169 protein-coding genes (1 of these 169 cut by a window edge) are annotated in these 230,686 nt (G+C 74.5%); 89 read left to right on the top strand and 80 right to left on the bottom strand.

What is annotated here, in order from left to right; genetic code table 11:
• Positions 1–255: 255 nt before the first annotated feature.
• Both ACZ3KJ_RS25490 and ACZ3KJ_RS25495 read right to left on the bottom strand, forming a co-directional pair.
• Positions 256–1,440: an IS701 family transposase gene (locus ACZ3KJ_RS25490; RefSeq protein ID WP_467530311.1), complete on the bottom strand. Its 1,185-nt coding sequence runs from the start codon at positions 1,438–1,440 to the stop codon at positions 256–258.
• Between the two features lie 255 nt (positions 1,441–1,695).
• Positions 1,696–2,970: an MFS transporter gene (locus tag ACZ3KJ_RS25495; RefSeq protein WP_467530596.1), complete on the bottom strand. Its 1,275-nt coding sequence runs from the start codon at positions 2,968–2,970 to the stop codon at positions 1,696–1,698.
• A gap of 296 nt (positions 2,971–3,266) precedes the next feature.
• On the opposite strand from ACZ3KJ_RS25495, the gene ACZ3KJ_RS25500 reads away from it, so the two are divergent.
• Complete coding sequence (locus ACZ3KJ_RS25500) at positions 3,267–3,662, top strand: nitroreductase/quinone reductase family protein (RefSeq protein ID WP_467530313.1); 396 nt, start codon at positions 3,267–3,269, stop codon at positions 3,660–3,662.
• A 143-nt stretch (positions 3,663–3,805) separates the two neighbouring features.
• Here the strand turns inward: ACZ3KJ_RS25500 and ACZ3KJ_RS25505 are convergent, their stop codons facing one another.
• Both ACZ3KJ_RS25505 and ACZ3KJ_RS25510 read right to left on the bottom strand, forming a co-directional pair.
• Positions 3,806–7,534 (bottom strand): S8 family serine peptidase, encoded by a 3,729-nt coding sequence (locus ACZ3KJ_RS25505; RefSeq protein WP_467530314.1) that lies wholly within the window; start codon positions 7,532–7,534, stop codon positions 3,806–3,808.
• Between the two features lie 187 nt (positions 7,535–7,721).
• A complete protein-coding gene (locus tag ACZ3KJ_RS25510; protein WP_467530316.1) occupies positions 7,722–10,730 on the bottom strand; it encodes an NACHT domain-containing protein in 3,009 nt (1,002 codons plus the stop codon).
• Between the two features lie 367 nt (positions 10,731–11,097).
• Here ACZ3KJ_RS25510 and ACZ3KJ_RS25515 point away from each other — a divergent pair, with 367 nt between their 5' ends.
• From ACZ3KJ_RS25515 to ACZ3KJ_RS25525, 3 genes are all read left to right on the top strand, one after another.
• Positions 11,098–11,652, top strand: coding sequence for an NUDIX hydrolase (locus tag ACZ3KJ_RS25515; RefSeq protein WP_467530317.1), 555 nt, complete (start codon positions 11,098–11,100; stop codon positions 11,650–11,652).
• A gap of 141 nt (positions 11,653–11,793) precedes the next feature.
• Positions 11,794–13,023 (top strand): PP2C family protein-serine/threonine phosphatase, encoded by a 1,230-nt coding sequence (locus ACZ3KJ_RS25520; RefSeq protein WP_467530319.1) that lies wholly within the window; start codon positions 11,794–11,796, stop codon positions 13,021–13,023.
• A 162-nt stretch (positions 13,024–13,185) separates the two neighbouring features.
• Positions 13,186–14,073, top strand: coding sequence for a class I SAM-dependent methyltransferase (locus ACZ3KJ_RS25525; RefSeq protein WP_467530320.1), 888 nt, complete (start codon positions 13,186–13,188; stop codon positions 14,071–14,073).
• Positions 14,074–14,303: 230 nt separating this feature from the next.
• Here ACZ3KJ_RS25525 and ACZ3KJ_RS25530 read toward each other — a convergent pair whose 3' ends face one another.
• The gene (locus ACZ3KJ_RS25530) at positions 14,304–14,708 is read right to left on the bottom strand and encodes an SH3 domain-containing protein (RefSeq protein WP_467530321.1); all 405 of its coding nucleotides are present in this window, start codon (positions 14,706–14,708) and stop codon (positions 14,304–14,306) included.
• 179 nt (positions 14,709–14,887) lie between these two features.
• Between ACZ3KJ_RS25530 and ACZ3KJ_RS25535 the strand changes: the two genes are divergently transcribed.
• From ACZ3KJ_RS25535 to ACZ3KJ_RS25555, 5 genes are all read left to right on the top strand, one after another.
• Entirely contained in the window at positions 14,888–18,085 is a 3,198-nt protein-coding gene (locus tag ACZ3KJ_RS25535; protein WP_467530323.1) for an AfsR/SARP family transcriptional regulator, read from the top strand.
• Positions 18,086–18,319: 234 nt separating this feature from the next.
• Entirely contained in the window at positions 18,320–18,973 is a 654-nt protein-coding gene (locus ACZ3KJ_RS25540) for a M15 family metallopeptidase (RefSeq protein ID WP_467530324.1), read from the top strand.
• Between the two features lie 52 nt (positions 18,974–19,025).
• On the top strand, positions 19,026–19,865 hold the full coding sequence (locus tag ACZ3KJ_RS25545; RefSeq protein WP_467530326.1) for an RNA polymerase sigma factor: 840 nt from the start codon (positions 19,026–19,028) through the stop codon (positions 19,863–19,865).
• Positions 19,853–20,746, top strand: coding sequence for a C40 family peptidase (locus tag ACZ3KJ_RS25550; protein WP_467530327.1), 894 nt, complete (start codon positions 19,853–19,855; stop codon positions 20,744–20,746). Before ACZ3KJ_RS25545 ends, ACZ3KJ_RS25550 begins: the two co-directional genes overlap by 13 nt.
• Positions 20,747–20,824: 78 nt before the next feature.
• Positions 20,825–21,661: a M23 family metallopeptidase gene (locus ACZ3KJ_RS25555; RefSeq protein WP_467530329.1), complete on the top strand. Its 837-nt coding sequence runs from the start codon at positions 20,825–20,827 to the stop codon at positions 21,659–21,661.
• A gap of 67 nt (positions 21,662–21,728) precedes the next feature.
• Here the strand turns inward: ACZ3KJ_RS25555 and ACZ3KJ_RS25560 are convergent, their stop codons facing one another.
• Together ACZ3KJ_RS25560 and ACZ3KJ_RS25565 are read right to left on the bottom strand one after the other, a co-directional pair.
• Positions 21,729–22,139: a hypothetical protein gene (locus tag ACZ3KJ_RS25560; RefSeq protein WP_467530330.1), complete on the bottom strand. Its 411-nt coding sequence runs from the start codon at positions 22,137–22,139 to the stop codon at positions 21,729–21,731.
• 102 nt (positions 22,140–22,241) lie between these two features.
• Positions 22,242–22,634 carry a hypothetical protein gene (locus tag ACZ3KJ_RS25565; protein WP_467530332.1) on the bottom strand — a complete coding sequence of 131 codons (393 nt, stop codon included), beginning with the start codon at positions 22,632–22,634 and terminating at the stop codon, positions 22,242–22,244.
• A gap of 218 nt (positions 22,635–22,852) precedes the next feature.
• Between ACZ3KJ_RS25565 and ACZ3KJ_RS25570 the strand changes: the two genes are divergently transcribed.
• Both ACZ3KJ_RS25570 and ACZ3KJ_RS25575 read left to right on the top strand, forming a co-directional pair.
• On the top strand, positions 22,853–23,563 hold the full coding sequence (locus ACZ3KJ_RS25570; protein WP_467530334.1) for a PH domain-containing protein: 711 nt from the start codon (positions 22,853–22,855) through the stop codon (positions 23,561–23,563).
• 70 nt (positions 23,564–23,633) lie between these two features.
• Complete coding sequence (locus ACZ3KJ_RS25575; protein ID WP_467530336.1) at positions 23,634–24,383, top strand: hypothetical protein; 750 nt, start codon at positions 23,634–23,636, stop codon at positions 24,381–24,383.
• A gap of 58 nt (positions 24,384–24,441) precedes the next feature.
• Here the strand turns inward: ACZ3KJ_RS25575 and ACZ3KJ_RS25580 are convergent, their stop codons facing one another.
• From ACZ3KJ_RS25580 to ACZ3KJ_RS25595, 4 genes are all read right to left on the bottom strand, one after another.
• Positions 24,442–25,257 (bottom strand): ABC transporter permease, encoded by an 816-nt coding sequence (locus ACZ3KJ_RS25580; RefSeq protein ID WP_467530338.1) that lies wholly within the window; start codon positions 25,255–25,257, stop codon positions 24,442–24,444.
• An 11-nt stretch (positions 25,258–25,268) separates the two neighbouring features.
• Entirely contained in the window at positions 25,269–26,159 is an 891-nt protein-coding gene (locus tag ACZ3KJ_RS25585; RefSeq protein WP_467530598.1) for an ABC transporter permease, read from the bottom strand.
• 5 nt (positions 26,160–26,164) lie between these two features.
• Positions 26,165–27,394, bottom strand: coding sequence for an ABC transporter substrate-binding protein (locus ACZ3KJ_RS25590; protein ID WP_467530600.1), 1,230 nt, complete (start codon positions 27,392–27,394; stop codon positions 26,165–26,167).
• A gap of 185 nt (positions 27,395–27,579) precedes the next feature.
• Positions 27,580–28,617 (bottom strand): ABC transporter ATP-binding protein, encoded by a 1,038-nt coding sequence (locus ACZ3KJ_RS25595; protein ID WP_467530340.1) that lies wholly within the window; start codon positions 28,615–28,617, stop codon positions 27,580–27,582.
• A gap of 122 nt (positions 28,618–28,739) precedes the next feature.
• On the opposite strand from ACZ3KJ_RS25595, the gene ACZ3KJ_RS25600 reads away from it, so the two are divergent.
• Both ACZ3KJ_RS25600 and ACZ3KJ_RS25605 read left to right on the top strand, forming a co-directional pair.
• Positions 28,740–29,477: a FadR/GntR family transcriptional regulator gene (locus ACZ3KJ_RS25600; RefSeq protein ID WP_467530342.1), complete on the top strand. Its 738-nt coding sequence runs from the start codon at positions 28,740–28,742 to the stop codon at positions 29,475–29,477.
• Positions 29,478–29,511: 34 nt separating this feature from the next.
• The gene (locus ACZ3KJ_RS25605; RefSeq protein ID WP_467530344.1) at positions 29,512–30,297 is read left to right on the top strand and encodes a cache domain-containing protein; all 786 of its coding nucleotides are present in this window, start codon (positions 29,512–29,514) and stop codon (positions 30,295–30,297) included.
• 11 nt (positions 30,298–30,308) lie between these two features.
• Here ACZ3KJ_RS25605 and ACZ3KJ_RS25610 read toward each other — a convergent pair whose 3' ends face one another.
• Positions 30,309–30,845, bottom strand: a complete 537-nt coding sequence (locus ACZ3KJ_RS25610; protein WP_467530346.1) for a GNAT family N-acetyltransferase — start codon at positions 30,843–30,845, stop codon at positions 30,309–30,311.
• A gap of 353 nt (positions 30,846–31,198) precedes the next feature.
• Here ACZ3KJ_RS25610 and ACZ3KJ_RS25615 point away from each other — a divergent pair, with 353 nt between their 5' ends.
• Positions 31,199–31,321 (top strand): tectonin domain-containing protein, encoded by a 123-nt coding sequence (locus tag ACZ3KJ_RS25615; protein ID WP_467530348.1) that lies wholly within the window; start codon positions 31,199–31,201, stop codon positions 31,319–31,321.
• On the opposite strand, the gene ACZ3KJ_RS25620 is transcribed toward ACZ3KJ_RS25615, so the two are convergent.
• Positions 31,297–31,962, bottom strand: a complete 666-nt coding sequence (locus tag ACZ3KJ_RS25620; protein WP_467530602.1) for an ATP-binding protein — start codon at positions 31,960–31,962, stop codon at positions 31,297–31,299. The two genes, ACZ3KJ_RS25615 and ACZ3KJ_RS25620, sit on opposite strands and share 25 nt — an antisense overlap.
• A gap of 249 nt (positions 31,963–32,211) precedes the next feature.
• On the opposite strand from ACZ3KJ_RS25620, the gene ACZ3KJ_RS25625 reads away from it, so the two are divergent.
• Both ACZ3KJ_RS25625 and ACZ3KJ_RS25630 read left to right on the top strand, forming a co-directional pair.
• Positions 32,212–33,180, top strand: a complete 969-nt coding sequence (locus ACZ3KJ_RS25625) for a pectate lyase family protein (protein ID WP_389518690.1) — start codon at positions 32,212–32,214, stop codon at positions 33,178–33,180.
• A gap of 203 nt (positions 33,181–33,383) precedes the next feature.
• Complete coding sequence (locus ACZ3KJ_RS25630; RefSeq protein WP_467530351.1) at positions 33,384–36,959, top strand: substrate-binding domain-containing protein; 3,576 nt, start codon at positions 33,384–33,386, stop codon at positions 36,957–36,959.
• A 233-nt stretch (positions 36,960–37,192) separates the two neighbouring features.
• On the opposite strand, the gene ACZ3KJ_RS25635 is transcribed toward ACZ3KJ_RS25630, so the two are convergent.
• From ACZ3KJ_RS25635 to ACZ3KJ_RS25645, 3 genes are all read right to left on the bottom strand, one after another.
• Positions 37,193–38,428 (bottom strand): metal-dependent hydrolase family protein, encoded by a 1,236-nt coding sequence (locus ACZ3KJ_RS25635; RefSeq protein ID WP_467530352.1) that lies wholly within the window; start codon positions 38,426–38,428, stop codon positions 37,193–37,195.
• Positions 38,429–38,577: 149 nt separating this feature from the next.
• Positions 38,578–39,051: a GAF domain-containing protein gene (locus ACZ3KJ_RS25640; protein ID WP_467530354.1), complete on the bottom strand. Its 474-nt coding sequence runs from the start codon at positions 39,049–39,051 to the stop codon at positions 38,578–38,580.
• The gene (locus ACZ3KJ_RS25645; RefSeq protein ID WP_467530356.1) at positions 39,048–40,457 is read right to left on the bottom strand and encodes an MFS transporter; all 1,410 of its coding nucleotides are present in this window, start codon (positions 40,455–40,457) and stop codon (positions 39,048–39,050) included. The genes ACZ3KJ_RS25640 and ACZ3KJ_RS25645 overlap by 4 nt, the downstream gene beginning before the upstream one ends.
• A 139-nt stretch (positions 40,458–40,596) precedes the next feature.
• On the opposite strand from ACZ3KJ_RS25645, the gene ACZ3KJ_RS25650 reads away from it, so the two are divergent.
• On the top strand, positions 40,597–41,559 hold the full coding sequence (locus ACZ3KJ_RS25650; protein WP_467530357.1) for a MurR/RpiR family transcriptional regulator: 963 nt from the start codon (positions 40,597–40,599) through the stop codon (positions 41,557–41,559).
• Positions 41,560–41,576: 17 nt separating this feature from the next.
• Here the strand turns inward: ACZ3KJ_RS25650 and ACZ3KJ_RS25655 are convergent, their stop codons facing one another.
• Complete coding sequence (locus ACZ3KJ_RS25655; protein WP_467530359.1) at positions 41,577–42,080, bottom strand: MerR family transcriptional regulator; 504 nt, start codon at positions 42,078–42,080, stop codon at positions 41,577–41,579.
• A gap of 339 nt (positions 42,081–42,419) precedes the next feature.
• Between ACZ3KJ_RS25655 and ACZ3KJ_RS25660 the strand changes: the two genes are divergently transcribed.
• The gene (locus ACZ3KJ_RS25660) at positions 42,420–43,448 is read left to right on the top strand and encodes an MFS transporter (protein ID WP_467530361.1); all 1,029 of its coding nucleotides are present in this window, start codon (positions 42,420–42,422) and stop codon (positions 43,446–43,448) included.
• A gap of 395 nt (positions 43,449–43,843) precedes the next feature.
• Positions 43,844–45,184 carry a dicarboxylate/amino acid:cation symporter gene (locus ACZ3KJ_RS25665; protein WP_467530362.1) on the top strand — a complete coding sequence of 447 codons (1,341 nt, stop codon included), beginning with the start codon at positions 43,844–43,846 and terminating at the stop codon, positions 45,182–45,184.
• A gap of 177 nt (positions 45,185–45,361) precedes the next feature.
• On the opposite strand, the gene ACZ3KJ_RS25670 is transcribed toward ACZ3KJ_RS25665, so the two are convergent.
• Complete coding sequence (locus ACZ3KJ_RS25670; RefSeq protein WP_467530363.1) at positions 45,362–45,976, bottom strand: TetR/AcrR family transcriptional regulator; 615 nt, start codon at positions 45,974–45,976, stop codon at positions 45,362–45,364.
• A gap of 151 nt (positions 45,977–46,127) precedes the next feature.
• Positions 46,128–46,739 carry a TetR/AcrR family transcriptional regulator C-terminal domain-containing protein gene (locus ACZ3KJ_RS25675; RefSeq protein ID WP_467530365.1) on the bottom strand — a complete coding sequence of 204 codons (612 nt, stop codon included), beginning with the start codon at positions 46,737–46,739 and terminating at the stop codon, positions 46,128–46,130.
• Positions 46,740–46,795: 56 nt separating this feature from the next.
• On the opposite strand from ACZ3KJ_RS25675, the gene ACZ3KJ_RS25680 reads away from it, so the two are divergent.
• Entirely contained in the window at positions 46,796–48,346 is a 1,551-nt protein-coding gene (locus ACZ3KJ_RS25680) for an FAD-dependent monooxygenase (protein ID WP_467530367.1), read from the top strand.
• On the opposite strand, the gene ACZ3KJ_RS25685 is transcribed toward ACZ3KJ_RS25680, so the two are convergent.
• The 8 genes from ACZ3KJ_RS25685 to pip all read right to left on the bottom strand — a co-directional run bounded on the left by ACZ3KJ_RS25685 (position 48,282) and on the right by pip (position 56,744).
• A complete protein-coding gene (locus tag ACZ3KJ_RS25685) occupies positions 48,282–49,136 on the bottom strand; it encodes a class II fructose-bisphosphate aldolase (RefSeq protein ID WP_467530369.1) in 855 nt (284 codons plus the stop codon). The two genes, ACZ3KJ_RS25680 and ACZ3KJ_RS25685, sit on opposite strands and share 65 nt — an antisense overlap.
• A 94-nt stretch (positions 49,137–49,230) precedes the next feature.
• Positions 49,231–50,154 (bottom strand): 1-phosphofructokinase family hexose kinase, encoded by a 924-nt coding sequence (locus ACZ3KJ_RS25690; RefSeq protein ID WP_467530370.1) that lies wholly within the window; start codon positions 50,152–50,154, stop codon positions 49,231–49,233.
• Positions 50,151–51,215 (bottom strand): ROK family protein, encoded by a 1,065-nt coding sequence (locus ACZ3KJ_RS25695; protein WP_467530372.1) that lies wholly within the window; start codon positions 51,213–51,215, stop codon positions 50,151–50,153. The genes ACZ3KJ_RS25690 and ACZ3KJ_RS25695 overlap by 4 nt, the downstream gene beginning before the upstream one ends.
• Before the next feature lie 292 nt (positions 51,216–51,507).
• A complete protein-coding gene (locus ACZ3KJ_RS25700; RefSeq protein WP_467530374.1) occupies positions 51,508–52,395 on the bottom strand; it encodes an SIS domain-containing protein in 888 nt (295 codons plus the stop codon).
• Between the two features lie 95 nt (positions 52,396–52,490).
• On the bottom strand, positions 52,491–53,507 hold the full coding sequence (locus ACZ3KJ_RS25705) for a Gfo/Idh/MocA family protein (protein ID WP_467530376.1): 1,017 nt from the start codon (positions 53,505–53,507) through the stop codon (positions 52,491–52,493).
• On the bottom strand, positions 53,504–54,616 hold the full coding sequence (locus ACZ3KJ_RS25710) for a LacI family DNA-binding transcriptional regulator (RefSeq protein ID WP_467530378.1): 1,113 nt from the start codon (positions 54,614–54,616) through the stop codon (positions 53,504–53,506). Before ACZ3KJ_RS25710 ends, ACZ3KJ_RS25705 begins: the two co-directional genes overlap by 4 nt.
• 517 nt (positions 54,617–55,133) lie before the next feature.
• Positions 55,134–55,628 carry a lamin tail domain-containing protein gene (locus ACZ3KJ_RS25715; protein WP_467530379.1) on the bottom strand — a complete coding sequence of 165 codons (495 nt, stop codon included), beginning with the start codon at positions 55,626–55,628 and terminating at the stop codon, positions 55,134–55,136.
• A 144-nt stretch (positions 55,629–55,772) separates the two neighbouring features.
• A complete protein-coding gene (gene pip, locus ACZ3KJ_RS25720) occupies positions 55,773–56,744 on the bottom strand; it encodes a prolyl aminopeptidase (RefSeq protein WP_467530381.1) in 972 nt (323 codons plus the stop codon).
• A gap of 46 nt (positions 56,745–56,790) precedes the next feature.
• Here pip and ACZ3KJ_RS25725 point away from each other — a divergent pair, with 46 nt between their 5' ends.
• From ACZ3KJ_RS25725 to ACZ3KJ_RS25735, 3 genes are all read left to right on the top strand, one after another.
• On the top strand, positions 56,791–57,267 hold the full coding sequence (locus ACZ3KJ_RS25725) for a MarR family winged helix-turn-helix transcriptional regulator (protein WP_467530383.1): 477 nt from the start codon (positions 56,791–56,793) through the stop codon (positions 57,265–57,267).
• Positions 57,268–57,616: 349 nt separating this feature from the next.
• Positions 57,617–57,802 (top strand): hypothetical protein, encoded by a 186-nt coding sequence (locus tag ACZ3KJ_RS25730; RefSeq protein ID WP_467530385.1) that lies wholly within the window; start codon positions 57,617–57,619, stop codon positions 57,800–57,802.
• A 128-nt stretch (positions 57,803–57,930) separates the two neighbouring features.
• Positions 57,931–59,100 (top strand): type III polyketide synthase, encoded by a 1,170-nt coding sequence (locus tag ACZ3KJ_RS25735; RefSeq protein WP_467530387.1) that lies wholly within the window; start codon positions 57,931–57,933, stop codon positions 59,098–59,100.
• A gap of 212 nt (positions 59,101–59,312) precedes the next feature.
• Here ACZ3KJ_RS25735 and ACZ3KJ_RS25740 read toward each other — a convergent pair whose 3' ends face one another.
• Entirely contained in the window at positions 59,313–59,969 is a 657-nt protein-coding gene (locus tag ACZ3KJ_RS25740) for a TetR/AcrR family transcriptional regulator (protein ID WP_467530388.1), read from the bottom strand.
• A 360-nt stretch (positions 59,970–60,329) separates the two neighbouring features.
• Between ACZ3KJ_RS25740 and ACZ3KJ_RS25745 the strand changes: the two genes are divergently transcribed.
• Together ACZ3KJ_RS25745 and ACZ3KJ_RS25750 are read left to right on the top strand one after the other, a co-directional pair.
• Positions 60,330–60,764 (top strand): hypothetical protein, encoded by a 435-nt coding sequence (locus ACZ3KJ_RS25745; RefSeq protein ID WP_467530390.1) that lies wholly within the window; start codon positions 60,330–60,332, stop codon positions 60,762–60,764.
• A 513-nt stretch (positions 60,765–61,277) separates the two neighbouring features.
• Complete coding sequence (locus ACZ3KJ_RS25750) at positions 61,278–61,970, top strand: CAP domain-containing protein (protein WP_467530391.1); 693 nt, start codon at positions 61,278–61,280, stop codon at positions 61,968–61,970.
• A 108-nt stretch (positions 61,971–62,078) separates the two neighbouring features.
• Here ACZ3KJ_RS25750 and ACZ3KJ_RS25755 read toward each other — a convergent pair whose 3' ends face one another.
• The 3 genes from ACZ3KJ_RS25755 to mhpA all read right to left on the bottom strand — a co-directional run bounded on the left by ACZ3KJ_RS25755 (position 62,079) and on the right by mhpA (position 65,952).
• Positions 62,079–62,861 (bottom strand): enoyl-CoA hydratase/isomerase family protein, encoded by a 783-nt coding sequence (locus ACZ3KJ_RS25755; protein ID WP_467530392.1) that lies wholly within the window; start codon positions 62,859–62,861, stop codon positions 62,079–62,081.
• Complete coding sequence (locus ACZ3KJ_RS25760; protein ID WP_467530394.1) at positions 62,858–64,282, bottom strand: CaiB/BaiF CoA transferase family protein; 1,425 nt, start codon at positions 64,280–64,282, stop codon at positions 62,858–62,860. The genes ACZ3KJ_RS25755 and ACZ3KJ_RS25760 overlap by 4 nt, the downstream gene beginning before the upstream one ends.
• A 74-nt stretch (positions 64,283–64,356) precedes the next feature.
• Positions 64,357–65,952 carry a bifunctional 3-(3-hydroxy-phenyl)propionate/3-hydroxycinnamic acid hydroxylase MhpA gene (mhpA, locus tag ACZ3KJ_RS25765; RefSeq protein WP_467530396.1) on the bottom strand — a complete coding sequence of 532 codons (1,596 nt, stop codon included), beginning with the start codon at positions 65,950–65,952 and terminating at the stop codon, positions 64,357–64,359.
• Positions 65,953–66,494: 542 nt separating this feature from the next.
• Between mhpA and ACZ3KJ_RS25770 the strand changes: the two genes are divergently transcribed.
• A complete protein-coding gene (locus ACZ3KJ_RS25770; RefSeq protein WP_467530397.1) occupies positions 66,495–67,718 on the top strand; it encodes an MFS transporter in 1,224 nt (407 codons plus the stop codon).
• Between the two features lie 77 nt (positions 67,719–67,795).
• On the opposite strand, the gene ACZ3KJ_RS25775 is transcribed toward ACZ3KJ_RS25770, so the two are convergent.
• From ACZ3KJ_RS25775 to ACZ3KJ_RS25790, 4 genes are all read right to left on the bottom strand, one after another.
• Positions 67,796–68,542, bottom strand: coding sequence for an IclR family transcriptional regulator (locus ACZ3KJ_RS25775; RefSeq protein WP_467530399.1), 747 nt, complete (start codon positions 68,540–68,542; stop codon positions 67,796–67,798).
• Positions 68,539–68,952, bottom strand: coding sequence for a nuclear transport factor 2 family protein (locus ACZ3KJ_RS25780; RefSeq protein WP_467530400.1), 414 nt, complete (start codon positions 68,950–68,952; stop codon positions 68,539–68,541). Before ACZ3KJ_RS25780 ends, ACZ3KJ_RS25775 begins: the two co-directional genes overlap by 4 nt.
• Positions 68,949–70,199: a DUF3500 domain-containing protein gene (locus ACZ3KJ_RS25785; protein WP_467530402.1), complete on the bottom strand. Its 1,251-nt coding sequence runs from the start codon at positions 70,197–70,199 to the stop codon at positions 68,949–68,951. Before ACZ3KJ_RS25785 ends, ACZ3KJ_RS25780 begins: the two co-directional genes overlap by 4 nt.
• 154 nt (positions 70,200–70,353) lie before the next feature.
• Entirely contained in the window at positions 70,354–71,079 is a 726-nt protein-coding gene (locus ACZ3KJ_RS25790; protein WP_467530403.1) for a FadR/GntR family transcriptional regulator, read from the bottom strand.
• An 89-nt stretch (positions 71,080–71,168) separates the two neighbouring features.
• Here ACZ3KJ_RS25790 and ACZ3KJ_RS25795 point away from each other — a divergent pair, with 89 nt between their 5' ends.
• From ACZ3KJ_RS25795 to ACZ3KJ_RS25815, 5 genes are all read left to right on the top strand, one after another.
• A complete protein-coding gene (locus ACZ3KJ_RS25795; RefSeq protein WP_467530404.1) occupies positions 71,169–72,068 on the top strand; it encodes a fumarylacetoacetate hydrolase family protein in 900 nt (299 codons plus the stop codon).
• Between the two features lie 281 nt (positions 72,069–72,349).
• Positions 72,350–73,702, top strand: a complete 1,353-nt coding sequence (locus tag ACZ3KJ_RS25800; protein WP_467530406.1) for an MFS transporter — start codon at positions 72,350–72,352, stop codon at positions 73,700–73,702.
• A 100-nt stretch (positions 73,703–73,802) separates the two neighbouring features.
• The gene (locus ACZ3KJ_RS25805; RefSeq protein ID WP_467530407.1) at positions 73,803–74,762 is read left to right on the top strand and encodes an amidohydrolase family protein; all 960 of its coding nucleotides are present in this window, start codon (positions 73,803–73,805) and stop codon (positions 74,760–74,762) included.
• Positions 74,763–74,921: 159 nt separating this feature from the next.
• Complete coding sequence (locus ACZ3KJ_RS25810) at positions 74,922–75,695, top strand: class I SAM-dependent methyltransferase (RefSeq protein WP_467530409.1); 774 nt, start codon at positions 74,922–74,924, stop codon at positions 75,693–75,695.
• A 725-nt stretch (positions 75,696–76,420) separates the two neighbouring features.
• Entirely contained in the window at positions 76,421–78,202 is a 1,782-nt protein-coding gene (locus ACZ3KJ_RS25815) for a PucR family transcriptional regulator (RefSeq protein WP_467530411.1), read from the top strand.
• Between the two features lie 673 nt (positions 78,203–78,875).
• On the opposite strand, the gene ACZ3KJ_RS25820 is transcribed toward ACZ3KJ_RS25815, so the two are convergent.
• Both ACZ3KJ_RS25820 and ACZ3KJ_RS25825 read right to left on the bottom strand, forming a co-directional pair.
• Positions 78,876–79,238 carry a DUF2267 domain-containing protein gene (locus ACZ3KJ_RS25820; RefSeq protein WP_467530412.1) on the bottom strand — a complete coding sequence of 121 codons (363 nt, stop codon included), beginning with the start codon at positions 79,236–79,238 and terminating at the stop codon, positions 78,876–78,878.
• A gap of 104 nt (positions 79,239–79,342) precedes the next feature.
• Positions 79,343–79,477: a hypothetical protein gene (locus ACZ3KJ_RS25825; protein ID WP_467530413.1), complete on the bottom strand. Its 135-nt coding sequence runs from the start codon at positions 79,475–79,477 to the stop codon at positions 79,343–79,345.
• Between the two features lie 786 nt (positions 79,478–80,263).
• Here ACZ3KJ_RS25825 and ACZ3KJ_RS25830 point away from each other — a divergent pair.
• On the top strand, positions 80,264–80,584 hold the full coding sequence (locus ACZ3KJ_RS25830) for a DUF2795 domain-containing protein (RefSeq protein ID WP_467530415.1): 321 nt from the start codon (positions 80,264–80,266) through the stop codon (positions 80,582–80,584).
• Positions 80,585–80,688: 104 nt separating this feature from the next.
• On the opposite strand, the gene ACZ3KJ_RS25835 is transcribed toward ACZ3KJ_RS25830, so the two are convergent.
• Together ACZ3KJ_RS25835 and ACZ3KJ_RS25840 are read right to left on the bottom strand one after the other, a co-directional pair.
• Positions 80,689–81,006, bottom strand: a complete 318-nt coding sequence (locus ACZ3KJ_RS25835) for an aldehyde dehydrogenase family protein (protein WP_467530603.1) — start codon at positions 81,004–81,006, stop codon at positions 80,689–80,691.
• Between the two features lie 87 nt (positions 81,007–81,093).
• Positions 81,094–81,471, bottom strand: a complete 378-nt coding sequence (locus ACZ3KJ_RS25840; RefSeq protein ID WP_467530417.1) for a DUF2267 domain-containing protein — start codon at positions 81,469–81,471, stop codon at positions 81,094–81,096.
• Between the two features lie 557 nt (positions 81,472–82,028).
• On the opposite strand from ACZ3KJ_RS25840, the gene ACZ3KJ_RS25845 reads away from it, so the two are divergent.
• From ACZ3KJ_RS25845 to ACZ3KJ_RS25895, 11 genes are all read left to right on the top strand, one after another.
• Complete coding sequence (locus tag ACZ3KJ_RS25845) at positions 82,029–82,478, top strand: DUF1931 family protein (RefSeq protein ID WP_467530419.1); 450 nt, start codon at positions 82,029–82,031, stop codon at positions 82,476–82,478.
• A 112-nt stretch (positions 82,479–82,590) separates the two neighbouring features.
• A complete protein-coding gene (locus tag ACZ3KJ_RS25850; protein ID WP_467530420.1) occupies positions 82,591–83,157 on the top strand; it encodes a type 1 glutamine amidotransferase domain-containing protein in 567 nt (188 codons plus the stop codon).
• Positions 83,158–83,851: 694 nt separating this feature from the next.
• Positions 83,852–84,379 carry a YflT domain-containing protein gene (locus ACZ3KJ_RS25855; protein ID WP_467530421.1) on the top strand — a complete coding sequence of 176 codons (528 nt, stop codon included), beginning with the start codon at positions 83,852–83,854 and terminating at the stop codon, positions 84,377–84,379.
• 81 nt (positions 84,380–84,460) lie between these two features.
• Positions 84,461–86,365 carry a molecular chaperone DnaK gene (gene dnaK, locus ACZ3KJ_RS25860; protein ID WP_467530422.1) on the top strand — a complete coding sequence of 635 codons (1,905 nt, stop codon included), beginning with the start codon at positions 84,461–84,463 and terminating at the stop codon, positions 86,363–86,365.
• Positions 86,366–86,375: 10 nt separating this feature from the next.
• Positions 86,376–86,960 (top strand): nucleotide exchange factor GrpE, encoded by a 585-nt coding sequence (locus ACZ3KJ_RS25865; RefSeq protein ID WP_467530424.1) that lies wholly within the window; start codon positions 86,376–86,378, stop codon positions 86,958–86,960.
• Positions 86,961–86,966: 6 nt separating this feature from the next.
• Positions 86,967–87,905, top strand: coding sequence for a DnaJ C-terminal domain-containing protein (locus tag ACZ3KJ_RS25870; RefSeq protein ID WP_467530426.1), 939 nt, complete (start codon positions 86,967–86,969; stop codon positions 87,903–87,905).
• Positions 87,902–88,276, top strand: a complete 375-nt coding sequence (locus ACZ3KJ_RS25875; protein ID WP_467530427.1) for a chaperone modulator CbpM — start codon at positions 87,902–87,904, stop codon at positions 88,274–88,276. The genes ACZ3KJ_RS25870 and ACZ3KJ_RS25875 overlap by 4 nt, the downstream gene beginning before the upstream one ends.
• Complete coding sequence (gene clpB, locus ACZ3KJ_RS25880) at positions 88,267–90,906, top strand: ATP-dependent chaperone ClpB (RefSeq protein WP_467530428.1); 2,640 nt, start codon at positions 88,267–88,269, stop codon at positions 90,904–90,906. The genes ACZ3KJ_RS25875 and clpB overlap by 10 nt, the downstream gene beginning before the upstream one ends.
• On the top strand, positions 90,903–91,349 hold the full coding sequence (trxA, locus tag ACZ3KJ_RS25885) for a thioredoxin (RefSeq protein ID WP_467530430.1): 447 nt from the start codon (positions 90,903–90,905) through the stop codon (positions 91,347–91,349). Before clpB ends, trxA begins: the two co-directional genes overlap by 4 nt.
• Before the next feature lie 5 nt (positions 91,350–91,354).
• Positions 91,355–91,618 carry a UBP-type zinc finger domain-containing protein gene (locus ACZ3KJ_RS25890; protein WP_467530431.1) on the top strand — a complete coding sequence of 88 codons (264 nt, stop codon included), beginning with the start codon at positions 91,355–91,357 and terminating at the stop codon, positions 91,616–91,618.
• Positions 91,618–93,432, top strand: coding sequence for an FAD-dependent oxidoreductase (locus ACZ3KJ_RS25895; protein ID WP_467530433.1), 1,815 nt, complete (start codon positions 91,618–91,620; stop codon positions 93,430–93,432). The genes ACZ3KJ_RS25890 and ACZ3KJ_RS25895 overlap by 1 nt, the downstream gene beginning before the upstream one ends.
• Before the next feature lie 236 nt (positions 93,433–93,668).
• On the opposite strand, the gene ACZ3KJ_RS25900 is transcribed toward ACZ3KJ_RS25895, so the two are convergent.
• On the bottom strand, positions 93,669–94,928 hold the full coding sequence (locus ACZ3KJ_RS25900) for a transposase (protein ID WP_467530434.1): 1,260 nt from the start codon (positions 94,926–94,928) through the stop codon (positions 93,669–93,671).
• A 327-nt stretch (positions 94,929–95,255) separates the two neighbouring features.
• Here ACZ3KJ_RS25900 and ACZ3KJ_RS25905 point away from each other — a divergent pair, with 327 nt between their 5' ends.
• A complete protein-coding gene (locus ACZ3KJ_RS25905) occupies positions 95,256–96,101 on the top strand; it encodes an SDR family oxidoreductase (RefSeq protein WP_467530435.1) in 846 nt (281 codons plus the stop codon).
• Between the two features lie 233 nt (positions 96,102–96,334).
• Here the strand turns inward: ACZ3KJ_RS25905 and ACZ3KJ_RS25910 are convergent, their stop codons facing one another.
• The 3 genes from ACZ3KJ_RS25910 to ccrA all read right to left on the bottom strand — a co-directional run bounded on the left by ACZ3KJ_RS25910 (position 96,335) and on the right by ccrA (position 100,783).
• Positions 96,335–97,351 carry a beta-ketoacyl-ACP synthase III gene (locus ACZ3KJ_RS25910; RefSeq protein ID WP_467530437.1) on the bottom strand — a complete coding sequence of 339 codons (1,017 nt, stop codon included), beginning with the start codon at positions 97,349–97,351 and terminating at the stop codon, positions 96,335–96,337.
• 47 nt (positions 97,352–97,398) lie between these two features.
• The gene (locus tag ACZ3KJ_RS25915; RefSeq protein ID WP_467530438.1) at positions 97,399–99,252 is read right to left on the bottom strand and encodes a fatty acyl-AMP ligase; all 1,854 of its coding nucleotides are present in this window, start codon (positions 99,250–99,252) and stop codon (positions 97,399–97,401) included.
• A 181-nt stretch (positions 99,253–99,433) separates the two neighbouring features.
• Entirely contained in the window at positions 99,434–100,783 is a 1,350-nt protein-coding gene (ccrA, locus tag ACZ3KJ_RS25920) for a crotonyl-CoA carboxylase/reductase (RefSeq protein ID WP_467530439.1), read from the bottom strand.
• 352 nt (positions 100,784–101,135) lie between these two features.
• On the opposite strand from ccrA, the gene ACZ3KJ_RS25925 reads away from it, so the two are divergent.
• The 4 genes from ACZ3KJ_RS25925 (at position 101,136) to ACZ3KJ_RS25940 (ending at position 124,408) form a co-directional block, all read left to right on the top strand.
• A complete protein-coding gene (locus ACZ3KJ_RS25925; RefSeq protein ID WP_467530440.1) occupies positions 101,136–109,901 on the top strand; it encodes a type I polyketide synthase in 8,766 nt (2,921 codons plus the stop codon).
• A gap of 130 nt (positions 109,902–110,031) precedes the next feature.
• Positions 110,032–118,935: a type I polyketide synthase gene (locus tag ACZ3KJ_RS25930; protein WP_467530442.1), complete on the top strand. Its 8,904-nt coding sequence runs from the start codon at positions 110,032–110,034 to the stop codon at positions 118,933–118,935.
• A gap of 36 nt (positions 118,936–118,971) precedes the next feature.
• Entirely contained in the window at positions 118,972–123,126 is a 4,155-nt protein-coding gene (locus ACZ3KJ_RS25935) for a type I polyketide synthase (protein WP_467530443.1), read from the top strand.
• 121 nt (positions 123,127–123,247) lie between these two features.
• A complete protein-coding gene (locus ACZ3KJ_RS25940; protein WP_467530444.1) occupies positions 123,248–124,408 on the top strand; it encodes an LLM class flavin-dependent oxidoreductase in 1,161 nt (386 codons plus the stop codon).
• Here the strand turns inward: ACZ3KJ_RS25940 and ACZ3KJ_RS25945 are convergent.
• The 7 genes from ACZ3KJ_RS25945 to ACZ3KJ_RS25975 all read right to left on the bottom strand — a co-directional run bounded on the left by ACZ3KJ_RS25945 (position 124,382) and on the right by ACZ3KJ_RS25975 (position 134,824).
• Positions 124,382–127,306 (bottom strand): helix-turn-helix transcriptional regulator, encoded by a 2,925-nt coding sequence (locus tag ACZ3KJ_RS25945; RefSeq protein WP_467530445.1) that lies wholly within the window; start codon positions 127,304–127,306, stop codon positions 124,382–124,384. The two genes, ACZ3KJ_RS25940 and ACZ3KJ_RS25945, sit on opposite strands and share 27 nt — an antisense overlap.
• 98 nt (positions 127,307–127,404) lie before the next feature.
• Positions 127,405–128,181 (bottom strand): thioesterase II family protein, encoded by a 777-nt coding sequence (locus ACZ3KJ_RS25950; RefSeq protein WP_467530447.1) that lies wholly within the window; start codon positions 128,179–128,181, stop codon positions 127,405–127,407.
• Positions 128,178–130,019, bottom strand: a complete 1,842-nt coding sequence (locus ACZ3KJ_RS25955; RefSeq protein ID WP_467530448.1) for a dipeptide ABC transporter ATP-binding protein — start codon at positions 130,017–130,019, stop codon at positions 128,178–128,180. The genes ACZ3KJ_RS25950 and ACZ3KJ_RS25955 overlap by 4 nt, the downstream gene beginning before the upstream one ends.
• Positions 130,016–130,912, bottom strand: a complete 897-nt coding sequence (locus ACZ3KJ_RS25960; RefSeq protein WP_467530449.1) for an ABC transporter permease — start codon at positions 130,910–130,912, stop codon at positions 130,016–130,018. Before ACZ3KJ_RS25960 ends, ACZ3KJ_RS25955 begins: the two co-directional genes overlap by 4 nt.
• A gap of 3 nt (positions 130,913–130,915) precedes the next feature.
• Entirely contained in the window at positions 130,916–131,863 is a 948-nt protein-coding gene (locus ACZ3KJ_RS25965) for an ABC transporter permease (protein ID WP_467530451.1), read from the bottom strand.
• Entirely contained in the window at positions 131,860–133,515 is a 1,656-nt protein-coding gene (locus ACZ3KJ_RS25970) for an ABC transporter substrate-binding protein (RefSeq protein WP_467530453.1), read from the bottom strand. The genes ACZ3KJ_RS25965 and ACZ3KJ_RS25970 overlap by 4 nt, the downstream gene beginning before the upstream one ends.
• A 136-nt stretch (positions 133,516–133,651) precedes the next feature.
• Positions 133,652–134,824 carry an acyl-CoA dehydrogenase family protein gene (locus ACZ3KJ_RS25975; protein WP_467530454.1) on the bottom strand — a complete coding sequence of 391 codons (1,173 nt, stop codon included), beginning with the start codon at positions 134,822–134,824 and terminating at the stop codon, positions 133,652–133,654.
• 967 nt (positions 134,825–135,791) lie between these two features.
• On the opposite strand from ACZ3KJ_RS25975, the gene ACZ3KJ_RS25980 reads away from it, so the two are divergent.
• From ACZ3KJ_RS25980 to ACZ3KJ_RS26000, 5 genes are all read left to right on the top strand, one after another.
• Positions 135,792–135,923, top strand: coding sequence for a putative leader peptide (locus ACZ3KJ_RS25980; protein WP_389518636.1), 132 nt, complete (start codon positions 135,792–135,794; stop codon positions 135,921–135,923).
• A gap of 134 nt (positions 135,924–136,057) precedes the next feature.
• The gene (locus ACZ3KJ_RS25985; protein WP_389518635.1) at positions 136,058–137,260 is read left to right on the top strand and encodes an LLM class flavin-dependent oxidoreductase; all 1,203 of its coding nucleotides are present in this window, start codon (positions 136,058–136,060) and stop codon (positions 137,258–137,260) included.
• Positions 137,261–137,278: 18 nt separating this feature from the next.
• Positions 137,279–138,655: an NtaA/DmoA family FMN-dependent monooxygenase gene (locus tag ACZ3KJ_RS25990; RefSeq protein WP_467530457.1), complete on the top strand. Its 1,377-nt coding sequence runs from the start codon at positions 137,279–137,281 to the stop codon at positions 138,653–138,655.
• On the top strand, positions 138,652–139,725 hold the full coding sequence (locus tag ACZ3KJ_RS25995) for an LLM class flavin-dependent oxidoreductase (protein WP_467530458.1): 1,074 nt from the start codon (positions 138,652–138,654) through the stop codon (positions 139,723–139,725). Before ACZ3KJ_RS25990 ends, ACZ3KJ_RS25995 begins: the two co-directional genes overlap by 4 nt.
• Positions 139,718–140,863: an LLM class flavin-dependent oxidoreductase gene (locus tag ACZ3KJ_RS26000; protein WP_467530460.1), complete on the top strand. Its 1,146-nt coding sequence runs from the start codon at positions 139,718–139,720 to the stop codon at positions 140,861–140,863. Before ACZ3KJ_RS25995 ends, ACZ3KJ_RS26000 begins: the two co-directional genes overlap by 8 nt.
• A gap of 98 nt (positions 140,864–140,961) precedes the next feature.
• Here ACZ3KJ_RS26000 and ACZ3KJ_RS26005 read toward each other — a convergent pair whose 3' ends face one another.
• From ACZ3KJ_RS26005 to ACZ3KJ_RS26015, 3 genes are all read right to left on the bottom strand, one after another.
• Entirely contained in the window at positions 140,962–141,393 is a 432-nt protein-coding gene (locus tag ACZ3KJ_RS26005) for a MerR family transcriptional regulator (protein ID WP_467530462.1), read from the bottom strand.
• A 34-nt stretch (positions 141,394–141,427) separates the two neighbouring features.
• The gene (locus ACZ3KJ_RS26010) at positions 141,428–142,504 is read right to left on the bottom strand and encodes an MDR family NADP-dependent oxidoreductase (protein ID WP_467530464.1); all 1,077 of its coding nucleotides are present in this window, start codon (positions 142,502–142,504) and stop codon (positions 141,428–141,430) included.
• A gap of 227 nt (positions 142,505–142,731) precedes the next feature.
• Complete coding sequence (locus ACZ3KJ_RS26015; protein WP_467530466.1) at positions 142,732–143,379, bottom strand: MarR family winged helix-turn-helix transcriptional regulator; 648 nt, start codon at positions 143,377–143,379, stop codon at positions 142,732–142,734.
• Positions 143,380–143,424: 45 nt separating this feature from the next.
• Here ACZ3KJ_RS26015 and ACZ3KJ_RS26020 point away from each other — a divergent pair, with 45 nt between their 5' ends.
• The 6 genes from ACZ3KJ_RS26020 (at position 143,425) to ACZ3KJ_RS26045 (ending at position 150,778) form a co-directional block, all read left to right on the top strand.
• Positions 143,425–144,570 carry a DMT family transporter gene (locus tag ACZ3KJ_RS26020; protein ID WP_467530468.1) on the top strand — a complete coding sequence of 382 codons (1,146 nt, stop codon included), beginning with the start codon at positions 143,425–143,427 and terminating at the stop codon, positions 144,568–144,570.
• 120 nt (positions 144,571–144,690) lie between these two features.
• Positions 144,691–145,341 (top strand): hypothetical protein, encoded by a 651-nt coding sequence (locus ACZ3KJ_RS26025; protein WP_467530470.1) that lies wholly within the window; start codon positions 144,691–144,693, stop codon positions 145,339–145,341.
• Positions 145,342–145,750: 409 nt separating this feature from the next.
• Positions 145,751–146,452: a poly(ethylene terephthalate) hydrolase family protein gene (locus tag ACZ3KJ_RS26030; protein ID WP_467530472.1), complete on the top strand. Its 702-nt coding sequence runs from the start codon at positions 145,751–145,753 to the stop codon at positions 146,450–146,452.
• A gap of 111 nt (positions 146,453–146,563) precedes the next feature.
• The gene (locus ACZ3KJ_RS26035) at positions 146,564–148,033 is read left to right on the top strand and encodes an MFS transporter (protein ID WP_467530474.1); all 1,470 of its coding nucleotides are present in this window, start codon (positions 146,564–146,566) and stop codon (positions 148,031–148,033) included.
• A 238-nt stretch (positions 148,034–148,271) separates the two neighbouring features.
• Positions 148,272–149,867, top strand: a complete 1,596-nt coding sequence (locus ACZ3KJ_RS26040; RefSeq protein WP_467530475.1) for a class I adenylate-forming enzyme family protein — start codon at positions 148,272–148,274, stop codon at positions 149,865–149,867.
• A gap of 68 nt (positions 149,868–149,935) precedes the next feature.
• Entirely contained in the window at positions 149,936–150,778 is an 843-nt protein-coding gene (locus tag ACZ3KJ_RS26045; protein ID WP_467530477.1) for a DUF4437 domain-containing protein, read from the top strand.
• A 136-nt stretch (positions 150,779–150,914) separates the two neighbouring features.
• Here ACZ3KJ_RS26045 and ACZ3KJ_RS26050 read toward each other — a convergent pair whose 3' ends face one another.
• Positions 150,915–152,363: a dihydroorotase gene (locus ACZ3KJ_RS26050; protein WP_467530478.1), complete on the bottom strand. Its 1,449-nt coding sequence runs from the start codon at positions 152,361–152,363 to the stop codon at positions 150,915–150,917.
• A 138-nt stretch (positions 152,364–152,501) separates the two neighbouring features.
• Between ACZ3KJ_RS26050 and ACZ3KJ_RS26055 the strand changes: the two genes are divergently transcribed.
• The 3 genes from ACZ3KJ_RS26055 to ACZ3KJ_RS26065 all read left to right on the top strand — a co-directional run bounded on the left by ACZ3KJ_RS26055 (position 152,502) and on the right by ACZ3KJ_RS26065 (position 156,197).
• On the top strand, positions 152,502–153,764 hold the full coding sequence (locus ACZ3KJ_RS26055; RefSeq protein ID WP_467530480.1) for a CaiB/BaiF CoA transferase family protein: 1,263 nt from the start codon (positions 152,502–152,504) through the stop codon (positions 153,762–153,764).
• A 106-nt stretch (positions 153,765–153,870) separates the two neighbouring features.
• On the top strand, positions 153,871–154,719 hold the full coding sequence (locus ACZ3KJ_RS26060; protein ID WP_467530482.1) for a cyclase family protein: 849 nt from the start codon (positions 153,871–153,873) through the stop codon (positions 154,717–154,719).
• Positions 154,716–156,197 carry an MmgE/PrpD family protein gene (locus ACZ3KJ_RS26065; RefSeq protein ID WP_467530483.1) on the top strand — a complete coding sequence of 494 codons (1,482 nt, stop codon included), beginning with the start codon at positions 154,716–154,718 and terminating at the stop codon, positions 156,195–156,197. Before ACZ3KJ_RS26060 ends, ACZ3KJ_RS26065 begins: the two co-directional genes overlap by 4 nt.
• A gap of 366 nt (positions 156,198–156,563) precedes the next feature.
• Here ACZ3KJ_RS26065 and ACZ3KJ_RS26070 read toward each other — a convergent pair whose 3' ends face one another.
• From ACZ3KJ_RS26070 to ACZ3KJ_RS26120, 11 genes are all read right to left on the bottom strand, one after another.
• Positions 156,564–157,418 (bottom strand): HpcH/HpaI aldolase/citrate lyase family protein, encoded by an 855-nt coding sequence (locus ACZ3KJ_RS26070; RefSeq protein WP_467530485.1) that lies wholly within the window; start codon positions 157,416–157,418, stop codon positions 156,564–156,566.
• Between the two features lie 4 nt (positions 157,419–157,422).
• Entirely contained in the window at positions 157,423–158,586 is a 1,164-nt protein-coding gene (locus tag ACZ3KJ_RS26075; RefSeq protein ID WP_467530486.1) for an acyl-CoA dehydrogenase family protein, read from the bottom strand.
• 3 nt (positions 158,587–158,589) lie between these two features.
• Positions 158,590–159,054, bottom strand: coding sequence for a Zn-ribbon domain-containing OB-fold protein (locus tag ACZ3KJ_RS26080; RefSeq protein WP_467530487.1), 465 nt, complete (start codon positions 159,052–159,054; stop codon positions 158,590–158,592).
• The gene (locus tag ACZ3KJ_RS26085; RefSeq protein ID WP_467530489.1) at positions 159,051–160,199 is read right to left on the bottom strand and encodes an acetyl-CoA acetyltransferase; all 1,149 of its coding nucleotides are present in this window, start codon (positions 160,197–160,199) and stop codon (positions 159,051–159,053) included. The genes ACZ3KJ_RS26080 and ACZ3KJ_RS26085 overlap by 4 nt, the downstream gene beginning before the upstream one ends.
• Positions 160,196–160,639, bottom strand: a complete 444-nt coding sequence (locus ACZ3KJ_RS26090) for a MaoC/PaaZ C-terminal domain-containing protein (protein WP_467530490.1) — start codon at positions 160,637–160,639, stop codon at positions 160,196–160,198. Before ACZ3KJ_RS26090 ends, ACZ3KJ_RS26085 begins: the two co-directional genes overlap by 4 nt.
• A complete protein-coding gene (locus tag ACZ3KJ_RS26095; protein ID WP_467530491.1) occupies positions 160,636–161,397 on the bottom strand; it encodes an FAS1-like dehydratase domain-containing protein in 762 nt (253 codons plus the stop codon). The genes ACZ3KJ_RS26090 and ACZ3KJ_RS26095 overlap by 4 nt, the downstream gene beginning before the upstream one ends.
• Complete coding sequence (locus tag ACZ3KJ_RS26100) at positions 161,394–162,491, bottom strand: RidA family protein (RefSeq protein WP_467530492.1); 1,098 nt, start codon at positions 162,489–162,491, stop codon at positions 161,394–161,396. The genes ACZ3KJ_RS26095 and ACZ3KJ_RS26100 overlap by 4 nt, the downstream gene beginning before the upstream one ends.
• A gap of 79 nt (positions 162,492–162,570) precedes the next feature.
• On the bottom strand, positions 162,571–164,277 hold the full coding sequence (locus ACZ3KJ_RS26105) for an MmgE/PrpD family protein (protein WP_467530494.1): 1,707 nt from the start codon (positions 164,275–164,277) through the stop codon (positions 162,571–162,573).
• The gene (locus tag ACZ3KJ_RS26110; RefSeq protein WP_467530495.1) at positions 164,270–165,517 is read right to left on the bottom strand and encodes a CaiB/BaiF CoA transferase family protein; all 1,248 of its coding nucleotides are present in this window, start codon (positions 165,515–165,517) and stop codon (positions 164,270–164,272) included. Before ACZ3KJ_RS26110 ends, ACZ3KJ_RS26105 begins: the two co-directional genes overlap by 8 nt.
• A complete protein-coding gene (locus tag ACZ3KJ_RS26115; protein WP_467530496.1) occupies positions 165,514–166,554 on the bottom strand; it encodes an LLM class flavin-dependent oxidoreductase in 1,041 nt (346 codons plus the stop codon). Before ACZ3KJ_RS26115 ends, ACZ3KJ_RS26110 begins: the two co-directional genes overlap by 4 nt.
• Positions 166,551–167,309, bottom strand: coding sequence for a MaoC family dehydratase (locus ACZ3KJ_RS26120; protein WP_467530498.1), 759 nt, complete (start codon positions 167,307–167,309; stop codon positions 166,551–166,553). Before ACZ3KJ_RS26120 ends, ACZ3KJ_RS26115 begins: the two co-directional genes overlap by 4 nt.
• Before the next feature lie 481 nt (positions 167,310–167,790).
• On the opposite strand from ACZ3KJ_RS26120, the gene ACZ3KJ_RS26125 reads away from it, so the two are divergent.
• From ACZ3KJ_RS26125 to ACZ3KJ_RS26150, 6 genes are read left to right on the top strand one after another with little or no spacing between them, the layout of a single operon-like run.
• Positions 167,791–169,410: a hypothetical protein gene (locus ACZ3KJ_RS26125; protein ID WP_467530499.1), complete on the top strand. Its 1,620-nt coding sequence runs from the start codon at positions 167,791–167,793 to the stop codon at positions 169,408–169,410.
• A 16-nt stretch (positions 169,411–169,426) separates the two neighbouring features.
• A complete protein-coding gene (locus ACZ3KJ_RS26130) occupies positions 169,427–170,461 on the top strand; it encodes a hypothetical protein (RefSeq protein ID WP_467530500.1) in 1,035 nt (344 codons plus the stop codon).
• Positions 170,458–171,651, top strand: a complete 1,194-nt coding sequence (locus tag ACZ3KJ_RS26135) for a hypothetical protein (protein WP_467530502.1) — start codon at positions 170,458–170,460, stop codon at positions 171,649–171,651. Before ACZ3KJ_RS26130 ends, ACZ3KJ_RS26135 begins: the two co-directional genes overlap by 4 nt.
• Positions 171,648–173,906 carry a hypothetical protein gene (locus ACZ3KJ_RS26140; protein WP_467530503.1) on the top strand — a complete coding sequence of 753 codons (2,259 nt, stop codon included), beginning with the start codon at positions 171,648–171,650 and terminating at the stop codon, positions 173,904–173,906. Before ACZ3KJ_RS26135 ends, ACZ3KJ_RS26140 begins: the two co-directional genes overlap by 4 nt.
• Positions 173,903–174,601 carry a neocarzinostatin apoprotein domain-containing protein gene (locus ACZ3KJ_RS26145; RefSeq protein WP_467530505.1) on the top strand — a complete coding sequence of 233 codons (699 nt, stop codon included), beginning with the start codon at positions 173,903–173,905 and terminating at the stop codon, positions 174,599–174,601. The genes ACZ3KJ_RS26140 and ACZ3KJ_RS26145 overlap by 4 nt, the downstream gene beginning before the upstream one ends.
• Positions 174,601–175,323 carry a neocarzinostatin apoprotein domain-containing protein gene (locus ACZ3KJ_RS26150; RefSeq protein ID WP_467530507.1) on the top strand — a complete coding sequence of 241 codons (723 nt, stop codon included), beginning with the start codon at positions 174,601–174,603 and terminating at the stop codon, positions 175,321–175,323. The genes ACZ3KJ_RS26145 and ACZ3KJ_RS26150 overlap by 1 nt, the downstream gene beginning before the upstream one ends.
• Before the next feature lie 119 nt (positions 175,324–175,442).
• On the opposite strand, the gene ACZ3KJ_RS26155 is transcribed toward ACZ3KJ_RS26150, so the two are convergent.
• Together ACZ3KJ_RS26155 and ACZ3KJ_RS26160 are read right to left on the bottom strand one after the other, a co-directional pair.
• The gene (locus tag ACZ3KJ_RS26155; RefSeq protein WP_467530509.1) at positions 175,443–176,096 is read right to left on the bottom strand and encodes an isochorismatase family protein; all 654 of its coding nucleotides are present in this window, start codon (positions 176,094–176,096) and stop codon (positions 175,443–175,445) included.
• A 1-nt stretch (position 176,097) separates the two neighbouring features.
• A complete protein-coding gene (locus ACZ3KJ_RS26160; protein ID WP_467530511.1) occupies positions 176,098–177,291 on the bottom strand; it encodes a CaiB/BaiF CoA transferase family protein in 1,194 nt (397 codons plus the stop codon).
• A gap of 64 nt (positions 177,292–177,355) precedes the next feature.
• On the opposite strand from ACZ3KJ_RS26160, the gene ACZ3KJ_RS26165 reads away from it, so the two are divergent.
• Complete coding sequence (locus ACZ3KJ_RS26165) at positions 177,356–178,510, top strand: hydroxymethylglutaryl-CoA lyase (RefSeq protein WP_467530513.1); 1,155 nt, start codon at positions 177,356–177,358, stop codon at positions 178,508–178,510.
• 9 nt (positions 178,511–178,519) lie between these two features.
• Positions 178,520–179,212 (top strand): hypothetical protein, encoded by a 693-nt coding sequence (locus tag ACZ3KJ_RS26170; protein ID WP_467530515.1) that lies wholly within the window; start codon positions 178,520–178,522, stop codon positions 179,210–179,212.
• Positions 179,213–179,333: 121 nt separating this feature from the next.
• On the opposite strand, the gene ACZ3KJ_RS26175 is transcribed toward ACZ3KJ_RS26170, so the two are convergent.
• Entirely contained in the window at positions 179,334–180,119 is a 786-nt protein-coding gene (locus tag ACZ3KJ_RS26175; RefSeq protein WP_467530516.1) for an IclR family transcriptional regulator, read from the bottom strand.
• A 266-nt stretch (positions 180,120–180,385) separates the two neighbouring features.
• On the opposite strand from ACZ3KJ_RS26175, the gene ACZ3KJ_RS26180 reads away from it, so the two are divergent.
• The 5 genes from ACZ3KJ_RS26180 to ACZ3KJ_RS26200 all read left to right on the top strand — a co-directional run bounded on the left by ACZ3KJ_RS26180 (position 180,386) and on the right by ACZ3KJ_RS26200 (position 187,796).
• Positions 180,386–181,909, top strand: coding sequence for a flavin reductase (locus ACZ3KJ_RS26180; RefSeq protein ID WP_467530517.1), 1,524 nt, complete (start codon positions 180,386–180,388; stop codon positions 181,907–181,909).
• Between the two features lie 179 nt (positions 181,910–182,088).
• Positions 182,089–183,372, top strand: coding sequence for an acyl-CoA dehydrogenase family protein (locus ACZ3KJ_RS26185; RefSeq protein WP_467530518.1), 1,284 nt, complete (start codon positions 182,089–182,091; stop codon positions 183,370–183,372).
• A gap of 215 nt (positions 183,373–183,587) precedes the next feature.
• A complete protein-coding gene (locus ACZ3KJ_RS26190) occupies positions 183,588–185,063 on the top strand; it encodes an aldehyde dehydrogenase family protein (RefSeq protein WP_467530520.1) in 1,476 nt (491 codons plus the stop codon).
• Complete coding sequence (locus ACZ3KJ_RS26195) at positions 185,060–186,277, top strand: FAD-dependent oxidoreductase (RefSeq protein WP_467530522.1); 1,218 nt, start codon at positions 185,060–185,062, stop codon at positions 186,275–186,277. Before ACZ3KJ_RS26190 ends, ACZ3KJ_RS26195 begins: the two co-directional genes overlap by 4 nt.
• 31 nt (positions 186,278–186,308) lie before the next feature.
• Complete coding sequence (locus tag ACZ3KJ_RS26200; RefSeq protein ID WP_467530523.1) at positions 186,309–187,796, top strand: aldehyde dehydrogenase family protein; 1,488 nt, start codon at positions 186,309–186,311, stop codon at positions 187,794–187,796.
• 155 nt (positions 187,797–187,951) lie between these two features.
• Here the strand turns inward: ACZ3KJ_RS26200 and ACZ3KJ_RS26205 are convergent, their stop codons facing one another.
• The gene (locus ACZ3KJ_RS26205; RefSeq protein ID WP_467530525.1) at positions 187,952–188,872 is read right to left on the bottom strand and encodes an alpha/beta hydrolase family protein; all 921 of its coding nucleotides are present in this window, start codon (positions 188,870–188,872) and stop codon (positions 187,952–187,954) included.
• Between the two features lie 269 nt (positions 188,873–189,141).
• Between ACZ3KJ_RS26205 and ACZ3KJ_RS26210 the strand changes: the two genes are divergently transcribed.
• Positions 189,142–190,131 carry a hypothetical protein gene (locus ACZ3KJ_RS26210; RefSeq protein WP_467530527.1) on the top strand — a complete coding sequence of 330 codons (990 nt, stop codon included), beginning with the start codon at positions 189,142–189,144 and terminating at the stop codon, positions 190,129–190,131.
• 57 nt (positions 190,132–190,188) lie between these two features.
• On the opposite strand, the gene ACZ3KJ_RS26215 is transcribed toward ACZ3KJ_RS26210, so the two are convergent.
• Positions 190,189–190,482 (bottom strand): Dabb family protein, encoded by a 294-nt coding sequence (locus tag ACZ3KJ_RS26215; RefSeq protein ID WP_467530528.1) that lies wholly within the window; start codon positions 190,480–190,482, stop codon positions 190,189–190,191.
• 114 nt (positions 190,483–190,596) lie between these two features.
• Here ACZ3KJ_RS26215 and ACZ3KJ_RS26220 point away from each other — a divergent pair, with 114 nt between their 5' ends.
• The 9 genes from ACZ3KJ_RS26220 (at position 190,597) to ACZ3KJ_RS26260 (ending at position 199,940) form a co-directional block, all read left to right on the top strand.
• On the top strand, positions 190,597–192,402 hold the full coding sequence (locus ACZ3KJ_RS26220; protein WP_467530529.1) for a nitrilase-related carbon-nitrogen hydrolase: 1,806 nt from the start codon (positions 190,597–190,599) through the stop codon (positions 192,400–192,402).
• A gap of 66 nt (positions 192,403–192,468) precedes the next feature.
• Complete coding sequence (locus ACZ3KJ_RS26225; RefSeq protein ID WP_467530531.1) at positions 192,469–193,275, top strand: hypothetical protein; 807 nt, start codon at positions 192,469–192,471, stop codon at positions 193,273–193,275.
• Complete coding sequence (locus tag ACZ3KJ_RS26230) at positions 193,272–194,360, top strand: alpha/beta hydrolase (protein ID WP_467530532.1); 1,089 nt, start codon at positions 193,272–193,274, stop codon at positions 194,358–194,360. Before ACZ3KJ_RS26225 ends, ACZ3KJ_RS26230 begins: the two co-directional genes overlap by 4 nt.
• Positions 194,361–194,398: 38 nt before the next feature.
• Positions 194,399–195,589, top strand: a complete 1,191-nt coding sequence (locus tag ACZ3KJ_RS26235) for an aromatic ring-hydroxylating dioxygenase subunit alpha (protein WP_467530534.1) — start codon at positions 194,399–194,401, stop codon at positions 195,587–195,589.
• 5 nt (positions 195,590–195,594) lie between these two features.
• Positions 195,595–196,359 (top strand): hypothetical protein, encoded by a 765-nt coding sequence (locus ACZ3KJ_RS26240; protein ID WP_467530535.1) that lies wholly within the window; start codon positions 195,595–195,597, stop codon positions 196,357–196,359.
• Positions 196,356–197,330: a hypothetical protein gene (locus tag ACZ3KJ_RS26245; protein ID WP_467530536.1), complete on the top strand. Its 975-nt coding sequence runs from the start codon at positions 196,356–196,358 to the stop codon at positions 197,328–197,330. Before ACZ3KJ_RS26240 ends, ACZ3KJ_RS26245 begins: the two co-directional genes overlap by 4 nt.
• A gap of 227 nt (positions 197,331–197,557) precedes the next feature.
• Entirely contained in the window at positions 197,558–198,445 is an 888-nt protein-coding gene (locus ACZ3KJ_RS26250; protein WP_467530537.1) for an SDR family oxidoreductase, read from the top strand.
• A complete protein-coding gene (locus tag ACZ3KJ_RS26255) occupies positions 198,442–199,197 on the top strand; it encodes a hypothetical protein (RefSeq protein ID WP_467530539.1) in 756 nt (251 codons plus the stop codon). Before ACZ3KJ_RS26250 ends, ACZ3KJ_RS26255 begins: the two co-directional genes overlap by 4 nt.
• Entirely contained in the window at positions 199,194–199,940 is a 747-nt protein-coding gene (locus ACZ3KJ_RS26260; RefSeq protein ID WP_401686472.1) for a maleate cis-trans isomerase family protein, read from the top strand. The genes ACZ3KJ_RS26255 and ACZ3KJ_RS26260 overlap by 4 nt, the downstream gene beginning before the upstream one ends.
• 17 nt (positions 199,941–199,957) lie before the next feature.
• Here ACZ3KJ_RS26260 and ACZ3KJ_RS26265 read toward each other — a convergent pair whose 3' ends face one another.
• Complete coding sequence (locus ACZ3KJ_RS26265; RefSeq protein WP_467530541.1) at positions 199,958–200,290, bottom strand: hypothetical protein; 333 nt, start codon at positions 200,288–200,290, stop codon at positions 199,958–199,960.
• 143 nt (positions 200,291–200,433) lie between these two features.
• On the opposite strand from ACZ3KJ_RS26265, the gene ACZ3KJ_RS26270 reads away from it, so the two are divergent.
• Together ACZ3KJ_RS26270 and ACZ3KJ_RS26275 are read left to right on the top strand one after the other, a co-directional pair.
• Positions 200,434–200,556: a hypothetical protein gene (locus tag ACZ3KJ_RS26270; protein WP_467530543.1), complete on the top strand. Its 123-nt coding sequence runs from the start codon at positions 200,434–200,436 to the stop codon at positions 200,554–200,556.
• A 660-nt stretch (positions 200,557–201,216) separates the two neighbouring features.
• On the top strand, positions 201,217–204,402 hold the full coding sequence (locus ACZ3KJ_RS26275; protein ID WP_467530545.1) for a DEAD/DEAH box helicase: 3,186 nt from the start codon (positions 201,217–201,219) through the stop codon (positions 204,400–204,402).
• A gap of 10 nt (positions 204,403–204,412) precedes the next feature.
• Here ACZ3KJ_RS26275 and sbnA read toward each other — a convergent pair whose 3' ends face one another.
• From sbnA to ACZ3KJ_RS26300, 5 genes are all read right to left on the bottom strand, one after another.
• Complete coding sequence (gene sbnA / locus ACZ3KJ_RS26280) at positions 204,413–205,483, bottom strand: 2,3-diaminopropionate biosynthesis protein SbnA (protein ID WP_467530546.1); 1,071 nt, start codon at positions 205,481–205,483, stop codon at positions 204,413–204,415.
• A 139-nt stretch (positions 205,484–205,622) separates the two neighbouring features.
• On the bottom strand, positions 205,623–206,708 hold the full coding sequence (sbnB, locus tag ACZ3KJ_RS26285; protein ID WP_467530548.1) for a 2,3-diaminopropionate biosynthesis protein SbnB: 1,086 nt from the start codon (positions 206,706–206,708) through the stop codon (positions 205,623–205,625).
• Positions 206,705–207,712 (bottom strand): TauD/TfdA family dioxygenase, encoded by a 1,008-nt coding sequence (locus tag ACZ3KJ_RS26290; RefSeq protein WP_467530549.1) that lies wholly within the window; start codon positions 207,710–207,712, stop codon positions 206,705–206,707. Before ACZ3KJ_RS26290 ends, sbnB begins: the two co-directional genes overlap by 4 nt.
• Positions 207,713–207,755: 43 nt before the next feature.
• Positions 207,756–211,043: a non-ribosomal peptide synthetase gene (locus ACZ3KJ_RS26295; protein WP_467530550.1), complete on the bottom strand. Its 3,288-nt coding sequence runs from the start codon at positions 211,041–211,043 to the stop codon at positions 207,756–207,758.
• A gap of 55 nt (positions 211,044–211,098) precedes the next feature.
• Positions 211,099–213,708 carry a Pls/PosA family non-ribosomal peptide synthetase gene (locus ACZ3KJ_RS26300; RefSeq protein ID WP_467530552.1) on the bottom strand — a complete coding sequence of 870 codons (2,610 nt, stop codon included), beginning with the start codon at positions 213,706–213,708 and terminating at the stop codon, positions 211,099–211,101.
• A 425-nt stretch (positions 213,709–214,133) separates the two neighbouring features.
• Here ACZ3KJ_RS26300 and ACZ3KJ_RS26305 point away from each other — a divergent pair, with 425 nt between their 5' ends.
• On the top strand, positions 214,134–214,928 hold the full coding sequence (locus ACZ3KJ_RS26305; protein WP_467530554.1) for an MBL fold metallo-hydrolase: 795 nt from the start codon (positions 214,134–214,136) through the stop codon (positions 214,926–214,928).
• 32 nt (positions 214,929–214,960) lie between these two features.
• Here ACZ3KJ_RS26305 and ACZ3KJ_RS26310 read toward each other — a convergent pair whose 3' ends face one another.
• Complete coding sequence (locus tag ACZ3KJ_RS26310) at positions 214,961–215,611, bottom strand: TetR/AcrR family transcriptional regulator (RefSeq protein ID WP_467530555.1); 651 nt, start codon at positions 215,609–215,611, stop codon at positions 214,961–214,963.
• 53 nt (positions 215,612–215,664) lie between these two features.
• Between ACZ3KJ_RS26310 and ACZ3KJ_RS26315 the strand changes: the two genes are divergently transcribed.
• Entirely contained in the window at positions 215,665–216,948 is a 1,284-nt protein-coding gene (locus ACZ3KJ_RS26315; RefSeq protein ID WP_467530557.1) for an oxygenase MpaB family protein, read from the top strand.
• Here the strand turns inward: ACZ3KJ_RS26315 and ACZ3KJ_RS26320 are convergent.
• The 3 genes from ACZ3KJ_RS26320 to ACZ3KJ_RS26330 form a co-directional block, all read right to left on the bottom strand.
• Positions 216,945–218,357 (bottom strand): amino acid permease, encoded by a 1,413-nt coding sequence (locus ACZ3KJ_RS26320; protein ID WP_467530559.1) that lies wholly within the window; start codon positions 218,355–218,357, stop codon positions 216,945–216,947. The genes ACZ3KJ_RS26315 and ACZ3KJ_RS26320 overlap by 4 nt on opposite strands.
• A gap of 165 nt (positions 218,358–218,522) precedes the next feature.
• A complete protein-coding gene (locus ACZ3KJ_RS26325; RefSeq protein ID WP_467530560.1) occupies positions 218,523–226,223 on the bottom strand; it encodes a SpvB/TcaC N-terminal domain-containing protein in 7,701 nt (2,566 codons plus the stop codon).
• Positions 226,220–230,686, bottom strand: partial view of a Tc toxin subunit A-related protein gene (locus ACZ3KJ_RS26330; RefSeq protein ID WP_467530561.1) — the final stretch only. Its footprint extends 5,874 nt past the window's final position; only the last 4,467 of its 10,341 coding nucleotides appear in the window; its start codon lies off the right edge, out of view; it ends in the stop codon at positions 226,220–226,222. Before ACZ3KJ_RS26330 ends, ACZ3KJ_RS26325 begins: the two co-directional genes overlap by 4 nt.

The raw sequence follows: 230,686 nt of genomic DNA on the forward strand, positions 1-230,686 counted from the left end.
GCCACCCGCTACGACAAGACCGCCGAGTCCTACCAGGCAGCCGTCACCCTCGCATCGCTCCTGATGTGGGCGTGACATTCGAAGACAACTCCTAGTACTGCAACGGTGCTTGTGATGATTGCTGACCAGTTCAGGGACTGTGTCCGCGTCGCTTGTAGTGACTGATGCGGGCTTGGTGCTGGCGTCGTCGTCGCCATGTCGACCAGTGCAGGATGTGGTCGACGGGTGCGGGCCGGCGGTCGGTGAGTCGGGTGATCAGGCGTCTGATCTCGGCGAGGCTGAGGTGGATGAGCTGGGAGGATCCGTTTCTGCTTTGTCCGCGTCCAGCTGTCGGGCCCGCAGGACGGTCAGGCAGGCGTGGGCGGCCATGGCCAGGGTCATGTGGCGGTGCCAGCCGGGATAGCGGCGGACCTGGTAGTCGTCCAGGCCGCATTCCTGCTTGGCGGTCTGGAAGCATTCCTCGACCGCCCAGCGGCTGCCCGCGATGCGGATCAGCTCGTCCAGCGTGGTGCCGGCGGGGCAGTAGGCGATGTAGTAGGAGATCTCCTCGGGCCTGCTGACGCTGCGGCGGGCGAGAACCCAGTGCCGGCGGTCCTCGCGGTGCCAGGGCCGCACTTCGACACGGGCCCAGTCGTAGATCCGCCGGCCGTGGGCCCCTTCACCGCAGGAACGGCGTTTCCACTTCTGCCTCGGCAGGCCGGGAAACAGGTCGTGGACGGGGTGGTCGAGTGCCCATCGGGTGACGACGGTGTCGTGCCGGGTGGTGGCCATGACGTGGAAGACGTCCGCCTGCTCGAGTTCGTAGCGCCAGCCCTTGCTGAAGCCGTAGGCGGCGTCCGCTGTCACCCAGCCGAACGGGATCTTCTCGGCGATGGCCCGGCGGACCATCGCTTTGGCCATGGCCACCTTCGTGGCGAAGCCGACCGTGTCGTCGATGCCCGCCCGACGGCAGCGGTCCCGGTCGTCCGTCCAGGAGGTGGGCAGATACAACCTGCGGTCGATCAGGGTGCGTCCGCGGCTGGTGGCGTAGGCGAGGAACACGCCGATCTGGCTGTTCTCGGTGCGTCCGGCGGTGCCGGAGTACTGCCGCTGGACGCCGGCCGAGCGGATGCCCTTCTTCAGGAACCCGGTGTCATCGACAATCAGGACGGCATCTGGGTCTCCGAGGTGTTCCACGATGTAGTCGCGCACGTCGTCCAGGACCTCGTCGGCGTCCCACTCGATCCGGTTCAGCAGCCGCTGGATGCGGTCGGGACCCGCATGCCCGGCCTCTTCCGCAAGCGTCCAGCCGTTCTTCCGCTCCAGCGGCGCGATCAGCCCTCGCATGTACGCCAGAGCAGATTGCCGCGGCTCCTCCCGGTTGAACCGGTGCACGAACCGCTCATGCAAAGCGTTCAGTTCACCCGCCCACAGCCTGACATCAGCAAGGTCCCCACCCATGACTACACCAACGAACAAGCTGGCCAACAGTCACGGCAAGCACCGTTGCAGTACTAGGGCCTGTTGTGAAAGTCCCGCCTGCCTGGCGACGCCATGCACGCACTCTCGCCGCACCGACCCCTGACCCAAGTACATCCAGTACGAGGGCCAGGGGCCGGCACTCCCCCAGCCTTCGGCCGGGGGGACCCCCAGAGCACGCACCTGACGCCGCCAGGCCCGCCCTCCGGGCGGACGACGGGACTTTCACAACAGGCCCTAGGCCGTGACCTCGGCCGTCCGGGGTGCGGGCCGCCCGGTCCCGGAGCCGGCCCCGGTGAACGACACGTCCTTCGTCTCCCGCATGGTGAGGTACACGACCAGCGAGACCGCCGCGCACGCCGTCACGTACCAGGAGAAGCCCGACTCCATCCCGGCGTCCTTGAACCACAGCGCCACGTACTCCGCGGTGCCGCCGAACAGGGCGTTGGCGAGGGCGTAGGGCAGGGCGACGCCCAGCGCGCGGATGCGGGCGGGGAACAGCTCGGTCTTCACCAGGGCGCTCATCGAGGTGTAGCCGGTGATGATCAGCAGCCCCGCCACCATCAGCAGCAGCGCGCTGCCGAACGTCGAGACGTGCCCCAGCGCCGTCATCAGCGGGACGGTGAACAGCATCGCGCCGACACCGAAGGTGATCAGCAGCGGGCGGCGGCCGATCCGGTCCGACAGCGCGCCGGCCAGGGGCTGCACGCAGATGAAGACCAGGATCGCGACGAAACTGACGAGCGTGGCGTCGGTCTTGCTCAGCCCGGCGGTGTTGGACAGGTACTTGGTCATGTACGTCGAGTACGTGTAGTCGGCCAGCGTGCCGCCCATGCTGAAGCCGACGACGAGGGCCACGGTGCGCCGGTACTGCCACAGGCCGCGCAGGGTGCCGCGCTCCTTCTCCCGCGCCGCCTCCTCGACGGCCTTCTCGTACGCCTCGGTCTCGACCAGACTGCGGCGCAGGTAGAACACGACCGCGCACCCCAGGGCACCGACGATGAACGGGACGCGCCAGCCCCAGGAGGACAGCGTCTCCTCCGACATGGTCCGCTGGAGCAGGATCTGGAGGCTGAGCCCGATCAGCTGGCCGACCTTCATCGACACCATCTGGAAGCTGCAGAAGAAGCCGCGCCGGCCGGGCGGCGCCGCCTCGCTCAGGTACGTCGCACTGGCCGCGTACTCGCCTCCCACCGACATGCCCTGCAACATGCGCGCCAGCAGCAGCACGACCGCCCCCCAGTAGCCGACCTGCGCGTGGGTGGGCGCGGCGGCGATGAGGAACGCGCTGAGCGACATCAGCATGACGGTGACGTTGAGGGCGGTCTTGCGGCCCTTGCGGTCGCCGAGCCGGCCCAGCAGCCAGCCGCCGACGGGCCGCATGAAGAAGCCGACCGCGAAGATGCCCGCGGTGTGCAGGAGCTGGGACGTGGCGTCGCCGTCGGGGAAGAAGGCCGAGGCGAAATAGACGGAGAAGGTGGAGTAGACGAACCAGTCGTACCACTCGATCATGTTGCCGACCGAGCCGCCGATGATCGCCTTCCATGGGCTGCGCGCGGCGGCCCGTGCATCCGTCGTGGACACGGGTGTCTCCTGTCTGTCCGAGGTGTCTGTGCGAGGGCGTTTCCGCGGCGATCCCGCATCACCGCAGGTCGCAGCAGCGTGACCGATCACCGGGGGGACAGCCAGGGGGGTGTGGCCAGATCTAACGTCCGCTTAAGACTTTCGGAGCCCAGGCGCCCAGGAGCCCAGGCGCCCGTCGGGGACCATGGAGCCACCAGTGCCCCGAGTGAAGGAGCCCACGGACGATGCCCCGCCCCGACGACCTCCGCTTCCGCGCGACCACCGCCTTCCAGCGGTACGTCGCCAACCCGCTCACGCGCCGCATGCCGTTCCACACGGTCCTGGAGACCACCGGCCGCGTCTCCGGCCTGCCCCGCCGCACGCCGCTGGGCGGCCGGCGCGTCGGCGACTCCTTCTGGCTGGTGTCGGAGTTCGGGGAGCGCTCGCAGTACGTCCGCAACATCGCGGCCGATCCACGGGTACGCGTGCGCATCCGCGGGCGCTGGCACACCGGCACGGCGTACCTGATGCCCGACGACGACCCGGTCGCCCGTCTGCGCACCCTGCCCCGGTTCAACAGCGCGGCGGTACGGGCGCTGGGGACGGGGCTGCTCACGGTCCGGGTGGACCTGACCGGCTGACGTGCGAAGCGCCGGTGGCCGGGCGGTTGTGCCGGCCCGCGCGGGCGTGGCGACCCGCGCGGGCGTGGGCTGCCGGGTTCCGTCGGGCAGCCGCCCGGCGGCCGTCGAGGGACCGCCGGGCGGCTGCCGTCACGCCACCAGGATCATCCGGCGATTCCCGTAGCGCGTACGACGGTCTGCGTCACGGTGTTGCCGCGACTGTCACCGGCGTGCACGCGCAGGGTGAGGAACTGGGCCGAGGCGGGGGCGTGCAGGCGCACGCTCACCCTGCCGTCGCCCCTGCCCGTGAGGCGTGCCGTCGTCCAGGTGGCACCGTCGTTGTAGGACAGCTCCACCTGGCGGGTGCGCAGCGCCGCGTCCGGGCCGCCCTCCAGGTGCACCGGCGTGACGAGCAGCGCCGCGTCCGCGGCCGCCTCGCCGTCGGCGGACGTCGGCAGGGTGTAGTCGACCTGCACGAGCGGGAGTTGCTCGCCGGCGTCCGCGGTGCGGGGCGTCGCCGAGGTGAAGGTCCACTCGGTGCGGGTGGCGGTCGAGTAGGGGAAGGCGGCCGTGGCGGTACGGGTCGCCTCGTGCACCAGGCGGTAGGCGCCCTTCTTCGCGGGCACGGCCGCGGTCACCCCGGCGCCGCCCTCGGCGACCAGGGAGCCGTCCCGGTACAGCGAGGTCTTCTGGGTGGTGGACGTGCTGCCGAACGCCGCGTAGTTGACGTGGTCGCCGCCGGAGTCGCCCCACGACGGCAGGGTCACGGCGATCTCGTCACCGGTCCGCACGGGCGCCGCCGCACCGCCGTTGAGGCGGGGCCGCACCACGGGCCCGAACCACTCCACGTCCGTGGTCCGGCCGGCCGGGTACCTGACGGCTCCGGAGGCGCTGTAGGACAGGGACTGGAGCTCGCCCTCCTCGGTCCAGGTGAAGGAGTCGTCGGTGCTGACGTAGTCGGTGCGGTGCGCGCCGGCCGTGCTGAGCCGGTTGGTGCCGACCCGGTAGGCGGTCCAGGGGTGGACGTCGTAGCGGTTCTCGTAGACCTCGCGGCCGGTGGGGTTGCGGAACGAGGTCTCCACGCGGGCCAGTTGCCGGGTGCCGGGCGCGTAGACGAGGTCCGCCGGTATGCGGTCCTTCCAGGTGCGGACCAGGTCGTACAGGTAGTCGGTGTCGGGCCGGGACACGGCCCGCAGGGGCACGCTGCCGGTGGCGCTCGCGTCCACGCGGGCGAGGAGCTTCTCGCCCTCGGTGCGGGACAGGCCCGCCACCTCGATGGACGACTTGATGATCGCCTCGCGCAGCCGCCCGTCCAGGTCGTTGACGAACAGCAGCAGCTTCACGCCGGCCTTCTGCGCGGCCCTGATCTGGTCGTCCGCGGTGTCCTCGTCGTCGGAGTCCCAGGGCACGACGGCGGCCTTGCCGGCGGCGTCGACGCCCTCGTAGTCCTCCGCGAGGCCGTCACCGGGGTGGATCAGGTCGAGGTCGTAGTCGTCCTCGGGGAGCTTCGCCGAGCCGGGCATGATCCACAGGTCGTCGAACTCCTGCCCGCCGGAGGTCACCGTCAGCAGCGGCTCCTGGTTGCGCCAGCGGGCGGTCAGGTACTGCTCGCCGTCGCCGGGCTTCTTCGCCGGCGCCGTCCACATGCTGTCCCAGCCGTCCCCGATCAGGGTGCTGTCGACGACCGAGGAGCCGTCGTCGAACGCGCGGTAGTAGTCCAGGCGCCGGGAGAAGTTCTCGGTCTTCTGCGGAGTGACCGCGGAGATCTCCCGCAGCGTCGTGCCGTCGAACACCAGGTCGGTGGTGCCGGTGATCTCCACCTGCGGCAGGACCAGGCGCGCGTAACCGGCCGAGGCCGCGCCGTGGTCGCCCTCCACCCGGAAGTCCGCGTAGACGGTGTAGCGGCCGGGCGGCAGCATCTCGTCGGACAGGCCGTCCCCGAAGATGTAGGTGCCGGCGTACTCGTCGCCCTTGCGGTAGAAGGTGAGGGAGCCGTAGGTGGGCTCGCCGGAGCGGCCGGTGACCGTGCTGCGGACGTGGAAGAGCTGCTGCCGGGTGCTGACGCCGAGCAGGGTCCGGGTGAGCACGGTGCCGTCGGCGGACGCCGTCAGCCGGCCCGTCCGGCGCTGGAGTGCGCCCGCCTTGTCCGGGTCGGTGGTGACGGTGACGCTCGCGGTGCCGTGCGCGGGGACCTCCAGACGGTCCTCGGACACGGTGAAGACGCCGGCGGGCACGCCGGGCGCGTCCACGGCGAGGTCGACGGTGACGGCCCGGTCGCCGGTGTTGGTCCAGGTCGCCGTCTTCTCCACGGTGCCCCCGGCCTCGCCGGGGGAGTGGATGCCGGCGTCCACCGTGCCGGTGGCGGTGAGGGAGGCCGTCGCGGCCGCCGCGGCGTCCACCCGGCCGTTGCCGCCGTCGTCCGCCGGGATGTCCGGCGTGGCCTTCACGGTGCTGACCAGGGCGTCCTTGATACGGCTGCCGGTCCAGTCGGGGTGGGCGGCGGCGACGAGCGCCGCCACGCCGGCCACGTGCGGGGTCGCCATGGAGGTGCCGCTGAGGCTAATGTAGGAGCCGGAGCCCTCGCTGAAGTACTGCGAGCGCGCGGCCAGGACGCCGACGCCGGGCGCGGTGATCTCGGGCTTGAGGGCGTCGTCGCCGTAGCGGGGGCCGCGGCTGGAGAAGTCGGCGAGGGCGTCGGAGGAGTCGACCGCGCCGACGGTCAGCGCCGCGTCCGCGGTGCCGGGCGATCGGACGGTCCGGTCGCCGGGGCCGTCGTTGCCGGCGGCGATGGTGAACAGGGCGCCGGTCTCGGCGCTGAGCTCGTCCACCGCCCGGGCGAGGACGGTCTCGCCGTCGGCGTTCACCCCGCTGCCCAGGCTCATGCTGATGACCCGGGCGTGGACGTCGCGGGCCGCCCACTCCATGCCGGCGAGGATCCAGGAGTCGTAGCCGTACCCCTCGTCGGACAGGACCTTGCCGACGTGCAGGTCGACGCCGGGGGCCACGCCCTTCTCCTTGCCGTCGGAGGCGGCGCCGCTGCCCGCGATGGTGGAGGCGACGTGCGTGCCGTGGCCGTTGCGGTCGGTGACGTCCTCGCCGGGAACGAAGCTGTCGCTGTCCTCGACCGCGTCCTTCAGGTCGGGGTGGTCCTGGTCGTAGCCGGTGTCCAGGACGGCCACGTCGACGCCTTCGCCGGTGTCGCCGCCCTCCCACACCTCGGGCGCGCCGATCTGGGCGACCGAGTCGCTGAGGGTGGCCTCGGCCCGGCCGTCGAGCCACACCTTGGCGACACCGCCGTCGAAGGCCGCGTCCCCGTCCGGTACGTCCTCGGTGACCTCGGTGCCGGAGGGCGTTCCGGTGAGCTCGGTCCACAGCGCGCCGGTGTCCTCGCGGTCGGTGGCGAGGGCCACGCCGTTGACACTCGTGAGGGGGCGGACGCCCGTGACGTCGCCGGGCAGGGCGACGGCGCGCTTGCGCAGGGTGGACGCGGAGGCGTCCTTGCCGCCGTACGTGACGATGAGCGGCAGGTGCGCGAGCGAGGCGTCGTCGTAGCCGTCGGCCACGAGCCGGGTGACGTTGAACAACTGGTCGTCCAGGGCGCCGGACGCCATGTAGGGGCGGGCCGAGTCGGGATAGACGTAGGTGTCGCCCCCCACGGTCAGCACACGGGCCGCGGCGGGCTCACCGTCGGGCCCCTGCACCGTGAGGGTGCCGGGGCCGCCGCCCGCGGCCGGGACGATGGTGACCTTGTCGCCGGTGATCAGGGTGACGACCGAGGTGGCAACGTTGTCAGCGGCGCGTGCCGTGCCGGCCGTGCCACGGGATGGCGAGGTGTCTGCGGAGGCGGCCACGTGCGGGGTCGCCGCGGTGACCAGGAGGGCGGCCGCGAGCACGAGCAGGCGGCGCCTTCTTCCGGACGGATGAAGTGTCAAAGGATTCCCTCGACTTGAATGGGTGTTCAGGCCGACGGGAATCTATGCCGACGAAGACGATCTAGGGAAGGGGCTGCGGGTATTGGCATCCCATTGGCAACAGCTGTGAAACAAGGGTGAGTCGAGTGAGAGGAGGGTGTGCGTCCGGTCAGGTGCCGACTTGGCTGCTCGCGCCGTCCAGAGAGGCACCCGGCGCCGACGACGGCGCGCCCGGACTCGCCTCGCGCCCCTCGCCCGCGAGGTGCGACTGGAGCCGTACGTGGCGGAACTCGAAGGACGCGCCGGACTGCCGCAGCACACCGCGGCGGTGGGCGTCCTCCAGGAACGCCATCAGCCGCCACGGCATCCGCCCGGTCGCCGCGAGCCAGAACCGGGCGACGGTGAAGCGCCCCCAGGCGCTCAGCGCGAGCGCCGCCGCGCCCAGCGGCAGCCACAACTGGGTGCCGATGTGCACCAGCCCGCCCCGGTCACCCGGCAGCGCCAGCACCGGCACGCACACGAACGCCACGAGCAGCGCGACGACCGCCCCCCGGGTGGACGACGCCGTCCGGTCGGTGCGCAGCGAGGAGCCGGGGCTCGTGGCCCGCATGACGTCCGAGGGCACGCTCAGGGCCCGGTAGACCCCGCACACGCACCCGCCCACCACACCGACCAGCACCCCGGCGGCCACGAAGGTCGGCAGGAACCGCGTGAGGAGACCCGTGGCCGTGCCCGCGGTGAGCCAGGCCCGGGCCCGTTCCGGCAGCACCGACCGCAGGTTGGCCGCGTAGGCCACCGTCGTCGTGGCGCCCTCCGGCGTCCGTGTGCCCGTCGTCGTTCGTCCGGCGGTCCGCGGGTCCCCCGTCCGCGTGTCCGCCGTCGCCGGCCCGTCGACGCGCGGGCCCGCCAGGGTGAGACGTACGGCGACCGCGCCGTCCCGGGACGCGAAGACCGTGTGGCGGGACACGAACGCGACGCACCGGCGGTTCCGCAGCAGCGGCACCTCGCAGTCCGGCGGCTTCGTCCCCTCGGGATAGGCCACCGGACGTGCCCCGCCGCCGGGAAACAGCACCGTGCCCCGCACCGGCCGCCGGGTGGCCGCCGTGCGGACGCCGTGCCGCTCGGCGTAGCTCCAGCCGTCGGCGCCGGCGGCGGGGACGGTGGTCGGACCGGCGGACTTCAGCAGGGTCACGCCCGCCGCGGTGAGCCCCGCCGCCGTGCAGGTGGTGACGCCGATCAGCAGGGCGGCGACGGTGCCCCGGACCGCGCCCGCCGCGAAGCGGCCCGCGACCCGCCCGGCCCACGGCGGCCGTCCGCCCTCCTCCCCGGCGCGGCGGCCACCGCTCACCAGCAGGACCGCGCCCGCACCCGCGCACGTGATGCCGACCAGCAGGGCCCAGGGGCCGCCGGACCGGCCGAGCAGCGCGGCGCCGGCCGTCGCGGTCCCGCCCAGCAGCAGGGCCGACCCGCACACCCGGGCCGCCGCCCGCCCCGCCGCACCGCTCCAGGGCAGCCCGAGCGGCACCGGCCGCCGCGACAGCCCCGCGATGCCGAAGAACAGGGTGAACAGCAGCGAGAACAGACAGCCGCCGAGGAGGTCGGGCAGCCAGCCGTCGGTCACCCCGCCGAACCGGAACCCGAACCGCAGGTCGTCGGCGGCCGCGAAGCCCGCCCACAGCAAGGCGCTCACCGACGCCGTCACCAGCGTCTGCCGGACCAGGAACCGCCGGGCCGGCCGGCCCCCGCCGGACGGCAGCAGGAACATCACCCCGAACGCGAACCCCAGTGTCTGCCCCACCAGCGCGGCGGCCAGCGACACGGTGTCCTCGACGCCCGACAGGTCGCGGGTGGCCCGGGCCAGGGCGACGGGCAGGGCCAACGCCGACAGCAGCCCCATCGACAGCAGCCCCGGCGCATACACCCGCAGGGCGCGCGGCAGCAGCGACTCCAGTTCCCACCACGCCAGCCGGGTCGTGCCACGCCGGTGCAGCTCGCCCGCCAGCAGGGTGAGCCGGCGCACCGCCTCCGACCTCGCGCGCGGTCCCGCGTCCGCGAACGCGGCGGGCAGGAACGCGCCGAGCAGATGGCGCTCGATCGCGTCGGCGGTGGGGAAGCGCCCCGGGTCGAGCAGCTCCGAGGGGTCCCGGCAGGTGTCGCCGTAGACCGCGCGGGCCAGCGCCACCATCAGCGGGGTGGCGAGCACCCGCGCCAGGGGGTGCCCGGGCCGGCGCGCGAGGTCCCGCAGGACCGGCGTCCAGACCGTGCCGGGCTCGCCGTCCGCCGGGTGCAGGGGACGGGCGGTCCGCTCCAGATGGGCCGTCGCCTGTCCGAGGCCCAGGGGGAGGAGCTGGACCACCTCGGCGGCGGTGAGCACGTCGCCCTCGGCCACCGCGGCCGCCCAGGCGTCGCCGCGGCTGGTGAGGAGCAGCGGCAGATCGTCGTCCAGTTCGGCGTTGATGCGCCGCACGGCCTCCCCGTAGGAGTGCCGGGACAGTTCGTCGAAGCCGTCGAGGACCGGCTGGACGAGGCCCGCGTCGAGCAGGGCGCGGGCCAGGGTGCGCCGGTCGTCGGCCGGCCCGGCCAGCGGCCGGTAGTCGGCGGCGAGCCGCTGCGCCAGCCAGTCGCGCAGTCCGCTGCCCCGGGGGTCCCAGCCGGCCAGCGGGAAGATCACCGGCACCGGTCCGCCCGGCCGGCGCGCCGCCAGCCGGTCGAGGACGAACCGCACCGCGAGCACGCTCTTGCCCGACCCGGGACCGCCGAGCACCACCAGGCGCCGGCCGGACAGCGCGGCGAACGAACCGGCGACGTCCACGTCCGCGTCCCCGCACTCGCGCGGCGCGGGCAGCCGGGGCGCGCGGACGTTCTCCGGGTGGTCGGCGAGCCGTCGGTCCGCGGCCGCCCACCGCACGTCGAGCGGCACCGGGTCCTGGAGCCGGCGCAGCCGCGCCTCGGCCGCCCACTGCTCCCGTACCGCCTCGGCCAGGGCGTCGGCGGCCCGGCGGCGGGCCCGTTCGGGCGAGCGGACGGGCGGGTCGGCGTCCCCGCGCAGCACGTCGGCCACGAGCGCCGCCACCGACACGAACGCGCCGATCGCCGAGGTCAGGACCCCCGCGGTGGCGGCGTCGTCCCACCAGAACCGCAGCACGCCGGCCAGGGCCGCGAGCGCGGCCGCGCACACGGCGAACCCCAGACGCCTCCGCGTGCGCGCACTGTGCCGTCCGCCGTGCCCGCCGTGCATATGACCGCCCCCGTGGCAGCGTGTTGCGCGCCGCCGTGTCGCCGTACCTCAGTGACCGTTCTAACGGCCCGGCACGGCAACGAACGCCCTGTTCGACCCACGTGTGAGGGAGCGTGCGGAAGCGTTCACGGGGCGTGCGGAGCCGAGTACGCCCGTTGCGTGCATGGGACACGGGCAAGCGCGGTGGGCACGCGCGCACTGCCGGCGCGTTCCGCCGGCGTCCGCACATGGTTGTTACGGCGAGGTGTTCGGCGGTCGTGGCGTTGTGCTCGGCCGTTGTGGCGAGGTGTTCGGCCATCATGGGGAGGTGCTCGGCCGTCGTGGCGAGGTGTTCGGCCATCATGGCGAGGTGCTCGACCCCACGGTTCCTCCGCTCGCCGTCGACGACCGCGGCAACACCCTCGTCGTGTTCCTCCGCGGGGCCGAGGGCGCGCCGCCCGGTGACGCGCCGCTGCCGGCGGCGCTGGTCGCCCTCTGGCACGCCGACCGCGTCCTCATGGTCTTCGACCGGTTCCGCCAGGGCTGGGAGCTGCCCGGCGGGCGTGTCGAGGAGGGCGAGACACCGCGTCGGGCGGCCCTGCGCGAGCTGCTGGAGGAGAGCGGCCAGGAGCCGGACGGGCCGTTGCGGTTCGTCGGCTACGCCGGCTTCGTCCTCGCGCCCGACCGGCGGGCCGAGTACGCGGCGCTGTTCGCGGGACGCACCACCCGCCCCCGGGACTTCCGGGCCACCGAGGAGATCGCGGCCGTCCGCTGGTGGGACCTCCGGGAAGCCCTCCCGGCGCGGGTCCAGCCCCTGGACGCCCACCTCGCCCGGCTCACGCGCGAGCCGCCCTCCGGTCCCTCCCGCCGTCCGCGGGGCTGAGCAGCCGGTACGGTGTCCGGCCGGGACCACGCACGCCCGCTGCCGGCGGACGGCTGTCCGGGTGCCGTGTCCGGCGTGCGGACGTGCCGGCTCCTATCGTGGAACCTCACACGTGAGACCGGACGCCGAGGCAGGCAGGACATGCGGGAAGCGCGGATCGACTATGCGGCGGTCTTCCAGGCCCTGCCCGGCATGGTGGCGCTGCTCACCCCCGACCTGGTCTACGCCGACGCCAACGACGACTTCCTGCGGCTGGCCGGCCGGAGCCGTGAACAACTGCTGGGCCGCTACATCTTCGACGTCTTCCCCGAGAACCCCCACGACCCGGCCGCGGCCGGCATGAGGGAGACCCGGGAGTCGATGCTGCGCGTCGTGGCCACCGGCGAACGCGACACCATGGCGCTGCTGCGCTACGACATCGAGGACCCGATGCGGCCGGGCCGCTGGCAGGAGCACTACTGGAGCCCGATCAACGCCCCCGTCCTCGGCCCCGACGGACGGGTCGCGCTCATCGTGCACCGGGTGGAGGAGGTCACCGAACTCATCCGCGCCCGCGGCGGCCGGGGCGGTGACGGCCGGACCGGCGTGCTGGAGGCCGAGCTGTACACCCGCGCCCGGGAACTCCAGGAGATCAACGAGCGGCTGCGCCGGGCGCATGCCCGCGAACGCGAGGTCGCCCTGGCCCTGCAAGCGGCGATGCTGCCCGCCCCCGGCCCGGCCGGCCCGCGGGGCGCGGCCGTGCGCTACCGGCCCGCCGTCGGCGCGCTGAACGTCTGCGGTGACTGGTACGACCTGGTCGACCTGCCGGGCGGGAACCTCGCGATCGCCGTCGGCGACGTCGTCGGCCACGGCCTGGCCGCCGCCTGCGTCATGGGCCAGCTGCGCAGCGCGCTGAGCGCCGCCTGCCGCGTCACCGACGGCCCCGCCCAGGCCCTGGAGGCCCTCGGCCTGTACGCAGGCTCCGTCGAGGGCGCCGAGGCGACCACCGTCGTGACCACCTTCGTCGACCGGGACCGGCACACCATCACCTACAGCTGCGCCGGCCATCCGCCGCCCGCCCTGCTCGACCCCGACGGCACGGTCACCTTCCTCGACCGGGCCACCGACCCCCCGCTCGCCGCCCGCCCCGAGCACGCGGCCCGCCCCCAGGCCGACGTCCGCTTCTCCGACGGCGCCACGCTGGTCCTGTACACGGACGGTCTGATCGAACGCCGCAGCGAGGACATCGACGCCGGTCTGGCCCGTCTCGCCCACTCCCTCACCCGCCACCGGGACGCCGCCCCGGAACCCATGGCCGACGCCCTGCTGGCGGACCTCCTCCCCCCGTCCGGCAACACCGACGACACCGCCCTGGTGGTCGTCCGGCTGTGACGACGGTCCGCCGGTGCGCACCGCACGCTCCGCGCCGGCCCGCCCGGTGCCGGCGGACCCGCCGCGGCCGCCGGCCGGCGCTCACCGTGCCCGTCACGGGCGCCGGTCGCGGCCTCCCGGCGACGGATCTAGCGTGGACGCAGGCATCCAGGAGGTCCGGCCATGACGGGTTCGCACGTTCCGGGCGGGGCACAGGCCGGCGCCGGCCGGTACGGGAGGGACCTGTTCGAACCGCAGGACCCGCACGAGGCCGGGCGGATCGACGCCGGTGCGCTGGTCTACGACCCCGTCACCACACGCCGTCTGCGGGCGCTGGGCGCAGGACCGGGCTGGCGCTGCCTGGAGGTGGGCGCCGGGACCGGGACGGTGGCGCGCTGGCTGCTGGAGGAGGCGGGTGCGGGGGAGGTGGTCGCCCTGGACCGGGACACCGGCGCGCTGGCCGCCCTCGCGAGCCCCCGACTGCGGGTGCTCACCGCCGATCTGACGGACGAGAGCCTGCGGCCGGGCGGCTTCGACCTGGTCCACGCCCGGTTCGTCCTGATGCACCTGCCCGAGCGCCGCCGGCTGGTCTCGCGGCTCGCCGGATGGCTGAACCCCGGTGGCTGGCTGGTCCTCGGCGATGCCGTGGAACTGCCCGACGTGCTCGACACCTCCTCCGCCTACCGGCGGACCATGGACGCCATGTGGCAGGCGCTCAGGACGACGATCGGCACCGACACCTCCTCCGTGCCGGCGTACCCGCGCTTCCTGAGGGAGGAAGGCCTGCGGAACGTCGCGGCCGAACTGGTCTGCCCGCCCCTGGTCGCGGGCAGTCCCCTGGCCCGCTTCTGGTCGCAGACCTGGCGCCGGATGCGGTCCGAGCTGGAGGCGACCGGACACGTCGACGCCGAAGCCGTCGACGAGGCCCTGGCGTACCTGGACTCACCGCGACTCGCCGAACTCGGCCCGGGCATGGCGATGGCATGGGGGCAGCGTCACCGAGGTGGCCGGGGCCGCCCGAGACGGGGCAGGCCGGTAGCGGGGACGGCCGGAAGCAGGGGCAGCCGGTAGCGGGGACGGCCGGGGCCGGCCGGAAGTCGGGCCGGTCGGACATCGGGTCGGCCGGACACCAGGCCCGCCTGGACACCGGACGGGTCGGACACCGGGCCGGCCGGACTTCGGGCGGGCCGGACACCAGGCTCGCCTGGACACCGGACGGGTCGGACACCGAGCCGGTCGGACTTCGGGCGGGCCGGACACCGGGTCGGCCCGGGCACCGGGCCGGTCGGACGCCCGCCTGGTCAGAAGCAGTCCTCGAAGTCCTGGGAGACGCCGGGGATCGGCTGCATGTCCCTGCCGCCCCGGACGTACACCGCGCTGATCCAGCCGCGCGGGCCGCCCGCGTCCACCTGCACCCACCAGTCGTTGACGTAACCGGAGTCCCGCACCACGTCGCCCTGGCTCTGGCAGTACGCGGTGACGTGCATCCGGCTGATCCGCACGCGGTCGTACGGCTCGCACTCGAAGCCGGCGCAGTTCCGCATGTTCACGTTCGTGGCCCACACGTACACCTGGGTCGTGTCCGGTGCGGCCTGCGCCGGGACGGCGGTGAGCATGAGCAGGGACAGGGCGGCCCCCGTCGCCGCCGCGCCGGCCAGGACGGCCCGGCGCAGCCGGGCCCGGGAGGAGGGGCTGGTGATCGTCATGACGTTCCTCGGCTTTCCGTGCGGGGGGAACGGTGTCGCGCGGAGGACGGCGACGGCGGCGCTCCCGTATGAGCGGGCAGGAGGCGCGGGCGGGGGAAGGAGTCCGTCCGGTTTTCTCCGTGCCTGTCCCACCCCGCCGGTAGGGTGGCCCCGTCGCTGACCTGTCAGGACGGGAAATCATGCTGGACGTGCGCCTTCTCGGTCCGGCCGAGGTGTGGTTCGAGGACCGGCGCCTCCCCCTGGGCGGCCCCAAACCGACCGCCATCCTCGCCGCGCTCGTCACCCATCCGGGTGAAGTCGTCTCCACCGAGCGATTGGTGGACCTCGTGTGGGAGGAGCACGCGCCCGCGACCGCCGGCGCCCTCGTGGCCTCGCACATCGCCGCCCTGCGCAGGGCCCTCACCCCGGTGGGTGCCGCCCGCGCGATCCAGACCCGTTCACCGGGCTACCTGGCCGCCTTCGCCGCCGAGCGGATCGACGCGCGTCGCTTCGAGGCCGGTCTCGCGCTGGGGCGCCGTACGGCCGCGGAGGGCCGCACCGCCGAGGCGGCGGACATCCTGCGGCAGGCGCTGGGACTGTGGCGCGGCCGGGACGCGCTGGAAGGGCTCGGGCAGTTCTTCGCGCGCACCGAGGCGTCCCGGCTCGTGGAACTGCGGCTCGTCGCCCGGGAGGAGACGTACGCCCTCGACCTGGCGCTGAACCGCGCCGACGACGTCATCCCGGAGCTGCTCGCGCACGTCCGCGCCCACCCGCTGCGCGAACGGCCGCGCGGACAGCTGATGACCGCGCTGTTCCGCGCCGGACGCCTCCCGGACGCCCTCCGCGTCTTCCGGGAGGGGCGCGAGCTCCTCCGCACCGAACTGGGCATCGACCCGGGGCCCGAGCTGCGCGCCCTGCACCAGGCGCTGCTGACCGGTGACACCGAGGTGCTCGGCCCCCCACCGCCCACGCCCGCCGCCACCCGCCCGCCCCGCCCCGCCGCAGCCGCGTCCGCCACCGGCCCCGCTTCCGCCACCGGCCCCGCGTCCGCGTCCCCGACCGCTCCCGCGTCCGCCGCCGTGCCCGTGCCCGCCGACGCGCCCCGCGCCGCCGGTCCGCCCCCGCGCATCCCCTCCCAACTTCCGCCCGACGTGGCCGACTTCGTCGGGCGTGAGGAGCAGATCGCCTGGACGGTCGCCGTCCTGGCCGGCAGCGGCACCCCGGAGCGGACCGCCCCGCCGATCGGCGTCATCACCGGCCGCTCGGGCACCGGCAAGACGGCCCTCGCCGTGCACGCGGGCCACCGGATGGCCGACCGGTTCCCCGACGGACGGCTCTTCCTCGACCTGAGGGCCGCCGACTCCGCGCCGCTGCGCACCACCGACGCGCTGGCCCGGCTGCTGCGCGCCGTCGGCGTCGACCCCGACGCCCTGCCCGCCGACGCCGAGGACCTGGTCGCCCTCTACCGCACGCACCTCACCGACCGCCGGATCCTGATCGTCCTGGACAACGCCGCCGGCGAGGCACAACTGCGGCCCCTGCTGCCGCCCGGACCCGGCTCCGGCGTCCTCATCACCAGCCGCCGCCGGCTCGTCGCCCTGGAGGGCGCGGTCCGCCTGAACCTGACGGAGCTCGCCGAGGAGGAGGCGATGGCGCTGTTCGGCCGGGTCGCCGGAGTCGAACGCACCGAAGCCGAGCCCGACACGGTCGCCGAGATCGTCCGGCTGTGCGGACGGCTGCCGCTCGCCGTGCGGATCGCCGGCGCCCGGCTCGCCGCCCGCCCGCACTGGGCGCCCGCCCGGCTCGCCGCCCGGCTGCGCGACGGACGCCGCCGGCTCGACGAACTCCGGGCCGGCGACCTCGAGCTGCGCACCAGCCTGGAACTCGGCTACGCCGAACTGGGCCCGCAGGAACGGCGGGCGCTGCGCCGGCTCGCCCTCATGGAGCTGCCCGACTTCGCCGCCTGGATCGCCGCCCCGCTGCTGGACGTGAGCGTGGAGGACGCGGAGGACGCCGTCGAACGGCTGGTGGACTGCCACCTCATCGAACTCGTCGGCGTCGACGGCGTCGGCCAGATCCGCTACCGCATCCACGACCTGGCCCGCGAACACGCCCGCGAACGCTGCCTGGCCGAGGAGACCCCCGAGGAGCGCGAGGCCGCCGTGGCACGGCTGGTCGCCTGCTGGCTGTCGCTGGCCCGCGGGGCCGCCGCCCGCGCCCCCGGCGGCGCCTCCCGCCTCGTCCCCGAGCCGCACGCCGAACGGCCGCTCGACGCCGCCGTCGAGGAGGCGCTGCTCGCCCGCCCCGCCGACTGGTTCGCCTCCGAGCAGGCCTGTCTGACCGCCGGCGTGGTGCACTGCGCCGCCCACGGCCGGACACGGGCCGCCCGGGACCTGGCCGGCGTGTTGATAGCGAGTTCGGCTGCCCTCTACAACCGGTTCGACGCCTGGTCCCGCTCCCACACCGTCGCCCTGGAGGCCGTACGCCGCTCCGGGGACACCGAGGACGAGGCCTGGCTGCTGAACGGACTGGGTCAACTCCGTTACGAACAGGACCGGTTCGACGACTCGTACGCGTACTTCGGTGACGCGCTGCGGCTGTTCGAGCGGATCGCCCCCGATCCGGACGGTGCCGGCGCGGCCCGTGGACGGGCCGCCGCGCTCGCCGGCATGGGCTCCGCCCGCCGTGAACAGGCCCGCTACGCCGAGGCACTGGAACTGCTGCGGCCCGCGCTCGCCGCGTACGAGCGGCTCGGCGACCAGGTCGCCTGCGCCCACGTCCTCTACGGCATCGGCTACGTCCACCGCGAGCAGGGCCGGCACGACGAGGCGTGGCGGGAACTCACCCGCGCCCTGGAGCTGTACCGGAAGGCCGCGGACCGGCACGGCGAGGCACTCACCCTGCGCTCGCTCGGCCTGTGCCACCGGGCACTGGGCCGGCTCGCCCAGGCGGAGGACCTCTTCACACAGGCACTGCGCCGTTTCGAGGAGGACGACGACGTGTTCGGCGCGATGTACGCCGGGCAGTCGCTGGCCAAGGCGCACATCCGTCAGGGGCGGCTCGCCGAGGCCCGGGAGCGGCTCGCCGCCTGCCTGGAGGTCACCCGGCAACAGCAGGACACCTTCGGGGAGGCACTCGTGCTGCGCACCCTGGGCGAGTGCCGGCTGGCCGCCGGTGACCTCGACGCCGCCGAGGAGGCGCTGCGCCGGGCGCTCGTGCTGTGGGACGGGCTCGGCCTCCCGCTGTGGCGGGCCCGTACCCTGCGCGACCTGGCCACCGTCGCCCGCGGCCGCGGCGACGACGCGTCCGCCGAGGCGGCCCGCGCCGAGGCCCGAGAGGTCTTCCGCCGCCTGGGCAGCCGGGAGGCGGCGGAGGCCGGCCGGCCCGGCGAGGGCTGACCCCGACGACCGGCCCACGACGACGGACCGGCCCACGACGACGGACCGGCCCGCGACGACGGACCGGCGCACGACGAGGACCGGCCCATGACAGCAGACCGGTCCACGACAGCAGACCGGTCCACGACGGCCGGCCGATCCACGACGGCCGGCCGGCCCGCGACAATCTGCCTGCACAGGGCTCTGCAGAAGATGTGCATCACTTATGCAGGCCCCTCGGCCACCGTTGACGGCATGACAGACATCATCCTGCTCTCGGACCCCCGGGTGGCGCGCACTCCCGTCGAGGAGTGCGGTGAACCCCTGGCCGACCTGCGCGCGGACGGCCGGCTGCGCATGGACGCACGGCAGGCCGACGGCGACGGCTCCTACGCCCATCTGCGCACCGGCGTGCTGGAGCGCCTGCTCCAGGCACAGCGCCGGCTGCCCGACGGCGTCCGCTTCCTGGTGGTGGAGGGTTTCCGGCCGCCCGGACTGCAACGCCGCTACTACGAGGAGTACGAGGCCGTCATGCGGACCGCTCACCCGGACGCCTCGGAGGCGCGGATACGCGAGGTCACCAGCGCGTACATCGCGCCGCCCGACGTGGCACCGCACGTCAGCGGGGGAGCGGTGGACCTGACCCTGTGCACCGACGACGGCACCGAACTGCCGCTCGGCACCGAGGTCAACGCCACCCCCGAGGAGAGCGCGGGCGCCTGCCGCACGGCGGCGCCCGGCATCGACGCCGAGGCCCGTGCCCACCGGGCACTGATGGACCGGGCCCTCACCGGGGCCGGGTTCGTCAATTACCCGACCGAGTGGTGGCACTGGTCGTTCGGCGACCGTTACTGGGCCCTAGTCACCGGGCGGCCGGCCGCCCGGTACGGGCCCACCGACCTGGGTTGACCGACCCACGGACGCCTGCGCGGAGTGACCGCCCGCGCAGACGGGGGATCCCATGAACAGCACGCACACCGACATCAGCACGCGCGCCGCCGACCCGGACGGCGCGGACGGCGAGGCACCGGCCCCCGGCGACTGGATGACACCGGAGGAGTTCGACACGGCGTTCACCGCCGCCATGCCGCGGCTGCGGCGCCGGCTGCTCGCCCTGACCGGCGACCCGCACGACGCCGACGACCTGCTCCAGGACACCTATCTGCGGCTCGCCCGGCGGGCGCACGCCCGCAGACTCGCCCGCCAGCGGCACGCCTACGCCTACACCTGCGTCGCCGCGCTCAACCTGCTGCGCGACTCCTGGCAGCAGGCCTCCCGCCGCGAAGTGTGCTGCGAACGGCTGCCCGACCGGGGCTGGGACGGCGGTCTCGCCCTGCGCGAGGCGGAGTCGGCCGTCGTCGACCTGCTGCGCGGCCTGTCCGCCAAGGAGGCGGCGGCCGTCATCCTCGTCGACATCGAAGGGCTCAGCCACGACACCGCCGGGGACCGGCTCGGCACGCACCGCGGCACCGTCCAGCGCAACCGGCAACGAGCACTGGCCAAGATCCGTGCCGCACTCCAGGCATACGGACCGCTCCCGGACACCGTCTCGTCCACGAAGGCCCGCCGCGACCCGGACCAGGCCGACCCGGACCAGGGCGACCGGAACCAGGCCGCCGCGGACCCGGCGGCGGTGCCGGACCGGACCACCCACCCGGCCCGCCCACACCCCTCACCCGAACCCCACTCACCCGCACCCCACCCACCCACACACCGACCACCCGCACCCCACCCGCTCACACCCGACTCATCCGCACACCGAGAGCAAAGGAAACCGGGGGACAGCACATGCGCAGCATGAACCGGACGATGACCGCGGCAGGCGGCATCCTGCTCGCCGCGATGCTCGGCACGACGAGCGCGACGACCGCCACCGCGGCACCGGCCGCACCGGCCGCACCGCAGCGCCCGGCGGCGGCGGCCGACTGCCGGCCGCTCGCCGAGGCCTCCGCGCAGGCCCGGGCCGTCGTCGACGCCGCGTGCAGCCAACTGGGAGTCCCGTACTCCTGGGGCGGCGGCTCCATCCACGGGCCCACGTACGGGAAGGACTACCCGGGCGGCGGTCCCGGATCGCACGACAGCCAGGTGAAGGGCTTCGACTGCTCGCACCTGGTGCAGTACGCGGCCTGGCAGGGCGCGGGCATCCTGCTGCCCGAGGGCTCCTGGAACCAGGCGCAGTGGCAGGGCGCCACCGCCCGCTTCGGCCGCGGCCAGGGCACCGCCCCGCTCCAGCCGGGCGACCTGGTCTTCTGGGCGAAGAACCCCGGCAACCTGGGCACCGTGCACCACATCGCCGTCTACCTGGGCGGCGGCAAGATGGTCGAGGCCCGCGAGTCCGGGACGCGCGTGATGGTCAGCACCGTCCGCCTCAACGCGGAGTACGCGGGCGCCATCCGCATCACCGGCGGCGGCGGACAGCCGGCCCCGGGCACCAAGCGGTACGTCACGTGGGGCACGGGCGTCAACCTGCGGGCCCAGCCCAGCACACGGGCCGAGGTCAAGGCCCGGCTGAACGGGCCCACGCCGGTCGACGTGCAGTGCCAGAAGCACGCCGAGCCGGTGGAGGCCGAGGGGCACCGCAACGACGCCTGGTCGTACCTGCCGGCGTACGGCGCCTGGATCTCCAACATCTTCATCGACGACCCGAAGGCGTGGCTCGACGTCCCGACCTGCGACTTCTGACCGACCCTCGGTCGCCCGGCCCCCCCACACACGCACACGTCCACCGGTTCGTGTGCCCGCACGAAGGACACCACTTCCATGTCGACGACACGTTCGCCCCAGTCACCGTCCCGGCCTCGGCCCCGTCCCGAGTTCACGGCGCGCATCGCGGCCGCGCTGGCCGCCGTCGCGTCGGCCGCCGCGCTGATCCCGCTGTCCGCGGCCGGTGCCGGCGCCGCACCCGCCGCGCCCGCTCCCACGGCCGTCGCCGCCTACAGCGGTTCGTGCCCCGCCGCCGGACGGGTCACCCAGGGCTACCACTCCGGCCACGACGGCGTGGACATCGCCAACAACCGGGGCACGCCGATCTACGCGACCGGCCCCGGCACCGTCATCGCCTCGGGCCCCGCGAGCGGCTACGGCCAGTGGATCCGCATCCGCCACGACGACGGCACCGTCACCGAGTACGGCCACATGTACGAGCGGCTGGTCTCGGTCAACCAGCGGGTCAACGGCGGCCAGCACATCGCCCGGATGGGCTCCGAGGGCCAGTCCACCGGCCCCCACCTGCACTTCGAGGCGCACACCTCGACGTCCAGCACCCGGGGCACGGACCCGATCGCCTACCTCGGCGCGCGCGGGGTGAGCCTGCCCTGCACGCCGGGCGGCGGCGGTGGGAACCCCGGCACGAACTTCACCACCTGGGGCTCCGGCGTCCGGGTCCGCGAGGACGTCCGGCTGAACTCCCCCGTCGTCACCACGCTGTCCGGGCCGACGCCGGTGTACGTCGACTGCCAGAAGCGCGGTGACATGGTGGAGGCCGAGGGCCTCCGCAACGACGCCTGGGCCCATGTCCCGGCTCTCGGCGGCTACCTGTCCAACATCTACATCGACCACAGGGACGCCTGGCTGCCGGGCGTGCCCGAGTGCCGCTGACCCGCGCACACGACTGTGCCCCGGGCCCTCCGACGAGGGCCCGGGGCACAGTCGTGTGCGCGGGGGTTCAGCAGTGGGGAAGGCCGCCGATCACGACGTTGCCGGCCCAGGCCCAGACCTCGTAGTACTGGACGCCGCCGAAGTCGACGTTCAGCAGGTACCACTCGTTGCTGCCCCAGCCGCCGGACGAGACGTACTCGCCGCGGACGAAGCAATGGGCCACGCCACTGCCCCACTCGGAGCCGGTGTTCGCCACGATCCGGTACGACCTGCCGGGCCCGGTACGGACATTGCTGTGCGGCTGGAGGATCCTGTCGCTCGCTGCGATGCGCTCGGACGACACGGACGACGTGGACGACACGGACGACGTGGTCGGCCGGGCGGCGTCCGCGGCCTCGGCCGGTACGGCGGCCCCGAACAGGGCGACGACCGCGCCGGCCACCACGGCGGTGGAGAGACGGAAGCTGCGCTGGGACATGGTGAACTCCTTCGGAGACGGACTGGGTGGAACGGTGACGAGCGGCGTGGAGTGGGCGGGACGTGCGGGACGGTCCCTCGGTGTCGGTCGGTCCCGTCCCGGTCAGCAGGGGCGGACGGAGTCGGCGGGGTCCCGGCCGATGTCGACGTTGCCGCCCCACACCCACACGTTGTTGTACGGGCCCACGGTGAGGTCGACGCTGTCGTGGACGCTGCCGTGGTACCAGACGTCGGTGCCGTAGCCGCCGGACTTGATGTACTGGCCACGCGTGTAGCAGACACCGTCCAGGTAGAACCGTTCCTCGATCGAACCGGTGTTGACGACGACACCGCCGCCGGTGTTCGGCGCGGAGCGGACATTGCTGTAGGTCTGCAACGAGACGTAGAAATGGGCGTGTGCGGTGCCCGCCGCGCAGAGGACGGCGAGGGCGGCGCCGGCCGCGACGCCGACGGCGGCCGTCCGGCCGCGCCCCCTGGCCGGCGTGGTGGTGGTCATGCGTGCTCCTTCGGCTTCGGTCGCGGTGCAGGACGGGAGTGGTGAACGCCTGCGCGCTGCTGGGACGGGACACGCGGCCCCGGCGTATGAGTGCGGGCGGGGCGCGGGCCTGCGGCACGGCACGGTGGGGAAGCCGGGCTCCTTCACAGGGGCCGCCTATAGCATCCCCCCGGCCCTCACGCGGATTCCGTGCGGGCCCGGAGAGCGGGGGAGTGGCGATGGACGACGGGATCGAGCGCGCGTACCGCAGACGGCGGGGGGTGCCCTCGGCGCAGCTCGCCCTGGCGGCGGTGGCGGTGCTGGTCGCCGTCAACGCGCTGAACTGGATGACAGTGTCAGGGCCGACGTCCGGGGACGTGCTAACCGTGGCGGTCTGGCTGTGCCTCGGCGGCGGGGTGGCGCTGGAGCAGTGGCGGGCGCGGACGTCCGTCTCGGCCGACGGGGTCACCGTACGAGGGCCGCTGCGCACCCGCACCGTGGCCTGGTCGGACGTCTACGGCATCCGCGTCGAGGACAGCAGGCAGCGCAGCCCGCGCTGGCAGGCGTACCTGTACCGCACCGACGGGCGCCGGGTCCGCCTTCCCCACGTGGACGATCTTCAGCTGACCGACCCGGTCGCCGAGGTCGCCTGCCTGTGCGCCACCGCCGTACGTCTCGAACTCACGACCTTCGAGGCGCGGCCGGAGCCGGAGGAGCGCATCCGCCGTGGGGCGAGGCGGCGCACGGCGTGGCGGCGGGCGGGGATCGGCGGCCTGGTCGTCGCGGCCGCCCTGTTCGCCGTCGACGTCTGGGCGATCCTCACCGACCGGCCGTCGCACGCGTCCCTGCTGCTCGTGGGCGTGCCCCTGCTCTGCGTCCCCTTCTTCTTCCTCCTCCTGGACCGCCTCGGCGAGGCACTCGCCGCCCGGCGCCCGACCGGTCCCGCCTGATACGGCGTTCCGCCGGTGCCGAGCCGCCGTTCCTGTGCAACTGTCGGGCGGTCTCGGCGGTCACATGATCATGTCGCAGATTCTCAACGGCCGAGGCGTCTCCGCGAGGTTCGACCCCGACGGCGTTCACATCACCCGTTCCGGCCGGCAGGTCGACATCCCGCTCGCGGCGGTCCGGGAGGTCCGGGCCGCCGAGGCGCGGGCCGTCGAGATCGTGCTCACCGACGGTACGGCCCACCGGGTCGAGGGCGGCAACCCGACGGCCACCGCCGCCTTCGCCGCCGCCCTGACCGCCGTACTCCCCGAGGAACGCGACCCGGCGGGCGGCGCCGTGGTGACCGACACGCGGACACCGCGCGACTGGGGCCTCTACGCGATCCTGGCCCTGGGCGCCGCTTTGGCGCTCGCCTACGTCGGATACGCCGTGTGGGTGACCCTGACACATGGCGCGCGCGTCCTCGGGGTGATCGTCGGCGTCGTGCCGCTCCTGGCCGGCGTCGTCATGCTCGCCTCGGGCCTCGCGGAGGCCGTACGCCGGATCGTGCTGAGCCGGCGCGGCATCACCGTCCTCGCCGAAGCCGTCGGCAAGGACGGCAAGAAGACGGTGTACGGCTACTCGGACGCCGACGGCGGAGTCCACCGCTACACCTGCAAGCGCACCCTCCAGCGCATCCAGCTCGCCTACGACCCGGAGCGACGGGTGGGGGCCGCCCACGCGGACTGGCTGCCCTTCGTGGTGGGCAGACTGGTCGTGAAGATCGTCGGGGCGCCGTTCTGGCTGTTCGTCGGCGGGGTGATGGTCTTCGGGGTGCTGTGGTGACCGAAGTCCCGGGCCGTCCGGCTCCGGTCGTGAGCGCCACGGCCAGTCCGCGCCCCCCTCACACCCTGCCGCCGGTCGCGCTGCCGGCGGACAGCCGCTGGGCGACGTAGATCGGGACGACGGACAGCAGGACGAGCACCGCCGCCACCACGCTCACCACCGGCGCCTGCTGAGGGCGCGTCATGTTCTCGTAGATCCACAGGGGCAGGGTCTCCACGCCCGGACCGGCGGTGAAGGTCGTCACCACGATCTCGTCGAAGGAGAGCGCGAACGCGAGCAGTCCGCCCGCCAGCAGCGCCGAGCGTATCGCCGGGAAGGTGACGTCGGCGAAGACGCGCACGCCGTGCGCGCCGAGGTCCGCCGCCGCCTCCTCGGAGGAGCCGGAGGAGCGCCGGAGCCGGGCGACGACGTTGTTGAAGACGATGACGATGCAGAAGGTGGCGTGCCCCACGACCACGGTGAACAGCCCCAGACCGACACCGAGCGGTTCCAGCACGGCATCGAACGCCGAGTTGAGCGCGATGCCCGTGACGATGCCGGGCAGGGCGATCGGCAGGACGACCACGAAGGAGAGGGCGTCCCGTCCGAAGAAGCGGTGCCGGGCGACGGCGAAGGCGATCAGCGTGCCCAGGACCAGCGCCACGGCCGTGGCACCGAGGCCGGCCTTGACCGACACCCACAGCGCCTGCCGGGCACCGGAGCTGTGCCAGGCGGCCGACCACCAGTGGAGGGTGAGGCCGGACGGCGGCCAGCCCGCGCTGCGGTCCGGGTTCAGGGAGTTGACGAGGACGAGCAGGAGCGGACCGTAGATCACCGCGAAGCCGAGCCCGGCGGCGGCACGCAGCGCGATGCGCGCGGAGCGGGAGAGTTGCATGACACACGTCCCTAGAGGTTGCTCAGGGCGCCGGTGCGGCGCATCGCCAGCAGATACAGCACGACGACGGCCACGGGGACCGTGCCGAGCGCGGCCGCCATGGGCAGGTCGAGCTCGAAGTGGGAGTAGACGAGGTTGCCGATCAGCTGGCTCTTGCCGCCGACGATCTGCACGGTGATGTAGTCGCCCAGGCTGAGCGAGAAGGTGAAGACCGACCCCGCGGCGACCGAGGGCAGCACCATGGGCAGGACGACCGAACGGAAGGTGCGCCCGGCCCGCGCGCCCAGGTCCGCCGACGCGTCGAGCAGGGCGTCGGGCAGTTGCTCCAGCGCGGTGTGGACCGGCAGGATCATGTACGGCAGCCAGAGGTACGTCAGCGTCAGGACCGTGGCGGGGAGCCCGTACCCCGGTCCGTCGAGGCCGAACGGCCGCAGCATCCAGTCGGCGAGCCCGCCCTCGGACAGGATCAGCCGCCAGGCGTACACCTTGACCAGGTAACTGGCCCACAGCGGGGTGAGGACGGCGACCACGAGCAGCGGGCGCCACCGGGGCTTCGCGACCCGGGCGGTGTAGAAGGCGAGGGGGAAGGCGATCACCGCGCACAGGACGGTGACCGCCAGCGCCACACCGATGCTGCGCAGGACCACCTGCCGGTAGACCGGCGTGGTGAACAGCGCCCGGAAGTTGTCCGTGGACCAGACCCGTACGACCTCGGAGGTGAACGAGTCGGTCGTCCAGAACGCGGAGACGAACAGCACGCCCAGCGAGCCGAGGTAGAGCACGGCCAGCCACAGCAGGGGGGCGGCCAGCAGCAGGGACAGACGGAGCCGGGGACGGCGGTGCAGCGCCCCGGCGAGCCGCCGGACGGGGGAGCGCCCGGCGGTCCGCACGGCGGTGGCCATCGCGGTCAGCCCTTGATCTCGGTCCACGCCCGGACCCACTCGGCGTACGGCACGCACCGGACGTCCGTGCGGCCGTCCAGGCACTGCTCGATGGGCGTGTTCCAGAACGCGATCTTCTTCCAGTAACTCTCGTCGGCGGCGTGGTAGGTGTCGCACCACGTCGGGTCGCCGGTCTCGTCGCACGCCTTCGCGTTGGCCGGTGCCTCGCCGAAGTACTCGGCGACCTGGGCGTTGACCTCCGGGGAGACGATCCAGTCCAGCCACCGGTAGGCGCAGTTGGGGTGCTCGGCCTCGGCCGACAGCATCCAGGTGTCGGACCAGCCGGTGGACCCCTCCTCGGGCACGACGGCCTCGACCGGGCCTCCCTCGGCGCGGGTCAGGTTGGTGATGACCTGCCAGGTGGTGCCGATGACGGAGTCCCCGCTCTTGAACGCGGAGATCTCCTTCAGATAGTCGCTCCAGTACTCGCCGATGTTCGCGTTCTGCCGCTTCAGCAGGTCCACGGCGGCGTCGAACTGCTCCTGGTCGAGGGCGTAGGGGTCCTCGATCTTCAGCTCGGGCCGGGTGGCCTTCAGGTACAGGGCCGCGTCGGCGATGTAGATCGGCGAGTCGTACGCCGTCACCTTGCCCCGGTACCTCGCGGCGTCGTCGAACACCGCGGACCAGGAGGTCGGGGCGGGCTCGACCACCTCCGTGTTGTACATCAGCAGGTTGGCGCCGCGCCCGTGCGGGATGCCGTAGGCCACGCCGTCCACGGAGTTCCACTCCTGGTTCTTCAGGCCGGCGAAGACGTCCTGGTAGTTCGGTACGAGGTCGGTGTTGACCGGGGCCGCGTCACCGGAGGCGATCAGGCGCAGGGAGGCGTCTCCGGAGGCGGAGACGGCGTCGTACCGGCCGGTCTTCATCAGCTTGACCATCTCGTCCGAGCTGGCGGCGGTCTTGGCGTTGACCTGACAGCCGGTTCGCTTCTCGAAGTCGCTGACCCAGTCGGTGTTCGGGTCGTTGGAGCCGTCCTCGACGTATCCGGCCCAGGCGATGAGGTTCACCTCGCCCTCGCCCTTGCCGAGTGCGGACCGCGCTTTCAGGTCGGGCGGGTCGAATCCGGCGGCGGAGGAGGAACCGCCGGAGTCGGAGCACCCGCAGGCGACGGCCGCGAGGAGCGCCGCCGCCACCGCGGCCGTGAGGACGCGACGGGGACGCGCGACGCGTGTGCGGTGGGGGCGGACGGCCGACATGAGGCCGGGGCGGACGGCGGGCATGCGGTCGGGGCGGACGGCGGACGTGCGGTCGGGATGTACGGCGGGCATGCGGTCGGGGCGTACGGCGGGCATGCGGGCGGGGCGCATGACGAGTAGGCGGTGAAGGCGCACGACTTCTCCCTGCGTGAAGGGACCGAGCGGGGCGGGGCCAGAGCTTCGGATCAGTGCGTGTCCGGGACCCGGACGGCGTGGCGGCGGTGCCACTGGAGGCGGACGCGGCTGCCGCGGTAGGCGGCGACGTCCTCGGAGGAGGTCTCCAGGTTCTGCTGGAGCGCGGTGAGACGGCCACCGGCGTCGAGGTCGACCAGGAAGCGGGTCGCGTCCCCCAGGTAGACGACCTCGGCGACGGTGCCGGTGACGGTGGAGTGCTCGGCGTCGTCGGCGACGGCGGACTCCGCCAGGACCCGGATCCTCTCGGGCCTGACGCTGTAGGTGCCCGCGGCGCCGGCCACCCGCCGGGCCGTCTCGCCCTCGAGCAGGTTCGAGGCGCCGACGAAGGAGGCGACGAACCGGGTGGCCGGGCGTTCGTAGATCTCGGCGGGGGTGCCGACCTGTTCGATGCGGCCCCGGTGGAAGACCGCGATGCGGTCGCTCATCGTCAGGGCCTCCTGCTGGTCGTGGGTGACGAAGACGAAGGTGATGCCGACCTCGCGCTGAAGGGCCTTGAGCTCGACCTGCATCCGCTCGCGCAGCTTCAGGTCGAGGGCGCCGAGCGGTTCGTCGAGCAGCAGGACGCGCGGGCGGCCGACGAGGGCGCGGGCGAGGGCGACCCGCTGGCGCTGGCCTCCGGAGAGCTGGGCGGGCCGCCGGTCGCCGAGCCCTTCGAGGCGGACGCCGGCCAGCGCCCGGCGTGCCTGCGCCAGACGCTCGGCCTTGGGGACCCGCCGGACCTTCAGGCCGTAGGCCACGTTCTGCTCGACCGTCATGTGGGGGAACAGCGCGTAGTCCTGGAACACGGTGTGCACGTCCCGCTCGTAGGGCGCGAGCCGGGTGACGTCACGTCCCGCGAGCTCGACGAGACCGCCGGTGGGCACCTCGAAGCCGGCGATCAGGCGCAGGACCGTGGTCTTGCCCGAGCCCGAGGGGCCCAGCATCGAGAAGAACTCTCCGTCCGGGATCTCCAGGTCGACTCCACGGACGGCCTCCGTCCTGCCGAAGGTCTTGCGGAGGCCCTGGAGCCGGATGGCGCTTCCTCCCATACGGAACCTTTCTGAGCGGTCGTCCGTTGGTCGTCCGTCGGACATGAAAGATATGAAGTCATAGTTCAAATCTCAAGATCCAGGTAGGGTAAAGCCTCGACAAAGAAGGAGGGGTCCGACCCGTGAACCTTGAAGCGCACGCGGCTCGCCGGGCCGTCTTCGTGCCCGTCGAGTCCGCGGCGCGGGTGGACGTCGTCGTACGCCGCCTGACCAACGCGATCGAACTGGGGCTGCTGGAGGACGGGGAGCAGCTGCCCGGCGAACTCGAACTGGCCTCCCTGCTCGGCGTCTCCACCGTCACCCTGCGGGAGGCGCTGGTCACCCTCAGGGCCCGGGGGCTGGTCGCCACCCGCAGGGGACGCGGCGGCGGCAGCTTCGTGACCCTGCCGGCCACGCCCGCCACCGAGCGGCTGCACGCGCAGCTGGCGGAGTGGAGCACCGAGGGACTGCGCGACCTGGGCGACCACTGGGCCGCCGTGTCGGGAGCCGCCGGCCGCCTGGCGGCGCAGCGCACCGAGCCCGAGGACCTCACCCCGCTGGAGCGTTCGGCGGCGGAGCTGGAGCGGGCCCGGCAGCCGTCGGAACGGGCGCGGGTCTACGGCAGGTTCCACGTGGAGACGGCCGCCGCGGCACAGTCGGCGCGCCTGACCCGGTCCGCGATCTCCCTCCAGGCCGAGGCCGGCGCCCTGGTGTGCCTCGCCCTCGCCGACGATTCCCACGCCCGGGATGTCGTTCACCGTCATCGTGCCGTAATCTCCGCGCTGCACGATGGTGCGGGCGACGTGGCGGGGACGGTGCTGGAGGAGTGCGTCCGGGCCACCGTGGCGCATCTGGTGCGGATCCGCCTCCGGTTGCTCTGAGCGAGACGAGGCGCGGCTTGTGAGGAGGGCTCCCATGGCCACCGGTCTTCCCGCCACGCCCCCGGGTCCGGGCGCGGTCGACTCCGCCGCGGTGGCGGCCCTCTCCGACGCGGTCCAGGACGTCGTCGAGCGGGTCTTCGGCACGGTCGAACGGACCGCGGCCGCCTGCACGGCCCGGCTGAGCGCGGTCGCCTCCGAGAGCCGTCGCCCCCTCTCCGCGGACCTCGCGGTCCTCAGGCCGGACCTGCACCGCCGCCTGGTCGGTGACGACCTGGTGTCGGGCCTCGGGTTCGTCGCGGCCCCCGGCCTCCTGTCCGACACGGCCACCTGCCTGGAGTGGTGGCAGACCACCGGCGACGGGACCGTACGGCCCCTCCTCCTCGACCTGGACGGCGTCCACTCGTCCTTCGTCGACTACACCCACTGGGACTGGTACGCCCGGCCCCGCGACACCGGCGGACGCGTCATCGCGGGGCCCTACGTCGACTACCTCTGCTCCGAGGAGTACAGCCTGACGTTCTCCCTCCCCGTCACCGTGGAGGGCCGCTTCGCCGGGGTCGCCGCGGCGGACGTGTACCTGCGCCACTTCGAGGCGACGATCGCCCCGCTGCTGCGACGTCTGCCCGTCCCGGCCCGACTGGTCAACGCACGGGGCAGGGTGGCGGTGTCCACCGACCCCCACCACCTGGTGGGCTCCCTCACCAAGGGCCTCGACTTCACCGCGCCCCCGGCCCAGCCGTCCCGTCCGGCGGTGCGGGGCGGACTCGCCCTGTTCCCCTGCGAAGGAACCTCACTCGCCCTGGTCACACCGGCCGGCTGAACCGCAGGGGGTCACATGGGGAGGGAGAACAGCCGCACCGGTTCCGTGGGCCGGTGCGCGTCGTCGCGCAGAGGCGTCACCATGGTCCGCAGCGGCATGGTCACCACGCGGTTCCCGGGCTGTTCGACGCGTACGTCCTGGTCGAGCGGGTGCCATCCGAGACGCCGGTAGAGCGGTACGAGGGGAGGCCGGCAGAACAGGAGCGCGTGCCGCGGACCCATCGTGCGAGCGTGGTCGAGTGCCGCCGCGACCACCAGCCGGGCCAGCCCCCGGCCCCGCATCCCGGGTGCGACGGCCACTCCGCCGACGCCCACCACCTCTGTCCTGGCGTCACCGATCGCGACGGGCAGCCGGAGCAGGCCGGCGTGTGCCACGAGCCGCCCGCCCTCTCTGACGGCGAAGTGCTCTTCTTTGGGCAGCCAGGTGAGACCGGCCGCGGCGACGCCGAAGGGATCGTCGCCGTCACCGAGGATCTCGTCCTGATCCGCTCGCGTGTAGTGGGGGAGCCGTATCACCGCCGGTGCCACGGCGGGCTGGTTGTCGGACATCCCTCCATGATGGTTCCTCCGGGGGCCCGGAGCCGGCTCACACCCACTGATGTTCGGTCAACTCGACGGTCTGCACGGCACTGCGACGACCCGGTCCGCGCGCGCGGCACCGTCGGTGCCCGGCGACGTAGGTCAACGCGGCATCCGCGCGTCACCCACACCAGCGACGACAGTTCGCGTCGTCCGGCCGGCCGGCGGGCCGGCATCCGCCCAGCTCCGAGGGGCGGCCCCGTCCGCAAACGTGCCTTGACGGCCAATACATCAGATCGTCCTTCACATTCACCCATGAGGTGAATCGTTCCGCTTGGGGAGCGTCACCGTGCACCACTTCCGAGCGGAGAGGAGTCGGCAGCATGGCCGACTGGAAGCAGATCAGCGGGGCGCTGGTCCGGATCGACGCGGGATCCCGGACCAACGTGTGGGGTGTCAACTCCGCCGGCAACATCTACCGCTACACCGGCGACCTGCCCGGCTGACCCGGCCCGCTCACACCGCCACGCGTGCGCCGCGCAGCGCCGTCAGCGCACCGCGGCGCACGCTCCGTTCCGGCGGACGGCCGGCTGTCGGAGGGTGACCCGGTGGCCGTGTCCGCGACGTCGGCAGACCGCCGGCCGGTTCGGGGTGCGGGGTCGTGAGCCGGCCGGTCAGGCGTCGCCCGACGGGCGACGCCGTCGCGGCTCGGGCGGCAAGGCAGGGTCACGGTGACGGCGAGCCCTCCGCCGGGACGGGGCCGGGCGTCCACGCGTGCCTGATGCGCGTCGGCGACGGCGGCGACGATGGACAGTCCGAGGCCCGCGCCCTGCGCGGGCCCGGTCCGCGGCGCGTGCAGACGGCGGAACGGCTCGAAGAGCTCGGGCGGCGGGGACGCGAGGGCCGGTGTTGCGGCCGCGCCGCGGTGCTGGTCGGCGACCTCGTGCGCGAGATCGCGGAGGTCCACCGGTTCGCGCCGTTCGGGACCGTGCCGGCCCTCGGCCAGCGCCAGCAGCCCCTCGATGAGCCGCTCGGTCCGCACGTTCGACCTGAGGAGTTCCGCACGCGTCCGGGCCAACTGGGCGGGCGTGGGGTCGTCCAGGCCGATCTCGATGGCGGCGCGCTGGATCGCCAGCGGGGTGCGCAGCTCGTGGGAGGCGTTGGCCGCGAACCGCCGCTGGCTGTCGGCGGCCCGAGCCGGCCGAACCGCTGATCAGGACGCGTATCCGGAACCGCCGCTCCGTCTTTCCACGGCAGAAGGACGCGATCGTCCACCCACGGCACGTCATTGTCCACAACCGTCGCACTAATCTCACAGCGAGCCGACCGCGCGGCCCCGGTGGTGCACCCCCCCACAGCACGACACCTCTCCCCAACCCCACGGACGGAGATCCACATGCGCAGGACGAGCGCACGGTTCACCCTGGCCGGAGCCACCGCGGCGAGCGCCGCGGCGCTGGCCCTGATCGGAGCCACCACCGCCAGCGGGTCCACCGCGGCCGAGGAGCCGACGGCGATCGCGGCCGCCGGACCCGTCGGCTTCGGCGCCGCCACCACGGGCGGGGCCGGCGGCAGCACGGTGACCGTCACCACGGCCTCCGCCTTCATCTCGGCGGTGCAGAGCAGCACCACCCAGACCGTTCGGGTCAACGGCACCATCGCGTTGACGTCGATGACGAAGGTCGCCTCGAACAAGACCATCGTCGGCGTCGGCACCGCCGGCAAGATCACGGGCAGCGGACTCAACGTCGCCAGCGTGAGCAACGTGATCATCCAGAACCTGACGTTCACGGGCTCCAACGACGACGCCATCAACGTCCAGTACTCGACCAACGTCTGGATCGACCACAACGACATCTCGGACGCGTACGACGGAGCCGTCGACATCAAGCGCGCCTCGACCAACATCACGGTGTCCTGGAACCGCACCCACGACCAGGACAAGAACATGCTGCTCGGCCACTCCGACGACAACTCCAGCGAGGACACCGGCAAGCTGAAGGTGACCTACGACCACAACTGGTTCGACGGCACCACCCAGCGCAACCCGCGCGTCCGCTTCGGCAACCCGGTCCACGTGCTGAACAACTACTTCAGCGACATCGGCTCCTACGGAGTGGCCTCGACCGAGAGCGCGGGCGTCCTCGTGGAGGGCAACTACTTCGAGAACACCGACGACACCTACCACCTCGGTGAGGGCGACTCCGACGAGGGCTCGCTCGTGGCGAAGAACAACTGCTTCGTCAACTCGACCGCCGGACAGACCGGCGGGTCCGTGGCGTCGATCCCGTACAGCTACACCGCGGAGTCGGCGTGCAACGTCAAGGCGACGGTGACCGCGGGCGCCGGTGTGGGCAAGATCTGAGCCGCACCACCGCACCTGAGCCGCACCACCGCACCTGACGACCCGCACCACGCAATCCGACCCGTACCACCGCACGAGGGCAGGACCGGTGACCGCCGTGTCACCGGTCTTGCCCCATGGCACCTCCTCCTCTAGGTTCCCCCGTGCCCCGTCGGCGCCGGCGCCGCGGGGGACCCCGGTGGAGGGCGAGCGAAGGGGCGCGGATGGCCGCAGACCTGTGCGCCGCCGACCCGCCGCGCGGACCGGACCGGCCGCTCACCGTGGGACTGCTCACCGCCAACATCCACCTGGGCGTCGGCGCCACCCTGTGGTCCGGCGTCTGCGCGGCGGCCCGGCGCAACCACGTCAACCTGGTCTGCTTCCCCGGCGGGAACCTGCTCCACGGGGACGTGGACCGCAGCGAACTCTACGAACTGGCCGGACCCGCCCGGCTCGACGGCGTCGTGTGCTGGAGCTCCACCCTGGGCCTGCCCTCCGGCGGCCCCCGGGCCCGCGGTCTGCTGCGGCGACTGGCCCACCTGCCGCTGATCAGCCTCAACCAGCCGCTCAGCGACCAGACCGACGTGCTGTCCATCGACTCCCACGCGGGCATGCGCAAACTGGTCGGACACCTCGTCGTACGGCACGGCCGCCGACGGCCGGCCTGCATCCGCGGCCCGCTCGCCCACCCCGTCTCCGAAGAGCGCTACCGCGCCTACGTCGACGCCCTGCGCCACCACGGCATCCGGCACGAGCACACCCTCGTGGGCACCGCCGCCGACTTCGCCGCGTCGGCGGGAGCCTCGGCGATGCGGGCACTGATCGAGGCGCGCGGGCTGGTGCCGGGCTCCGACTTCGACGTGGTGCTGGCGTGCAGCGACGTCCTCGCCGCGGGAGCGCTGCGCTACCTGACCGACCGCGGGGTGCGGGTGCCGGAGGACGTCGCGGTGGTCGGCTTCAACGACTCCCCCGAGGCCCGGCTCGGCGACCCGCCCCTCACCTCGGTCGCCCTGCCCTTCGCGGAACTGGGCGCGCTGGCGGTGGACACCCTCGTCGCCCGGTTGCGCGGCACCCGGCCGCCCGACCGCACGACCATCCCGGCCACCCTGGTACCGCGCCGTTCCTGCGGCTGCCCCTACTCCTCGGCGTACGGCACCTCACCACCGGTTCCCGCGGCAGCGTCCCCGGCGCCGTCGTCCCCGCACGCGGGGGCACCGCACGTCGGCTGGGCGGCCCTCGACTCGCTGTTGCCGTCCGCGGGCGCCCGGCTCGCCTCGGCCTTCCACGCCGAACTCCCCTTCCACGCCGAACCCCCCTGCGCCGGGGAACGCGCCTGCGCCGGGGAACTCCCCTACGACGGGGGCGAGTCGGTCCCGGCCGCCGAAGCGCCGGCCGACCGTGCGGCCGCGAGCGGGGAGGCGGACCCCGGTGACCGGCCCGGCGCCTTCCTGACGCTCGTGGAGCAGTTGCTGCGCGGGCACGCCGGCACCCAGGCCGAGGTCGACCGCTGGCACCAGGCGCTGGAAGGCGCCCGCCGCGACGTGGTGGACGCGCTGCCCCGGCCGCACCGCAGGGCCGGTGAGCTCCTGTTCGGACGTGCCCGCCTCCTCGCGGCCGAGCGGTCACGCGCCCTGCTGGAGTACGAACGCTGGTCCCAGACCCGACGCGCCCGCAGACTACGGCAGTTCGGCACCGCCCTGACCACGGTGGTGGACCTGGAAGGGCTGGCCGACGTCCTGGAACGGCACCTCACCGAACCCGGCGTCCCCCACTGCCGGATCGTCCTGTACGAGCGGGCCCACGACTCCGCCGACCCGGCCGTGCGCGGCATGGCGCGGACGGTCCTGAACCGTGCGGGGGAGCGGACCCCCGCGGTCTCCGGCGCGCTCGGCGAACCCGCGTTCCCGGCCGGCCTGCTGCTGCCCGACGCGCTGTTGCCGCGCGAGGACCGGTACACACTCGTCCTGGAACCCCTGCACATCGGTGACGAACACCTCGGTGTGGCCGTGTTCGACGCGACCCGCACGGAGGCCGTGGACCACGACGGCGCCCTCTACCGGGAACTGGGCGACCAGATCAGCGCAGCCCTGAAGGCGATCGGCCTCTTCGACGAGGTGCGCCGGGCCCGCGACGCGGCCGAGCAGGCCAGCCGCTTTCAGGCACGGCTGCTGACCCACGTGACGGACGAGGTGCGCACCCCGGTGGAGGCCATGCTCCAGCACGGCGGCGATCCGGGGACGGCGCTCACCGGCGTCCGCCAGGAGGCGGCCCGGCTGCTGTACCTCATCGAGAACCTGCTGGACCTGGCCCGCTCGGAGGCCGGTGACCTCGTGCTGTCCCGGCGGCTGCTGGACCCGCTGCCCGTACTGGCGCGGGCCTGTACGACGGCGGCGGGCGCGCGGCCGGCGGCCTCCCGCTGGCGGCTCGACCTGCCGCGGCGGCTGCCGTCGGTGTGGGTGGACGAGACACGGCTGCGGCAGATCCTGCACAACGTCCTGTCCGCCGCCGCGGACCGGGCCGGCGCGCGCCCGCCCGAGGTCACCGCCGTCCTGACCCCCCGCGGCATACGGATCACCGTGGCCGTCCCCGACGCCCGCGCACCGTGCCCGCGCCCCGGTCAGCCGTCCGACGTCGGGGTGACCACGGCCCGCCGGCTGGCCATGATGCACGGCGGGGCACTGACCCTCTCCGGCACCGACAGCCGCCCGGAGTACGTCCTGCACCTGCCCCTGCCGGCACCGGACGGGCAGGCGCACCTGACCGGCGGCGGTGCCGCGCCGCTCCTCGTCCTCACGCCCGGCCCGCTCGCCCCGGACGTGGCGGAACTCGTGGCCCGGCACGGACTGGAGGAGTCCCGGCCGGACTCCCTGCCCGACCTCATCCGCTCGGTCGAACACCGTACCCCCGCGGCCGTCGTGTGGGACGCGCTGCCCGACCGCCCGCAGGAGTGGCGGGCGGTGCAGCGACTGCACGACCATCCCGCGCTGCGGCACACGCCGTTCCTGCTGTTCGGCGCCCACGGCACCGATCTGGGGCAGGTCCTGCGCGCCCTGCGGCCAGAGGGGTTCGCGGCGCCCGTGATCGTCGCCGGCGGCTCGCGGGAGTCCCGGGAGACGATGCGCCGGCTGGCGGAGGCCGCGCTGCCCGACCACCCCACGCGGGTGGTCGCCGACGCGACGGCCGTCCTGGCCCTGGTCGCCGAGGAGCGGCCGCGGCTGGTGGTGCTGGAGCGCGCCCTGCCCGATCTGCGGGGGCTGGACGTCGTGGACCGTCTGTACGACGGTGCGGGCCGCGCCCTGTGCCCGGTCGTCGTCGCCGGGCACGAAGGGCTGACGGCGGAGGACGCGCGGCGGAGCCGCCCGCACCCGGCGCTGCTCATGCTCGACCTCGACGTGTTCGCACCGCACGAGGCGGCGGCGCTCGTCCGCGACCTGGCCGGGCAGGGCGGCCTGCCGCCGTCCCGGTCCCGGGACGTCCTCGACGAGGCCCTGGTCTTCCTCTACGAGCACTGGCGCCGGCAGATCTCCCGCTGGCAGGTGGCGCAGGCCGCCGGAGTCAGCCCCGACCACCTCGGCAAGCTCTTCCAGCAGCGCTACGGCCTCACGGTGTGGGAGTACCTGACCCGGGTGCGCATCGGCCGGGCCGCGCAGCGCCTGCGGCTGAGCGACGACAGCGTGCAGAGCGTGGCCCGCGCGGTGGGCTTCCGCGACCGCGCGTACTTCAGCCGGGTGTTCCGCAAGGTGACCGGAGTGGCCCCGCGCCTCTACCGCGAGGAGTCGGCCGGCGGCCCGGGACCGTGACGCGGACCTGGCGGCCACGGCCTGGCGGCCACGGCCTGACGGTGACGGGCTGGCGGCCTGACGGCCTGACGGCCGGGCCGGCCGGAACGAGGCCTGCGAGGGGGGCGGTGGCCGGCCCGGAACGAGGTTCGTGCAGGAGCCCCCTGGCCGGCCCGGAACCGGGCCCGCGAGGGGTTCCGGGCCCGCTCGCGGGCCGTGCCGAGGCTCCGGACGCCCTCGCGCGGGGCGGGCGGTCAGGCGGTGAACGGCGACTCCGCGCCGGCCGCGACGACGGCGCCGCCCTGGACGACACCGGCCACGTTCCGGGGGTCGGCCAGGAAGCCGATGTCGGTCAGCGGGTCGCCGCGCAGGACGACGAGGTCGGCGCAGGCACCCGGCGCCGTCGTCCCGATCTCCCCCTCCCGGCACAGCAGCCGGGCGGCGGTGCTGGTGGCGGAGCGGATCACGTCCAGGGGGCTCTGCACCTCGGCGCGCAGCCGGAACTCCTCGTTCTGGTGGTGGTGCATGCCGCCCAGCAGGTCGCTGCCGTAGACCGTGCGGACCCCGCCGCGAGCGGCCCGTTCGAGAGCGGCGAGCCCCTCGCCGAGCACCTCGTCCACCTTGCGGTGGCTGTCCGCGGGCAGCCCGTGCTCCGGCCCCTCCTGCTTCAGCGCCCAGTAGGTGACGAGCGTGGGCACGAGGAACGCGTCGTGGTGGGCGAACAGCCGGACGCTCTCGTCGTCGAGCAGGTTGCCGTGCTCGATCGAGCGGATGCCCGCATCGAGGGCGCGGTTGACGGCGCGGGCGGTGTAGGCGTGGGCGGCGACGTACCGGTTGGCCGCGGTGGCCTCCTCCACGATCGCGCGCAGCTCGTCCATGGAGTACTGCGTGGAGTCGATGCGGTCGGTGGGCGAGGCGACCCCGCCGGACGCCATGACCTTCAGGTGGTGGGCGCCCTTGCGCAGTTCGTCGCGGGCGGCGGCGCGGACCGCGTCCACCCCGTCCGCGACGCGGCCGAGGCCGGCGCAGCACGGGTGGTCGTCGCTGACCAGGGTGCCGCGTCCGCGGGTGTCGCCGTGGCCTCCGGTCTGGCTCAGGGCCCGGCCGCAGAACAGCAGCCGGGGGCCGCGGACGAGGCCTTCGGCCTGGGCGTCGCTGAGACCGTAGTCGGCCCCGGAGGCGTCGCGGACCGTGGTGAAGCCCCGGTCGAGCATGCCGCCCATGATGCGGGCGCTGTGCGCGGCGATGTAGCTGGGGGAGGAGTGGGGCAGCGCACCGAGGTCCGCGGTGGCGGCGGTGACGTGGACGTGCGCGTCGATCAGGCCGGGCAGGACGGGCGCTCCGGCGAGGTCGACGACGCGGACGCCGTCCGGGGCGGTGAGCCGCGACCCGGTCTCGGCGATGCGCCCGTCGGCGCAGCGCACGTCGCGTTCCTCGTAGGTGCCGGATTCCACGTCGAGCAGGAGGGCGTTGCGCAGCAGCAGGGACAAGGGGGTACTCCTCGGTACGGCGGCGGGAGGCCGCGCGCGGGTCGCGGCACGCGGGTCGCGGTGGGCGGGCGGTGGTGTACGGCGGTGGTGCCGCGGCCGGCCGGCGACCACGGCACCGGGGCGGACCGGTCCGGTCCGCCCCGGTGATGTCAGCCGGGCGGCAGCGCGCCCCGGGTGAGGGCGCGCAGGGCGGGTACGGCACGGTCGGCCAGGGCGGCGACCGTGCGCAGGGCCGCCTCGTCGTAGCTGCCCTCCGCGTCCAGGGCGTTGAGGACGCCCAGAACCCGTCCGGCGTCGACGACGGGTGTGTTGACGACGGCGCCGCAGCCGAGCGCGTCGATGACGCGGTGGTCGGCGAAGACCTCCCGTACCGCGGCCCGGTCGGGGCCGAGGTAGGGCAGCTGCCGGCTGATGCAGTGCTCCAGCCAGCCGCCGGAGACCTCCACGGACTTCTCGCCGCCGACCGGGTACTGCTCCGGGTGGCTGGAGTGGACCCGCCGCAGGGTGGTGCGCTCGGGCAGCCAGGCCAGCACGGTGAACAGGCGCACTCCCACGGTGGCGCGCACCTCCTCCTCCAGTGCGGCGAGCGTCGCGGCCGCGTCGGACACGGGGGGAACGGTCATCGCCCGGCCACCTCCTGCCGCGCGGGCCCCTCGGCGGGGGCGGGGACGGCCGGCTCGGTGAGGTCCTCCAAGGAGCGGCCCGCGGTGCTGACGCCGAACAGGACGGTGCACAGCACGCCGACCGCGAGGACGGCAGTGGTCAGGCCGAACACCCCGGCGAAGCCGTAGCCGGCGGCCGAGACGCCGATGATGATCGGGGCGAGGATGGAGCCGACGCGGCCGAAGGCGCTGGACAGGCCGGTGCCGGTGGCCCTGATCCAGGTCGGGAAGACCTCGGGGGTGTAGGAGTAGACGCCGGCGTAGGTGCCGTTGAGGAAGAACGACAGGACCGCGCCCGCCAGGGTGATCGACACGGGCGTGGACGTCTGGCTGAGCCAGAAGGCGCTGACGGCGGAGCCGCTGAGGTAGAGGGCGATGACGTTCTTGCGGTCGAGCCGCTCCGACAGCCAGGCCGCCGAGAAGTAACCGGGGATCTGCGCCAGGTAGATGATGATCGAGAACTCGAAGCTCTTGGTCACCGTGATGCCGCGCTGGACCAGCAGGGTCGGGATCCAGGAGAAGAAGCCGTAGTACGAGAACGTGATCACGAACCAGATGAGCCAGGTGATCGCCGTACGCCGGGCCATCGGGCCGGTCCACAGGTAGCGCAGCGCGGTCGGCAGGCTCGGTGTGGAGCGGACCGGTGCGATCGCGGCGGCGTCCTGGGCCGGTACGGGCGGCAGGGGCTCGCCGGTCGCCGCCCGCACCCGGTCTTCGAGGTCGGCGACGATCTGTTCGGCCTCCTGGTGGCGGCCGCGGGCCATCAGGTAGCGCGGGGACTCGGGCAGCGTCCGGCGCCACCACAGCAGCATGACCACCGGAAGCGCGGTGATGACCTGGGCGACGCGCCAGCCCTCGGGCACGGTGGGCACGACGAACCGGCCGATGAGGGCAGCGGCGACGAAACCGAAGGAGAAGAAGCCGGCGAGCGCTCCGACGAACCAGCCGCGGCGGGCGGCGGGCACGAACTCCGAGAGGAACGGGGCGATGATCGCGCTCTCGGCCCCCGCGCCGGCACCGGCCAGGACCCGGGCGCCGAGGAAGACCTCGTAGTTCGGCGCGACGGCGGCCACCAGGGAGAAGAAGGCGTAGAAGGCGAGCGCCCACATCATGACCTTGCGGCGGCCGATGCGGTCGCCGAGAATGCCCGCGAGCGCGGCGCCGAAGAGGAAGCCGAACGGCGAGGCGGAGCCGATCAGGCCGAGCGCGCCGTTGCCGAGGTCCCATGCCTCCTGGGCGCTGGGCATGAGGAAGGCGACGACCGCCGAGTCCATGCCGTCGAACGTGTAGCCCAGCCCGCCGATCAGCAACAACGCGTAGTGAGGTCTGCTCAGGGGCAGACGGTCCAATCTTGCCGTCAGGGACATGGCCCGCACCTCCGTGGATCGAGATGCGAGCAACGTATTCTGCACTTCCTTCCATCTGCAATAGCTGTTGCAGATTTTTCTGTTCGTTACGCCGGTAGCCTGACCCCGTAACACGCAGCGGGAGACTGGAGGGGGCTCGGTGACTTCGACGGACGCGGACGCCGACGCGGGGACCGGCGCCGGACGCGCCCAGGACCACGCCACGGGCGACGACGCGGGTGACGGCTTCGAGGCCTGGCTGCGCGGCCGGCTGCCCGCACGCGGGCTGCGGACCAAGGGCGCGGCGGTCCTCGACGTCCTGCTCACCCAGCCGCGCCGGGCGTCCTTCGCCTCCACGGCGGAGCTGGCGGCCCTGGCCGCCGTGAACACCGCGACCGTCACCCGCACCGCACAGGCCCTCGGGTTCGCCGGCTGGCCCGCGCTCCAGCAGGAACTGCGCGCCCGCTACCTGTCCGCGCTGAGCGCCCCCGACGTCGCCGCCGAGCGCCACGCCACCGACGCCGCCGGTGAGGCGTCGCTGCGCCGGGACCTGGACAGTCTCGCCCTGCTCACCCGCCGGCTGGACGCGGACGCGGTCCGCCGGGTCGCCGAGGCCGTCGCCGCCTCCCGGCACACCGTCGTCGTCGCGGACGGCAGTTACGCGGCCACCGGCATCTCCTTCGCCCACAACGCCCGCCTGGCCGGCTACGCCGTCACCGCCGTCACCGGCGGCGACGCCCAGCTCGCCAACGTCGTCTCCGCCATGACCGGCGAGGACACGCTGATCGCCATCAGCTTCTGGCGGCTGTACGCCAGTACGGTGCTGGCCGCCGGGGAGGCGCACCGCCGCGGCGCCAAGGTCTACGCCCTCACCGACGCGGCGAGCCCCGCCCTGGCCGAGGCCGCGGACGAGGTCCTGCTGGTCCCGGCCGAGGGCGTCTCCTTCTTCCCCTCCCTCACCGCCGGCACCGCCCTGGTGCAGGCGATCGTGGCCGAACTGGCCACCGTGGACGCCGGACGCACCCGTCGCTCCATCGAGGCCGCGGAGGCCCAGTGGGACCGCTTCGGCCTCCTGCACCGCCGCCCCCGCCCGCGCCCCGAACCCGGCACCCACCAGGCCTGACAAGGCCCCGAGCCGATTCAGCGCGGCGGTGCCTCACGCGCCGTTACCTCATCCGGTACGGGGCGCAAGGCGACCTCGTCCGGTGCGGGGCGGAACGGGACCTCCGGAGGGTCCTCGCCGGCGAGGGTGGCGTCGACGCGGGAGCGGATGTACGCGCCGGTCACCGGGCAGCTCAGCGGATGGTCGGCCGGGCAGTCCAGCATGTGCCGCAGCATGGCGGCGGCCTGGAGGAGCCGGTCGATCCGCTCCTGCATCGCGGCGTGCTGGGAGGTGATCACGGCGTGACGCTCCCGGGCGTTCGCGCTGTTCATCACGGTGGCGGTGTCGGCGAGGGGCATCAGCCCGTCCTGGTGCCACAACTGGGCGTACACGAGCCGCTCCAGCGCCGCGCGGTCGTACTGGCGCACCCGGCCGCGCCGGGCGCTCGGCCGGATCAGTCCGCGCTCCTCGTAGTAGCGCAGCGCCGGCACCGAGACGCCGAAGGCGCGGGCGACCTCGCTGATCGAGTACAGCTGCTCCATCGGCTCCTCCGCGCGGGGACGGCTTGCGCTCAAGCGGACTTGAGCGCGCAGGGTTGGCACGAGCCTGACCACCCTGCTCCGGAGGATCTCCCGTGACGCCGTCCCCGTCCCCGTGCCCGCCGCCGTCGCCGACGGCGGCCGTCCCCGCCCGCCGTGACCGCGCCGACCGTGGCGCACCACCGCCCGGCCGAGGCGCGGGCGCGCTGCTGGTCGTCGGCTTCGTGCTGCTGAGCCTGAACACCCGGGTCCCGTTCGGGCAGGTCGGGCCGCTGGCTCCCGTCGCGGGTCTCGGTTCCGCCACCGTCTCCCTGCTCGGGCTGCTGCCGCCGCTGTGCATGGGTGCCTTCGCCCCGCTCGGGGCCGTGCTCGGGCGACGGCTCGGGGAGGAGCGCGCCCTGTGGGGAGGAGCGCGCCCTGTGGTGGGCGAGCCTCGTGCTGGTGGCCGGCGCGGTGCTGCGCGTCCTCGGACTGCCGGGCCTGCTCGGGGGAACGGTCGTCGTCGGCGCCGCCACCGCCGTCGTCAACGTGCTCATACCGGTTCTGGTACGCAAACGGTTCCCGCACGAACGCGTCGGCACCATGATGGGCGTCTACGCCCTGTCGATGGGCGCCGGCTCGGCGCTGGTCGCCGCCCTGGTCGTCCCGGTCGCCCGGGCCACCGGGGCCTGGCAGTGGGCCGTCGGCCTGGCCGTCGTCCCCGCCGTCCTCGCGGCGGCCGGCACGACCCCGCAACTGCGCCACCGGGCCCCCCGCCCCGCTCCGGCCGCCGGGACCGCGCGGGCCGGGCGACCCCACGTGGCCCGGACCGCGGTCGCCTGGAGCCTCACCGCCTTCTTCGGGGTGCAGACCCTCGCGTTCTACACCACGCTCGCCTGGCTGCCGTCCGTCCTCGTCCAGGCCGGGCTCGGCAGCGGCGCCGCCGGCACCGGACAGGCCCTCCTCATCTGCGGCGTCGCCGTCGGCGGCTTCGCCGCCCCCGTCCTCGCCGCCCGCCACGCCGACCAGCGCCCCCACATCCTGGTGACCGCCCTGGTCTGCGCGCTCGGGCTCGGCGGGCTCCTGCTCGCCCCGACCGGCACCTCGATGGTGTGGGTCGTCGTCCTGGGCGTGGGCCTGGGCGCCGGACAGGCACTGCCCGGCGTGCTCCACGCCCGCCGGGGCCGCGACCACGAGCACGTCACCGCCCTGTCCACCATGGCGCAGACCTGCGGGTTCCTCCTCGCCGCCACCGGCCCGGCCGTCGCCGCCGCCCTGCACACCGCCACCGGCGCCTGGACCGCACCGCTCACCATGCTCTCCGTCACACTGCTCCTGGGCGCGGCGGCGAGCATGCGCGCCGGCCACGACGCCGGGGGACTCCGGCGGTGACCGGCCGCCCGTAGCCCTCGCCGCCCCTCCGTCCCCTGCCCGGGAGCGCCGAGCGGGGCGGGGACGCGGGCGCTCGACGGAGGGCCTCCAAAGAACGACTTTGATGTTCTCAAAGTGCAAGTGTTAATTTCTCTGGGTGAAGACAGAAGCCGCCCACCACGCAGCCGCCGCCCGACGCGCCGGCCGCTCGGTCGTGAGCGTGCCGCTCGTGGCTCGTCTGCACATCGACCTCTGCCGCCGCATGTCGGCGGCCTGTCGCCCCTGACCGGCGGTCTCTCGCCGAGATCCGGGGCGGCGTCGTCGACGCGTCCGCGCGATCTCCGCCCCGCGCCTGCCTTCCTCTCGCTCGTCCCCCTTCCCCGTTCATCCCCGCGCGTCCTCACTGGAGTGTGTCCGTGTCCGCGAACACCGCCGATCCGAAGCCCGCGAAGCCCGGCTTCCGGATACCCCTGCCGTTCTGGGCCCAGGTCCTGCTCGGCCTCGTCGTCGGCCTGGTGCTCGGTTACGTCGCCCGCACCTACGACGTGTCCTGGCTCGCCACCACCCTCGACAAGGTGGGCGGCATCTTCGTGCAGCTGCTGAAGCTGGCCGTGGCCCCGCTGGTCTTCTTCGCGATCACGGTGTCCATCACCAACCTGCGCAAGGTCAACAACGCGGCCCGGCTGGCCGGCCGCACCCTGCTCTGGTTCATGGCCACCTCGCTGATCGCGGTGGGCATCGGCCTCGCCATCGGCCTGGTCTCCAACCCGGGCTCCGGCTCCGACCTGACCCCGGCCGACGGCGCCGAGCCCGACCACGCCGGCAGCTGGCTGGACTTCCTGACCGGCATCGTCCCCACGGACGTGATCACACCGTTCACGGAGCTCAACGTCCTCCAGATCGTCTTCATGGCGGTCGTGGCCGGCATCGCCATCCTCAAGATCGGCCCGAAGGCCCAGCCCGTGCTGGCCCTCTCCGAGTCCGTCCTGGAACTGCTCCAGAAGGCCCTGTGGTGGGTGATCCTGCTGGCCCCGATCGGCTCCGCGGGCCTCATCGGACGCGCGATCGTCCAGTACGGCTGGGACCTGATCGGCAACTACGCGACCTTCACCGCCGACATCTACATCGGCTGCGCGCTGGTGCTGTTCGGCGTCTACCCGCTGCTGCTCGCCTTCGTCGCCAGGCTCAGCCCGCTGCAGTTCTTCAAGGGCGCCTGGCCCGCCATCCAGCTGGCGTTCGTCTCCCGCTCCTCGGTCGGCACCATGCCGGTCACCCAGCAGTCGGTGATCCGCCTCGGCGTCCCGAAGGACTACGCCTCCTTCGCCGTGCCGTTCGGCGCGACGACCAAGATGGACGGCTGCGCGGCGATCTACCCGGCCATCTCCGCGATCTTCGTGGCCGAGATCTTCGGCGTCGAGCTCGGTATCAGGGAGTACCTGCTCATCGCGTTCGTCTCGGTGATCGGCTCGGCGGCGACCGCGGGCCTGACGGGCGCGACCGTCATGCTCACGCTGACCCTGTCCACTCTCGGCCTGCCGATGGAGGGCGTGGGCCTGCTGCTCGCGATCGACCCGATCCTGGACATGATGCGCACCGCCACCAACGTCGCGGGCCAGGCCCTCGTCCCGGTCCTCGTCTCCGCCCGCGAGAAGATCCTCGACCGGACGAAGTACGACACGGCGACGGCTTCCCCCGTCGACGACGTGGAGAGCGTCTACGCCGAGCCGCGGCCCGCCGCCGCTCCGGCGGCCGGCTGACGCCCCGGCCCGCCGCCCCCGTCCCGCCGCGTCCGGGGCGCGGACGCGACACCTGACTCCGCCCCGCCGGCCACAGCCGGCGGGGCGGAGTGCTGTCCGGCGTCGGGCGGGCAGGGCGGCCGCCCGACGCCGCGGCGAGGCCGGCCGGAGGCGGTGGCCGAAGCCGCTCGGCCACCGCTACCGAGGTTTCCTGATCAGTGACATGAACGCCTCCAGGTGGGCAGCCATGTCGATCGTCTCGTCGTGCAGCCACGCGACCTGGATGCCCTCGATCAGCGCGGTGATCTGGCGGGCCAGGACGGACAGGTCGAGGTCCGGCCTGAGACGGCCGGCGTCCTGTTCGCGTTCGAGCTCGGTGCGGACCGAGTCGACGAAGTCCGCGTCCCTGCGCCGGATGAACTCGTGTGCCGGGTGCTCCGGCCGGTCGGCCTCGGCGCGCAGCGTCACGTCGAGCCGGATGACACCCCGGATCTCCGCGTTGTTCCGCATGACCTCCGGCACGGTGTCGAGCAGGCCCCGGTCCTCCATGAGCGCCAGGCGCCACGGCCCCTCGATCTCCTCGCGGCGCGCGAGCACGGCCTCCAGGAGCGCGGCCTTGGACCCGAAGTGGTGCAGCAGCAGCGTGTGGCTCGTGCCGATCGCTTCGGCGATCTGGCGGACGGAGAGCCGCTCGAAGCCGTTCTCGGCGAACACCCGGAAGGCCGCGCCCACGAGTTCGGCGCGCTTGCGCTCCCCGTTGGCGTACCGCGCCCGCGTGCCGCTCCGGACGGAGGTGCGCGTCGACCCTGTCATCCTCTGCCTCTTCCCCCGCGGATACGTCCTCCCCCGGGCGAGGTTATCGCACGGTGATCATCGCCGCCCCGGCCGAGGCCACCCGGGCCGAGGACGGCCGACACCACCCCCGGCCGTCCTCGGCCTCGCCGCGGCCGGGCGCCCGCCCTGCTCACCGCCGGGCGAGGATCGAGGCCAGGCCGAACTCGAAGCGCTCGTCGAAGGCGGTGGGGGCGAGGTGGCCGAGCGCGCGGTGGAGGGCCGGGTGGCTCGCCCGTGAGACCGCGTCCGCCAGGCGGTCGCCCAGCGGCTGCCGCCCGGCCGCCTGTTCCTCCTGGGTGAGGCCGAGGGTGAAGTACATGATCGTCCACGTGGTCCAGGCGGCCTCGCGCTCGTTCCGTCCGTCGTCCAGGAGCGCGGCGACGAGGGTGTCGGCGAGACGGAGGGTGTGCGGCTCGGCGGCGAAGGTGCCGACGACGAGCGCGGCGCCGTCGCGGTGGGCGAGCAGGGCGCGCCGGTAGCGGCGGGCCAGTTCACGGGCGCGCCGGTCCGGTGCGGCCGGCAGGTCGTCGAGCGGGATCTCGCCGACGACCGCGTCCGCCATGAGCTCCAGCATCCGGGCCTTGGTCTTCATGTGCCACAGCACGGTGTTCATCCGTACACCGAGCCGTTGGGCGACCGCCCGTGTGGACAGCGCGTCCAGGCCTTTCTCGTCCAGCAGTTCCAGCGCGGCACGGATCACGGTGCCGGGTTCGAGACGGTCTCCCGTTTGCCTATTGGTCACTGACCTAGTTTACTGCGGATCCAGGTTATTGGTCACCGACCAAGAAAGTGGGTTTCATGGACAGGCACCACGTCGTCATCGCCGGAGGCGGCCCCGTCGGCCTCTGGCTCGCCGCCGAACTGCGGCTGGGCGGGATCTCCGTCACCGTCGTCGAGGAGCGGGGGGAGATCGACGAGCGCTCCAAGGCGCTCACCGTCCACCCGCGCACCATCGAGGTCCTGGCCACACGGGGGGCGCACCGGCCGTTCCTCGCCGAGGGCCTGCCGATCCCGACGGGCCACTTCGCCGTGCTCGACGACCGGCTCGACTTCGGCGCACTGGACACCCCGTTCCCGTACACCCTCGCCCTGCCCCAGTCCCGCACCGAGGAACTGCTCCAGGAGCACGCGCTCGGGCTGGGCGCCACCATCGAGCGCGGGCATCGCGTCACCGGGTTCACCGAGCACGCGAAGTCGGTCACCGTGCAGGTGGCGGGGCCGGAGGGACCGTACGAGATCGAGGCGGCGTACGTCGTCGGCTGCGACGGCACCCGCAGCACCGTCCGCACCACCGCCGGTGTCGACTTCCCCGGCACGCCCTCCACCGTCCTCGGCTGGCTCGGCGACGTCACCCTCGACAACCCGCCGCAGCCCGGCTTCAGCGCCTTCACCCTCCAGGGCGGGGTGATGGTCGCACCGCTGCCCGGCGGGCGGTTCCGCATCGTGGGAGTCAGCCCCGACAGCCTCACCACCGAGTGGCCGGGCGACCTCACCCTGGAGGAGCTGCGGCGGAAGACCGTCGCCGCCGCCGGCGACGACTTCGGCATGCGCGACCCGTCGTGGCTGTCCCGCTTCGGCAACGCCACCCGGGTGGCCGCCGCGTACCGACGCGGCCGCGTCCTGCTGGCGGGCGACGCCGCCCACCAGCACTTCCCCGCCGGGGGAGTCGGGATGAACGTCGGCATCCAGGACGCGCACAACCTCGGCTGGAAGCTGGCCGCGACCCTGAACGGCTGGGCCCCGGACGGCCTGCTGGACACCTACCACGCCGAACGCCACCCGGTCGGCGTCCAGCTGGCGGAACACAGCCGCGCCCAGACCGCCCTGATGTCCACCTTCACACCCGAGGGCCTCGCCCTGCGCTCCCTGCTCAGCGGGATGGTCGCCGACCAGCCGGCGTTCAGCCGCGCCCTGTCCGAACGGCTCACCGCGCTCGCCGTCCGCTACCCCTCCGCGGACCCGACAGCCCACCCCCTCACGGGCACCCGCGCCCCCGACCTCTCCTTCACCGGTACGCACAGGAGCCTGTTCACCCTGCTGCGCCCGGACGCGTACCTCCTGCTCGACCTCACGGCCGACGGCGCACTCGGCGACCGGGCGCTGCCGGGGCTCGCCGTCCACACCGGTACGCTCGACCGTCCCCCGGCCGCCTGGAGCACCGTGCGCGCCGCCCTGATCCGCCCCGACGGCCATGTCGCCTGGGCCGGGACCGACCCGGACGACACCGCACTGTCCGCGGCCGTGGACCGTGTCGCCGCCGGCCGGGGGGAAGGGCAGGAGGACGTCAGGAGCGGGCGGGCACGGGGGTGCGGCGCAGCAGGCGCAGCAGGCGCTCGGTCTCGGCCGTGACGGCCTCGCGGCCCGCGCTCAGATAGCGGCGCGGATCCACGGACTCCGGGCGGGCGTCCAGGTCGGCCCGTACGGCGTGGGTGAAACGGGCGTTGAGATGTGTCGAGACGTTGACCTTCGTCATGCCGCACGCCACCGCCTCGACCAGGCCCGCGTCCCCGACCCCGGACGAGCCGTGCAGGACCAGCGGGACGGGGACGGCCGCGCGCAGCGCGCGGATCAGCGCGAAGTCGAGCACGGCGTCCCGCGCGAGCATCGCGTGGGAGCTGCCGACCGCGACCGCGAGGCCGTCGACGCCGGTGGCGGCGGCGAACGCGGCCGCCTCGCCGGGGTCGGTGCGCACCCCCGGGGCGTGGGCGCCGTCCTTGCCGCCGATCTCGCCGAGTTCGGCCTCCACCCACACCCCGTGCCGGTGGCACCGCTCCACCAGGGCGGCGGTCGCGGCGACGTTCTCCGCGTACGGCAGAGCCGCGGCGTCGAACATCACCGACGGCAGGCCGAGCGCGACGGCCTCCGCCACCAGGTCGGGCGAGGTGGCGTGGTCCAGGTGGACCGAGACCGGCACCCGCGCGCCCTCGGCGGCGGACAGGGCGGCGTTCGCCAGGGGGCGCAGGGAGCCGTGGTAGCGGACGGTGTTCTCGCTGATCTGGAGCACGACCGGCGCGTCCGCCGCCTCCGCCGCCGCGACGATCGCGGTGACGTGTTCGAGCTGGATGACGTTGAAGGCGCCGAGGCCGCGGCCTTCGGCGACGGCCGCTTCGGCGAGCGGTCCGGTGCTCACGAGGGGCATGGACGAGATCTCCTTCGGAGTGCGGGGACGCGGGCGTGCCGCCGCGCCGGGGCAGGGAGGAAGAGGAAGCGCGGGGGAGGGGAGGAGGATGACCTCATTCCAGGGGCGCGGGCGTGACGGTGGTCCGGGGCAGGAGCTCGCCGTAGACGGAGGCGTCGAACTCCCCGGCGAGCGGGGCCGCCACGGCGGCGGCGGACAGTGCCACGGCCGTGCGGACGCGTTCCGGCCACGGCCGGCCGTGCCGCAGGCCGGCGCTGAGCGCGGCGACCGCCGCGTCACCGGCGCCCGTCGGATTGCCGGCCAACCGGCGCGGCGGCCTCGCCCGCCAGGCCCCGTCGGGGGTGACCGCGAGCAGGCCGTCGGCGCCCAGGGACACCGCCACGGACCGCGCCCCGGCCCGGCGCAGCGCGTCGGCTCCCGCCCGGACGTCCTCGGTGCCGAGGGTCTCGCACAGTTCCCGGGCGTTGGGCTTGACCAGGGCGGGACCGGCCTCCAGCGCGGCCAGCAGGGGCGGGCCGGAGGTGTCGAGGACGGCCGGGACGTCCGACCGGCGGGCCAGTGCGACGAGTTCGGCGTAGGCGTCGTCCGGCAGTCCGCCGGGCAGGCTGCCGGACAGCACCACCACGGCCGACGTCCCGAGCAGCCGACGGTAGTGCGTCCTGAACTCCAGCCATTCCGCCGCGCTCACCCGGGGCCCGGGCTCCAGGAAGACGGCGGCGTCGCCGACCGCCTCCTCCACCACGGTCACCGTCTGCCGGGTGGTCCCGGCGATCGTCAGCAGCGCGTCGCGCATCCCGGAGGCGGCCACGTCCCGGCGCACCGACTCGCCGGGCGGCCCGCCCACCAGCCCGGTGACCACGGTGGTGTGCCCCAGGGCCGTCAGGACCCGGGCCACGTTCACCCCCTTGCCGCCCGCCCGGTGCCGGGCGGCGGCGAGCCGGTGGCTGCCGCCCGTGCGGATGCGGTCCACCGTGTACGTGACGTCGACGGCGGCGTTCAGCGTGACGGTGGTGATCACGGACGGACCGCCTCCTCCCGGGCGGCCCCGCCGCTGCGTCCGGCGGCCCGCTCCCCGGCCAGGTCCAGGGCGAGCAGGGCGGCGCCCCGGCAGCCCGCGCGGTCGCCGAGTTCGGCGAGCAGCAGCTCGGGCGGCCGGTGGAAGGCCAGCCGGTCCGCCAGGGCCCGGCGCAGCGGATCGGCCAGGTCCGCGCCCGCGCGTGCCAGACCTCCGCCGAGCACGACCGCGCCGGGTTCGCAGAGCACGGTGTACGCGGCGAGACCGTCGGCCAGGGCGTGCACGGCGGACGCCCAGATCCGCGCGGCCACCCGCTCGCCCGCGCCGGCGCGTTCACGGATCTGCTCGGCCGTGACACCGCCGTCCGGTCCGGTCCCGTTTCCGCCCTCAGGCCCGTTCTCGCAGCGGGACCCGTCCGCTCCGGGGGACCCGTTCAGGGCGCCGGTCGCCCGGGCGTACCGGCGGGCGATCGCGGACGCGGAGGCGACCGTCTCCAGACAGCCCCGCCGCCCGCAGCCGCACCGCGGCCCGCCCCGCCGGACGGTGAGATGGCCGAGTTCGCCCGCCCCGCCGCGGACGCCCTCCCGCACCCGGCCGTGGTGCACATGGGCCGCGGCGATGCCCGTGCCGAGGGCGACGAACAGGAAGTCGTCGTGGCCGCGCCCCGCGCCCATCCTGCCCTCGGCCACCGCTCCGGCCCGTACGTCGTGGCCCAGGGCCACGGGCAGCGCCAGCCGTTCGGAGAGAACGGCGCGCAGCGGCACGTCGCGCCAGCCGAGGTTGGCGGAGTAGCGGGCCACCCCCCGGGCCGTGTCGACCAGGCCGGGCACGGCCACCCCGACGGCGAGCGGTGCCCGCCCGGTCAGGGCCCTGCTCTCGGCGGCGAGGGCGGCGGCGGTGTCGGCCACCGCGTCCACGACGGCGCGCGGGCCCCGCTCCCGGTGCGTGGCCCGGTGCACGGAGCGGACGACGTCGCCGTCACCGGTCACCAGCGCGGCCTTGATGCCGGTGCCGCCGAGGTCGACCGCGACCACCTGGCCGGGCGGCGGACTGCTGCTTGTCATCGGGGGCGTCCTTCCGGGGAGGCGGTCAGGTGGGTGGCGGTCAGGTGGGTGGCGGTCAGGCGGGTGAGGCGGGGGAGGGAGCCGCATGCGGAAGCGGCCGCCGGGGGCGGGGCCGGATGCGGGGTCGGATGCGGCCGCCGGGGGCGGGGCCGGATGCGGGTCGGGCGGGTGTGTGGCGGTGGCCGGGGTGTCTCCGGCCGGGGCCGGGCGGGTGTGTGCTGCCAGCGGGGTCGTTTTCCGCCGGGGCCGGGAGGCTGTGTGCCGGTGGCCGGAGGTCTCCGGCCGGGTGCGGTCAGCTGAGCACGACGGAGCGGGTGAGGTTGCGCGGCCGGTCCGGGTCCAGGCCGGCGGCCTCGGCGCGGGCCACGGCCAGCCGCTGGGCGCGGATCAGGTCGGCGAGCGGGTCGAGGTCCGTGTGCACGAGCGTGGCTCCGGTGCGGGCGATGTCGTCGGCCAGCCCGGCGGGCACCCAGCCGAAGACCCACACGGCCCGACCGGGGGCGGCGATGCTGATCGGACCGTGCCGGTACTCCATGGCCGGGTAGCTTTCCGTCCACGCCCCGGCCGCCTCCCGCATCTTCAGCGCGGCCTCGTCGGCCAGCCCGCAGGTCCAGCCGCTGCCGAGGAACGTCACCTGCCCCGCCTCGACCAGCCCGGGGTCCACGGGGGCGAGGAGGGCGCGGCGCGCGTCCGCGACGGCGGCCGTCAGGTCCTCCCCGAGGTGGGCCCGCAGCAGCGCCAGGGCGGTGGTGGCGAACCGGGTCTGCACCACGGACCGCTCGTCCGCGAAGGGCAGCGCCACGACCCGGCCGGCCGCCGCGGCGACGGGCGTCGCCGGGTCCGCGGTGATCGCGGTGATCCGCTCGGCGGGCGTGTCCGGGACGGCGCCCCTGACCAGGTCGAGGACCTCGGTGGTGGTGCCCGACCGGGTCAGGGCGACGATCCGGTCGTAGCGGCGGCCGGTCGGGAACTGCGAGGCGGCGAAGGCGTCCGTGCGGCCGTGGCCGGCGCTCTCGCGCAGGACGGCGTAGGAGCGGGCGATGTACAGCGAGGTGCCGCAGCCGACCACGGCGACCTCCTCGCCGGCCGAGGGCAGCGCGTCACCGAGTCCGGCGGCGGTCTCGGCGGCGCGCAGCCAGCTCTCCGGCTGGGTGGCGATCTCGTCCTGGGTGAACGACACGTGAGGTCCTCTCTTCTCGGCTCTTCTCGGCTCTTCGCGGCGTGCGACGTGCGGGCGTCCGTGACCGTGCCGGCGTCGGCACGGGCGTACGCGGGTCAGCCGACGGGCACCTCGGCTGCGTCGGACAGCAGGTGCCGTTCGCCCGTGGCGCAGGCGGCGTAGACGCCCGCGACGGCGGTCACGACCTGCCGTCCGTGGGCGGCCGGGACCGCGCAGGGCCGTTCGCCCCGCACGGCGGCGGCGAACGCGGCGAGCTGGTCGCGGAAGGCGGCCGGCACGTCGTCGTCGGACTCCCCGGCCAGCAGGACCGGGTCGGTGCCGTCGTCGGGGTGGAGCCGCGCACCGGTGCCGCGGGACACGCGGAGCGAACCGCGTGACCCGATGACGGTCAGTTCGTCACGGGCGGGCAGCAGGGCGCTGGTGACCGTGATGTGGCCGACGGCTCCGCCCTCCAGCTCCAGCCGGGCCAGTACGTCGGTCTCCACCGGCAGGTCACCACGGTGGGCCGCCGTCGCGGTGACCGCCGTCGGGCGCCGTCCGGTGATCCACAGCAGCCGGTCCACGCAGTGGGTGCCGATGTTGATGAAGACGCCGCCGCCGGAGACCGCCGGGTCGAAGAACCAGGAGGGCCGGCTGCCGGGGCGGTAGTCGGTGCCCCGCCAGTCGTGGACGGCGAGGACGTCCCCGACGGCTCCGGCGTCCACGGCGGCCTTCGCGGCGGCCATCGGCGGCAGGAAGTGCTGGATGTGCCCCACGAAGAGGGTCACGCCGGCCTGCTCGCAGGCGCGTTCCACGGTGAGGCAGTCCCGCACGGTGGTGGCCATCGGCTTCTCGACCAGGACGTGCAGACCGGCTTGCGCGGCGTCGACGACGATGTCGGTGTGCAGGGCGTGCGGGGTGTTGACGACGACGGCGTCGACCAGGCCGGAGGCGATGAGGTCGCGGTGGCCGGCGAAGACCTCGGCGCCCGCCGGTCCGGCCACGCGGTGCGCGGCCGCGGCGACGAGGTCGCAGACGGCGGTCACCCGGACGCCGGGGGTGACGCGGGCGGCCTCTGCGTGCAGGGCCCCGACGGCGCCGGCGCCGATCAGGCCGAGCCGGATGTCGGTCACGGGGTGTTCTCCTCGCATGTCGTGGATCCGGCGGGCACGGACGTCGCTCCGCAGGACTGCCGGACGGTGATGGTGGGACGCAGCAGGATCCGGCCGCGCGGTACGGCGGGGTCGTCGAGCCGCTGGAGCAGCGTCCGCGCGGCGATCCGGCCGAGCTGGTGCTTGGGCGGCGCGACCGCGGTGAGCGGGATGTCGGCGAGGTCGGCGATCTCGTCGTCGTAGGCGACCAGGGCCAGGTCGCCGGGGACGGAGAGTCCGGCCCGGCGGGCCGCGCCGAGCAGCAGGGCGGCCTGCCGGTCGCCGAAGCACACGGCGGCGGTGGCGCCGGCGGCGGTCAGCGCGGCCAGGCAGCGGTCGGCCGCGGCGGGGGACCACTCCTCCCGGTCGGCGCGGAACTCCACGTGCCGCGCGCCCAGTTCGGACACCGCCTGGTGGAAGCCGTCGGTGACCGGAGCGGTGGTCGGGCTCTGGTCACGCAGGACCAGGCCGATCGCGTGGTGGCCGAGGCCGGCGAGATGGCGGACCGCGTCGTAGGCGCCGGCCTCGTGGTGGGTGCACACGGAGGTGTTGGTGGCGGCGAGGGAGGGGTCGCGCCGCTCGACCAGGACGGTCGGCACGGGCAGCGACGCCAGCCGGGCCAGGACCGTCGGGGCGGGCTCCGGTCCGAGCAGCGTGGGGACGACGAGCAGGCCGTCGACGCCCGCGTCCAGCATGTCCCGCAGCTCCTTCGCCTCGCGGACCTGGTCGTAGCCGGAGCAGGCGAGCAGCAGCCGGGCGCCGGCGGCGGACAGGGTCTCCTCGATGCCCTGGAGGACCTTCGGGTAGTAGAACGCGGTGTCGGGCACGAGGACGCCGACCAGCGCCCGCCCGGGAGCGGGTGCGCTCGGCGGCACGACGAAGGTGCCCGAGCCCTGCCGGCGCACGACCAGTCGCTCGGCGACCAGTTCGTCCACGGCGCGGCGGACCGTGCTCACCGAGGTGCCGCTGGCCTCGGCGAGCGCCTTCTCGGTGGGCAGCCGTCCGCCGGCCGGCCAGACCCCTTGGAGCACCTGCTGCCGCAATTCGGCGGCGAGTTGACGGAACTTCAGGTCGCGGGCGCCGGTGTTCATCGTCGTTCCCCCTGTCGTGTGGCTCACTTGACGGAGCCGACGGTCATACCCTCGATGATCCGGGCGCGAACACGGTCTCCCCCAGTGCTGGATGAGGTCGAGTCGAGGATCAGTACGGTGACCCGGTGGCCGTCGGTGCTCTGGCTGAGAACATGCGTGCGCTCCTGTGGTGATGGCCCGGCCGGCCGGGATCGGGAGGTGAGGGGGAGAGGAAGTAGCCAAATGATTGAGCGCCCTTCATAGGGGAGTCAACGGCCCTTTGACGTAATGAATCACGTATGACTCGACGTTCGTCCGCAGTATGTCCCGCTGGTTACGCGACCCTTGAGTGATTCATCTGCCAGTCATGGGGCGTGAGCCGTTGACTTGGCGGGGTGCTCGCCTCAATGATGCGGAGCGTCGACGTGACCGGATCCCCACCCCGCATCCCCGGTGTGCCCGCACATGGCAGCGGCGCCCCCGTTCCCTGGGGGAACGGAAGCGCCGCTGTCGTGTCTCTCGAGCCGGCCCGCGATGGTCAGCCGTGGTAGTTGATGTAGCCGTTGCCGTCCGGGTCGTCGGCGCGCTTGGTGTAGGAGTGGACGTCCGCGCGGGCGCCGGTGGGCTTGAGGAGGTAGATGGTGTCCTTGTCGTTGTTCCAGATGAAGTTGCAGTTCTGGCGGTAGACGACGTTGCCGGCGTCGGAGTCGGTGCCCTTGCCGCCGCGCAGCTTGACGTAGTCGCCGGGCTCCAGGGTGTGGCCGGCGGTGAAGGTGAACCTGTTGCCCGCGGCGTCCTTGACGACGTAGCCCTTGAGGTTGACCGTCTTGGTGCGCGAGTAGTTCTTGATGGTCAGGTACTCGTTCTTGGTGTTGCCGCCGGAGCAGCGGTTGGAGTCGCTGCCCGGGGCGTCGTACTGCACGCCCTTGACCTTCAGCGCGGACGAGTACTCGGCGGCCTGGGCCGGGCCGGCGGTGACGGCGGTGATGGTGCCCGCCGCGGCGATCGCGGTCAGCGCAAGGCGTATACGCATGAGGAAATCCCCCCTCAGTGGTGCGAATGGAGCGCCTGGAGCATATACCGAATGTGAACTCCATATGTTCATACCGTGTGCTTGATGTGGCCGGGCGAGGTCGTGGCCGACCGGGCCCTGCGCGCGGCCGCGCTGACGGAGGTGTCAGGACGTCCCGCCGGGTGGCCGGAAACGGTCGGTGGCCGCCAACACGGCCTGTGTCGTGGCGTCCCCCGACAGCCCGTGTCCCTCCTCGTCGATCAGTACGAGCTCCGCGTCCGGCCACACCTGGGCCAGCCGCCAAGCGACGTCCGGGGGCCCGCTGATGTCCATCCGGCCGTGGACCATCACGCCGGGGATGCCGGCGAGCTTCCCGGCGTCGCGCAGGAGGGCCCCGTCCTCCAGGAAGCCGGCGTGCCGCCAGTAGTGCGTGACGAGGCGGGCGAAGCGCATCCGGAAGCGCGGGTCCTCGAAGCGGGGATCGGGCCGGTGTCCCCGGTGGGTGGACACGTGCACGTCCTCCCACCGGCACCACTCCCGCGCCGCTCGCTCCCGTACGGCCGGATCCGGGTCGGCGAGCATCCGGGCGTACGCCTCCACCAGGCTGCCGTGGCGCTCCCGCTCCGGTGCGGTGTCGCGGAACCGCGCCCATTCCTCAGGGAAGATCCGCCCCATGTCCCGGGTGACCCACTCGACCTCGCGGCGGGTGGTGTTGGTGACGCTGAACAGCACCAGCTCGGTCACGCGCCCGGGGTGCTGCTGGGCGTAGGCCAGCGCGAGGGTCACGCCCCAGGAGCCGCCGAGCACCAGCCACCCCTCGATGCCGAGGTGCTCGCGCAGCAGTTCGATGTCGGCGATCAGGTGCGGTGTGGTGTTGGCGGCGAGCGGGGTGCGCGGATCGGCGGCGTCGGGCGTGCTCCGCCCGCACCCGCGCTGGTCGAGGAGCACGATGCGGTACGCGGCGGGGTCGAACAGCCGGCGCCAGAACGGGCCCGCGCCGGACCCCGGTCCGCCGTGCAGGACGAGGGCGGGCTTGCCCGCGGGATTCCCGCAGGTCTCCCAGTGCACGCGGTTGCCGTCGCCGACGTCCAGCATGCCGTCGTCGTACGGCTCGACGAGGGGGTGGAGCTCGGTCATGTGAAACGGACCCTCCGAGATATGACAGTGCTGTTAGATTAGCGCCATGAGGAACCAGCCGGACCCGGCCGCCGTGGGGACCCTGCTCCGCCACGTCCTCGAGCTGCTCGACGGTGACGTGGCCCGGGTCTACGAGGAGCAGGGCGTCGCCGACTACCGGCCCCGCTACTCCCCGGTCGTACGGGCGCTCCTGGCCGAAGGCCCGCTCCCGGTCCGTGACCTGGCCGCGGCAGTCGGTGTCACGCACTCGGCCGCGAGCCAGACGGCGGCCCAGATGGCCCGCGCGGGCCTGGTCACCCACACCCCCGACCCGCGGGACGCCCGCCGCCGTCTGATCGGGCTCACGCCCAAGGCCCACGCCCTGCTGCCCCGGATCGAGGCGGAGTGGGACGCGACGGCGGCAGCCATGGCGGAGCTGGACTCGGAACTCTCGATGCCGCTGGCGGAGCTGCTGACGGAGGTCGCGGACGCACTGCGCCGGGATCCGTTCCGGGCCCGGATCGCGGCGGCGTACCGGCCCTGACCACGGGACGGCCCGCCCTGGGACCGCGTGCGCCGGATGCCGCGGGTGCCGGCCGCAGGCGCGCCGGCCCTCGCCGTTGCTCACGCCGGTGGCGGGGCCGGGCCTGCGCGACCTCGGCGGGCTGGGGGGTGTGCGGGCGAACCATCGCCCGGGTTCGGCGCGGGCGCCACCGGTGGGCGGGAAAGACCGCCGCCGGACCCCGGGTTCACCCGATCGGGCCATCCCGGTTCACCCCCGCAGGGTGAAGGGGCTTTCACTCGTAGGGAGGTACGAGGCCCACCAGGGCATCGCCTCGCATGCCGACGCTCAGCAGGAGACAGCACCCGACGCCTCGGCGAAGGAGTCGTTCATGGACGTGAGGCTCAAGCTGATCGTTTCCGCCGCGCTGAGCTGCGCGCCGACCGCCCCGACCACCCCGACCGCCACGATCGGGAACGCCGCCTCCGCGGCGGCCTTCCCACGGCACGGCCGCCGCGGAGGAGACGTGCGGAGGCGGCCCGGTCACCGTCACGTGGCCGCCGGCGGCTCCTGCTGATCCCCGGCCTCCCCCGAGGAAGCCGGTCCGTGCGCGCGTCTCGCAGCGCCGTCGGCCACGCAGAGGTCCGCCGACCGGGGAGACCGGTCCATCGCGTTCCTGTCCGGCAGAGTGAAAGGTTCCGTCCCATGCCCGTTCTGTGCCGTCCCGCCGTCAACGTCCCCGAGCACATCATCACCGCGGAGCAGACGCTCGCCCTGGCGGAGCGTCAGCACGCCGGCCACGATCAGCTCGCCCTCGTGCTGAGGCTCATCCGCAACACCGGGGTCAGCAAGCGCCACATCATCCAGCCCATCGAGGAGACCCTGCGCCACCCCGGTTTCGAAGAACGCAACCACATCTACGAGGTGCAGGCCAAACAGCGGGTGCCCGACGTCGTGCGGCGCGCCCTGGACCACGCCGAGCTGGAGCCGGACGAGATCGACGCCATCATCTACGTCTCCTGCACCGGCTTCATGATGCCGTCGCTGACCGCCTGGCTCATCAACCGCATGGGCTTCCGTCCGGACACCCGGCAACTGCCCATCGCCCAGCTGGGCTGTGCGGCCGGCGGCGCGGCGATCAACCGGGCCCACGACTTCTGCGTCGCCCACCCCGGCAAGAACGTCCTCATCGTGTCCTGCGAGTTCTGCTCGCTGTGCTACCAGCCGACCGACCTGGACGTCGGATCGCTGCTGTCCGACGGGCTGTTCGGCGACGCGGTCGCGGCGGCTGTCGTACGCGGCCACGGCGGCCGGGGGCTGGACCTGGAGCGCAACGCGTCCTACCTGATCCCCCACACCGAGAAGTGGATCTCCTACGCCGTCAAGCCGACCGGGTTCCACTTCCGGCTCGACAAGCGCGTACCGACCACGATGGAGCCCCTCGCCCCGGTCCTGCGCGATCTCGCCGCCGCACACGGCTGGGACGCCTCACGCCTCGGCTTCTACATCATCCACGCGGGCGGCCCCCGCATCCTCGACGACCTGTGCCGCTTCCTGGACGTCGAACCGGAGGCCTTCCGCCACAGCAGGGCCACGCTCACCCAGTACGGGAACATCGCCAGCGCCGTCGTCCTGGACGCCCTCGGCCGTCTGTTCGAGGAAGGCGGAGCCCCGGACGGAGCGCCCGGCATCATCGCCGGCTTCGGCCCCGGCATCACCGCGGAGATGGCCGTGGGCCGGTGGGTCGACGCACCGGTGCCGGACCTCGCGACCCGCTACGCGACCGGGCGGCGCAGCGCCGCGATGCCGGCGGCCAGGCGCGTCGGTCCGAGGGCACCGCAGACGGCCGGCCGCTGGCCCGTGCCCCAGGCCTGACGTGGTGCCGGCGGTGATCCGCGCGCCGTCGCCCTTCCGGCCGGGCGGCCGGTACCGGCACCCCGAGGCCGGTGGATCACCGTAGAAGCGGCCCGTCCGCGTGGCGTCCTCACCACGACGCCACGCGGACGGGCCGCTGTCCGCGTGGTGCCGTGGTGAGGACGCCACCACCCGGCCCGGCGGCATCGCGCCGGCCCGGCCCGCGTTCCGCCCTAACCGTCGAGTGCCCGATCGGCGCGCATCCGGCCCGTGGGCAGCGGGCCGCCGGGCAGGAGGTCGGCCCGCGGCGCGGGAAGGCCGTACAAGGCGTAAAGGCGGCGGCGTATCGGCTCGGCCGGGTACTGGTCGCCGTAGACGGCGGTCTTGAAGATCACGCCCTCCAAAACGCTGCGCAGCAGCACCTCCTCGACCGCCGGGTCCTCGGCCCCGCGGGCCGCGAACAGCGCGCGCAGCCCGTCCTCCAGGGCCACCACCCGTTCCTCCTTGCGGGACTCGGCCGCCGCGAACAGGGGATGCGTCGCCGGGTTGATCACCAGGCTGAGCGTGATCCGCTGGACGGGAACCGTGGCGACCGCCAGGGCCATGACCCCGTCGATGATCGCGGCCAGACGCTCGTCGGGCGTGCCGGTCACCTCCACGAGCGCGGAGACCCCGTCCAGGTAGCGGTCGAGCAGCTCGTCCACCAGGTTCTGCTTGCCGGGGAAGTAGTAGGTGAGCAGACCGCGGGAGACGCCGGCCCGCGCGGTGATCTCCGAGATGGTGGCGTCGTGGTACCCCTTCTCGGCGAAGACCTCCAGGGCCGCCGCGAGGATCCTCTCCCGCGACTGCGCCCGCAGTTCCTCGTTGGCCTCCGCCGACCGTGGCGACACGTGCCACCCCACTCCCGCTCGTTCCTGGTCCCGTGCCGGGCTGGTCCACCCCGGCACGACCATTGTCGCCGTCCCGCCCCGGAACCCCGTCACCGGTCCGGGCCCCGGTCCCCGTGACCCGCGCGCACGGCCGTACGGCCGCTGGTCCGCGGATCGGGCGGGGCGGTCGAACTCCGCCTGTCGGCAGGGCACTTGGGATTGGGTCTTTTGGTTGGCTAGCTGTACAGTCAACGCGGGTTCAGCCGCCTCGCGGTCAGCGCGGGCCGTGCTGCCCACGGCTGCCCGGTGCCGTGCTGGTGTCGGCACCGGGCTGCCGTCTTTCGGTTCACGAGGAGTTCACGAGGAGGAGTGCACACAGTGGTGAGCAAGGAACAGCTCAAGGCGGACATCCACGCGGCCTTCGACGCCGCCGTGCCCGACGGTGCGGGCTACACCAAGGTCTACGCCTCGGACATGAAGGAGCGGAACTTCATCGTCTACCGCAGCACCACGGTCTACAACTACGCCGTGGGCTTCAGACCGGGCAGCACCGAACTCGTCATAGTCCCGGTCGACGAGGGCAACGGCCGGGTCTCGGCGGGCACGCCGGTCGTCATCACCGACGCGAACCGCGGTGCCGTGAAGAAGCGCGACCTCCAGGGCCGTTTCCACATCTCGACGACGGACGGCCAGAAGTTCCGCCTGTCCGTCATCCCGTCGGTTCCGAAGATCACCGCCGGCTTCTACCAGCTGCCGGTGGACCAGAAGGCCGAGTACGACGCCTTCCAGGAGGTCAAGAACCTCATCTGCGCCTGACGGCGGGCCCGTGCGGCGTGCGGCCGCAGGCGGTTCTCGTGCCTCGGCGCGTACGCCGGCCGGCGCTGTACCCGTGAACGTGCCCGACCGGGAATGGTTGCAGTGATGTGCAGTGACATCCGTCACGTGGCGTTCTCGTATCAACGTTGCCCGGTAGTACATGGCGCGTGGGCGACATAGGCGGATGTGGACTGCCGAAACAGACATACGGCGCACAGGGTGCGGTGCCGGGGGTCCGACCCGGATGCCGCGCGCCGCCCGCCCGACAGGGGCGGTCTGGTGGCGGAGCGTCAGGCCGCGGCGCCGTTCCGGTGGGGATGGGTCAGCACACCCGCGCGCCGGATTCAAGGGGTTCCGGGAGCTACGAAGGCAGGTAGTAGCGACCTTCGTTGCCGCTCGCTCACACAGGTTCAACAATGACGGCCCCAGGCGGCGTCACCGCAGGTCAGGCACAGCGTCCATGCAGTGCCGGGTCTGCCGGGGGCGCCTGGAGACGACCGAGCGAGGGACCGTATGAGCAAGCACCGCAGGAAGACGCGCCACCGCCACATAGCCATCGCTGCCGTCGCACTCAGCGCGTTGGCAGTACCGACCGCCGCCATGGCGTGTCTGGGTGACCAGAGCGCCGAGGCCACCGAGAGCGCCGCGTCCTCCGGACAGTGGACGAACGGGACGAACGCGTCCTGGAACCAGCGGTGGACGTCCGACGACCCGACCGCACAGCCGTCGGCTTCCGCGGCGGCCACCGCGCCGGCCTCGACGACGGCCGCCGACCCCGCCGCGACCGCCACCGCGTCCGCGGACACCTCCGACGCGGCGGCCACGGCGTCCGACGCGGTGACGCGCGTCGTGGCCCTGGTCAACAGCGAGCGCAGCAAGGCTGGTTGCTCCGCGCTCACCCTGAACGCGAAGCTCACGAAGGCGGCCCAGGACCACAGCGCGGACATGGCGCTCCACAGCAACATGTCGCACACGGGCTCCGACGGCTCCGACCCCGCGGAGCGCCTCACGCGCGCCGGCTACAGCTGGAGCTCCTACGGCGAGAACGTCGCCTACGGCTACTCCAGCCCCGAAGAGGTCATGGCGGGCTGGATGTCCAGCCCCGGTCACAAGCGCAACATCCTGAACTGCGATTTCAAGGAGATCGGCGTCGGACTCGCGCAGCCCGGCAACTACTGGACGCAGGACTTCGGTTCGGCCGGCTGACCGCTCGGCCCCCGACTGCTCGGCCCGCCGACCGCTCGTGGATGACCTCCTGTCCGCCGACGGCTCCTGAGCGACCGCCCGTGGGTGACCGCTCGTGCGTGCCCCTCGTCACCGCTGCCCGTCGCCGTCGGCTCCCGCCATGCGGGACAGGAACAGCGAGAGACCCGACTGCATGCTGGCGTAGTCGGCGCTCGGACCGGCCGGGATCTTGAACACATGGTCGCGTACCGGTTCGAGCAGTTGGTCCAGGGAGCGCTTGGCGGCACGGATCGCGGCGGGAGGATGCTCCGTGATCGCCGCGAGCAGGCGGTCGGTGGCGGTGCGCAGTTCCGCCGAGGGCACGCTGAGCGTGGCCAGCCCCATGCCGACCGCCTCCGCACCGCCCACCAGACGTCCGGTGTAGAGGAGGTCCCGCGCCCGGGCCGGACCGGTCAGGAGCGCCAGCCGTGCCGCGAAGGCAGGGGGCACCAGGATGCCCCAGCGCGCGACGGGCATGCCGATGCGCGCCTCGTCCGCGACGACGCGGAGGTCGCACGCACAGGCCAGTTGGCAGCCGGCGCCGACGGCCGCCCCGGACACCCGCGCGATGGCGGGCACGGGCAGGCGCTCCACGGCGCGCAGGGCCTCCTCCATGGCGGCGAAGGCGTCGTCGATCCGCTCGGGATCGGCGCCGAGCCACTCGCGCATGTCGGATCCGGCGCTGAAGGTCGCCGTCCCGCCCCCGGTGACCACCACCGCGCCGAGGGAAGGGTCCTGGCCGAGGCCGTCGAGGAGCTGGGTGAGGGCCCGCCAGTCGCCGACGCCCAGCGCGTTGGCACGCCGGCCGTTGCCCACCCTGATGGTCGCCACGGGCCCTTCGCGCCGCAGGCCGACGCTCGCGGTGCCGGTCATCGGACGGCCCCGGCGGCGCGCAGCGCGGCGATCTCGGCAGGGGCGTATCCGTTCTCGGCGAGCACGTCGTCGGTGTGCTGGCCCAGCAGCGGCGCGGCGGTCCGCAGGCGGACCGGGGTCTCACTGAGCTTGAGGGGTGAGCCGACCGTGCGGAGCCGGCCGAGGGTGGGGTGGTCCAGCTCGGTCACCATCGAGCGGGCCTGTGCCTGCGGGCCGGTCAGCGCCTCGGCGACGGTGGCGATCGGGGCGCAGGGCACGCCCGCCGCCTCCAGCAGCTTGGCCCACTCCTCCCGGCCGCGCCGCCGGAGGGCGGCCTCGAGCAGCGGGACGAGCTGGTCCCGGTTGCGGACCCGGTCGGGATTGGTGGCGAACCGCGGGTCGTCGGCCAGGTCGGCGCACCCCACCGTCTCGGCGAACAGCCGCCACAGCTTGTCGTTGCCCGCGGCCACCATGAGGTGTCCGTCGGCGGTGGGCAGCGCCTGGTAGGGCACGATCGTGGGGTGGGCCGAGCCGTGCGGGCGGGGCGGCTGCCCGGTGGCGAACCAGCCTTGCGCGACGTAGGTGAGCCAGGAGAGCTGCCCGTCCAGCAGCGAGACGTCCACGAGCTGTCCCTGCCCGGTGTGCCGACGCGCCTGGAGCGCCGCGAGGATGCCGATGACGGCCCACATGCCCGCGCCGATGTCCGCGGTGGCCATACCCGGCCGGACCGGCGGCTGTCCCGGCTCGCCGGTGATGCTCATCATGCCGCTCTGCGCCTGGGCGATGGCGTCGTAGCCGGGCTGCGACGCCCACGGCCCGGTCTGGCCGTAGCCGGAGATCGACGCGTACACCAGGCGCGGGTTGCGCGCGGCCAGCTCCCGGTAGCCGAGGCCGAGGCGTTCGGCGGTGCCGGGGCGGAAGTTCTCGACCAGCACGTCCGCCCGGTCGGCCAGACGGCGTGCCACCGCCAGGCCTTCGGGGGACTTGAGGTCCAGGGCGATCCCGCGCTTGTTCCGGTTGGCGGAGAGGAAGTAGGCGGCCTGGTCGCCCTGGAAGGGCGGACCCCACTGGCGGGTGTCGTCACCGGTCCGGGTGTTCTCGACCTTGATCACTTCGGCTCCGAGGTCGGCCAGGACCATGGTGGCCAGCGGACCCGACAGGATGCGCGACAGGTCGAGCACCCGGATGCCGCGCAGCGCGCCGGACCCCGGCGTGCCGTCGCGGTCGTCGTGCGGTGACATCCCGCCGTCGGGCTGCGAGATGCCGTCGTCGTGCCGGGCCGTGTCGTCTTCGGGCTGCGACATGCCGTCGTAGTGCCGGACCGTGTCGCCGTCGGGCTGCGACATGTCGCCGTCGTACCGGACCGTGCCGTCGTCGTGCCGGTTCATGTCGTCGTCGTGCCGCGTCAGGTCGTTGTCGTGCGAGGGGGCGGAGGAGGACATGGTGGAGGAGCCCTTCGTGCGCGTGCTGGTGATGCGGTACGTGCCGTGCGGAGCCGGGGAGGGCCGGCGGACGGTCAGTGGGCGGGCAGCGGCTGGGGCGCGGCCAGGCGGTCGACGAAGCCGGCGGCGAGTTCCGCCGCCCGGCCGGCGGCGCCGGTGCCGTAGACGTGGAAGTCGGGCCGGATGAGGACCACGTCGGCCGCCAGGTCGTCGAGCCAGGAGGCGTAGGTGCCGTCCACGTCCTCCACCACGCTCACGTCGGCGTCCCCGACGCCGTGGAGGGCGACGCGGCTGACGCCGAGCCGGTCGAGGCGGCGGTGCAGGTCCTGGGGGAGCGCGGTGAGCGACGCGGCGTGACGCGCGACGACGGCCGCCGGCCCGTCGAAGGCGTCGTCGAACAGCACCGGGTCTCCGGAGCCCCGCCGGACACGGCCCTGGCGGGCGAGCGAACCCCCGGCCGGGCCCTCGTGCAGGCCGGGGCCCAGTCCGGGGCGGGGCGGGGCCGGCGGTTTCATGCCCATGTTCCAGTCGGCGGTCATACGGGCGTCCCGTGCCGCGGCCGCTTCCGGGTCGGTGAGACAGATGATCCTGCCGAGCTCCATGGAGAACTCCACGAACGCCCGGGCGTGCCGGAGGCGTTCGGAGCCGTAGGTGTCGAGGATCCGTTCGCCGGCCAGGCCGCGCAGGACGGCGTCGAGCTTCCAGCCGAGGTTCATCGCGTCGCGGGCGCCCGCGCCGAGCCCCTGGCCGGCGAAGGGCGGCATCAGATGGGCGGCGTCCCCGGCGAGCAGGACGCGGCCGGCCCGCCATTCAGTGGCCCAGCAGGCCTGGAAGGTGTAGACGGAGTGCCGTTCGAGCTCCGCCGTGGCCGGGGTCAGGCCGTACGGCGCCAGCAGCTTCCAGGCGGTCTCGGCGCTGTTGAGCGACTCCCGGCTCTCCTCGGGCAGCCGCATGAACTCCCAGCGGCGGCGTCCGGGGCCGCCCGGCACCATCGTCGAGGGCCGGCGGGCGTCGCAGCTCTGCGCCGCGATGTGGGGAAAGCGCAGCTCGGGGCGGGGTTTCACATCGACGACCAGCCAGTCGTAGAAGTAGCCCTCGTCGTGCCAGTCGAGGCCGGCCCACCGGCGCACCCTGCTGTTGGCGCCGTCCGCGCCCACCAGCCACGCCGACCGCACCCTGCGTTCCGCGCCCGGGGCGTCGCCGCGCACCGTGAGCGTGACGGCGTCGGCGTCCTGGTCCAGGGCGACGGCTTCCCAGCCGCGGCGCACGGTGACGTTCGGCATCCGGGCGATCAGGGTGTCGAACGCGTCCTCCAGCGACGGCTGGTGGAAGAAGTAGGTGTTGTACCAGCCGGATTCGCCGCGCCCGCTCCAGTCGACCTCGACCAGGGTCCGGCCCTCGCCGTCGCGCCAGACGTACATGTCGTCGTAGGGCTGGGTGATGGCGGGAACGGTGTCGGGCGACAGGCCCACGGACTGAAGGATGCGGGCGAAGTCCGAGCAGTGGGTCACCGCGCGGGGCAGCGGATAGCCGGCGGTGTTGCGGTCGACGACGAGGACCTGGTGGCCGCGCCGGCCCAGGTGGATGGCGAGCAGCTTCCCCACGGGGCCGAAACCGACGATCGTGACGTCGACGGCCGGAGGGAACGCGTCTTCTTCGACAGCGTGCACTGCGGTCTCCGTTCTGTGGCGCGTCCGGGACGGACGGCGGCGGCTGCGGGAGCGAGCCGGCTGCGGAGCCGCAACCGCCGCGCCGGTGGGCTCCTGCGCGGGGCTGCGGCTGCGGCTGCTGGCCACGGCAGGGGCGGGCGGTCACGACGTGTGGGCAGAGCGCGGCTCGGCGTCCGCCGTACGCCCCGGAACGGGCCGTGCGGCGGGGGACCGGTTTCCAGTGCGGCTCCGGAATCCGTCTGCGTCCCGCGGAAGACGCTACGGAACCGGCCGGGGGGTGTGTCCTGCTTCTGTCCCGGAATCCGGGACAGAAGCAGGACGCGCGTACGCCCCGCTCCCCAGCATGTCGGCACCTTGGAGCGCCCACGGCGCCCGAACATCTGGAGAGCCGCATGCGTGTCCCCGCATCAACCGGATCCCAGGCATCAACCGGATCCCAGGCATCGACCGGATCATCCCAGGCACCGGCCGGATCCCGGGCATCCACCGGATCCCCGTCCGAGGCGGAGACCCGATCGCATCCCGCGGTCGTGGCGCTCTGCATGATCATCACGGTGATCGAGGGCTTCAACCTCATCGTCTTCGGTTCCGTCGTCCCGCTGCTGCTGGAGGACGCGTCCCTGGACATCACCGACTCGCAGACCGGCCTGGTCGGCGGACTGGTGTACATCGGCGCGATCGCCGGTTCCCTGCTGGCACCGGTGATCGCCGAACGCGCCGGCCGCAAGCACGTCATGGTCCTCGCCATCGGCCTGTTCGCGGTCGGGGCGACCCTGACCGCCGCCTCCGTCGGGGTGGTGACGCTGGCGGCGGCCCGCTTCCTCACCGGCGTCGGCGTGGGCTGCGCGCTGACCACGGCGATGACCCTCGCCCGCAACAACGCGGCCGCGCGGCGCGCCTCACTGGTCGTCACCATCACCATGGCGGGCATTCCGCTGGGCGGGGTCGCGGCGTCGCTGCTGGCCGTCCCGGTCCTGCCGGCCCTCGGCTGGCGGCCGATGTTCCTGATCGGCGCCGGCGCCGCGCTGGTGATCCTGCTGGCCGTCGTGCGCACGCCGATCCCCGCGGACACCCCGCAGGAACGCGCGGCACGGCGGTGGACCGGGCGGCAGAAGACGGTGGCGCTGTTCACCGGGCGCGGCAGGGCCGTGGCGCTCGTGGTGGCCCTCTGCGCCATCGCCAACATGGTGGCGTGGCAGGGACTGAACGTGTGGGCCGCGCAGGCGATGACGGACCTCGGGTACTCGCTGCGGGCGGCCCTGCTGTTCACGTTCACGCTCACCGGCGCCGCCGTGGCGGGCTCCTTCGCCGGGGCGTGGGCGGCGGACCGGTACGGGGCGTCGCGGCTGTCGGTGGTCACCGGCGCCTGTACGGTGCTCGGTCTGGGCGGGGCGCTGGTGCTTCCGGTGTCGGTCGCCACCACCACGCTGTGCGTGGCCCTCATGGGGATCGGCGGTCACACCACCATGAACCTCGTGCACACGACCGCCGCCGACATCTACCCGCTGCCCGTCCGCGCTGCCGCCCTCGGGTGGTCCAACGGCACCTCCTGCATCGGCGCCTTCCTCGGCCCGACACTGGGCGGCACGGCGATCGCCGTGGGCGGCGCGCGGGGTGTGTTCGCGACGTTCGGGGCCGCCGCCGCGGTCTGTCTCGTCGCGGTGTTCCTGCTGTACCGCACCGACCGGGCGGTCGGCCCCGGCGACTTCCGTACGCCGGAGGCCCTCGCCGGTGGTGCGGGGCCGGCGTCACCGGAGAGCGTGTGACGGCACGGCGGTGAGGCCGGGGGTGCGCACCGCACCCCCGGCCTCATGGCCGTACGGCCCACACGGGGCGTCCGGGATCAGGTCACCTTGCACTGCCGCAGGGCGAGGCGGGTGTCCACCAGCGGGTTGAGCCGGCGCAGACTCTCCACGGCCAGCGGCGCCTTGGCCCGGAATCGATGGGTGGGCATGACGACGGCGACGGCCTGAAGGGCTCCGGTGGGCCCGGTCATGCCCGTGGCGAGGGCGCAGATCCCCACGTCGTGTTCCTCCAGGTCGACCGCCACGCCCGACCGGCGCACGGTGGCCAGGGCGTCCAGCACGGCGTCGCGGTCGGTCACCGTGTGGTCGGTGAACCGCTTCAGCCGCTCGGGGAGGACCTGGACCACCCGGGTGTCGGGAAGCTGCGCGAGCAGGGCCATACCGATGCAACTGGCGTGCAGGGAGAAGCTCTTGCCGACCTGGGTGACGCCCCTGAGGCGTTCCGGGGACGCGATCTGGTCGACGACCACCACCTCCCGCCCGCTGAAGACGGCCAGTTCGGCGTTCTCCCCGACCTCACGCGCCACCGACGCCAGTTGGGTGCGGTTGGCGGCCAGCAGCCCCAGGTGCGCGTTCATGCCGAACTTGAGCAGACCGGGGCCCAGGATGTAGCCGGGGCGCTCCGGCGCGGCCACGACGTACAGCTCGTGCTCCAGTGCCTGGATCGCCCGGTGCACCGCCGAGCGGGGGATCCCGGTCCGGGTGGCCAGGTCCGTCAGGGTGAGCGGCCACCGGCTCTCGGCGATCGCGTCGAGCACGGTGGTCGCCCGGCCGATGTCCGTCACCCGCCGTCCTCCGTCCACGTCCGGGTGACGGTCAGGGACCGCACCGTCCAGTCCGCCTCCGCCACGAGCAGGGTGTACGCGCCGAACGTGTGCACCCGTGGCGACGGATCCAGCAGCCACCTCGTGTAGTGGGCCCGCGCCTCCCACGTTCCCGTGCCGTCCGGGCCCGGCACCACCACGAGGTTGGAGACGTCGTGCCGGTGACCGCCGGGGAAGTCCCACAGCCGGCTGAAGAACGCCTCGGCGCCGGCGGGGGTGGCGAAGCCGTCCGAGGGGAACCGGACCCGCGCCCCGCCGAGGACGCGGACCGCGGCGGCGACGTCCTTGCGGTCCGCGGCCTCGGTGTAGGTGTGCAGGACGTTGGCGATCTCGTGCCGTGCGGTCGCGGCCGCCGCCCGTGTCCCGGTCACCGGTGCCCTCCCCGCTGCCACTGCCGGACCCAGGCCCGGCCGTAGTCGTTGCCGTGCGGCGTCCGCAGCACGGTGTGGACGTGGAACGGCTGGGGGGAGTCGTAGTCGAGGAACACGCCGCAGTGGTGGTCGAGTTCGGCGATGATCACCGGCGACTGGACGCGGTAGTAGAACACGTCGTCGGGGCCGTGGCCGCCGATCCAGCAGAACCACGTCTCGTCCAGGTGGGCGCGCACCTCCCGGAGCCGGGCGGCGCGCGGACCGGCCGGCAGGGGGCGCACGAACTCCTCCACCACGGCCATGACCGCCTCCCGCGCCCGAGGGGGCATGTCGGGCACCCGTACGCCCTCGAAGGGGATGACCCGGTTGTCCTGGAAGGCGCCGGCGAGATGCCGTTCGTCGCCGGGGTGCACCCGGCCCTCGGGCATCGCCGGGTCGACCATGTGCGCGTAGACGGTGGCGGCCCGCCGCTGCCGCGGGTCGAGGGCGGCCATGACCTGCCGGCCGAGCGTGATCCGCTCGGTGAAGGCGGTGGTCCCGGCGTGCGGGCCGGCGTCGATCTCGTTGGGCTCCGCGCCGAGGAAGACCGGCCCGAGCGTCATGCGCCCGTCCACGACGAGGCAGTTGACGGCGCAGTGGTGGCCGTACAGCTGCCAGCCCCACGCGCCGCGCGGGTCGGGCTCGCCGTACAGGGCGATGTTGTAGCTGAACTCGTTGAGGATGCCTTCCAGGCCGACGACCTCCCCGAGGAAGCCGTTGATCCGCATCATCGTGCGGACCTCGTCGAACCCTTCCGGGCTGAGGGACGCCTCGACGAGGGCGAGCGCCGCGCGGCGCACCTCGGGCGGCTGGAACTCCAGGCGCAGCCCGGTGTCGAACTGCATGAACTCGGGATTGGCCCAGGTCTGCCACTCCACGGCGTCCACCGGATGGCAGAGCCTGGCCCGGCCCTCGTCGTCCAGCGCGCCCAGCAGCTCCCGCGCGGCGGCGACCATGGCGGCGGTGGGCGCCTCCTCACCCGGGCTCGCCGGGACGAGGGGATGGACGTCCCGGCGCAGGGTGCCGTCCTCGGTGACGCCCACGAAGTCGTTGCGGTACAGCGGTGTCCAGCCGCGGATCAGTTCACCCGTGAACGTGCCCTCGGCCCGGGCGGTCTCACGGTAGGTGTAGGCGTCCATGCCCTTGAGGTCGGCGATGCGCGGGTGGTCCGGGGGGTAGAGGTACCTGCGGAATGCGGCGGATGACATGAGGCGTCCCTCTCATGCGGTGGTGCTCGGCTCCGGCTGACGTGCGGTGTGCGGTGGTGCTTCTCGGCTCCGGCCGACGTGCGGTGTGCAGGGTGCGTGGTGCGTGTGCGGTGCGTGTGCGGCGGTGGTGATCGGACCGGTACGGGCCGACTGTCTACGTGGTGGTGTTGTGCCGGGCCACGGCGGCGCGTACGGCGTCTTCGTCGCCCGCGGCGATGGCCTCGACGAGGTCCGCGTGCACCTCGCACCGCTCGGCCCGGTAGCGCCCCGACGCCTCCGCGTCGTCGTCGAACCGGGACGAGGCGGAGCTGAGGTGCCCCAGGGTCCCCGCGTAGACGGCCGCGGCCATGCGGTTGGGGCAGATCCGGGCGATGCGTTCGTGCAGCGCCCAGTTGGCCCGCATGAACGCGTCCCAGTCCGGTGCGGCTCGCAGCCGCTCCACGTGCTCGCGCAGTTCGGCCACGTCCGTCCGGGTGCGGCAGCGGGCGGCGCCCACGTCGACGAGCACTTCGAGGTGGTCGCGCAGTTCGATGGCGTCGGCGACGGTGGCCGGCTCGTCCTGGACGTCGAGCAGCGTGTGCCGCAGGCGCACCACCGGCCCGCGGTCGGCGACGAAGAGTCCGCCGCCCCGCCCGGGACGGATGTCCAGGACCCCGCGGTCCCGCAGCACCCGCACCGCCTCGCTGACCGTGGAGTAGGCGTAGCCGGTCTCCTCCCGCAGCGACTCCAGCGTCCCCACGGCGTCGCCGGCCCGCAGGCCGAGCGACCTGATCCGCTCGTCGAGGGCGGCGGCCAGTTGCTCGGCGCGGGTGCGTCCGGGGGAGGCGGTGCCGAGGCCGGAGAGCACCGCGCCCCCCGGCGTCGAGCGCCGCGGTCGCATGTCTTGTCCGTCGGCTGGTTCCTGAGGCATAGTCGCCATCGAAGCACAAACCTCCGAACCTTTAAAGGGTTTTGAGGTTTCCTCGGGACGTGACGGACTGGGAGCTGCGCATGCGCATAGTGGGTATCCGGCGGCAGGGAAACGGGACGGAGGTGGCCGACCTCTCGCCCGACGGGCGCGAGATCACGGTGCTGGCCCCGCTGGAGGAGTTCTGGGCGGACCCGTCCGGACACCTCGCCCGCGGTGGCGGGGGGCCCGCGCTCGCGGCGTCCTCGGTGACGTTCGTCCCTCCGGTACGGCCGGACGCCCGGGTCGTCTGCGTCGGCCTGAACTACCTCAAGCACGTCGCCGAGGGAACCTTCCGCGACCAGGAACTGCCGCCGCACCCGACGCTGTTCGCCCGCTGGACCCAGTCGCTCACCGTCGACGGCGCCGAGGTGCCCGTACCGGCCGGCGAGGACGGGCTGGACTGGGAGGGCGAGGTCGTCGCGTGGATCGGCGCCCCGCTCGTGGACGCCACTCCGGAGGAGGCACTGGCCGCCGTCGTCGGCTACTCCACCTTCAACGACCTCACCTCGCGGCGCGCCCAGAAGCTCACCTCCCAGTGGATCCTCGGCAAGAACGGCGACCGCTCCGGCCCGCTCGGCCCCATGGTCCCGGCGGCGGACGTGGGGGACCTGCGGGACGGACTGCGCGTCGTGACCCGCGTCAACGGCGAGGTCGTGCAGGACGGCCGCACCGACGAGATGGTGTACGGCGTCGGCGACACCCTCGCCCACATCTCCCGTACGTTCACGCTGCGCCCCGGCGATCTGCTGGCCACCGGAACCCCCTCCGGTGTGGGCTACGCCCGGACGCCACCGTGGCTGCTGGCACCCGGCGACGTCGTGGAGGTGGAGGTGGAGCGCCTCGGCCGGCTGCGCAACACCGTGGTCTCCAACGAGGCGCGCCGCTCGGCCGTACGTGCCTCCCGCACTCCGGCACACTGAGGCGCGCGGCGGGGCGAGGCGGTGCGAGGCGCGGCGCGGCCGCCGTCCCGACCTCCGAGCACATGTCCGCCGTCCCGGCTCTTGGGGCACATGTCCGCCGCCCCGGCTTTCGGGGCGCGTGTCCGCTGTCCCGGTCCCCGGAGCGCACGTCCGCCGTCCCGGCTTTCGGGGCGCATGTCCGCCGTCCCGGCCCCAGGGCCGCATGTCCGCCGCCCGCCCCGTGCGGCACCTCGGCACCAGCACCACATCGGCGACACCCACCTCCCGAAGGGGAACCGCCCGTGCAAGCAACCCCGACGGCGCCGTCCGGTCCCCGTGACCACGCGCCCGCCCTGCTGCCGTTCCTCGTACTCACCGCTCTGATCGCCCTGTTCGAGGGCTACGACCTGTCGGTCTACGGCGCCACCGTGCCGTCGCTGCTGGCGACGCCGGACTGGCACCTGTCCAAGGGAGAGGCCGGCGACATCGGCTCCCTGGCGGCGCTCGGCATGCTCATCGGCGCCGGCGTCGCCGGGGCGACCGGCCGCCGCGTCGGACCCCGCCGGCTCCTGCTCAGCGGCCTGTCCTTCTTCTCCCTGTGCATGCTCGCCTCCGGCGCGGCGGCCGGGCCCGGCACCTTCGCCGCCTCCCGCCTGCTCGCCGGCATCGGGCTCGGCGTCGTCCTGCCCACCCTCACGGCCGTGGTCGCCGAGATGTCCCCCGCCGGGCAGCGCGCCCGCAACATCGGCATCGTCATGGCCGCCTCGAGCCTGGGCTCGCTGGGCGCACCGCTGCTCGGCGCCTGGCTGCTGCCCGACGTCTCCTTCCGCGTCCTGTACTTCGTGGGCGCGGCCGCGCTGATCACCGTGGTCCCCTGGGCCCTGGCACGGCTGCCGGAGAGCCCCCTGCACCTGCTGCGCACCGGCCGCGGCGACCAGGCGGCGCGCGTCACCGCACGGTTCGGCCTGCCCGAGGCGCAGCTTGCCGCCCAGGCACCGAGGGACCGCCTGCTGGGGCTGGGCCTGCTGCTGACGCGCCGGCTGGCGGCCACGACCGTGCTGTTCTGGCTGATGGCGTTCTGCGGGCTGCTGCTGACCTTCGGTTTCAGCACCTGGCTGCCCACGATCATGCAGACCGGCGGGTTCTCCACCGGCACCGCGCTCACCCTGACCTGTCTGTCCTGGGTCGGAGCCAGTGTCGGCCTGGTGCCCGGCGGCCTCCTGGCGGACCGCCTCGGCCCCCGCCGCGTCGTGGCGGGTGCCTTCCTGGCCGGCGGCGCCGGCCTCCTCGTGATCAGCCGGGGCCCGGCCATGTGGCTGCTGTACCTGTGCCTGCTGGTGTGCGGCCTGGGACTGCTCGGCGTCCAGGCCCTCGTCAACGCCTACCTCATCGACCGCATGCCGGCCGATCTGCGCACGCCGGCGATGGGCTGGGCGCTGTCCGTCGGCAGGCTCGGCGCCATCGTCGGCCCCTCCCTCGGCGGCCGCCTCCTCGACTCCGGGCTCGGCCTGGAATGGAACTTCTACGTCTTCGCCGCCGTCGGGGCCCTGGGGGCGCTGGCCGCCCTCTGCGTCCCGCACCGGCAGACCGGACATCCGCAGCTCCGGCCGCACACCGCACCCGCGCTCACGCTCCGCCCCGACTCGGCGACCTGACCCGACTCGGCGGCCTGACCCGGCCGGCCCGCCCCGAAGGCACCCGGCCGGCCCCCCTCGCGATCCGCTCGGGCAACGGAGCCCGACGAAAGGACCCACCATGCGCAAGATCGCCCTCGAAGAGCACTTCACCACCGACGCGATGAAGCACTACAGCCTCCCCGGCGCCGCCATGTTCGACCCCGCGCAGTGGAAGACGTCGTTGAAGCGGCTGCTGGACTTCACCGACGTGCGCCTGCCCCAGATGGACGAGTACGGCATCGACGTGGAGGTCCTCTCGCTGCTCTCGCCCGGCGTCCAGGTGGAGAAGGACACCGCCACGGCCGTGCGCAACGCCGCCCTCGGCAACGACCACCTCGCCGAGATCGTCGCCAAGCACCCCACCCGGTTCTCGGGCTTCGCCGCCCTCGCCCTCCAGGACCCCGACGCCGCGGTGGCCGAACTGGACCGCGCGGTCACCCAGCTCGGGCTGCGCGGCGCCCTCATCAACGGCCACACCCACGGCGAGTACCTGGACGCGGACAAGTACCTCCCGCTGTGGGAGCGCGCCGAGGCCCTCGGCGTCCCCCTCTACCTGCACCCGGCCAATTCCTACGACACCTGGCACAACCTGGGCGGCCACGAGGAACTGATCGGCCCCATGTGGAGCTGGGGCGTGGAGACCGCCACCCACGCCCTGCGCATCGTCTTCTCCGGCGTCTTCGACCGGTTCCCGGGCGCCACGCTCGTCCTCGGGCACATGGGCGAGGGCCTGCCGAGCATGCTGTGGCGTCTCGACAGCCGCTGGGCGTTCCTCGACCACCGCGGCCGGAAACTCGGCAGGGAACGGCCCTCGGACTACATCCGCGAGAACATCATGATCACCACGAGCGGGGTGTGCGCACCGGCACCGCTGCTGGGCAGCCTCCTCGCCCTGGGCGCCGACCGGATCATGTTCTCCACCGACTACCCCATGGAGGGCAACGCCGAGGCCGTCCACTTCATCGACAACGCCCCCATCAGCGAACTCGACCGGGCGAAGATCTGTCACCTCAACGCCGAACGGCTGCTCGGGCTCTGACGCCCCCTGGGGCGCGGCGCGACCGCGCCGCCGACCGGTTCACGGGCGGGACCGCCCCGGTCCCGCCGTACCGGGGCGGGACCGGGGCGGTCGCGCCCTGGCGCGGGCCGACGACGACAGGTTCTGTCCGGCGGATCATGTGACCACTACGCTGCGACGATGGACCGATCGACCGACCTGCCCGAGAGTTCCGCCCGGTCCGCGGCGCCGGCCCGGGTGAACGACTACGACAGCTTCGCCGAGGCGTACTCGGCGGAGAACGAGCACAGCCTCGTCAACGCGTACTACGCGAGGCCCGCGATGACGGCCCTGGCCGGCGATGTGGCCGGCCGCCGGATCCTGGACGCCGGCTGCGGCTCGGGCCCCCTGTCCGCCGCACTGCGCGACCGCGGTGCGGTCGTCACCGGCATCGACGCCAGCGCCGGGATGCTGGCGTTGGCCAGGCGGCGGCTCGGGGACGACGTGGCCCTGCACGTGGCCGACCTGCGCGACCCCCTGCCGTTCGCCGACGGCGCGTTCGACGACGTGGTCGCGTCGCTGGTGCTGCACTACCTGGAGGACTGGGGGCCGACGCTGGCCGAGCTGCGGCGCGTGCTCAGGCCCGGCGGCCGGCTGATCGCGTCGGTGGACCACCCGTTCGTGGCCTACACGATCGGGGATCCCCGGCCCGACTACTTCGCGACCACCAGCTACACCTTCGACTGGACGTTCGGCGGGCAGTCCGTCCCGATGCGGTTCTGGCGCAAGCCGTTGCACGCGATGATCGACGCCTTCACCGCCGCCGGCTTCCGCCTCGCCGTCATCAGCGAGCCGCAGCCCGACCCGGCCGCCCGTGCACTGTTCCCCGACGGCTTCGACGACCTGTCGGCCAGACCCTGCTTCCTGTTCTTCGTCGTCGAGGTACCGCCGTCGGCCGAGGGCTCGGACGACTAGGGCACGATTCGCCCTCGTGGTGAGGTCTGCATTGGTAGATCTTCTTCCGTGACGCGAGGGCGACTGACCGACGAGGAGTGGGAGTTCAGCACGGCCCAGGAACTGAGCGTCGGTGAATACGCGGCACATCGACATCCGGCCTCACCAGTCCCGGGGTCCGCCTCGCACTTGCAGGCCCGGCGGGGTCTTCGCCGCCAGTTCGGCGACCAGGGGTTTGACGGGTGGTGTCACCGGCGAATCCATGGCCTCGATTTCAGGAGCGGGTGCAGACCCCGTATGTCGAGGACGCTCCCGTCAGGGTGGGCGGGGGCCGCGGTCCGTCCTACCGGGCCGGACGCGGGTGACCGCCGCTGGTTCAGCCCCGGCCGGAACTGGCCCCCGCCGGCAGGCGCACGCGGTACGGCCAGATCCCCTCGTCCTCCGCCGTGCGGGACCTGCCCCACCACCGGGCCACACGGTTGCGTGCGCCACCGCGAACACCAGCTCCGCGCCACCCCGGTCCCCACCGCACGCCGCGCCACCGGCCACCCCGGTCGGCACCGCACGCCGCGCCACCGGCCACCCCGGTCGGCACCGCACGCCGCGCCACCGGCCCCCCGCTTCGATGTCCCGGTCGCCCCACGAGTACGAGAGAAAGGATCCACACATCTGGGTAGCCGGCCCGTGAGCGGGTACGCGACATGCCGCTCGGTTCTCTGAGGAACGTCGAGGGACGGAGTGGTCCCATGGCCGGCCGTCGGGCGCACAGCCTGTACCACCGCTGCTCCCACCGGAAGGGCGGCCTTCCGCGGGGCAGCGCCGGGCGGCACCCGACGGCCGCGCGCGGAGGGCCCCGCCCGCCCGCTCGCACCCCAGCCGACCATGCCCGCCACGAACTGGTCGCGCTCTCCCGCGCCCTGTTCGGCACTCCGGACGAAGTCGAGATCCTGCGCCTGGCCATGGACCACATAGCCGCCGCGGGGCCATACAGTGCCGAGGCCGGATACCTCAATGTGGGCGGCGACCTGGTCCCCAGTCCAAGGGACGGACAGATGCCTGCCTCGGCCGTGAGCCGGAGGGTGCGGGAGCTGGCCGGGCAGGACGGCAACGTGACCGTACCCGGCAGGCCCTGGGGCCGGGCCCTGGGGCTACGCGGACTCGAGGGACTCCACGGCTACCTCGTGGTGACGTCCCGCTCCCGGCCCACGGAGGCCGAGCGATCTCTGCTCGCCACGCTCGTCCGGCACACCGCTGCTGCTCTGTCAGTCGCTTTCGCACATCGCCGCCGACGCGAGGACGCGCTGGAGCTGCACCGACTGAGGGACGAACGTACAGCCCTCCAGCGGCAGCTGATCTCTGTGGTGGCCGAGCTGGGCTACGAGCGAGCCGTTCACTCGCTCATGGCCGGCGTCGCTGCCTCGGGCGGCGGCGAGGAAGCCGTCACCCGCGCACTGCACGGGCTCACTGGACTTCCTGCGCTGGTCGAGGACCGCTTCGGTCGGCTGAGGTCCTGGACCGGCCCCAGCCGCCCCGTCCCCTATCCCGAACCGGACCCAGTGCGCCAGGACGAAATGCTGCACGCCGTCGCCCGTCACGCCGGGCCGGTGAGGATAAGGGACCGGCTGATCACCCTGATCCGCCCGCACGGCGAGATCCTGGGCGTGCTGGCCCTGGTCGATGCCCGGGACGAGGCCGACGAGCACACCGTGCTCGCGCTGGAACGCGCTGCCGCGTCACTCGCCCTGGAGCTGACACACCTGCGCGATCTGGCCGAAGTGGAGCAGAGGCTGCACCGCGAGCTGGTGGACGACCTCCTGGCAGGGACGGACGAGGCGAGCGCCTACGCCCGGTCCGAGGCAGCCGGACACGACCTGCACCGCAGCCACTACGTCGTCGTGGTGCAGTGGTCGGACCGGACCGCCGACGATTCCTTCGCACAGACCGTGGGGAGGGCGGCTTCTGCCGTCGGCATGCGCTCGCTGCTGACCCGACGCTCCGACCACGTCGTCCTGGTCGCCGACGACAGGCCGCACCCCCGCGCACTGTACGACGCGCTCGCCCGGGAGACCGGAACCCGGTCCGGGACGATCGGGGTGAGTGCCCCTTCCGACTCCCTGAACGACATCCCCCACCACTACCAGGAGGCGCAACGCGCCCTGGACGTGCGCCGCCACTCCCGCGAGCGCTACGGCACGTCGTTCTTCGACGAGCTCGGCCTCTATCGCATCCTGGGACCCGGCAACGATTACGGGGAACTGGAGACGTTCGTCCAGGAGTGGCTCGGGCAGCTCATCGACTACGACTCCCGGCATCACGCGGCCTTGGTGGAGACCCTGTCCCGGTACTTCGACTGGGGCGGCAACTACGACGAGACCGCGGAATCCCTCGCGGTACACCGCAGCACGCTGCGCTATCGGCTCCAGCGCATCCGCGACATCAGCGGCCACGACCTGGCGAACGTCGAGGACCGGCTGAACCTCCAGGTGGCGACCCGAGTGTGGAAGATCGTGCTGGGCGGGCCCGGCTGACGCCTCGCTGGAACTCCTGCGGGAGTGGTGTCAGCAGCGCCGCAGCGGGTGGGCCGGGCGGCGGCATCTGGGCCGCCCCGCGGATGCCGGGACGGCCGGCGGCGACCTGGTCGAGCAGCCGGGTGCCGGCTGCGGAGTCACCAGGTGCCCACGGTGGCGCGCTACGGGTGCGCACTCGGCCGACTGAAGCACAGCCCCTCCACCCCGGCCGCCGTCCACGCCAGCCAACCCGCGTCGACGTGAACGGCGCCGACAGGCCGCGGTCCGCGACCGAGGCCTGGCGGCGCCGCCCGACGCCGCGCGTGCGGCCGGCCGGTCAGGTCGTCGCCTCGGTGGACCAGGTCGAAGGCCACGAATCCTGGTCGGCGAGGTGCGCGCCCGTCCGGCGGCGTGCCTGCCGGAGTACGAACCCCTGCGCAGCGCCGAGCCGCTGCCGCAGGAGAGGCTCGTGCGGGCGACGACAGCTTGCATCGGGCCACCGAGCAGACCGCGCGGCCTGGAACCTCAGCGCCGTTGTTCACGCTGCCGAGGGCCACGACCTTGCGGGGATGGGCCGCACATGCCGCGCCACCGCCTCTGCCGGCCCCCCACCGGCCTGGATGTCGCACAAGCGCTTGCGAGCGATTCTCATGGCGTGCGCGCAGCCGTGTTCCGCGCGCCGGGACGCCCGGCACTAGATGTTCTGGAACGCGTTCGGCAGTTGCGACATGACGTCCTGGAACTCCGTGCCGGGGACGGCCTCTCCCAGAGTCATGAAAACCGCCGAAACGCTCCTGCGCGCCACGGTCTCATCGACGCCCGCACGCTCACTCACTCGCCGGACGAACTCGTCGACCCCCATTTTCTGCGCGCCATCCTCCGGTGGGACCAGAGGCGGGGCGATCTCGGCGGGCAGGACGCCGGCCAAGTCCCTGGCCTCGCCGCCGGTGATCCGCTCGCCCAGCGTCAGCATCGTGGCCCGGGTCAGCTCACTGGCCTGCTCCTCGGGCACGTGGGCCCGTCGGCTGACGAGCTGGATGAACTCGTCGCTGTCCATGGCGCCTCCAAACGGTCGCTAGCCTCCGCCAGCCGGGCCCGCGGGAGCGGAGAGCGCGCCCATCCCCGCCTCCGCGAGTTCGCGGGGCGCCTCCGCGCGGTCCGTCACACGCCGGACGAACGAGTCGGCCCCGCAGCCTTCGCGATCTCCTCGTCCGTGCGCAGCCAGCTCTTCAGCGGCTCGGGCAGCGGCTCCGCGAGGTCCTGGGCCTCTCCCTCGCTGATCCGGTCGGCGAGCACCTCAAGGTGGCGCGTGTGAGGGTCTCCGCATCATCGGGGGAGACGCCCGCCCGCTCGGCTGCCTTCGCCAGGATTGCGTCGTACTCCATGCGCCCTGCTCCAGTCGTCGGCAGGCCGTCCGTCGGCGTGCTCACCAACAGATCCAGTCAAACCCATACCTGTCGCCTCGGCCACTGGGCAGGGCCGGCATCGATTCCGCCGTGTCGCCGAGCGGTCATGAGTTCATGCAGGTCAGCGCGTACGCCCCAGTGAGGGAAGACCTGACGGTTGCCACCGCATGCCCGGCAGGGGCCACTGGGGGCGGAGGGCCTCAGCCGGAAAGGGCTGTTCCGTGCCACGGCGTGACCGCCCGGGGCGGGTGCGTGGTGACGCCCGGCGTCGTGGCCGGGCCGGACGCCGATGCCACGCCCGGCGTCGTGGCCGGGCCGGACGCCGATGCCACGCAGAACAGTCGACACGGTGGACCGCGCGGTTGAATGCTCGGACGGGGCGACGGACGAGGGACGCCATCCACCGTCGGCGCACGGCGGCCCGGTCGCTGGAGTTCCAGGGGGACGCTCAGCCGGAGTTCCCGGACCGCTCGCCCTTCGGGCCCCGGCCACGCTCGGTGTCGTACTTCTTGCTCCCGGGTTCGGGCACGACGATCACCTCCTGCCCGGCCGGGTCTCCCCGACCCAGACCGGGCAAACCGGGGGACATCCGGCGGGTGAAGGAGGTGAGTGAGCGGCCCCTGGCGGTTACCCGGGTGGCCCAGGACTCCGGATTCCGATGAAGGGAGAAGAGGCCATGACCCACAGTACGAGCGCCCGGGACGTGGTGGAGGCCATCAAGGATGTCGACTTCCCCGCCGGCAAGGACCGGCTGATCGAAGCGGCGAGCCGGTCGGGCGCCGCGCCGGATGTCGTGAAGGCGCTGCGTGGCATCCCGGCCGAGCAGTATGCCAACCGTGAGGAGGTGGCCCGGTCGGTGCGCGTGGATCCCGACTCCGACCTTGGGCTGAGCCCGGCGCAGCGTGCCGAGCAGGCCCGCCAGGGCGGCAGGCCGGGGCAGTCGCAGCATCTGCGCGATGTGCCGAAACCGCCAGTCGAGGAGGAGCTGGACAGCTGACGGCCGGGCCGCTCGGTGCCGGCCGCGCCTTTCAGCGGGCGTGCCGCCTCGCCACCCGTTCGGCGTCACCGCCGGCGCCGAGCGGCCCGGCCGGAGCGATGGACTCACCCAGCCGGCAGGTACGACGACGGGCTGGGCGGCCGTGCGAAGGAATGTCTGCGTCGGCACGGCGAGGCGGGTCGGCTCGACAAAGGCGCCCGGCAGGTCGGGCCGCCCGCCGCCCAGCACCACCGTGGCTCCCTTGTCCACCGCTCACGCACCTGCTCCATCGCGAGTTCGGCCGCGGCCTCCGAGGACAGCGGGCCGAGCGTGGTGGCGGGGTCGACCGGACCCCCCGGTTGCATCTCGCTCATCCGGTCACGCAGCCCGGTGACGAAGGCGTCGTAGACGTCGGCAAGGACGATGAAGCGTTTGGCGGCCAGTCAGCACTGCCCGGTGTCGCCCATCCGGCCGAGGAACGCGGCCTACACGGTGCGCTCGAGGTGGTGACCGTCCAGCCATGGCTCCTCCTAGCCCGGGGCGCTGACGAGAGCTTCGAAGTCCCGGGGCAGCTGGGACATGACCTGGCGGAACTCGCCGTCACTGACCGCGTCCCTCAGAGTGCTCAGCTCGGCCCGTACGCCCTCGCGGGCCTCGTCCGGGCTCACCCCTGCTCGCCTGCTCACCCGATTGACGAACTCGTCGAGTCCGAAGGGCTCGGCCTCCGGAGTGGGAGAGACCAGCGGTTCCTTCAGCGGCTTGGGCAGTTCGGACGCGAGATCCTCCGCCTCACCCCTGGTGAGCCGCTCGGCCAGTGTTTCCAGGGTGGCGCGGGTGAGGGGCTCCGCCTTTTCCGGGGGGACAGGGGCGCGCCGGGTGATGGTGTCGATGAAGGCGTCGTAGTCCATGAGTGGTCCTTTTTCCGAAGCCTTGCAGCTGTCCGGGGTGGGTCCTGAGACAGCCACCGAAGGGTGCAAGCGTGCGTGTGGGGGTGGTGGGCTGATGCGGGTCAGGGTGCGTGCGCCTCAGCAGAGGTCGAGTGACATCGGACATCTCCATGCTCCCGATGCGGGCCGCACTCCGCCTGCTCCCCGCGGGAGGAAAAGCAGTGGGCTCGGTACACCTCCGAGCACAAGTGCGGACGGCCTCCACCACGGCAGAGCCGCGGTCCTCGGGAACGCCCGGCGCCGGTCTGCCGGATGTGCGTCAGGGCGCTGCGCCTGTGGGCGCGGTCGGCTCACCCGCACCCAAGAGATGGGCATGGCCTCGGGCGGCCGTACGGCTGGCCGGAGGATGCCCGCGCATTTCCTGCTGCTCTGCCAGGGTAGGAGGCAGCGTTCTTTTTTGGCCTCGGGTGCGGAGGCGCTCAGCAGGGGGCTCTGCGAATCTCGACCGGGTAACAGCCGATGGCGGCGCGAGCGTGAGCGAACGACGCCGTCCGGTTCCTGGCGAGGAGGCGAGAGGCATGACCGTGATGGGTGTGTCGAAGTTCGAGAGGTTCTTCCGCGCCGCCGCAGGTCTCGATGTGGACAAGAACGACCTGAAGCGGTACGGCGACTTCGTCAACGCCAAGCTCTACGACCTCCTGGTCGTCGGCCAGGCGTCGGCCAAGGCCAACGGCCGGGACACCGTCGAACCATGGGACCTGCCGATCACCAAGGGCCTTCAGGAGAGCATCCACCGGTTCCGGCAGCTCGACGAGGAGGTCGAGCTGAAGCCGATCGTGGAACAGCTCGCCGCGCACCCTCCCCTCGACAGGACACCCACCCAGGAGACCGAAGAGCGCTACCCCGAGATCATCGGCGGTCTCAGCGTCGCCCTCGCCGAGACGTTCGGCATCGTGTATCCGGATGTCAAGAACCCGCAGACCAGCCACTGGGACGGCGTGACCGCGGTGTTCGACCGGCTGCTGTAGCAGTCGCGCCCCGGTGCGTGTCACCGATCTGGAAAAGGGATCCGGACGGGCCTTGCCGGGTGTGTCCCTGCCACTCGTGTCGTAGAGCCAGCGACTTGAAGGGAGCCGCACCATGACACAGGAACTGCGGGGGATGCGGGTGGGGATTCTGGCCGCCGACGGCGTCGAGCGCGTGGAACTCGACCAGCCGCGCGGTGCGCTACACGGCGCAGGGGCGAAGACCGAGATCGTCTCGCTCCATCCCGGCGAGATCCAGGCCCGCCAGTTCGACCTCAACGCGGCAGGAACCTTCCCTGTGGACCGCCTGGTCGCCGACGCCTCCGTCGACGACTACCACGCCCTGCTCCTGCCCGGCGGCACCATGAACCCCGACCAACTGCGCATGGACCGCGACGCGGTGCAGTTCGTCAGGGACTTCATGGCCAGCGGGAAACCGGTCGCATCGATCTGCCACGGCCCGTGGACCCTGGCGGAGGCCGACGCCGTGCGCGGTCGCCGCCTGACGTCCTGGCCCAGCATCCGCACCGACCTGCGCAACGCCGGTGCGGAGGTCGTCGCCGACCAGGAGGTGGTCGTCGACGGGCAGCTGGTCACCAGCCGCGGCCCGGCCGACCTGCCTGCCTTCTGCGCCGCCGTCGTGGAGCAGTTCGCCCGGGCGCATCACCCCATGCCCGGCTGAACCCAACGGCCGGGCTGCGGAGAGAGCAGGCGGTGCACGGTGGAGGTGGGCCCGCTCTCCACCCCGCGGGCCGGTCAGCCGTGGCGGTCGCCTCCGTACGGTCGCCGGCCCGTAGCGTCGCGCAGCCGCGTCGAATGTCGCCACGCAGGGACAGGTTCGCCGCGGTGCGCCGTACCAGCCTGGAGAGGGGGAAGGGGTCCGCGTCCCGGGTGGGAACCAGGACGACACCGCCAGGCGCAGACGGCCCCGGGAGAATGTCCGGCGCGGTACGGCCCGAGGGCCGCGACCTGCACAGGGCAAGACCGAGGATCTCGCGCTGGGCCGCGCCGTCGAAGGTGTGTGGCACAGTGCCATCAGCCCGTGAGGGTGCGCCCCGAGCGGGGCGGCCGTTCGGGCGGGGCCGTGCCGCTGCTCGTCCGCGGGCACGGTGGTGTCCCGGGTGCCGCCCGCCTCCTGAGCGTCGAAGCGGGGGGAGAGTCCCTCGCTTCGGGACATCGTGAACCCCGCTGTCCCCTGCCGGGCCGAACGGGAAGGTGCCCCGCCGCGCACCCGCATCGTCGTCCCGCCTCCTGTCCTCGCAGACCGACCGCCGGTGCCACTTTTCGACCCGCTGGGCGCAGGCGGGGTGACCGGGCGAACAGCCACTCTGGGGCCTGTCGGGACCGCTCGGCGGTCCGCGGCGGAAGGAGCGGCCATGACCGAGCAGGCCCGCAGGACCGTCGCCTCGTACGCGACGTACCAGGAAGCCGAACGTGCCGTCGATCACCTCGCAGACCAGGGCTTTCCCGTCCAGAAGGTGGCGATCATCGGTGAGGACGTACGCCTGGTCGAACAGGTGATCGGTCGAGTGGGGTACGGTGCGGCCGCCCTCCACGGCGCAGCCACCGGAGCGCTGCCCGGCGTGCTCATCGGCTGGATCTTCGGGCTGCTGAACTGGCTGAATCCGGTCGTCTCCGGTCTGCTCCTCGCGCTGTACGGGCTGATCTTCGGAGCGGTCGTCGGCGCGCTGCTCGGCGCGCTGTTGCACGCGGCCCAGGGCGGCCGCCGGGACTTCGCCTCGGTCCGCTCGATGGAGCCCAGCCGGTATGACGTCGTGGTGGACGAGGACGTCGCCGATGAGGCCGTCCGGCTGGTCGCCGGGCTGGACAGCGGGGCCGGCGCGAACACCGAGAGCGCCTCCTCCAGGGGCCGGCGCCCGCGCAACGACCGCGCCCCCAGCTGAACGAGTTTCGAAGCCGGGCGGACAGGGCCCGGAGGATGAACGGCCGCCGACGGACGTCGGCCGACGCGGAAGGAGTTCCTCATGGCCAAGGCAGTGGGCATCGACCTGGGCACCACCAACTCGGTGATCGCCGTGTGGGAGGGCGGCGAGCCGTCCGTCGTGCCCAACAGCGAGGGCAACCGGACGACACCGTCCGTGGTGGCCTTCACCGACACCGGCGAGCGCCTGGTGGGCCAGCTGGCCCGCCGCCAGGCGATCCTCAATCCCAAGGGCACCATCTACTCGGCCAAGCGGTTCATCGGCCGGCACTTCGACGAGATCCCCGACGAGGCCAAGGCCGTCGCCTACGACGTCGTCCCGGGAGACAACGGCGAGGCCCGCTTCAAGGTGCGTGACAAGCTGTACGCGCCTGAGGAGATCAGTGCCCTGGTGCTGCGCAAACTCGCCGACGACGCCTCCAAGCAGCTGGGGGAACGGGTCACGGAGGCGGTCATCACGGTGCCCGCCTACTTCAACGACGCCCAGCGCACCGCCACCAAGGACGCCGGACGGATCGCCGGCCTGGAAGTGCTGCGGATCATCAATGAGCCGACCGCGGCCGCCCTCGCCTACGGCATGGACAAGAAGCAGCACGAGACGGTGCTCGTCTTCGACCTGGGCGGCGGCACCTTCGACGTGAGCATCCTCGACGTCGGCGACGGCGTGGTCGAGGTGCGTTCCACGGCGGGTGACAGCCATCTGGGCGGCGACGACTTCGACCGGCGTCTGGTCGACTACCTCGCGGACGACTTCCAGAAGGAGAACGGCATCGACCTGCGCAAGGACCCGCAGGCGCTGCAACGCCTGTTCGAGGCGGCGGAGAAGGCCAAGACCGAGCTCAGCTCCGTCACCCAGACCCAGGTCAGCCTGCCGTTCATCACCGCCGACGCCTCCGGGCCCAAGCATCTCACCGACTCGATCATGCGGTCCACGTTCGAGCAGATCACCGGCGACCTGGTGGAGCGTTGCCTCGGTCCCATCCAGCAGGCCATGGCCGACGCCAAGGTCGGCGAGAGCGACATCGACGAGGTCATCCTCGTCGGCGGTTCCACCCGCATCCCCGCCGTCCAGGCACTGGTGCGCCGGCTGACCGGCGGCAAGGAACCCAACATGAGCGTGAACCCCGATGAGGTCGTGGCCCTGGGCGCCGCGATCCAGGCCGGGGTGCTCAAGGGCGAGGTCAAGGACGTCCTGCTGCTCGACGTCACCCCCCTGTCCCTGGGCGTGGAGACGCGCGGCGGAGTGATGACGAAGATCATCGAGCGGAACACCACCATCCCGGTGCGCCGCAGCGAGACCTTCTCCACCGCCGAGGACAACCAGCCCGCCGTCGACATCGTCGTCCTCCAGGGCGAGCGCGAGCGGGCCGCCGACAACCGGGTCCTCGGCCGCTTCCAGCTCACCGACATCCGGCCGGCGCCGCGGGGCGAACCGCAGATCGAGGTCACCTTCGACATCGACGCCAACGGCATCCTCAACGTCAGCGCGCGCGACAAGGACACCGGCAAGGAACAGGGCATCACCATCAGCGAGAGCTCCAACCTCGACCGCAGCGAGGTCGAACGCATGGTCCAGGAGGCCGAGAGCAACCGGGGCCAGGACCAGGCACTCCGCGAGGCCGTCGACGCCCGCAACGAACTCGACGCGATCGCCTACCAGGTCGAAAAGCGTCTGAACGAACTGGCCGACGCCGCGCCCGCGCACGAAAAGGCCCGCGCCGTGATGCTGGTGGCAGAGGCCCGCGACGCGGTCAAGAACGAGGCCGGAGTGGACAAGGTCAGGCCGCTGATCTCCGAACTCCAGCAGGTCTACGCCGGGCTCGCCGCCCACCAGGCCGAAGCCGCGGCGGCGAGTGGTCCGTCGGACACCACCGGGCCGGACGGCTCCGGGCAGGGCGGTGCCGGCGCCGACGACGACGTGATCGACGCCGAGTTCGACAAGGGCTGAGGTGCCCGCCATGCCGATCCCTCCCCAGGACCGATCGTCCGACCTACCGCCCGAAGGCGCCGCGCAACCGCCGCAGGGCCACCTGCCCGAGCCCGCGCCGCCGACCACGGAGCCCGAACCGGGCCCCGACGCGGCCACCGGTCCGGCCGGGGGCGAGGACGAGTACGCGGCCGCGCTGAAAGAGGTCGAGGACCGCTGGCGGCGTGCCCTCGCCGACCTGGACAACCTGCGCAAGCGACACGCCAGGGAACTGGACCGGGAGCGCGCGCTCGAACGCGCCCGCACGGCCGCGGCCTTCCTTCCCGTCATCGACAACCTGGAACTGGCCCTGAACCACGCGGGCTCCGACCCCGGGGCGATCGTCGAGGGGGTTCGCGCCGTGCGCGACCAGGCCGTGTCCATCCTTGAACGCCTGGGCTACGAGCGTCACGCGGAGACCGGCGTCCCGTTCGACCCCTCCCGGCACGAGGTCGTCGGCGTGGTCCAGGACCCCGACGCCGAACCGAACACCGTGGCGCAGGTGCTGCGCCCCGGCTACGGCGAGGCCGAGCGGCAGCTGAGGCCGGCCGCCGTGACCGTCGCCAAGCGGGAGTGAGCGGCCATGGCACGCGACTTCTACGAGGTTCTCGGGGTCCCGCGAGACGCCGGCAAGGACGAGATCCAGCAGGCGTATCGCAAGCTGGCCCGCAGGTACCACCCGGACGTCAACCAGGACCCCGCGGCGGAGGAGCGGTTCAAGGAGATCAACGAGGCCTTCAGCGTCCTGTCCGACCCCGACCAGCGGGCCCGTTACGACCGCTTCGGCGAGGACTTCCGGAAGGTTCCCGAGGACTGGGAGGAGCGGGTCGGTGCCGGCGCGGGACCCGGCGGCGGCTTCCGCTGGTCCACCGGGGGCGGCCCCCGGGGCCGGTACGCCACCAGCGGCTTCGGCGCGGAGGGCGTCGACGTCGACGACCTGTTCGGCTCGTTCTTCGGGGGCGCCGGACGGGTGCGTGTCCCCGGAGCCGACCAGGAGGCCGAACTGCCGCTCACCGTCGAGGAGGCCTACCGCGGAGGCCGCCGCACCGTCACGCTCGCCGGTCCCACCGGGCAGCCGCGGCGGTACGAGGTCGACGTGCCGCCGGGTGTCACCGACGGGCAGCGTATCCGGCTGGCGGGCGAGGGCGGCCGGGGCAACGGTGACGCCCCTGCGGGGGACCTGTACCTGCGGGTGCGGATCCAGCCGCACCCCCAGTTCCGCCTCGACGGCCGGGACGTGTACGTGCAGCTGCCGGTCACCCCCTGGGAGGCCGCGCTGGGCGCGACGGTTCCGGTGCCCACGCCGAGCGGGGCGACGGCGAAGGTCAGCGTGCCCGCGGGCTCGTCCAGCGGCCGGCGGCTGCGGCTGCGCGGTGAGGGCATGCCGAACCCGCGCGGTACGAACGGCGACCTCTACGCCGAGCTCCGGATCATGGTGCCGTCCAGGCTCAGCGACCGGGAGCGCGCACTCTTCGAGGAGCTCGCCGCCGTCTCCTCGTTCGACCCCAGGAGGACACGATGAGTGACCCACGCGCCGGGGCGCGCCAGGCGTCTCGGCCGACAGCTCCCGCGCCGGCACGCGTCCGGTACGCCATCGTGCCGGTGCCCAGGCTCTCTCTGCAGGCCGTGGCCCGCCGCTCCGGCGTCCATCCCGACCTCGTCCGCCGGTTCGTCGCCCTGGGCCTGGTCGAGGCCGAGCGCGACACCTCCGGAGGGCTGGTGTTCGAACCCACTGCACCGGCCGCCCTGGCCCGTGTCCAGCGGTTGCGCACCGGGCTGTGCCTGAACTACGCATCCCTCGGTCTGGTGCTCGACCTGCTCGACCGCATCAGCTTGCTCGAAGCCGCACTGCGGCGTGCAGGCATGAGGAGTGATCTACCCCCATGGACATGAACCGCCTGACCCAGAAGTCACAGGAAGCCCTGCAGGAAGCCCAGAGCGCCGCCGGCCGCCTGGGCCACACCGAGGTCGACGGCGAGCATCTGCTGCTCGCCCTCCTCGACCAGGAGGAGGGCCTGATCCCGCGGCTGCTGCAGCAGGCGGGCACCGAGCCCGAGGAGGTGCGCGCAGCCGTACGCGAGGAGCTCTCCCGCCGCCCGAAGGTGACCGGCCCGGGCGCGGCGCCGGGCCAGGTCTTCGTCACCCAGCGCCTGTCCCGCCTGCTCGACGCGGCCGAGCGGGAGGCCAAACGCCTCAAGGACGAGTACGTGTCCGTGGAGCACCTGCTGCTGGCCCTGGCCGAGGAGGGCTCGGCGACCGCCGCCGGGCGCCTGCTCAAGGAGCACGGCGTGACCCGGGAGTCGTTCCTCGGCGCGCTCACCCAGGTCCGCGGCAACCAGCGCGTGACCTCCGCCAACCCCGAGGTGGCCTACGAGGCCCTGGAGAAGTACGGCCGCGACCTGGTCCTCGAGGCTCGGTCCGGGCGGCTGGACCCCGTCATCGGCCGTGACGCGGAGATCCGCCGCGTCACCCAGATCCTCAGCCGCAAGACCAAGAACAACCCCGTCCTGATCGGCGACCCCGGCGTCGGCAAGACCGCCATCGTGGAGGGTCTGGCCCAGCGCATCGTCCGCGGCGACGTCCCCGAAGGACTGCGCGACAAGACGGTGTTCGCCCTCGACATGGGCTCGCTCGTGGCGGGCGCCAAGTACCGCGGCGAGTTCGAGGAACGCCTCAAGGCCGTGCTGAGCGAGGTGAAGGCCGCCCAGGGGCGCATCCTGCTCTTCGTCGACGAACTCCACACCGTCGTAGGAGCGGGCGCCGCCGAAGGGGCCATGGACGCGGGCAACATGCTCAAGCCGATGCTCGCCCGCGGTGAACTGCACATGATCGGCGCCACCACCCTCGACGAGTACCGCAAGCACATCGAGAAGGACGCCGCCCTCGAACGCCGCTTCCAGCAGGTCCTGGTCGACGAACCCAGCGTGGAGGACACCATCTCCATCCTGCGCGGACTGCGCGAACGCCTGGAGGTCTTCCACGGCGTGAAGATCCAGGACACCTCGCTGGTCGCGGCGGCGACGCTCTCCCACCGCTACATCACCGACCGGTTCCTGCCCGACAAGGCCATCGACCTCGTCGACGAGGCGTGCGCCCGGCTGCGCACCGAGATCGACTCGATGCCCGCCGAACTCGACGAGATCACCCGCCGCGTCACCCGCCTGGAGATCGAGGAAGCCGCCCTGTCCAAGGAGACCGACCCCGCGAGCAAGGCCCGCCTGGAGGAGCTGCGCAGAGAACTGGCCGACCTGCGCGCCGAGGCCGACGCCAAACGCGCCCAGTGGGAGGCCGAGCGGCAGGCCATCCGCCGCGTGCAGGAACTGCGCCAGGAACTTGAGCAGGTCCGCCACGAGGCGGAGGAGGCCGAACGCGCCTACGACCTCAACCGCGCCGCCGAACTCCGCTACGGCCGCCTCCAGGACCTGGAGCGCCGGCTGAAGGCCGAGGAGGAGCAGCTGGCCGCCAAACAAGGGCAGAACCGGCTGCTGCGCGAGGTCGTCACCGAGGAGGAGATCGCCGAGATCGTCGCAGCCTGGACCGGCATCCCCGTCGCCCGCCTCCAGGAGGGCGAACGCGAGAAGCTGCTGCGCCTCGACGAGATCCTGCGCGAGCGCGTCATCGGCCAGGACGAGGCCGTCAAGCTCGTCGCCGACGCCATCATCCGCGCCCGCTCCGGCATCCGCGACCCGCGCCGCCCCATCGGCTCGTTCATCTTCCTCGGCCCCACCGGCGTCGGGAAGACCGAGCTGGCCAAGACCCTCGCGGCGGCCCTGTTCGACTCCGAGGAGAACATGGTCCGCCTCGACATGAGCGAGTACCAGGAGCGGCACACCGTCAGCCGGCTCATGGGCGCACCGCCCGGATACGTCGGCTACGAGGAAGGCGGCCAGCTCACCGAGGCCGTACGCCGCAAGCCGTACTCGGTCGTGCTGTTCGACGAGATCGAGAAGGCCCACACCGACGTGTTCAACACCCTGCTGCAGGTCCTCGACGACGGCCGCATCACCGACGCTCAGGGCCGCACCGTCGACTTCCGCAACACCGTGATCATCATGACGTCGAACATCGGTTCTGAGCACCTCCTCGACGGCGCCACCGCCGAGGGTGAGATCAAGCCGGACGCCCGCGCCCTGGTGATGGGCGAGCTGCGCGGGCACTTCCGCCCGGAGTTCCTCAACCGCGTCGACGACATCGTGCTGTTCAAACCGCTCGGCGAGCGCCAGATCGAGCGCATCGTGGAGCTGCAGTTCGACGAGCTGCGCCGTCGCCTCGCCGAACGCCGCATCGCCGTCGAACTCACCGACGCGGCACGCGAGTTGATCGCCCACCAGGGTTACGACCCGGTGTACGGGGCCCGGCCGCTGCGGCGTTACATCTCCCATGAGGTCGAGACGATGGTCGGGCGCGCCCTGCTGCGCGGTGACGTCCAGGACGGCGCGACGGTCCGCGTCGACGCCGAGGCGGGGGAACTGGTGGTCACCTACGACCGGCCCGAGGACGTGAAGGGAGCGCGGGCGGCATGAGCACGATGCAGGCGACGACCGTCGGATGTCCCAGCTGCGGGCGCACCAACCGGGTGCCCGTGGCCGCGGAGGGCCGCCCCAGGTGTGGCCACTGCAAGCAGCCCCTGCCGTGGATGGTGGACGCGGGCGACGGCGACTTCACCGAGGTCGCCGAGCGGGTCGACGTCCCCGTCGTGGTCGACCTGTGGGCCACCTGGTGCGGCCCCTGCCGCATGGTCAGCCCCGCACTGGAGAAGGTCGCCACCGATCTCGCCGGCCGAATCAAACTCGTCAAGGTCGACGTCGACAAGAACCCGCGACTGGCGCGGCGTTTCGAGGTCCAGGCCGTACCGACACTGCTGGTCCTCGACCGGGGCGAGACGGTCGCCCGGCAGGCGGGGGCGGCGCCCGCCCCCGCTCTGCGCCAGTGGGTGGAACAGTCGATCACCGCCAGGAAAGGCTGATCCGGATGACCCTGCATGCAGACCCCCACCTCGCGCTTGTCCGGCCGGTCCGGCCGCTGACCCCAGAAGGGTGTCAGGAGTGTCTGATGCTCGGCTCCCCGTGGGTCCACCTGAGGCTCTGCCTGACCTGCGGGCACGTCGGCTGCTGCGACTCCTCGCCGAACAAGCACGCGCGCAAGCACGCGGCTGCCGTCGCCCATCCGATCGTGCAGTCGTTCCAGCCCGGCGAGGAATGGCGCTGGTGCTACGTTCACGAGACGTTCGTCTGATGTCCGGCGACCAGTCGCTGCCGGGCGAAGAACCGGTGCCGGAGAAAGCGGACGAGGCCGCCTTCCGGGAGACCCCGGACATCTACGGCGCGTATCCCCGCCTCACGGAGGACCAGACAGCACGTCTGGCGGAGCACGGGCAACGCCGGACCATGGCTCCGAACGACGTGCTGATCCGGGAGGGCGAGCGCTGCGAGACGTTCTTCGTCGTCCTCAGCGGTACCGTCGCCGTCGTCAAGGACTTCGGCACTCCCGAGGAGCACGTGCTGCGCGTGCACGGCCCAGGTCGCTTCATCGGCGAACTCGGCCTGCTGTACGGACAAGTGGCCTTCTACACCGCTGTCGCCAGGGAGCCGGGCGAGGTCCTTGACGTCTCCTTGGACCAGTTGCGCCACCTGGTGTCCCAGGACTCCACCATCGGGGACATCGTGCTGCGCGCCTGTCTGTGCCGTCGCGCGCTGCTCGTCGGACAGGGCGCCGGCTTCCGCATCATCGGCTCGCGTTACTCGCCCGACACCCGACGGCTGCGCGAGTTCGCCGTCCGCAACCGGCTGCCGCACCGCTGGATCGACCTGGAGACCGACGAGGAGGCCGAGGAGCTGCTGCGCCGCTTCGGCGTCGGCCCGGCGGAGACACCACTCGTCATCTGGCGGGACACCACCCTGTTGCGCAACCCCAGCAACGCGGAACTGGCCCGGCTCATCGGCCTGCCGTACCTACCCGCCGGAAACCGTCACGGCGACGTCCTCATCGTAGGCTCCGGACCCGCCGGCCTCGCTGCCGCGGTCTACGCCGCCTCCGAGGGCCTGAGCACCACGGTGGTGGAGGCGATGGCCACCGGCGGCCAGGCCGGCACGTCGTCCCGCATCGAGAATCTGCTCGGATTCCCCTCCGGCATCTCCGGCGCCGAGCTGACCGAACGCGCCGTACTCCAGGCCGACAAGTTCGGCGCCAGGATCAGCCTTCCGCTGGAGGCGACCGGTCTTCATCCCCAGGACGACGACCACTACGTCGTGGCGTTCGCCGACGGCAGCGAAATCGCCGCCCGCGCGGTCGTCCTGGCCATGGGTGCCCGCTACCGCCGGCTCCGGGTGCCCGGCATCGAACGCCTGGAGGGAACGAGCGTGCACTACTCGGCGACCGTCTACGAGGCCCAGCAGTGCCGCACCGACCCGGTGGCCGTCGTCGGCGGAGGCAACTCCGCGGGCCAGGCGGTGCTGTTCCTCGCCAGGTACGCGCCGAAGGTGCACCTGCTGGTCCGAGGAGCCGGCCTTGAGGCCAACATGTCCCGCTACCTGGTCGACCAGGTCGAGCGCCATCCGCGGGTGGAGGTCATGCTGCACACCGAGGTCACCGAGGTCATCGGCCAGGAAGTGCTGGAGGAGCTCGACGTGGTCGACAACCGCACGGGCGGGCACCGCCGGCTCGCGGTACGGAGCCTGTTCGTCTTCACCGGCGCCGAACCTCACACCGAGTGGCTCGCCGGCATCGTCGCCCTCGACTCCCGCGGCTTCGTCCTCACCGGGCCGGAGGCCCAGGAAGCCTGCACCAGCCCCGAGGTGTGGCACGGCCGCGGGCGCTCGTGCATGACCCTGGAAGCCAGCCTGCCCGGTGTCTTCGCGGTAGGGGACGTCCGTAGCGGCTCGGTGAAGCGGGTGGCCTCCGCGGCCGGTGAGGGCGCGATGGCCATCCACTTCGTGCACCGGCACCTGGGGCACTCGGCCGTACCCGGCACCACGGGCACGTCAGCTGTCGCGGGCCACTCGGACGTCTCGCCACGCATACGTCACAAGGAGTCCGCGTGGCTCGCATGACGAACGGCGGACGATGAGATCACGAGAAGGACGAAGGAGGCGTTGCGATGGCCATGCCCGTCCGGCGCCACCGCGGTGGCGGCCTGCGGGAAAGGCCCGTCTGGGCACCCACCCCTGTCAATCCCCTGGTCGAGTTCGACGAACTGCTCAACCGGATGAGCGGCCTGCTCCGTTCCGGAGGGACACCCGGGAGCGGTCTCGACGCTCACCCGGGCGGGGTCCGCCGCCGGCCGGGCTCAGAGGTGACCGTCGTCCGGGAGCAGGCCCGGACCCGTTCCGACCCGGGCGCGCAGCCTCCGCTCCTCCTCGGCGGCTTTCCGCAGGGTGGCCGGCCAGTGCGGGTGGGGCACCGTCGTCCGGGCCGTACCCGACAGGGTCTGGAACGTTCCGGCCAGCGCCCACTGCTGGAAGCGGTGGTGCACGGTCTGCCAGGCCCCGTAGCGTTCGGGCACGGTCCGCCACGGACTGCCGGTGCGGAAACGCCACAGCACCCCGTCGAACTGCCGCCGCAGGCCCTCCGGGTAGGGGCCGCGCTCCCCGAGCGGAAGCAACGGTTCCACCGACTTCCACTGGTCGTCGGAGAGATCACCGCACGGAGTGTCGAGTGCGTCGGCCGTGTCCGGCCCCGCCGCGGGGCGGGACGCGGCCAGCTCCTCCAGGAGGGTACGGACCGTTTCGACCGCGTTCATGACCATCGTCGGGTCGGCGCCCGGCCGGGCGTGGGCGCTCATCCGGATGGCGGGCGGCCGCGGCAGACCGGTGTACTCCACCAGGCCGTCGTAGCCGCGACCGGTGGCCGCCAGGAGGGCCACGCCGAGTCCGGCGCGGGCGGCCTCCAGCACGCCGGCCAGATAGCCGGCGTCGCAGACCACCGACGCGGGGATGTCGTGGGCGGAGAGCACCTGAAGGGCCTGGCGGCGGACCGCGCACGGCTCCTCGATCGCCGCCAGCGGCAGCGCGGCCGGTGCCGGCGGCGGCGTCCAGCCCGGCGCGGCGTACCACTTCAGGGGCAGTCCGCCGACCGGCATGCCCTCGACGACGACCGCCTCCGTCACGTACACCGCCAGGTCCACCGATCTGCGGTTGACGGCCTCGACGAGCCGTGCGGAGCGGTCGATGCGGAACCTGACCTGGGAGCGCGGCAGCGTCCGGTGGACGGCCTCGGTGACCATGGGCAGGATCTGGTCCGCGGCGTGTTCGGCGGAGCCGATGACGACGGTGGCCGGTTCGGAGCCGAGGAGGCGTCGCGCGGCTTCGTCGTGCACGCTGAGGATCCAGCGCGCCTCGTCCAGGAGGAGCCTGCCCGCCGCGGTGAACCGGGTGGCGCGGCCGGCCCGTTCCACCACCGGTCGTCCCAGCGTCTTCTCCAGCCGCCGCACGTGCTGGCTGACCGCGGACTGACTGAGGGTCAGGGACTCGGCGGCCCGGCGGAATCCGCCCTCGTCCGCGACGGCGACGAGACTGCGCAGCGCGATGATGTCGAAGACCGGTCTCATGGATCAACGCTAGCATCAACTGATAAGCGTTTCAGATCACTTGAGGTGGTTGTTCCCTGTGGGGCGGGTGGGGCGCGATCGGTCCGCGCGTCGTTTCCCGTGCGCCGCGAACCGCTTCCCCGGGCACGGGACGACGCGTTGTCAAGGGGGCGGCGCAAACGCGCGCAAGGTAGGGAAGGGGCCCCTGGATATAGGGGTTGGCGGCCCCCGGGGGTGATGGCACGGTGGGCGGAACGGCAGGTCCGGTACCGACCGCCGACGGGACCCGTGCGGTTCCGGATCCCGCCCACGCGCCCGTGCTCCCCGTGCTCACCGGAAGAGACGCTCATGACCTCCCTGCGTACTGTCCTCATCACCGGCACGTCCTCCGGCATCGGCCTGGCCACCGCGGTCCGGGCCGCCGAGGCCGGCTGGAACGTCGTCGCCACCCTCCGCGACACCGCCCGGGGGGACGCCCTGCGCGCCGCCGCCGAGGCGGCCGGCGTCGGCGACCGCGTCCATGTCGCCCGCCTCGACGTGACCGACCCGGAGTCCGTCGGCGCGGCCGTGTCCGGCGTGGTCGCCGACCACGGACGTCTCGACGCGGTGATCAACAACGCCGGGGTCGGGCAGCTCGGCACCGTCGAGCAGATCGGTGTCGAGGCCTTCCGGTCCGTCCTGGAGGTCAACTTCTTCGGAGTCGTGGAGGTGACGAAGGCGGCGCTGCCGCACCTGCGCGCCGCCGGCGGCCGCCTCGTCACCGTCTCCAGCCTCGGCGGTCTGATCGGACAGCCGTTCAACGAGGCCTACTGCGCCGCCAAGTTCGCCCTCGAGGGCTTCCTGGAGTCCCTCGCCCCGGTCGCCGCGACCGCCGGAGTGCAGGTCTCCGTGGTCGAACCGGGCCCGGTGGCCAGCGAGTTCGTCACCCGTCTAGAGCCGTCCGTGCCTGGTCTGATCGAGAACGCCGGCCCCTACGAGGCGGCCTTCAAGGCCTACTTCGCCACCACGGCGGGCCTCTTCGAGCAGGCGCAGAGCGCGGGCGACGCGGCGGCCGTGGTCATCGACGTGCTCACCGCGGAGCGGCCGCCCTTCCGGGTGCAGACCTCCGGCGCGGCACGCCAACTGGCCGCGATCAAACTGGCCGACCTGGACGGCTCGGCCGTCCAGGCGGTCACCGGCCCCTGGCTGACCTGATCTGACCTGGGCTGAGCTGAGCTGAGCCGGTCTGGTCAGGTCTGGCCGACCGGGTGGGTCCGACCTGGCCTCCCAGGCCGGACCCACCCGGCTCACCGGGCCTGGCCGGCCTGGTCCGGCCGACTTGGCCGACCCGGCTGACCGGGCCTGGCCGGCCTCATCCGACCGACCGGGCCGACCGACCGGGCTGAACGGCCGACCTGGCCGGCCTGCTTCGGCCGGGTCGCCGTCCGTCACGGCAGGGCCACCACCTGCGCCGCGTGGCTGAGGCCCGCGCCGAAGCCCACCAGCAGCGCCAGACCGCGCCGGGGCACCGCGCCCCGGGCGATCAGCTCCTCCAGGGCGAGCGGGACGGACGCCGCGGAGGTGTTGGCCGTGTGGACGACGTCACGGGCCACCACCACGTGGGGCGGGAGCCGCAGTGCGGCCGCCGCCCCGTCGACGATGCGGAGGTTGGCCTGGTGCGGGACGAACGCGGCCAGGTCGCCGGCGTCCACCCCGGCGGCGGCGAGGGCGGCGCGCGCCGCCACCGGCACCGTGGCCACCGCCCACCGGAACACGGCGGGGCCGTCCATCCGCAGGGTGGGCGCCACGGTGACCGACGCCCCCGGCGCGGGCCAGGGCCCGGAATGGGCGATGGCCCCGTGGCGGTCGCCCTCGGAGCCCCAGACCACCGGCCCGATGCCCGGCTCGTCGGCCGGGCCGACGACCACCGCGCCGGCCCCGTCGCCGAAGAGGAAGGCCGTGCCGCGGTCCGTGGGGTCCACGATGTCGGTCATCCGTTCCGAGCCGACCACCACGACGTGCCGGCTGGTGCCCGACCGGATCAGGGAGTCGGCCGTCGCGAGGGCGTGGACGAAGCCCGCGCAGGCGGCCCCCACGTCCAGGGCGCCCGCCGAGACGGCGCCGATCCGGTGGGCGACCCGGGGGGCGGCGGGCGGCGACTGGGTCAGCTGGGACATGGAGGCGAGCAGCACCGTGTCGACCGCGTCGGGTGCGATGCCCGCCTGGGCCAGAGCCTTGAGTGACGCGGCCACGGCCATGTCGACGACGGTGTCGTCCGGGGCGGCGAAGCGGCGGGCGGCGATGCCCGACCTGCGCCGGATCCACTCGTCACTCGAATCGATCGCCGGCGCCACCTCGGCGTTGGCCACCACACGGGAGGGCCGGTAGGCGCCGACGCCGAGGATCCGGGCACCGGGGACGGCCGCGGGGGCGCTCAGCCCTCGCGCGGCACCGTCCGCAGCCACCTTGCCGTTCGCGCCCGCGGGTCCGTGCTCTGTCGTTCCGCCGCCCGTCACCGTGCCTCCCCGGAGTCCGGTGTCGTACGCGTCGCGAACTCGCCGTCCAGATAGCGCCGGCGCGTCTCACGGCGCTGTACCTTGCCGCTCGACGTCTTCGGCAACGTCCCCCTCCGGACCACCAGGATCTCGTCGGCCTCCAGCCGCTGGCCGTCCCGTACCGCCTCCCGTACGCGCCCGCGCAGGCCCTCGCTGCCGCCGTCGCGCAGCGCACGCCCGTCGGCCTCGACGACCACCACCAGCCGTTCGGCGGTGCCGTCGTCCACGGAGAACGCCGCCGCGCAGTTCGGGCGCAGCGCCGGGTCGGCGCGTTCCGCCGACACCTCGATGTCCTGCGGGTAGTAGTTGCGGCCCTTGCGGATGATCACGTCCTTGAGCCGGCCGGTGACGAAGAGCTCGCCGGCGTGGACGAAGCCGAGGTCCCCGGTGCGCAGCCAGGTGCCCCGGTCCTCCTCACCGGTCAGGCGCGCCCCGAAGGTACGCAGGCTCTCCTCGGCCCGCCCGTGGTAACCGTCCGCCACGCACGGGCCGTTGACCCAGATCTCGCCGACCGTGTCGTCCGGCAGCCCGGCCAGCGTCCCGGGGTCGGTGATGCGCACCGAGGTCGTCCCCACCGTCGTGCCGCAGCCCACCGCGTGGACGGCACCCGCACCGGACGCCGGGTCCACCGGGTCTACCGCGTTCGCCGGGTCCGCGGGATCCGCCGGGTGGCCGCCCCGCGTCGACGGCGGGGGCGTCACCCGGTCCGGGAGCCGCTCGACGCGGCCCTCGCGCAGGGCTTCGGCGTCGAGCAGGAGCAGCGTCGGGTCCTGGTCCTCCCGGCTCCCCGTCACCTTGAGGGTGTTCTCCGCCAGCCCGTAGCCGGGGCACATGGCCCGGGGCCGGAAACCGGCCCCGGCGAACGTCCGGGTGAAGTCGCGTACGGCGTTCCACCGCACGGGTTCGGCCCCGTTGGCCGCCACCCGCAGGCTGGACAGGTCCAGTCCCTCGGGCACGCCGTTGTCGGCCGCGTCCCGTACGCACAGTTCGTAGGCGAAGCTCGGCGCGGCGGTGTGGCTGCCGCGGAACCGGGAGATCGCCTCCAGCCACCGGGCCGGCCGGCGGATGAACGCCTCGGGGGCCATGAGGTACGCCGGGATGCCCGCCCACAGCGGCAGGACGACCCCGAACAGCATCCCCATGTCGTGGAAGAGGGGGAGCCAGTTGACCACGGCACTGTCGGGGCGGCAGGGCCACAGCAGGTCCGTCTCGGCCACGTTGCTGCGGAAGTTGGCATGGGTGACCCGTACGCCCTTGGGGTCACCGGTGGAGCCGGAGGTGTACTGGAGCAGGGCGATGTCGTCGGGACCGGCCGCCGGGCCGGTCCACTCCCCGGCCGCCGCAGCGGGCGGCGATCCGGTGTCCACCAGGGTGAGTCCCGCCAGCTCCGGCGTGTCCCCGAAACGTTCCTCCAGGTCTCGTTTGACAGCAGCCGTTGTCAGTACGGTCGTCGTCCCGGCGTCATCGGCGATCCGCCGCAGCCGGGCCAGACCGCGCAGCCGGGTCGGCACCTGGACGGGAGCCCCGGCGACGCCCGCGTACATGCAGCCGAGGAGGGTGGAGACGAAGTCGAGACCGGACGGGTGGAGCAGGACGGCGGCGCCGCCGCGGAGCCCGGCCGCGTCCAGTTCGGCGGCCCGGGCCCGCGCGGCTTCGTCGAGCTGCCGGTACGTCAGCGTCTGCTGGGGCGTCTCGCCGTTGTGGAGGAAGACGTAGGCGATGTCGTCGGGTCGGGTCGCGCTGCGCAGGCGCAGGACCTCGGGCAGGGTGGGCAGTGCGGTCGCCAGGGGGTCAAGGGCGGTGGCGGTCATGGGCGGCGGTCCTCTCCTCGCTGCGGCGCGGTTCGTCGGTGCGTTCGGCTCGGGGCCCAGGGGCGCGCGCGGCGCGCAGCACGCAGGGCGGGTGGGGTGGGGGCGCCGTCGCGCGGTGGCCCGGCGGACGGAGTGCTCCCGCGGACGGAGTGACCCGGGGGTTCCGGGCACCCCGGATCGCTCATCCCGCGAGGGCCGGCTGCGGCGCGGACCGCAGCGGATTGAGCCACTCCTCGCCCAGCGCGGCGCGCGTCCCGGGGTCCGTCACACCGAGTCCGGGCCGGGGGGCCAGCGCGAGCACACCGACCTTGCCGGTGTGACCGTTCGTCTGCACCAGGCGGGCCGCCTCGCCGACCTCGGAGAGCGGGTACACGTCGGACAGGACGGGCGCGACGCTGCCGAGCTTCAGCAGGCGCATCATCTCCGCGGCCTCGTTCAGGTTCATGCCGTGGCTGCCCACGATGCGCTTGAGGTTCATCCAGAAGTAGCGGTTGTCGAAGGAGTGCTCGTAGCCGGTGCTCGAACCGCAGGTGACGACGGTGCCGCCACGACGGGCCACGATGACCGAGATCCCGAAGGTGGCCCGGCCGACATGGTCGAACACGACGTGCGGGTCCTCGCCCAGCTCCGCCCGGACGGCCCGGCCGAGCCGCTTGGCGAGCTCCACCGTGTCGGCGCCGGCCGCCACCCGGCCGCCGATGCCGATCTCCTCGCGGTTGATCACGACGTCGCAGCCGAGCTTCGCCAGCAGTTTCGCCTTGGCCTCGGAGTTGACCACACCGACCGGGATGCCCCCGCCGTTCTTGACCAACTGGACGGCGAAGGCGCCGAGACCGCCGGTCGCGCCCCAGATCAGGACGATGTCGCCCTGCTTGATGCGGGCGCCCCGGTCGCTGACCAGCATCCGGTAGGCGGTTCCGCCGCACAGGGGCACACAGGCCGCCTCCTCCCAGGTGAGGTGGCCCGGCTTGGCGAGCAGCTGGCTGGCCCGTACGACGGTGTAGTGCGCCAGGCCGCCGAAGTTGGTCTCGTACCCCCACGCCTTCTGGTCGGCGCCGAGCATGCCGTCGGCGTGCGTGACGGGGTCCTGGTCGTCCACGACGGCCGCGTTGACGGCGACGTGGTCGCCGACCTTCCAGCGGCGGACGCCGGCCCCGACGCGCACGATCACCCCGGCCGCGTCCGAGCCGACGACCTGGTACGGCTGGTCGTGCCGGGCCGCGTGACCGCCGGTCCTGGCGAAACGCTTCAGCGCGCCGAACGTCGACACGGGCTTGAACGTCGCCGACCAGACCGTGTTGTAGTTGATGGAGCTGGCCATCACGGCCACCAGCACCTCGTCCGGGGCGAGTTCGGGCATCGGCACCCGGCCCACCCGCAGCGAGCGCCGGACGTCGCTGTCGGCCTGACCGTCGAAGATGCCGACGTCCTCCTGCCGGATGTGAGCGGCGACGAAGTCCGCCGGGACCGGAGCGCTTTCCAATTCGTCCGCGGAGGCTCCCCGGAGAACTGCCTCGGTCAGTGAATCCATCTGTGATTCCCTTCAAGGTGAACGAGCCGATTGACGCTGCCGCATGTTTGTGGAAGACGCTATGGTGGGCCATTTCCGATGGGGAACCCCTAATCACGACCCCTAGGGGTGCCGGTGGCCAAACCGGGTCCCGTGCCCCGGACGATCTGCAAAGCAGCAGGTGGAACGTGGTGCGGGAAGTCATAGGGGGAGCTTAGGGGTCGGCGTGGAAAGCGCCGCACGGCAAAAATGTGAGCGGTGGCGCCGGGATGCGGGACGAAACATCGCATCGCCTTTCCGGCCGTCCCGGAGGGAAAGTCGGTGCAGCGGGAAATCTTCCGCGCGGAATGTCGAGAAGGGTTCGGCGAGAACGATGACCAGGCAGGCTGACACCCATGCGGCCGGAGCCGGCCACGACACGGTCGTTCCCGTCGCGGTGATCGGACTGGCGTGCCGGCTGCCCGGCGCACCGGACCCGGACGCCTTCTGGGACCTGCTGCGGCGGGGCGGAAGCGCTGTCGGTCCGCCCCCCGAGGACCGCCGGGCTCCCCGGGACGCGGACGGGCCCCAGGACGCGGACGTGCCCCGGGACGCGGACGTGCCGCAGGACGCGGGAGCGTTCCGGGACGCCGACGTGCCGCAGGACGCCTCCGTGTCACAGAACGCGGGAGCGTTCCGGGATGCGGACGTGCCGCAGGACGCCTCCGTGTCACAGAACACGGGAGCACCCCAGGACGCCGACGTGTCACGGCACACCGGAGGCGTCGACGGCCGGCCCGGGGCCGGTGCGCCGGGCGGCGCGGATCTGCCCGGCGGCTTCCTCGACGACGTCGACCACTTCGACGCGGACTTCTTCGGCGTCTCCCCGCGCGAGGCCGCCGAGATGGACCCGCAGCAGCGGCTCGTCCTCGAACTCGCCTGGGAGGCACTGGAGGAGGCCGGGATCGTCCCGGCCAACCTCGCCGGCACCCCCGTGGGCGTCTACGTGGGCGCCATGGCCCACGACTACGCGACGCTGCGCCACCGCGAGGACGCGGGCCCCCTCACCCGCCACACCCTGACCGGACTCAACCGCGGGATCCTCGCCAACCGGGTGTCGTACACCCTCGGTCTGCGCGGCCCCAGCCTGACCGTCGACTCCGCCCAGTCGTCGGCCCTGGTCGCCCTCCACCTGGCCTACCGGGCCGTGCGCGACGGCGACTGCACGCTCGCGCTGGCCGGGGGCGTCAACCTCAACCTGGCCCCGGACAGCACCTCGGCCGCCGCCCGCTTCGGCGGCCTGTCACCGGACGGCCGCTCCTACACCTTCGACGCCCGCGCCAACGGATACGCACGCGGCGAGGGCGGCGGCATGGTGCTCCTCAAGCCGCTCGCGGCGGCGCTCGCCGACGGCGACCAGGTCCACAGCGTGATCCTCGGCAGCGCGGTCAACAACGACGGGACCACCGAGGGCCTGACCGTACCCAGCGCCGACGCCCAGCGGGACGTGCTGCTCCAGGCGGCCCGGCAGGCGGGGGTCGACCCGCGCGAGGTGCAGTACGTCGAACTGCACGGCACCGGGACCCCGGTGGGGGACCCGGTGGAGGCCGCCGCGCTCGGCGCCGCGTACGGCACGGGCCGGGAGGGCGACGAGCGCCTGCTGGTGGGCTCGGTGAAGACCAACATCGGGCATCTGGAGGGCGCGGCCGGTGTCGCCGGACTGCTCAAGACGGTGCTCAGCCTCCGCCACCGCCGGATCCCCGCGACCCTCAACCACGAGACCCCCAACCCGCGGATCCCCTTGGACGCGCTGCGCCTGCGGGTCCAGCGCGCGTCGGGCCCCTGGCCCCGGCCCGACCGGCGGCTGATCGCCGGCGTGAGCTCGTTCGGCATGGGCGGCACCAACTGCCATGTGCTGCTGGCCGAGCCGCCCGCCGCCGCCCGCCCGGCGACCTCCGCCGACGCGGACGCCGACATCCCTTCGAACGCCGCTGACACCGACGGCGTCCTGGCCGCCGCCACCGACCCCGCTTCGAGCACCGCGGTCCTCGACGGCGTCGCGGACGCGGCCGCCACCGGGCCCGCTCCGAGCGCCGCCGATGCCGATGCGGACCCCCAGGCTGACCGAGCCACCGGGACGACCGCGGCCGCCGCCGACGTCGTCGTCCCCTGGCCCGTGTCCGGTACCACCCCCGAGGCGCTGCGGGCCCAGGCCGAGCGGCTCGCCGAGCACGTCCGGGCCCGCCCCGGCCTCGGCATCGCCGACCTCGGCCACTCCCTCGCCACCACCCGCACCCGGTTCGCCCACCGCGCGGTGGCGCTCGGACACGACCGCCGGAGCCTGTTGCGCGCGCTGGACGCCGTGGCGGCCGGCGAGCCCACCCCCGGCGCCGTGGTCGGCCGCGCGCCGGTGCGGGCGGCGGGTCCCGTCGCCTTCCTCTTCCCCGGACAGGGCAGCCAGCGGGCCGGCGCGGGCCTCGGGCTGCACGCCACCACGCCCGCGTTCGCCGCGGCTCTGGACGAGGTGTGCGAGCGGTTCGACACCCACCTCGACCGGCCGCTGCGCGACGTCCTCTTCGCCGCTCCCGGCTCACCGGACGCCGCGCTCCTCGACCGTACCCGCTACACCCAGGCCGCCCTGTTCGCGCTGGGAACGGCGCTGTTCCGCGTGCTCGAACGGCACCTGCCGGCACCGGACTTCGTGCTCGGACACTCCATCGGCGGCCTCACCGCCGCCCATGTCGCGGGGGTGCTCCCGCTCGCGGACGCCGTCACCCTCGTCGCGGCCAGGGGCCGCCTGATGGAGGAGGCCCGCGCGGGCGGAGCCATGATCGCCGTGGAGGCCACCGCCGCGGAGGCGGAGGCCGTACTGGCCGAGTACGCGGGCCGGCTGGCGCTCGCCGCCGTCAACGGCCCGCGTGCGGTGGTGGTCTCGGGGGACACGGAGGCGGCGCAGGAGGTCGCCGAACGGTTCGCCCGCGAGGGGCGCAGGACGCGGCGCCTGAAGGTCAGCCACGCCTTCCACTCCCCGCACATGGACGGCGCGGTGGACGCGTTCCGGCGGAGCGCCGCGACGCTCGCCTTCCGCCCCCCGACCCTCGGCGTGATCTCCGACGTGACCGGCCGGCCGGCCGGTCCGGACGAGCTGACCTCGCCCGACTACTGGGCCGAGCACATCCGGCGCCCGGTGCGCTTCCACGACGGCGTACGGCAGTTGGCCGAGCGGGGCGTCACCGGCTACGCGGAGCTGGGCCCCGGCAACGTGCTGACCTCCCTGACCCGGTCGAGCGCGGGCCGTGACGCCACCGTGGTCCCGCTGCTGCGGCCCGGCGTGCCCGAGCGGCTCTCCCTGCTCAGCGGGCTGGCCGAGCTCCATGTGACCGGTGCCGACACCGACTGGTCCGCCTTCTTCGGCGAGGGGCGGCGAGAGCGGGTGGCGCTGCCGACCTACGCGTTCCGGCGCAGGCCCTTCCGGTTCCCCGGCGCGGCCCGGACCACGAGCGCCCCGACGGCCGCCGCCCCCGCGCCGAACGCGTCCGCCCCCGCCCCGGCCGCATCCTCGACGAACGGGTCCCCCTCCGCCCCCGACGCGTCCGTCGCCACCGGCCCGAAGCCGGCCCCGCCCGGGGTGCCGGTGCCGGTACCGGCCGTACGGACCGACGTCCTCGCCCTCGTCCGCGCCGCCGCCGCCGACGTCCTGGGCGTCACCCCGGGACAGGACCTCGACCCCGAGCGGACGTTCAAGGCCCTCGGGCTGGACTCGCTCGGAGCGGTGGAGTTCGCCGACCGGTTGTCCCGGGCGACCGGGCTGTGGCTGCCGCCGACCCTGACCTACGACCACCCCACCCCGCTCGCCCTCGCCCGGCACCTCGCGGCGGAGGCCTCCGGCACCACCCCCGGCGAAACCGCCGAAGCACCGCGTGCCACCGGAACCGCCGAGGAGGCCGGGCAGGCCGGGCAGGCCGGGGTTCCCAGGAACCCCGGGCTGCCCGGGAACGAGGACGACGACGACCCGATCGCGATCGTCGCCACGGCGGGCCGCTGGCCCGGTGGCGCCGACACCCCGGAGCGGCTCTGGGACCTGCTGGTGTCGGAGACGGACGCGACGAGCGGTTTCCCGGTCGACCGGGGCTGGGACGAGGACCTCTACGACCCCGACCCGGACCGGCCCGGCCACACCTACGTGCGCCGCGGCGGATTCCTGCACGACGCCGACCGGTTCGACGCCGACTTCTTCGGACTGACGCCCCGCGAGGCCGACGCGATGGACCCGCAGCAGCGCCTCCTCCTGGAGACCTCCTGGGAACTGCTGGAGCGGGCCGGCGTCGACCCCGCGACCCTGCGCGGCAGCGGGACCGGCGTCTTCATCGGCGCCACCCAGCAGGAGTACGGCCCCCGCCTGCACGAAGCCGGCGGCGGCGCCGGCCACCGGCTGACCGGCGCGAGCGTCAGCGTCGCCTCGGGCCGCATCGCCTACACGTTCGGCCTCGAAGGGCCCGCACTCACCGTGGACACCGCCTGCTCCTCGTCACTGGTGGCGCTCCACCTGGCGGCGCGAGCGATCCGCTCCGGCGAGTGCGCCCTCGCGCTGGCGGGCGGAGTGACCGTGATGTCGACGCCGGGCATGTTCACCGAGTTCAGCAGGCAGCGCGGGCTGGCTCCGGACGGGCTGTGCAAGCCGTTCGCCGCCGCGGCAGACGGCACCGGCTGGTCGGAGGGCGTGGGCCTGGTGCTGCTGGAGCGGCTGTCGGACGCCCGCCGGGCCGGCCGCCGGGTGCTCGCCCTGATCCGGGGCAGCGCGGTCAACTCGGACGGCGCCAGCAACGGGCTCACCGCTCCGAACGGCCCTTCCCAGGAGCGCGTCATCCGGCAGGCCCTGGCGGACGCCCGGCTGGCCCCCGGCGACATCGACGCCGTGGAGGCCCACGGCACCGGCACCACCCTCGGCGACCCCATCGAGGCCCAGGCGCTGATCAACACCTACGGGCTCGACCGTCCCGAGGGACAGCCGCTGCGCATCGGCTCCCTGAAGTCGAACCTCGGGCACACCCAGGCCGCGGCCGGGGTCGCCTCCGTCATCAAGGTGACCGAGGCCCTGCGGCACGGCCTGCTGCCCGCCACCCTCCACGTGGACCGCCCCACCCCGCACGTCGACTGGTCCAGGGGCGCCGTCGAACTCGTCACCCGCGCCACGCCCTGGCCGGCCGCCGCCGGCCGTCCCCGCCGCGCCGCCGTGTCCGCGTTCGGCATCAGCGGCACCAACGCCCACCTGATCCTCGAAGAGGCGCCGCCCGCCCCGGCCGAGCCCGAGCGCCCGGCTCCCGACCGGGACGTCCCCGTCCCCTGGGTCCTGTCGGCGCGCACCCCGCAGGCACTGCACGACCAGGCCGCACGGCTGACCGCGCTGCTGAACGCGACGGCGTCCGACGGCGTCGACCCGGCCGAGGTCGGGCACGCCCTCGCCCGACGGCCGCTGTTCGACCACCGTGCCGTCGTGGTGGCCCGGCGCCCGGCCGACCTCCACACCGCCGTCCGGGCCCTCTCCCACGGGGAGACCGCCGAAGGGGTCGTCCGCGGACGGTCCACCGCCTCCGGCAGGCTGGCGTTCCTCTTCACCGGACAGGGCAGCCAACGGCCCGGCATGGGGAAGGAGCTGTACGCGGCCCACCCGGTGTTCGCCGCGGCCTTCGACGAGGCGTGCGCCGCGCTCGACACCCATCTGTCCGGACACGCGCCCGCCCCGCTGCGGGACATCGTCTTCGCCGACGCGGACGAGGCCGAGCGGGGCGAGCGGGCCGAGCGGGCCGAGCGGGCCGAGGAACACCGGGCCACGGCCCCGCACCCGCAGGAACAGCCCGGACGCCCGCACCCGCAGCCAGGACGCCCGAACCCGCAGGACCAGGAGCCAGGACGCCCGAACCCGCAAGCTCAGCAGCCAGGACGCCCCATCCAGCAAGATCAGCAGCCCGGACGCCCGAGCCCGCAGGAGCCGTCCGCCCCGCACACCGCCCGCGCACTGGACCGGACCCTGTTCACCCAACCGGCGCTGTTCGCCCTGGAGGTGGCGCTGTTCCGCCTGCTGGAGTCCTGGGGCGTCCGTCCCGACGTGGTCGCCGGACACTCGGTGGGCGAGCTCGCCGCGGCGCACGTCGCGGGCGCCCTGAGCCTCCCGGACGCCGCCGCGCTGGTCGTCGCCCGGGGCCGCCTGATGCAGGCCCTGCCGGAGGGCGGGGCCATGGTCGCCCTGGAGGCGACCGAGGAGGAGGTGCTCGGCGCCCTCGACGGCCGGGAGTCGGAGGTCGGCATCGCCGCCGTCAACGGCCCCTCCGCGACGGTGATCTCGGGGGAGGAAGACGCGGTGCTCGCCGTGACGGCCGGGTTCCGCGCCCGAGGCCGCAGGACCGCCAGACTGCGCACGAGCCACGCCTTCCACTCCCCGCTCATGGACCCGATGACCGGGGAACTGGACCGGGTCGCCGACGGAATCGGCCATCGGCCGCCGGACATCCCCCTGGTGAGCGCCCTCGACGGCGCCCTCTTCACCGGCGACCGGCCGATCCCGCCCGGGTACTGGGCGGCGCACGCCCGGGGCGCGGTCCGCTTCCTCGACGTCGTACGCCGTCTGGAGGCCGACGGGGTCACCACGTACCTGGAGCTGGGGCCCGACGCCGTCCTCACGGCCCTGGCGCAGGAGGGCCTGCTCGGCGGCGAGGGCGAGGACACACCCCCGCCCGCCCTCGCCGCGGCGCTGCGCCGCGGCCGGCCCGAGCCGGAGACCCTGCTGGCCGCCCTCGGCGCGGCCCACGCGCGGGGGGCCGGCGTGGACTGGAGCGCGGTCATCGGCCGGTCGGGGCCGAGCCGGGTGGACCTGCCCACCTACGCCTTCCAGCGGCGACGCCACTGGTTCCGGGCGCCCGAACCTCAGACACTCGGACACCAGGCGCCCGCCGGCAGCCCTGCCGACGACGGACGGTTCTGGGACCTCGTGGAACGCCGGGAACTCGACTCCCTCGCCACCACGCTCGGCATCACCGACTCCGGGCGCCGTGAGGCACTCGGCGCCGTCCTGCCCCTGCTGGCCTCGTGGCACGGAGAGCGCGGCCGGGCGGCCGAGATCGACCGGTGGCGGCACCGGGTGCGCTGGCAGCCGGTACCGGACCCGGCGCCCGGGACCGTCCGGGGCCGCTGGCTGCTCGTGCTGCCCGACCGGGCCGACGCCGCGCCCCGGCCGTACGACACGTGGGGGCCGCTGCTGGAAGGGGCCCTCGGCGACGCCGGCGCACGCGTCGACCGCGTCCCCGTCCCGGCCGGCCGCGCCGACCGCGCGTCCCTCGCCACGCTGCTCGCCGAAGCCGTCGACCGGTCGTCCGCGGAGCCGGTGACCGGCGTGCTGTCCCTGCTGTCGCTGGACCACGACCCGGAACCGGGCCTGCCGGACCTGCCGCACGGCCTCGCCGCCACCACGGCGCTCCTCCAGGCGCTGGACGACACCGGCACCGACGCGCCGCTGTGGGCCCTCACCCGCGGCGCGGTGACCACCGGCACCGGCGACCGGCCGGCCGACCCGGCCGGAGCGCTGGTCTGGGGACTCGCCGTGGTGGCCGCCACCGAGGCCGACGGCTGGGGCGGCGTCGTCGACCTGCCCGAGCGGGCCGACACCGGCGCCGCCGCCCGGGTGCTCACCGCCCTCACCGGCCGCCACCGGGAGGCCGAACTGGCCGTACGGCCCGAGGGACTGCTCGCCCGGCGCCTGGTGCCGGCACCCCTGGAACCGGCCCCCGCCGACGGGCGGGCGGCCGAATGGACCCCCGGTGACGGCACGGTCCTCGTCACCGGAGGCACCGGAGCACTGGCCGGGCACACCGCCCGGTGGCTGGCCCGCAAGGGCGCCGGCCGTCTGCTGCTGCTCAGCAGGCGCGGCGGCGAGGCACCGGCCGCGGCCGCGCTGCGGGACGAACTCACCGCGCTGGGCGCCCGGGTGACGTTCGCCGCGTGCGACGTCTCGGACCGTGCCGAGCTCGCCCGGGTGATCGCCTCGGTTCCCCCGGAACACCCCCTGACGGCGGTCGTGCACACCGCGGCCGTCCTCGACGACGCCCTGCTCGACGCGCTCACGCCCGAACGGCTCGAAGGGGTCCTGCGGGTCAAGGCGGCCGGCGCGCGCCACCTGGACGAACTCACCCGTGACCTCGACCTGAGCGCGTTCGTCCTCTTCTCCTCCGCCACCGGCGTCCTCGGCACCCCCGGGCAGGCCAACTACGCGCCCGGCAACGCCTATCTGGACGCCCTCGCCGTCCAGCGGCGCGCCGCCGGCCTGCCGGCCACCTCCGTCTCCTGGGGGCTGTGGGCGGGCGAGGGCATCGCCGGCGGCGAGGCCGCCCGCCGCACCGAGCGCCACGGACTGCTGCCCATGGACCCCGAACTCGCCGTCGCCGCGCTGCAACAGGCCCTGGACCGGGACGAGACCCACCTGGTCGTGTGCCGCGGCGACTGGGCGGCGCTGGCGGCCCTGCGGGCCCATCCCCTGCTCGAAGCGCTCACCGGCGGCCCCACGGCCGACCGCGCACCGGAGCCGGACGAGCGGCCGGACGGACTGCGCGCCGAGCTGGCGGCGGCGACCGGCGAGCAGGACCGGCGCCGGCTGCTGCTGCGCTTCGTCCGCGCCCAGGTCGCCGAGGTGCAGGGCGGCCGGCCGGCCGATTCCGTGGACGTCCACCGGGGCTTCAAGGAGCAGGGCTTCGACTCCCTCACCACCGTCGAACTGCGCAACCGCCTGAACCGGCGCACCGGGCTGAGCCTGCCCACCACCGTCGTGTTCGACCACCCCACCCCGCAGGCGGTGGCCGACCTGCTGTACGAACGGCTCGCCCCGGCCGAGGCGGCGGAGGGCGGCGCGGCGCGGGAGCTGCGGGCCCACCTCGACCGTCTGGAAGCGCTGCTGACGGCGCTGCCGCCGGACGGTCCGGAGCGGGCCGACGCGGCGGCCCGGCTGGCCGGCCTGGCGACGAACGACCCGAACGGCTTGAACGGCCCGCACGGGGCGGACGGCACGGCCCCGGCCGGCGGGACCGGGCCGGAGGGCGACGTCTCCGCCGCGCTGTCGGCCGCCACCGACGACGAGCTGATGGACTTCATCGGCAAGGAACTCGGCATCTCCTGAGCCGGCGGCCCCCGCCGAGCGGTGCCGCCGCACCGCGCCTCCTTCTCCACCAGACCCCACCCGCACCGGGCCCCGCACCCCACCCCCGGGGCGTGCCCCGGACCGGGCATCGCGCACGAAGGACGGATTCATGAACGACAGCCGCATGCGGCACCTCCTGGAACGGGTCACCGCCGAACTGCACGAGACGCGCAGGAAGCTGCGCGAGGCCGAGGACAGCGGCCAGGAGCCCATCGCCATCGTGGGCATGGGCTGCCACTTCCCGGGCGGCATCGACTCCCCGGAGGACCTGTGGCGGCTGCTCTCCGAGGGCGGCGACGTCGTGGGCGACTTCCCCGACGACCGGGGCTGGGACGTGAGCGCGCTGTTCGACCCGGACCCCGACCGGCCCGGCACCTCGGCCACCCGGCACGGCGCCTTCCTCGCCGACCCCGGCGCCTTCGACGCCGACTTCTTCGGCATATCGCCCCGCGAGGCGCTGGCCGTCGACCCCCAGCAGCGCCTGCTGCTGGAGACGGCCTGGGAGACGTTCGAACGCGCCGGGATCCGGCCCGACACCCTGCGCGGCAGCAGCACCGGCGTCTTCGTCGGCACGAACGGCAACGACTACGCGCCGCCGGCCGGAGCCGTCCCCGAGGACCTGGAGGGCTACATCCTCGTCGGCAACGCGGCGAGCGTCGCCTCCGGACGGATCTCGTACACCTTCGGCTTCGAAGGGCCCGCCGTCACCGTCGACACGGCCTGCTCCGCGTCCTCGGTGGCCGTGCACCTGGCGGTACGGTCGCTGCGCTCGGGGGAGTGCGACCTCGCCCTGGCGGGCGGGGTGACCGTGATGACCACCCCGGCGACCTTCGTGGAGTTCTCCCGGCAGCACGGACTGTCGGCGGACGGCCGCTGCAAGGCCTTCGCCGCGGCGGCCGACGGGACCGGCTGGTCCGAGGGGGCCGGTCTGCTGCTGGTCGAGCGGCTCTCCGACGCCCGGCGCCTCGGGCACCGGGTGCTGGCCGTCATCAGGGGCACGGCGGCCAACCAGGACGGCGCCTCGCACGGCCTGACCGCACCCAACGGCACCGCCCAGCAGCGCGTCGTCCGCCAGGCCCTGGCCGACGCCCGGCTCACGCCCGCGCAGGTCGACGCCGTCGAGGCGCACGGCACCGGCACCACCCTCGGCGACCCCATCGAGGCCCAGGCGCTGCTCGCCACCTACGGTCAGGAACGGGCGCCGGGACGTCCGCTGTGGCTCGGGTCCGTGAAGTCGAACATCGCGCACACCCAGGCCGCCGCCGGGGTGGCCGGCATCATCAAGATGGTGCAGGCCATGCGGTACGGCGTGCTCCCGAAGACCCTGCACGTGGACGAACCGTCCCCGCACGTCGACTGGGCCTCCGGCGCCGTCTCCCTGCTGACCGAACACCGGCCCTGGCCCGAGACGGGGCAGCCGCGCCGGGCCGGGGTGTCCGCCTTCGGCATGAGCGGCACCAACACCCACATCATCCTGGAGCAGGCCCCCGAGCCCACGGACACCGGAACCGGGGACGGCACCGGCGGCACCCCCGAGCCGACGGTCACCGCCACCGCCGCAGGCGGCGCGCCCACGGACACCGGGACCGCCGTAGGCGCCGGGCCCACGGACACCGGGACCGCCGAGGGCACCGGACCCACGGAGCCCGCCACCGCCGAGGGCCCCGCCGGCCCCGCCGTCCTGCCCCTGGTTCTGTCCGCCCGCACCCCGGCCGCCCTCACCGCCCAGGCGGGCGCGCTCGCCTCCTGGCTCCGGACCGCCGAAGGCGCCGACGGTGCCGGCGGCGCCGACCTCGCGGCCGTGGCCCGCGAACTGGTCGCGGGCCGGGCCGGGTTCGAGGAGCGGGCGGTGGTCGTCGGCGCCGGCGCGGACGCCCTGCTCGCCGGACTCGACGCGCTCGCCGCCGGCGAGCCCGCTCCCGGCGTCGTACGCGGCAGCGCCGGCACCGATCCCCGTACCGTGTTCGTCTTCCCCGGGCAGGGCTCGCAGTGGACCGGCATGGCCCGCGAACTGCTCGACGCCTCCCCGGTGTTCGCGGACGGCGTCGCCGCGTGCGCCCGTGCCCTGGAGCCGTACACGGACTGGTCCCTGGTGGACGTCCTGCGCGGCGCCGAGGACGCGCCCGGCCTCGACCGGGTGGACGTCGTGCAGCCCGCCCTGTGGGCGGTGATGGTGTCCCTCGCCCGGCTGTGGCAGTCCCACGGGGTGCGGCCGGACGCCGTGGTCGGACACAGCCAGGGCGAGATCGCCGCCGCGTACGTGGCGGGCGCCCTGTCGCTCGACGACGCGGCGCGGGTGGTGGCCCTGCGCAGCCGGGCCATCGGCGCGCTGTCGGGCGCCGGCGGCATGGTGTCGGTGGCTCTGCCGCTCCGCGCCGCCACCGAGGCGATCGCCCCCTGGGCGGGCCGCCTCTCGGTGGCCACGGTCAACGGCCCGTCCGCCGTGGTGGTCGCGGGCGAGACCGACGCCCTGGACGAGCTCGTCGCCGCCTGCGAGCGGGACGGGACCCGCGTCCGCAGGATCGCGGTGGACTACGCCTCGCACTCGCCGCAGGTCGAGCGGATCCGCGAGGAACTGCTCGCCGTCCTCGCACCCGTCGCCCCGCGCCCCGCGCGGATCCCGCTCCTGTCGACGGTCACCGGCGACTGGCTCGACACCACCCGGATGGACGCCGCCTACTGGTTCACCAACCTCCGGCGGACCGTCCTGTTCGAACCGGCGATCCGCAAGCTGGTCGCCGAGGGCCACGACGTCTTCGTCGAGACCAGCCCGCACCCGGTGCTGACCGCGGCCGTGCAGGAGACCGCGGAGGCGGCCGGCACCGGATCCGTCACCGTCACGGGATCGCTGCGCAGGGACGAGGGCGGACCGCTCCGTTTCCTCACCTCCCTCGCCGCGGCCCAGGTCCACGGGGTCGAGGTGGACTGGAGGCTGGGGCCGGCGGGACCGCGCACCGCCGTGCCGGACCTGCCCACCTATCCGTTCCAGCGGCGGCGCTTCTGGCTCGGGCCGGTGGCCGGCGCGGCGGCGGACGCGTCCGGTCTCGGGCTGCGTCCCGCCGGACACCCCCTGCTCGGCGCGACCCTGCGGCCCGCGGACGGCGACGGACTGCTGCTGACCGGCCGGCTCTCCGCGCAGGCCCAGCCCTGGCTCACCGACCACACGGTCCTCGACCGGGTCGTCGTACCGGGCACCGCCCTGGTGGAGCTGGCGGTACGCGCCGCCGACGAGGCCGGGCTGGACACGGTGGACGAGCTGGTGATCGAGACCCCGCTGGTCCTGCCCACCGCCGGCGCCGTGCAGATCCAGGTCTCCGTGACCGCGCCCGGCGAGGGCGGCCGACGCGCGCTGACCCTCCACTCCCGGCCCCAGGACGCACCGGACGGCGCCGACTGGACCCGCCACGCCACCGGATTCCTGACCCGTTCACCCGCACCGGCGGCGCCCTCGGAGGGCACGCCGGGCACCTGGCCGCCGCCGGAGGCGGCCGCCCTCTCCCTGGACGGTCTCTACGACCGGCTCGCCGAGTCCGGTGTGGTCTACGGCCCCCGGTTCCGGGGACTGCGCGCCGCGTGGCGGCGCGGTGAGGAACTGTTCGCCGAGGTCGCGCTCGACGGCGAGGAACACGCGGCGGCCGGGGAGTTCGGGGTGCACCCGGCACTGCTCGACGCGGCCTTCCACACCGCCGCACTCGGCACGGCGTTCCGGCCGGAGCCGGACCGGGCCCTGCTGCCGTTCGCCTGGAACGGGGTACGCCTGCACGCCTCGGGCGCGACGACCCTGCGGATCAGGCTCGCGCCCACCGCCGACGGCGGCCTGTCGCTGGACGCCGCCGACGAGGCCGGAGCCCCCGTCGTGTCGGTCGCCTCGCTGGTGTACCGGCCGGTCTCCGCGGGGCAGCTCGCCGCGGACGCCGGGACCGCCACGCCGCTGTACGGGCTCGCCTGGAAGCCGCTGCCGCTGCCGGACGCGGCGCACGCGGGCGGCACCGGCCCGGCGGCGTTCCTCGGGGACGCGTCCGGACCGGGCCGGGGGGCGGCCTTCGCCGATCCCGCCGCCGTCGCCGAGGCGGTCCGCGCGGGCCGGGACGTACCGGCCGACGTCTGGTACCAGGTGCCGGCCTCGGCGGCCGCCGGACCCGGCACGGACGGGGACGCGGCGGACGCGTCCGTGCCGACGCGCGCACGGGCGACGCTCGACCGGGTGCTCGCCCTCGTCCAGGACTGGCTCGCCCGCCCTGAACTGGACGGCGTCCGGCTCGGCGTGCTGACCCGGGGCGCGGTGTCCGTCGCCGGTGAGTCGCCGGACCTGGCGACCGCCGGGATCTGGGGACTGCTGCGCTCGGCGCAGTCCGAACACCCCGGCCGCCTCCTGCTGGTGGACGTGGACCCGGACGGAGACGCGGACGACGTCGGCCCGCTCGCCGCGGCCGTGACGGCGGCCGACGCCACCGGGGAGACGCAGCTCGCCCTGAGGGGCGGCGCCGCCCTCGTGCCACGCCTCGTCCCCGCGGCCCCGGCCACCGGGTCCGACGCCTCGTCCCCGCAGGCCACCTGGCGGTTCGCGCCGTCCGAGGGGACCGTCCTGGTGACCGGAGGCCTGGGCCTGCTCGGCAGGCTGGTCGCCCGTCATCTCGTCACCGCCTCGGGCGTACGGCACCTGCTGCTGACCGGCCGACGGGGCGAGCGGACGCCGGGCGCGCACGAGGTCGTCGCCGACCTCACCGGCCTCGGCGCCCACGTCACCGTCGCCGCCGTCGACGCGGCCGACCGGGACGCCCTGCGGACCGTCCTCGACGGCATCCCGGCGGAGCACCCGCTCACCGGTGTCGTCCACGCGGCCGGGACCCTGGACGACGGTGTCCTGGCCGGGCTCACCGCCGACCGGCTGGACACCGTCCTGCGCCCCAAGGCGGACGCCGCCTGGAACCTGCACGAACTCACCCGGGACGCGGACCTCTCCGCGTTCGTCGTCTTCTCCTCGGCCGCGGGCGTCCTCGGCGTCCCCGGCCAGGCCAACTACGCCGCCGCCAACACCTTCCTGGACGCCCTGGTGGCGCACCGCCGCGCACGCGGACTGGCCGCCACCTCCCTCGCCTGGGGGCTGTGGGCCGAGAGCAGCGAGCTGACCGGCCACCTGGACGGCGCGGACCACCGCCGCAACGCCCGCCACGGCACCCGCCCGCTCACCACCCCCGAAGGCCTCGCCCTGTTCGACGCGGCCGGAGCGACGGACCACGCCCTGCTCGTGCCCCTCGCCCTGCGGCACGGAGCCGACCCCGCGCAGCTCCCCGCGGTCCTGCGCGACCTCGTGCGGACGCGGCGGCCCGTCGCGCGCACCGCGTCCGAGGCGTCGGGCGCCCCCCTCGCCGGGCGGCTGCGCTCCCTCGACGCCGCGGCACGGGAGGAGTTCCTGATCGGCCTGGTCCGGGCGGAGGCGTCGACCGTCCTCGGCCGCGACGACCGCGAGGGCATCGCCCCCACCAGGGCGTTCAAGGACCTCGGTTTCGACTCGCTGACCGCCGTAGAACTGCGCAACCGGCTAGGCGCGGCGAGCGGACTGCGGCTGTCGCCCACGCTCGTCTTCGACCACCCCACCCCGCGCTCCCTGGCACGCTTCCTGCTCGCCGAACTCGTCGGCGAGCAGGAAGCGGCGCCCGCCCCGGCCCCCGCCGCCGGCCCGGCCCCCGTCACCGACGACCCCGTCGTCATCGTCGGCATGAGCTGCCGGCTGCCGGGCGGCGTCGCCTCGCCCGACGAGCTGTGGGAGCTGGTCTCCTCCGGCGGCGACGCGATCACGCCCTGGCCCACCGACCGCGGCTGGGACAACGAGGCACTCTTCGACGCCGACCCCGACCGGCCCGGCCGCACCTACACCCAGCACGGCGGATTCCTGCACGACGCGGCCGACTTCGACGCGGGCTTCTTCGGGATCTCCCCGCGCGAGGCGCTGGCCACGGACCCCCAGCAGCGCCTCCTGCTCGAAACGTCCTGGGAGGCGTTCGAGCGGGCGGGCATCGCCCCCGACACGCTGCGCGGCAGCAGGACCGGCGTCTTCGTCGGCGTCATGTACAACGACTACGCCTCGCGCCTGCACGACCTGCCGCCGGAGCTGGAGGGCTACCTCCACAACGGCAGCGCGGCCAGCGTGGCGTCGGGCCGCGTCTCGTACACGTACGGGTTCGAGGGTCCGGCGGTGACGGTGGACACGGCGTGCTCGTCGTCGCTGGTGGCGCTGCACCTGGCGGTGCAGGCGCTGCGCTCCGGCGAGTGCGACCTGGCGCTCGCGGGCGGTGTGGCGGTGATGGCCTCGCCGTCGGGCATGGTCGCCACCTCCCGGCACCGCGCCTTCGCCCCGGACGGCCACGTCAAGGCGTACGCCGCCGCGGCGGACGGCACCAGCTGGGCGGAGGGCGTGGGGCTGCTCCTGGTGGAGCGGCTGTCGGACGCGCGGCGGCTGGGGCATCCGGTGCTGGCGGTGGTGCGGGGCTCGGCGGTGAACCAGGACGGCGCCTCCAACGGGCTGACCGCCCCGAACGGCCCCGCCCAGCAGCGCGTCATCCGACAGGCGCTGGCCACCGCGGGCCTCGCCCCGCACGACGTCGACGCGGTCGAGGGACACGGCACGGGCACCACCCTCGGCGACCCGATCGAGGCCCAGGCGCTGGTCGCCGCCTACGGCCGCGGCCGGCCCGAGGACCGGCCCCTGTGGCTCGGCTCGCTCAAGTCCAACATCGGGCACACGCAGGCCGCCGCCGGCGTAGCCGGGGTCATCAAGATGGTGCAGGCCATGCGGCACGGCGTCCTGCCGCGGACCCTGCACGTCGACGAGCCGTCACCGGACGTCGACTGGGCCTCGGGCGGTGTGCGGCTGCTGACCCGGGAGCAGCCCTGGGAGGCGGACGGACGACCGCTGCGCGCCGGCGTCTCGTCCTTCGGCGTCAGCGGCACCAACGCCCACGTCATCCTCGAACAGCCCGACGGAGCCGAGGAGCCGGTCGCGGCCCCCGCACCCGACGGGGACCGGGAGCCGGTGCCCGCCCCCGCGGCCGACGCCGGTGGGGTCCCGGCGGCGCCCGCCGAGGACGTGCCGCTGCCCTGGGTGCTCTCCGCGCGGACCCCGGCGGCCCTCTCGGCCCAGGCCGGGCGGCTGCTCGCCTTGCTGGACCCGGCGGACGGCCGGCCGCCCGCCGCCGACGTCGCGCACGCCCTGCTCACCGACCGGTCGCACTTCGAACACCGTGCGGTCGTGGTCGGCGCCGGCCGCGACGCCGTCGCCGAGGGCCTCGGCGCCCTGGTCCGGGGCGAACCGGCCGGGAACCTCGTCCGGGGCGTCGCCGCCGACGGCGTCAGGACGGTCTTCGTCTTCCCCGGCCACGGCTCGCAGTGGGCCGGGATGGCACACGGACTCCTGGACTCCGCACCGGTGTTCGCCGAGCGGATCGAGGACTGCGCGCGGGCGCTGGCGCCCCACGTCGACTGGTCGCTCCTCGACGTCCTGCGCGAGGTGCCGGGAGCGCCGACCCTGGACCGCGTCGACGTGGCCCAGCCCGCCCTGTGGGCCGTGCTCGTGGCGCTCGCGGCGCAGTGGCGGGCGTACGGGGTGGAGCCGGACGCGGTGGTCGGGCACAGCCAGGGCGAGGTCGCCGCCGCCACGGTGGCCGGCATCCTGACCCTCGAGGACGCGGCCCGGATCGTCGTGGAGCGCAGCCTGATCCTGGCCGGTCTCGTCGGCAAGGGCGGCATGGTCTCCGTCGCCCTGCCGCCCGAGGAGGTCGAGCGGCGCATCGAGGCCTGGCCGGGACGGCTCTCGGTGGCCACGGTCAACGGGCCCTCGGCCGCCGTCGTCGCGGGCGACGACTCCGCCCTGGAGGAACTGCTCGCCGAGTGCGCGGAGCGGGGCGAACGGGCCCGGCGGATCAGGGCGGCCACGGTCGCCGGTCACTCCCCGGTGATCGACGAGGCGAAGGAGGAACTCCTCGAACGGCTCGCCTTCGTCACCCCCCGCGAGGGCGACGTACCGCTCTACTCCACGGTGACCGCCAAGCTCGCCGACCCGGCGGAACTGGACGGCGCGTACTGGTACCGCAACATCCGGCAGACGGTCCGCTTCGCCCCCGTCGTCCGGGACCTGGTGGACGCGGGACACACCGTCTTCGTCGAGGTGAGCCCGCACCCGGTGCTGGCCGGCAGCATCCAGGACACCGTCGAGGCGGCGGACGCCGACGGCGTGGTGGTGACCGAGACCCTGCGGCGCGACCACGGCGGCCTCGACCGCTTCCTCGCCTCGGCCGCCGTCGTGCACGCCCGGGGTGTACCGGTGGACTGGTCCCCGGCGTTCGCGGGGCTGCGGCCGGGACGGGTGGAGCTGCCCACGTACGCGTTCCAGCGCCGCCGCTTCTGGCTGGACTCCGGGACGGCCTCCGCCGGCCCGCTCGCCCGCGAGGGCGGCGACCCGGCCGGCCTCGGCGAGGACGAGACGGGTCCCGAGCCCTCGGCCGCCCTGACGTCGCGGCTCACCGCCCTGGGGCCGGCCGAACGGGCCGAGGCGCTGCTCGACCTGGTGCGCCGGCAGACGGCCGACGTCCTGGGCCACGACGACGTCCACGAGGTGGGCGCGGACCGCGCGTTCAAGGAACTCGGCCTGGAGTCCCTGACCGCCGTCGACCTGCGCAACCGGCTCGCCACGGCCCTCGGCCGGAAACTGCCGGCCACCCTGGTCTTCGACCACCCGACCCCCGCGGCCGTCGCCGCGCATCTCGCGACGCTGCTGCCCGCCGCCGACGCGGCACACCACGGGTCCGCGCACGACGCGCTCGCCCTGCTGGAGCGGATCGCGCCCGACGTCACGCCCTCCGACCCGGACGGACTCGAACTGGTCGCCCGCCTCCGGGCGCTGGCCGCCCGCTGGGGCGACGACGCGCGGGGGACGGGCGACGGCCGCACCGACGACATCGACCTGGAGTCGGCGACCGACGACGAGCTCTTCGAACTGATGGACAGCGAGGCGTGATGCACGACGGACCGAGGACGCGGGAGGTGGCCGACGGTGGCCGATGAGGAGAAGCTGCGCCGCTATCTCAAGCGGGCGCTCGCCGAGGGCCGGGAGACGCAGCGGCGCCTGCGCGAGGTGGAGTCGGGTCTGCGCGAGCCGATCGCCGTCGTCGCCATGAGCTGCCGGCTGCCGGGCGGTGTCGCCTCGCCCGACGAGCTGTGGGAGTTGGTGGCGGCGGGCGGCGACGCCGTCGCGCCCTGGCCCGACGACCGCGGCTGGGACCTCGACGCCCTCTACGATCCCGACCCCGACCGGCCGGGCACCAGCTACGTCCGCCACGGCGGATTCCTGTACGACGCGGCCGACTTCGACGCGGAGTTCTTCGAGATCTCCCCGCGTGAGGCACTGGCGACGGATCCGCAGCAGCGGCTGCTGCTGGAGGCGTCCTGGGAGGCGTTCGAGCGGGCCGGCATCGCCCCCGACACGCTGCGCGGCAGCAGCACGGGCGTGTTCGTCGGGCTGGCGGCGCAGGACTACCACACCCGGCTCGACGAGGTGCCCGCCGAACTGGAGGGCTACCTGGGCATCGGCAACCTCGCCAGCGTGGCGTCCGGGCGTCTCTCCTACACGTACGGGTTCGAGGGTCCGGCGGTGACGGTGGACACGGCGTGCTCGTCGTCGCTGGTGGCGCTGCACCTGGCGGTGCAGGCGCTGCGGTCCGGCGAGTGCGACCTGGCGCTCGCGGGCGGCGCGACGGTGATGTCGACCCCCGCCGGGTTCGTGGCGTTCTCACGGCAGCGCGGCCTGTCGCCCGACGGGCGCTGCCGGGCGTTCGCCGCTGCGGCGGACGGGACGGGCTGGGCGGAGGGCGTGGGGCTGCTGCTGGTGGAGCGGCTGTCGGACGCGCGGCGGCTGGGGCATCCGGTGCTGGCGGTGGTGCGGGGCTCGGCGGTGAACCAGGACGGTGCCTCCAACGGGCTGACCGCCCCGAACGGCCCGGCCCAGCAGCGCGTCGTACGGCAGGCGCTGGCCAACGCGGGTCTCACCCCGCACGACGTCGACCTGGTGGAGGGGCACGGCACGGGCACGACCCTCGGCGACCCGATCGAGGTCCAGGCGCTCCAGGAGACGTACGGGCGCGGCCGGCCCGAGGACCGGCCCCTGTGGCTCGGCTCGCTCAAGTCCAACATCGGGCACACGGCGGCGGCCGCCGGCGTGGCGGGTGTCATCAAGGCGGTGCAGGCGATACGCCACCGCGTCCTGCCCCGCTCCCTCCACGTGGACGCGCCCACACCGCACGTCGAGTGGGCGGGCGGCGGCGTACGGCTGCTCGACGAGGCCCGGCCGTGGCCGGACGGCGACGGCCCCCGCCGGGCCGGTGTGTCCGCCTTCGGCGTGAGCGGCACCAACGCACACGTGATCGTCGAGCAGGCACCGCAGGAGCATGAACCGCAGGAGCACCAACCGCAGGAGCACGAACCGAAGGAGCACGGGCCGCGGCAGAACGGGCCGCAGCGCAACGAGGCGCGGCTGAACGGGCCGCAGCGCAACGAGCCGCAGGAGCACGAGCCGGAGGGGAACGGCTCCGAGGGAGGCGCCGGCCGCCCCGTCGCCGCGGCCCGTCCCGCCGCGCTGCCCTGGCTCCTCTCCGCCCGGTCGGCGGCGGCGCTGCGGGGCCAGGCGGACCGCCTGGCGGCGCTGCTGCGGGACCGCCCCGACCTCGACCCGGCCGACGTGGCCTGGTCCCTGGCCACCCGGCGGGCCACGCACGACCACCGCGCGGTCGTCGTGGCGGGCGACCGCGACGGCGTCCTCGACGGCCTGCGCACGCTGGCCGAGGGACAGGCGTCGGCCGCCGTGCCGCGGAGCCCCGCCGACGGCGCCCCGGCGGCCCGGGCAGGCCGGACCGCCTTCCTCTTCACCGGACAGGGCAGCCAGCGGCCCGGCATGGGACGGGAGCTGTACGAGCAGTTCCCCGCCTACGCCCGGGCGTTCGACGAGGTGGCCGCCGAGCTCGACCTGCACGGGGCGGGACACCTGGCCCACTCCGTGCGCGAGGTGGTGCTGTCCGGCGCACACGGCGACCTGCTCGACCGTACGGAGTACGCCCAGCCCGCCCTCTTCGCCGTGGAGGTCGCGCTCCTGCGGCTGCTGGAGGGCTGGGGAGTGCGGCCCGACGTGGTCGCCGGGCACTCGATCGGCTCGCTGGCCGCGGCGCACGCGGCCGGCGTGCTCACGCTCTCCGACGCCGCGTCCCTGGTGGTGGCCCGCGGACGGCTGATGCAGGCGCTGCCGGGCGGCGGCGCCATGGCCGCCGTGGAGGCCACCGAGGAGGAGGTCGCCGCGGCGCTGCGGGGCCGGGAGGAGACGGTCGCGATCGCCGCGGTCAACGGCCCCCGCTCGGTGGTCGTCTCCGGCGACGAGGAGCCCGTCGTCGCCCTCGCGGCCGGCTTCCGGGCCCAGGGCCGCAGGACGGCCCGGCTCCGGGTGAGCCACGCCTTCCACTCCCACCGCATGGAGGGAATGCTCGACGAGTTCCGCCGGACGGCCAAGGCCGTCGACCACCACGACCCGGTCCTGCCCGTGGTCTCCGACCTGACCGGCGCCCCGGCGCGGGACGGTGAGCTCGGCGCCGACCACTGGACGGAACACGCCCGCAGCCCGGTCCGCTTCCTGGACGTGGTGCGGGAGCTGCGCGCCCTCGGCGCGACCCGGTTCGTGGAGGTGGGGCCCGACGGCGTCCTCACCGCCCTGGTGGGCGACATCGTGGCCGACGACGCCTCCGGCGCGGCCCCGCCGGCCGTCCTCACCTCCGTCCTGCGGGGCGGCCGCCCCGAGGCCGTGACCCTGCTGACGGCCCTGGGCCGGCTCCACGCCGACGGCGTGCGGGTGGACTGGCCGGCGGTCTTCGAGGGACTCGACCCGCACCCGGTGGACCTCCCCACCTACGCGTTCCAGCGCCGGCGCCACTGGCTCGACGCCACCGTGACCCGCAGCACCACCGACACCCCGCTGCTCGCCGGCCCCGCCGCGCCCGCCGCCGGCCCCACCTGGGCCGAACGGCACGCGCACCTGTCCGGACCGGCGCTCGGCAGCGCGCTGATCGACCTCGTACGGACGCAGGCGTCGGCCGTCCTCGGATACCCGACGACGGAAGCGGTGCGGCCCGAGCGGCCGTTCGTCGAAGCGGGACTGGACTCCCTCTCGGCCGTCGAGCTGCGCGCCCGGCTCGCCGGCACGACCGGTCTGGCGCTCGGGGGAGCGCTCACCATCCGCTTCCCGACCCCGGCGGCCCTCGCCGGGCACCTGGCGGACCTGCTGCGCGAGCGGCCGGGGCCCGACGCACCGCGGACGGCGCAGGACGGCCCGCTCACCACCCTCTATCTGCGGCTGTGCGCCGCCCGGCAGATCACGGCCGCCACCGAGGTGATCGTGGCCTCCTCCCGGCTGCGGGACACCTTCGGCGCGGCGGACAGCCCCGGCCACGCCGTCGCACCGGTCGCCCTGGCACACGGCGCGGCCCCGACGGCGCTGGTCTGCTTCCCGGCTCTCACCGCACTGTCCGGGCCGCACGAGTACGCCCGCTTCGGCCAGGCCCTCGACGGGCTGCGGGACGTCCTCGCCGTCCCCGCACCCGGCTACGCGCCCGACAGCGCCCTGCCGGACTCGGCGGACGCCTTCGTCGCGATGCAGGCGGACGCGGTCCAACGGCTGGTGGGGGAGCGGCCGTTCGCCCTGCTGGGCCGCTCCCTGGGCGGCTGCGTCGCCCACGCCGTGACCGCCGAGCTCGAACGCCGTGGAACGCCCCCGGCGGGCCTCGTCATGGTCGACACGTACCCGATGGACACCGCCTCCCTCCCCGGCATGGAGTGGTGGATGCCCGCCATGATCAACGGAATGGTCGACCGGTTCGATGCGTTCGACCTGGGCCTGAGCGACAACGGCCTGACCACCATGGGACATTACCTGCGCACCTTCGGCCCCTGGCAGCCCCGGCCGGTCACCACTCCGACCCTCCTGCTGCGGGCGGAGGACCCGCTGCCCGGTACGCCGGCCGACCCGCCGCGCGACACCCGCGCCTTCTGGCGGCTGCCGCACACCACGGCGGACGTGCCCGGCGACCACTTCTCCGTCCTCGAAGAGCACTCGGCGACCACCGCCGCCGCCGTCGAGGAGTGGCTGGACACCCTCGGCCGGCCGGCCCCCTGACCACCGGCCCCCCTGACCACCGACACCCGCACGACGCACCGCTGACCACCGACACCCGCACGACGCACCGCACCGCACGACGTGCCGCACGACGCACCGCACGAGAGAAGAGAAGAACACCATGACCGCACCACAGCCCCTGCACCTCGCCGTCGCCCTGGACACCGTCGGCTGGCACCCCGCGGCGGGCGCCGGACCCGACGCCCCCGACGGCGACCTGTACGGCCTGGCGCACTGGACCGCACTCGTCCAGGAGGCCGAACGCGGGCTGCTGGACTTCGTGACGCTGGAGGACCCGCCCAAGCGCCCCACCGGTCACGTCGCCCACCGGCTGGACGCGCTCCTCGTCGCCGCCGCCCTGGCGTCGCGCACCGAACGCATCGGACTGGTGCCCACCGGCGTGGTCGACCGGGCCCAGCCGGCGCACATCGCGCGGGCCGTCGCCACCCTGGACCACGTCAGCGGCGGCCGGGCCGGCTGGCGCACCCAGGTGACGCCCGCGCGCCCGATCGTGATAGCCGACATCTTCACCCCCGAGGTGCAGCGGCCGATGGCCGAACTCTTCGAACGCGCCGCCGACCTGGTCCGGGTGGTGCGCGCCCTGTGGGACGGCGTCGACGACGAGAAGGCGCTGCGCGACCTCGCGCCCGGCCGCTTCGCCCCGGCCGACCCCGACCCCGGCGGCAGCTTCACCGAGATCGAGCCGCTCGGCGGAACGGCGGGCGACTGGCTCACCATCGACTCGCCCGCGCTGGCCCCCCGCGCCCCGCAGGGCCATCCGCTCGTCTTCACCCTCGCCCACATCTCCCTGCCGTACCGGTACGGAGCCCGCTCCGCCGACGTCGTGTCGGTGACGCCGCACAGCGCCGAGGAGGCGCGCGCGACCGTCGAGGAGATCCGGACCGAACAGGCCGCGGCCGGACGCGCGGACCAGAAGGTGCACGTCTTCGCCGACGTCGTGGTCTTCCTCGACAGCACCCCGGGCCGGGCCGCCGAGCGCAAGGCGCGCCTCGACGAGGCGCACGGCGCCCCCTACACCTCCGACGCGCACATCGCCGTGGGCACCCCCGCCGAGGTCGCCGACCTGCTCCTGGAGTGGCAGGGGGCAGGCCTGTCCGGGTACCGCCTGCGGCCCGGCGCGCTGCCCCACGACCTGACCGCCATCACCCGCGAACTGGTGCCCGAACTCCAGGCCCGCGGCGCGTTCCGGACCGCCTACGAGGCCGACACCCTGCGCGGGCTGCTCGGACTGCCGCTACCGCCGGCCCCCGACGCGCTCTGAGACCGGACCCCGGCACGCCGCCTCCTGCCGGAGCTCCTGCTCCGGCAGGAGCTCCTCCTCCCGCGACTGCCGCTCCGGCAGGCCCGCGGCCGCTCGTGCGGTCGGCCCCGGCTCCTCCCGGCGGTCGGGTTCGAGCAGCCACGGCGGCAGGTGCGCCCGGCCCTTGATGCGCAGTTTCCGGTAGGTGTGCGTCAGGTGCTGTTCCACCGTGCTGACGGTGATGAACAGCCGCTCGGCGATCTCGCGGTTGGACAGCCCGGCCGCGGCGAGCGCCGCCACCTGTGCCTCCGAGCTGCTGAGCACACCGGCCCGGGCCCGGGCGCCGCGCTCGTGCCCGGGAGCCGGGGCCTCACGGACCGCCAGCCGCCGGGACAGCGGGGCGAGGCCCTGCTCCTCGGCGATGTCCAGGGCCTGCCGGGCGACCATCCGGGCCCGGCCGCTCTGGCCCGCCCGGGTGTGCGCCTCGCTCAGGTCGGCCAGGACGCGGGCCAGCTCCAGCCGGTCACCGGCGGCGTCGAGCAGGTCGGCGGCCTCCCGCAGCAGGGTCGCGCGCTGCCGGGAGTCGGCCACGGAGGCGGCCGTGTGCAGCGCCATCCCCCGGGCCCGGGGCTGGCCGGCCGGAACCATGGCGAGCTGCTCGACGGCCAGCCGCCGGGCGTCGTCGGTCCTGCCGAGCCGCAGCAGGGCCGCCACCGCGTCGCCGCGCCACGGCACGAACGCGGGGAGGTCGATGTCCCACTCCCGCATGAGCCGGCCGCACCGCGTCAGGTCGTCGAGCGCGCCGTGCAGCAGGTTCACCGAGAGCCGCCACCGGCCGCGCGCCTGAAGGTACTGGATCCCGAACCGGGTCTGGAACAACTCCTCGGGCAGCGCCGACACCGGCGGCCCGCCGACGTCCCTGATCGTGCCCGTAGCGGCGGCGACCAGCTGGAGACTCGACAGCGGAGAGCCGATCAGGACCCCCCAACCGCGCAGCGACAGCAGCCCCATGGCCCGGCGGGAGCACTGCTCCGCGAGCCGTACGTCGCCCTGGCGGATCGCGATCTCGGCCCGCAGCGCCGCGAACAGCGCCTGCCACGTCGGGACGTCACGCCGGGTGGACTCCCGCAGCAGCACGTCGCACCAGCCCGCCGCGAGATCGCACCGGTCGGCGTAGACCAGCACCGACACCGCCTGGTGGACGGTGTCGAAGGTCGCGTCGTCCAGCACGGTCGTTTGCAGAGCCAGTTCGGCGCTGCGCACGGTGTCCGGGCCGGGGCCCGAACGCAGCAGCCGGTTCAGGACGCCGGCCATCCGCCCGGGTGCCCCGTCGGCGGCCCGCGCGGCCGACCGCCGCGGCCGGGTCCGGGCGGCGGGCCGGGACAGCAGGGCCGGATGGGAGGCGCGCACCCACTGCCGCGCCGCGTGGTACTCGGCGCTGGAGCGCGCGTCCAGCGTCTCCGCGGACCGTTCGAGCCGGCGCAGCGCGAGGGTGATCTCGTCGCTGCTGCCGTTCCACAGCAGCCGCCCCAGCAGCGCCACGCCCTGGCAGCCGGACAGCCGGCCCTCCCGCAGGGCGGCGATCAGCGGACGCAGCCGCCGGCAGGCGGTGTCGGGATCGGTACGGAAGTCGACGAGGCTGCGCAGCATGGTCACCGTCACCCGCTGGTCCTCGTCCGCCGAGGCCTCGCCGGCCACGTCCAGGCAGGCCTCGGCGACGGACGTGTCGTCGCGGCGCAGCGCCTCGCGCGCCGCCTCCACCGCCACGGGGAAGGCCCACGGCTCCCGGCTGTGCCGGGCCGCCACCAGGTGGACGGCGATCGCCGACGGGGGCTCCCCGGCCTCGTGCAGCAGCCGGGCCGCGTCCCGGTGCAGCGCCGCGCGCTCGCCGGCGGACATGCCGGCCAGGACGGCGGCGCGGGCGGCGGGATGGCGGTAGCGCCCGTCGTCGAGGACACCGAAGCGGTCCATCGCCTCCAGCGTCTCGTCGACCGCCGGGCGGGGCCGGGCGAGCAGCCGGGCCAGCCGGTCGCGGGAGCCCGACGCGTCCAGCACCGCGAGCGCGCGGGCCGCGTCGCGGTACCGCTCCCCGGCGCGGCGGACGCACGCGTCCACCGCCCGGCCGAACTCCTCGCCCGCGACCGGCTCCGCCGCGGACGGCCGCGGGGCCGTGTGCTCGTGGTGGTCCTCCGCGAGCGCGCGCAGCAGCAGCGGGTTCCCGCCGCTGAGCCGGTGCCACGACGCGGCCGCGGAACCGGCCGCCGGGCCGGGGCCGATCAGCCGGGTCAGCATCTCCCGTGTGCCGGCCGGGGACAGCGGTCCCACCCGCAGCCGGGTGAAGTGCCGCTGGCGCATCATGGTCGTGCGCCAGGACAGCCGGGGCCCGCTCGCCCCGGCCGCCGTGTCGCGCTCGGCCACCACCAGCAGCACGCGGTCGGTGCGCAGCAGACGCCCGACGTACGTCAGGGAGTCCAGGGAGGCCGCGTCGGCGAAGTGCAGATCGTCGACGATCACCACCAGGGGAGTCCGCTCCGACAGACCGCGCAGTAGCTGCCACTGCACCTGGCTGACCTGCGCCGGTGTCGGGCCGTGCGTCAGCAGGTCCGCGTCGCACGGCGCGATCGCGGTGCCGTCCCCGGGCAGGCGCAGCGCCCGCTCGCGGTCGGCCGGCGAGAAGTGCTGGTGCCGGAAGAGCTGGCCGACGACCCCCAGCGCGACCTTCTGCTCCGAGCAGCGGGCCGTCGCGTGCAGCACCACGGCACCGGCGGCCGCCGCCTCCTCGCCGAGGACGTGCAGGAGTTCGGTCTTCCCGGCGGCGACCGGCCCGCTGATCGCGGCCACGCCTCCTCGGCCCGCCAGACACTCGGCCAGCATCTCGCGCAGTCGCCTCACCTGGGTCTCACGTTCGACTAGAACCACAGCAGGTTCCCCATCTCCCACGTCGCGGTGGCGTTGTACGGACCTCGGACATCAACGCCGTCGGTGACGTCCAGCTCGGGGCGGAGGGAGCGAGCTGGTCAGGCCCGCTCCGGTGCGGGCGCGGCGCCCGGGAGCAGCCGGGAACGGATCAGCGCACCGATCCGGTCCTGGTGTTCGGTGAGGAAGAAGTGGCCGCCGCTGAAGGACAGCACCTCGGTGGAGCCGGCCGTGTGCCGCTCCCAGGCCCGCGCCTCGTCCGCCGTGACCTTCGGGTCGTCGGTGCCGACCAGCACGGTGACCGGGGCCTCGATCGGAGGACCCGGCCGGTGGCGGTAGCGTTCCACGGCCCGGTAGTCGCCGCGCAGCGTCGGCAGGACCATCGCGAGCAGCTCGGGATCCTCCAGCAGCGCGGGCGGTGTCCCGCCCTGCCGGACGATCTCCGCCACCAGCTCCCGGTCGGTGGCGAGGTGGAGCCGTTCGGCGCGGACGGTGGACGGCGCCCGTCTGCCGGAGGCGAAGAGCGCGGCCGGCCCCGAGCCGGTCGTGCTCCGCAGCCGCCGGGCCGTCTCGTACGCCACGAGGGCGCCCATGCTGTGCCCGAGGAAGGCGGGCGGCTCGGCCCACCAGGGCCGCAGTACGCCGGCGATCGAGGCGGCCAGGTCCTCGATGTCGCCGACCTGCGGCTCCGCCCGGCGCTCCTGGCGCCCCGGGTACTGCACGGCGAGCACCTCCACCTCGGGGTGCAGCCGCTCGGAGAGCCAGAACCAGAAGCCGGCCGATCCTCCCGCGTGCGGGAAGCACACCAGGCGCGCGGCGGCCTCCGGGGAGGGGTGGAAACGCCGGATCCACAGATCGGTGTCGAGGTCCGTCGTCATGTCCGTGATCCCTGTCCTTCCTGGTTCCGGTCGGGCCGGGGCAGTGAGGCCAGCAGCTCCCGCGTGTACGGGTGGGCCGGGCTGTCGAAGATCTGCCCGACGTCCCCGGTCTCGACCAGCAGCCCGTCCTTCATCACGATCACCCGGTCGCTGACGTGGTGGACGACGCCGAGGTCGTGCGAGATGAACAGCAGGGCCACCCCCAGCTCCCGCTGGAGCTCCGCCAGCAGGTCCAGCACCTGGGCCTGGATCGACACGTCGAGCGCGGAGACCGGCTCGTCGCACACGATCAGCCGGGGCCGGGTGGCCAGCGCCCGGGCGATCGCGACACGCTGGCGCTGCCCGCCGGACAGCTCCGACGGGCGCCGGTCCTGCACCCGGGCCGACAGGCCGACCTGGCCGAGCAGTTCGGTGACCCGCGCCGAGCGGACCCGTCCGCGCGGGACGCCCGCCCTGCCCACCGCCTCCGCGACGATGTTCCGCACACTGTGCCGGGGGTCGAAGGAGCCGAGCGGATCCTGGTGGACGACCTGGAGACGCGGACGCCGGGCCCGCCGTTCCCGCTCGGGCAGGCCGCTCCAGGGCTCGCCCTCGAACCGCACGCTCCCCTCGTCCGGCTCCACCAGGCCGAGCACGATGCGGGCCGTGGTCGTCTTGCCGGAGCCGGACTCGCCGACCAGGCCGAGCGTCTCACCGGCGGCGATCCGGAAGGACACCTCGCTGACGGCGGTCCAGGAACCGCCGCCCGGGGCCCGGAAGCGCTTGGAGACACCCCGTACGTCCAGCAGCGGCTCGCCCGGGGCGGCGGCGCCGGGTTCCCGCCCGGCGGCGGCCACGGGGCGGCGGACGGCCGGTGCCGCCGGGGGCAGCGGTGCGTCGGGGTGCCAGCAGAGCGTCAGATGCCCGTCGTCGGCCGCCGCGGCCACCGGCAGCTCGGCACGGCAGCGCGCGTCGGCCGCCGCGCACCGGGCCGCGTACGGACAGCCGCCCGGCCCCGCCGCCTCGCCCCGCGCGGGGGCCGCCACGGACAGCGCGTGCCCCTTGGAACCGAACGTCGGCACCGCCGCCAGCAGCGCCCGCGTGTAGGGGTGCCGGGGGTCCTTCAGCACGTCCCGGGCCGGCCCCTGCTCGACGACCAGCCCGCCGTACATCACCGCGACCCGGTCGGCGAGCCTGGCCACCACCGCCAGGTCGTGACTGATGAGCAGCAGCGCCGTGCCCTCGCCGACCAGACGGCCCAGCAGGTCGAGGATCTGGGCCTGCACGGTCACGTCCAGGGCCGTGGTCGGCTCGTCGGCCACGAGCAGTTCCGGCGCGCCCGACAGCGCGGACGCGATCAGGGCGCGCTGGCGCAGACCGCCCGACAACTGGTGGGGATACTCCGCGGCCCGGCGGGCGGGGTCGGGGATCCCGGCGTCGGACAGCAGGGCGAGGCTCCGCTCGCGCGCCTCGGCGCCCCGGGCGAGGCCGTGCGTGTGCAGCGTCTCCCGTATCTCGGCGCCCACCGTGCGCAGCGGGTCCAGGGAGACCAGCGCGTCCTGGAGGACCAGGCCGATCCGGCGCCCCCGTACGGCACGCCACTCGCGCTCCGACAGGGCGGTCAGGTCGACGCCGTCGAAGTCGAGCCGCCGGGCCGCCACCGTGGCGTGCGCCCCGGTCAGCCCGAGCAGCGTGCGGGCCGTGACGCTCTTGCCCGACCCGGACTCGCCGACCACGGCGAGGCACTCGCCCCGGCCGAGGGTGAACGACACGTCCCGCACGGCACGGACCTGCCCGCCCCGCCGGAAGGTGACGTCGAGGCCCTCGACGCTGAGCAGCGGCGACTGGGTGGCGTTCATCGGGCGGTCCTCCGGGTGAAGCGCTGCTGGGCGTGGCGGCCGACCACGTTCACGGCGATGACGGTCGTGGTGACGGCGGCGCCCGGGAACACCCCGATCCACCACGCCGTCTGAAGGAAGTCCCGCCCGGCGGAGAGCAGCGCCCCCCACTCGGGCGAGGGCGCGGCGGGGCCGAGGCCCAGGAAGCTCAGCCCGGAGGCCGAGATCAGTGCCGTACCGAACCCGACGGTCGCCAGGGTCAGCAGGGGAGCGAGGGCGTTCGGCAGGATGTGCCGCAGCACGATCCGCCGGCGCGGCAGGCCGAGGGCCACCGCCGACTCGACGTACCCGGAGCGGCGCACCACCATGGCCTCCGCGCGGACCAGACGGGCGTAGCCGGGGACGAAGGCGATGCCGATGGCGGTCATCACGTTGACGGTGCCCGAGCCCAGCACGGTGACGACCAGCAGGGCCAGCAGCAGGGCGGGCAGGGCCAGCAGGATGTCGGCCAGCCGCATCAGCAGCTGGTCGGCGACGCGTCCGCCCAGCGCCGCCGCCAGGCCGAAGGCGGCGCCCGCGACGACCGAGACGACGGTGGAACCGAAGCCCAGCAGCAGCGACGGCCGGGCGCCGTAGAGGATCCGGGTGAACAGGTCGCGGCCCAGTTGGTCGGTGCCGAGCCAGTGCGCGGAACCGGGTCCCTGGAGCGCGGCGAGCGGGTCGGTCGCCGAGGGCGAGACGCTCGTGAACAGACCCGGTGCCACCGCGACGAGCACGATGACCAGCAGCAGGGCGCCCGCGAGCACGACGGTCACGGGAACGGACGACAGCGGTCCGGCCCACCGCCGCCGCACCCGGGCGGGTGCGGCGACGGCGGAGCCGGTGCCGAGATCGGGGAGGAGGGAACTGGCCATGGATCAGGCGCTCCTGAGCCGCGGGTCGATGACGGGGTACAACAGCTCCACGACGGTGGAGATCACGACGAAGACGAAGGCCGAGAGCAGCACCACGCCGATCACGACCGGCATGTCCTTGGCGGTCACCGCCTGGAGGACGAGCGAGCCGATGCCGGGCCGCCCGAACACCGTCTCCACCAGCACGGCGCCGCCGATGAGGGAACCGGTGAGCCACCCCGCCAGCGTGAGCAGCGGCACGGCGGAGTGGCGCAGCGCGTGCCGCAGCCGTACCGCCGTCCGGCCGACGCCGCGGGAGCGGGCGGTGACCACGAACGGCTGCTCCAGGGCGGTTTCGAGTCCCTCGCGCAGCACCTGCGCCATCACGCCGGTGAGCGGCAGCGCCAGCGTGACGGCGGGCAGGACCAGCGAGGCGAAGCCGTCCGCCCCGGCCACCGGGAAGACCGTGAACCGGAAGGAGAAGACGGTCAGCAGCACGATCCCCACCCAGTAGGACGGGGTGGAGGCCGCGACCAGCTCCCACACCGAGGCGACCGCGCGCAGCGCGGGCCGGCGGCCGGCCGTCGCCACCGTGGAGAGCACCGCGAGGACGACGGCCAGGACCAGCGCGGCCAGGGCCAGCTGCACGGTCGGCACCAGCTGGTCGCCGATCAACGACCACACCGGCCGCTGGAGCTGGTACGACTCCCCGAGGTCGCCCCGCAGGAGCCGGCCCAGGTAGTGCAGGTACTGCTCCGCGACGGGCCGGTCGAAGCCGTACTCCCGGCGGATCTCGGCCCGCACCTCGGGGGAGCCGGCGTTGGACGGGCCCAGCAGTACGGACACCGGATCGCCGGGGATGAGCCGGAGGGCGAGGAAGGCCAGGGTCGCGGCCCCCGCCAGCACGGCCACCGCCGAGCCCAGCCGCCGGGCGACCGCGCGGGCGAGGGCCGTCGCCGGGGCCGCCGTCACGCCGAGCCCAGCCAGGTGTCGTAGTACGTCAGCCAGTTGCTGGCGTCGAACGTCAGCCCCTTCACGGTCTTGGCGTGCCCGACCAGGGAGACCTGCGTGTAGAGCGGGACGACGACCGCCAGGTCGATGGCCCGCTGCTGCACCTTGGGGTAGACGTCCGCGTGGACCTTCGCGTCCAGTGTGGCCCGGCCCTCGTCCGTCCACCGGTCGAAGTCGGCGTCGGTGAGGAACGTGGCGTTGATGCCGCCCTTCGCCGGAGCGCTCCCGGAGTTGAGGAACAGCCACAGCACGTCCGGGCTGAACCGGGGCCAGCTGAGGTCGATGGCGTTCGCCTTGCCGCCGTACACCTGGGTGTTGTAGGTGCCGAGGTCGAGGCTGGGGCGCTTGACCTCGATGCCGATCTTCTTCAGGTCCGCCTGGATGGCCTGGCCGAGGACGTCGCGTCCCTCACGGGTCGCCTGGATCGACAGCTGCGGCCAGGTCACCGTGAGCCGCTTGCCGTCCTTGGTCCGGTAGCCCTGCGCGTCCCGGCCGGTCCAGCCCGCTTCGTCCAGCAGCTTCGCGGACTCCTCGGGGTCGTAGGGCCAGCTGTCCTCCAGGGTCTTGTCGTAGTAGGGGGTGGTGGGGCTGATCGGGCTCCAGGCCCGCGGGTACTGCCCGAAGGTGACCGTCTTCACGTCCTGGTCGATGTCGATCCCGCGCTGGACCGCCTTGCGTACCCGCTGGTCGTCGAGCGGGGCCAGTGAGCTGTTGAGCCAGAGGTTGTAGTTGCCGCCGGGGGCCTGCCGGGAGATGAGCGACAGGCTGGGCGTCGCCTTGACCGTGGTGACGTTCTGCGGCGGTATGGCCTTCGCCACCTGCACCTGGCCGCTCGTCAGCGCGCCCGAGCGCACCGAGGCCGTGGACAGGAAGCGGACGACGAGCTTGTCGAGGTAGGCGGGCCCGGTGTGCGCGGCGGTCGCGGGCCCCCAGTCGTACTTCGGGTTGCGGGTCAGCACGGCCGACTGGCCCTTGGTGTAGCTGGTGAAGACGAAGGGCCCGCTGCCCACGTCGGCGGGACCGCCCGCGGCGAGTTTGCCCGCGTTCGCCGTGAGCGCCTTGGGCGAGTAGAAGCCCAGGTAGGTGGTGCTGGCGGCCTGGAGGAAGGGGGCGAACGGCTTGGAGAAGGTGACCTTGGCCGTGTGCGCGTCGACGACCTCGGTGCCCGTGTAGGGGCCCAGGAGGCTGATCGCGTACAGCGACTTGGTGGACTTGGCGACGATGTGGTCGAAGTTGGCCTTCACCGCGGACGCGTCGAAGCGGGTGCCGTCGCTGAAGGTCACGTCGGTGCGCAGGTGGAAGGTGTAGCTCTTGTAGTCGTCCGCCACCTCCCACTTGGTGGCCAGCCAGGGGTGGAACTTTCCGTCGGCGTCCTGGGAGACCAGCGAGTCGAACACCTGGCGCTGGATCTCGGCGGTGACGTCCTGGGTGCTGGCGTGGATGTCCCAGGAGACCGGTTCGGTGTCGACGGCGGCGGTGAGGGTCCCGCCCCGGACCGGTGTGTCCGAGGCCGCCTTGCCGGTGTCGCCACCGGACGAGCAGGCGGTGAGCAGGAGGAGACCGCTCACGGTCGCCGCGAGGAGACGGCTGAGCGCGGACAGGGACGGGCGCATGGTGGAACCCCCGGCGTGAGTGGGTCTGAGAAGAGGGGACGGCGAGGCGGGAGACGCGGGGCCGGCGGACGGTGTGCCGCCGGGGGACCCGTCCCCCGGCGGAACCCGCCGGGGGACGGACCGGGACCGGGTCGGCTCAGTCATCGGGTGCCTCCGCCGCGAGGGCCGTCGCACCGACGACCGGCAGGATGGCGTCCTCGCCCGGCGCGTGGACCCCCACCGACTGGATGTCACGGAAGTGCCGTTCCAGTGGGCTGTCCTGGGCCAGCCCGGGGTTGCCGAGCAGCTGCACCGCCGTCCGGACGGCGGTGGTGAGATGACGGACGACCACGACCTTGGCGGCCAGGGCGTCGACACCGCGGACGGGATCGCCCCGGTCCACCCGCTCCGCGACGGAGAAGATCAGCTGCTCGGCGCTGGAGAGCAGGGTCTCGATCTCGCCCGCCGTGCGCTGGAAGCGGTCCGTCGTGGCCAGGGGGCGCCCCAGCGCGGCGGGCGTCCGCGTGTGGGCGAAGGTGTGCACGTGGCTCTGCGCCGCGCGCGCCACCCCCAGGTAGAGGGAGGAGGAGAGCAGGAGCATGATGCTGCCGGGCAGTGTGCCCGGGGCGGGATCGGCGCCGGGAGGGGCGAGTTCGTGCACGTACTCCGCGGGGATCTCGACGTCCGTGAACACCACCTCGTGGCTGCCGGTCGCGCGCATGCCCAACTGCCGCCAGGTGGGCACGATGTCGATGCCGGGTGTGCCGGCGGGGACGATGAAGTTGCCCACCCGTGGTGACGGCTCGTCCGTGGCCGCCCAGACCAGGAAGTAGCTGAGTCCCTCGGCGCCGGTGACGTACCGCTTCCTGCCCCGGATCGACCAGCCGTTCGCGGTCCGCCGGGCGGTGGTCGCCGGCAGCGGGCCCCGGGTGGACGAGCCCATCTCCGGCTCCGCCCGCGCGTGGTTGAGCAGGGTCGGCCGCTCGGCCGACTCGGCCAGCACCCGCGCGTACAGCTCCTGCGGCCAGGGGCTGCGGGTCTGCAGGAGGTGGGGGACGATGGTCATCCCGGAGATCAGCGCGGTCGACGGGTCACCGCGGCCGAGCGCCAGCAGGATGCGGGCGACATCGGTGAAGCCCGCCCCGGGACCGCCGTAGCGGGGGTCCACTCCCGCGGTCAACAGCCCTGCCTCGTGGACCACTTGGATCGACGTGTGCGGGAAGGCGCCGGTGCGGTCGTGTTCGGCCGCGGTCGCCGCGAGCGCCGCGCTCACCTCGTCCAGGCGGCCGAGGTCAGCGGGTAACAGCCGGCTTTCGGTCGCGGAGCTCATGAGGCCCGCTCCGGGGCGGGGCGGGACAGGGCGGTGGCCATGGGCATGTGCGTGTCCTTGGGATCGGGTGACGGTCCGGCCATGTGGGGTGAGCGGAGCGGGGGCGGCGATACGGCACACCGGACGTGCGGAACCGACGGGTCGCGGCGGACCCGGTCGACCGGCGACCGTGGGGGGTGGTGGAGGACCGTGTCAGAGGGTGCGGGCAGTCGCCCGCGGTCCGGCCTGCGGGCCCGTGTTCACCGGAGTGCGGCGGCAGGACGGGCGTGCGGGATCAACGACAGCTGGTCGACTTGATCCGGCCGAAGTCCACGACGCGGCACTGCGTCAGACGAGGCGTCAGGCGATCGCTCGGGCCATGGCCGAAGCCGCCGGCCGGGGGCCGGCCGAACTCGGTCACAGTCACAGGCCAGAACATGCCACTGAGCATGCAGGACACGGGCACGCCGCGTCCAATGCCGATTCGCGATCAAGGCTGATCGCGCACACCGATCGGTGCCCGGCCCGGGCGCGGGAGCCGGGGGCCGTGCCGGGCTCGGTGCCCGGCCCCCCCTCGGAGGCGGCCCGGACGGGTGACGTTCCTCCGGCGCACCCCTCACGACCTGCGGGTGTCCGCCGCCCGTCGGCCGGTCGTCCCGTCCGTCGCCGGCCGCCTCCACGGCCGGGGGCGGCGCGCGCCCCACCGTCCCAACGGCCCGGGCCGCTGCACCCCGGGGGCGTTCCCGGTTCCGCGCCACGGACGTGTTCCCTGTTTCGATCTTCCCGGTCCGTACGCGGATGCGTGGTCGCCCGGCGGGGGAGCGGGGCACGTCCAGGACAGCAGCGCCCGCCGGCGGGACGGTCGGAGGGCGGTCGTGGGACGGCCGAGGGTGGCCGTATGCTCACCTCAGGACCGGTCCGTATCGGACGATCTTCGGCGCGGCCCGGGAACACCGGGCGTGGCCGGGGCGTTGTGACGGACGACGAGATGTGTGAGGCGCCCCCGCGCGCCCGACCGAGGGAGGTGACCGACGTGGCCCGCAGAGCCCACGCCGTACACCTCTACTCCCGGCCCCACATCGACCTCCAGCGCGTGGCCGGCGCGCTCTGTCGTTCCTGACACGCCCGCTCCGGCCGCCGGCCGGGCGACCCGTCGGCTCGTCGCGCTCTCCGCCCGTGTGCCCGCGTACGGGGCCGACGTCTTTTCCCGCGGACCTCCGGGACGTTTCCCGGACCCTTCAGGAAGGCACCCCCGTGTCCTCGACTCCTCCTTCTCCCCTGCACCTCGCCGTGGCCTTGGACGGCACCGGCTGGCACCCCGCCTCCTGGCGCGATCCGGTGGCCAGGCCCCGTGAGCTGTTCACCGCCGGGTACTGGGCCGATCTCGTCGCCGAGGCCGAGCACGGCCTGCTGGACTTCGTCACCATCGAGGACGGCCTCGGCCCGCAGTCCTCCCACTTCCTGGACCCGGACGACCGCACCGACCAGGTCCGCGGCCGCCTCGACGCCGTCCTGATCGCCTCCCGCGTCGCCCCGCTCACCCGGCACATAGGCCTGGTGCCGACGGTGGTGTCCACCCACACCGAGCCGTTCCACATCTCCAAGGCGATCGCCACCCTCGACTACGTGAGCACCGGCCGCGCGGGCCTGCGCGTCCAGATCACCGCCCGCCCCACCGAGGCCGCCCACTTCGGCCGCCGCTCGATCCCCCGCATCGAGTCCTACGACGGCCCGGCCACGCTCGACCTGGTGGCCGACCTGTTCGACGAGGCCGCCGACTACGTCGAGGCCGTGCGCCGGCTGTGGGACAGCTGGGAGGACGACGCGGAGATCCGGGACGTGGCCACGGGCCGCTTCATCGACCGCGACAAGCTCCACTACATCGACTTCGAGGGCCGGCACTTCAGCGTCAAGGGCCCCTCCATCACACCGCGCCCGCCACAGGGCCAGCCCCTGGTCACCGCCCTCGGCCACGACACCGTGCCCTACCGTCTGGTGGCCCGCGCCGCCGACGTCGGCTACGTCACCCCCCACGACGCCGACCAGGCCCGCGCCATCGTCGCCGAGATCCGTGCCGAGCAGGAGACGGCCGGGCGCGCCGCCGAACCGCTGCACGTCTTCGCCGACCTGGTCGTCTTCCTCGCCGACGACCCGGCCGAGGCCGCCGCCCGCCGGGACCGCCTCGACGCCCTGGCCGGCGAGGAGTACACCAGCGACGCCCGCGTCTTCACCGGCACACCCGCCCAACTCGCCGATCTGCTCCAGGAGTACCAGGCCGCCGGACTGACCGGCTTCCGGCTGCGCCCCGCCGTCGCCGGCCACGACCTCCCGGCGATCACCCGGGGCCTGGTCCCCGAACTCCAGCGCCGCGACGCCTTCCGCCGCGCCTACGAGGCCGACACCCTGCGCGGGCTGCTCGGCCTGGCCCGCCCCGCCAACCGCTACGCCGCCGCCTGAGCGGGAGGGAGAAACCGAATGAGCAAGCCCCTGAAGCAGATCCACCTGGCCGCCCACTTCCCCGGCGTCAACAACACCACCGTGTGGAGCGACCCGAAGGCCGGCAGCCACATCGAGTTCAGCTCCTTCGCCCACTTCGCCCGCACCGCCGAACGCGCCAAGTTCGACTTCCTCTTCCTCGCCGAGGGCCTGCGCCTGCGCGAACAGGGCGGCAAGATCTACGACCTGGACGTCGTCGGCCGCCCCGACACCTTCACCGTCCTCGCCGCGCTCGCCGCCGTCACCGACCACCTCGGCCTCACCGGCACCATCAACTCCACCTTCAACGAGCCCTACGAGGTGGCCCGCCAGTTCGCCAGCCTCGACCACCTCTCCGGCGGCCGCTCCGCCTGGAACGTCGTCACCTCCTGGGACGGCTTCACCGGGGAGAACTTCCGCCGCGGCGGCTTCCTCCCGCAGGAGGAACGCTACTCGCGGGCCAAGGAGTTCCTCGCCACGGCGAACGAACTCTTCGACTCCTGGAAGGGCGACGAGATCGTCGCCGACCCGGCCACCGGCACCTTCCTGAGCGACGCCAAGGCCGGCGCCTTCGTCCACGAAGGACGGCACTTCGACATCCACGGCCGCTTCAACGTCCCGCGCAGCCCCCAGGGACGCCCGGTGATCTTCCAGGCCGGCGACTCCGACGAGGGCCGCGAGTTCGCCGCCGCCGGCGCCGACGCCATCTTCAGCCGCTACGCCGCTCTCGACACGGGCCAGGCCTTCTACACGGACGTCAAGAACCGCCTCGCCAAGTACGGCCGCCGCAAGGACCAGTTGCTCATCCTGCCCGCCGCGAGCTTCGTCCTCGCCGACACCGACGCCGAGGCGGAGGAACGGGCCAAGGAGGTGCGCCGCCTCCAGGTGAGCGGGGCCACCGCCCTCAAGCACCTGGAGTTCGTCTGGAACCGGGACCTGTCGTCGTACGACCCCGACGGCCCGCTCCCCGACATCGACCCCCTGGTGAGCGAGGAGCACATCTCGCGCGGACGGGCCCAGGTGCGCATGTACCGGGACCCGCTGGCCACAGCCCGCGAATGGCGGGAACTGGCCGCCGCCCACAACTGGTCGATCCGCGACCTGGTCATCGAGACCGGCAACCGCCAGACCTTCGTCGGCTCCCCCGGGACCGTCGCCCGGACCATCGACGACTACGTCCAGGCCGACGCCGCCGACGGCTTCATCCTCGTCCCGCACATCACACCCACCGGCCTCGACGAGTTCGCCGACAAGGTCGTCCCGCTGCTCCAGGAGAAGGGCGTCTTCCGCACCGAGTACGAGGGCAGCACCCTGCGCGACCACCTCGGGCTCGCCCACCCCGACGACGTGTCGGGCACCGAGCGGGCCGCGTCGTGAAGTTCCTTGCCATCACCCTGATCGTGCACCGTCCGGACCCGGTCACCGGCGTACGGAAGTCCACCCAGGACCGCTTCCGCGAAGTGCTCGACAACGCGCTGCTCGCCGAGGAACTCGGCTTCGACGGCTTCGGCGTGGGCGAGCGGCACGAGCGGCCGTTCATCTCCTCCTCGCCGACCGTCGTCCTCAGCCACGTCGCCGCCCTGACCCGGCGCATCCGGCTGTTCACCGCCGTGACCACCCTCAGCCTCCTGGACCCGGTCCGCGCCTACGAGGACTACGCCACCCTCGACCACCTCTCCGGCGGCCGGCTCGACCTGATCATCGGCAAGGGCAACGGCGCCGCCCAGCGCGAGCTGTTCCACGTCACGCCCGAGGACCAGTGGGAGCGCAACGCCGAGAGCTACGAGGTGTTCCGGCGGATCTGGCGGCAGGACAAGGTCACCGCGGCCACCCGCTTCCGCCCCGAACTGACGGACGCGGAGGTGTGGCCGCGGCCGTACCAGCAGCCCGTACGGGTCTGGCACGGCAGCGCCACCAGCAAGGAGTCGGTGGACCTGGCCGCCCGCTACGGCGACCCGCTGTTCTCGGCGAACGTCACCCATCCCATCGAGCCGTACGCCGAGTTGATCCGTCACTACCGCGAGCGCTGGGAGCACTACGGCCACGACCCGGCCGGCATCGCCGTCGGCGCCGGAACGGCGGGGCTGTACGTGGCCCGCACCTCCCAGGAGGCCCTGGCCGCCTACCGGCCCGTCTTCGAGGGCAACCTCGCCTTCCAGAGACAGGCCGGCCTCCCGGTCGTCTTCGAGACCCTGGAGGACTTCGTGGAGCGCAGCTCGGCCCTGATCGGCAGCCCCCAGCAGGTCATCGACAAGGTGCACCGCTACCACGAGCGGTTCGGCCACACGGTGGTGCACCTGCACGCGGACGCGGGCGGGCTCACCGACACCCGGCACCGCGACTCGCTGGAGCTGTTCCAGTCGGCGGTCGCCCCGGTGCTGCGCAAGGACATCCCGGACCCGCCGTTCGCGTGGGGACCCGTACTCCCGGAGGCGGCACATGTCTGACATCCCCCTCGGCGTCCTCGACCTGGTACCGATACCGTCCGGGTCCACCGCGCGCGACGCGCTGCGCAACTCCGTCGACCTGGCCCAGCGGACCGAACGCCTCGGATACGCCCGCTACTGGTTCGCCGAGCACCACCTCAACCCCGGCGTCGCGGGCACCTCCCCGGCGGTCGTCCTGGCCCTCACCGCCTCCGCCACCTCCACCATCCGGCTCGGCTCCGGAGCCGTGCAGCTCGGCCATCGCACCGCGCTGTCCACGGTGGAGGAGTTCGGCCTGCTCGACGCCCTGCACCCGGGCCGCTTCGACCTGGGTCTCGGGCGCTCGGGCGGCGGCCCGCCGGCGGAGCGGGCGACCGTGCCCACGGCCACCCCGGTCGTCGACGGCCGTGCCCCGAACGGCCTGGTCATCCCGCCCCGCTTCTCCTTCGAGCGCCTCCTCGGCTCGCCCCGCATCGCCCTGCACCGCAAGCTGCTCCTGCTTCCGGGCGCCGCATCGCAGGACTACGCCGAGCAGATCGACGACATCCTCGCCCTGCTGGCCGGCACCTACCGCTCCCCGGAGGGCGTCGAGGCCCGTGCCGTGCCGGGGGAGGGGGCGGACGTCGAGCTGTGGATCCTCGGCAGCAGCGGCGGACAGAGCGCCGAGGTCGCGGGCGCCCGGGGCCTGCGCTTCGCCGCCAACTACCACGTCAGCCCCGCCACCGTCCTGGAGGCGGTGGACGGCTACCGGTCCTTCTTCCAGCCCTCCGACGTCCTCGACAAGCCCTACGTGAGCGTCTCCGCGGACGTGGTCGTCGCCGAGGACGACACCACCGCCCGCGAACTCGCCGCCGGGTACGGCCCGTGGGTCCGCAGCATCCGCACCGCCGAGGGCGCGATCGAGTTCCCGACCCCGGAGGAAGCACGCGCCCACACCTGGAGCGAGGAGGACCGCGAACTGGTCCAGGACCGCCTCGACACCCAGTTCGTCGGCTCGCCCGGCCGGGTGGCCGATCGGCTGGAACAGCTCCAGGAGGCCACGGGCGCGGACGAGTTGCTCATCACGACCATCACCCACGACCACGCGGACCGGGTCCGCTCCTACCGGCTGCTCGCCGAGGAGTGGCGCCGCAGAGGCCACTCCGCACCGCCGGGCTGATATCCCGCCACGGGGTCTCCCCGCGAGCACCCCGGCCGTGCGGACGCCCGCCTGCCGACAGCCTCTCGGCAGGCGGCCGTCGGCAGGCGGCGCGGAGGTCAGGGGGTGGGCCGGGCGCCGACCGCCGTGTGCTCGTCGGCGGTCATGTGCTGCGGCGTCGCGTCGAGTCCGGCCCGCAGCGCGTCCCTGAGCCGGGTGAGGCGGTCGATCTCCGCGTCGAGGACGGCGATGCGCCGCCGTACCACCGTCGTACCGACGATGGCCGGTTCACCGGGTGCCGGGGGCCGGCAGCGGCGGGGCTCGCGGGTGGCGAGCAGCGGGAGGCGGTCGGCGATGCCGGCCAGGTCCTCGACGGTGAGGCCGAGGGCCAGGAGGTGCCGGATGCCGCGCAGGACGGCGAGGTCGTCCGGGGTGTAGTCGCGCTGGCCGGCCCTGGTGCGGCGCGGCGGCGGCAGCAGTCCGCGCTGCTCGTAGAAGCGCAGTGCCCTCGGTGTCGCGCCGACCGCCGCCGCGGCGTCCCCGATCCGCATGGTGCGTCCCCTCCCGCCCTCGTGGCCCGGCTCGTCAGCCGTGTCCCGGGAGGTCGACGACGACCGTGCCGAAGATCCGTCCCCCGGTCAGTTCCTGCAACGCCCGCGGTGCCTGTTCCATGCCCTCGAAACGCGTCAGCGGCAGCCGGATCCGGCCGGACCGCAGCCAGCCGTCGAGCCGGCGGGTCCACTCCGCCTCCACCTCGGGGTGGTCGATGGCGGTGTACCCCCGCACGGACACGCCCTTGACTATCAGACGGAAGGTGTCGATCCGCGCGGGTGCCGTGGCACCGGGGCCCCGGGCGGCGAGTTGCCCGGAGAGCGCGCCCACCAGCGCGAACCGCGCGCCCTGCCGGGCGGCGTCCACGGCCGCGCCGAGCTGGACGCCGCCGACGTTGTCGAGGAGGACGTCGATGCCGTCCGGCGCGGCCTCGGCGAGCTGCGCGGAGAACGCGCGGCGGGCGTCGTCGTCCGTGCCGTCCCGCCGCTCGCGCCACGATCCGCCGGTCAGCACGGCGTCGTAGCCCAGTTCGGAGGTGAGGCGCTCGGCCTTGTGCGGGGAGCCGGTGGTGCCGACGACCCGGGCGGCGCCGAGCAGCCGGGCGATCTGGCCGGCCAGGGAGCCCACCCCGCCCGCGGCCCCGGTGACCAGGACGACGTCCCCCTCCCGTACGCCCGCGAGCCGGGTCAGCGCCCCGTAGGCGGCGGAGCCCGAGGTGAGATGGGCGGCGGGCTCGGGCAGGGCCGGGTCGACCGGGGCGCACCGGACCGCGGGGACGAGGGCGTACTCGCGCCAGCCGAGCAGATGCCTCACCAGGTCGCCGGGGCGCAGCGGGCTGCCGGGCGGTGCGGCGACGACCTCGCCCACGGCCGGCCCGAACAGCGTGTCCCCGGGGCGCAGCCCCGGCACCGGCGTGTCCTCGGCGGCGCCGCCGAGCAGGGTGCGCAGGCCGCCGAAGACCTGGAAGTGCCGGTTGCGGACCAGGACCTGACCCGGCGCCGGGGCGGGCAGTGGCGTCTCGACGACGGTGAAGTGCGCCGGTTCGGGCAGCCCCTCGGGTACGGCGGCGAGCCGCACTTCCCGGCTGGTGCGGGGCAGAACCGTGGTCATGGGCGGCCTCCTGGGCGGGCGCGGTGGGCGGACCCGGTGGCGGCGCGCGCACCGGGCCGTGGCCGGACGGCGGCCGCGAGCCCGGGCGGGTGCGCGCCCGCCGGGCGGTGCGCCGACGCTAATCCCTGACCCTTGGGTCAGGGGCAAGCCCGGGCTCCGCCGGGCGCGGGGGTGTGCCGGTCCGCCGCCGTGCCCCTGCCGCCGTGCTGTCGTCGGCCGGGCCGTGCTCAGCGCGGTGACGGACGGTCCGACGCGGCGGGACCCTCGACACGGGCGAGCCAGGAGGTCAGGAGGGTTTCGAGCGCCGTGGCCTCCTCGGGGCGCAGGGCGCTCAGCAGCCGGTGCTCGTTGTGGATGTGGTCGGTGAAGGCACGGTCGAACAGGTCCCGTCCGGCGGCGGTCAGCGCGACCACACGCCCCCGGCCGTCGTCCGTGGCGCGCCGCCGGGTGACCAGCCCCGCCCGCTCCAGCCGGTCGATCCTCTTCGTCATGGCGCCGGTGGTGACCATGGTGTGGGCCGCCAGTTCGCCAGGCGCCCGCTCATAGGGCGCACCGGCCCGGCGCAGCGCCGCCAGCACGTCGAACTCGCCCTCGCCGAGGCCGTACCGGCGGTAGACGACGCACAGTTCCTGCGTCAGCAGTGCGGCCAGCCGGTGGAGCCGGCCGATGACGGCCTGCGGGGCGACGTCGAGGTCGGGCCGCTCGCGCCGCCAGGCGGCCTGGATCCGAGCGACGTGGTCCGGGGCCGGGGCGGCCCCCGCACGGGCCTTCCCGTCTCCCGCGCGGGCCTCCCCGTCCTCCGCGCGGGCCTCCCCGTCCTCCGCCGCACCGTCCGGCGCACGCCCGTCCTCGGGTCCCATCGAGAGATCTTCCACGGAAGCCACTATAAAGTAACTTCCTAGGAAGCTATATTCGCTTCCGTGGAAGCTTCTTTTCGCTGGATCGGTGTGACCGCCGTGGCGCCGGTCGCCTGGGGGGCCAACTACTACGTCACCCGCGCCTTCCTGCCCGCCGACCAGCCGCTCTGGGGCGCCGCGCTGCGCGCGCTGCCCGCCGGCGTCCTGCTGCTCGCCGTCGCGCGGGAACGCCCGCGGGGTGGGTGGTGGTGGCGGTCGGCCGTGCTGGGGGTGCTGAACACGAGCGCCTTCTTCGTCCTCGTGTACGTCGCCTCGCAGTCGCTGGCCACGAGCACCGCCTCCATGGTCATGGCGCTGTCGCCGGTGGTGCTGACCCTGGGCGCCTGGGCCCTCCTGGGCGAACGGCCCCGGGTGACGCACCTGGTCGCGGCGGGGGCCGGGCTGGCGGGCGTCGTGCTGATGCTCGGCGGTCCCGGCGGGCAGGTGAGGCCGGCCGGTGTGGTCGCCTCCGTGGCGGCCATGCTGGTCTCCGCGGCCGGGTTCCTGCTGAGCAAGCGGTGGGACACCGGTCCCGGCGTGCCGGCCGTCACGGCCTGGCAGCTCACGGTCGGCGGTGTGATCCTCCTGGCCGTCGCCGGGGCGGTGGAGGGGGCGCCTCCCGTGGTCGACGGCGCCGCGGTGGCGGCTTTCGCCTACACCTCGGTGGTGGCGACCGCCCTCGCCTTCCTCGCCTGGTTCGCCGGCCTGCGCCGGCTCCCGGCCGGCACCGTGGGCCTGATCGGCCTGCTCAACCCGGTCACCGGTGTCCTGCTCGGCACCACCCTGGCCGGCGAGGGCCTGAGCTTCGCGCAGGCGGCCGGGATGGCGCTGGTCGTCGCCGCGGTCGTGGGAGGCCGACGCACCGCGGCCGACGGGCCGCCGTCCGGGGGGCGGCGCGGCGGACCGTCGGCCGCGGACCCGTGCGGCGGCGGCCCGCCGGCCGAGGAGTCGTCCGGCGGCGGCCTGCCGGCCGAGGAGTCGTCCGGCGGCAGTCCGCTGGCAGAGGAGCCGCCTGACGGCAGTTCGCCGGCCGAGGAGCCGGCAGAGGAGCCGTCCGGCAGCGGCCCGCCGGCCGAAGTGCCGTCCGGCGGCGGCCCGCCCGTGGACAGCGCCACTGCGGCGCCCCGCCCCGCGGTGCGGGACACGCGCTCACGCAGGCCCGGGGGCTGACCCCGCACTGCCTCCGCCCGTGCCCGTCGGGGAAGCGGATCGCCGATCCCGCTGTCAGCCGGTCCCGCTGAGGGAAACAATGTTCCGCGTCCACTCGAGGCCCTCGCGGAAGGCGGCGTGATGATGTCGGCTGTTCTCGTCTGTGTCGGAGTCGTGCAACTCGGCCTGGTCCTGGTCGCGATCGCGTCGGGCGGGGCCGCCGGACGCTGGACCGGCGTGCTGGGCTGCGCCCTCGCCTACGACTCCCTCGTGGTGGGGCTGGGGGCGGCGGTGGGGGAGGGTGCCCTGCTCGAAGGGCTCAACGAGGGCCGCTTCGTCGCGCACGCCCTCCTCACCCCCCTGGCCGTCGTCTGCGGAGCCCTGCTGGCGGGCGCCGGACGTCGGGCGAGGGCGGCGGCCTGGGCGGCGGCCCTGGCGTTGGCCGCCGTGGGCGCGGCCACCGGCCTGCCGGGGCTCGACCTGGAGCCGCGGCGCTGGGCCGGCACCCTGCGGTACGTGGAAGCGGGCGGCCACGGCGCCCCGGTGGCGGCCGTGCTCGCCATGCTCGTCCTGCTCGGCGTCGGAGCGGCCGTCTGGGTGCGGCGCTCCGTGCCGTGGATCGCGCTCGGCGCCCTCGCCGTCTTCGTGGCCTCCGCGCTCGCGGCCGTCGCGCCCCCGCTCGGCAACCTCGGTGAGGCGCTGATGCTCGCGGGGATGGTCGCCGCCCTGCGGGACGGCCGGACGAGCCGGGCGGAGCCGGCCGTGCCGCAGGCGCCGCCGCGGACGGGGTGACCGTCGTGGTGCTGCCGGGGGGCTGGTGACCGCCGTGGTGCTGCCGCGGACCGGGTGACCGCCGTGGTGCTGCCGCGGACCGGCTGGCGGTCATGGTGCCGGCGTGGGCCGGGTGGCGGCCGGTCTTGTCAGGGGGTCGCTTTTCTGCTCTCTTAGGGAAACGCTGTTTCCCTCACATCAGCCGAGAAGGTGGTCCCCGTGTTCCGCAGGCTCTTACGGCCGGTGCTCGCACTGCTGTTGTGCTCGTCGGCCTTCCTGGTCACGGCACCTGTCACCGCCGCCGCCCCGGCCGCGGCGGCGGATCCCTCCCAGGCCGGCCCCCACGCCGTGGCCCACACCGACGTCACCGTCACCGCCTCGGGCCGCTCGTTCAGCGCCCGCCGGCACCACGAGCGGCGCCGACGCCCCCGTGGCGGCGGGCGCCCATCCCGGACTCGCCTTCGGCCACGGCTTCCTCCAGGACGTCTCCCAGTACGCGAGTCTGCTCGGCCACTACGCCTCCTGGGGGTTCGTCACCGTCGCCCCCAAGTCCCAGGGCGGTCTGCTGCCCAGCCACTCCTCCTTCGCCGACGACCTCAACGCCGCGCTCACCTGGCTCACCGTCCAGAACGGCACCTCCGGATCGCGCTTCGCGGGGGCCGTGGACACGGCCCGTCTCGGCGTCGCCGGCCACTCGATGGGCGGAGGCGCCGCCCTGCTGGCGGCCTCCCGCAACACCGCCGTGCGGAGCGTCTCCACGACGGCGGCGGCGGAGACCAGCCCGTCCGCCGTCACCGCCTCCGCCGCGCTCGCCGTCCCCGCCCAGTACGTCGGCGGCAGCTCGGACTCCATCGCCCCGGTCGCCGCCAACCAGCAGAAGATGTACGACGCCAAGCCCGCACCCGCCCAACTGCGCGTCATCACGGGCGGTTTCCACTGCGGCTTCGTCGACGCGTGGGCGCTCGGCTGCGACAGCGGCTCCCTGACCCGCGCCGCCCAGCAGCAGCTCACGAAGGGCGTCACCGCCGCCTACCTCCTGTACACCCTCGGCGGCGACACCTCCCTGTACGACCAGGTGTGGGGCACCGCCGCCCAGAACCTGGCCGGGGTCGTGTACACCGCCAAGCCCTGACCACCGCATCCCGCACCTCGCGCCACCGCACCCAGCGCCTCGCACCACCGCACCCCGCCCCGCCGCAGGGCCGTACGGACGTCCTGGACCCGACCGCCGTGAGGAGACGCCGTGCCCGCAAGCGACGAGGCCGCCGAAGCCGGTGAGGCCGGTGAGCCCGGAAGGGCCGAGCCGGGGAGTGTGGCCCCCTCCGCACCACGCCCGGACACGCGTGAGTTCGTGGTGTTCCCCGGGCGTCCGGCGGTCACGGTCCGCCGGGGGGACCCGGCCCCCTTCGGATGGTGGCCCGCCGTGTGTGTCGCGCTGGTGGCCGCGATCGACCGGATCGAGTACAACCTCCTGGCCGGTGCCCTGCCGGCGATCCAGGAGGAGTTCGGGTTCGGCGACGCGGCCGCCGGCGCCATCGCCACCGCCGGTTCGATCGCCGCCGTGGTGCTGCTCCTGCCGGCCGGGAGGCTGGCCGACCGGGCCCGCCGGACCTGGACCGTCTCCGCCGTCGTCGCGGTGTGGGCCCTGCTGACGGTGGGCACCGGCCTCGCCGGGAGCTACGCGACGCTGTTCGCCGTCCGGGTGCTGCTCGGCTCCGCCGGCCAGCTGTACAACCCGCCCGCGTCGAGCCTCCTGGCCGACTTCCATCCGGGCTCCGGCCGGGGCAGGGCCTTCGGGTTCGAACGCATGGCCTACTTCGGCGGGCTGCCGATCGGCGTCGTCGCCGGTGGCGCCCTGGCCGAACACGCCGGCTGGCGCACCGGGTTCTTCCTGGTCGCCCTCCCCGGCGCGGCCGTCGCCCTCCTGGTGCTGACCCTGCGCGAACCCCTGCGCGGCACGGGCGACCGGCTCACCCTCTGGTACCGGAGCGGGGACGGCCAGCCCGCGCCCCCGGCGCCGGCCCACCCGCGAGGCGCGCCCCGCCCCGCGGAGCCCGGAATCCCCCTGCGGCGGCAGGTCGCGGAACTCCTCGCGATCCCCACCCTCCGCTCGGTCGTGACCGGACTCGCCATCGTCTTCTTCGGCCTGGGAGGGCTCTTCTACTGGATGCCCTCCTTCTACGGCCGCAGATTCGGCCTGGGCGAGGCCGACGCGGCGGCGGTGGCCGGCGGGGCCGGACTCGTCGGCATCGTGGCGGGCATCCTGCTCGGCAGCCGCCTCGGCGACCGCCACCACGGCTCCCGTCCCGGCCGGCGCGTCGCCGTCGGCGGCGCCGGGCTCACCCTGGGCACCTGCGCGCTCGCGGGTGCCGTCGGCCTTCCGTTCCTCGTGCCGCAGGTCGTCTGCTTCACCCTGGCCAACGTCGGGTTCGCCATGGCGCTGGCCAACCTGACGGCCGCCAACGCCGACGTCGTGGCCGCGCACCACCGCGGCCTGGGCTTCGCGGTCCTCCAGATGCTGGTCACGCTCGGCGGATCGCTGGGCCCCTGGCTCATCGGCGTGGTGTCCGACGCGACCGGCTCCCTCGGCGTCGCGTTCGCCGCGGTGCTCGCCCCGCTCGCGGCCGGCTGTGCCGTCGTCCTGCGCGCACGGGCGACGTACGAGGCCGACGCGGCCGCCGCCCTCGCCCGGTCCGGGGAGGACGGCGCCTGACGCCGCACCCGGCCAGTCGGCCGCCCGCCCACCCGCCCACCCGGCCGCCCGCCCACCCAGCCGTCCAGCCGCCCCGGCTCCTCGCGCGTCACCGTCGTCGCCCGCGCTCGCCCCCCGCCTCCCGCCGCCCCACCCTGTTGTTCCGTTCAGGGAAACGAAGTTGACACTGGCGGAACGATGGCGGTACACAGGGAAGGAGCTGATCCGCACTCCGCCGGGTCCGTGGGAAGGACGCGTCATGCCCGATGCACCACCCCCGCCCGCCGCGGTCCGGCGGATCCTGGCCGGAGAGACCGCCGTCACCATGGCGACCGGGGTGCGGGAGCGCGCCGTCGACGCCGCCGGACGCGTCGCCGTGGTGGACGGCGTGCGCACCCTGACCTTCGCCGCCCTGCACGCACGGTCCAACCGGCTGGCGCAGGCCCTGCTGGGTGCGGGGCTGGCGCCGGGCGACCCGGTGGCGGTCCTGCTGGGCAACCGGCTGGAGTATCCGGAGGTGGCCGCGGCCCTGGCCAAGGCCGGGCTGCCGATGGTGCCGTTGGGCCTGCGCCAGACCGCGCCCGAGATCGCCTGGATCGTCGGGCACAGCGGCGCGCGGGCCCTCGTCGTCCAGGACGAACGGGCGGAGGAGGCCGTCGCCGCCGTCGGCGCGAGCGCCGACCGCATCGCGGTCGTGCTCACCGTCGGGCGCCCCGGACCGGGGCTCGGCTACGAGCGGGCGGTCGAGACCGCGCCCGACCGCGACCCCGGAGTGCCCGTCACCGGTGACGACGTCTTCTGCGTCCAGTACACCTCCGGTACCACCGGCCGCCCCAAGGGCGCCCTGCTCACCCATGGCGGCCGGGCGCTGACCGCCCTGCTGTCCGCGCACGAATGGGGCCTCGGCGCGGGCCGGACGAGCATCGCCGTCGCCCCCATGAGCCACGGCGCGGGCTTCATGTTCGGCTTCGCCCCCGTCCTGACCGGCGGCACCGTCGTCATGCTGCCGCGCTGGGACCCGGCCCGGCTGCTGGAGCTCGCCCAGGAGCACCGCGCCCAGTCCGTGTTCCTGGTCCCCACCCACGCCCAGACCATCCGCGCCCTCGGGGAGGACGCGCCCTCCCGCTACCGGCTGCCCGCGCTGGACACCCTCTACTTCAACGCGGCCGCCCTGCCGGTCCCGTTGAAGGAGTGGGTGCTGGACGCGTTCCCGCGCTGCGGCGTCCACGAGCTGTACGGCTCCACCGAGGGCGGCGTCGTCACCGACCTCCGCCCGCGCGACGCCCGGCGCAAGGCCGGCTCGGTCGGCCCGGCCTGGTACCTGACCGACGTGCGCGTCGTCGACGACGACGGACGGCCCGTGCCGCCCGGCGAACCCGGCGAACTGTTCAGCCGCTCCCCGTTCCTGATGGCGGGCTACCTGGACGACCCCGTCGCCTCCGTCGCCTGCCGGGCCCCCGACGGCGCCCTTTCCGTGGGCGACGTGGCCACCATGGACGACGAGGGGTACGTGACGATCGTCGACCGCAAGAAGGACGTGATCGTCTCCGGAGGGCTCAACGTCTACCCCCGTGAGGTCGAGGAGGCCGTCCTCGCCCATCCTGCCGCGGCGGAGTGCGCGGTGGCGGGCACCCCGGACCCCGTCTGGGGGGAACGGGTGACCGCCTTCGTGGTCTGGACCCCGCACGGCACCCCGCCGGACCTGGAGGAGCTCGTCGGCTTCCTGCGCCCCCGGCTGGCCCCCTACAAACTGCCGCGCCGCCTGGAGACCGTGGGCACCCTGCCCCGCAACGCCGCGGGCAAGGTCCTCCGGCGCGAGCTGCGCGACGCGGCCGGACCCGAACCGGCCCGGTAGACCCCGTTACGGCAGACCCCCGTACGGCAGACCTCCGTACGGCAAGACGACCGAAAGGCGGCGGTGCGGTGCGCCCCCATGTGGAACTGATCCATGAGGACGACTACGTCTGGCATCCGGCAGAACTCCCCGGCGGCACCGGAGACGTCCGCGAGCGCCGGCTGAGCACGGACGAGGAGGACGGCTCCAGCGCGCTCTCCCTGGAGTTCGACACGGACTGGACGCGCGGCGACGGAGTCCCCTCCGCCGACACGGAGTTCTTCGTGCTCTCCGGGCAACTGACCTACGGCACGACGGCCCTGGGCCCGGGCGGCTATGTGCAGGTCCCCGCCGGAGTGCCCATGGACGCCGTCGCCGTCACCGCCGGCAGCCGGATCCTGCACTGGCGCGAGTACGGCCCCTCCGACTTCCTCCCGGGCGGGGAGCGCGCCCCCGACGCGGAGGGCGAGGTGACGGTGCGGGACTCCGAAGCGCTGGAGTGGACGGCCGCGCCCACCGTGGGCCCCCTCACCCCGCTCTTCATCAAGCTCCTGCACCGGGACGACAAGACCGGCTTCTACACCCGGCTGATCCTCGCCCCCAAGGGGTGGACCGACCACCGGCTGGCCCACCACCCCTGCTACGAGGAGTTCTACACGCTCAGCGGGCGCATGACCTACAACTTCGGGGACATCGACCCGGGCACGTACTGCTTCCGCCCGCCGTTCGTGAAACACGGGCACTTCGTCGCCGAGGAGGACACCACCTGGATCATCCGCTCCGACGGCGAGCTCATCAACTGGTACACCACCGACGAGTGGATCAACTGGGGAGGCGAGGCGGAGAACTACGAACCCCGTCAGGCCCCCCAGCCGTCCACCATGCCGCTGCGCTCCCGCTCGCGCGGGGCGTGGAGCCGTGACGGCATGTGAGCGGCCCGGCGGCGGACGACCGCATGACCCGCACCCGGGCCCGCCGCCCCGCGCGGCGGGCCCGGTCCCGTCCGGTGCGGGCGTCCGGCCCGTCCGGCGGGGTCAGCGGGCCGGCGGGATCAGTGGGCCGGCGGGATCAGCGGAACAGGCGCTGACCCTGCGGAGGACCGGTCACCTCGCCGTCGCGGTGGACGACCTGTCCGCGCAGGACCGTGGCCCGCGGCCACCCCCGCACCGTGCGCCCGGTGAACGGGCAGTGGTCCTGACCCGACAGCAGCAGCTCCGGGGTCACCGTGCGCTCCAGGTCCAGGTCCACCACGACCAGGTCGGCGTCGTGCCCGACCATCAACGAGCCCTTGCGGTCCGCCAGTCCGTACGCGGCGGCCGGGTTCGCCGACACCAGCTCGGCGATCCGCCGCAGCGGCAGCCCGCGCCGGTGGTACCCCTCCGACAGCAGCAGCGGATAGAGCAGGGCCGTACCGCCGAACCCCGGCAGCGCCGGCCACAGGGCGTCGCCCTTGCTCTCCTCCATGCAGCAGGCGTGGTCCGAGGCGACCCAGTCGACCGTGCCGTCCAGGACGCCCGCCCACAGGGCCTCGTTGTCGGCGGCCGTGCGGATCGGCGGGTTCACCTTGGCGCCGAGCCCCGCGCCGGCCGCGTCCAGGCTGTCGTGGTCCAGGCACAGGTGGTGCAGGGTCACCTCGGCGCGCAGATCCGCGCCGGGCGCCGCGGCGCGCGCGGTGCGGGCCGCGTCCAGGGCCTGCGCGCTCGACAGGTGCAGCAGGTTGACCGGACAGCCGGTGGCGTGCGCCAGCGTGGCCGCCTCGCCGATGGCGACCCGCTCGGTCAGCGGAGGCCGCGCCTCGCTGTAGGCGCGCAGCGTCTGCGGGTCGCCCGCCGCCCGCACCCGGTCGATGAACAGCCGCATCAGCTCGGCCTGTTCGCAGTGCAGGGAGAGCGACACCCGCCCGTCGGGACGGGTCGCGTCCGCCGCCGCGACGGCCTCCATCAACTGGTAGAGGTGGCCGAGGTCGTACTCCTCGCCCTCCCCGGTCATCCGGAAGCCGCGCGCGTCACGGGAGTCCGCCGCGAGGTTGAACCCCTTGTAGAACATGTAGAACTTGAACGAGCTCACCCCGGCGTCCGCGACCAGCGCGGGTATCTCCCCGATCTGCGCGGAGTCCATGGGGGCCAGGTGGAAGCCGTAGTCGGTGTGGGCGCGGCCCTCCACCGCCTTCAGCACCTCCGGCAGGATCCGGGCGTACGGTCCCGTCCGGTCGAGGTAGTGCTGCCCGGTGCGGAAGTACGACAGGACGCTGGTGACGCCCCCGACCAGGCAGGAGCGCGTCTCCTCGGCGGCGTCCACGCCGAGCGGCCGGTAGATGCCGAGGTGCAGGTGGGCGTCGACGGCCCCCGGGAGCACCGCCCGGCCCGAGGCGTCGAGCACCTCGTCCGCGTCCGAGGCGGGCAGGTCGTCGCCGAGGGCGGCCACCACCCCGTCCCGGACGGCCAGGTCGGCGCGGATCTCGCCGGTCCAGGGCTGGACCAGCGTGCCGTTCTTCACGAGCAGGTCGTAGCGTGCCATGCCCAGCTACCGCCTTCCGGTCCCGCGTCCCCTATGAGGAAACGTCGTTTCTCTTTCGCGTCGGCGTGCCGCATGCTAGCTTTTGGTAACGCTGTTCCACAAGGAGAAACAAGATGGACTGAAGGGGGTGTGCACCGCTTGCCGTCCCACGTCCCCGCCGACCGCGCCGAAGCCGCCGCCGACTCTGCTGACTTCGCCGGCCCGGCCGGTGCCGGCCCCCTCGCCGGCCTCACCGTGCTCGACTGCGCCACCCTCTTCGCGGGCCCCCTCGCCGCCACCGTCCTCGGCGACTACGGCGCCGACGTCATCAAGATCGAACACCCCCGGCGCCCCGACCCCGCCCGCACCCACGGCCCGTCCCGCGACGGCGCCGGCCTGTGGTGGAAGATGCTCGGCCGCAACAAGCACACCGTCACCCTCGACCTCTCCCGGCCCGCCGGCGCCCGGCTGCTGCTGCGCCTCGCCGCCCGCGCGGACGTGCTCATCGAGAACTTCCGCCCCGGCACCCTGGAACGCTGGGGCCTCGCCCCCGACCGGCTGCACAAGGCCAACCCGGGCCTGGTGATCGCCCGGATCACCGGCTTCGGCCAGTTCGGGCCGTACGCCCACCGGCCCGGATTCGGCACCCTCGCCGAGTCGATGAGCGGATTCGCCGCCGCCACCGGGCAGCCCGACGGGCCGCCCACCCTGCCGCCCTTCGGCCTCGCCGACGGCGTCGCCGCCCTCGTCGCCGCCTCCGCCGTGCAGACCGCGCTGCTGCACCGCCTCACCCACGGCGGCCGCGGACAGGTCGTCGACCTCGCCATCGTCGAACCGCTGCTCACCCTGCTCGGCCCGCAGGCCACCGCCTACGACCAGCTCGGCACCGTTCCCGAACGCCTCGGCAACCGCTCCGCCAACAACGCCCCGCGCAACACCTACCGCACCCGCGAAGGCCGCTGGGTGGCCGTCTCCACCTCCGCGCAGTCCGTCGCCGAGCGCGTGCTGCGCCTGGTCGGCCACCCCGAGGTGACCGAGGAGCCCTGGTTCGCCGGCGGCTCCGGGCGCGCCGCCCACGCCGACCTCCTCGACGACCACGTCGGACGGTGGATCGCCGCCCGCGACCTGGACGAGGTGCTCACCGCGTTCACCGACGCCGACGCCGCGATCTGCCCCGTCTACGACATCCGGGACGTCTTCGCCGACCCCCAGTACCAGGCGCTGGACTCCATCACCACCGTGCAGGACCCCGACCTGGGACCGCTGCGCATGCAGAACGTCCTCTACCGGCTCTCCGCCACCCCCGGCGCCATCCGCTGGACCGGCCGCCCGCACGGCGCCGACACCGCGGCCGTCTACGGGGAGCGTCTCGGACTCACCCCCGAGGAGATCGAGGCCCTCGCCGAGGACGGGATCGTCTGACGGCCCCCGGGCGGGGCGCCGGACGGCCGGACGGGTCCTCCCGCCCGGCACGGCGGCGCCCACGCCCTGCCGACGGCACCCCGCCGACGTCCGAGGAAGGAACCCCATGACCGGCGTCCCCGGCGTCCGCCCCGCGGCGCCCCCTCCTTGGCAGGCGCTCGCCGCCTCCCGCGTCCTCGACCTCGCCCAGCCGATGCGGCGGGGCATGCCCCAGTCGCCCAACCACCCGCCGTACCGCATGCTGCTGGAGCGCCGCCACGGCGACCTGGTGCGCGCGGACGGCGGCTCGGCCGCGAACGAGATCGTCATCACCGGAGGGCACGTCGGCACCCACGTCGACGCCCTCGCCCACGTCTCCCAGCACGGCCGGCTGCACGGCGGACTGCCGGCCGCCGACGTGCAGAGCCACGAGGGCTTCGCCCGCCTCGGCATCGAGGAGTTCGCCCCGTACGTCGGCCGCTGCGTCCTGCTGGACGTCGCCCGCCTGCACGGCGTGCCCGTCCTGCCCGCCGGGTACGAGGTCACCGCCGACGACCTGGCCGCCGCCGAACGCGCCGCCGGCGTCACCGTCGCGCCCGGCGAAGCCGTCCTCGTCGGCACCGGCTGGTCCCGCCACTGGACCGACGCGCCCGTCTTCGGCGGGCAGAACGGCGGCGCCCCCGGCCCCGGCACCGGCGCCGCGGACTGGCTGGCCGCCCGCGGCCCCGCCCTCGTCGGCGGCGAGACCATCGCCTTCGAGCACATCCCGCCCGGCCGCGGCCACGCCACCCTGCCCGTGCACCGCACCCTGCTGGTGGAGGCGGGCATCCACATCGTCGAGACCATGCGCCTCGACACCCTCGCCGCGACCGGCACCGCGGAATTCCTCCTGGTCCTCGCCCCGCTGCCGTTCGTCGGCGCGACCGGCGCCCCCGCCCGCCCGCTCGCCCTGCTCCCCGAGGAACGCACCGCGTGAACCGGACCACGCCCCCCGGCGCCGCCGCCCCGATCGCCGCCCGCCTCGCCGCCTTCGCAGCCGACTGCCGCGGCGGCGTCCCCGGGCCCGTCACCGCCGACGCCACCGGACGCGTCCTCGACTTCCTCGGCAACTGCCTCGCCGCCCTCGGCCCCCACACCGGGGAGAACCCCGAGACCGCCCCCCACCAGGCCGCGTCGCGCACCGCCCGCCGGGCCGGCGGACGCCCCGAGGCCACCGTCATCGGCAGCGGCGACCGGCTGCCCGCCGACCGGGCCGCCCTCGTCAACGGCACCCTCGCGCACGCCCTCGACTTCGACGACACCCACCTGCCGTCGGTGCTGCACCCCACCGCCGCCGTCCTGCCCGCCGCCCTCGCCGTCGCCGAGGCCCGCGCGGCGGACGGCCCCTCCCTGATCGCCGCGCTCGCGGCCGGCGGCGAGATCTGCGTCCGGCTCGGCACGGCCTCCTACGACCCCGCCCTGCGCAACTCCGTCTTCTTCGAACGCGGCCTGCACGCCACCTCCATCTGCGGCACCGTGGGAGCCGCCGTCGCCGCCGCCGTCCTGCTGGAGCTGCCCGCGCCGCGCATCGCCGACGCCATCGGCATCGCCTGCTCCATGGGCGCCGGAGTCATCGAGGCCAACCGCACCGGCGGCAGCGTCAAACGCGTCCACTGCGGTTGGGCCGCCCACTGCGGCATCACCGCCGCCCAGCTCGCCGCCGAGGGCGTCACCGGACCGCCCACCGTGATCGAGGGACGCTTCGGCTTCCTGACCGCCCTCCTCGGCGACCGGTGGCACCCCGGCCCCCTCACCGCCGGCCTCGACGCGATGCACGACGCCGCGCACTGGGAGTATCCGCGCACCGTCTACAAGCCGTACCCCTCCAACCACTTCACCCACCCCGGCATCGACTGCGCGCTGGCCCTGCGCGCCCGGGGACTGGACCCGCGCACCGTCTCCACCGCCGAACTGGGCGTCGCGGCCGCCCCCCGGCGCACCATCGGCGAACCCCGCGAGGAGAAGCACCGCCCGCGCTCCCCCTACCACGCCAAGTTCTCCGGCCCCTACACCGTGGCCGCCGCGCTGCTGGCCGACGAGAACGCCGGACTTGGCCTGCACCTGGCCGACTTCACGCCCGCCGCGTTCGGCGACCCGCGCCGCCGCGCCCTCGCCGAACGCGTCGAGGTCGTCCCCGACGCGCTCTGCGACGAGGAGTTCCCGCACGCCTTCAGCGCCGTCCTGCGGATCGCCACGCTCGACGGCCGACGCTGGGAACACCGGGTCTCCGGCTCCCGCGGCGGCCCCGCCGCACCCCTCACCCTCGACGAGCTGGAGACCAAGTACCGGCTGGGCGCCACCCCGCTCCTCGGACCGGACCGCACCGCCCTGCTCGCCGCCACCGTCCGCGCCCTGCCGGCCGAGGGCCGCGGCGCCGCCCGCCGCCTCCTGGGCACCCTGCGCCCACCCGCCTGACGCCGTACGCACAGGGCCCGGCGTCCCGGGCGGATGGTGCTCCGGCGCGCGGCGAGCGCCGTGCGTCCTCGCACGGAGGTGCCGACCGGGCCCGTGATCACGGCCCTCGCCGACGCGCCCGGGGACGAGGGGGGTGCGGGCTGTGCCCGCGCGGCTCGCCGTGGGCCGGCTCGCACGCGGCCCGCGGTACGGCGGCTCGCACGCCCAGGCGGCGCCCGCACGGCGGCAGGGCCCCCGGCACGCCGGGGTGTCTGGCGTGGGTCGGCAGGCCGGGGTGTCTGGCGTGGGTCGGCAGGCCGGGGTGTCTGGCGTGGGTCGGCAGGCCAGGGTGTCTGGCGTGGGTCGGCAGGCCCGGGGTCCCCGTCCTCAGCCGCCCTCCGCCAGAACCCGCCGGGCGGCGCGGACCACCGCCTCGTCGACCATGCGGCCGTCCGCGTCGACGATGACCGTACGCCCGGCCCGGGCCGCCGCGTCGAAGCGGTCCACCAGGTCGCGGGCGGCGGCCAGTTCGGCGGCGGTCGGGGTGAACACCTCGTGCACCACCGGGATCTGCGCGGGGTGGATGCAGGCCCGCGAGCGGTAGCCGAGGCGGCGCAGGGCCGTGCTGGAGCGGCGCAGCGCCCCGAGGTCGCGGTAGTCGGTGCTCACCGGGCCGACCGGGGGGCCGATCCGGGCGGCCGCGCAGGCCAGGACCAGGCCGACGCGCACCGGCAGCAGCTCGCGCTCGTCGCCGGGAGCCGGATCCATACCGAGGTCGGCCCGCAGATCGGCCTCGCCCGCCTGGAGGTGCGCCACGCGCGGGGCCTCGGCGAGAGCGGGGGCCGACAGCACCGCGCCGGCCGACTCCAGCAGCGGCGACAGGACGACACGGCCCGAGGCGAGACCCAGCGCGGCCTCCCGCTCGCCCAGCACCGCGTCCACCGCCGCCACGTCGTCGGGATGCCCGCACTTGGCCAGGCACAGCCCGCGCAGCGCCGGGGAGACCACCGCCGCCGCGTCCACGAGACCGGCCGCGCCGGGATTGACCCGGACCCACACCTCGACCGGCTGCGCCGGGTCGATCCCCGCGAGCCAGTCGGCGGCGGCCCGCCGGGCGGCGTCCTTCGCGCCCGGCGCGACGGCGTCCTCCAGGTCGACGACGACCGCGTCCGCGCCGCGCTCCAGGGCGCGGGCGAGCATCGCCGGACGGTCGGCCGGCACGTAGAGGTAGGAGCGGGCCACCGCGTCACCCGATCCTGGTCTCGCCGGAGGTGAGCCGCCGGGCGATCACGGTGCGCAGGATGTCGTTCGTGCCCTCGCCGATGCTCATCAACGCCGCGTCCCGGTACAGCCGTTCCACCACGAACTCCTTGGAGTAGCCGTACCCGCCGTGCAGCCGCATGGCGTCCAGCGCGGCGGTGACGGCCGTCTCCGAGGCGAACAGCTTCGCCATGCCCGACTCGGCGTCCGCCCGCGCCCCGCCGTCCGCCCGCGACGCCGCCCAGTACACCAGCAGCCGGGCCGCCTGGAGCCGCGTCGCGAGGTCGGCCAGCCGCAGCTGCACGGCCTGGAAGTCGTGGACCGGCCGGCCGAACGCCTGCCGCCGCCCGGTGTACGACAGCGCCTCGTCCAGCGCGGCCTGGGCGATCCCCACCGAGCGGGCCGCCACGTTGATGCGGCCCGTCTCCAGCGCCGACAGCGCCTGCTGCATGCCCCGCCCCTCGACCCCGCCGAGCAGACAGTCCGCGGGCACCCGCACGTCCTCCAGCAGCAGTTCGCAGGTCTCCGTGCCCCGGTAGCCCAGCTTGGGCAGGTCCCGGGTGACGGTGAAGCCCTCGCTCGCGGTGTCCACCAGCAGCAGACTCATGCCCCGGTGGGCGGGCCGTGCCGCCGGGTCCGTCTTGACCAGCACCGGCAGCATCCCCGCGGACCGGGCGTTGGTGATCCAGGTCTTCGCGCCGCGCACGACGTAGCCGTCGCCGTTCCGGCGCGCGGTGGTGCGGATGCCCTGGAGGTCGGTGCCCGCGTCCGGTTCGGTCAGCGCGATGCCGCTGCGGCACGCGCCGCTCGCCATCCCCGGCAGCCAGCGCAGCCGCTGCTCCTCGCTCCCGTGCCGGGCGATCAGCAGACAGGCCAGGGAGTGCGAGCCGAGGATGCCGGCGATGCCCATCCAGCCCCGGGAGATCTCCTCGAAGGTGAGCGCGAAGGACACCATGTCCACGTCCAGCCCGCCGTACCGCTCGGGCACCGTGAGCCCGAACAGGCCCAGGGACCGCATCCCGTCGATGATCTCGGCCGGGTGCCGGCCGGACTCCTCCCACTCCCGGGCCACCGGGGTGATCTCCTTGGCGACGAAGTCGCGCAGCGTGCGGCGGAACAGTTCCTGTTCCGGTGTCAGGGCGAAGTCCACGGTTCACGGCTCCCGTTCGTCGGGCGGGCCGTCGTCCGGCCCGGGGGTGAAGGCGGGCTGGCGCCGGCCGTCCGGCAGCGGCAGCCAGACCAGCCGTACGGGCTGGTCGCAGCGGAAGGAGTCCGGGTCGCCCAGCAGGGGGACCAGCAGCACCGGGCCCTGCGCCGGCCGGACCCGGCCCAGGGTGTACGGCACGGGCCGTCCGGGCGGCGCCCGGTGCACGGTGGTGAAGGAGTCCAGCACCGCCGGGCCGCGCACCGGCACCTGGCGCAGGCCGTCGGTGCCGCCGCAGCGCACGCACAGCACGCGCGGCGGATGCTGGTGCCCGCCGCAGGCGGGGCAGTGCTGGACGGTGAGCACCCCGTCCCGGGTGGCGTCCCAGTAGGCCGCGGTCACGGCGTCCGCGGGGGCGGGCGGCAGCCCGGGCAGGACGCCCTCGTCCGCGCGGACCGTCTCGTCGTCGCTCACCGGGCGTCCTCCCGGGCCAGGACCACCGTGGCGTGGCTGGAGAGGATGCCGCCCGTGCCGTGCGCGACGGCCGTCCGCGCGCCGGGCACCTGCCGCGCACCGCACTCGCCGCGGAGCTGGCGCACCGCCTCGATCAGCAGGAACAGCCCGAACATGCCGGGATGGCCGTAGGAGAGTCCGCCGCCGGAGGTGTTGAGCGGCAGGGTCCCGCCGGGGCGGATGCGCCCCCCGGCGACGAACGCGCCGGCCTCGCCCTCCCCGCACAGCCCCAGCGCCTCCAGCGACAGCAGCGTGGTGATGGTGAAGGAGTCGTAGATCTGCACGACGTCCATGTCGGCGGGGCCCAGTCCGGCGCGGGCCCAGGCCCGGTCGGCGGCCGCCCGCGCGCCGCTGTCCAGCAGGTCGTCGGGACCGGCCGTGCCGGTGTGGCCGGTGGCCTCGCCGTAGCCGAGGACGTGCACGGCGGGCCGGCGCAGGTCCCGCGCCCGCTCGGCCGTGGTGAGGACCAGCGCTCCGCCCCCGTCGGTGACCAGGCAGCAGTCGGCGGTGGTCAACGGACTCGACAGCACGGGGGCCGACAGCACCTGCGCGACCGTCAGCGGGCCGGCGGCGTACCGGTACGCGTCCGGGGTGAGCAGCGCCCAGGCGCGGGCGGCCACCGCCACCTCGGCCAGCGCCTCCCGGCCGTAGCCGTGGCGGTGGAGGTAGCGGCGGGCGGTCATCGCATAGTGCGACGCCGGGTACAGCGGGCCGGCCGGGGCCTCGAACTGCGCCTCCGGCACGGCCGGGTCGGCCGGTCCGGTCAGCGAACGGCGCCGCGCCGAGCGCTGGTCGGAGCCGTAGGCGATGACGACCGTCCGGCACTGCCCGGCGGCCAGCGCCTGGGCGGCGCGGGCCACGAACATCTCGAAGGCGCTGCCGCCGGCGGACGTCGAGTCGGTCCAGGCCGGCCGGATGCCGAGGTAGTCGGCGGCCTGGGTGGCGGGGAACCGGCCGATGCCGGCGGTGGCGAGGCCGTCCACGTCCGCCAGGGCGAGCCCGGCGTCGGCCAGGGCCCGGGTGACGCCCTGGGCGAGCAGCGCGAGCGCGGGCCGCCCGGTGACACCGAGGTCCGAGGTGGCCGCGCCCACGATCGCGGCGGTCACGGCGCCTCCCCGGGGCGCGGTCCGGCCGGCGGCGGGGCCAGGATGAGCGTGGCGCCCGCCGAGGACACCGCCGTCCGCGGCCGGTCCCCGGTCACCTCGACGCGCTGCTCGACCGTCACCAGGTCCCCGTCGACCGCGGTGACCCGGCCGGTGCACAGCACGCTCTCCCCGGCGAACACCGGTCGCGCGAACCGGAAGCGGAGGGTGCGCAGTGTGCACTGCGGTCCGAGCCAGCGCTGGAGCTGCTCGGCGAGCAGCGCGCCGAGGACCTGGCCGTCGACGACCGGGCCGGGCAGCCCGTGCGCGGCCGCGTAGGCGGGGTCGTAGTGCAGACGGTGCCAGTCCCAGGTGGCGCCCGCGTACGCCACCAGCCGGGTCAGCGGGAAGTCGCGGCGCAGCGGCGGCACCACGGCGCCGGGCAGCAACTGGGGGCCGGTCACCGGGCCTCCCCGGAGGGGCGCGCGGGAGCGGCCGCTGCGGTCGAGGTGGCGGGCGGGGGATTGACGGGTGGGCTGGAGGTGGCGGGTGGGCTGGAGGTGGCGGGCGGGGGTGTGGCGGGTGGGCTGGAGGTGGCGGGTGGTGGTGTGGCGGGTGGGCTGGCGGTGGCGGCCGGGTCGGAGGTGGCGGGCGGGGGTGTGACCGGCGGGTCGGAGATGGCGGGTGGGGGTGTGGCGGGCCCGAGTGGCGCGGGTGGGGCGGCGGTGACGGCGATGTACAGCATGGTCTCCTCGTTCTCGGCCAGCAGCTCCCCGCCGGAGGTGTAGGCGCAGTGCGAGCGCACGACCAGCATCGGCAGCCCGCCGCCGGTGGTGCGCTCGGTCACCGAGGTGAGCGTCCAGGTGGCGGTGATCCGGTCGTCGGGGCGCACCGGCCGGTGGAAGGTGTACGCGTTGCCGCCGCGCACGGCGCGGGTGCCGGGGACCTCCACCCCCCAGGTGTGGCCGGCGTAGCCGTCGGCGTCGGGCGGCAGACCCGCGTACTGGTTGGTCTCGCACACCAGGGTGGGCGGGGCGACGACGTCGGGGTGGCCGTGGGCGCGGGCGTACGCGGGGTCCAGGTGCAGCGGGTCGCCGTTGCCGGTGGCGAGCGCGAAGTAGCGGATCGCGGCACGCCCCAGCTCCTCCGGCGCGGTGTAGACGGCGGTCCGCCCGGTGAGCCGCCGGCGCAGCGCGTCCGTCAGCAGGATCGGCTCGGTCACCGGGTGCCTCCCGGGAGGGCGACGGGCTCGGCGGAGGCGGCGGGGACGGCGGGGGGCGTCCCGCGCAGGACGGCGGTCGGGAACACCTCGGTGAGGAACTCCCGGCGCAGCAGACCGGCGCAGCCGACCGTCGTCACCGCCGGCCGCGGACCGGGGCCCAGCGTCCGGGCGTAGGCGGCGGCCACGGCCGCCCGCTCGCCCAGCGCGGCCGGGCACAGGTACTCCTCCACGGACACCAGGTCCCCGGGGCTCCCGCCGGCCGCGGCCACCACCTCCAGCACGGCGGCGAGCACGGCCTCCGTCTGGGCGACCGGGTCACCGGGGAACAGGGCCCGCTGGGTCTCCATGTCCAGTGCGGCGAACCCCGACATGTGCAGGGTCCGCCCGGCGAGCACCCCGGGGCTGTAGGTCAGCGTGTCGTAGCGGCGCCAGCCCGGGTTGACGGCGGCCGGTGGATGCCGGGAGGCCGTGACGTCGAGGGCCACCAGCACCCCCGGGGCGTGCAGCCGGGACATCAGGATGCCTCCCGCGCCCGGGAACACCCCGGCGCCGCCCAGGAGTTCGCGGCGCGGGCCCGCGCACCGCCGATAGGCGCGGCGGGTCGCCGGGGTGGTGTAGTCGAACGTCGTCACGGCCTGGTTCAGGCTCAGGCCGGCCCGTTCCAGCAGCCGGCCGGCCCGGCTCAGACAGTAGGCGTACTGTGCGACGAAGTCGTCCGGGTGGACCAGGTCGCCGTGGTCGTCGAGGGGCAGCACGGTCGGCAGCCGGACGGTCCCGGCGCCGGACGCCAACGCGCCCGGTACGGCGTCGGCGTGCACCGCGAGCAGCGCGCCGGGGTCGGGCAGCGACTCGACGACCACCGTGCGCAGGTCCTCGCCGGCCCCGGGGAACACGGCGGTCCGGGCCGCCTCGACCTCCGGGTAGGCGTCCAGCGCCGCGACCGTGACGTACTCGGTGAGGCGGACGCCGCCGGGGTCCGGCAGCCGGGCGTGCAGGGCCCGGAAGGCGGCCCGGGCCTGACCGGCCGGATCCGGCCCCCGGCCCACGACGGCCTGGCCGGCCCGGCGCGGGGCCCGGGGCTGTGCTGCGGTCAACGGGTCCTCCGGGGGTCGGGTCGGGAGCGGTGGGAAGGGCGGGAGGGGTGGGAGGGGTGGGGGAGCGGGGCGGGACTCGTCACGGGTCGGCGGGCGGGTCGGGCAGGGCGTCCTCGACGAGGCGCAGGACCGCCGTCAGGTCGTCCTCGCGGTCCAGGCGCAGCATCCGTTCGGCGAGCTCCCTCGTCACGGCCGTCTCGCCGCCCGCGTTGGCGTGAAACTTGGCGACGACGCGGTCGGTGCCGGGCGGGCGGACGGGACCGCCGTCGACCCGGACGTCGAGCGAGGTGCCGTCGGCCAGGTGCGCCCTGAGGTCGCCGGGCGCCTCGGCGTCCGGTCCGGCGTAGGGGCGCACCACGTGCGAGACCCGCGCGGCCAGGGACCGGGCGTCCGCCCGCACGAGGGCGGCCGGACGGTAGGTGCCGGGTGTCAGGCGCCCGTCGAGCAGCATGAGCGCGGTGCTGAACGGCAGGGAGAACTTCGCCTCGTACGGGGTGCGCGGCGCGACGCGGTGGGCGCGGGGTTCGCACACCACGGGCACGGTGCCCGGTGGCACCGCCGCGACGACCGACACGAGGGCGCCGGGACCGGGACCGCCGTGCTCCGCCAGCCGTCCGCGCAGCAGGGCGGCCGCGTCGAGGGTGCGATGCAGCAGGTGGCAGCAGGGGTGGAGTTTGCTCTCCACGGCGGTGACGTGCCACATCTCGCCCAGGTCCCCGGCGATGTCGGCGGCCGTGGCGCGGCGGTCGGCGAGGGCCGCGTAGACGCCGTGGCGGCCCTCCAGGACGGAGGCGGGGCCCTGGGCTCCGGCGGCGGCGAGCCGCGCGGCGAGCAGTCCGGCGTGCGCGCCGAGGCCGGGGTGCAGGGCCTTGGTGTCGCTGCCGGCGTCGAGGAACTCCAGCAGTCCGCCCGCGCCGCTGCCGGCGAGGCCGAGGGCGTGGGCCGTGACGCCGGCGGGCTGCCCGGTGAGGACCGAGGCGGTGACGGCGGCGGCGAAGACCGTCGCGATCTGGGTCGCGTGCAGGCCGCGGGCGTGGAACCCGTAGGGGGCGCCGAGCCCGACGCGCAGCGCGGTCTCGTACCCGGCGGCCGCGGCGACCAGCAGCCCGGGGCCGTCGGCCGTCGTCTGCCGGCCCACCGCGAACAGGGCCGGCAGCACGGCCGCGGTCGCGTGCACGAGCGCGCCGGGGTGGGTGTCGTCGAAGTCCAGGGCGTGGACGAGGTTGCCCAGTGCCAGCGCGGCGGCGGGTGCGCCGACCGGGGCGGACAGCCCGGGGACCGTCGCCTCCGGTGGGCCGCCGAGTGCCGCCGCGACGGCCAGCGCGGGCCCGGCCAGGCCCGTGCGGGCCGCCGCGAGCACACAGCCGAGGCCGTCGAGGAGCTGCCGGCACACGGCCCGCCGGACCACGCTGGGCACGGTGGCCGGGGTGAGTCCGGTGGCCCACTCGGCGATCAGCCGCGCGGCGGTCGCCTCGGAGCCCTGACCTGGTCCCGGGCCGTGGGCGACACCGTGGCTGTGGCTGTGGCTGTGGCTGTGGCTGTGGCCGTGGCCGTGGCTGTGATGGCTGTGGTTGCCGCCGTGGTGGTGCGGGGACGGCCCCGGCCGCGCCGGTGGCGTCGTCGTCCCGGCGGCAGGCGGTGCGGTGCGCGGGGCCGGGGCGGGGCCGGCCGGGACGGTGTGCGGGGCCGGGGTGGGGCCGGCCGGGACGGTGTGCGGGGCCGGGGTGGGGCCGGCCGGGACGGTGTGCGGGGCCGGGGTGGGGCCGGCCGGTGCGGGGTCAGACACCGAACGCTCCCGTCGCGCGCAACGCGGCGATCCTGGCGTCGTCGTAGCCGAGGAGGTTGCGCAGGACGGCGTCGGTGTGCTCGCCGCGCCGGGGTGCGCGGGGCGCGGGCCCGTCGGGGCGGGGGCCGACCCGGACCGGGCTCGCCGGGGCGCGCACGGTGCCGAACCGGGGGTGCGCGCTCTCGGTGACGAGGCCGCGGGCCGCGGTGTGCGGGTCGGCGAGGGCCTCGGCCACGGTGTGCACCGGCGCGCAGGGCACGCCGGCCGGGGTGAGGACGGCGAGCCACTCGGCCACCGTCCGGGCCGCGAACAGCTCCTCCAGCTCCGGCACGAGCTTCTCGCGGTGTTCCCGGCGGCCCGCGAAGCCGGCGTAGGGATGGCCGGGTCCGGTCCATTCGGGGTGGCCGAGGAGCGGGGCGAGCCGGCGCCAGAACTTCTCCTTGGCGCAGCCCACCACCAGCCAGCCGTCCCGGGCGCGGAAGGCCTGGAACGGCACCAGGGAGGGGTGGGCGGAGTGCCGGGTGCGGACCGGCTCGTAGTCCGCGGTCAGGTGCCAGGTGGCCGGATAGGTCAGCATGGAGACGGCCGTGTCGTACAGCGAGACGTCGCAGTCGCAGCCGACGCCGTCGCGGCGGGCCGCGTGCAGCCCGGCGAGCAGGGCGACGGCGGCGACGTACCCGCCCGAGTAGTCGACCAGCGACAGGCCGGACTTGGCGGGCGGGCCGCTCGGCTCCCCGGTCAGGTCCATCCAGCCGGCCAGTCCCTGGAGGACGTAGTCGTAGCCGGGCTGCCGGGAACGCGGTCCGGTCATGCCGAAGCCCGTGAGGGAGCAGCACACCACCGCCGGGTTGAGGTGCCGCAGGTCGGCGTGGGTGATGCCGATGCGGGCGGGGACGTCCCCGCGCAGGTTGGAGTAGACGGCGTCGCTGTGCCGCACCAGGTCCTCGAAGACGGACCGGCCGGACGGGGTGGCCAGGTCCAGACCCACGCTGCGTTTGCCGCGGTTGAAGGTCTCGAAGAACAGGGAGTCCTCGCCGTCCTGGTACGGGGGGACGTAGCGGCCCACGTCCCCGCCCGAGCGGGGCTCCTCGATCTTGATGATCTCGGCGCCGAGTTCGGCCAGGTGCCAGGTGCCGAACGGACCCGCGCCGTACTGCTCCACGGCGAGCACCCGTACGTCGTCCAGCGGACGGCGGGCGGGCGGTGAGGGGGCGGTGGGGGCGGTGGGGACGGTGGTCATGGGCGCAGCTCCCGGATGAGGTCGAGGACATGGGCCTGCGACTCGCGGATCTCACGGGGGGTCAGTCCGTGCACGGGCGGGGTGATCTTGAGGCTGTCGGCGAGGCCCGCGTAGCCGGTGAGACGGTCGGCGACCTGGTCGGGGGTGCCGCAGACGGTGAGGGCGCGGGTCATGGCCGGGTCGACGGCGCCGGCCAGGTCGCCCGCGCGGACGCCGGGTCTGCGGAACTCCTCGGCCACCCGGCTCTGCGGCGCGGCGAGTCGGTGGGCGGCGAACAGCGGGGCGTAGGTGCGGACCGAAGCGTAGAACCCGACCCCGCCGGACGCCCGGCGCAGGGCCTCCGCCGGGTCGGGGTGGACCGAGACGCAGGCGGAGGCGACGACTTCGAGGCCGTCCGGTGTGCGTCCGGCCGTGGCCAGGCCGGCGCGCAGGGCGGGCAGCACGGTCTCGCGCAGATGGGCGGGGGAGCCGAGTTCGTGTCCGATCCAGCCGTCGCCGATCTCGCCGGCGAGCCGGGTCATCAGGGGCCCGGCGGCGGCGAGGTGGACGGGGACGCGGGTGCGCCGGGGGAGCGGCCGCCGGTAGCCGCGCACGCGGAGCGCGGTGAGCGGGCCGCCGGCCTCGATGGGGTCGCCGTCGGCGCAGCGGGCGACGAAGGCCCGGACGCAGTCCACGGTCTCGCGCAGCCGCTGTACCGGGTGGTCGAAGCGCACGCCGTGCCACTCCTCGTTCAGCCGCCGCACGCCGGTGCCGAGGCCCAGCACCGCCCGCCCGTCGGAGAGTTCGTCGAGGTCCAGGGCCTCCAGGGCGCAGGTCATGGGGGAGCGGACGAAGGCGAGGGCGACGGCGGTGCCGATCCGCGCGGTGGCGGTGGCGCAGGCCAGCGCGGCGGCGGTGACGGTGGCGCTGCGGTGCAGTTCGGCCGCCCACAGGGTGTCGGCACCCGCCTCCTCGGCGAGCCGTCCGGCGGCGGTGAGTTCGGCCAGGTCCGCGCCCCAGGGCGCGTAGCCGAGCCGGGGCAGGGCCGGGGTGGTCATCGGGGGGTCCGGGCGGCGGCGTCGGGGCGTTCGCCGTCCGGCGCGGGGGCGGGGCGTTCGCCGTCCGGCGCGGGGTCGAGGTGCTCGCGGTCCGGCGCGGGGTCGAGGTGCTTGCGGTCCGGCGCGGTCCGGCCGGCGGTGGGCCGGCCGGCGGCGGGCCCGAGCGGGTCCGCCGAGGGGGCGGCGGAGGGGGCCGCAGAGGGGCTCGCCGAGGGGCTCGTCGGCCACGGTGTGGCGGCCTCGGGGCGGATGCCCTCCAGGGCGGCCGCGCCCCGTTTGTGGACGTAGAAGGTGCGCAGGAACGTGCAGACCTCGGTGCCGTGCTGGTTGAGGGTGCGGGTGCGTACGGTGACGATGCCGGCGCCGGGCCGGGAGCGGGATTCGCGCCGTGAGACCACCAGGGACTCCGACCACAGGGTGTCACCGGCGTGGACCGGCGCGGTCATCCGGACGTCGTCCCAGCCGAGGTTGGCGAACGCGTTCTGGGAGAGGTCGGTGACGCTCTGGCCGACGGCGATGGCGAGGGTCAGGGTGGACACCACCAGGGGGCGGCCGAACTCGCCGGCCGCCGCGTACTGGCTGTTGAAGTGCAGCTGGCTGGTGTTCATCGTCAGCAGCGTGAACCAGGTGTTGTCGGCCTCACCGACCGTGCGTCCCAGCGGGTGCCGGTAGACGTCGCCGGGGGAGAAGTCCTCGTAGAAGCGCCCGGTCCAGCCCGGACGGACGACGGGCTGCGGGTCGTCGGGGGAAGTCATGGCGTCCTCTTTCGGATGCGGGCTCCCGGGGCATGCCGAAGGTCCGCCTCAGGCGGGCCGCGGTGCGGTGGAGTGGACGTGGCCGTGGCCGTGCTGCGGCGAGCCGTGGCCGTGCGGTTGGGGGTGCGGTGGCCGTGCGGTGGCGGTGCGATCCGGCAGAGCGGGACGGTGCGACCCGGCAGAGCGGGACGGTGTCCCGGCCCGACCCTAGGGGCGCGGCCCGCCACCGTCAAGCATCCTGTTTCCCTCTGCGGTCCGGTGTTTCCCTCAAGGGTCGCACGCCGAAGCCCGTCGGAAACAGGGGTTTTACCCGGCACCTCCCGCTCCCGTCTTGACACCGCGTCACGCTGATGGCTCCATGTGACGCATCTCTTCGAAACGGTGTTTCCTCAATGGAAACGCCGGGGGCGCCTCGCGGCGTCCGTGCCCGACGGCCCGTGCGACCGCACGCGCCGCTCCGTGAAGGGGGCAGCTTCCCGGTATGAGAGCCAAGACCATCGCGGCGGCCCCGTCGCGCACCGCGGCCGCGCTCGCCGCACTCGTCGTCGCCGCGGCCGGATCGCTGGTGCTCGGCGGTGCCCGGCCGGCGCACGCGGGCAGTGCCGCCGTGACCTACGACTGCGTGTTCGCGTCGTCCCACTCGGTGTTCACCACCACGGCGACCCTCACCGCCGACGCCACCACCACACCCGGCACGCCGGTCGACCTCACGCTGAGCTTCGCCGACGGCCCCGCCAACGGGCCCGTGGCGCTGACCGCCGGCACGGTGGCCGTCTCCGCGCGACTCGGCGTCACCGGCCAGGACCCCGTCACCGTGAGCGCCCCCGCCTCCAACGCGGCCGTCGCCCCCTACGCGGAGATCCCGATCCCGGACCTCACCGGCACGCTCACCGTCGCCCAGCCCGGCACCGTCCAGCTCACCCCGGGCGACCTCACCCTGAACATCACCAACTACGGCCTCAGCATCGCCTGTACCGTCGACGGCACCGCACCGGTCCTGTCGACCGTCACCGTCACCGACGGCAGCACCGGAAGCGCCGCCGCGGCGGTCCAGAAGATCTCCGGCCGTCCCGCCACCGACACCACCGGCGCCCGCCCCGGCGACACCGTGACCCTCGCCGGCACGGGCTGGACCCCGGGCGAACCCGTCGACGGCGTACGGCTGTGCGCCCTGGACGGCACCAGCGCCTGCGCCGACGACGTCCTCACCCCCGACCTCACGGTCGACGGCGACGGACGCCTCACCGGCACCGTCCTCATCGGCGCGGGCGCCACGCCCGGCCCGCACACCCTGGTCGTCACCCAGGGCTCGCTCGGCGCCACCGTCGTCCTCGGCGTGCTGGGCACCCGCTCCCTCCAGCTCAGCCCGTCCGGCGGCGGACCCGGCACGAGCACCACCGTCACCGGCGCCTCCTTCGACCCGGGCGACGAGGTCACCGTCACCGGCGTGGACGCCGACGGCGAGGCCACCGGCGCCCCCCTCGTCGCCCCCGTCGACGCCCGCGGCGCCTTCACCGCGACGCTCACCCCCGCCGCCGGCACCGTGAAGGTGGTGGCCACCGAGGCCGACGGCGGCGCAGGCGACTTCGCGGAGGCGGCCTGGAGCGCCACGGCCGACGGCGGCAGCGCCGAGCAGACCCTGAAGGTCGTCGTCTCCGGCGGCGCCCTGACCATGGCCCAGGCGGCGGGCGAGGTGACCCTGTCGCCCGTCACCGTCGACGGCACCGAGCACACCGCCACCGGCTCCCTCAACGCCGTCGAGGTCAAGGACTTCCGCGGCAGTACCCGGGGCTGGTCCCTGGTCGGCACCGTCACCGACTTCACCAACTCCGCCGGCGCCGCCGTCCCGGCCGGGAACCTGTCGTGGACGCCCACCTGCGCGGTCCACGCCGGTGCCGCGGCGGCCTCCACCGTCACCCCCGGCAGCCCGGGACCCCTCAGCGCCACGACCGCGGCCCCCCTGTGCACCCAGGCCGCCAGCGACGACCCCACCTCGGTCACCGGCGGCGACTTCGACGCCGGCGCCTCCCTCTACCTGCGGGTGCCCGCCATCACCCAGGCCGGCGAGTACGCGGCCGTGCTGCGTCTCACCCTGTCCTGAACGCCTGATCACGCCGATGCGCCCACCACCCCGAAGCCGTCTCCGCATCCGCCCCCGCCACGGCACCGCCACCACGTTCGCCGCGCTCGCCGTGCTCACCGTCCTGGCCGCCTGGCTGCCGGCGCCCCGGACGGCGGCGGAGGACGGCTCCGGCGGATCCTCCCAGGCCTGGTCGGTGCAGCCCACCGACCGGAGCACCGGCGCCGCCGCGAGACGCCTGACCTTCCAACTGGACGCCCGTCCCGGCTCGGTGATCCACGACTCGGTGCGCGTCAGCAACCTGTCGACCGAGCCCCGCTCCTTCCAGGTGTACGCGGCCGACGCCTACACCACCCCGCGCGACGGCGGCCTCGGCTACCGGCAGGCGGGCGAGGCGCAGCACGACGTCGGCGCCTGGGTGAAGATGAGCACCAACGCCCTGATCCTGCCCGAACGCCGGGCGGCCGACATCCCGTTCACGGTGACCGTCCCCGAGGACGCCACCCCCGGCACCCACACCGGCGGTGTCGTCGCGCTCGACAACACCCTGCACGACGGGGGCACCACCGACTCCGGCGTGGAGGTGAGCATCCAGCGGGCCATCGCCGTACGGCTCGAACTCACCGTCGCCGGACCGCTCACCCCGGGCCTGGCCGTCCGTGGGGTCGGTCTCGTCCACACACCCGACGGCGCCCCCTTCGCCGCCGGCCGGGCCACCGTCCGCTACACCGTCACCAACACCGGCAACACACCCGTCCAGGGCAAGGCCGTCATCACCGTCACCGGACTGTTCGGACGCGAGATCGTCACCCGGACCCGCTCGCTGCCGCCGGTCCTGCCCGGCCAGCACACCGAACTCGCCCTCGCCCTCGGCCGCGCCCCGCCGCTGGACCTGCTGACCGCGACGGTGATGGTCTCCGCCGCCGGCGTCCCCGCCACCACCGCCCGCACCCACCGGCTCGCCCTGTCCTGGCCCACCCTCGGGGTCGTGGCCGTGGCGGCGGCCCTCCTCGTCGCCGCGCTCTCCCAGGCCCGGCGCCGCCGCCGCACCCTCGCGCAGGAGCACCCATGACCCACCGCCGTGCCCGCGGCCCGGCCGCGGCCCGCCGCACCCTCGCCGTGAGCCTCGGCGTGCTCGGTGTCACGGCCCTGACCGCCGCACCGGCCCACGCCGCGGGTACGGCGAGCCCGCCCGCCCCCGCCGTCACCGCCGACGCGACCCGCCTGGTCCCCGGACGGCCCGTCACCGTCACCGGCACCGGCTGGGCCGCGGGGGCCACCGTGCAGACCGAGGTGTGCGGGCTGCGAGCCGTGCACGGCAGTGCCGACTGCGACACCCTGCGCGGCGCGGTCGCCCTCGTGGCCGCCGACGGCACCTTCCGGCTCACCCTGGTCGTGGGCGCCCCGCCGGTCGACTGCCCGTGCGTGGTCCGCGCCACCACCGGCGGCGGGCCGGGGGCGCGGTCGGCCGCCACGGACGTCGAGGTGGCCGGTGTCCCCGAGACGGCCGTCCCGGACCCGGACACCGCCACGCCCGACGTGCAGATCGTCGACACCGTCCTGACCGGCCGCCCCGGCCTCGCCGAACTCTTCGGCGGACGGCCCCGCCGCACCCTGGTCGTCACCGTCCGCAACACCGGGACGGCCACCCTCGGCCGCAGCCCGCTCGTCATCCGGTGGGGCACGGGCGGCACCGCGGACACCGACGTCGTCACCCCGCTCACCTCACCGCTGGAGCCCGGCGCACGCGCCACCTACCGCGTTCCCGTCGCGCTGCCCCTGGCGGCCTTCGGCCGCTACGCGGTGGGCGGGACGTACGCCGCGCAACCCTTCCTCGTCGCCACCGACCTCTACCCCTGGGGGCTCCTCGCCGCCGCCGGCGGCTCGGTGCTCCTCACCGTCTTCGCGATCGGCCGGGCGATCCGCCGCCGGCTCACCCGTCCGCCCGAGCCGGTCCCGCCGCCCCGGGCCGCCGTCCTGCCCGCCCCGGCGACCGTCGAAGTCACCGGCGACGGACTGCGCGCCGTGCTCGCCTCCCTCACCGCCGCCCCGGCCCACCCGGACGCGGGCGGCCCACCAGCCGAACGGCTCGGCCTGGAAGGCCTGTTGCGCACGCTGTCCGGACGGCCCTCCCTCGTGGACACGGCACGACTCGACACCCTGGAGCGCCTGTTGGACCCGCGCCCCGCCGATCCCGCCGGTCCCGCCCACCTCATGGACGACGCGAGCGGCGCCGTCCCCGAGGCGGGTGAGGGCCGGTGACCCGGAACCCGCCCCTTCCCGCGCGCACCCGGGCGCTCCCGTTCGCACCCCTGCGCACGGCCGCCACCGGAGCCGCCACCGGGCTGGTGCCCGGCGCCCTCGTGCTCGGCGCCCAGCAACTGGGCGGGGTCATCGGGATGCCCGGCGCCGCCGTCCGCTACGTCCTGCTCACCGCGCTCCTGCTGACCCCGGCCGCCCTGCCCGCCGTCCGCCGCCTCGCGGCGCCCCGCCACGGCCTGGGCAGGGGCGCCGCCCGGTGCGCCGCCGCCGGCTGCGTGGCGGTCGCGCTCGCCGGTGCGCTGCCGGGCGTCGCCGTCTTCTGCGCGGCGGTGCCGACGGCGGCCCTCCTCGGCGCCGCCGCGCTCGGCGCCCGCCGGTCCGCCGTCCGGTATCCGGCGGTCCTGGCGGGACTGGCCGGGAGCGCCGCCCTCATCGAGGCGCTGCCCGACCGGCCGGAGACCGCCCTGCTCCTCTGCGGGGCGACCGGCGCCCTGCTCCTGGCCCCGGACGCCCTGACACGACGGACGCCGACCTCACGGACCGCCGCGGACGGCGGTCCGGGCGCGCCCGGCGGGATGGACGCGCCCGGCGGGACGGCGGCGGGACCGCCGCCGGACGGCGGGCGGGCAACGGAGCCGGACGGCGGGCGGGCAACGGAGCCGGACGGCGGACCGTCACCGGAGTTGGAGACCACGCGGTCGCCGGCACCGTACGCCGGGCCGTCACCCGCTCCGTACGCCGGGGCGTCACCGGCGTTGGAGACCGCGTGGCCACCCGCGCCGCACGCCGGGCGGTCACCCGCGCCGGACGACGGACCGCCCCTCACCCCACCACCCCTCACCCCTCCGACCCGACAGGTCCCGCCCCGACAGGCCCCGCCCCTTCCGCCGCGCCCCGCCGACGATCCGGGACCGGGCGGCGGAGCCCTCGGCCGGGGAACCGAGCGCATCGCGCGTGCCGCGCTCGGGGCGGTCGCGGCCGTCGGTGTCCTCGCCGCCCTGGACCTGTACACGTTCCGCTTCACCCTGCTCGGCGCGGACCCGGCCGGTCACGTCGCCCAGGCCGCCGCGGCGGCGGCCGTCGCCGTCCTCGCCGCGCACCCGGTGCTGCGGCCGGCGGGCGCCGCCGCCCGCCGCGCCGCCGCCCTCACCCTCGCCGGCGCCGCCGCCGCCCTCCTCGCGCAGGCGGCCGCTCCCGAGGCGGCGCACCTGACCCTCGCCCTCGGCGCGCTGCTCACCTGCGTGGCCCTCACCGGACGGCTCCTCGACGCACAGACCGGCGACCGCCGCCCCGGAACGGGCACCCGCTGGACGATCGCCGGCGCGCTCGCGGGGATCGGCCTCCTCGCCGGTGCGGGGCGCCTGGTGGACGCGGGTGACGCGCTCGCCCTCTGCGCCCTGCCGCCCCTCGCCGGAACCCTCGTCCTCGCCCGCACCGCGCGCACCGGGCCCGCGCCCACCGGGGCGGGGGAGCCCTTCCTGCGGCTCCACGACGTGACGGTCCGGTACCAGGGCCGGACGGTGATCCGGCGGCTGCGGCTGACGGCGGCCGCGGGGGAGGTGCTGGTCCTGCGCGACGAGCGGTCCGGCCGGCGGGCGGCCGCCCTGTTGAAGGTGCTGGCCGGCCACGCCCGCCCCGCCGCCGGCCACTGCCGGCTGCACGGCCAGGACCTGCGGGCGACCGGCGTCCGGACGCGCTGGCTGCTCGGCCTGTCGGCCGCGCTGGACCCCTCGGACGCCACCGGGGCCGGGCTGCTGCCCCAGCTGGCCTCGGACCGGACGGTCCGCGAGGCACTGCGCGCCGCCGCCGCGTCGTACGGCCCGGGCCGCGCCGAGGAACTGGAACACGGCGTCACGGCCGCGTTCCCAGCCCTGCGGCACCGGCTCGACGACCCGCCCCGCGACCTGGATCCGGCCGAACGCTGCGTGCTGGGACTGGCCCAGGCCCTGCTCGCCCGTCCCCGCCTGCTGCTGCTCGACCTCACGTCCGCCCCGTCCGCCGCCCTCGCCGACGACCCTCAAGTGGCCGTGCTGGTACGGCGGGTCGCGGCCCAGGGCACGGCGGTGCTGGTGGCCACCGCGGGCAGCGGAGCCGTACCCCTCGACGCCCGCGTGCTCGACCTCACCGAGCGCCGGCCCGCCCGCACCCGCGCCCGCACGAAGGGGGCCCGCCGCGTCCGCGCCCGCCGAGTCCGCGCCCGCGGGGTGCCGGCCCCGGACGGCGCGGCGGACCTCCAGGAAGGGAGACCGGCATGACCACCCTCGCGCGCACCGCGACGACGCCCCCGCCGCGCCCGCGCCCGCGGCTGCGGCGAGCCGCCCTGGCCCTGGCCGTCTGCGGACCGCTGCTCCTGCCGCTGTCCGCCCCCGCCCCCGCCGCGGCCGCCGACGGCGGGGCCACCGTCACGGTCTCCCGCACCACCGGACTGACCGAGGGCCAGCGGATCACCGTCACCGGCCAGGGCTTCACCCCCGGCCTCACCTCCGTCGCGGTGGGCCTGTGCGCGGAGCACTACCGCAGCAACGCCGACTGCGATCTGACCGGTGGCGCCGCGCTCGTCAACATCGACGCGCGCGGACGGCTGCCCGAGGTCACGCTCACCGTGCACCGCACGGTCGCCGGCACCGACTGCCGCACGAAGCAGTGCGTCGTCGGGGTCTCGCCGCTGCCCACCGGCACACCGGCGTCTCTGCGGCCCCCGAACACCGTCGACGTCCGCATCGGACTGGCGGGCGGCACCGTGACCGGGGATCCGTCCGGCACCGGGCGCGCCACGACCGCGAGCGCCGCGCCCTCCGCCGCCGGATCCGGCGGGGAGGGGCTCTCGGCGACGCTCTGGTCGCTCGCGCTGGCCGCCGTCGTGCTCTGCGCGGCCGGCGCCGTCGTCGTCTCCCGTCCGCCACGGCACCCGGACCCCGCCCCGCTCTCCCACACTGGAGGTACTCCCTGATGCGTAGCGTGCTCCTCAGAACGACGGCGGTGGCCGGCGCCGGGACGACGGTGCTCGCCGGCGCCCTGCTCGCCGCCGGCCCCGCCGGGGCCGCCGGTGTCCTGACCGTCAGCAAGACCACCGGACTGGTGGTCGGCGACACCGTGACCGTCTCGGCGAAGGGACTGAGCGAGAACCAGTCCTTCGCGCCGCTCGGCCTGTGCAAGCCGGACCCGTCCGGCCCGACCGACTGCGACACCTCCGCCGACGCGGCGTACATCGGCAAGACCGACGCGGACGGCGTCTGGCACAGCTCCTCGACGAACGCCACCAGTGTCGAGGTGACTGTCAAGGCCCAGGCGGGCGGCGCGAGTTGTACGAGCGCGGCCGGAGCCTGCGTGATCGCCGTCTTCATCACGGCGACCAAGGAGATGGTGCAGGTCCCGCTCACCGTCTCGGCGAGCGGCGGCTCCTCCTCGGGCGGGTCGTCCTCGGGGGGATCCTCCTCGGGCGGCGGCTCCTCGTCGAGCACGGCGACCGGGTCCGCGGGCTCCTCCACGGCGGGCTCGGGCGGCACCACGGACGGCTCGGGCGGCTCGGGCGGATCGTCCACGGACGACGCGCTGGCCAGCACCGGTTTCGTGGACGGCGTCCCGGTCGGACTGCTCGCCGCCGGCACCCTGGTGCTGTGCGGCAGCTCGGCGCTGCTGCTCACGCCGCGTCGCCGGGGCCGCCACGAATGACGCCGGCCGGGTGCGAGGGGCGGGCCGCGCCACCAGCGGCGGTCCGCCCCCCCGCACCGCCGCGGGGCCCCTGCGGCGCTACGGCGGGTACCTGCGGCATCCGGCGGGTGCCTACGGCGCTACGGCGTCCGGCGGGGTGCCGCTCCCGAGGACAGCCGCCCCAGCGCCTCCTCCAGCGCGATCACGTCGGCGTACTTGGAGTCCAGGTCGAACAGGTTGGCCTCGTGCGGGCCCGGGTCCCGGTCGGCGACGGACTCCCGTACCACCTGGGGCCGGAAGCCGTACTGCAACGCGTCCAGGGCGCTCGCCCGCACACAGCCGCTGGTGGAGAAACCGCCGACGACGACGGTGTCCACGCCGTGTCCGGCCAGCCACCGGTCGAGGCCGGTGGCGAAGAAGGCGCTCGGGTAGTGCTTGCGCACCAGCAGATCGCCGTCCGCGGGCCGGCACACCTCGGTGAAGTCCGCGTACGGACTGCCCGCGCGGAAGGCGTCCAGACCGGGGACCTTGCGGTGGAAGTGCGGTGCGTCGGCGCCCGGGTCGCCCGCGTAGTGGACGGCGGTGAAGACCACCGGCGCCCCGGCCGCGCGGGCGGCGCGGGCGAGCGCGGCCATCGCGGCCAGCGCCGGCTCCGCCGTGCGCAGGTACAGGTGCGAGGCGGGGTCGGCGTACGCGCGCACCGCGTCGACGAGGAGGACCGCGGGGCGTTCGCCCCAGCCGACGCGGCGGCCGAAGCCGGCCCGCGCGTAGTCGTCGTCGAGCCGGCCGGCCACCTCAGATCACCCCGTCGGCGGCGAGCGCGGCGCGCCGCTCGGCGTCCAGGCCCAGCACACCGCCCCAGATCTCCTCGTTGTGGGCGCCGAGTTCGGGCCCCGCCCAGCGCACGGCGCCCGGAGTGGCGGACAGCCGCGGCACGACGTTCTGCATCGGGATCTCCCCGAAGTCGGGGTGCGGCACCCGGACGATGGCCTCACGCGCGGCGAAGTGCGGGTCCTGGAGCATGTCCGCGGCGGTGTAGGTGCGGCCCGCGGGGACGCCCGCCGCGTGCAGCGCGGCCAGCAGCGCGCCGGAGTCCTGTCGCGCCGTCCACTTCGCGATCACCTCGTCCAGCTCGGCCTGGTGGGCGCCGCGCGCGCTGTGCGTGGCGTAGCGGGGATCGGCCGCCAGCGCCGGGTCGCCCATCACCTCGGTGAGCCGGGTGAAGACGGTGTCCTGGTTCGCGGCGATCAGCACGTCCGCGCCGTCGGCGGTCGGATAGACGTTGCTGGGGGCGACGTTGGGCAGGACGGCCCCGGTGCGTCCACGCCGGTAGCCGCCGATCTCCCACTCCGGGATCAGCGACTCCATGTAGGCGAGGACCGCCTCGTACAGCGCGGAGTCGACGATCTGGCCGCGCCCGGTGCGCTGCCGCGCGTGCAGCGCCATCACGGTGCCGTAGGCGGCCATGGTGCCGGCCAGGGCGTCCCCGAGGGAGACGCCGGTGCGCGAGGGGGCGCGGTCGGGTTCGCCGGTGATGTGGCGGATGCCGCCCATCGCCTCGCCGATGGAACCGAAGCCGGCTCGCGGCGCGTAGGGGCCGGTCTGCCCGTAGCCGGTGACGCGGACCAGGACGAGCCGCGGGTTGAGGGCGGACAGGGTGGCGTAGTCCAGCCCCCAGCGCTCCAGGGTGCCGGGGCGGAAGTTCTCCACCAGCACGTCGGCGGTGGCGGCCAGTTCGCGGGCCAGGCGCTGGCCCTCGGGATGGCGGAGGTTGCAGGTGACGGACTTCTTGTTGCGGGCGACCACCGGCCACCACAGGGAGGTGCCGTAGGGGCGTTCACGGCCCCACTGGCGCATCGGGTCCCCGCGGCCGGGGTCCTCCAGCTTGATGACCTCGGCGCCGTGGTCGCCGAGCAGCTGTCCGCAGAAGGGGCCGGCGAGCAGGGTGCCGGTCTCCAGCACACGGATGTCGCAGAGGGGTCCAGTCATGAGCCGAGTCTAGATTTAGGAAACGCTGTTCCGCCAGGGGAACCGTCGGGGCAGAATGGCGCGCATGGAGAGCGAATCCGCCGGGGCGGCGCCGTCCGCCGTCGGCATCGTCGAAGTCGCCCCGCGCGACGGCCTGCAGAACGAGACCGAGATCCTGGAGCCCGCCGAGCGCGCCGAACTGGTGGCCCGCGCCGTGGCGGCGGGCGCGCGGCGTGTGGAGGCGGTGGCCTTCGTCCGTCCCGGCCGCGTTCCGCAGATGGCCGGCGCCGAGGAGGTGATGGCGCTGGTACCCCGCGTGGCGGGCGTGCGGTACTCGGGCCTGGTGCTCAACCGGCGGGGCCTGGAACGCGCGGTGGACGGCGGCGTCGACGAGGTCAACTGCGTGGTCGTCGCCAGTGACACCTTCTGCCGCCGCAACCAGGGGGTGGGCACCGAGGAGGCGCTCACCGTCTGGGAGGACGTCGCGGCCCGCGCGCACGCCGCCGGCGTCGCCCCGTCCGTCACCGTCGCCGCCGCCTTCGGCTGCCCCTTCGAGGGCGAGGTCCCCGAGCCGCGGGTGGTCGGCCTGGCGCGGCGGGCCGCGCGCACGGGGGCGGCGGAGATCGTGCTGGCCGACACCATCGGCGTCGCCGCCCCGGACGCCGTGACCCGTCTGCTCCACGCGGTCGCCGAGGCCGCCCCCGGCGTCCCGCTGCGCTGCCACTTCCACAACACCCGCAACACGGGCTACGCCAACGCGGTCGCCGCGCTGCACGCGGGGGCGACCTGGCTGGACGCCTCGCTCGGCGGCATCGGCGGCTGCCCGTTCGCCCCCGCCGCCACCGGCAACATCGCCACCGAGGACCTCGTCTACCTGATGGAACGGATGGGTGTGCGCACCGGCATCGAGCTGGAGGCCGCCATCGGCGTCGCCGGCCGGCTGGGGGAGCGCCTGGGGAAGCCGGTCCCGGCCCTCCTCGGCCGCGCGGGCACCTTCCCGCCGTCCTCACCGTCCCCGCCGTCCCCGCCGTCCCCGCCGTCCTCACCGTCCCCGCCGTCCCCGCGGTCCTCACCGTCCCCGCCGTCCCCGCCGTCCTCGCCACCTCCGCCGTCCTCACTGTCCTCCCAGTCCCCGCCGTCCGGATCCGGTGGCCCGTCCGCCGCGGACGCGGCGCCGACGGCGGGCTCCGGCCGCTTCGGCCGCTTCGGCCGCTCCGGCCGCTCCGGCCGCGCGGGCTGAGGGGGCGTCATGGGAGCCCACGCACACGGCTGGTGGATCCTGCTGCACCTGGTGCTGTTCGTCTTCTGGCTCGGCGGCGACCTCGGCGTCTACGTCTCCAGCCGCTTCGTCCTCGCCCGTGACCTGTCCTTCGAGGCGCGGGCGACGGCCCTGCGCATCATGGGCGTGCTCGACCTCGGCCCCAAGATCTGCCTGGTGCTGTTCCTGCCCAGCGGGGTGACGCTGATGGCCCTGGAGCCGCACGGCGCCCCGCTGCTCGGCGGCTGGACGGCGGCGTCCGCCTGGGCCGGAGCGGGGTGCTGGCTCTGGCTGACGGTCCGTGACCACCGCAGACCCGGCCGGCACCCCCTCGTCCGCCGCGCCGACTGGGCCGTACGCATCGCGCTCACCACCGCCCTGCTCGCGGCCGGAGGGTACACGCTGCTGGCGGACGAGCCCTTCGGGGTCACGACCCGCCCGCACTGGCTCGGCGCCAAGGTGATGCTCTACGCGACGGCCATCGCCTGCGGACTGGGCATCAGGCTGACCCTGCGTCCCTTCGGCGCGGCGTTCGCCGCCCTGGCCCGCGACGGCTCCACACCGCAGACCGAGAGGGCGCTGCGCCGCGCGGTAGACGGCTGCGTCCCGTACGTCGCCGGGATCTGGCTGAGCGTGCTGGCGGCGGCCGCGCTGGGCGTGCTCAAACCCGGTGCGGCGCTGTGATCCCGTGTGGGGCTGTGATCCCGTGTGGGGCTGTGATCCCGTACGGGGCGCCCTCGCGAAGGGCGCCCCGCACGGGATCACATGAGACGGCCATGCGGCGGGCGCCCCGGACCCGGTGTGCTCACGTGGTGCCGGGCCGGTGCCCGAACTCCGCCGACAGCCGCTCCACCGCCGACAGCAGCAGCGGGACGCATTCGGCCATGCGCGGCTTGAAGCGGCTCAGCGGTCCGGCCACGCTGAGCGCGGCCACCACATGGCCGTCGTGGCCCAGCACCGGCGCGGCGATCGAGGCCGACCCGGCCTCGCGCTCGCCGACGGACGTGGCGTATCCGCGCCGGCGGATCGTCGCGAGCTCCTTGCGCAGCTTGACGGCGTCCGTGATGGTGCGCTCGGTGAGCGGTTCCAGTTCGTGCCGGCCGAGATACTCGTCGATCTCGGGCTCCGGCATGAACGCGAGCACCGCCTTGGAGGAACTCCCGGCGTGCAGCGGGAACGGGATGCCGAGGGCCACTTCGATGCGCAGCTCCTGCTCCGGCACGACCTGGTCGACGTAGAGCCGCGTGTCGCCGCGCCGGATGGACAGGGTGGCCGTCTCGCCGCACTGGGCGGCCAGCCGCCGCAGTTCGGGCGCGGCCATGATGCGCAGGTCGGTGCGGGCCAGGTAGGCGCGGCCCAGCGAGATCGCGGCCGGGCCGAGGGCGTACCGCCGGGTCACGGGGTCGGCGATGATCAGGTCCCGGTTGCGCAGGGCGGTCAGGATGCGGTGCACCACCGCCTTGGTGATGTCGAGTTCCTGGGCGATCTCCGTGACGCCGAGGTCCGGACGGCCGCTGCGGCCGAAAAGCAGGAGTACGTCCATGGCCCGCTCGACGGCGGCGATCGACCTGCTGCTGTTCTCCTCGCTCACGCGGTTCCTTCTGCGGTGCGGGGCCGTGGGGGCCGGTCGGGGCGGCTCCGCCGACCGAGGCCCAGCATAGGGGCAGGATTTCCCCAAGGGAAACGCGATCGCCTCGTCGTCACCGTTCGCCATTGACACCAGGAGAAGCCCGTCGTTACGCTCATCGTGACATCGTTCCGCTAGAGGAAACATGCGGGACGGGGGTCGCGGGCGACCGGCCCGCCGGGGGAGCACTCCGGCCGCACCCGTCCCGTCCACCACCGCCGGGAGGCCTGATGCGAGCCGCCGTCGACGAGTCAACGTTCCGGCAGACGCTGTCGCGTTGGCCCAGTGGCGTCGCCATCGTCACCACCGACGGCGCGTTGGGCCGGCACGGCATGACCGCCAGTTCCTTCTGCAGTCTCAGCCTCGACCCGCCCCTCGTCCTGGTCTGCACGGACCGGCGCATCCGCTCCCACCGCCTGATCCAGGAGCACGGCGTCTTCGCGGTGAGCGTGCTGGGCCGCGACCACATCGGCCTCGGCCGGCGGTTCGCCGGGCTGGAGCCGGGCGTCGAGGACCGCTTCGCGGGCGGTGACTGGCGGCCGCGGGTCACCGGCAGCCCCGTGCTCGCGGACGCCGCCGCCTGGATCGACTGCCGCGTCCGGCACGCCTATCCGGGCGGCGACCACACCATCTTCGTCGGTGAGGTCGTCGACGTCTGCGTGCCCCGCCTGGTTCCGCCCCTGCTGTTCCACTCCCGCTCCTGGGGCCAGGTCGCCGACCCGCTGCCCGACCGCGTCACCGTCGCCGACACCGGCACCGCCGAACGGCTCGCCCTCGCCGGAGCCTCCCGCTGCGCCTCGGCCCGGCTGCTGGAGGACCTCGGGGACGCAGGGGTGCGGGTACGGGTGCGCCTGTCAGGCACCGGTCCGGACGCGGCGCGGACGCCCCCTGCGCGGACGCCCCCAGGGCAGACGTCCCCAGCGCGGACATCGCCGGGGCGGCTGCCGCCGCGTTCGGTCCTGGTCGCCGGTCCGGCCGAGGCCGCGGCGGCTGTCGCGGCGGGACCGGTGACGGTGGAGTTCACGGTCGCCGACCGTGCCACGGGTCCTGGTGTCACGGTCGCCGTCTGTCCCACGGGCTCCGGCGTCACGGTCGCCGACTGTCCCAAGGGCTCCGGCGTCACGAGCGCCGACCGTCCTACGGGTCCTGGCGTCACGAACCCCGACCGTCCCACCGTCCCCGGCGCCACGACCACCGACCGTCCCACCGCCCCCGGCGTCACGAGCGCCGCCCCGGCGGCCGACGGTGTCGCCCTCGCCGACCTGCCCGCCCTGGTGTCCGCGGTGGCCGGCGTGGGCACGGCCGTCGGCCGTGTTCCCCGCGCCCTCGACCCGGCGCGCACGGCGGCGGTGCTCGACCTGGTCGCCGCGCTGCGCGACGCGGGGTGCGACGAGATCGCGCTGGAGGAGGCGGCACCCGACGCCGGGGGCGCGGCACCGGCGCCGAGTTCGCCGCTGCACCTGCGGACGCTGCTCCAGGACGCCGTCCAGGTCGCCGGTCCCGTCCCGTTGCGGCTGTGCCTGCGCGACGACCACGGCCTCGGCCTGGTCAACGCGCTCACCGCGATGAAGAGCGGCATCCGCCACTTCGACACGGCCCTCGGCGGCTGCGACGGCACCCTGGACACCGAGCGCCTCCTGCTGCTGTGCTCCCGCATGGGCGTGGACACGGCCGTCGAGTCCGCGGCGCTCGCCCGGTGCCGCGACGAACTGGCCCGCCTCGTGCGCGGCGGACGCCCTCGCCGGCCGGCGTGAGCCCCGCACCCGTCCGCGCCCGTCCGCGCTCGTCCACCAGGCCCCGTTTCCCCGCCCCCGCCCCGCTCCCTCCCCGACCGAAGCCGAGCCCCGCGTCCCCTCCTCGCGGGAGGCCGCCGGGCCGGCCGGTCACCCGCACCCGCCACCCCCTCCCGCCGTCCGCACCAAGGAGTCGACGCATGACCGCACAGCGCCTGACCGGCGAGCGTCTCATCGATGGCATGACCCCGGCCGAGCAGGACCGTGCCCGACGTGTCGAGTCCGTCCTGCCGGCCCTGCGCGAGGCCGCCGCCCGGGCCGACGCCGCCGGGGAGTTCCCCCGCGGCCACGTGGCTCTGCTGCGCGAGCAGGGGCTGCTCGGCCTGGTCGTCCCCGAGGAGTACGGCGGACTCGGCGGCACCCTGCGCGACCTGGCGGCCGCCACCTACGCCATGGGCACCGCCTGCCCCTCCACGGCGCTCGCCTACTTCTTCCACAACACGAGTGCCTCCCGCGGGCTCCTCCCCCTGGAGGCCGTCCGCGCGGGCCTGTTCGACGACGCCGAGATCCCCGAGGTCACGGCGTTCGCCGAGCGCGTGCTGAAGGTGATGGCGGGCGGCTCCTGGCTGGGCAACTTCGCCAGCGAGTCCGTCAAGAGCTCCGAGGCCAACATCGCCATCGCCACCACCGCCCGGCGCACCGCGTACGGCTGGCGGCTCGACGGGGAGAAGTCCTTCGGCTGCGCGACCGGGGTCGCCGACCTCTACCTCGTGACCGCCCGCCTGGACGGCGTCGACGGAGCCGACGGACTCGCCCTGTTCCTCGTGGAGCGCGAGGCGCGCGGCGTCTCCTCCCGTGCACCGTGGAACGGCATCGGCATGCGGGGCAGCGCCAACCACGGCATCCGGCTGGACGGGGTGACCGTGCCGGACGACGACGCGCTGACCCTGCCGGGCGCCTTCACCCGTATGCTCCGGATGAGCCGCGGCAGCTTCGTCGGCAACCAGCTCGCCATCGCCGCCGTGTACACCGGCGCCGCCCAGGCCGTCTACGACCACACCCTGGACCGGCTCACCACCCACTCCTTCGCCGACACCGGGCGGCCCATCGCCACCAGCCCCATGCACCAGGTCCTCATCGGCGACATGACCCAGCGCCTGGAGACCGCCTACCTGTGGCTGCGCCGCCAACTGGAGCTGGAGACCTCCGAACCCCCGCTACGGCCCAAACCCGACGTCTTCCGGCAGTGGCGGCTGGGCAAGGGGTCGGTCACCGAGGCGTGCTTCGACGTGGCGCTCGGCGCGCTCAAGGCCTGCGGCACCTCCGGCGCCACCCTCGACGGAATCATCGGGCGCACCCTGCGCGACCTGGCCATGGGACTGGTGATGACCTTCCCCGCCGAACGCGGACGGCTCGAAGCGGCCAAGATGGTCTCCGACGACCGGGCCAACGCCCTCTTCGCCACCGTGGAGCGCAGCCGATGAGCACCTCGTCGCCGGTCCCGGACCCTTCCGTTCCGGGCTCTTCCGTTCCGGGCTCTTCCGTCCCGGGCTCTTCCGTCCCGGGCTCTCCTGTCTCGGGGCCTTCTGTTCCGGGCCCTTCCGTCTCGGGGCCTCCCACCCCTAGCCCTCCCACCCCTAGCCCTCCCACCCTTGGCCCTCCCACCCCTGGCCCGTTCATCCCGTTCACGCCCGCCCCGGTGGCCGACCTGGTCGACGGACGCGGCGCACCCTGCCCGTCCATCCCGGGCCCGCCCCGCGAGATCCCCGTCACCGGCGAGGAACTGGACGCCCTGCGCGGCAGCACCGACGCACGTCTGGAGGCCGCCCTCGACGCCGCCGACCGCGTCCACCGCCGCGGCGACTGGGCGGGCCGCCCCGACGCCGAGCGCGCCGACCTGCTCGACGCGGCGGCCGCCGCCGTCGACCGGCGCGCGCACGACATCACCCGCGCCGAGGCCTTCGGCAGCGGCGTGCCCGTCGCGCAGACGGGTCTCCTGGGCGTGATCCTCGGCGGCGCGTTCCGGCTCGCCGCGGCACGGCTGCGGGCGTCCGTGCTGCGCGCCGACGCCGTCCGGCCCGACGGCCGCCGCGTCACCGTCCGGCGCGAGGCGCTGGGGCCCGCCCTGTGCGTGGTGCCCTACAACGCCCCCGCCCCCATGGCCGCCCACAAGGCGGCCTCGGCCCTGGCCGCGGGCTGCCCCGTGCTGGTCAAGGCACCCGAACTCAACCCGTACGGCACCCAGGTGCTCGTCGAGACCGCCGCGGCGGCGCTCGCCGAGGCGGGCGCGCCCCCGGCCGTGCTGCAACTCCTGCACGGCGACGGCGCGACCGGCGCCCGCCTGGTCGCCGACGACCGGGTGCGGGCGGTCTCCTTCACCGGCGGCACCCCGGCCGGCCGCGAGGTCGCCGCCGCCTGCGGTCGCGCCCTCAAACCGGCGCAGCTCGAACTCGGCGGCAACAACGCCCTGGTGGTCATGGCGGATGCGGACACCGACACCGCCGCGCGGATCGCGGTGGACCTGCTCACCACCCTCAACGGCCAGTGGTGCCGCGCCCTCGGACGGCTCGTCGTGCCGGCCGGACGCGCGGGCGAACTCCTCGAAGCCATCGGCGCGTCGCTGTCCGCACTGCGCACCGGGGACCCCCTGGACCCCGCGACCGGCTACGGACCGCTCGCCCACTCCCGCCACCGCGGCGCCGCCCTGGCCGCGACACGGACGCTGACCGGACTCGGGGCGAAGGAGCACTCCTCAACCCCGCTGCCCGAGCGCGGCAACTGGCTGGCCCCGACCCTGATCACCGGCGCGCCCGAGGAGCGGGCCCGCGCCGAGATCTTCGGCCCGGTCGCCACCGTGCACCCCTACGAGCACCTCGACGAGGCCGTGCACCTGGCCAACGCCACCGGATACGGCCTGGAGGCCTACGTGACGGGCGCGGACGAGGACGCCGCGCTGGCCGTCGCCGCCCGCATCCGGGCCGGCGAGGTCAAGGTCAACGGCTCCTCCGTGCTCAGCCTCCACCAGGACACCCCGCGCCCCGCGTGGGGAGCGTCCGGCCTGGTGGACGAGGGCACCGACGAGACCCTGCTGCACTTCACCGGCACCCGCGTCACCGGCGTGGAGAACGGATTCGCCCTGCACCTCCCGGCCCCGGCCGAGGGGGACGCCCCGTGACCGCCGACGCCGGCCCCGCGCCCGTGCCCGGGGCGTCCGTCCTGGTGGCCGGTGCCGGACCCGTCGGACTCACCGCCGCGCTGGTGCTGGCCCGCGCGGGCGTCGCCGTCACCGTCCTGGAGGCGGGGACCACCCTCGCCGCGGAGTCACGCGCGTCGACCTTCCACCCGCCGACCCTGGAGATGCTCGCCGAACTCGGCGTCGTGGACGGCCTGCTCGCCCGCGGCCTGGTCGCCCGCACCTTCCAGTACCGCGACCGGCACGCCGGCCCGGTCGCCGAACTCGACCTGGCACTGCTGCGGGCGGACACCCCGTACCCGTACCGCGTGCAGTGCGAGCAGAGCAAGCTGACCCCGTTGCTGCTGAGGGCGCTGACCGGGCTGCCGCACACCCGCGTCGCGTTCGGGGCGCGGGTGTGCGGAGTGCGCCAGGACGGGCACGGCGTCACCGTCGACCTGGCGGACGGCCGCACCGTGCGCGGCGGCCACCTGCTGGCCGCCGACGGCGCCCACTCCGCCGTACGCCACGCTCTGGGCGTGGCCTTCGCGGGGATGACGTACCCCGAACGCTTCCTCGTCGCCTCCCTCGACGAGGACCTGACGGCCCAGCTCCCCGGCCTCGCGCCCATCGCCTACGTCCTCGACCCCGACGAGTGGCTCGTCCTGCTGCGCACCCCCGACCACTGGCGGGTGCTGCTGCCCACCGCCGAGGGCGTCCCGGACGACGTCGAACTCGCCCGTCTGCCGGACCGGCTGGCCCGCCTGCGCACCGACGCCGGCGCCGGCGCGAGCGCCCCGTGGCGGGTCGCGCACGCGAGCCTGTACCGGGTGCACCAGCGGGTGGCGGCCGCCTTCCGGCACGGCCGGGTGCTGTTGTGCGGCGACGCCGCCCACGTCAACAACCCGCTCGGCGGCATGGGCATGAACAGCGGCATCCACGACGCCGTCCTGCTCGGTACCGCCCTGGCCGCGGTCGTGCACGGCGAACCGGGGGCCGAGGCCGCCCTGGACCGGGCCGCCGCCGACCGGCGCGCCTGCGCCCTCACCTACGTCGGGGCGCAGGCCCACCGCAACTGGGAGCGGCTGCGCGCCCGCGACCCGCGCCTGCGCGCCGAGGTGGTCGCCGACCTGCGCGCGACGGCCGCCGACCCCGCACGGGCGCGCCGCGCCCTGCTGCGCAGCTCGATGATCGCCTCGCTGCGGCCCGTCTCCTGACCGGCCGACCGCGCCGACCCGAGGAGAGACCGTGGCCGACCCGTACCTGGACCCGGTACAGCATGACGACCGAGAGCTGATCGAGCGTCACAACCCGGCCCGTGCGGCCGACCTCGTCGGCACGGTGCCGGTCGCCGGTCCGGACGAGGTCGGGCGTGCGGTGACGGCGGCGGGCGCGGCCGCACGGGCGTGGGCCGCCGAGCCCGTGGAACGGCGCGCGTCCGCCCTGCGCCACGCCGCGCGGGTCCTGGAGGAGCGGGCGCCGGCCGCCGCCGTCCTGCTGGCCCGGGAGTCGGGCAAGCCGCTCGCCGACTGCGAGGGCGAGATCGCCTTCTCGTCGGTGGTGCTGCGCTGGTACGCCGACGCGGCCGCGCCGCTGCTCGCCGACCGGCACACCGACGACGCGCGGGGGCGGCTCACCGTGCGCAGGCGTCCGTACGGCCCGGTGGCCGCGCTCACCCCGTGGAACGCGCCGGTGATCCTCACCGTCCTCAAACTCGCCCCCGCCCTGGTCGCCGGGAACGCGCTGCTGGTCAAGCCCTCCCCGCTCGCCCCGCTCGCCGTCGACACCCTGCTGCGGGCCGTGGCGTCCTGCTTCCCGCCCGGCCTGCTGCACACCCTGCACGGCCACGCGGAGACGGCCGCCGCGCTGGTCGGGCACCGGGGCGTGTACAAGGTCGCCTTCACCGGCGGGGAGCGGGCCGCCCGCGCCGTCGGCGCCCTCGCCGCCGCCGCACTGACCCCGACCACCATGGAACTGGGCGGCAACGACCCGGCGGTCCTGCTGGACGACGCCGATCTGAGCGACGGGGCCATGGACCGGCTGGTGACGGCCGCGCTGGCCACCGCCGGTCAGGTCTGCATGGCGGTGAAACGCCTCTACGTGCCGCGCTCGGCCCACGACCGCTGCGTGGCCGCGCTCACCGCGGCCGCCGACCGCGTCGTCCGCCTCGGCGATCCGCTGCGGCCCGGGGTGACCGTCGGTCCGGTGATCACGGCCGGGTCCGCCGGCCGGCTCGCCGCGCTCACGGCGGACGCGGTGCGCCGGGGCGCCCGCGCGCTGCCGCTGGGCGAGGTGTGCCCGGACACCGACCTGGCGGCCGGTCACTTCGTCCGGCCGCTGCTGCTCACCGGAGTCCCCGAGGCCGCGCCCGTCGTCCGCGAGGAGCAGTTCGGGCCGCTGCTGCCGGTACTGGCCTACGACGGTGAGGACGAGGTGGTGGCCCGGGCGAACGCCGGAGAGCTGGGCCTGGGCGCGTCGGTGTGGAGCGCCGACGAGGACCGCGCCTTCGCGCTCGCCCGCCGGCTGGACGCCGGATTCTGCTTCGTCAACACCCACAACCGCACCGGCATGTCCCTGCGGGCGCCCTTCGGCGGCGTCAAACGCAGCGGACACGGCCGCGAGTACGGCCCTGAGGGGCTGGAGGAGTACGTGCAGCCGTGCGTCGTGCACGCCCCGGCGGCCTTCCGCGCCGGGGGCGGAGGCATGGCGCCGGGCGCCTACCCGGTACCGGGCTGACCCCGCCCGGCACCGGAGGGACGACGGTCCACGGCGCGCCGGTCACCGGAGGGGAACCGTTCACGGCGCGCCGATCCCCGGAAGGGCCGGTCACCGGAAGGGCCGGTCACCGGAAGGGCCGGTTCACGGCGCGCCGGTGAGCGGCGGGGAGCCGTTCAGGGCGCGCCGGTCACCGTCACGCCGGTGTCGGACGCGTCGCCGGTGCGCCACACGTAGTCGGCCGCGGCGTCGTCCCCGAGCTGGGCCAGCAGGAAACGGCCCGCCCAGCGGGCGGCGACCTCGATGCTCGCGGCCTGGGTGAGCGTCTGGGCGGACGTCTCGGTCTCGGCGGGGGAGGGGTTCTGGACGTCGGTGATGCCGTAATGGTTGGCGCCGGCGACCCGCACGATCTGCTTCGGCGTGTTCAGCAGGTGCGCGTAGGTCTTCTCCGCGTCGGCGGGGGCGGCGATGCCGTCCGCCGCGCCCTGCACCAGCTGCACCGGGATCCGGTTGTCCACGTCGGCGAAGATCAGGCCCAGCAGGCCGTTGTTGGTGCCGTAGAAGGACGCCGCCTTGACCTGGCCGGGCAGGCCGAAGCTCAGTGCGGGGCAGAAGACCAGGCTGCACGCGTCCTCGGCGGCCGACAGTCCGGCGGCACCGCCGAAGGAGTGCCCGAGCAGCGCCAGTGTGCCGCTGTCGATGCGTTTGTACAGCGGGGACGTGGCGTCGTACTTCTCGTCCTTCATCCAGGCGACCGTGTCGGTGACCTGGTCCACGGCGGCGTAGCGCTCGTACTCGAAGAGCATCAGCCGGTAGTGGTCGGGCACCACGACCACGAAGCCCTGTGCCGCGATCGCCGACGCGTAGCCGGCGTAGTGGGAACGGCCGACCTTCGCGCCCTGGAGGAGCAGCGCGACGGGCAGGCCGGTGGCGGTGCCGGTCGGGTAGTACACGTCGGCGTCGTCGCCGTCGACGACGGTCCGGTAGGACGCGACGGCGGACGCGGCCGACGCGGGCGCGGCCGACGCGGGCACGGCGAACAGCGCGGCCAGCAGGGCCAGCAGGGGGATCAGCAGGTGCCCTCGGTGGTTTCTCACGGGCTCTCCGAACGAAGAGGGGGAGGGACGGTCGTTCCTTGATGGGAAACAGAGTTCCACTCAGGGGGACGCTCTGCCAGGGGTCGGAGCCGGATGCCGCGAAACATTTGGGTTACCGCACGTCACAATCGGCGCACCGGGGTCACCGCCGAGTGCGCGGCGGGTGCAGGCTCTTGACAGCGGCGGGGGGTCTTCGCTGTCATCTGCTTCACATCAGTGCGGAACACTGTTTCCATCAAGGAAACGGCCGTCCTGGATCGGAGGCCCTCGTGCGCCTGCTCCCCCGCCTGAGAACGCTCGCCCCGGCCGCCGTCGCGGCGGCCCTGCTGGCCCTGGCCGCCCCCTCGCCCGCCCACGCGGCCGGATCGGTCACCGCGGTGGCGACCACCGTCGACGTCTCCTGCGCCGCGTTCACCTACCACCCGGACGCCGACTGGTACTTCCCGTCCGGCACGCCCAAGGGGCTGGTCTGGCTCCAGCACGGGTTCGCCCGCTCCGGGGCCCACCTCGGCGATCTCGCCGAGCACTACGCCGCCGCCGGCTACCTGGTGTTCGTCCCCACCCTGCCCAGCGCCGACCTCTTCGGATGCACGCTCCAGAACCTCGGCAACAACAAGCCGTTCCTGAACAACGTGGCCGGCTGGTTCGCCGACGCCGCCGGTTCCACCGGGCAGTTGGCGGGCAGCTACGCGCGCGCCGCCGCACTCGCCGGCCGCGGCGGATCCGCGCTGCCCTCGTCCCTGCTGTTCTCCGGCCACTCCGCGGGCGGCGAGGCCGTCGCCTACGTGGCCCAGCGGCTCCACAGCACCGCGCCCGCCGCCTTCGCCCGGCTCAAGGGGCTCGTGCTGCTCGACCCGGTCGCCTCGGCGATCGGAGACAACACCACGGCCTCGCTGACCGCCCTCGCGGCCACCCCGCTGCCGGTGCGCACGATCTCCTCGCCGCCGTACCTCTGCAACAGCAGCGCCAGTGGCACCACCGCGCTGCGCGACGCCTACGCGGACTCGCCCTTCGTCGGGGTCGAGCTGACCACCGGCTCCCACGTGGACGCCGAGGGCGCCACCGCCGACGCCGCCGGATCGCTGGCCTGCGGCGCCTCGCAGCCCCAGAACGTCACGGCGTTGCAGACGCTGGCCGTCGGCTGGGCCGCGGACGCCTTCTCCGGCACGACGACCGCGACCTACTACCCGGGCGGCGCGTACTACCGGTCCCTGCTGGCGGCGGGCACCGTCACCACCCTGTCCGGCTCCGGGGGCTGACGCAGGCGGGGTGCCGCGATCCGTTCGCACCACCCCGCCGGCTCCCCGGCGGCCGGGTCAGCCGTCGTCCTCGTCGAGATGGTCGACCACGGCCCGGTCCGCCAGCCGGGGCCGCAGCCAGGAGGCGAGCGCGAGGTGGAGCGGGTGCCGCTGATAGGCGCCGAGCGCGGCCGCGTCGTCGTGCCGCGTGATCATGCACAGGTGGTACGACACGGGCGATCCGACGACGTCCAGACCGAGGTCGACGGACCGGATCTCCGGTACCTGGGGGGCGAGTTCGGCCAGCCGCCGCCGGGCCTCCGGGGCGTCGGACGGATCGGTGAACCGCATCAGGACGACATGGGTGAGCACGGCTGATCCTCCGGTGTCGGATCGTGACGTCCCCTCTGTCGCGGGGGTGGCCGCGAGTGTATGTTGAGGAAACGCTGTTCCGCTAGGGGAACCAGAGGAGCCACAGGAGGATCCATGGCCCTTGTCGCCGGCTCCGTACGGGTGGCCGCGGCCCAGTTCGCCGTGGGGGAGGACCGCGCCGCCAACCTCGCCGCCGTGCTGCGCGCCGTCGACACCGCCGCCGACCGGGGCGCCGACCTCGTCGTCCTGCCCGAGTTCTGCAACCACCTCTCCTGGTACCGCGACCGCGCCCACGCGCTGGACGCCGCCTGCCGGCCCGGCGACCCGTTCCTGACCTCGGTCGCGGACGCGGCGGCCGGCCACCGCCTGCACGTGAAGGCGCACGTCACCCTGGCGACCCCGGCCACCGGGCCGAACGGCCGCCCCGACGGCATGCGCATCACCGCGGCGAGCCTGCTGTTCGGGCCGGACGGCGCCCTGCTCGGCCGCGCCGACAAACAGACCCTGATGGGCAGCGAGAACGACCACCTCGACCCCGCGGACGAGACCGGCCCCGTCCTCGACACCCCCCTCGGCCGGCTCGGCCTCTACTCCTGCATGGAGGGCGTCATCAACGAGGTCTGCCGGGGCCTGGCGCTGCGCGGAGCCCAGGTCCTGCTCAACAGCCTCAACTCCTTCGCCCTCGACGAGGCCTCGCTGCACATCCCGGTCCGGGCCGCCGAGAACAAGGTGTGGGTGGTGGCCGCCAACAAGGTCGGCCCGCTGATCCCCGACGCCCACCTCGCCGCCGTCGCCTCCGGACTCGGCGTCCCGCCCGAGGCACTGCACGGGGCGGGCGGCAGCCAGATCGTCCGGCCCGACGGCAGCGTGGCCGCCGAGGCCCCCCGCACCGGCGAGGCGGTGGTGGTCGCCGACATTGAACCGGCCGCCGCCGACGACAAACGCCGTCCCGACGGCACCGACGTCTTCGCCGCCCGACGGCCCTGGCTCTACACGCCGATCGCGAGCGCGCCCCGCCCCGCGCCACCGTTCCCCGGCACCCGCGCCGGCACCGTGACCGCGGCGGTGCTGCGCCCGGGCGGCGACGGGCCGGGCGCGCTCAGCGACGCCGTCGCCCTCACCTCCCGCGCGGCCGCGGCCGGCGCGCTGCTGCTGGTCCTGCCCGAGCTCTTCCTCTGCCCCGGCGGAACCGCGCCCGTCGGCAGCGCCCCCGACCCCGTCCTCGCGGCCACCGCCCTGCGGCGGCTGGCCGACGCGCTCGCCGGCACCGACGCCCTGCTCGCCTGCACCCTGCCCGACGCCGGAGTCCACACCGGTCTCCTGCTCGGCGCCGACGGCCCGGTCCTGCGCGTGCCGCAACTCCACCCCAGCGCCCGGCACTCCGGCTGGGCCGCCGACCGGCCCGCCCCGCCCGCCACCCACGACGCCCGCTGGGGCCGCGTCGCCCTGGTGGTCGGGGACGACGCCGTCCACCCGGAGACGTTCCGGCTCGCCGCGCTCGCGGGCGCCGACACCGTCGCCGTCTGCTACAGCGGCGCCGAACCCTGGGAACGTACCCTCGGCCTGCCCGAACGCGCCGCGGAGAACCGGATGAACGTGGTGGCAGCCGGCCACGGCGAGGGCGCCGTCCACGCCCTGCCCGCGGACTTCGGCCTCTGGCAGAGCCGCGAGGGCGGTTTCACCGGCCGGATCAGCCACCCCGCGACCACCCTCGCCGACGGCCCCCTCACCCTGGCCCCCGTCTTCCCCGAACAGGCCACCCGCCGCCTGGTCTCCCGCCGCACCGACCTTGTGGACGGCCGCCCCTGGCGCCTGTCCGGCGCCCTGACCGCCCCCGCACCCACGGCCCGCACTCCCGAACCCACGGTCGGCACCCCCGAACCCACGGCCCGCACCCCCGAACCCACGGCCGGCACCTGATCACGCCCGCACCCCGCACGCCCTGATCGAACCCCCTCCCGCCCACAGTCGCCCCCGAGGAGCGTGATGGCCGAGACCCTCAAGGCCGTGCAGGACATGACGGACGCGGCCCCCGTTACCGACGTCACCGAGACCTTCCACCAGTGGCAGGAACTGCTGGCGGAACTGAAGAAGAAGATCGACGCCCGCTTCCGGCTGACCCGCGACCCCTCCACGCTCGCGCTGGACGCCTACGGCAACCCGCCCGACAGCCCCGGCGGATCCCTGGCCGCCTACAGCGGGCCCGAGGTCGACTGGATGGTCCACTCCTGGCTGGGCAACCCCACCCGGGGGTTCGCCAACCTCCACCTGACCGTATGGCTCGGACCGCGGATCCGCGTCCCCCACCTCGCCGTCGCCCTGCTGTGCTGGCCGGGCGGCTGGTTCTACCTCGACTCCGTCCCCCGCGCCCACCTGCTCGCCGACGGCCCGTACTACGACCGCTACTACGCCCCGCTGGACGCGGAGTGGCTGGAGGTCCGCGAGCGCCACCCGCGGCTGGAGTGGTTCACCAGCCGGGCCGGGTTCATCCGCGCCAGTCTCTCCCCGACCGCCCACTGCTACAGCCTGCCCCGCGACGAGGAGCACATCGGTCTCGTCCGCCGCCTCACCCACGCCCACGTGGACCGCTGGCTGGGCTGGGTCGACGCCGCCGAGACCGTCCCCGAGGACGAACGGCCCGCCCTGGCCGCCGCCGACCTCGCCACCCGCCGCAACATCGCCGAACGCGACCCGGCCAACGTGATGGGCGTGCGCTACTTCGGGCAGGAGACCACCGACCGGCTGGTGCGGGCCCTGTGGGGCGGCGACCGCGCACTGCCGAGGCCGACATGACCGGCACCGCACACCCGGCCCACCCGGCGCACCCGGCCCACCCGGACCACCCGGATCCCCCGGATCACCGGGATCACCCGGATCACCCGGACCACCCGGACGGGGATCCGGCCGTCCCCGTGCGCGCCCTGTGGTGGGCGTGCCGCGTGCCCGGCCTGAAGGAACCTTTCGACACCGCCCACCTGCGCGTTTTCCACCCGGCCCGGCCCACCGGCTCCGACGCCGAACGGCTGACCGGGGAGATCCCCGCCGATCCGGCCGGCGCCCCCTACCCGGTGGTCGTGCTGCTGCCCGGCATCAACGTCGGCCAGGACGCCTACCGGTGGCTCGCCGTCGCACTGGCCCGGGCCGGCCTGGTCGCGGTCACCGCCGACCTGGTGGGGGAGCTCTTCGCGGGCAGCCACGGACTCACCCCCGCCGTCGACCTGGAGGCCGCCTCGCCCGCCGGCTGGGGCACCCGGCCGACCAGCCCGCTCATCGGCGCCCTGCTGGGCGCCCTGCGCGACCTCGGCCGGCGGCCCCCGCTCGACGGCCTGCTCGACCTCGACCGGGTGGCCCTCGGCGGCCACTCGGCGGGCGGCACCGTCGCCCTCCAGTCCGCCGCCCTCACCCCGGGCGTCCGCGCGGTGTTCGCCTACGCCGCCCACACCCTGGTCGCCGGCCTGCTGGGCTGGCCCGAGGGAACCGTCCTGCCCGTCGGCCCGGGCCCGTCCGTCCTGCTGCTGTCCGGCGAGCACGACGGTGTGATCGCGGCCAGCAGCGACCGCTACACCGCCGCCCGCGGCCCCTGGGACCCCGTGCTGCGCACCTTCGAGGAGGCCGTGCCGGACGCGGGCGGCGCCAGCGCCTGGGCCCGGCTCGCCGGCGCCGGCCACTTCACCGCCTGCGACCCGTACGACCCCACCGCCTCCCGCGGCTTCCTGGAGACCGCCGCCGGTGACCCGACCGCCCCCCGCGCCCTCCTCGGGCGCCTGGTCACCGACTTCTGCCGGTCCCGGCTGCGCGCCGACGCGTCCGCCGGCCGACGCCTGGACGACCTGCTCGGCGCCCCGCACCCCGGACTGCTGGACGTGCGCCGCCGCTGAGACCCACCCCCGAACGACCCGAGGAGCGCCTCCCCGCCATGCTCAAGAACTTCTGGTACGCGGTCGAGTTCGCCGACCGCGTCGGGCGCGAGCCCGTCAAGGTGGTCTGTCTGGGGCAGAGCCTGGTGCTGTACCGCACCCAGGACGGCACCCCCGTCGCCCTGTCCGACCTGTGCGCCCACCGGGGCGCCGCCCTGTCGATGGGCAGCCTCGCCGGCGACTGCGTCGTCTGCCCCTACCACGGCTGGCGCTTCGACCCCGAGGGCGCCTGCACCGCCATCCCCGCCAACCTCCCCGGCCGCGGCATCCCCAGGAAGGCCCGCGTCGACTCCTACCCGGTACGGGAACGCTACGGCTTCGTCTGGGTCTTCCTCGGCGACCTGCCCGAGCAGGAGCGCCCGCCGATCCCCGGCTGGCCCGAGTTCGACGAACTGATCGCCGACGGCGGCCGGTTCCGCACGGTCACCGGCGAGTACCTGTGGCACTCCAACTACGAGCGCGTCCTGGAGAACGGCTGCGACATCGCCCACACCCCCTTCGTGCACGCGGGCGCCTTCGGCAACCCCGACCGCCCCGAGGTCGAGGAGTACGTCCTCGACCAGCCCGACGAGTGGTCGGCGTTCGCCACCGTCGCCCTGCACCCGCCGGCCGCCCGGGGCCTGTGGGCCCGGCTCTACGCCGACCGCGTCTCCCAGGGCAAGGAGCGGCCCCCCGTGGTCACCACGGCGGGCTGGATGCTCCCCAACATGATCAAGCTGCATGTGCGCCTGCCCTTCGGCAACATGATCATCTACGACACGAACATCCCCCTCGACGAGACCACCACCCTGGTCAAGTGGGTCGCCCTGCGCGACTTCTTCACCGGCTCCTGGGCCGACGCCAACGCCCGCAAGCGCGTCCACCGCATCTTCGGCCAGGACGCCCCCGTCGTCGACGGCACCCGCCCCGAACTCCTCCCGGCCGACCTGGGCGCCGAACTCCACCTGCGCTCCGACCTGATCTCCGTGGCCTACCGGCGCAAACGGCAGGAACTCGCCGCCAAGGGCTGGACGGTGGGCCCCGCCGACCGCATCACCGGCGACGTGCCCGAACGCACCTCGACCGTGATCCCCTCACCGGGCCGCCGCGCCCTGCCCGAGTTCGCGCGCGCCTGGGAACAGAAGGCACACGGCTTCCATCCGACCGTCGAGGGCGCGGAACACGGCGCCGGGCAACCGGAGAGCGAGTGACCGACATGACCGACACCCCCGCCCCGCCCAGCCTGCCCGCGGCCCTGTCCGACGCCGTGCTGGACCGCCTGCTCGCCGCCACCGGCGTGCACGAGGTCCCCACCCCCTGGGCCGAGTTGACCGGCGCCGCCTTCCCCGGCCCGGTCGGCTCCGTGCGCTGCTTCCACGGCGCCGGACCCGTCGCCTCGGTCGTCCGGATCTCCCTGGTCGTACCCCCCGTCGGCCTGGACAGCCACATGGTGTTCGCCTTCGGCGCCGCCGACGGCCCGCTGCCGCACTTCACCCTGGACGCCGTCCGCACCGGCGACGCCTACGCCTTCCACCTCGACCTGGTGCAGCGCGCCGACCTCGCCCCGCACCCCGCCTACACCGACCGCGTCTACGGGCCGCTCACCGGGCACCACGCCCACGCCGAGGCGCTGCCCGGCCTCAGCCCCGCGCACATCGGCCCGCGCCAGCGCTCCCTGATGTCGCCGTGGATGCTCGTCCACCGGGCCGACGAGGCCGCGCTCACCGCGATCGGCCCCGTGGCCACCGCCTACCTCGACCACTGGCTGGCCCTCGCCGCCGACTTCCCCGCCGAGGCGGCCGAGGAGGTCAAGGCCACCGACCTCGCCGACCGCGACCGCCGGGTGCGCGCCCTGCTGTTCAGCCGCGAGATCGACCCCGTGTGGGCCCAGGTGGACCGGCTCCTCGGCGCGCGGACCACCGACGCGCTGCGCGCCCTGCTCATCACCGGCCGCCCCGTCCCCCCGGAGGACGCCGCATGAGCGACACCCCCGCCCCCGCCGAGGGCCCCAGCGACTGGCAGCGGCGCATCACCGGAGAGTGGCACGGCCGCCCCTCCCTGTTCGACGCCGCCGGCACCTGGCAGGGCTTCGAGGACATCCGCCGCTCCTCCGAGTACGCCGACGGCTCCACCGTCTACCGCATGGACGGCGGCCTGGAGGGCGGCGGCCCGCTGGCCGGCCGGTTCCGGCTGGCCGCCCCGTTCGCCTTCGGCGTCACCGACGGCGACGACAGCCGCCTCTACCGCGGCCCCGACTTCCACGGCAGCGGCCAGCCCTACGGCTCCTTCGTGGACGCCCGCTACTACGGCCCCGGCTGGCAGGTCGGACTCAACACCTGGAACCACGTCCTGCCCGACGGCGACACCCAGGTCTACTCCTCGATGCTCTACCAGGGCTGGACCGTGGTCGGCTGCTTCAACGGCGTCTACCGGCGCACCACCGACCACGACACCGACCCCGCCGCCCGTCAGGGGATCGCCGCCCACCTGGCCGCGGAGACCCGCTGCGGGCCCGTCCCGTGGATCCTGCCCACCAAGGAGACGGGCGCCTTCACGGGGGAGTGCGAGCTGTGGGGCGCCGACCAGAAGCCGCTCGGCACCGTCCGCGTCGAGGACCGCCTCACCCCGCTGGACCTGCTGCGCACCGAGCACCGCGTCCGGTGGAGCGGCGGCGGCCTGGACCGGGACACCACCGTGGTGCGCCGCCGCGACGGCACCCGCGAGTTCTGGGAGGGCCCCGGCGCCTGGGGCAGCGCGCAGGCGTTCGGCCGCGCGAACTACCCGGTGTGGCACTTCGCCGGCGACGACGTCCGGGTCGTGGGCCGGGAGTTCGCGCTCGACGCGACGCCCGGGATGGGCGCGGGCGGCCGACTCGCCGTCACCTACGAGCTGTTCGCCGGACAGCTCCTGTCCGCCGTCCTCCACGGCGTCCTCGACTGGACCGCGACATGACCGCCCCCGACCCCACCGGACCTGCCACGCCCGCCGCGGACCCCGCCGGGTTTGCCGCACCCGCCCCAGGCCCCACCGGGTTCGCCGCACCCGCCGCGGGCCCCGCCAGGCCTGCCACACCCGCCCGAGGCCCCGCGGGACCTGCCGCACCCGCTCCAGGCCCCGCCGCCAGGCCCGCCACGCCCGCCACGCCCGCCGCGGACCCCGTCGGCCCCGGCACGCCCGCCGTGGATCCCCCCGGCCCCGTCGTGGTCGTCACCGGAGGCACCCGCGGCATCGGGTACGGCCTGGTCCGCGCCTTTCTCGACCGGGGCTGCCGGGTCGCCCTGTGCGGCCGTGTCCCGGACACGGTCGAGGCGGCGGTCGCCGCGCTCGACGCGCCGCCCGGCCGGCTGCTCGGCCTCCCGGCCGACGTCACCGACCGGGACCGGCTCGCCGCCCTCTGGGGCGCGGCGCACGACGCCTTCGGCACCGTCGACGTGTGGATCAACAACGCCGGCGCGGCGACCGCCCGCCGCCCCCTGTGGGAGCTGTCCGCCGCCGAGACCCGCGCGGTCACCGAGGCCAACCTGCTGGGCGTCGCGCACGGCTCGGCCGTCGCCACGGCCGGCTTCCTCGCCCTGGGACGCGGCAGCGTCTGGAACATGGAGGGCTTCGGCTCCGACGGCCGCCTGCTGCCCGGCCTCGGCGCCTACGGCGCCACCAAACGGGCCGTCACCTACCTGACGCAGGCGCTCGCGACCGACCTCCGCCACCGGGCGGGGCGGCGACCGCACGACGTCCGCGCCATGGCGCTGTCACCGGGCATGGTGGTCACCGACGTCCTCACCCACGGCTACACGCCCGAGGAGTACGCGCGGGTCCGCAAGGTCCTCGACATCCTCGCGGACCGGGTCGAGACCGTGACGCCCTGGCTCGCCGACCAGGTCCTGTCGGGCCGCACCCGCAACGGCGGCCGCGTCGCCTGGCTCACCCGCCGCAAGGCCGCCGCCCGCTTCGCCACGGCCGCCTTCCGGCACCGCCACGTCATGCCCGACCTGCCCGCCGCCGACCGTCCCGGTGCCCGCACCGACGACCCGGGCCGCCCCCGCCGCGCCGAGGAGGCGGACCGATGAGCCACCCCGCCGACTACCCGCTCTCCCTCGCCGTCGAGGACTTCGTGCCCGTCGTCCTGACCGCGGCCGCCGCGGTCCGCCTGATCACCCCGGCCGCGGCCACCGGTCGGCGGGGCCGGCTGACGGCCGCCGGCGGCGCGCTGCTCATCGCGGCCGGCGGCCTGTCCAAGGCGGTGTGGAAGCTGGTCGTGGCCCTCGACGGACCCGACCTCCAACCCCTCAACAAGGCCCTGTTCCCCCTGCTGTCGGCGGGCTTCCTGCTGCTGGCCCTCGCCCTGCTGCGGCTGCCGCCGCCCGCCCCGCAGAGCCCCGCACCCGCACCCGCCCCCGGGGCGATCCGCCGGCTGGAGCGGACGTTCGCCGTGCTCTGGCCGGCCACCGCCGCCGTCTGCCTGGCCCTGCGCTCCACGGCCCCCGCCCTGGTGCTGACCGTCGCCGCCGTCACCGTCTGCGCCGTACGGCTGATGCTCCTCGCCCGGGGGGCCGGCGACACCTGGGCCGCCGGGGCGGCCGGCATCTGGCTCCTGGGCATGTACGTCCTCGGACCGCTCGCGGCCCGGCCGGACCAGAGCGTCGCCCTCCAGTGGGTGGAGCAGTCCTGCAACACCCTCACCCAGGCCGCCGTGGTGGTCTCGGCCTGGCGGCTCGCCGCCGCCCTGCCCGGCCCGGCCGCCGCCCCCGCGCCTCCTCACCCGGCCGGCCCGCCCGGGCCGGCCGGCCCCGCCGACGACGACCGGACGGTGACCCCATGACCGACGCCCTGGGCTGGCGCCGCAAGTTCGGCGTGATCGCGCCGAGCACCAACACCATCGTGGAACCCGACTTCTACGGCATGACCGTCCCGGGCGTGACCGCCCACTTCTCCCGCATCCACATCCGCGACCAGAACATGGCGGGCGACGCGGGGATGACCCGGCTGCTGGAGCAGATCCGCGACGAGATCGGCGCCGCCTGCGCACGCGTCCTCACCTGCGAACCCGACTACATGGTGATGGGCATGTCCGCCGAGACCTTCTGGGGCGGCATCGAGGGCAACCGCGCGTTCCTGCGGCAGATCCACGACCTCACCGGCCTTCAGGTCGCCACCGGAGCCGAGGCCTGCGAGCGCGCCCTGCGCCTCTTCGGGGCCCGGCGCATCGGCATCGTGACGCCGTACCAGCCCGTCGGCGACGCCAACGTACGGCGCTTCTTCACCGAACTCGGCTTCGAGGTGGCCGGCATCACCGGACTGCGCTGCCCCACCGCCGTGTCCATCGCGCACGTCACCGAGGCCGAACTGGACCGGGCGCTCACCGGCCTCGCGGCCCTGCCCGACGTCGACGCCCTGGTTCAGTGCGGCACCAACCTGTCGATGGTCGGCCTCGCCGACCGCGCCGAACGCCGGCTGGGCCTGCCCGTGATCGCCATCAACGCGGCCACCTGGTGGATGGCACTGCGGGACAACGGCATCGACGACAAGGTCGAGGGGGCGGGCACCCTGCTGCGCGAACACTGACCCGCCCCGGACGCGGCTCACCACCTGACGGCGTTCACCGTGCTGTTGTGGGCGTCCGCGGACCGGACGGTGAACTGGACGCCGGCGACGCGGTCGTGGAAGGTCTGGCCGGGCTGCCAGGCGGCCATGTCCAGTGTGCCGCAGCCGGCCGGCGGCACCGCGGCATCCGGGTTGGGCACCACCCGGATCGGCCCCTGGCCGCTGGCCAGGGAGGTGTCGACCCGGTAGATGACGACGCCGGAGGAGCAGGCGGCGGAGTCGTTGTACGCCTGCCTGCGCGCCTCGGCGACATAGGCGGTGGTGGGACCGGTCCGGACCACCAGCACCTTGGTGCCGCCGGTGTACTCCACACCGTTCAGGGTGGCGGTGTTCTGGGTCCTGGGCTTCCCAGCCGCCGGTGAACCGGTAGGCATCGCCGCCGAAGGCGTACAGATCGGGCGCTCCGAAGGCGTGCGCGGTCTCGTGGGCGGCCACCTTGTGACCCCAGTGCCACATGTCCGTGCCGAACGTCACCGCCCAGCGGATCGTCGTGCCGTCGACGACGACCGGAGCAGTGGGGTTCCAGAACCACGCGGTGGAGCGGGAGACCTGGGAGTGGGCGGTCGAGACGATGTAGAACATGTCGTACCCGGACAGGTCGGCACCGGCGCCGGCCGCGGCCCGCAGCGCGTCGGTCACGTACCGGGAGTGCTGCTGGTAGGTGGGGACGGGGAAGCCGTAGGTGCTGGAGGCGGACGGCATCCTCACCCACCGGTTCGACGCCGATCGCATGCTCAGCCAGGTCCTGCCGTACGAGGCGTCCCACACCCAATCGGCCGCCGGGGACAGGAGGTTGTAGTAGTCCGCGACACCGCCCGCGCCGGCCGTGAAGGGGAAGTCCACGTACACCACGCCGATGTTCTTGGTGCCCAGGGGATTCAGATACCGGGTGTGGTCGGTGTTCTGGCGACTGCCGTACCACACGCCGGAGACCGCGGCCGGCCCGCGCCCGGACCCCCCACTCCAGAACAGGTACGCCATGCGCTTCCCGATCCGCCGAATGCGGCGCCCGCTCCCCTTGTCCGTCCTCGGCCTCCTCATGACGCTGCTCGTCCTGACCGCCGTTCCCGCCGAGCGCGCCCATGGTGTCAACGGGATGCACCACAGGCGGTCGGCGGCGGGACCACAGAGGCACTGAAGGAGCACCTGCTCGCCGCGCACACTTCCCCGCAGCGGCCCCAAGCGGTGATCCGGGATCACCGTGACGGCCGGTGGGGTGGGCTGGCAGGGTAGGGGCGTGCGAGAGTCCAACGAACAGACGGCCCAGGTCACCGTCGCGGAACTCGTCCGGCGACGCTGGGGGACCGTCCTCGACGAGACGGACGCCCTGGCCCGCTTCCGGGAACCGGGCTGGTCCTACCAGGAGCAGGTGCTCCGCCCGTGTCCCGTCTGCGGGACACCGCTGCATGCGCTGCGCCGCCCGTACGAGTCGGCGGGCCGCCAGTATCGCTACGTCGCCGTGGTCTGTCCGGCCTGCCCGCACGCGTACACCCTCGCCGACCTGGGCGTGAAGACCTACGACAAGCTGACGGCCCTGCCCGGGGCCCGCGCCGCCGCGCCCGCTCCGGTGACGCCCCCGCCACCGAGGCGCGCCCCCGCCACCCCGGCCGTTCCCGGCGCGACGGAGACCGCGGCCGGACCCGTCCCGCCCGGCACACCCCCCACCGGTCGGCCCGCGCCCGCCTGGCCGCCGGATCTGCCCCTGCCCGCGGAGACCGAGAAACGTGCGCTGCTGTGGTGCAAGGTGACCGACCCCGGATGGCGGCCGTCCGGGCAAGCCCTGGCCGCGGCCGAGGACATCCGCGTCATCACCCCCGCGGAACCGGACTTCGACGCGCTGCGCGCTTTCATCACCGACCACGGCGGCCAGGTCCGCAGCGCCGGTCACTGGGTGGAGTCCGAACAGGTCGGCACGGTCGGCGACCTGGGCAGTCCCACCGACCTGACGGCCCGTCCCCTCGACGGGGGCGAGGGCGCGCCGGCGGCGGGACCGGCCGCGTACGCCGCCCGGGACGCCTTCGCCGCGCAGTGGTACGCCCTGGCCGACCTGCCGTCGGACGAGGCGGCCCCCCACGTGCCCGTGGCCGACCTGGTCCCCGCGGACTGGCGGCGACTGCTGCCGCACCCCACCTTCAACCCCGTCCAGGCCGCCGCCGTGCCCGCCGTCCTGGAGGACGACCGGCACACCGTCGTCGTCGCTCCCACCGGCGCCGGCAAGACCGCCATCGGCATGGTCGCGGCCCTGCGGACCCACGCCCGCGGCCGCAAGGCCGCCTGGCTGGTGCCCCAGCGCTCCCTGACCGACGAACTCGACCGCGAGCTGGAGACCTGGCGCCGCGCCGACCGCACCGTCGTACGCCTGACCGGCGAGTACGCCGTCGACGCCGAACTCATCCGCACCGCTGACCTGTGGGTGGCGACCACCGAGAAGTTCGAGGCGATCAGCCGCACCGGCTCCCAGCGGGCGGCGCTGGCCGAGGTGGGCTGCCTGATCGTCGACGAGATCCACCTGCTGGGCGACCCCACCCGCGGCCCCGTCCTCGAAGCGCTCCTCGCCCGGGTCCGGGAGGACAGCACCCAGGTCCGCATCGTCGGTCTGTCCGCCACGGTCGCCAACGCCGATCAGGTCGCCGACTGGCTCGGCGCCCGCCTCATCCGCTCGCCCTGGCGCCCCACCCGCCTGACCTGGCAACTGCCCGTCCTGCCCGACGCGGCCGACGACCCCGACTGGAACACCCGCTCCCGGACCCGCACCGCGCACGCGGTACGCCTCGCGCGCGCCTTCGCCGAGACCGGCGGCAGCGTGCTGGTCTTCTGCGGCAGCAAACGCGGCGTGCGGGCCACCGCACTGGCCCTGGCCGCCGACCGCGGGGTGCCCACCAAGGGCGCCGACGCCGACGACAGCGAACTCGTCGAGCGCCTGTGCACCCGCGCCGGTGTCCGCCTCCACTACCGCGACTGGCCCTACAAACGCGAGGCCGAACAGGCTTTCCGCACCCGTGAGGCCGACATCCTGGTCGCCACCTCCACCGTCGCGGCCGGGGTCAACCTCCCCGCCCGGGCCGTCATCGTCCGCGACACCCAGGTCGGCATGGACCGCATCGAGGTCTCCATGGTCCAGCAGATGTTCGGCCGGGCCGGCCGGGTCGGGGCCGGTGAACGCGAGGGCTTCGCCCACCTGCTGACCGGCCCCGGCCGGCGGGCCGAATGGCAGGCCCGCCTCGCCGCCGGATACACCGTCACCTCACGCATCCGCGATCACCTGCCCGACCACGTCCTCGGCGAGGCCGTCCAGGGACGGCTGGCCGACCTGGACCAGGCCGAGACGTGGTGGACCAAGACCTTCGCCCACCACCAGGGACACCACCACCTCGACCCCCTCCACGACGCCCTCGACTTCCTCCACGACGCCGGATACCTGCACCGCACCCCCGCCCCCGACGGCAACGACCGGCTGACCATCACCGAGGCCGGCAAGCTCACCAGCCGCTTCATGGTCGAGGCCGACACGGCCACCACCCTCGCCGACGCCCTGCACCTCGTCCCCGCCCCCGGAAGCCCCGACGACGCGGAGAACCTGCTCATCACCCTGCTCAGCACCCGCCTGCCCGTCCTCGAACAGGCCCCGTTCACCGAACGCGCCAAAGCCGCCCTCCACCAGGTCCTGCGCACCGGCGGACACACCGACGCGGCCGACGCCCCGCCCACCCCGGAGGACGACCAGGACAAGCCCGCGGCCGGTGATCTCGCCCGTGCCGTCCTGCTCCTGGTGGCCAACAGCCCCAAGGCCTTCCGCACCCGCGGCAGTTACGTCCTGGGCATCCCCGTCGACTCCATGGCCCAGATCCTCGACGAAGCCCGCCGCTACCTCGCCTGGCTCGCCGCCCAGGGCCACCTCGGCACCGTCCACCCCTGGGTGGCCGTCGTCGCGGCGGACCTCGCCCAGCGCATCCGCTGGCGCACCCTGGGCCCCCGCCGGGGATCCGGCCGCCTGCTGTGGATGTGCGAACGCATGGCCACCCCCGCCCACGCCCAGCACCTCGTCCCCACCATGTGGCGCGCCGCCCGGCGACGGGGCGTCGACGCCCCCGACTGGCCCGGCAGCACACCCCCCGCCACGTGCCGTCTCCCTCCCGACGACTACCGCGCGCTGCTCGCCACCCGCACCACCGGCGTCGAACTCGACCACCGCCCCGACGGCATCCGCATCCGCGCACCCCGCGGGACCACGGTCCACCTGTGGGCCGGCACCGCGGTGGTACGCCACACCGGCGACGGCACCGCCGCCGACCTTCCGTACCCCCTTTCCGGCTCCGGCCCGGACACCTCGGGACACCACCGCGGGGGAGCGGTGTTCACCCGGGGCGACCACCTCGGTATCGGCTGGCTGTCCGCCTACAACGCCATCGGCGCGGGCGGGTGACGTGACGTGCCTACGCCTCACGGTCCTGTTCGCCGCCGTCGCCGGCCTGCGGCTGACGCGGTGAGCGGCTCGCCTGACGCGTGGGCACCACCGGGCCGGCCGCCCAGGACCCGTCATCCGTGTCGTCCACGGTGAGCACGTCCTCGCCGTAGAGATGCTGGAGCCAGTTGGACTGGTAGATGGTGTCGAGGTAGCGCTCGCCGAGGTCCGGGGCGATGGCCACCGCCGTGAGGTCGTTGGCGTCGTGGTCGGCCAGCCACCGCATCGCGCCGCTGACGACCGTACCGGTGGAGCCGCCGAACAGGAATCCGTTCCTGGCCAGACGGTGGCAGGCGCGGATGGTGTCCGTCTCCTCGACGTGCACCACCTCGTCGACGTAGGACTCGTCGAGCAGCGGCGGACGCATGCTCATCCCGAGGCCGGGGATCATACGGCGGCCCGGCGCACCACCGAAGATCACCGAGCCCGTGGCGTCCACCGCGACGATCCGCACCGGACGGTGCCACTCGCGGAAGTACCGCGCGCAGCCCATCAGGGTTCCGGTGGTGCCGGCGCCCACGAACAGGACGTCCAGGCGCGGGAAGGACTGCGCGATCTCCGGCCCCGTCCTGTGGTAGTGGGCCTTCCAGTTGCTCGGGTTGGTGTACTGGCTCAGCCACACGTACCGGTCGTCGGAATCGGACAGCGCCTGGACGTAGTCGATCCGCGCGCCCAGGAAGCCGCCGTTGGCGTCCAGGTCGGTGATGGTGTGCACCCGGCTGCCCAGGGCCTCCATCAGGAGTCTGGTCGACAGGTTGCACCGGGAGTCCGTCACGCACAGGAACTGGTAGCCCTTGCTCGCGGCGATCATGCTCAGGGCGACGCCGAGGTTGCCGGACGAGGACTCGACCAGGATCGAGTCCGGTTTGATGAGGCCCTCCCGCTCGGCGGTCTCGACCATCTCGGTCGCGGCCTTGAGCTTGATGGAGCCGGCGAAGTTGAAGCCCTCGCACTTCAGGAACAGGGAGCGCCCGAAGATGGACTGAAGGTCGACATAGAGTTGTGGTTCGTTGAAGGCATGGGGAGTCGATATGACGGGCACGACGGCCTCCTCCTCAGCTGCAGCAGGACTTGCGGAACGTCCCTCCGGTCGTGGGGGGTGTCATGCCTCCGGTTCCTCGTCGGGTACGGTGCCAGCCCGGCCGGTGGGCGGGCGCCGGGGCCGGAGCGCTCCGGGACGCTCATCCGTACCGCCGCAGTTCGTGGAAGAAGTCGTCGACGACGTGCAGCTCTCCGGAGCGGACCACCTCGTCGTAGACGTACTTGCCGACCGCGAGGTCGAGCACCCCGAGGCCGAAGGGCGAGAACACCACCGGCCGGCCCGCCGGCACCGTCACCCGCCCGGCCATCACGTCGTCCAAGGTGCCCTGGAGGAAGTCCCGGTTGCCGGTGAGCTGCTCGGCCAGGTGGGGCGAGGTGTCGGCCTTCAGGCAGTGCTCGACGTCGTCGACGATGTTGGTCGAGGCGAGGATGACCTCCGGTGCGAGGTCGCGCAGTGACACGTGCAGCACCAGGGGGGCGTGGGAGAACCACGCGGGGTCGCTGACGTGCGGCTCACCGGCGACGGTGGCGAAGACGACCAGGTCGCTGCCGCGGATCAGCTCCTCGGCGCCGTCGTGCACCGTGATCCGGGCCGTGGTGCCCGACTGTTCGAGGTACCGGCGGAACCCCGCCGCGCTGTCGGCGGCCAGGTCGTGCACGCCGATCTCGTCGAACGACCAGCCGGTGCCGGCCAGGAACGTGTGGATGTAGCGGGCGATCAGGCCGGTGCCGAAGAACCCGACGCGCGTGGGGCGGGTCCGGCCCCGGCTGAGCCGGTCGGCGGCCAGCGCCGCCGAGGCGGCCGTCCGGGTGGCGCTGATGACGGAACTCTCCAGGCAGGCGAACGGGTAGCCGGTGTCCCGGTCGTTGAGGATCAGCACGGCGGACGCCCTGGGGATCCCGGCCCGTACGTTCTCCGGGAAGCTGGAGATCCACTTCAGCCCGTCCACCCGCAGGTGTCCGCCGATCGAGGCCGGCAGTGCGATGATCCGGGAGGACGGGCGGTCGGGGAACCGCAGGAAGTACGACGGCGGGTTCACCGAGTCGCCGGCGCCGTGCAGCCGGTAGGTGGCCTCGACCAACTCGACGATCGCCTTCTCGCGCCCCGCCAGCACCTGCTGGACCTGGGCGCCGGAGATCACCGCGAAGGGGGGCACGGGGTGCGGGTCGGTCGTCACGGACGCGGTCACGTCGGTGGGGACGGTGGTCGTCGGGCGGCTGGTCATCGGGCTGTCTCCTCGAAGGTCGGCGAGGACGCGGACGGTCGTACCGGGTCGGCCATCGCGACGAGCACGTCGCGCGGCCCCGCGTAGGGCTCCCGGCTGTGCGCGGTGCGGATGTTGTCGACGAGCATCAGGTCGCCGGCCTGCCAGGGCTCGCGTGCGGTGTTGGCCTCGTACACCTTGTTGAGGAGCTGCACGACGTCCTCGCCGATCGGGTCGCCGCCTCCGAAACGGGTGTTGAAGGGAAGCCCGTCGGCGCCGTATTCCTCGACGAGGTACTCGCGGACCTCGGGCGCCAGCGTCCACTCGTTGAGGAAGGCGATCTGGTTGAACCAGCAGCGCCGGCCGGTGACCGGATGGCGCGTCACGGCGCTGCGGCGCTGCCTCGTGCGCAACGTCCCGTCGGGCCGCCAGTCGTACTCGATCGCGTTGGCACGGCAGTAGCGCTCGACGGCGTCCCGGTCGTCGGTGCCGAACGCCTCGCGGACGGACGACCCGATCTCGTCGTTGTAGCTGCGGGTGAGCAGCCAGCCCTCCCGCTCGAAGCGGTCGGTCAGCTCGGTGGGCAACTGCTCCAGCACGGTCGCCGCGTCGGCCACTCCGGTCGCCCCGCCCTCGTCGGGCGCGGTGAGGCAGGCGAACAGCATCAGGCCGGGGACCTCGAGCGTGTAGCTCAGCTCGTGGTGCATGCACATCGGCTGGTTCGGCGGCCACTGCGCCGAGGAGTACACGCCGTCCGCGTACGCCTGCCGGGGCGCGAAGGCCTCCCGCTCGGTCATCAGCCCGGTGCTCAGCCGCTCGAAGACGGCGCGCGCCCCGGGCACGTCGCGCAGCCCGAGGCCGCGGACCAGGACGCAGCCGTGCTCGGCGACGACGGCACGCAGCGCCTCCCGGTGCCCGGCCGCCCACCCCGGCGCGTCGCCGGGGTGGGCGACCCGCAGGACCGGGGGCCGGCCGGGTCTGAACTCGACGTCGTCCAGCGGCGACGCCGGTGATGTGGGGGACATCCCGTTTTCCTTTCGATGTGCGGGGAGTGCGGCCGTGCACCGCTCAGGGAGAAGGGAGCAGTTCGGTGGCGCGCAGGACGACCTGCGCCGCCTCGGCCGGACGGGTGCGCAGGAAGTAGTGGCCGCCCCCGCCGAGTTCGTGCAGGTCGACGCGGGCGGCGAGGAGTTCCCAGTCGCGGTGGCGACGCGGGTGACCGGCGGTGACCGGGTCGTCGTCGGCGACGACCACGGTGAGCGGCGCGGACAGCTTCACCACCGGGGGAGTGTCGAGGAGGCCGGCGAGGTGGCGGTGCGCCGACACGAAGTCGTGCCGGTAGGCGGCACCGACGTGTTCGGCGCGCTGCGCGTCCAGCTCGTGGAGCTGGGTGCAGCCGCCGTCCCTGCCCAGCCTCGCGGCGATCTCGGCGTCGCTCTCCAGGCTCAGCTCGGTGACCGCGTCGCGTGGACCGGCGGTGTCTTCGGGCAGCAGAGCGGCGACGAACACCCGTCGGACGCCCAGTCCGCGCTCCTCGAGCTGCCTGGCCGTCTCCACGGCGAAGACGCCGCCCGAGGAGTGACCCCACAGCAGGACGTCGGACAGGCCGCGGTCGGCGATCTCGGCGACGACCTGGGCGACGACGTCCGCGAACGGCGCGAAGGGCTCGCTCTCGGCGGCCACGTCGTGACCGGGCAGCTCGACGGCGAGGACGGCGATCCCACTGTCCCGCAGCGCCCTGGCCATCGGCTGGAAGTTCACCGCGTTGCCGCCCGCGTAGGGGAAGCACACCAGGACACCGGTCGGTGCGCCCTCCGGCTCGTACAGGGACTGGAGCAGTCCGGGCCGCCGGTCGGACCTGCCGTCGACCAGGGCCGCCAGATCGGCGAGGACCGGATGACGGGTCACGTCCTTGAGCGACACCGCGCGGTCCAGGGCGATCGCCAGCTTCACGGCCGACAGCGACGTGCCGCCCCGGTCGAAGAAGTGGTCCCGTCGGTCGATCCGGTCCTGCGGGATGCCGAGCACGTCCGCCCAGGCGGCCGCCAGCCGCCGCTCGGTCGGCGTCCCCGGCGCCCGGTGGCCGTCATCAAGGTCCTCGACGGCGTCGAGGTCCGCCGCGAGCGCCGCCAGCGCCCTCTTGTCGGTCTTGCCGTTGGCGGTCAGCGGCAGCCGCTCCCGCCAGTGGAAGGCCGACGGCACCATGTACGGCGCCAGCGACGCGCGCAGCCGGTCCCGCAGGTCCTCCGCGGGGCGCGGCCGCGGCCCGGTGCAGAAGGCCACGAGGCGCTTGCCCCCGTCGGGCCCCTCGACGACCACCACCGCACCGTCACGGACACCGGGCACCCGCAGCAGGGTGTTCTCGATCTCCCCGATCTCGATCCTGAAGCCACGGATCTTGACCTGGGTGTCGCGGCGTCCGAGGAACTCCAGCTTGCCCTCGGGCAGCCAGCGGCCGTGGTCTCCACTGCGGTACAGCCGGGCTCCCTCGCGGTGCGGATCGGGCAGGAACGCCTGTGCGGTGCGCTCCGGGTCGTTGACGTATCCGCGGCCGACGCACACACCGGAGAAGACGATCTCGCCGGGCGCGCCGAGCGGCACCGGCGACAGCCCCTCGTCGACGACGTAGACGTGCACATTGCCGACGGGGCGGCCGAGCGGGACCCGTTCGCGGTCCGGCACCCGGTCCATGACCTCGTGGTTGGTGTCGTCGGAGGTCTCGGTCAGGCCGTACGCGTTGACCAGCTTGATGCCGGGCTCGGCCGTGAACCAGCGCTGCGCGAGCTCCTTCTTCAACGCCTCGCCGGTGACGGACACGCACCGCAGGGCGGGCAGCTCACGCGGGTGCTGCTCCAGGTACGCCAGGACGACTTCGAGGTACGACGGGACGACCTGGAGCACGGCGACCCGGCCGCGGGCGATCCGGTCGACAAACCTCTCGACGTCCAGGATCACCTCCTGCTCGACCAGCAGGGTCCGGCCGCCGACCAGGAGCGCGGACACCAGCTGCCACAGTGAGATGTCGAAGCACTGGGGCGCGGTCTGGGCGACCACCCGGCCCTCGCCGATCTCCAGGTCGTCGATCTTGGCGTAGAGGTGGTTGAGCAGGCCGGCGTGCTCGCACATCGCGCCCTTGGGCTCTCCCGTGGAGCCGGAGGTGAAGTAGATGTAGGCGAGCTGGTCCGCGGTGACGGCGATGCCCGGGTCGTCGTCGGCGTGGCCCTCGTCGTACGCCGTGCCGATGACGAGCTTGTGGACGCCGGGGAGCGAGTCCAGGGCCCGGTCGAGCGAGTCGGTGCCGGAGGGCTCGGTGAGCACCAGCGCGCACTCGGCGCGCGTGAGCATGGCCGCGATGCGGTCGGCCGGGAAGCGCGGCTCGACGGGCAGGTACACGCCTCCGGCCTTGAACACCGCGAGGACGGAGGCCATCCAGTCCAGGTTCCTCTCGGTCACCACCGCGACGACGCCTTCGCGCCGCAGCCCGCGGGCCAGCAGGGCCCGTGCCAGCCGGTTGGCGCGCGCGTTGAGTTCCCGGTAGGTCCACTGCCGGTCGCCGTGCACGGCGGCGACGGCGTCCGGGTGGTCCTTCACCCGCTGCTCGAACACCTCGTGCGCCCGGGCGTCCGGCAGGGTGCGACGCGGTCCGGCCAGTCCTTCGAGCTGGAACCGGAGCTCCTCGGCGGACAGCAGGCTCTGCCGCGCGTGCTCGGCTTCCGGGTCCGCGGCGATGAGCGCGAGCGCGGTGAGGTGGTAACCGGCGATCCTGGCCGCGCAGTCCGCGTCGAGCACGTCGGTCCGGTACCGCAGCCGCAGCACGGTCCGGCCGCCGTGCTCCGCGCATCCCACCCGGAGCACGGTGTCCGCGTCGAGACCGCCGCCGACGCCGGCCGGACGGGGGGCGGAGGCCTCGTGCGGATCGAGGACGGTCTCGAACGACGGCCCGGCCAGGCCCAGTTCGCGTGCGAGGGCGTCGACCGGGAAGTCCTGACGGGACTGCACCTCCGAGGTGACGCGATGGGTCTCCACCAGCAGCGCCCGCCACGACCGCGGTGCCGTCGTCAGCCGGCAGGGCAACGGCGGGCCGCCCTCCGCGGGCACGTAGCCGGTCGTGACGTCCTGCTCGCCGGACAGCGCGGCGACGACCACGGTGTGCGCGGCCAGCAGCACGGAGTCCACCGGGATCGCGAGGGCCTTCGCCAACCGGCGCACGGCCTCCATGACGTCGCCCGGGACCGTGCTCTCGTGCTCGGCGACGCCCGTCACCGGACGGAGCGTCCACCGCGGGATCGCGGTGGGTCCGCCGGCGGTGAGCACACCGCGCCAGAACTCCCGATCCGCCTCTGCTCGCGTTGCCATCGTTGCGTCCCTCTCCACTCGCCAAGGCCACCGTGTCTGTCGCTGCCGCCGCCGGTCAGGGCAGCTGCACTGCCGTCGCCGCCGCCGTCGGACCGGGGGTGTCCCGCATCTCCGTGGCGGGGTTCCCGCCCCACCGTGCGTGCCGGGGGACTTCCTCCCCCTTCATCAGGAAGGAGTCGGGCGCGAGCACCGAGCCGTCGCCCATCGTCACGCCGTAGTGGACATGGGTGCCGACACCGAGGGTGGCTCCGTCGCCGATCGTGCTGCGGTCGGACTTGAACGTGCCGTCCTCCTGCGAGTGGCACTGGACCTTGCTCCCCACGTTGAGGGTGCAGCCGTCCCCGATGGTGGTGAGCTGCCGCTCCGTGATGTAGCAGCCGTCGTCGAAGACCCTGCTGCCGATCCGCACGCCCAGGAGGCGCCAGAGCACGGTCTTGAACGGGGTGCCGTTGAAGATCTGGAGGTGCTCGTCGGGCACCTTCCACAGCCGCTCGTGCCACCAGAAGTACGGTTCGTAGATGGAGCACAGGCGCGGTTGCAGCCCGCGGAAAGCCACGACGGCACGCTCCACCAGGGCGTAGTAGAGCGGGGTGAACACCAGGCTGAACACCAGGAACGCCGCGATCGACACATGTCCGAAGGAGTCGTACAGCTCGACGTCCGCGAAGGCGACCGCCGTGAGCACGAAGAAGTACAGCCACCGTACGAGCAGGAAGAGGACCATCGACCGGACGTTGTAGCGGTTCTTCGCGGCGAGGCTGCGGCGCAACGCGTCCCCGGTCCGCAGGTGGTCGAACCGGGAGTCGCGCTCCACCGTCCGGGGAATCTCGAAGCACGGTGAGCCGAGCAGACCCACCCCCTCGCGCACCTCGCCGTCGAGCGGGATCATCACCTTCGTCGCGAGGAGGCAGTTGTCGCCCGTCCTGCCCCCGGCCGGATAGGCGATGTTGTTCCCGAGGAAGTTGTGGGGCCCGATCGACACCCGGGACACCCGGAACGACGTACTCGAGAAGTCCGCGTTGACGATGGACAGGCCGTCGGCGACCATCGTGCCGCTTCCCACGGAGCACAGATAGGGGGTCTCGTGCTGCACTTCCGTGCCGAAGTTCGACCCGGTCTGCTCCACCCGGGACAGGTCGTACCCCAGGCCGCGCAGATAGTGGACGATGTAGGAGCTGTCGCCCAGCAGCCATTTGAAGAACTTCACATTGGTGAGGCGTGTGATCGCCCGGTGCGTCGAGTAGTGGAATCCGTACAGCGGATACACCCTGTCCGGTTCGATGACCAGGTTCATCAGACGGGGGACGGCGAACAGAACGGCGGCGCCCACGACGACGAAGCCGAAGAAGAGGACCGAGGAGACGATCAACGCGTCGACGTACAGCTCCGGCGACACCAGTCCCGCCGCTCCCGGACCCAGCCGGTCGCTCAGCGCGGGCACCTGTGTCAGCAGCATGTACGGTCCCCCGACGGCCAGCGGCACGGCGAGGAGGAACAGCTGGACCACGGTGGCGAGCGTGAAGCCGGCCCGGCGCAGGGCGCCGCACCCGGCGGGCGGGACCCGCACGTAGTCGACGTCCGTGCGCTGCGCCGGAGAGCCGTGCCACCGCTGGCCGTCCGGGACCGCCTGGCCCCGGTGGAGCGAGGACGTGTGACCGAGCTGCGCCCCGTCGCCCAGGGACGTGTCGATGTCGAGCACGGTCTTCTCGCCGATGAACACGTCCCGGCCGACGGTGATCCGGCCCGTCTGGATGCGGCCGGCGTGCGCCCGGTAGCAGAGGAAGAACGACTCCTTGCGGATCACCGTCCCCGCGCCGATCGTGAGCAGGTCGGTGCAGACCGGAACCGAGCGGGAGAGGATCGTGACGTCCTTGCCGATCCGTGCGCCGAGGGCCCGAAGGTACAGCACGTACAGGGGATTGCCGACGAAGAGGACCATCGGGTTGGCGTGGAGCAGCACCTTGACGGTCCAGAAGCGCAGATAGGCCAGGCCCCAGACCGGGAATTCCCGGGCGGTCCACCGGCCGACGAGGATCCACTTGGCCGCGATCGGGAAAACGCACATGCCGACGAGGGCGGCGCCGCCGAACGCGACCGATCTCAGGTAGAGGTCGGGCAGATCCGATCCCGCGGACACCCATTCATAGCCGCGGGCGGTGATCAGTGCGGCGGTGAACGAATAGGCCAGAAAGAGCAGGAACTGCAACGCTCCACAGAGGATGTATTGCAGCGTGCCGACCGGGGAGACCTCCTCCGGCGGTGCCGGGGCCGGTGGACGCGCGGCGACGCGCGGCGCGGCGGTACCGGTTCCGGATGCGACGTCCGTGCCGGCGAGCGCCGTCGCCAGACCGCGGACCGTCGGATGACGGTAGACGTCCTTCATCGACACGGACGGCAGATCGGCGCGCTTCCTGACCCGTGCGCAGAACTGGGCCATCACCAGTGAATTCCCGCCGAGGTCCGCGAAGAAATCACTGTCGGACGGCACCCGGTCGACGCGTATGACGCCGGCGAGGATCTCGGCGAATTCCCTCTCCACGTCCCTCGACGGGCTGCTGTCCGCAGGCGGAGTCCGCTCCGCCGGCGAGACGCCGGTGCTGCACGTGGCGACCGCGGATTCATTCGGCACGGTCGTCGTGAGAGACTCGGCAGATTTGTCCACCAATGCGAACTCCTTGAGGGAACGTTGATCGGCGTCGACCGGTGTGACCGGCGTCCGGTTGCCTCGCACCGAGCCGGTTGCCGCGCACCGGGTGCGGTCCGCTGCGCGGCCATGGCGGCCCGGGCGCTGCGAGGTCACATATGCGTGGCCTCCCGAAACCGGCTTCAGCATCCGTCGTCCACCGGCGGCGTGCCACTCGACTCGATCGCCGTGGCGCGACAGGAAGGCCCCTGGAGGCCGGTGGGCTCGCCTTCCGGGCGCCTCGGCGAAGGATCCGCGGGCCAGCGGCCGGTTACTGCGCTCGGGGGGTCGTTAGCCCGGCCGGAAGCGGGGCGCGCCGCGGCATCGGCGGATGTCCTCGGACCGGGTGTTTAGCGAACGACTGTCTGCTAAATTTTGGCGAACGATCGTACGTCAAGGGGGCGGCTGTGCGGATCAGATGGCTGGGCTGGGCCGGAGTGGAACTCGAAGCGCAGGGCGAGAGCCTGGTCATCGACCTGCTCGGCCGGCCCGAAGGCGTCCTGGAGGGAACCGGCCTGTCGGCCCCCATGCCGACGGTCACGCCCCCGCACACACAGGGCCATGTGCTCGCGGGGCTCTGCACGCACCTGCACCGGGACCACACGGACGCGGCCGCGCTCGCCCGGGCACTGCGCCCCGGAGGCACGGTGCTGCACCCCCGGCCCTTCGGCGGCGACGACCACGAGAACCTCTGGACGCTCCAGGCCGACGGCGAACTCACCCGCTGGGATCTGCCCCGTCGAGAGATGGGACCGTGGGAGACCGCCACGGTGGGACCGTTCACCGTCGCGGCGGTCCCGGCGGTCGACGCGCTCGGAGATCCACAGGTGTCCTGGGCGGTCGAGGCCGGCGGAAAGCGCGTCATCCATCTGGGCGACAGCATGTTCCACGGCTACTGGTGGCGCGCCGCCCACCGGTTCGGCCCCTTCGACGCCGTGCTGACGCCCGTCAACGGGCCGACCGTGTGCTTCCCGCACTGTCAGCCGGCGAGTCCGTACCCGGCCTCGCTCGACGCCGGGCACGCGGCCGTGGCCGCGCGACTGCTGGGAGCGGGCATCGCGGTGCCGATCCACTACGACGGATTCCACATCACCGGCTTCTACGACACCCGGCCCGACGAACTGTCCCGTTTCCTCGACGCGGCCGCGACCGAGGCGTACGAAGCCCTCGCCCTCGAGCCGGGCGAAGCCGTGAGTCTCTGACCGTCCTCACCCCACCGAGCCCCCGGCGGGCGTCACGAGGCCGGCCTGAGGTAGTTGAGAGCGAGGTGGGTGAGCTCCTCGACGAACCGCTCCCTCGGGATCGGCGGCCGGTCGAGGAGATTCCGCACGGTGAGGTGCTCGACCGTGCGCACCAGCATCCACACCGCCGTGTCGAGGGAGGTGTCCGGCCGCAGTCCCCGGCGCCGTGTCGTCAGATAGGCGAGGACCAGCTCCCCGATGCGCTGCTCGAAGGCCCGCAGCGTGCGACCGCCGTCGAGCCGGGGGCCGTCCTCGACCGCCGCCCGCAGGAACGGCGGCTCCACGTCGAGTCCGTCGAGCAGCGCCGTGAGGGTGCTCCGGACGACCACGGGCGCGGACTGCTCGAACTGGCCCGACATACGGGCGGTGACGCGGGAGACGAGTGCGTCGCTGTAGCGCTCCAGAACCGCCGAGACGATGGCGTCCTTGTGCGGGAAGTACTGGTACAGCGATCCGGGGCTGACCCCGGCCGCCGCCGCGATCCGGCTGGTCGACGCCCCCTCGTAGCCGTGTTCGGCGAGCACCCGCCCACCGGCGTCGAGGATCCGCTCCACCGTCGCCCGGGACCGGTCCTGGCGCGGCGTCCTGCGCGGCGGGACGCGAGCGGCCGTGGTGCGCCGCGCGCCGGGACGGGGCGATGACATGGGCGTCAGAACGCGAATTGAACGCGAGTACGAGAAGCCGTCAGCATCGACACATGGTCGCACACGAGCCCGCGCAGCGTGAGAGCCCCGACGGGCCGGACGACGTGACGGCGCCCCCGGCCCCGTACCCGCGACGCTTCCGCGAGACCGAGAGCCTCAACCGCCGGCTCGGCAGGCCGCTGCGGATGCTGCTGCTGCGCCGGGGCGGCGTGGACCCGGAGCTGCTGGCGTCCATCGGCGAGCGGCTCATGGCGCGCGACGAGATCGGGGCGGCGCTGGCGAGCGCCATGCGGACCTCCGGCACGGCGGATCCGGAGAGGGTGTCGATGAGGCAGTTCCGGCGCGCCCTCGCCGACGGGATCGACGCGGTGCCGTCGGCGCCCCGGGCGCTGCGCGACTTCTTCGCCGCGGTCGACGCCGTACCGGCCTGGGTCGACTTCGACCTGGTCGACGAGGGCGGCCGGGTGGCCCGCCGGTTCGGCCGCAACTCCGCCGACGTCCTGTTGCAGCTGGCCCTGATCGGCTCCTACCGGTTCGACGGACCGCCGAACCTGCTGGTCGAGACCGGCGGCCTGACCGGTGGATCCGCACTGCGCCGGATCGCCGAGACCCAGCGGTGGGCGACCGCGGTCACCGGCCACGACGCGATGCGCCGCGACGGCCAGGGCTTCCGCCTCACGGTGCACGTCCGCCTCATGCACGCCTTGGTCAACCACGCGGCCGAGCGGAACGAGCACTGGGACACCGGGCGTTGGGGACTGCCGGTCAACCGGTCCGACCTGGCCGCGACACTCGGCCTGTTCAACGCGGTCCAGCTGCTCGGAGTCCGGCTCCTCGGGGTCCGTGTCACGCGCGCCGATTCGCGGGCCCTGATGCACCTGTGGAAGTACGTGGGCCACGTGATGGGCGTGGACGAGGAGTGGCTCTTCGACCGCGAACTCTCCCAACACCGTTTCAACTACCATCTGTTGCTCACCCAGAGCTACGGCGGTGCGGCCGGACCGCCGCTGGCCGACGCCCTCGTGGCGGCCCAGGGCTCCCTGCACTTCACCCGCTTCGCCCGGGTGCGCCGCGCCTACGCCCGGGCACGGCTGCTGAGCATGCTGCGCTACTTCCTCGGCCGCCGGGGCATGCGGGACCTGGGCCTGCCGGTGGCCCTGCCCTGGGCCGTGCCGCCCCTGCTGGCCGCCAACCTCCTGCGCCACCACGTCCTCGGTCGCACCGCGGCGGGCCGCGCGTACCTGCTGCGCAGCGGCGACCGGTTCATCCGACGGCATCTGCGGCGACACTTCGGCGAGCAGGCCCCGGACGTCGCCGCCCTGCCGCCCGCAGGCTAACGGCGGGCCATCTCCGACCGCCGGTACGAGTACCCGAAGTAGATCACGAGGCCCAGCGCGAACCACACGGCGAACCGCACCCAGGTCTGCCACCGCAGGAACGTGATCAGCCAGAGCGAGAAGACGATCCCCACCGCCGGCACGAACGGCATCCACGGCGTACGGAACGTCCGCGGCAGCTCCGGCTGCCGGTACCGCAGTACGATCACCGCCGCGCACACCACCACGAACGCCAGCAGGATGCCGATGTTGGTCAGCTCGGCCGCCTCGCCGATCGGCAGGAACCCGGCGATGGCGGCCGAGGCGAACCCGACGATCCAGGTGACGCGGGTCGGGACGTGCCGCGTCGGATGCGTCTTGGCGAACCACTCGGGCAGCAGCCCGTCGCGGGCCATCGCGAACCACACGCGGGTCACGCCCAGCATGAAGGTGAACATCACCGTCAGGATGCCGATGATGGCGCCCACCGCGATCACATCCGCGAGCCCGCTCAGCCCCACCGACTTGAACGCCGTCGAGAACCCGCTCTCCGGGTCGATGTCCTTGTAGTCCTGCATGCCCGTGAGCACCAGGCAGGCGGCCACGTACAGCACCATCGAGATCGCCAGCGAGTACAGGATCGCCTTCGGCATGTGCCGCTGCGCGTCCTTCGACTCCTCGGCCGCCGTCGACATCGCGTCGTAGCCGAAGACCGCGAAGAACACGGTCGCCGCACCGGTGAACGCGCCGCTGATGCCGAACGGGAAGAACGGCGTGTAATTGTCGGTGTCGATGTAGAAGACGCCGACCCCGATGACCAGCAGCACGACCAGCACCTTCAGCACGACCACCGCGGTCTCGAAGCGGGCCGCGTTCCTGATCCCGAGGTTCAGCAGGTACGCGATGAGCAGGCACAGCAGCGCGGCGAACAGGTCGATGCGGTGCCCGCCGCCGGTGCCGGGCGCCCCCAGCATCCAGGCGGGCAGATCGGCGCCCGTCTCGTTGACGAGGAAGCTGAAGTAGCCGGAGATGCCGATCGCCACCACCGCCACGATCGCCGTGTACTCCAGCAGCAGGTCCCAGCCGATGAACCAGCCCACGACCTCGCCGAGCACCGCGTAGCCGTACGTGTACGCCGACCCCGCCTTCGGGATGAGCCCCGCGAACTCCGCGTACGACAGCGCCGCCGCGGCGCTGGCCACACCGGCGATGAGGAAGGAGATGAGCACGGCCGGCCCGGCCGTACCGTTCGCCACGGTGCCCGCGAGGGTGAAGATGCCCGCGCCGATGATGCCGCCCACGCCGATCGCGGTGAGCTGCCACAGCCCGAGCGACCGTTCCAGCCGGGTGCCCTCGACGAGTTCCGTCTCCTCGATGTGCTCAATGGGTTTGCGGCGGAAAATACCCTCACCCATACGGAGCCTGGCCATGCGCCTCACCTCTTTGTGATCAGCAAAAGGCTGACGGCGGATCATGATGGCTCAGCGGCGGACGCAGGGGAAGACGCCACGCACGGGCGCCGCGAAGCTTCGGCCACCCCACAGGGGCGAGCACGGCGGCGGCGACGGGCTCGGCTCTCGTGGCGGCCGGGCCCGTCAACGGGTCGGGACGCGCACCGTCTCGACCCCCGACGCATCGATCTGCGCCCGCGAGCGGAGCACGTCGATCAGGGACTGCCCGGGCGGGCGGCCCGCGGCGACCAGGGCGAAGTAGGCCTTGATGTCCTCGAAGTACGGCGACGGCGAACCGAGCTTCGTGCCCTCTCCGCCGGCGGTCAGCGTCACCGGACCGATCGGCTCGTCGGTGATCTCCTTGCCCCACATCGCGCGGTTGGCGTTGCGCTGGAGCGCGGACGCCAGGTTGTGGTCGGCCTCGGTGAAGCCCGGCACGCCCTGCTCGATGGCCAGGGCGTCACCGTGGTTGGGGTTGCCCGTGCGGGAGATCTGCCCGGCCGGGGAGTTGGCGGCCGACTGGTGGATGTGGTGGCCGCCGATCTGCTTGTACGGGGCGACCTTGGGGCCTGCCGTCGAGCCGCCGGACGTGGCTCCGCCCGCGCCGGTGCCGCTGGTGGCGGCTCCCGCGGCGTCGGAGGCGGCGGCACCCGGGTCGTTCGCCGACGAGCTGTTCGGTTCCGGCGGGGGCTTGGGGGACTGGTTCGGCTCGGTGGACTGCCCGCCGGACCCGCCGGACGTCCCGCCCCCGCCCGCGATCGCGGTGGCCACGGGAACGGCGGTGGCCATGAGCGCGGGGGCGATGGCCTCGGCGTTCGCGACGAGCTTGGGCAGGCTGAACCCGAAGTCGAAGGCCGGCCGGGTCAGCGCCGCGGCCCCGTCGGCGCCGACCGACACATCGGCCGCGATGCCCGGCGCCGCGCCTCCGCCACCGCCTCCCAAGGAGATGCCCCGCATGCCCAGGACGGTCGCCACCGCCTCGACCGGCAGCGCGCCCAGCTTGCGGGAGCGCTCCTGGTCGCTGAGCACCCTTCCGGTCACCGTCCTGCCCGTGGCGACCTCGTTGGCCGTGTTCACCGTCCCGGCGACACCGAAGACGGTGCCGGTGACCGCCACCCCGGTGATGAGCGCGGACTCGCTCACGCTCACGCCGAGCGTCGAGGCGGCGGCCGCGATCACCGGAGCCGCCGCCGTGCCGGCGCTCGCCACGACGACCGCCACCACGGCGACCGTCCCGACGGCGACCGCCGCACCGATGGCGACGTCCTTCCAGCTGATGTCCCAGGCGCCGTTGTCGTCCAGCCGGTTCACCGGATCGCACGCGGCGTAGGCGTACCGGCTGGTCGGGCCGAGCTGGCCCGCCGGGTCGCACGACAGCCAGCGGCCCAGCCAGGGGACGTAGGAACGGGCACCGATCTGGTAGAAGCCCGTCTCGTCGTCGCGCTGCCTGCCGAGGAAGCCGCGGCGGACCGGTGCGTCCGTCTGCCCGCGCGTGGCCCGCCAGACGGTGCCGCCGTACGGCGCGTAGCCCTCCGCAGACAGCGACCTGCCCTCGTCGTCGAACTCCAGCACCACCGAACGCAGATGGTCGGTGAGCTGGTGGCGCACCAGGCGACGCGGTGAGCCGTCGTCCACGTCGTTGCGGGTCTCGACGCGCGCGAACACGCCGGCGCCGTCCCCCACATCGAGGGCGGTGCGGACCAGGCCCGCATGAGGACCGGCGTGCCGGCGAACGAACTCGACTCCGGCCAGGGACAGTTCGTCGTGCACCGGCGTGCCGCCGGAACGCCGTGTCGCCTTGCGGGTGCGGGCACCGGTGGCGTCATGGACGTAGTACGTCCGGTCGACGGCGGCCGTGGGCGACTCGCCGCCCTCGTCGGCCACCTGCCGCCACGTCGACCTGAGCCGGTCCCGGTGGTCCCAGTCCATCCGGGTCAGGTGCGGCATCGCCACCGTGTTCCCGTGCGCGTCGTACGCGTACGTCTCCCGCGGGCCGTCGCCGTCGGCGCCGGACGTGGCGAGGAGCCGGTTGCCGGACCCCGGCGCGTAATGGAACTCCCGCGTCCACCCCGGGTGCCGCGGGTCGTTGCCGCGATGGGCGATCCGCAGCAGATTGCCCGCGGGATCGTAGGCGTACCGCTCCACGTACCGGCCGAGCGCGATCCCGTCCTCGGGGTGCGCGACGGGCCGTCCGGGCCGCTGCCGGACGCCCGCGTCGACGAGCCCGAGCTGTTCGCGGCCCGTCGCCTCGACCAGCCGGTACAGCGCGTCGTAGCGGTAGGCGGACTCGCCCGTCACGCGCTGGTTGCGGAAGAAGACCGGCGGCACGGCGTCGTCCCGCACCAGGACCAGATGGCCCGCGGCGTCGTAGGTGTAGTGCTGGTCCTGCACGGTCCTGGACCCCAGGCGGGAGCGGGTGCGGACCAGCCGGAAGGTCAGCGGGTCGTAGTCGAAGTCGGTGACCAGGCCGTTCCCGCGCTCGATCCGGGTGCGCTGTCCGCGGGCGTTGCAGTGGACGGCGGTGACGACGTCCGTCCACACCGGCTGACCGTCGGGGCCCAGCTCGCCCTCGACCTGCACCTGGAGCGCACACAGCCGGGCGGAGCGGCCGTAGCGGTAGCGGGTGACGCTCCCCGGTCCGCCGAGCCCGGGCGTGGCCAGCACGACCGGGCGGTGCAGAGCGTCCAGACGGGTGGAGGCGTCGAGGCGCGCGGGCTCCAGGACGTCGTCCTCCGGCGGGCGCGCGGGGTCCTCGGCCCAGTCGAGGACGCGGTCGTAGGCCACGGCCACCCGCCGCGTGGACGCCCGCGGACTCCCCTTGAAGTCATAGCCGTCGCACACCGACAGCCCCGCCTGGTCGTAGCGCAGGTGGACACGCCCGCGCAGGTTGCGCCGCTCGGCGTCCGCCAGGCCCTCCCCGTGGACGACACGCTCCACGGTCACCTCGGCCCCGGGCCGCTCGGGGTCGGCGCCCGTGACGAGAACGGCGACGGGACGGCGCCCGGCGTCGTAGCGGGTCCGGGTGAGGTGACCGCGGGAGTCCCAGGTGCGCAGCTGCCGGCCGAGGACGTCGGCGAGCTGCCGGCGGGAGCCCGAGTCGAGCGCCCAGTGCCGGACGACCCGGCCCAGCAGATCGTGGTCGGCGCGGCTGACGGCACGCCCGCGCGGATCCTCGTCGGGCATCGCGTCGTGCACGGCGAGCACCTCGCCGGTGATCGCCCGCACCACCCGGCTCTCCACCGCCCGGCACCCGTCCGTCCGCCGGACGAGCACGGTCCGGCCCAGCGCGTCGGACCACTCCACGTCGGGGGTGTCCGCGTGGGCCGCGCTGGCCAGGGCGGCCCGCCGCTCGGCCTCGCCGAGCCCGCCGTCCACGCGCTGCGCGTACCACGGCCGCCACCGCGCGGGGAGGAGACCGGACAGCCCGCGGGTGGCCACGGCGATGTCGGGATCGTGACGCGGATCGGCCAGCACGGTGTCCGCCCGGTCCCAGGTGCTCGACCACCAGGCGCCGAACACCCGCTTGGCGTAGGTCCCGTCGGGGAAGACGGTCGCCACCAGCCGCTGGGCGGCGTCGTAGCAGCGGACCGTCGACACCCCCTCGCGCCGGCCGGGTTCGTAGCGAGGGGTGTGCGTGAAGAACGGCTCGTGGAACAGGACGACGTTCGCCTTGTTGTTGTGGACCTTCCAGCCGCTGGAGATCCAGCCGCCCGGCTCGTCGCTCTGGCTCTTGGTCTGGATCTCCCGCCCGGACCCGTCGACGTAGACGAACTTCTGCTGGAGGGGCGAGGCCTCGCCCGGCGCGAGATCGCTCAGGTGCCGCTCGCGCACGATGGTCCGCACCGACAGCGGCCGGACCACCGGCCCGGACGCCGTACGGCGGACGGCCTCCAGGTCGTAGCAGAGACGCCGGGTCGCGCCGCGCAGCAGCCGCTCGGCGTCGTCGGCGAGGCCGGCGTCGTCGGCGTCCTCCCCGGCCGGTGCGTCGACGAACGCGTCGTCGAACCCCTCCAGCGAGTCCCCGAGCCCCTCGCCCCGCTTGCCCATGGCCGCGGTCGCCACGACGAGCCCGAGGGTGTCGAGCGCCACGGCGGAGCGGTTGCCGTTCGCGTCCGTCACCAGGACCGGCTTCATCAGCCGGTAGTCCACGCCGCCGCCGGCCGATTCCTCGCGCCGTCCGTCCGGCCCGCGCTCGCCGACCGTGCTGCGGTTGCCGAGGCTGTCCACCGTGTCGACCGGCAGCAGGTCGTACCGGTCGTGGCGCACCTCGCGGTCGGCACCGGTCACACCGTCCTGGAAGGGGTCGCGGTAACGGCGCGGCCGGAAGAAATGGGCCCGCGCGTAGGCGAACTCCGCCTCCGCCTCCTCGCCGGGGAAGGCGCCCGCCGGGCCGAGGAAGGTCCGCCCCGAGGGCACCCACCACTCGCCGGGGACGTCACCGGGCACATAGCCGCCCTCGCGCAGGACCGCGTCGAGTTCCCCGGGCGCCAGCAGCGGCCGCCCGTCCCGGACCAGGGCGCGGGCCAGGACGCCGGACGTGAACGCCAGGGTGAGGCCGAGCCCCGGAAGGGCCCGCCGCCCCGCCCGGCCGAACGGCAGCAGGGCCAGCGGGTCGGCGCCGCCGAGGTCGTCGGGACGGTACAGGGTGCGCGTGCGCCGCAGCAGCCGGTGCGGCCGGGCGGCCGGCGCACCGGGTCCGGTCCAGTCCTCGAAGCGCAGCCGGCCGTCCTCGGGCACGACGACGTCCGTCACCTCGATCGTGCTCTGCTGCGCGGGCAGCGGCAGCCGGTAGTGGCCGGGATCGTCCAGCAGCGGCTCGGTGTGCTCGTACACCGTGGCCGTCACCAGGGTCCGGGCCTGCTCCTCCCGGTCGACCGGTGCCGTCAGCCGCGGGTCCGCGGACGACCGCCCGTAGGCGACGGCCACCTCCTCCAGCACCTGGCCGAAGTCGTCGACCCGCAGGGTGACCGCGTGCGTGACCCGGGGATCGTCCCGGTCGCGTTCGTACCGGACCGTCAGCTGCTCCCGCGGGTGGGCGAGGAACACCGCGTGCCGGTTGCGGCCCGCCGGCTGGAGCAGCCGCACGGTGAAGTTCTGCTCCAGCACGCTGTACGGCACGGACTGCCGCTCCGACCCGTCGAGCCCGTACACCTCCTGCCGCACCAGCCTGCCCTTCAGGGCGCGGCAGGCCTCGCGCTCCTCCTGCGGGGTGAGGCCCTCGGGGAGCCGGCTGTCCGGCAGGCCGTCGCGGGCGCACCCCTCGTCGTACTCGTGCGCCAGCAGACGGCTCACCCGGCCGCCGCCGAGCCGGACACCGGTGTGGAACCAGCTGCGGGTGTGGACGGGAGCGACCAGCACGGCCGGGCCGGAGTTCTCCCGGTCCCCCTCCCCAGCAGCGTCGACGTCCTCCGTGTCCCACTGGTCGACGACCGCGAACCCGCGCAGCTCCCGCTCCACGGGGTCGAAATACTGGTCGTGGTAGGCGTAGCGCGTGGTCAGCCGGTGCCGGGCCACCAGGTCCACCGACTCGACCCGCTCCACCACCTGCACCGGGAACGGCGCCCGCATGCGCCACGGGCGGCCCGCCGCCTCGTCCTGGAGGTAGAAGGACGTCGAGGAGCGGTAGTGGACACGGGTCTCGGCACCGAGGTTGTTGGTCGTCCGGGTCAGCAGATGCGGCTTGGCGCCCATCAGGTCGACGTAGCGCACCGCCCGGCCCGCGTTCCCCGGCAGGGGAGAGGTCCACACGAGGCAGGCCGTGCCGTTCCCGAACAGGTCGACGACGTCGCAGTCCTCCACGTCGGTGGTCCTCGGCAGCCCGTGCAGCCGGACCTCGCGGCTGAGACCGTTGCCGGACTGGTTGAAGTACAGGCGCGGCCCGTCGGGGTGGAGGTACACGATGTCGCTGGTGCCGGTCCCGTCGATGTCGGCCAGGCGCACGCGGGCGGGGGAGAAGCGGTCGTCGGTGTCGAAGCGGGGGCAGTTCTCCAGCAGGTGCCGCGGACCGAACCGCCCGTGTCCGAGGTTCGGCCAGTAGCAGACCTGGGCGCAGTCGATCCGGACGAGGTCCCGCAGCCCGTCCCCGGTCATGTCCGCCAGCAGCAGCGCGCCGTTCCCGTCGCCGCCGAAGCGCACGCGCGTGCCCCGCCACTGCGCCGGATCGACCGGCACCCGGTGCTCACGGCCGAAGCCCGACACGCCGGCCCCCTCGTGCCAGCCCAGCTCGTCGGGCGCCAGGCGCAGGGCGTCGACGAGACCGTCACCGGTGACGTCGAGCAGCCGCAGATCCGCCCGGGGATCCCCGACGAGCGGGTCGGTGAAGGGGCGGAAGGGCCGCCAGCCGCCCTGCTCGTCCTGCTCGTACAGCCCCGCCCGCGGCCCCGTCAGGTCCACGACGTCCAGGCGGCCGTCCCCGCTGAGGTCGAGCAACTGCGCACCCGAGGCCAGGGTCCGGTTCGGCAGCCGCGGCACCGGCGCCGGGTCGCCGAGGCGCACCCGCGGCCGCCCGGCCGGGTGCCCGCTCAGGTTGCGCAGGTAGTACCAGGCGCCCGGATGCTCGCTCAGGACACCGGGGATGCCCTCGCCGTGCAGGTCCAGCCAGCGCAGCCGGCCCGGGCCGTGCGGCAGCCGGGCCAGCTCCCGCGGCTCCACGTCCTCCACCTCGTGCCGGACGGCCACCTGACTGTAGGCCATCTCCACCGGCGGGAACGCCTTGCGCCGGTACCCGCCTTCGGGCCTGCGCCGGAAGCGGGCGTGGGTGACCGCGGTCAGCTCCGCGTAGACCGGGCGGACGGCCTCGTCGGGCGCCGGGGCCGGCGCGTAGGTCAGCTCGGTCGCGGCCACGAGGCAGTCGTCGCCGACACCGGGTTCGAGGGGGAAGGAGTGGAACATCAGCAGCCGCCGGCACAGCCGCTCGGCGCGCAGCTCGAACCCGCAGCGCCGCGAGGAGAACGGATCGGGGCGCGGCGACCAGCGCCGGTCCGGTTCCGGGCCCGGCCGCTCCGGGTCGTGGCCGCCGTAGTCGAGGACGAGCGAGAAGTGCCAGCGCATCGCGCGCAGCTCGGCCGTGGTCACCGAGGCGGGGCGCTCCCCGGCGTCGTCCAGGAGGGGTACGGCGTTGCCGTACCGGATACACCGCAGATAGCGCTGCGCCCGGTCCCGCACGCCGTCACCGCGGTCGTACTCGTAGGCGATCACGTTCCCGCGGTCGTCCCGGGTCAGGCTGATCAGCCAGGAGAAGACGTGCTCCGGCGCCCGCGGGTCGCTGATCCGGGAGTCGGCGTCGGCGCCGTAGACCGTCAGGACGTTCTCCGCGGACCAGGAACGCCAGTGCACGTCGCCGGCGTCGTGGACGCTTGTCCAGCGCTCGATCCGGGCGAAGCCCGCCTCCACCCGGGGACGGTAGCCGCGCACCAGGTGGCCGCCCTCCCGCCGGTCCGGACCGGCGGGGACGAGGTCCTCGGCGCTGGACAGGACGAAGACGTCGGACTCGTGGGCGTCGTCGTAGCGGGGCAGGCCCCGGTCGGTGCGCCGGGTGACGGACGGCAGCCGCAACGACCAGCCGACCCCGAACGGCCCGTTGCCCTGCCCGCTGTCGTAGCCGAGCGACAGCTGGGGGCCGAAGCCGTCGCGGCCGGCCGTGAGCAGCACCGGAACGGCGAACGAGGCCGTGCCCGTCACCGCGTCCGCGCCGAACGTCTCGCCGATCCCGCGGACCGCCCCGCCGGCGGAGGGCAGTTCCGCCCCGGGCAGCGGATCCGGCCGGGGCCCGGCAGAGCCCTGCCCGGTGCCGTCCCGCTCAGTGCCGTCGAAGGCCCCGATCGCCTCCTGGTCCAGGCCGGTCATCGCCCCTCCCGCCCGCGGCCGTCGGCCTCGTAGCCGCACAGCAGCCACAGCCGCGAGACCTCACCGAACCCCGGCGGCACCGTCACCGTGCCCAGGTCGGCCTCCCGTGCGCCGTGCGCCAGCGCCGGGCCGCCCTCCGCGCCGAGGCCGGGCAGCACGCCGTGGAACAGGCCGGGCCAGTCGCGCGACGCCACGCACTCGACGTCCTCGAACTCCTCGGCCCGGCGGCGACCGGGCGGCCTGAACCGCACCGGGCGGTGCAGCGACGGGCGGGCGTGCCCGGCCTCGAGGAAGAACTCGACCCGGCGGACGCGCAGCGCACGGTCACCGGGCAGGTACGGGAACATCGCGCGCGACAGCCGCAGCGGCAGCCGCCGCTCCTCGTCCTCGCCGTCGCGGCGGAACGCGGACCACGCCTGCGGCAGGTCCTGCTCCACGTCGAACACGCGGAGCCCGTCGCCGGGCAGCCGCTCGCGCGCCTCCCGCCGCGCCGCCCGCGCCAGCGCCGTGCCGCCCTCCCTCGCGGTGTAGTTCAGGTGCAGCACGACGTCGCTCACGCTCGACAGATCGAACTGGTTGTCCTCCTGGGGCAGTTCCAGCAGCCACCGGCTCACCGCGCCCTGGTACTCGAAGTGCAGGTAGCGCTCGTCCCGGAAGCGGACCTCGAACATGCCGCTGTCGCTCTGGCCGGTGGAGGTGGCCACCGCCTCCCGGGCCGCGTACCTGCGGACGGCGCGCGGATCCTCGGGCAGCAGCACGTAGCCTCCCTGCCCGCACCCGCACCCGCACCCGCGCCCGCACCCGCACCCGCACCCGCATCCCTCGCCCGGCGCACCTCCGCGGCTCCCGCCGCGCGCCCGGCCGGCCGCGCGGTCACCGGGCCCTGCCGGGCAGCACGGCGCCGGCTCCTCCGTCAGCAGCGGACTGACCCGCGTCGTACTCGCCAGCAGGGCCAGCCGCGCGTGGACGCCCGTGTACGGACCGGCCACACAGGGCACCGTCAGCGCGACGCTCTTGATCCGGCGCAGGTAGTGGCCCGGGTGGTCCCGGTCGAACAGCCACTCCGGAAGCTCGAACTCGCAGCGGCCGGTGGCCTGGAGACGCAGGAACTCCACCGGCGCGTGCAGCCGCAGCGAGACATGCTTGGTCAGCTCGTACTCGCGGTCGTCGAGGTCGAGGTAGGCCTGCTCCATCCGGCGCAGGGCGAGGCCGAGCCGTTCACCGGCGAGCAGCCCCTCGTGCAGCCGGTCCCAGCGGGCGTCGGCGAGGAAGTCCGGGGCGGGCACGGCGCGTTCGAGGGCGAAGGCGCGCCGCGCCTGCACCGCCGCGCGGGCGGCCAGCTCGTAGGCCTGCCGGTGGAGGGCGGCCGTCTCCTGCTGGAGCCACAGGAACAGGGCGTGTCCCGTGAGCTTGTCCCGGACGATCTCCTCGGTGATGCGGGCCTGCTCCCAGCGCAGTTGCTGCTCGTCCAGCTCGTGCTGCGCCGCGTCCCGGCGGCGCTCGGCCGCCAGGATCTGCCGCTCGATCTGCTCGATCTCGATGTCGTGGATCTCGACCTGGTGACGCCACTCGGCCGCCCGGCGGTCCCAGCCGGCCTCGGTCAGCCGCTCCGATGCGGTGATCCCCGCGATCGTGCCGAAGATCCCGGCGATGCGCGAGGCCGCGGAGAACACCCCGGCCAGCTTCGTGCCCAGCGGCAGCTGGTTGGCGTTGAGCGGGCCCATGCCCGCCACGCCGAGCCAGATGTCGGGGATGAAGCCGAGCGCCTGCGCCGTAGCCTCCAGCGGGATCGCCGTGCCGTGGCTGCCCACGGACTGCTCGGTCAGCGACAGGTAGTCGTTCTCCCCCTGGACCAGCCCCCTCTCCACGAGGTCGGCGTAGAAGCGGCGGTGGGTCAGGGCGATCTGCTTCGTCTTGCGCAACGCCTGCACCTGCCAGTCCGCGTCACGCCACTGCACCCGACGGGTCTGCACCGACAGGGCCTGCACCTGGCGCTCCTGGTCCGCGCGCACGGCCGCGAGGAACTCGGCGTCCCCGCGCTCGAACGCGCCCTGCAACGCCACGCCGAGGGCGTGCACCTCCGCGGCGAGTTCACGGGCACGGCTCACCAGGAAGGCGAAGCGGTACGGACTGTCCGGAGCGCACACGTCGTCGCAGCCGATCCGTCCGACCGGCTCGGCCCTCCCGGCGAACGGGCCGTCCGGCGGCCGCGGGGCCGGCAGGCGCCGCGCGTCCAGGCACGCGCGGATCAGGCACAGCCGGTCCTCGACGCTGTCGTAGAGCCCGATCAGCCGCGGGTTGGGCGGTGCCGGGTGCGGGACCAGCGAGGCGATCGTGGGCGTCTCGCAGGGCGGCGCGGCACCGGTGTCGAGGACCCGACGCGGCCGCGGGCCCAGGATCGCCTGGAGCCCGTCGAGGACCACCCGCGCCTGGTCGAGCTCCTCGGGTCCCCCTCCGGAGCGCAGCAGGGCGTCCGCCCACTCCAGCAGTGTCTCGGCGTGGTGCAGGACGATGCTGCGCCGCCGGACGTCCTCCTCCGAGGCGCGTGTGCTGTCCGTGCAGCATCCGCGGTGCCGCGACCGCTCGTCCCCGTCGGGGCAGCGCAGCCAGGAGGCGTCGCCGCGGGCGACGTCCGCGGCGAGCCGGTACCAGCCGAGCGCGGCACCGGGCCGGCAGTGCGCGCGCAGCGCCGCCGCCACGGCCGTCGCCGGGGCGTGCGGCGAGGCCGGCACCAGCGGTGCCCCGGGACTGTGGAACACGAAGTAGGGATAGGCGGGCAACCGGCCGGGATGCACGGGTCCGGCCGGCGGCCGCGGCGCGGGCGGCGCGGCCACGGCCTGCGGCAGTACGACGACGTCGTCCACGGCGATGTCGTAGCGGAACCCGGGCGGCTGCGCCGCGTGCCCCGGCGGTGCGATGCCGCCGGTGACGACGAGGTGGACCGAGTCGTCGGTCCGCCCGGCGAGGCCGAGCGACGCACCGTCCGTGCAGCGCAGTGCCTCGTCGCTGTGGCGGACGGGGCCGAACTCCCCGTGGCGCACGCGGCACCAGGCCAGCCGCACGGCACGCCGCTGGGGCCACGCCAGCAGGCCGGGCAACTGGTCGGGCTCGTGCCAGGGCCAGCCCGGGTCCTGTTCGACGGGGTCGTGGAGCCGGGCGTCGACCAGCCAGAAGTAGTACTCGTCGACGAGCGGGCCGTGTGCGCAGCCGCAGGTGGCGCAGCACGACGACGCGGCGACGGCGGGCAGCGGGCCGGTCGTCGCGGGCCCGGCCGTGACGGTGGGGTCCCCGGCGGCGGCGACCCGCAGGAAGCGGGTGCCGAGCCGCACCGGTGCCTCGGTCCACCAGGGCAGTTCCACCGCCGCGGAGGAGCGCGGACCGTCGTCCCCGCCGCCCTCGCCGTCTTGGCTGCCCTCGTCGCCCTCGTCGCCCTCGTCGTGCCCGGCCGTCCGGAGGGCGACCGGACCGTCGCCCGGTGGCTCGTGGCCGTCGGCGCCGTTGCCGCCGTCGGCGGGCGGCTCGTGGTTGTCTCCGTCGTTGCCGGTACCGGCGGGCGGGTCGTGGTCGTTTCCGTCGTTGCCGCCACCGGCGGGTGACCGGTGGTCGTTGCCGCCGTTCCCGCCGTCGTCCGGCGGTTCCCGGTCGTCGCCCCCGCCGCCCTCGGACGGTACGTGGGTCCGGTCGCCGGACGGCGGTTCCACCGCGGCGTCGCCGGACGGCGGGTGCACCGCGGCCAGCCACGAGGGACGCGCGTGCCGCCGGTCCGTCCCGAGCAGGTCGAACCCGTGCCGGGCGGGGTCGACACCGTGGAACGTGGCCGGGTCGCGCACCTGGAGCAGAGCCACCCCCGGGTGCTCGGGCGCCGGGGGCTGCGCCCACACGTCGAGTCCGCCCGGTTCGGGCCGGGTCAGCGTGCCCCGGCGCAGCCCCGCCTCGAAGACGGCGAACGCCTCACTGCGCCGGGCGAGCGCGAGTTCGTCGAGGTCCACCCAGTTCTCGCGGTAGAACCGCCGCCGGGCGCAGGCCTCCCACAGCCGGTAGCGGGCGAACCGCGCGTCCCACAGGGCCAGGAACCCGGACGTGGGCTCCCAGCCGGGCTCCTGGCCCAGCCGAGCCCGGCCGACCAGGGCCTGTACGGCGCCGATGGCGTCGTCGACGCGGCTGACCCGTTCGCACGGTCCGGCCTCGACGTCCTGGAGCAGCAGGTCGCTGAGGTGCCGGGCCTCGCGGACCGGGACGCCGCCGACGCCGGTGACCCGGTCGAAGCGGGTGAGGTGGGCCAGCAGTGCGGCGCGGCCGCGTTCGCGCAGCCCGTCGTCCAGGGCGCGCAGATCGGCATGCCGGCGCGGCGGCCCGGCCGACAGGAGGCCGTCGGCGACGAAGGCGGTGAGGTTGGCGTTCCCCCCGGCCGGATCGTCGCCGGCCCACAGATCCGGCCGGGCGGCCCGGATGTCCGCGACCAG

This window comes from Streptomyces sp. NPDC003248 (assembly GCF_055563235.1).

Excerpts from the sequence above, each read along its gene's own strand:
- ACZ3KJ_RS26160 (WP_467530511.1), bottom strand. The coding sequence starts at position 177,291 with ATGACTGGACCCCTCTGCGACATCCGTGTGCTGGAGACCGGCACCCTG.
- ACZ3KJ_RS26115 (WP_467530496.1), bottom strand. The coding sequence starts at position 166,554 with ATGACCACCCCGGCCCTGCCCCGGCTCGGCTACGCGCCCTGGGGCGCG.
- ACZ3KJ_RS26270 (WP_467530543.1), top strand. The coding sequence starts at position 200,434 with ATGTCCGTGCCGAACGTCACCGCCCAGCGGATCGTCGTGCCGTCGACG.
- ACZ3KJ_RS25840 (WP_467530417.1), bottom strand. The coding sequence starts at position 81,471 with ATGGACTACGACGCCTTCATCGACACCATCACCCGGCGCGCCCCTGTC.
- ACZ3KJ_RS26320 (WP_467530559.1), bottom strand. The coding sequence starts at position 218,357 with ATGGCCAGGCTCCGTATGGGTGAGGGTATTTTCCGCCGCAAACCCATT.
- ACZ3KJ_RS25890 (WP_467530431.1), top strand. The coding sequence starts at position 91,355 with ATGACCCTGCATGCAGACCCCCACCTCGCGCTTGTCCGGCCGGTCCGG.
- ACZ3KJ_RS26290 (WP_467530549.1), bottom strand. The coding sequence starts at position 207,712 with ATGTCCCCCACATCACCGGCGTCGCCGCTGGACGACGTCGAGTTCAGA.
- ACZ3KJ_RS25925 (WP_467530440.1), top strand. The coding sequence starts at position 101,136 with ATGACCAGGCAGGCTGACACCCATGCGGCCGGAGCCGGCCACGACACG.
- ccrA (WP_467530439.1), bottom strand. The coding sequence starts at position 100,783 with ATGGATTCACTGACCGAGGCAGTTCTCCGGGGAGCCTCCGCGGACGAA.
- ACZ3KJ_RS25565 (WP_467530332.1), bottom strand. The coding sequence starts at position 22,634 with ATGACCACCACCACGCCGGCCAGGGGGCGCGGCCGGACGGCCGCCGTC.
- ACZ3KJ_RS25545 (WP_467530326.1), top strand. The coding sequence starts at position 19,026 with ATGAACAGCACGCACACCGACATCAGCACGCGCGCCGCCGACCCGGAC.
- ACZ3KJ_RS26165 (WP_467530513.1), top strand. The coding sequence starts at position 177,356 with ATGGAGAGCGAATCCGCCGGGGCGGCGCCGTCCGCCGTCGGCATCGTC.
- ACZ3KJ_RS25905 (WP_467530435.1), top strand. The coding sequence starts at position 95,256 with ATGACCTCCCTGCGTACTGTCCTCATCACCGGCACGTCCTCCGGCATC.
- ACZ3KJ_RS25590 (WP_467530600.1), bottom strand. The coding sequence starts at position 27,394 with ATGTCGGCCGTCCGCCCCCACCGCACACGCGTCGCGCGTCCCCGTCGC.
- ACZ3KJ_RS25950 (WP_467530447.1), bottom strand. The coding sequence starts at position 128,181 with ATGACGACGGACCTCGACACCGATCTGTGGATCCGGCGTTTCCACCCC.
- ACZ3KJ_RS25490 (WP_467530311.1), bottom strand. The coding sequence starts at position 1,440 with ATGGGTGGGGACCTTGCTGATGTCAGGCTGTGGGCGGGTGAACTGAAC.
- ACZ3KJ_RS26220 (WP_467530529.1), top strand. The coding sequence starts at position 190,597 with ATGGCCCTTGTCGCCGGCTCCGTACGGGTGGCCGCGGCCCAGTTCGCC.
- ACZ3KJ_RS25725 (WP_467530383.1), top strand. The coding sequence starts at position 56,791 with ATGAGGAACCAGCCGGACCCGGCCGCCGTGGGGACCCTGCTCCGCCAC.
- ACZ3KJ_RS25715 (WP_467530379.1), bottom strand. The coding sequence starts at position 55,628 with ATGCGTATACGCCTTGCGCTGACCGCGATCGCCGCGGCGGGCACCATC.
- ACZ3KJ_RS26060 (WP_467530482.1), top strand. The coding sequence starts at position 153,871 with ATGACCGGCGTCCCCGGCGTCCGCCCCGCGGCGCCCCCTCCTTGGCAG.
- ACZ3KJ_RS25895 (WP_467530433.1), top strand. The coding sequence starts at position 91,618 with ATGTCCGGCGACCAGTCGCTGCCGGGCGAAGAACCGGTGCCGGAGAAA.
- ACZ3KJ_RS25670 (WP_467530363.1), bottom strand. The coding sequence starts at position 45,976 with ATGACAGGGTCGACGCGCACCTCCGTCCGGAGCGGCACGCGGGCGCGG.
- ACZ3KJ_RS26110 (WP_467530495.1), bottom strand. The coding sequence starts at position 165,517 with ATGACCACCGTCCCCACCGCCCCCACCGCCCCCTCACCGCCCGCCCGC.
- ACZ3KJ_RS26185 (WP_467530518.1), top strand. The coding sequence starts at position 182,089 with ATGACCGCACAGCGCCTGACCGGCGAGCGTCTCATCGATGGCATGACC.
- ACZ3KJ_RS25615 (WP_467530348.1), top strand. The coding sequence starts at position 31,199 with ATGGCCGACTGGAAGCAGATCAGCGGGGCGCTGGTCCGGATCGACGCG.
- sbnB (WP_467530548.1), bottom strand. The coding sequence starts at position 206,708 with ATGACCAGCCGCCCGACGACCACCGTCCCCACCGACGTGACCGCGTCC.
- ACZ3KJ_RS25695 (WP_467530372.1), bottom strand. The coding sequence starts at position 51,215 with ATGACAAGCAGCAGTCCGCCGCCCGGCCAGGTGGTCGCGGTCGACCTC.
- ACZ3KJ_RS26170 (WP_467530515.1), top strand. The coding sequence starts at position 178,520 with ATGGGAGCCCACGCACACGGCTGGTGGATCCTGCTGCACCTGGTGCTG.
- ACZ3KJ_RS25710 (WP_467530378.1), bottom strand. The coding sequence starts at position 54,616 with ATGAACACCGGCGCCCGCGACCTGAAGTTCCGTCAACTCGCCGCCGAA.
- ACZ3KJ_RS25495 (WP_467530596.1), bottom strand. The coding sequence starts at position 2,970 with ATGATCGAGTGGTACGACTGGTTCGTCTACTCCACCTTCTCCGTCTAT.
- ACZ3KJ_RS25975 (WP_467530454.1), bottom strand. The coding sequence starts at position 134,824 with ATGAGCTCCGCGACCGAAAGCCGGCTGTTACCCGCTGACCTCGGCCGC.
- ACZ3KJ_RS25815 (WP_467530411.1), top strand. The coding sequence starts at position 76,421 with ATGGCCGGCCGTCGGGCGCACAGCCTGTACCACCGCTGCTCCCACCGG.
- ACZ3KJ_RS25760 (WP_467530394.1), bottom strand. The coding sequence starts at position 64,282 with ATGTCCTCCTCCGCCCCCTCGCACGACAACGACCTGACGCGGCACGAC.
- ACZ3KJ_RS25535 (WP_467530323.1), top strand. The coding sequence starts at position 14,888 with ATGCTGGACGTGCGCCTTCTCGGTCCGGCCGAGGTGTGGTTCGAGGAC.
- ACZ3KJ_RS26000 (WP_467530460.1), top strand. The coding sequence starts at position 139,718 with ATGTCTGACATCCCCCTCGGCGTCCTCGACCTGGTACCGATACCGTCC.
- ACZ3KJ_RS25580 (WP_467530338.1), bottom strand. The coding sequence starts at position 25,257 with ATGCAACTCTCCCGCTCCGCGCGCATCGCGCTGCGTGCCGCCGCCGGG.
- ACZ3KJ_RS25930 (WP_467530442.1), top strand. The coding sequence starts at position 110,032 with ATGAACGACAGCCGCATGCGGCACCTCCTGGAACGGGTCACCGCCGAA.
- ACZ3KJ_RS25520 (WP_467530319.1), top strand. The coding sequence starts at position 11,794 with ATGCGGGAAGCGCGGATCGACTATGCGGCGGTCTTCCAGGCCCTGCCC.
- ACZ3KJ_RS25575 (WP_467530336.1), top strand. The coding sequence starts at position 23,634 with ATGTCGCAGATTCTCAACGGCCGAGGCGTCTCCGCGAGGTTCGACCCC.
- ACZ3KJ_RS26315 (WP_467530557.1), top strand. The coding sequence starts at position 215,665 with ATGGTCGCACACGAGCCCGCGCAGCGTGAGAGCCCCGACGGGCCGGAC.
- ACZ3KJ_RS25645 (WP_467530356.1), bottom strand. The coding sequence starts at position 40,457 with ATGTCCCTGACGGCAAGATTGGACCGTCTGCCCCTGAGCAGACCTCAC.
- ACZ3KJ_RS25735 (WP_467530387.1), top strand. The coding sequence starts at position 57,931 with ATGCCCGTTCTGTGCCGTCCCGCCGTCAACGTCCCCGAGCACATCATC.
- ACZ3KJ_RS25610 (WP_467530346.1), bottom strand. The coding sequence starts at position 30,845 with ATGTCCGACAACCAGCCCGCCGTGGCACCGGCGGTGATACGGCTCCCC.
- ACZ3KJ_RS25605 (WP_467530344.1), top strand. The coding sequence starts at position 29,512 with ATGGCCACCGGTCTTCCCGCCACGCCCCCGGGTCCGGGCGCGGTCGAC.
- ACZ3KJ_RS25630 (WP_467530351.1), top strand. The coding sequence starts at position 33,384 with ATGGCCGCAGACCTGTGCGCCGCCGACCCGCCGCGCGGACCGGACCGG.
- ACZ3KJ_RS26150 (WP_467530507.1), top strand. The coding sequence starts at position 174,601 with ATGCGTAGCGTGCTCCTCAGAACGACGGCGGTGGCCGGCGCCGGGACG.
- ACZ3KJ_RS25540 (WP_467530324.1), top strand. The coding sequence starts at position 18,320 with ATGACAGACATCATCCTGCTCTCGGACCCCCGGGTGGCGCGCACTCCC.
- ACZ3KJ_RS25755 (WP_467530392.1), bottom strand. The coding sequence starts at position 62,861 with ATGACCGGCACCGCGAGCGTCGGCCTGCGGCGCGAAGGGCCCGTGGCG.
- ACZ3KJ_RS25875 (WP_467530427.1), top strand. The coding sequence starts at position 87,902 with ATGAGTGACCCACGCGCCGGGGCGCGCCAGGCGTCTCGGCCGACAGCT.
- ACZ3KJ_RS26235 (WP_467530534.1), top strand. The coding sequence starts at position 194,399 with ATGCTCAAGAACTTCTGGTACGCGGTCGAGTTCGCCGACCGCGTCGGG.
- ACZ3KJ_RS25845 (WP_467530419.1), top strand. The coding sequence starts at position 82,029 with ATGACCGTGATGGGTGTGTCGAAGTTCGAGAGGTTCTTCCGCGCCGCC.
- ACZ3KJ_RS25960 (WP_467530449.1), bottom strand. The coding sequence starts at position 130,912 with ATGGCCAGTTCCCTCCTCCCCGATCTCGGCACCGGCTCCGCCGTCGCC.
- ACZ3KJ_RS26230 (WP_467530532.1), top strand. The coding sequence starts at position 193,272 with ATGACCGGCACCGCACACCCGGCCCACCCGGCGCACCCGGCCCACCCG.
- ACZ3KJ_RS25855 (WP_467530421.1), top strand. The coding sequence starts at position 83,852 with ATGACCGAGCAGGCCCGCAGGACCGTCGCCTCGTACGCGACGTACCAG.
- ACZ3KJ_RS25560 (WP_467530330.1), bottom strand. The coding sequence starts at position 22,139 with ATGTCCCAGCGCAGCTTCCGTCTCTCCACCGCCGTGGTGGCCGGCGCG.
- ACZ3KJ_RS25525 (WP_467530320.1), top strand. The coding sequence starts at position 13,186 with ATGACGGGTTCGCACGTTCCGGGCGGGGCACAGGCCGGCGCCGGCCGG.
- ACZ3KJ_RS25805 (WP_467530407.1), top strand. The coding sequence starts at position 73,803 with ATGCGCAAGATCGCCCTCGAAGAGCACTTCACCACCGACGCGATGAAG.
- pip (WP_467530381.1), bottom strand. The coding sequence starts at position 56,744 with ATGACCGAGCTCCACCCCCTCGTCGAGCCGTACGACGACGGCATGCTG.
- ACZ3KJ_RS26120 (WP_467530498.1), bottom strand. The coding sequence starts at position 167,309 with ATGACTTCCCCCGACGACCCGCAGCCCGTCGTCCGTCCGGGCTGGACC.
- ACZ3KJ_RS26295 (WP_467530550.1), bottom strand. The coding sequence starts at position 211,043 with ATGGCAACGCGAGCAGAGGCGGATCGGGAGTTCTGGCGCGGTGTGCTC.
- ACZ3KJ_RS25990 (WP_467530457.1), top strand. The coding sequence starts at position 137,279 with ATGAGCAAGCCCCTGAAGCAGATCCACCTGGCCGCCCACTTCCCCGGC.
- ACZ3KJ_RS25640 (WP_467530354.1), bottom strand. The coding sequence starts at position 39,051 with ATGACCGTTCCCCCCGTGTCCGACGCGGCCGCGACGCTCGCCGCACTG.
- ACZ3KJ_RS26245 (WP_467530536.1), top strand. The coding sequence starts at position 196,356 with ATGAGCGACACCCCCGCCCCCGCCGAGGGCCCCAGCGACTGGCAGCGG.
- ACZ3KJ_RS26005 (WP_467530462.1), bottom strand. The coding sequence starts at position 141,393 with ATGCGGATCGGGGACGCCGCGGCGGCGGTCGGCGCGACACCGAGGGCA.
- ACZ3KJ_RS26040 (WP_467530475.1), top strand. The coding sequence starts at position 148,272 with ATGCCCGATGCACCACCCCCGCCCGCCGCGGTCCGGCGGATCCTGGCC.
- ACZ3KJ_RS25970 (WP_467530453.1), bottom strand. The coding sequence starts at position 133,515 with ATGCGCCCGTCCCTGTCCGCGCTCAGCCGTCTCCTCGCGGCGACCGTG.
- ACZ3KJ_RS25770 (WP_467530397.1), top strand. The coding sequence starts at position 66,495 with ATGATCATCACGGTGATCGAGGGCTTCAACCTCATCGTCTTCGGTTCC.
- ACZ3KJ_RS25870 (WP_467530426.1), top strand. The coding sequence starts at position 86,967 with ATGGCACGCGACTTCTACGAGGTTCTCGGGGTCCCGCGAGACGCCGGC.
- ACZ3KJ_RS25750 (WP_467530391.1), top strand. The coding sequence starts at position 61,278 with ATGAGCAAGCACCGCAGGAAGACGCGCCACCGCCACATAGCCATCGCT.
- ACZ3KJ_RS26010 (WP_467530464.1), bottom strand. The coding sequence starts at position 142,504 with ATGACCACGGTTCTGCCCCGCACCAGCCGGGAAGTGCGGCTCGCCGCC.
- ACZ3KJ_RS25625 (WP_389518690.1), top strand. The coding sequence starts at position 32,212 with ATGCGCAGGACGAGCGCACGGTTCACCCTGGCCGGAGCCACCGCGGCG.
- ACZ3KJ_RS26260 (WP_401686472.1), top strand. The coding sequence starts at position 199,194 with ATGACCGACGCCCTGGGCTGGCGCCGCAAGTTCGGCGTGATCGCGCCG.
- ACZ3KJ_RS25980 (WP_389518636.1), top strand. The coding sequence starts at position 135,792 with ATGTGTGAGGCGCCCCCGCGCGCCCGACCGAGGGAGGTGACCGACGTG.
- ACZ3KJ_RS25830 (WP_467530415.1), top strand. The coding sequence starts at position 80,264 with ATGACCCACAGTACGAGCGCCCGGGACGTGGTGGAGGCCATCAAGGAT.
- ACZ3KJ_RS26135 (WP_467530502.1), top strand. The coding sequence starts at position 170,458 with ATGACCCACCGCCGTGCCCGCGGCCCGGCCGCGGCCCGCCGCACCCTC.
- ACZ3KJ_RS25655 (WP_467530359.1), bottom strand. The coding sequence starts at position 42,080 with ATGGAGCAGCTGTACTCGATCAGCGAGGTCGCCCGCGCCTTCGGCGTC.
- ACZ3KJ_RS26025 (WP_467530470.1), top strand. The coding sequence starts at position 144,691 with ATGATGTCGGCTGTTCTCGTCTGTGTCGGAGTCGTGCAACTCGGCCTG.
- ACZ3KJ_RS26130 (WP_467530500.1), top strand. The coding sequence starts at position 169,427 with ATGCGCCCACCACCCCGAAGCCGTCTCCGCATCCGCCCCCGCCACGGC.
- ACZ3KJ_RS25530 (WP_467530321.1), bottom strand. The coding sequence starts at position 14,708 with ATGACGATCACCAGCCCCTCCTCCCGGGCCCGGCTGCGCCGGGCCGTC.
- ACZ3KJ_RS25685 (WP_467530369.1), bottom strand. The coding sequence starts at position 49,136 with ATGCCCCTCGTGAGCACCGGACCGCTCGCCGAAGCGGCCGTCGCCGAA.
- ACZ3KJ_RS25570 (WP_467530334.1), top strand. The coding sequence starts at position 22,853 with ATGGACGACGGGATCGAGCGCGCGTACCGCAGACGGCGGGGGGTGCCC.
- ACZ3KJ_RS26145 (WP_467530505.1), top strand. The coding sequence starts at position 173,903 with ATGACCACCCTCGCGCGCACCGCGACGACGCCCCCGCCGCGCCCGCGC.
- ACZ3KJ_RS25915 (WP_467530438.1), bottom strand. The coding sequence starts at position 99,252 with ATGACCGCCACCGCCCTTGACCCCCTGGCGACCGCACTGCCCACCCTG.
- ACZ3KJ_RS25500 (WP_467530313.1), top strand. The coding sequence starts at position 3,267 with ATGCCCCGCCCCGACGACCTCCGCTTCCGCGCGACCACCGCCTTCCAG.
- ACZ3KJ_RS26325 (WP_467530560.1), bottom strand. The coding sequence starts at position 226,223 with ATGACCGGCCTGGACCAGGAGGCGATCGGGGCCTTCGACGGCACTGAG.
- ACZ3KJ_RS25785 (WP_467530402.1), bottom strand. The coding sequence starts at position 70,199 with ATGTCATCCGCCGCATTCCGCAGGTACCTCTACCCCCCGGACCACCCG.
- ACZ3KJ_RS26125 (WP_467530499.1), top strand. The coding sequence starts at position 167,791 with ATGAGAGCCAAGACCATCGCGGCGGCCCCGTCGCGCACCGCGGCCGCG.
- ACZ3KJ_RS26225 (WP_467530531.1), top strand. The coding sequence starts at position 192,469 with ATGGCCGAGACCCTCAAGGCCGTGCAGGACATGACGGACGCGGCCCCC.
- ACZ3KJ_RS25820 (WP_467530412.1), bottom strand. The coding sequence starts at position 79,238 with ATGGACAGCGACGAGTTCATCCAGCTCGTCAGCCGACGGGCCCACGTG.
- ACZ3KJ_RS26180 (WP_467530517.1), top strand. The coding sequence starts at position 180,386 with ATGCGAGCCGCCGTCGACGAGTCAACGTTCCGGCAGACGCTGTCGCGT.
- ACZ3KJ_RS26255 (WP_467530539.1), top strand. The coding sequence starts at position 198,442 with ATGAGCCACCCCGCCGACTACCCGCTCTCCCTCGCCGTCGAGGACTTC.
- ACZ3KJ_RS25550 (WP_467530327.1), top strand. The coding sequence starts at position 19,853 with ATGCGCAGCATGAACCGGACGATGACCGCGGCAGGCGGCATCCTGCTC.
- ACZ3KJ_RS26310 (WP_467530555.1), bottom strand. The coding sequence starts at position 215,611 with ATGTCATCGCCCCGTCCCGGCGCGCGGCGCACCACGGCCGCTCGCGTC.
- ACZ3KJ_RS25955 (WP_467530448.1), bottom strand. The coding sequence starts at position 130,019 with ATGAACGCCACCCAGTCGCCGCTGCTCAGCGTCGAGGGCCTCGACGTC.
- ACZ3KJ_RS25555 (WP_467530329.1), top strand. The coding sequence starts at position 20,825 with ATGTCGACGACACGTTCGCCCCAGTCACCGTCCCGGCCTCGGCCCCGT.
- trxA (WP_467530430.1), top strand. The coding sequence starts at position 90,903 with ATGAGCACGATGCAGGCGACGACCGTCGGATGTCCCAGCTGCGGGCGC.
- dnaK (WP_467530422.1), top strand. The coding sequence starts at position 84,461 with ATGGCCAAGGCAGTGGGCATCGACCTGGGCACCACCAACTCGGTGATC.
- ACZ3KJ_RS25900 (WP_467530434.1), bottom strand. The coding sequence starts at position 94,928 with ATGAGACCGGTCTTCGACATCATCGCGCTGCGCAGTCTCGTCGCCGTC.
- ACZ3KJ_RS25865 (WP_467530424.1), top strand. The coding sequence starts at position 86,376 with ATGCCGATCCCTCCCCAGGACCGATCGTCCGACCTACCGCCCGAAGGC.
- ACZ3KJ_RS25810 (WP_467530409.1), top strand. The coding sequence starts at position 74,922 with ATGGACCGATCGACCGACCTGCCCGAGAGTTCCGCCCGGTCCGCGGCG.
- ACZ3KJ_RS26050 (WP_467530478.1), bottom strand. The coding sequence starts at position 152,363 with ATGGCACGCTACGACCTGCTCGTGAAGAACGGCACGCTGGTCCAGCCC.
- ACZ3KJ_RS25730 (WP_467530385.1), top strand. The coding sequence starts at position 57,617 with ATGGACGTGAGGCTCAAGCTGATCGTTTCCGCCGCGCTGAGCTGCGCG.
- ACZ3KJ_RS25940 (WP_467530444.1), top strand. The coding sequence starts at position 123,248 with ATGACCGCACCACAGCCCCTGCACCTCGCCGTCGCCCTGGACACCGTC.
- clpB (WP_467530428.1), top strand. The coding sequence starts at position 88,267 with ATGGACATGAACCGCCTGACCCAGAAGTCACAGGAAGCCCTGCAGGAA.
- ACZ3KJ_RS25595 (WP_467530340.1), bottom strand. The coding sequence starts at position 28,617 with ATGGGAGGAAGCGCCATCCGGCTCCAGGGCCTCCGCAAGACCTTCGGC.
- ACZ3KJ_RS25790 (WP_467530403.1), bottom strand. The coding sequence starts at position 71,079 with ATGCGACCGCGGCGCTCGACGCCGGGGGGCGCGGTGCTCTCCGGCCTC.
- ACZ3KJ_RS25585 (WP_467530598.1), bottom strand. The coding sequence starts at position 26,159 with ATGGCCACCGCCGTGCGGACCGCCGGGCGCTCCCCCGTCCGGCGGCTC.
- ACZ3KJ_RS25680 (WP_467530367.1), top strand. The coding sequence starts at position 46,796 with ATGGACAGGCACCACGTCGTCATCGCCGGAGGCGGCCCCGTCGGCCTC.
- ACZ3KJ_RS26240 (WP_467530535.1), top strand. The coding sequence starts at position 195,595 with ATGACCGACACCCCCGCCCCGCCCAGCCTGCCCGCGGCCCTGTCCGAC.
- ACZ3KJ_RS25850 (WP_467530420.1), top strand. The coding sequence starts at position 82,591 with ATGACACAGGAACTGCGGGGGATGCGGGTGGGGATTCTGGCCGCCGAC.